The sequence below is a fragment of the Aquimarina sp. MAR_2010_214 genome (assembly GCF_002846555.1).
In the GTDB taxonomy this organism is placed as follows: domain Bacteria; phylum Bacteroidota; class Bacteroidia; order Flavobacteriales; family Flavobacteriaceae; genus Aquimarina.
Map to the genome: position 1 here is coordinate 3,056,586 of NZ_PJMS01000001.1, position 230,686 is coordinate 3,287,271.

General features: G+C 32.9%; 209 protein-coding genes, 3 tRNA genes and 1 pseudogene (2 of these 213 only partly in view). 142 read left to right on the top strand and 71 right to left on the bottom strand.

Annotation, left to right across the window (positions count from 1 at the left end):
* From ATE84_RS12990 to ATE84_RS13000, 3 genes are all read left to right on the top strand, one after another.
* Positions 1-879 carry the 3' portion of an MFS transporter gene (locus ATE84_RS12990; protein ID WP_143273624.1) on the top strand. 336 nt of this gene lie to the left of the window's left edge, so the window shows 879 of its 1,215 coding nt (coding positions 337-1,215); the start codon falls outside the window, past its left edge; it ends in the stop codon at positions 877-879.
* A gap of 52 nt (positions 880-931) precedes the next feature.
* Positions 932-1,813 (top strand): DMT family transporter, encoded by an 882-nt coding sequence (locus ATE84_RS12995; RefSeq protein ID WP_101448368.1) that lies wholly within the window; start codon positions 932-934, stop codon positions 1,811-1,813.
* A 260-nt stretch (positions 1,814-2,073) separates the two neighbouring features.
* Positions 2,074-2,973, top strand: coding sequence for a LytTR family DNA-binding domain-containing protein (locus ATE84_RS13000; protein WP_101448369.1), 900 nt, complete (start codon positions 2,074-2,076; stop codon positions 2,971-2,973).
* A gap of 44 nt (positions 2,974-3,017) precedes the next feature.
* On the opposite strand, the gene ATE84_RS13005 is transcribed toward ATE84_RS13000, so the two are convergent.
* The 5 genes from ATE84_RS13005 to ATE84_RS13025 all read right to left on the bottom strand — a co-directional run bounded on the left by ATE84_RS13005 (position 3,018) and on the right by ATE84_RS13025 (position 7,446).
* Positions 3,018-3,638 carry a hypothetical protein gene (locus ATE84_RS13005; protein WP_101448370.1) on the bottom strand — a complete coding sequence of 207 codons (621 nt, stop codon included), beginning with the start codon at positions 3,636-3,638 and terminating at the stop codon, positions 3,018-3,020.
* A 10-nt stretch (positions 3,639-3,648) separates the two neighbouring features.
* A complete protein-coding gene (locus ATE84_RS13010; RefSeq protein WP_101448371.1) occupies positions 3,649-4,458 on the bottom strand; it encodes an alpha/beta hydrolase in 810 nt (269 codons plus the stop codon).
* 278 nt (positions 4,459-4,736) lie between these two features.
* Complete coding sequence (locus tag ATE84_RS13015) at positions 4,737-5,423, bottom strand: hypothetical protein (protein ID WP_101448372.1); 687 nt, start codon at positions 5,421-5,423, stop codon at positions 4,737-4,739.
* On the bottom strand, positions 5,413-6,495 hold the full coding sequence (locus ATE84_RS13020; RefSeq protein WP_158237246.1) for a serine hydrolase: 1,083 nt from the start codon (positions 6,493-6,495) through the stop codon (positions 5,413-5,415). The genes ATE84_RS13015 and ATE84_RS13020 overlap by 11 nt, the downstream gene beginning before the upstream one ends.
* Before the next feature lie 150 nt (positions 6,496-6,645).
* Positions 6,646-7,446 carry a LytTR family DNA-binding domain-containing protein gene (locus ATE84_RS13025; protein WP_101448374.1) on the bottom strand — a complete coding sequence of 267 codons (801 nt, stop codon included), beginning with the start codon at positions 7,444-7,446 and terminating at the stop codon, positions 6,646-6,648.
* Positions 7,447-7,873: 427 nt separating this feature from the next.
* Between ATE84_RS13025 and ATE84_RS13030 the strand changes: the two genes are divergently transcribed.
* A complete protein-coding gene (locus tag ATE84_RS13030; RefSeq protein ID WP_101448375.1) occupies positions 7,874-8,209 on the top strand; it encodes a hypothetical protein in 336 nt (111 codons plus the stop codon).
* Positions 8,210-8,528: 319 nt separating this feature from the next.
* Here ATE84_RS13030 and ATE84_RS13035 read toward each other — a convergent pair.
* A tRNA-Arg gene (locus tag ATE84_RS13035) sits at positions 8,529-8,602 on the bottom strand.
* 591 nt (positions 8,603-9,193) lie between these two features.
* On the opposite strand from ATE84_RS13035, the gene ATE84_RS13040 reads away from it, so the two are divergent.
* The 6 genes from ATE84_RS13040 (at position 9,194) to ATE84_RS13065 (ending at position 14,115) form a co-directional block, all read left to right on the top strand.
* Positions 9,194-9,580: a hypothetical protein gene (locus ATE84_RS13040; RefSeq protein ID WP_101448376.1), complete on the top strand. Its 387-nt coding sequence runs from the start codon at positions 9,194-9,196 to the stop codon at positions 9,578-9,580.
* Between the two features lie 22 nt (positions 9,581-9,602).
* Positions 9,603-11,987, top strand: a complete 2,385-nt coding sequence (ppsA, locus tag ATE84_RS13045) for a phosphoenolpyruvate synthase (RefSeq protein WP_101448377.1) — start codon at positions 9,603-9,605, stop codon at positions 11,985-11,987.
* A gap of 327 nt (positions 11,988-12,314) precedes the next feature.
* Complete coding sequence (locus ATE84_RS13050; protein ID WP_101448378.1) at positions 12,315-12,848, top strand: hypothetical protein; 534 nt, start codon at positions 12,315-12,317, stop codon at positions 12,846-12,848.
* A gap of 23 nt (positions 12,849-12,871) precedes the next feature.
* Positions 12,872-13,264 (top strand): DUF302 domain-containing protein, encoded by a 393-nt coding sequence (locus tag ATE84_RS13055; RefSeq protein WP_101448379.1) that lies wholly within the window; start codon positions 12,872-12,874, stop codon positions 13,262-13,264.
* 180 nt (positions 13,265-13,444) lie between these two features.
* Positions 13,445-13,672, top strand: a complete 228-nt coding sequence (locus ATE84_RS13060; RefSeq protein ID WP_101448380.1) for a hypothetical protein — start codon at positions 13,445-13,447, stop codon at positions 13,670-13,672.
* Complete coding sequence (locus tag ATE84_RS13065) at positions 13,654-14,115, top strand: DUF4332 domain-containing protein (protein ID WP_101448381.1); 462 nt, start codon at positions 13,654-13,656, stop codon at positions 14,113-14,115. Before ATE84_RS13060 ends, ATE84_RS13065 begins: the two co-directional genes overlap by 19 nt.
* A gap of 504 nt (positions 14,116-14,619) precedes the next feature.
* On the opposite strand, the gene ATE84_RS13075 is transcribed toward ATE84_RS13065, so the two are convergent.
* Positions 14,620-15,084 carry a hypothetical protein gene (locus ATE84_RS13075; RefSeq protein WP_143273625.1) on the bottom strand — a complete coding sequence of 155 codons (465 nt, stop codon included), beginning with the start codon at positions 15,082-15,084 and terminating at the stop codon, positions 14,620-14,622.
* A gap of 103 nt (positions 15,085-15,187) precedes the next feature.
* On the opposite strand from ATE84_RS13075, the gene ATE84_RS13080 reads away from it, so the two are divergent.
* The 3 genes from ATE84_RS13080 to ATE84_RS13090 all read left to right on the top strand — a co-directional run bounded on the left by ATE84_RS13080 (position 15,188) and on the right by ATE84_RS13090 (position 19,368).
* On the top strand, positions 15,188-16,888 hold the full coding sequence (locus tag ATE84_RS13080) for an AarF/ABC1/UbiB kinase family protein (RefSeq protein ID WP_101448384.1): 1,701 nt from the start codon (positions 15,188-15,190) through the stop codon (positions 16,886-16,888).
* A gap of 108 nt (positions 16,889-16,996) precedes the next feature.
* The gene (locus ATE84_RS13085; protein WP_101448385.1) at positions 16,997-18,289 is read left to right on the top strand and encodes an MgtC/SapB family protein; all 1,293 of its coding nucleotides are present in this window, start codon (positions 16,997-16,999) and stop codon (positions 18,287-18,289) included.
* A gap of 140 nt (positions 18,290-18,429) precedes the next feature.
* Entirely contained in the window at positions 18,430-19,368 is a 939-nt protein-coding gene (locus ATE84_RS13090) for a hypothetical protein (protein WP_101448386.1), read from the top strand.
* Between the two features lie 72 nt (positions 19,369-19,440).
* Here ATE84_RS13090 and ATE84_RS13095 read toward each other — a convergent pair whose 3' ends face one another.
* Positions 19,441-20,424, bottom strand: a complete 984-nt coding sequence (locus tag ATE84_RS13095; RefSeq protein ID WP_101448387.1) for an IS110 family transposase — start codon at positions 20,422-20,424, stop codon at positions 19,441-19,443.
* A gap of 474 nt (positions 20,425-20,898) precedes the next feature.
* On the opposite strand from ATE84_RS13095, the gene ATE84_RS26185 reads away from it, so the two are divergent.
* From ATE84_RS26185 to ATE84_RS13115, 5 genes are all read left to right on the top strand, one after another.
* Positions 20,899-21,054 carry a hypothetical protein gene (locus ATE84_RS26185; RefSeq protein ID WP_158237247.1) on the top strand — a complete coding sequence of 52 codons (156 nt, stop codon included), beginning with the start codon at positions 20,899-20,901 and terminating at the stop codon, positions 21,052-21,054.
* A 117-nt stretch (positions 21,055-21,171) separates the two neighbouring features.
* Positions 21,172-21,600 carry a hypothetical protein gene (locus ATE84_RS13100; protein ID WP_101448388.1) on the top strand — a complete coding sequence of 143 codons (429 nt, stop codon included), beginning with the start codon at positions 21,172-21,174 and terminating at the stop codon, positions 21,598-21,600.
* Positions 21,601-21,627: 27 nt separating this feature from the next.
* Entirely contained in the window at positions 21,628-22,470 is an 843-nt protein-coding gene (locus ATE84_RS13105; RefSeq protein WP_101448389.1) for a prenyltransferase/squalene oxidase repeat-containing protein, read from the top strand.
* Entirely contained in the window at positions 22,463-25,108 is a 2,646-nt protein-coding gene (locus ATE84_RS13110) for an HAD-IC family P-type ATPase (protein WP_101448390.1), read from the top strand. Before ATE84_RS13105 ends, ATE84_RS13110 begins: the two co-directional genes overlap by 8 nt.
* A 19-nt stretch (positions 25,109-25,127) precedes the next feature.
* Positions 25,128-26,849: an adenosylcobalamin-dependent ribonucleoside-diphosphate reductase gene (locus ATE84_RS13115; RefSeq protein ID WP_101448391.1), complete on the top strand. Its 1,722-nt coding sequence runs from the start codon at positions 25,128-25,130 to the stop codon at positions 26,847-26,849.
* On the opposite strand, the gene ATE84_RS13120 is transcribed toward ATE84_RS13115, so the two are convergent.
* Both ATE84_RS13120 and ATE84_RS13125 read right to left on the bottom strand, forming a co-directional pair.
* Positions 26,850-27,608, bottom strand: a complete 759-nt coding sequence (locus ATE84_RS13120; RefSeq protein WP_101448392.1) for an SDR family NAD(P)-dependent oxidoreductase — start codon at positions 27,606-27,608, stop codon at positions 26,850-26,852. It lies immediately after the preceding gene.
* 15 nt (positions 27,609-27,623) lie between these two features.
* Positions 27,624-28,241 (bottom strand): WG repeat-containing protein, encoded by a 618-nt coding sequence (locus ATE84_RS13125; RefSeq protein ID WP_101448393.1) that lies wholly within the window; start codon positions 28,239-28,241, stop codon positions 27,624-27,626.
* 320 nt (positions 28,242-28,561) lie between these two features.
* On the opposite strand from ATE84_RS13125, the gene ATE84_RS13130 reads away from it, so the two are divergent.
* The 10 genes from ATE84_RS13130 to ATE84_RS13175 all read left to right on the top strand — a co-directional run bounded on the left by ATE84_RS13130 (position 28,562) and on the right by ATE84_RS13175 (position 36,232).
* Positions 28,562-29,170 carry a hypothetical protein gene (locus ATE84_RS13130; protein ID WP_101448394.1) on the top strand — a complete coding sequence of 203 codons (609 nt, stop codon included), beginning with the start codon at positions 28,562-28,564 and terminating at the stop codon, positions 29,168-29,170.
* 74 nt (positions 29,171-29,244) lie between these two features.
* Positions 29,245-29,760, top strand: coding sequence for a hypothetical protein (locus tag ATE84_RS13135; RefSeq protein ID WP_101448395.1), 516 nt, complete (start codon positions 29,245-29,247; stop codon positions 29,758-29,760).
* A 27-nt stretch (positions 29,761-29,787) separates the two neighbouring features.
* Positions 29,788-30,420: a hypothetical protein gene (locus tag ATE84_RS13140; RefSeq protein WP_101448396.1), complete on the top strand. Its 633-nt coding sequence runs from the start codon at positions 29,788-29,790 to the stop codon at positions 30,418-30,420.
* A 52-nt stretch (positions 30,421-30,472) separates the two neighbouring features.
* The gene (locus ATE84_RS13145; RefSeq protein WP_158237248.1) at positions 30,473-31,039 is read left to right on the top strand and encodes an outer membrane beta-barrel protein; all 567 of its coding nucleotides are present in this window, start codon (positions 30,473-30,475) and stop codon (positions 31,037-31,039) included.
* 430 nt (positions 31,040-31,469) lie between these two features.
* The gene (locus ATE84_RS13150; protein WP_101448398.1) at positions 31,470-32,690 is read left to right on the top strand and encodes a sulfite oxidase; all 1,221 of its coding nucleotides are present in this window, start codon (positions 31,470-31,472) and stop codon (positions 32,688-32,690) included.
* A gap of 5 nt (positions 32,691-32,695) precedes the next feature.
* The gene (locus ATE84_RS13155) at positions 32,696-33,175 is read left to right on the top strand and encodes a monoheme cytochrome C (RefSeq protein ID WP_101448399.1); all 480 of its coding nucleotides are present in this window, start codon (positions 32,696-32,698) and stop codon (positions 33,173-33,175) included.
* Positions 33,159-34,130, top strand: a complete 972-nt coding sequence (locus ATE84_RS13160; RefSeq protein WP_101448400.1) for a sulfurtransferase — start codon at positions 33,159-33,161, stop codon at positions 34,128-34,130. The genes ATE84_RS13155 and ATE84_RS13160 overlap by 17 nt, the downstream gene beginning before the upstream one ends.
* A gap of 4 nt (positions 34,131-34,134) precedes the next feature.
* Positions 34,135-35,007, top strand: coding sequence for a sterol desaturase family protein (locus ATE84_RS13165; protein WP_101448401.1), 873 nt, complete (start codon positions 34,135-34,137; stop codon positions 35,005-35,007).
* Positions 35,008-35,368: 361 nt separating this feature from the next.
* Positions 35,369-35,551: a hypothetical protein gene (locus tag ATE84_RS26575; protein WP_233195801.1), complete on the top strand. Its 183-nt coding sequence runs from the start codon at positions 35,369-35,371 to the stop codon at positions 35,549-35,551.
* Positions 35,552-35,584: 33 nt separating this feature from the next.
* A complete protein-coding gene (locus ATE84_RS13175; protein ID WP_158237249.1) occupies positions 35,585-36,232 on the top strand; it encodes a YceI family protein in 648 nt (215 codons plus the stop codon).
* A 343-nt stretch (positions 36,233-36,575) separates the two neighbouring features.
* Here the strand turns inward: ATE84_RS13175 and ATE84_RS13180 are convergent, their stop codons facing one another.
* The 7 genes from ATE84_RS13180 to ATE84_RS13205 form a co-directional block, all read right to left on the bottom strand.
* The gene (locus tag ATE84_RS13180; protein WP_101448403.1) at positions 36,576-37,028 is read right to left on the bottom strand and encodes an ester cyclase; all 453 of its coding nucleotides are present in this window, start codon (positions 37,026-37,028) and stop codon (positions 36,576-36,578) included.
* Between the two features lie 4 nt (positions 37,029-37,032).
* Positions 37,033-37,509, bottom strand: a complete 477-nt coding sequence (locus ATE84_RS13185) for a DUF1097 domain-containing protein (RefSeq protein ID WP_101448404.1) — start codon at positions 37,507-37,509, stop codon at positions 37,033-37,035.
* Positions 37,510-37,533: 24 nt separating this feature from the next.
* Positions 37,534-37,698 (bottom strand): hypothetical protein, encoded by a 165-nt coding sequence (locus tag ATE84_RS26190; protein ID WP_158237250.1) that lies wholly within the window; start codon positions 37,696-37,698, stop codon positions 37,534-37,536.
* A 12-nt stretch (positions 37,699-37,710) separates the two neighbouring features.
* Positions 37,711-38,475, bottom strand: coding sequence for an SDR family NAD(P)-dependent oxidoreductase (locus ATE84_RS13190; RefSeq protein ID WP_101448405.1), 765 nt, complete (start codon positions 38,473-38,475; stop codon positions 37,711-37,713).
* Between the two features lie 90 nt (positions 38,476-38,565).
* Positions 38,566-39,474, bottom strand: coding sequence for an AraC family transcriptional regulator (locus tag ATE84_RS13195; protein ID WP_101448406.1), 909 nt, complete (start codon positions 39,472-39,474; stop codon positions 38,566-38,568).
* Positions 39,475-39,700: 226 nt separating this feature from the next.
* Positions 39,701-39,775 (bottom strand) — tRNA-Pro (locus tag ATE84_RS13200).
* Between the two features lie 18 nt (positions 39,776-39,793).
* Positions 39,794-39,877, bottom strand: a tRNA-Ser gene (locus tag ATE84_RS13205).
* A 271-nt stretch (positions 39,878-40,148) separates the two neighbouring features.
* On the opposite strand from ATE84_RS13205, the gene ATE84_RS13210 reads away from it, so the two are divergent.
* Entirely contained in the window at positions 40,149-41,747 is a 1,599-nt protein-coding gene (locus tag ATE84_RS13210) for a hypothetical protein (protein ID WP_101448407.1), read from the top strand.
* 30 nt (positions 41,748-41,777) lie between these two features.
* Positions 41,778-42,248, top strand: a complete 471-nt coding sequence (locus tag ATE84_RS13215) for a hypothetical protein (RefSeq protein ID WP_101448408.1) — start codon at positions 41,778-41,780, stop codon at positions 42,246-42,248.
* Positions 42,249-42,270: 22 nt separating this feature from the next.
* Here the strand turns inward: ATE84_RS13215 and ATE84_RS13220 are convergent, their stop codons facing one another.
* From ATE84_RS13220 to ATE84_RS13235, 4 genes are all read right to left on the bottom strand, one after another.
* Positions 42,271-43,458: an SAM-dependent methyltransferase gene (locus ATE84_RS13220; protein ID WP_101448409.1), complete on the bottom strand. Its 1,188-nt coding sequence runs from the start codon at positions 43,456-43,458 to the stop codon at positions 42,271-42,273.
* On the bottom strand, positions 43,459-44,547 hold the full coding sequence (locus tag ATE84_RS13225) for an AI-2E family transporter (protein ID WP_101451002.1): 1,089 nt from the start codon (positions 44,545-44,547) through the stop codon (positions 43,459-43,461).
* Between the two features lie 76 nt (positions 44,548-44,623).
* Positions 44,624-45,142 carry a TrmH family RNA methyltransferase gene (locus ATE84_RS13230; protein ID WP_101448410.1) on the bottom strand — a complete coding sequence of 173 codons (519 nt, stop codon included), beginning with the start codon at positions 45,140-45,142 and terminating at the stop codon, positions 44,624-44,626.
* On the bottom strand, positions 45,142-45,786 hold the full coding sequence (locus ATE84_RS13235; protein WP_101448411.1) for a DUF4159 domain-containing protein: 645 nt from the start codon (positions 45,784-45,786) through the stop codon (positions 45,142-45,144). Before ATE84_RS13235 ends, ATE84_RS13230 begins: the two co-directional genes overlap by 1 nt.
* A gap of 44 nt (positions 45,787-45,830) precedes the next feature.
* Here ATE84_RS13235 and ATE84_RS13240 point away from each other — a divergent pair, with 44 nt between their 5' ends.
* The 9 genes from ATE84_RS13240 to ATE84_RS13280 all read left to right on the top strand — a co-directional run bounded on the left by ATE84_RS13240 (position 45,831) and on the right by ATE84_RS13280 (position 51,332).
* Positions 45,831-46,556 (top strand): thioredoxin family protein, encoded by a 726-nt coding sequence (locus ATE84_RS13240; protein WP_158237251.1) that lies wholly within the window; start codon positions 45,831-45,833, stop codon positions 46,554-46,556.
* 125 nt (positions 46,557-46,681) lie between these two features.
* Positions 46,682-47,191: a DinB family protein gene (locus tag ATE84_RS13245; protein ID WP_233195802.1), complete on the top strand. Its 510-nt coding sequence runs from the start codon at positions 46,682-46,684 to the stop codon at positions 47,189-47,191.
* 4 nt (positions 47,192-47,195) lie between these two features.
* Positions 47,196-47,777, top strand: coding sequence for a sigma-70 family RNA polymerase sigma factor (locus ATE84_RS13250; protein WP_101448413.1), 582 nt, complete (start codon positions 47,196-47,198; stop codon positions 47,775-47,777).
* Between the two features lie 49 nt (positions 47,778-47,826).
* Entirely contained in the window at positions 47,827-48,735 is a 909-nt protein-coding gene (locus ATE84_RS13255) for a sterol desaturase family protein (RefSeq protein ID WP_101448414.1), read from the top strand.
* Positions 48,736-48,852: 117 nt separating this feature from the next.
* Positions 48,853-49,311 (top strand): DinB family protein, encoded by a 459-nt coding sequence (locus ATE84_RS13260; RefSeq protein ID WP_101448415.1) that lies wholly within the window; start codon positions 48,853-48,855, stop codon positions 49,309-49,311.
* Positions 49,312-49,318: 7 nt separating this feature from the next.
* The gene (locus ATE84_RS13265; protein ID WP_101448416.1) at positions 49,319-49,798 is read left to right on the top strand and encodes a hypothetical protein; all 480 of its coding nucleotides are present in this window, start codon (positions 49,319-49,321) and stop codon (positions 49,796-49,798) included.
* A 58-nt stretch (positions 49,799-49,856) separates the two neighbouring features.
* On the top strand, positions 49,857-50,351 hold the full coding sequence (locus ATE84_RS13270) for a hypothetical protein (protein ID WP_101448417.1): 495 nt from the start codon (positions 49,857-49,859) through the stop codon (positions 50,349-50,351).
* A gap of 49 nt (positions 50,352-50,400) precedes the next feature.
* Positions 50,401-50,772, top strand: coding sequence for a DUF1801 domain-containing protein (locus tag ATE84_RS13275; RefSeq protein WP_101448418.1), 372 nt, complete (start codon positions 50,401-50,403; stop codon positions 50,770-50,772).
* A 74-nt stretch (positions 50,773-50,846) separates the two neighbouring features.
* The gene (locus ATE84_RS13280) at positions 50,847-51,332 is read left to right on the top strand and encodes a hypothetical protein (RefSeq protein ID WP_101448419.1); all 486 of its coding nucleotides are present in this window, start codon (positions 50,847-50,849) and stop codon (positions 51,330-51,332) included.
* 22 nt (positions 51,333-51,354) lie between these two features.
* Here ATE84_RS13280 and ATE84_RS13285 read toward each other — a convergent pair whose 3' ends face one another.
* On the bottom strand, positions 51,355-52,521 hold the full coding sequence (locus ATE84_RS13285; protein ID WP_158237252.1) for an esterase-like activity of phytase family protein: 1,167 nt from the start codon (positions 52,519-52,521) through the stop codon (positions 51,355-51,357).
* Positions 52,522-52,851: 330 nt separating this feature from the next.
* Between ATE84_RS13285 and ATE84_RS13290 the strand changes: the two genes are divergently transcribed.
* From ATE84_RS13290 to ATE84_RS13305, 4 genes are all read left to right on the top strand, one after another.
* The gene (locus ATE84_RS13290; protein WP_101448421.1) at positions 52,852-54,528 is read left to right on the top strand and encodes a T9SS type A sorting domain-containing protein; all 1,677 of its coding nucleotides are present in this window, start codon (positions 52,852-52,854) and stop codon (positions 54,526-54,528) included.
* A gap of 210 nt (positions 54,529-54,738) precedes the next feature.
* Positions 54,739-55,269: a hypothetical protein gene (locus ATE84_RS13295; protein ID WP_101448422.1), complete on the top strand. Its 531-nt coding sequence runs from the start codon at positions 54,739-54,741 to the stop codon at positions 55,267-55,269.
* Positions 55,270-55,376: 107 nt separating this feature from the next.
* A complete protein-coding gene (locus ATE84_RS13300; RefSeq protein WP_101448423.1) occupies positions 55,377-57,785 on the top strand; it encodes a TonB-dependent siderophore receptor in 2,409 nt (802 codons plus the stop codon).
* A gap of 58 nt (positions 57,786-57,843) precedes the next feature.
* Positions 57,844-58,410 carry a PepSY domain-containing protein gene (locus ATE84_RS13305; protein WP_101448424.1) on the top strand — a complete coding sequence of 189 codons (567 nt, stop codon included), beginning with the start codon at positions 57,844-57,846 and terminating at the stop codon, positions 58,408-58,410.
* 61 nt (positions 58,411-58,471) lie between these two features.
* Here the strand turns inward: ATE84_RS13305 and ATE84_RS13310 are convergent, their stop codons facing one another.
* Positions 58,472-59,176 (bottom strand): 16S rRNA (uracil(1498)-N(3))-methyltransferase, encoded by a 705-nt coding sequence (locus ATE84_RS13310; protein ID WP_101448425.1) that lies wholly within the window; start codon positions 59,174-59,176, stop codon positions 58,472-58,474.
* A 56-nt stretch (positions 59,177-59,232) separates the two neighbouring features.
* The gene (gene tsaD / locus ATE84_RS13315; protein ID WP_101448426.1) at positions 59,233-60,255 is read right to left on the bottom strand and encodes a tRNA (adenosine(37)-N6)-threonylcarbamoyltransferase complex transferase subunit TsaD; all 1,023 of its coding nucleotides are present in this window, start codon (positions 60,253-60,255) and stop codon (positions 59,233-59,235) included.
* An 81-nt stretch (positions 60,256-60,336) separates the two neighbouring features.
* On the opposite strand from tsaD, the gene ATE84_RS13320 reads away from it, so the two are divergent.
* The 6 genes from ATE84_RS13320 (at position 60,337) to ATE84_RS13345 (ending at position 75,321) form a co-directional block, all read left to right on the top strand.
* Complete coding sequence (locus ATE84_RS13320; RefSeq protein ID WP_233195803.1) at positions 60,337-64,767, top strand: translocation/assembly module TamB domain-containing protein; 4,431 nt, start codon at positions 60,337-60,339, stop codon at positions 64,765-64,767.
* Positions 64,768-64,804: 37 nt separating this feature from the next.
* Positions 64,805-65,791 (top strand): 6-phosphofructokinase, encoded by a 987-nt coding sequence (gene pfkA, locus ATE84_RS13325; RefSeq protein WP_101448427.1) that lies wholly within the window; start codon positions 64,805-64,807, stop codon positions 65,789-65,791.
* Between the two features lie 631 nt (positions 65,792-66,422).
* Entirely contained in the window at positions 66,423-66,695 is a 273-nt protein-coding gene (locus ATE84_RS13330) for a hypothetical protein (protein ID WP_101448428.1), read from the top strand.
* Positions 66,696-66,914: 219 nt separating this feature from the next.
* A complete protein-coding gene (locus tag ATE84_RS13335; protein ID WP_101448429.1) occupies positions 66,915-70,229 on the top strand; it encodes an RHS repeat protein in 3,315 nt (1,104 codons plus the stop codon).
* 12 nt (positions 70,230-70,241) lie between these two features.
* Positions 70,242-74,900, top strand: a complete 4,659-nt coding sequence (locus tag ATE84_RS13340) for a DUF6443 domain-containing protein (protein ID WP_101448430.1) — start codon at positions 70,242-70,244, stop codon at positions 74,898-74,900.
* Between the two features lie 46 nt (positions 74,901-74,946).
* Entirely contained in the window at positions 74,947-75,321 is a 375-nt protein-coding gene (locus ATE84_RS13345) for a hypothetical protein (protein WP_158237253.1), read from the top strand.
* A 114-nt stretch (positions 75,322-75,435) separates the two neighbouring features.
* Here ATE84_RS13345 and ATE84_RS13350 read toward each other — a convergent pair whose 3' ends face one another.
* Positions 75,436-75,771: a helix-turn-helix domain-containing protein gene (locus ATE84_RS13350; RefSeq protein WP_101448432.1), complete on the bottom strand. Its 336-nt coding sequence runs from the start codon at positions 75,769-75,771 to the stop codon at positions 75,436-75,438.
* Between the two features lie 143 nt (positions 75,772-75,914).
* Here ATE84_RS13350 and ATE84_RS13355 point away from each other — a divergent pair, with 143 nt between their 5' ends.
* The 6 genes from ATE84_RS13355 (at position 75,915) to ATE84_RS13375 (ending at position 81,921) form a co-directional block, all read left to right on the top strand.
* Positions 75,915-77,489: a hypothetical protein gene (locus ATE84_RS13355; RefSeq protein ID WP_101448433.1), complete on the top strand. Its 1,575-nt coding sequence runs from the start codon at positions 75,915-75,917 to the stop codon at positions 77,487-77,489.
* 42 nt (positions 77,490-77,531) lie between these two features.
* A complete protein-coding gene (locus ATE84_RS13360) occupies positions 77,532-78,452 on the top strand; it encodes a tyrosine-type recombinase/integrase (RefSeq protein WP_101448434.1) in 921 nt (306 codons plus the stop codon).
* Positions 78,452-79,345, top strand: a complete 894-nt coding sequence (locus tag ATE84_RS13365; RefSeq protein WP_101448435.1) for a site-specific integrase — start codon at positions 78,452-78,454, stop codon at positions 79,343-79,345. The genes ATE84_RS13360 and ATE84_RS13365 overlap by 1 nt, the downstream gene beginning before the upstream one ends.
* An 18-nt stretch (positions 79,346-79,363) precedes the next feature.
* A complete protein-coding gene (locus tag ATE84_RS26195; RefSeq protein WP_158237254.1) occupies positions 79,364-79,516 on the top strand; it encodes a hypothetical protein in 153 nt (50 codons plus the stop codon).
* Between the two features lie 1,003 nt (positions 79,517-80,519).
* Positions 80,520-81,500 carry an RHS repeat-associated core domain-containing protein gene (locus tag ATE84_RS13370; protein WP_101448436.1) on the top strand — a complete coding sequence of 327 codons (981 nt, stop codon included), beginning with the start codon at positions 80,520-80,522 and terminating at the stop codon, positions 81,498-81,500.
* A 46-nt stretch (positions 81,501-81,546) separates the two neighbouring features.
* Entirely contained in the window at positions 81,547-81,921 is a 375-nt protein-coding gene (locus tag ATE84_RS13375) for a hypothetical protein (protein WP_158237253.1), read from the top strand.
* A gap of 114 nt (positions 81,922-82,035) precedes the next feature.
* Here the strand turns inward: ATE84_RS13375 and ATE84_RS13380 are convergent, their stop codons facing one another.
* Positions 82,036-82,371: a helix-turn-helix domain-containing protein gene (locus ATE84_RS13380; RefSeq protein ID WP_101448432.1), complete on the bottom strand. Its 336-nt coding sequence runs from the start codon at positions 82,369-82,371 to the stop codon at positions 82,036-82,038.
* Positions 82,372-82,514: 143 nt separating this feature from the next.
* Between ATE84_RS13380 and ATE84_RS13385 the strand changes: the two genes are divergently transcribed.
* The 6 genes from ATE84_RS13385 to ATE84_RS13405 all read left to right on the top strand — a co-directional run bounded on the left by ATE84_RS13385 (position 82,515) and on the right by ATE84_RS13405 (position 88,428).
* Positions 82,515-84,089, top strand: coding sequence for a hypothetical protein (locus ATE84_RS13385; protein WP_101448433.1), 1,575 nt, complete (start codon positions 82,515-82,517; stop codon positions 84,087-84,089).
* Between the two features lie 42 nt (positions 84,090-84,131).
* Positions 84,132-85,052, top strand: a complete 921-nt coding sequence (locus ATE84_RS13390; protein WP_101448434.1) for a tyrosine-type recombinase/integrase — start codon at positions 84,132-84,134, stop codon at positions 85,050-85,052.
* Entirely contained in the window at positions 85,052-85,945 is an 894-nt protein-coding gene (locus ATE84_RS13395) for a site-specific integrase (RefSeq protein ID WP_101448435.1), read from the top strand. The genes ATE84_RS13390 and ATE84_RS13395 overlap by 1 nt, the downstream gene beginning before the upstream one ends.
* A gap of 18 nt (positions 85,946-85,963) precedes the next feature.
* Complete coding sequence (locus ATE84_RS26200) at positions 85,964-86,116, top strand: hypothetical protein (RefSeq protein WP_158237254.1); 153 nt, start codon at positions 85,964-85,966, stop codon at positions 86,114-86,116.
* Positions 86,117-87,119: 1,003 nt separating this feature from the next.
* Positions 87,120-88,172 (top strand): RHS repeat-associated core domain-containing protein, encoded by a 1,053-nt coding sequence (locus ATE84_RS13400; protein ID WP_101448437.1) that lies wholly within the window; start codon positions 87,120-87,122, stop codon positions 88,170-88,172.
* A gap of 7 nt (positions 88,173-88,179) precedes the next feature.
* Positions 88,180-88,428 (top strand): hypothetical protein, encoded by a 249-nt coding sequence (locus ATE84_RS13405; RefSeq protein WP_199176878.1) that lies wholly within the window; start codon positions 88,180-88,182, stop codon positions 88,426-88,428.
* A 162-nt stretch (positions 88,429-88,590) separates the two neighbouring features.
* Here ATE84_RS13405 and ATE84_RS13410 read toward each other — a convergent pair whose 3' ends face one another.
* Positions 88,591-90,198: a tetratricopeptide repeat protein gene (locus ATE84_RS13410; protein WP_101448438.1), complete on the bottom strand. Its 1,608-nt coding sequence runs from the start codon at positions 90,196-90,198 to the stop codon at positions 88,591-88,593.
* A 925-nt stretch (positions 90,199-91,123) separates the two neighbouring features.
* On the opposite strand from ATE84_RS13410, the gene ATE84_RS13415 reads away from it, so the two are divergent.
* Together ATE84_RS13415 and ATE84_RS13420 are read left to right on the top strand one after the other, a co-directional pair.
* Positions 91,124-91,999 carry a hypothetical protein gene (locus tag ATE84_RS13415; protein WP_101448439.1) on the top strand — a complete coding sequence of 292 codons (876 nt, stop codon included), beginning with the start codon at positions 91,124-91,126 and terminating at the stop codon, positions 91,997-91,999.
* A complete protein-coding gene (locus ATE84_RS13420) occupies positions 91,999-93,000 on the top strand; it encodes a S41 family peptidase (protein ID WP_101448440.1) in 1,002 nt (333 codons plus the stop codon). Before ATE84_RS13415 ends, ATE84_RS13420 begins: the two co-directional genes overlap by 1 nt.
* 188 nt (positions 93,001-93,188) lie before the next feature.
* On the opposite strand, the gene ATE84_RS13425 is transcribed toward ATE84_RS13420, so the two are convergent.
* Positions 93,189-93,530, bottom strand: a complete 342-nt coding sequence (locus ATE84_RS13425; RefSeq protein WP_101448441.1) for a cupin domain-containing protein — start codon at positions 93,528-93,530, stop codon at positions 93,189-93,191.
* Positions 93,531-93,643: 113 nt separating this feature from the next.
* Here ATE84_RS13425 and ATE84_RS13430 point away from each other — a divergent pair, with 113 nt between their 5' ends.
* Entirely contained in the window at positions 93,644-93,961 is a 318-nt protein-coding gene (locus ATE84_RS13430; protein ID WP_101448442.1) for a 2Fe-2S iron-sulfur cluster-binding protein, read from the top strand.
* A gap of 114 nt (positions 93,962-94,075) precedes the next feature.
* Here ATE84_RS13430 and ATE84_RS13435 read toward each other — a convergent pair whose 3' ends face one another.
* Both ATE84_RS13435 and ATE84_RS13440 read right to left on the bottom strand, forming a co-directional pair.
* Positions 94,076-94,456 carry a RidA family protein gene (locus ATE84_RS13435; RefSeq protein WP_101448443.1) on the bottom strand — a complete coding sequence of 127 codons (381 nt, stop codon included), beginning with the start codon at positions 94,454-94,456 and terminating at the stop codon, positions 94,076-94,078.
* A gap of 56 nt (positions 94,457-94,512) precedes the next feature.
* Entirely contained in the window at positions 94,513-97,281 is a 2,769-nt protein-coding gene (locus tag ATE84_RS13440) for a putative LPS assembly protein LptD (RefSeq protein WP_101448444.1), read from the bottom strand.
* Between the two features lie 202 nt (positions 97,282-97,483).
* Between ATE84_RS13440 and ATE84_RS13445 the strand changes: the two genes are divergently transcribed.
* The 9 genes from ATE84_RS13445 to ATE84_RS13485 all read left to right on the top strand — a co-directional run bounded on the left by ATE84_RS13445 (position 97,484) and on the right by ATE84_RS13485 (position 107,542).
* Positions 97,484-98,608 (top strand): N-acetylmuramoyl-L-alanine amidase, encoded by a 1,125-nt coding sequence (locus ATE84_RS13445; protein WP_101448445.1) that lies wholly within the window; start codon positions 97,484-97,486, stop codon positions 98,606-98,608.
* Between the two features lie 86 nt (positions 98,609-98,694).
* Positions 98,695-99,645, top strand: a complete 951-nt coding sequence (locus tag ATE84_RS13450) for an MlaD family protein (RefSeq protein ID WP_101448446.1) — start codon at positions 98,695-98,697, stop codon at positions 99,643-99,645.
* 6 nt (positions 99,646-99,651) lie between these two features.
* A complete protein-coding gene (locus ATE84_RS13455) occupies positions 99,652-100,977 on the top strand; it encodes a (Fe-S)-binding protein (RefSeq protein WP_101448447.1) in 1,326 nt (441 codons plus the stop codon).
* A gap of 74 nt (positions 100,978-101,051) precedes the next feature.
* Positions 101,052-101,498, top strand: coding sequence for a phosphoheptose isomerase (locus ATE84_RS13460; RefSeq protein ID WP_101448448.1), 447 nt, complete (start codon positions 101,052-101,054; stop codon positions 101,496-101,498).
* 58 nt (positions 101,499-101,556) lie between these two features.
* Positions 101,557-102,348 carry a (Fe-S)-binding protein gene (locus ATE84_RS13465; protein ID WP_101448449.1) on the top strand — a complete coding sequence of 264 codons (792 nt, stop codon included), beginning with the start codon at positions 101,557-101,559 and terminating at the stop codon, positions 102,346-102,348.
* Between the two features lie 113 nt (positions 102,349-102,461).
* Positions 102,462-102,947 (top strand): ABC transporter ATPase, encoded by a 486-nt coding sequence (locus tag ATE84_RS13470; protein ID WP_101448450.1) that lies wholly within the window; start codon positions 102,462-102,464, stop codon positions 102,945-102,947.
* 7 nt (positions 102,948-102,954) lie between these two features.
* Positions 102,955-105,879 (top strand): glycoside hydrolase family 3 N-terminal domain-containing protein, encoded by a 2,925-nt coding sequence (locus ATE84_RS13475; protein WP_369828521.1) that lies wholly within the window; start codon positions 102,955-102,957, stop codon positions 105,877-105,879.
* A 43-nt stretch (positions 105,880-105,922) separates the two neighbouring features.
* Entirely contained in the window at positions 105,923-106,825 is a 903-nt protein-coding gene (locus ATE84_RS13480) for an aldo/keto reductase family oxidoreductase (RefSeq protein WP_101448451.1), read from the top strand.
* Positions 106,826-107,086: 261 nt separating this feature from the next.
* Entirely contained in the window at positions 107,087-107,542 is a 456-nt protein-coding gene (locus ATE84_RS13485; RefSeq protein ID WP_101448452.1) for a hypothetical protein, read from the top strand.
* A gap of 32 nt (positions 107,543-107,574) precedes the next feature.
* Here ATE84_RS13485 and rsmD read toward each other — a convergent pair whose 3' ends face one another.
* Genes rsmD through ATE84_RS13500 form a run of 3 tightly spaced genes read right to left on the bottom strand, consistent with a single transcriptional unit; the run spans position 107,575 to position 109,563 of the window.
* Positions 107,575-108,111, bottom strand: coding sequence for a 16S rRNA (guanine(966)-N(2))-methyltransferase RsmD (rsmD, locus tag ATE84_RS13490; protein WP_101448453.1), 537 nt, complete (start codon positions 108,109-108,111; stop codon positions 107,575-107,577).
* Between the two features lie 2 nt (positions 108,112-108,113).
* Positions 108,114-108,938, bottom strand: a complete 825-nt coding sequence (locus ATE84_RS13495) for a DUF3822 family protein (RefSeq protein WP_101448454.1) — start codon at positions 108,936-108,938, stop codon at positions 108,114-108,116.
* Entirely contained in the window at positions 108,919-109,563 is a 645-nt protein-coding gene (locus tag ATE84_RS13500; protein ID WP_101448455.1) for a type II secretion system protein, read from the bottom strand. The genes ATE84_RS13495 and ATE84_RS13500 overlap by 20 nt, the downstream gene beginning before the upstream one ends.
* A gap of 136 nt (positions 109,564-109,699) precedes the next feature.
* Between ATE84_RS13500 and ATE84_RS13505 the strand changes: the two genes are divergently transcribed.
* From ATE84_RS13505 to ATE84_RS13515, 4 genes and pseudogenes are all read left to right on the top strand, one after another.
* Positions 109,700-111,127, top strand: a complete 1,428-nt coding sequence (locus ATE84_RS13505; RefSeq protein WP_101448456.1) for an ATP-dependent RecD-like DNA helicase — start codon at positions 109,700-109,702, stop codon at positions 111,125-111,127.
* A gap of 145 nt (positions 111,128-111,272) precedes the next feature.
* Positions 111,273-111,977, top strand: a pseudogene (gene kdsB / locus ATE84_RS26580) (3-deoxy-manno-octulosonate cytidylyltransferase); the annotation flags it as partial.
* A 78-nt stretch (positions 111,978-112,055) separates the two neighbouring features.
* The gene (locus ATE84_RS26585) at positions 112,056-113,117 is read left to right on the top strand and encodes an iron-containing alcohol dehydrogenase family protein (RefSeq protein WP_233195913.1); all 1,062 of its coding nucleotides are present in this window, start codon (positions 112,056-112,058) and stop codon (positions 113,115-113,117) included.
* A gap of 60 nt (positions 113,118-113,177) precedes the next feature.
* Entirely contained in the window at positions 113,178-113,696 is a 519-nt protein-coding gene (locus tag ATE84_RS13515; protein ID WP_369828522.1) for a 1-acyl-sn-glycerol-3-phosphate acyltransferase, read from the top strand.
* Here ATE84_RS13515 and ATE84_RS13520 read toward each other — a convergent pair.
* From ATE84_RS13520 to ATE84_RS13545, 6 genes are all read right to left on the bottom strand, one after another.
* Positions 113,693-114,193, bottom strand: coding sequence for a hypothetical protein (locus ATE84_RS13520; RefSeq protein ID WP_233195804.1), 501 nt, complete (start codon positions 114,191-114,193; stop codon positions 113,693-113,695). The two genes, ATE84_RS13515 and ATE84_RS13520, sit on opposite strands and share 4 nt — an antisense overlap.
* Before the next feature lie 105 nt (positions 114,194-114,298).
* Positions 114,299-115,024 (bottom strand): YebC/PmpR family DNA-binding transcriptional regulator, encoded by a 726-nt coding sequence (locus ATE84_RS13525; RefSeq protein ID WP_101448459.1) that lies wholly within the window; start codon positions 115,022-115,024, stop codon positions 114,299-114,301.
* A 170-nt stretch (positions 115,025-115,194) separates the two neighbouring features.
* Positions 115,195-115,482: a 4a-hydroxytetrahydrobiopterin dehydratase gene (locus tag ATE84_RS13530; RefSeq protein WP_101448460.1), complete on the bottom strand. Its 288-nt coding sequence runs from the start codon at positions 115,480-115,482 to the stop codon at positions 115,195-115,197.
* A 36-nt stretch (positions 115,483-115,518) separates the two neighbouring features.
* Positions 115,519-116,469, bottom strand: coding sequence for a septum formation inhibitor Maf (locus ATE84_RS13535; protein ID WP_101448461.1), 951 nt, complete (start codon positions 116,467-116,469; stop codon positions 115,519-115,521).
* A gap of 34 nt (positions 116,470-116,503) precedes the next feature.
* Positions 116,504-117,091 (bottom strand): Maf-like protein, encoded by a 588-nt coding sequence (locus ATE84_RS13540; RefSeq protein ID WP_101448462.1) that lies wholly within the window; start codon positions 117,089-117,091, stop codon positions 116,504-116,506.
* Between the two features lie 4 nt (positions 117,092-117,095).
* The gene (locus ATE84_RS13545) at positions 117,096-117,986 is read right to left on the bottom strand and encodes a geranylgeranylglycerol-phosphate geranylgeranyltransferase (RefSeq protein ID WP_233195805.1); all 891 of its coding nucleotides are present in this window, start codon (positions 117,984-117,986) and stop codon (positions 117,096-117,098) included.
* A 305-nt stretch (positions 117,987-118,291) separates the two neighbouring features.
* On the opposite strand from ATE84_RS13545, the gene ATE84_RS13550 reads away from it, so the two are divergent.
* From ATE84_RS13550 to ATE84_RS13570, 6 genes are all read left to right on the top strand, one after another.
* A complete protein-coding gene (locus tag ATE84_RS13550; protein WP_101448464.1) occupies positions 118,292-119,686 on the top strand; it encodes a sensor histidine kinase KdpD in 1,395 nt (464 codons plus the stop codon).
* Between the two features lie 3 nt (positions 119,687-119,689).
* Positions 119,690-120,370, top strand: coding sequence for a response regulator transcription factor (locus ATE84_RS13555; protein ID WP_101448465.1), 681 nt, complete (start codon positions 119,690-119,692; stop codon positions 120,368-120,370).
* 24 nt (positions 120,371-120,394) lie between these two features.
* Entirely contained in the window at positions 120,395-120,841 is a 447-nt protein-coding gene (locus ATE84_RS13560) for a hypothetical protein (protein WP_101448466.1), read from the top strand.
* Positions 120,842-120,876: 35 nt separating this feature from the next.
* Positions 120,877-121,299 (top strand): hypothetical protein, encoded by a 423-nt coding sequence (locus tag ATE84_RS13565; RefSeq protein ID WP_101448467.1) that lies wholly within the window; start codon positions 120,877-120,879, stop codon positions 121,297-121,299.
* A 191-nt stretch (positions 121,300-121,490) separates the two neighbouring features.
* On the top strand, positions 121,491-121,637 hold the full coding sequence (locus ATE84_RS26205) for a hypothetical protein (RefSeq protein ID WP_158237255.1): 147 nt from the start codon (positions 121,491-121,493) through the stop codon (positions 121,635-121,637).
* Positions 121,638-121,880: 243 nt separating this feature from the next.
* The gene (locus ATE84_RS13570) at positions 121,881-123,683 is read left to right on the top strand and encodes a M61 family metallopeptidase (protein WP_101448468.1); all 1,803 of its coding nucleotides are present in this window, start codon (positions 121,881-121,883) and stop codon (positions 123,681-123,683) included.
* Positions 123,684-123,756: 73 nt separating this feature from the next.
* Here the strand turns inward: ATE84_RS13570 and tssO are convergent, their stop codons facing one another.
* The 5 genes from tssO to ATE84_RS13595 are packed head-to-tail and all read right to left on the bottom strand — an operon-like array spanning position 123,757 to position 128,731.
* Positions 123,757-124,260 carry a type VI secretion system TssO gene (gene tssO / locus ATE84_RS13575; protein ID WP_101448469.1) on the bottom strand — a complete coding sequence of 168 codons (504 nt, stop codon included), beginning with the start codon at positions 124,258-124,260 and terminating at the stop codon, positions 123,757-123,759.
* A 25-nt stretch (positions 124,261-124,285) separates the two neighbouring features.
* Complete coding sequence (locus ATE84_RS13580) at positions 124,286-125,446, bottom strand: hypothetical protein (protein ID WP_101448470.1); 1,161 nt, start codon at positions 125,444-125,446, stop codon at positions 124,286-124,288.
* Positions 125,447-125,450: 4 nt separating this feature from the next.
* Positions 125,451-126,443 carry a PKD domain-containing protein gene (locus ATE84_RS13585; RefSeq protein ID WP_101448471.1) on the bottom strand — a complete coding sequence of 331 codons (993 nt, stop codon included), beginning with the start codon at positions 126,441-126,443 and terminating at the stop codon, positions 125,451-125,453.
* 18 nt (positions 126,444-126,461) lie between these two features.
* Positions 126,462-128,297, bottom strand: coding sequence for a type VI secretion system baseplate subunit TssF (locus ATE84_RS13590; protein ID WP_101448472.1), 1,836 nt, complete (start codon positions 128,295-128,297; stop codon positions 126,462-126,464).
* A 2-nt stretch (positions 128,298-128,299) separates the two neighbouring features.
* A complete protein-coding gene (locus ATE84_RS13595; protein WP_101448473.1) occupies positions 128,300-128,731 on the bottom strand; it encodes a GPW/gp25 family protein in 432 nt (143 codons plus the stop codon).
* 176 nt (positions 128,732-128,907) lie between these two features.
* Between ATE84_RS13595 and ATE84_RS13600 the strand changes: the two genes are divergently transcribed.
* From ATE84_RS13600 to ATE84_RS13700, 21 genes are all read left to right on the top strand, one after another.
* Positions 128,908-129,513 (top strand): C40 family peptidase, encoded by a 606-nt coding sequence (locus ATE84_RS13600; RefSeq protein ID WP_101448474.1) that lies wholly within the window; start codon positions 128,908-128,910, stop codon positions 129,511-129,513.
* Positions 129,514-129,549: 36 nt separating this feature from the next.
* A complete protein-coding gene (locus ATE84_RS13605) occupies positions 129,550-130,464 on the top strand; it encodes a hypothetical protein (protein WP_101448475.1) in 915 nt (304 codons plus the stop codon).
* Positions 130,465-131,334 (top strand): TssN family type VI secretion system protein, encoded by an 870-nt coding sequence (locus tag ATE84_RS13610; protein WP_233195806.1) that lies wholly within the window; start codon positions 130,465-130,467, stop codon positions 131,332-131,334. It abuts the gene before it with no gap.
* 249 nt (positions 131,335-131,583) lie between these two features.
* A complete protein-coding gene (gene tssD, locus ATE84_RS13615) occupies positions 131,584-131,970 on the top strand; it encodes a type VI secretion system tube protein TssD (RefSeq protein ID WP_101448476.1) in 387 nt (128 codons plus the stop codon).
* Positions 131,971-132,100: 130 nt separating this feature from the next.
* Positions 132,101-132,496: a type VI secretion system tube protein TssD gene (gene tssD / locus ATE84_RS13620; RefSeq protein WP_101448477.1), complete on the top strand. Its 396-nt coding sequence runs from the start codon at positions 132,101-132,103 to the stop codon at positions 132,494-132,496.
* A gap of 9 nt (positions 132,497-132,505) precedes the next feature.
* Entirely contained in the window at positions 132,506-133,231 is a 726-nt protein-coding gene (locus tag ATE84_RS13625) for a hypothetical protein (protein ID WP_101448478.1), read from the top strand.
* Positions 133,228-133,977 (top strand): hypothetical protein, encoded by a 750-nt coding sequence (locus ATE84_RS13630; protein WP_101448479.1) that lies wholly within the window; start codon positions 133,228-133,230, stop codon positions 133,975-133,977. Before ATE84_RS13625 ends, ATE84_RS13630 begins: the two co-directional genes overlap by 4 nt.
* A gap of 45 nt (positions 133,978-134,022) precedes the next feature.
* Complete coding sequence (locus ATE84_RS13635) at positions 134,023-135,807, top strand: type VI secretion system Vgr family protein (RefSeq protein ID WP_101448480.1); 1,785 nt, start codon at positions 134,023-134,025, stop codon at positions 135,805-135,807.
* Positions 135,808-135,812: 5 nt separating this feature from the next.
* Positions 135,813-136,775 carry a hypothetical protein gene (locus tag ATE84_RS13640; protein WP_101448481.1) on the top strand — a complete coding sequence of 321 codons (963 nt, stop codon included), beginning with the start codon at positions 135,813-135,815 and terminating at the stop codon, positions 136,773-136,775.
* A 12-nt stretch (positions 136,776-136,787) separates the two neighbouring features.
* Positions 136,788-137,279 carry a DUF4280 domain-containing protein gene (locus ATE84_RS13645; RefSeq protein ID WP_101448482.1) on the top strand — a complete coding sequence of 164 codons (492 nt, stop codon included), beginning with the start codon at positions 136,788-136,790 and terminating at the stop codon, positions 137,277-137,279.
* 10 nt (positions 137,280-137,289) lie between these two features.
* Entirely contained in the window at positions 137,290-140,073 is a 2,784-nt protein-coding gene (locus ATE84_RS13650; RefSeq protein WP_101448483.1) for an OmpA family protein, read from the top strand.
* Between the two features lie 78 nt (positions 140,074-140,151).
* Positions 140,152-140,772, top strand: a complete 621-nt coding sequence (locus tag ATE84_RS13655; RefSeq protein WP_101448484.1) for a hypothetical protein — start codon at positions 140,152-140,154, stop codon at positions 140,770-140,772.
* A gap of 61 nt (positions 140,773-140,833) precedes the next feature.
* Entirely contained in the window at positions 140,834-141,610 is a 777-nt protein-coding gene (locus ATE84_RS13660; RefSeq protein WP_101448485.1) for a hypothetical protein, read from the top strand.
* A 100-nt stretch (positions 141,611-141,710) separates the two neighbouring features.
* Positions 141,711-143,495 carry a type VI secretion system Vgr family protein gene (locus tag ATE84_RS13665; protein ID WP_158237256.1) on the top strand — a complete coding sequence of 595 codons (1,785 nt, stop codon included), beginning with the start codon at positions 141,711-141,713 and terminating at the stop codon, positions 143,493-143,495.
* Entirely contained in the window at positions 143,485-144,567 is a 1,083-nt protein-coding gene (locus ATE84_RS13670; protein ID WP_101448487.1) for a DUF2931 family protein, read from the top strand. Before ATE84_RS13665 ends, ATE84_RS13670 begins: the two co-directional genes overlap by 11 nt.
* 10 nt (positions 144,568-144,577) lie before the next feature.
* Positions 144,578-146,044 carry a DUF2235 domain-containing protein gene (locus ATE84_RS13675; protein ID WP_101448488.1) on the top strand — a complete coding sequence of 489 codons (1,467 nt, stop codon included), beginning with the start codon at positions 144,578-144,580 and terminating at the stop codon, positions 146,042-146,044.
* A gap of 15 nt (positions 146,045-146,059) precedes the next feature.
* Positions 146,060-146,950, top strand: coding sequence for a hypothetical protein (locus ATE84_RS13680; RefSeq protein ID WP_101448489.1), 891 nt, complete (start codon positions 146,060-146,062; stop codon positions 146,948-146,950).
* Positions 146,943-147,629: a DUF4280 domain-containing protein gene (locus ATE84_RS13685; protein ID WP_101448490.1), complete on the top strand. Its 687-nt coding sequence runs from the start codon at positions 146,943-146,945 to the stop codon at positions 147,627-147,629. Before ATE84_RS13680 ends, ATE84_RS13685 begins: the two co-directional genes overlap by 8 nt.
* Positions 147,630-147,632: 3 nt before the next feature.
* On the top strand, positions 147,633-150,890 hold the full coding sequence (locus ATE84_RS13690) for a toxin VasX (protein ID WP_101448491.1): 3,258 nt from the start codon (positions 147,633-147,635) through the stop codon (positions 150,888-150,890).
* Positions 150,884-151,633 (top strand): hypothetical protein, encoded by a 750-nt coding sequence (locus ATE84_RS13695; RefSeq protein ID WP_101448492.1) that lies wholly within the window; start codon positions 150,884-150,886, stop codon positions 151,631-151,633. Before ATE84_RS13690 ends, ATE84_RS13695 begins: the two co-directional genes overlap by 7 nt.
* A gap of 93 nt (positions 151,634-151,726) precedes the next feature.
* Entirely contained in the window at positions 151,727-152,293 is a 567-nt protein-coding gene (locus tag ATE84_RS13700) for a hypothetical protein (RefSeq protein ID WP_158237257.1), read from the top strand.
* A 69-nt stretch (positions 152,294-152,362) separates the two neighbouring features.
* Here ATE84_RS13700 and ATE84_RS13705 read toward each other — a convergent pair whose 3' ends face one another.
* The 5 genes from ATE84_RS13705 to rlmH form a co-directional block, all read right to left on the bottom strand.
* Positions 152,363-153,154, bottom strand: coding sequence for a hypothetical protein (locus ATE84_RS13705; RefSeq protein ID WP_101448494.1), 792 nt, complete (start codon positions 153,152-153,154; stop codon positions 152,363-152,365).
* Positions 153,155-153,562: 408 nt separating this feature from the next.
* Positions 153,563-154,918 carry a DUF5458 family protein gene (locus tag ATE84_RS13710; RefSeq protein WP_101448495.1) on the bottom strand — a complete coding sequence of 452 codons (1,356 nt, stop codon included), beginning with the start codon at positions 154,916-154,918 and terminating at the stop codon, positions 153,563-153,565.
* Between the two features lie 12 nt (positions 154,919-154,930).
* Positions 154,931-155,377: a hypothetical protein gene (locus tag ATE84_RS13715; RefSeq protein ID WP_101448496.1), complete on the bottom strand. Its 447-nt coding sequence runs from the start codon at positions 155,375-155,377 to the stop codon at positions 154,931-154,933.
* 62 nt (positions 155,378-155,439) lie between these two features.
* Entirely contained in the window at positions 155,440-157,923 is a 2,484-nt protein-coding gene (locus ATE84_RS13720) for an ATP-dependent Clp protease ATP-binding subunit (protein ID WP_101448497.1), read from the bottom strand.
* 449 nt (positions 157,924-158,372) lie between these two features.
* Positions 158,373-158,846, bottom strand: a complete 474-nt coding sequence (gene rlmH / locus ATE84_RS13725; RefSeq protein WP_101448498.1) for a 23S rRNA (pseudouridine(1915)-N(3))-methyltransferase RlmH — start codon at positions 158,844-158,846, stop codon at positions 158,373-158,375.
* Between the two features lie 141 nt (positions 158,847-158,987).
* Between rlmH and nadC the strand changes: the two genes are divergently transcribed.
* From nadC to priA, 7 genes are all read left to right on the top strand, one after another.
* Complete coding sequence (nadC, locus tag ATE84_RS13730; protein ID WP_101448499.1) at positions 158,988-159,845, top strand: carboxylating nicotinate-nucleotide diphosphorylase; 858 nt, start codon at positions 158,988-158,990, stop codon at positions 159,843-159,845.
* Positions 159,846-159,848: 3 nt separating this feature from the next.
* Complete coding sequence (locus ATE84_RS13735; protein ID WP_101448500.1) at positions 159,849-160,772, top strand: YihY/virulence factor BrkB family protein; 924 nt, start codon at positions 159,849-159,851, stop codon at positions 160,770-160,772.
* A gap of 34 nt (positions 160,773-160,806) precedes the next feature.
* Positions 160,807-161,367 (top strand): chalcone isomerase family protein, encoded by a 561-nt coding sequence (locus tag ATE84_RS13740; protein WP_101448501.1) that lies wholly within the window; start codon positions 160,807-160,809, stop codon positions 161,365-161,367.
* 143 nt (positions 161,368-161,510) lie between these two features.
* Positions 161,511-162,074: a chalcone isomerase family protein gene (locus tag ATE84_RS13745; protein WP_101448502.1), complete on the top strand. Its 564-nt coding sequence runs from the start codon at positions 161,511-161,513 to the stop codon at positions 162,072-162,074.
* A 112-nt stretch (positions 162,075-162,186) separates the two neighbouring features.
* The gene (locus ATE84_RS13750) at positions 162,187-162,609 is read left to right on the top strand and encodes a DUF2147 domain-containing protein (RefSeq protein ID WP_101451016.1); all 423 of its coding nucleotides are present in this window, start codon (positions 162,187-162,189) and stop codon (positions 162,607-162,609) included.
* A 114-nt stretch (positions 162,610-162,723) separates the two neighbouring features.
* Complete coding sequence (locus ATE84_RS13755; protein WP_101448503.1) at positions 162,724-163,290, top strand: chalcone isomerase family protein; 567 nt, start codon at positions 162,724-162,726, stop codon at positions 163,288-163,290.
* A 146-nt stretch (positions 163,291-163,436) separates the two neighbouring features.
* Positions 163,437-165,890, top strand: a complete 2,454-nt coding sequence (gene priA / locus ATE84_RS13760) for a primosomal protein N' (RefSeq protein WP_101448504.1) — start codon at positions 163,437-163,439, stop codon at positions 165,888-165,890.
* A 152-nt stretch (positions 165,891-166,042) separates the two neighbouring features.
* On the opposite strand, the gene ATE84_RS13765 is transcribed toward priA, so the two are convergent.
* A complete protein-coding gene (locus ATE84_RS13765; RefSeq protein ID WP_101448505.1) occupies positions 166,043-166,750 on the bottom strand; it encodes a LytTR family DNA-binding domain-containing protein in 708 nt (235 codons plus the stop codon).
* A gap of 172 nt (positions 166,751-166,922) precedes the next feature.
* Between ATE84_RS13765 and rpsF the strand changes: the two genes are divergently transcribed.
* The 4 genes from rpsF (at position 166,923) to ATE84_RS13785 (ending at position 171,297) form a co-directional block, all read left to right on the top strand.
* Complete coding sequence (gene rpsF, locus ATE84_RS13770) at positions 166,923-167,261, top strand: 30S ribosomal protein S6 (RefSeq protein ID WP_024769054.1); 339 nt, start codon at positions 166,923-166,925, stop codon at positions 167,259-167,261.
* Entirely contained in the window at positions 167,261-167,560 is a 300-nt protein-coding gene (gene rpsR, locus ATE84_RS13775; protein WP_174412104.1) for a 30S ribosomal protein S18, read from the top strand. Before rpsF ends, rpsR begins: the two co-directional genes overlap by 1 nt.
* Before the next feature lie 17 nt (positions 167,561-167,577).
* Entirely contained in the window at positions 167,578-168,030 is a 453-nt protein-coding gene (gene rplI / locus ATE84_RS13780) for a 50S ribosomal protein L9 (RefSeq protein WP_101448506.1), read from the top strand.
* A gap of 105 nt (positions 168,031-168,135) precedes the next feature.
* Complete coding sequence (locus ATE84_RS13785) at positions 168,136-171,297, top strand: carboxypeptidase regulatory-like domain-containing protein (RefSeq protein ID WP_101448507.1); 3,162 nt, start codon at positions 168,136-168,138, stop codon at positions 171,295-171,297.
* A 77-nt stretch (positions 171,298-171,374) separates the two neighbouring features.
* Here the strand turns inward: ATE84_RS13785 and ATE84_RS13790 are convergent, their stop codons facing one another.
* Complete coding sequence (locus ATE84_RS13790) at positions 171,375-172,679, bottom strand: M20/M25/M40 family metallo-hydrolase (RefSeq protein WP_101448508.1); 1,305 nt, start codon at positions 172,677-172,679, stop codon at positions 171,375-171,377.
* A gap of 150 nt (positions 172,680-172,829) precedes the next feature.
* Between ATE84_RS13790 and ATE84_RS13795 the strand changes: the two genes are divergently transcribed.
* Complete coding sequence (locus ATE84_RS13795; protein ID WP_101448509.1) at positions 172,830-173,309, top strand: DUF6495 family protein; 480 nt, start codon at positions 172,830-172,832, stop codon at positions 173,307-173,309.
* 86 nt (positions 173,310-173,395) lie between these two features.
* On the opposite strand, the gene ATE84_RS13800 is transcribed toward ATE84_RS13795, so the two are convergent.
* On the bottom strand, positions 173,396-174,631 hold the full coding sequence (locus tag ATE84_RS13800) for an ABC transporter permease (protein WP_101448510.1): 1,236 nt from the start codon (positions 174,629-174,631) through the stop codon (positions 173,396-173,398).
* A gap of 321 nt (positions 174,632-174,952) precedes the next feature.
* Between ATE84_RS13800 and hisS the strand changes: the two genes are divergently transcribed.
* The 11 genes from hisS to ATE84_RS13850 all read left to right on the top strand — a co-directional run bounded on the left by hisS (position 174,953) and on the right by ATE84_RS13850 (position 199,082).
* On the top strand, positions 174,953-176,323 hold the full coding sequence (gene hisS / locus ATE84_RS13805) for a histidine--tRNA ligase (protein WP_101448511.1): 1,371 nt from the start codon (positions 174,953-174,955) through the stop codon (positions 176,321-176,323).
* Between the two features lie 90 nt (positions 176,324-176,413).
* A complete protein-coding gene (locus tag ATE84_RS13810) occupies positions 176,414-176,905 on the top strand; it encodes a hypothetical protein (protein WP_101448512.1) in 492 nt (163 codons plus the stop codon).
* A 386-nt stretch (positions 176,906-177,291) separates the two neighbouring features.
* The gene (locus ATE84_RS13815) at positions 177,292-180,552 is read left to right on the top strand and encodes a hypothetical protein (RefSeq protein ID WP_233195807.1); all 3,261 of its coding nucleotides are present in this window, start codon (positions 177,292-177,294) and stop codon (positions 180,550-180,552) included.
* 77 nt (positions 180,553-180,629) lie between these two features.
* A complete protein-coding gene (locus ATE84_RS26590; RefSeq protein WP_233195808.1) occupies positions 180,630-182,054 on the top strand; it encodes a hypothetical protein in 1,425 nt (474 codons plus the stop codon).
* A complete protein-coding gene (locus ATE84_RS13820) occupies positions 182,054-184,132 on the top strand; it encodes a fibronectin type III domain-containing protein (RefSeq protein WP_101448513.1) in 2,079 nt (692 codons plus the stop codon). The genes ATE84_RS26590 and ATE84_RS13820 overlap by 1 nt, the downstream gene beginning before the upstream one ends.
* A 3-nt stretch (positions 184,133-184,135) precedes the next feature.
* Complete coding sequence (locus tag ATE84_RS13825; protein WP_101448514.1) at positions 184,136-187,579, top strand: T9SS type A sorting domain-containing protein; 3,444 nt, start codon at positions 184,136-184,138, stop codon at positions 187,577-187,579.
* A 42-nt stretch (positions 187,580-187,621) separates the two neighbouring features.
* A complete protein-coding gene (locus ATE84_RS13830; RefSeq protein ID WP_101448515.1) occupies positions 187,622-188,965 on the top strand; it encodes a PKD domain-containing protein in 1,344 nt (447 codons plus the stop codon).
* Positions 188,966-189,011: 46 nt separating this feature from the next.
* Complete coding sequence (locus tag ATE84_RS13835; RefSeq protein WP_143273627.1) at positions 189,012-194,993, top strand: hypothetical protein; 5,982 nt, start codon at positions 189,012-189,014, stop codon at positions 194,991-194,993.
* Positions 194,994-195,180: 187 nt separating this feature from the next.
* On the top strand, positions 195,181-197,556 hold the full coding sequence (locus tag ATE84_RS13840) for a hypothetical protein (protein WP_233195809.1): 2,376 nt from the start codon (positions 195,181-195,183) through the stop codon (positions 197,554-197,556).
* A 119-nt stretch (positions 197,557-197,675) separates the two neighbouring features.
* Complete coding sequence (locus ATE84_RS13845; RefSeq protein ID WP_101448517.1) at positions 197,676-198,140, top strand: DUF3291 domain-containing protein; 465 nt, start codon at positions 197,676-197,678, stop codon at positions 198,138-198,140.
* 54 nt (positions 198,141-198,194) lie between these two features.
* Positions 198,195-199,082, top strand: coding sequence for an AraC family transcriptional regulator (locus ATE84_RS13850; RefSeq protein ID WP_101448518.1), 888 nt, complete (start codon positions 198,195-198,197; stop codon positions 199,080-199,082).
* Here the strand turns inward: ATE84_RS13850 and ATE84_RS25860 are convergent.
* Together ATE84_RS25860 and ATE84_RS13855 are read right to left on the bottom strand one after the other, a co-directional pair.
* A complete protein-coding gene (locus ATE84_RS25860; RefSeq protein ID WP_143273628.1) occupies positions 199,079-199,237 on the bottom strand; it encodes an AbrB/MazE/SpoVT family DNA-binding domain-containing protein in 159 nt (52 codons plus the stop codon). The genes ATE84_RS13850 and ATE84_RS25860 overlap by 4 nt on opposite strands.
* 359 nt (positions 199,238-199,596) lie before the next feature.
* Positions 199,597-201,672, bottom strand: coding sequence for a hypothetical protein (locus tag ATE84_RS13855; protein ID WP_101448519.1), 2,076 nt, complete (start codon positions 201,670-201,672; stop codon positions 199,597-199,599).
* Between the two features lie 242 nt (positions 201,673-201,914).
* On the opposite strand from ATE84_RS13855, the gene ATE84_RS13860 reads away from it, so the two are divergent.
* The 6 genes from ATE84_RS13860 to ATE84_RS13885 all read left to right on the top strand — a co-directional run bounded on the left by ATE84_RS13860 (position 201,915) and on the right by ATE84_RS13885 (position 208,884).
* The gene (locus ATE84_RS13860) at positions 201,915-202,625 is read left to right on the top strand and encodes a hypothetical protein (RefSeq protein WP_101448520.1); all 711 of its coding nucleotides are present in this window, start codon (positions 201,915-201,917) and stop codon (positions 202,623-202,625) included.
* 26 nt (positions 202,626-202,651) lie between these two features.
* Positions 202,652-203,296: a hypothetical protein gene (locus ATE84_RS13865; RefSeq protein WP_101448521.1), complete on the top strand. Its 645-nt coding sequence runs from the start codon at positions 202,652-202,654 to the stop codon at positions 203,294-203,296.
* Positions 203,275-204,051 carry a sensor histidine kinase gene (locus ATE84_RS13870; protein ID WP_101448522.1) on the top strand — a complete coding sequence of 259 codons (777 nt, stop codon included), beginning with the start codon at positions 203,275-203,277 and terminating at the stop codon, positions 204,049-204,051. Before ATE84_RS13865 ends, ATE84_RS13870 begins: the two co-directional genes overlap by 22 nt.
* Positions 204,052-204,693, top strand: a complete 642-nt coding sequence (locus ATE84_RS13875; protein WP_101448523.1) for a response regulator transcription factor — start codon at positions 204,052-204,054, stop codon at positions 204,691-204,693.
* A gap of 318 nt (positions 204,694-205,011) precedes the next feature.
* The gene (locus ATE84_RS13880) at positions 205,012-207,762 is read left to right on the top strand and encodes a S8 family serine peptidase (protein ID WP_101448524.1); all 2,751 of its coding nucleotides are present in this window, start codon (positions 205,012-205,014) and stop codon (positions 207,760-207,762) included.
* Positions 207,763-208,143: 381 nt separating this feature from the next.
* Positions 208,144-208,884 carry a hypothetical protein gene (locus ATE84_RS13885; RefSeq protein WP_101448525.1) on the top strand — a complete coding sequence of 247 codons (741 nt, stop codon included), beginning with the start codon at positions 208,144-208,146 and terminating at the stop codon, positions 208,882-208,884.
* Positions 208,885-208,926: 42 nt separating this feature from the next.
* On the opposite strand, the gene ATE84_RS26210 is transcribed toward ATE84_RS13885, so the two are convergent.
* The 5 genes from ATE84_RS26210 to ATE84_RS13905 all read right to left on the bottom strand — a co-directional run bounded on the left by ATE84_RS26210 (position 208,927) and on the right by ATE84_RS13905 (position 212,857).
* Positions 208,927-209,085 carry a hypothetical protein gene (locus ATE84_RS26210; RefSeq protein ID WP_158237258.1) on the bottom strand — a complete coding sequence of 53 codons (159 nt, stop codon included), beginning with the start codon at positions 209,083-209,085 and terminating at the stop codon, positions 208,927-208,929.
* A gap of 11 nt (positions 209,086-209,096) precedes the next feature.
* The gene (locus ATE84_RS13890) at positions 209,097-209,603 is read right to left on the bottom strand and encodes a hypothetical protein (RefSeq protein WP_101448526.1); all 507 of its coding nucleotides are present in this window, start codon (positions 209,601-209,603) and stop codon (positions 209,097-209,099) included.
* 94 nt (positions 209,604-209,697) lie between these two features.
* A complete protein-coding gene (locus ATE84_RS13895; protein ID WP_101448527.1) occupies positions 209,698-210,819 on the bottom strand; it encodes a hypothetical protein in 1,122 nt (373 codons plus the stop codon).
* A 140-nt stretch (positions 210,820-210,959) separates the two neighbouring features.
* Entirely contained in the window at positions 210,960-211,514 is a 555-nt protein-coding gene (locus ATE84_RS13900; protein ID WP_101448528.1) for a hypothetical protein, read from the bottom strand.
* A gap of 1,013 nt (positions 211,515-212,527) precedes the next feature.
* Positions 212,528-212,857: a hypothetical protein gene (locus ATE84_RS13905; RefSeq protein ID WP_101448529.1), complete on the bottom strand. Its 330-nt coding sequence runs from the start codon at positions 212,855-212,857 to the stop codon at positions 212,528-212,530.
* A gap of 513 nt (positions 212,858-213,370) precedes the next feature.
* On the opposite strand from ATE84_RS13905, the gene ATE84_RS13910 reads away from it, so the two are divergent.
* Positions 213,371-214,744: a DUF4230 domain-containing protein gene (locus ATE84_RS13910; protein WP_101448530.1), complete on the top strand. Its 1,374-nt coding sequence runs from the start codon at positions 213,371-213,373 to the stop codon at positions 214,742-214,744.
* Here the strand turns inward: ATE84_RS13910 and ATE84_RS13915 are convergent.
* Complete coding sequence (locus tag ATE84_RS13915) at positions 214,727-214,972, bottom strand: hypothetical protein (RefSeq protein WP_101448531.1); 246 nt, start codon at positions 214,970-214,972, stop codon at positions 214,727-214,729. The two genes, ATE84_RS13910 and ATE84_RS13915, sit on opposite strands and share 18 nt — an antisense overlap.
* A gap of 485 nt (positions 214,973-215,457) precedes the next feature.
* On the opposite strand from ATE84_RS13915, the gene ATE84_RS13920 reads away from it, so the two are divergent.
* Entirely contained in the window at positions 215,458-216,669 is a 1,212-nt protein-coding gene (locus ATE84_RS13920) for a site-specific integrase (RefSeq protein ID WP_101448532.1), read from the top strand.
* 90 nt (positions 216,670-216,759) lie between these two features.
* Here ATE84_RS13920 and ATE84_RS13925 read toward each other — a convergent pair whose 3' ends face one another.
* Both ATE84_RS13925 and ATE84_RS13930 read right to left on the bottom strand, forming a co-directional pair.
* Positions 216,760-217,110 (bottom strand): hypothetical protein, encoded by a 351-nt coding sequence (locus tag ATE84_RS13925; protein ID WP_101448533.1) that lies wholly within the window; start codon positions 217,108-217,110, stop codon positions 216,760-216,762.
* 66 nt (positions 217,111-217,176) lie between these two features.
* Positions 217,177-219,132, bottom strand: coding sequence for a hypothetical protein (locus ATE84_RS13930; protein ID WP_143273629.1), 1,956 nt, complete (start codon positions 219,130-219,132; stop codon positions 217,177-217,179).
* Positions 219,133-219,462: 330 nt separating this feature from the next.
* Here ATE84_RS13930 and ATE84_RS13935 point away from each other — a divergent pair, with 330 nt between their 5' ends.
* On the top strand, positions 219,463-219,798 hold the full coding sequence (locus ATE84_RS13935) for a hypothetical protein (RefSeq protein WP_101448535.1): 336 nt from the start codon (positions 219,463-219,465) through the stop codon (positions 219,796-219,798).
* Between the two features lie 142 nt (positions 219,799-219,940).
* On the opposite strand, the gene ATE84_RS13940 is transcribed toward ATE84_RS13935, so the two are convergent.
* Positions 219,941-220,303 carry a helix-turn-helix domain-containing protein gene (locus tag ATE84_RS13940; protein WP_101448536.1) on the bottom strand — a complete coding sequence of 121 codons (363 nt, stop codon included), beginning with the start codon at positions 220,301-220,303 and terminating at the stop codon, positions 219,941-219,943.
* A gap of 1,403 nt (positions 220,304-221,706) precedes the next feature.
* Here ATE84_RS13940 and ATE84_RS13950 point away from each other — a divergent pair.
* Positions 221,707-222,648 carry a replication initiation protein gene (locus ATE84_RS13950; protein ID WP_233194586.1) on the top strand — a complete coding sequence of 314 codons (942 nt, stop codon included), beginning with the start codon at positions 221,707-221,709 and terminating at the stop codon, positions 222,646-222,648.
* A 96-nt stretch (positions 222,649-222,744) separates the two neighbouring features.
* On the opposite strand, the gene ATE84_RS13955 is transcribed toward ATE84_RS13950, so the two are convergent.
* The 7 genes from ATE84_RS13955 to ATE84_RS13985 form a co-directional block, all read right to left on the bottom strand.
* A complete protein-coding gene (locus ATE84_RS13955; protein WP_101448539.1) occupies positions 222,745-223,008 on the bottom strand; it encodes a hypothetical protein in 264 nt (87 codons plus the stop codon).
* Position 223,009: 1 nt separating this feature from the next.
* Entirely contained in the window at positions 223,010-223,651 is a 642-nt protein-coding gene (locus ATE84_RS13960; RefSeq protein ID WP_101448540.1) for a ParA family protein, read from the bottom strand.
* A 313-nt stretch (positions 223,652-223,964) separates the two neighbouring features.
* Positions 223,965-224,897, bottom strand: a complete 933-nt coding sequence (locus tag ATE84_RS13965; protein ID WP_101448541.1) for a hypothetical protein — start codon at positions 224,895-224,897, stop codon at positions 223,965-223,967.
* 55 nt (positions 224,898-224,952) lie between these two features.
* Positions 224,953-225,417, bottom strand: a complete 465-nt coding sequence (locus tag ATE84_RS13970; RefSeq protein ID WP_101448542.1) for a JAB domain-containing protein — start codon at positions 225,415-225,417, stop codon at positions 224,953-224,955.
* A gap of 182 nt (positions 225,418-225,599) precedes the next feature.
* Positions 225,600-225,842, bottom strand: a complete 243-nt coding sequence (locus ATE84_RS13975; protein WP_101448543.1) for a hypothetical protein — start codon at positions 225,840-225,842, stop codon at positions 225,600-225,602.
* A gap of 95 nt (positions 225,843-225,937) precedes the next feature.
* Positions 225,938-226,339, bottom strand: a complete 402-nt coding sequence (locus ATE84_RS13980) for a hypothetical protein (RefSeq protein WP_101448544.1) — start codon at positions 226,337-226,339, stop codon at positions 225,938-225,940.
* A gap of 246 nt (positions 226,340-226,585) precedes the next feature.
* Positions 226,586-226,882, bottom strand: a complete 297-nt coding sequence (locus ATE84_RS13985) for a helix-turn-helix domain-containing protein (RefSeq protein ID WP_101448545.1) — start codon at positions 226,880-226,882, stop codon at positions 226,586-226,588.
* A gap of 124 nt (positions 226,883-227,006) precedes the next feature.
* On the opposite strand from ATE84_RS13985, the gene ATE84_RS13990 reads away from it, so the two are divergent.
* The 5 genes from ATE84_RS13990 to ATE84_RS14010 all read left to right on the top strand — a co-directional run bounded on the left by ATE84_RS13990 (position 227,007) and on the right by ATE84_RS14010 (position 229,455).
* The gene (locus ATE84_RS13990) at positions 227,007-227,498 is read left to right on the top strand and encodes a hypothetical protein (RefSeq protein WP_143273630.1); all 492 of its coding nucleotides are present in this window, start codon (positions 227,007-227,009) and stop codon (positions 227,496-227,498) included.
* Positions 227,499-227,524: 26 nt separating this feature from the next.
* Entirely contained in the window at positions 227,525-228,490 is a 966-nt protein-coding gene (locus ATE84_RS13995) for a hypothetical protein (RefSeq protein WP_101448547.1), read from the top strand.
* 104 nt (positions 228,491-228,594) lie between these two features.
* A complete protein-coding gene (locus ATE84_RS14000; RefSeq protein WP_101448548.1) occupies positions 228,595-228,846 on the top strand; it encodes an addiction module protein in 252 nt (83 codons plus the stop codon).
* The gene (locus ATE84_RS14005; RefSeq protein WP_101448549.1) at positions 228,846-229,139 is read left to right on the top strand and encodes a type II toxin-antitoxin system RelE/ParE family toxin; all 294 of its coding nucleotides are present in this window, start codon (positions 228,846-228,848) and stop codon (positions 229,137-229,139) included. Before ATE84_RS14000 ends, ATE84_RS14005 begins: the two co-directional genes overlap by 1 nt.
* Before the next feature lie 58 nt (positions 229,140-229,197).
* Positions 229,198-229,455: a hypothetical protein gene (locus ATE84_RS14010; RefSeq protein WP_143273631.1), complete on the top strand. Its 258-nt coding sequence runs from the start codon at positions 229,198-229,200 to the stop codon at positions 229,453-229,455.
* A gap of 1 nt (position 229,456) precedes the next feature.
* Here ATE84_RS14010 and ATE84_RS14015 read toward each other — a convergent pair whose 3' ends face one another.
* Positions 229,457-230,686, bottom strand: partial view of a TraM recognition domain-containing protein gene (locus ATE84_RS14015; protein ID WP_101448551.1) — the 3' portion only. Its footprint extends 195 nt past the window's final position; 1,230 of the gene's 1,425 nt are visible here — the last part of the coding sequence; its start codon lies beyond the right edge, outside the window — the gene reads right to left on this strand; it ends in the stop codon at positions 229,457-229,459.

The following is a 230,686-nucleotide window of genomic DNA, read 5'->3' on the forward strand; positions in this document are numbered from 1 at the left end:
GGGTTTTTATTATCAGGAGTGATCGCAGTTGCTATTGTTTATATTTCTGAAGAAGTTGAGGTAAGAAATGTAGGGATCGTCATTGGGATATATTTAGCTGGAAATGTATTAGGTGGTATGTGGGGGCGTGTAGTAGCAGGTTTAATTTCTAGTTGGTATGATTGGAGAATAGCTACATTATTTATTGGAGGTATAGGAGTGATATTAAGTATCTTTTTTATGAGACTTTTACCACAATCCCTAAACTTTAACCCACAAAAAGTTCAAACATTTCAAAAGCTAATGTATATGAAGAGTTTCCTTAAAAACCCATTGTTTTCGGGAGTCTTTATTTTAATGATCCTAATGATGGGCACTTTTGTAAGTATCTATAATTATTTGAGTTTTAGACTAGAAATGCCACCTTTTTCACTTCCACATTATATTATTTCTTTATTATTTCTAATCTATATTACAGGAGCAGGAGGAACGATAATAATTGGGGTATTGACTCATCGAATTCACCCTTTTGGTATGCTTAAAATCTTATTAGTATTATTTCTAATAGGAACATTAGGTTTACTAGTAGAAGAATTGTGGTTATTAGTATTAGGTCTAAGTTTGGTCACTTTTAGCTTACTAGGGATTCAGACTGTGATAAACAAAATAATATCTCAATATGCAATTGAAGGAAAAAGCACGGCAAATTGCTTATACTTAATATGCCAGTATATGGGAGCAGGTGGAATAGGAAGTTCAACCGGGCATATAGTATCAGAATGGGGGTGGTCTAATTTTATTTTTACTTTAATGGGATTCATTCTCTTTTCATTGCTATTATTTATAATATGTGCCAGGAGGTATATCAATACATATAAATTAATAAAAGAGGTTTCTTAGAGAAGATCCTAAAAATATCATAACCTAATTTTAAAGAATAAATTTATTTAATATGCTAAAATCTAATTACTTATTGTTTATAATTCCAGCATTAATATGGGGATCTACTTGGTATATCATTAAATACCAGTTGGGAACTGTAGATCCAATCGTTTCTGTGGCCTATCGATTTGGATTAGGTGGTATTATATTATTGGGGTATTCTAAGATTAGGAAACTACCATTATCATTCACAAAGCAGCAACATTTTTTTATTGCTTTACAAGGAATTCTACTATTTGGAACAAATTATTGGTTAGTATACTTATCAGAACAATATCTAAGTAGTGGATTAGTGGCTGTAGCATTTTCTACATTAATTTTTATGAACATAGTTTTTGGCGCAATATTTTTAGGAGATAAAATAAAAAAACAAATAATAATAGGAGCTGTCTTCGGGCTTTTAGGAACAGTTTTGATATACCAGACCGAGTTTAGAAGGATAGATTTAACTAGTGATCAAATTAAAGGGTTGATATTTTGTGTTTGCTCTATCATTTTTGCTTCTTTAGGAAATATTACTTCTTCAAATAATCAACGCAAATTTAAACTCCCTGTTATTCAAACTAATGGTTTTGGGATGTTATACGGTGCTATAGCTATGTTGTTAATCACCTTGTTTAGTGGAAAATCGATAAGTTTTGATACGTCATTTTCTTATATTTCGTCACTAGCATATTTGACAATTTTTGGATCTATCATTGCGTTTACCTCTTATCTTACCTTAATAGGTAAAATTGGAGCAAGTAAAGCAGCCTACGTTATTGTAGTGATACCGGTAATTGCTTTGACTATTTCTACCATTTTTGAAGGATATAAACCCGACATATATGCTTTTATAGGAATTGTGCTTATTATTTTTGGAAATGTACTTGCATTGAGAAATAAAAAATAAGCTGATTAAATTCTTGTCGAGCTAAAGAAACTACATAAACAGATATCACAACATACTAATTTCCTGATTTGCTATATGAAACAGTCATCTGATAAATATTTTATTTGGTCTTTCTTCATTAAGAAAATTGTAAAGAAATTTAATAAGCAGGATAAAGAAAAATTTCTTGCAGAAATTAAGAAAAGGAAAGATTATATAGATTGAAAAAACGACTCAAACCTTTTAAAAAATATTACTTTTGATTAAAAATATAGACCTTAATGTCTCGACATTATATTGCCAAAATTATACATAAACCCTATCCTTATCTATTTCATCTCAAAAGAAATCTAATAATTGCTTTTGTACTTGGGATATTGATTTGTATTGTTAATGTATTAGCAGTAGATCAAAATTATGTAGACATAAATTTTGTGTTCTCAAAACCTTTTCTTTGTACTCTTGCAGGGTTAATGACTTTTTTTAGTATTCTCTTAGTATTAGAAGTTATTCCCCGGATATTTTTTAAACCTGATTTAAAGGAAAACTGGACAGTAGGAAAAGAATGTCTTTTAATTGTTTCACTTCTTTTTGTAATTGCGATATTCAATAATACGTTGTCTCTTATGATCAGTAAGGAGCCTTCAGGTAATGTGCTACTACATTTTTTAAACTCATCGTTCTATGTTGTTCTTTTAGGTATTGCTCCGGCTTTTCTTCTTGTTTGGCTTAATTATACCATTCTTTTAAAAGAAAACTTAAAAAAAGTCTCTTTATATAATGAACAACTCGAATCTAGAATTATACATAATGAGAATGAAATATCTGAAATCATTAGTATACAAACTAGTAATAAAAATGAAGTCATTGAGCTTGATATTAATGGCTTTTTATTTGCTAAATCTGAAGGTAATTATATAGATGTTTATACAAAAACGCTTGGTAAGGTAAAATGGAAACCATATCGACTTACTATTCAAAAATTTGAAGAAGTACTTGGTGATTACCCTTTTATTATTAGTACGCACCGATCATATGTCGTTAATATTAGAAACATCAATGCTACTACTGGCAACGCCAGAAATTATCGTATTAGTTTTGAAGGCGTTCCTCATGAAGTTCCTGTATCAAGGAATAAATTTCAAACTTTTAAAGATGCCTTTACTATTAAAAAAGTGTAATCTTATCAAAGATTACACTTTTAGAATTGTGATTATTATATTACTTACAAGGTATACCCGATACCTAATCCTACAAAAAATCGAGAATCGAAATCTGCAGGTCTGTTTCTCCCTTTATCTAAAAGTCCTTTTAAAGAAACCCATGCAAATGCACTAACACTAAATTTATTAATGTTATAACCAAGAGATTGAGAAAAACCATAATTAAAATATACATATTCATTTTTGTACTTTTCGTATACCGAATATTGCGGTATTTTTAAAGTTCCTTTAGATTTCAAATGTGTTGCTCCTATAAAAGGTTCTAGCGATAGGTAGAGTTTTTTCTTATTAAAAAGGTAATAAGTAATATCAAAAATAGAATACAACCCTATATCTCTTGTATATCCATCTACATAATCAGTAAATGAATTGTCTGTTTCGTTTATATAACTATTTTGATGAGCTGCACCATATGATAACGTAAAATGTTTGCTATCTAAACACATTAATTTTCCTTTAAATATATAACCATAGTTTTTTCCGTAACTGGTATTTAATATATCTTGAGTATATAAAAATTCTAATTCCCATCGTTTTTGATCTGATTCTTTGTTTTCCTTTTGTCCCTGAGCTAAGACAGGGAAGGCAAGAATAAACAAAAGGACTGCTATATAGTTTGTCATGATGTTGTATTTATAAAATTATAGATAATCCTTTTTTAAAAGAGATCATTGGACTGTTTCTGTGTGAGATGTTCTTTAATCTCTCGTGGTGTAGTATTAAACCAGTATAAGACCGCTCACTTATTTTTTCCTTAAAAGCATTAAAAAAAAGATTGATCGAAGCTCCTTCTAAATCTCCGACAGTTATATAAAGATTTTTATGCAGTGAATCATGGGTGTCAAAGTAGTGTTGTTCTAAATGGAATAAATATGCATTATACCACATAATATTTGAGCTTGCTGCAATAATATTATCAAAAGGGTTGGGTTGATCTTGTTGAAATAATGTATACAAAGCAAGATATCCACCTAAAGAATGACCGAATAATGTCCTGTCAGTGCTTTCAATCTCAAGCTCGTTTTCAATATGAACAATAAGTTCATTATTTATAAAATTGATAAATTCTTTTGCACCTCCCGAAGCTCCCGAAAAATCGTTGTCTTCGGGATAAGAATAATCTGTTCCCCTTCGGTTTTTATTGGCATATCCTACTCCGATAAGAATGATATCTTCCCTATTTGATTCTGTAACGATATCTGTAGCTTCTTTAAAATAATCATCTCCATCTAGTATATAGATGGTATGATAACTGTTTGAAGGATCATAAGTCTGAGGATACAAAACATTTATACTGTACGTTGTATTCGTGTACTTTGATGTAATAGAAAAAGGATGATTATTTTTTATTGAAGAAAGGTTTTCTTTCTCACAACCGTTTAGGCTCAATATGCCGATGATTAAACACAGAAAACCTATAGCGTTCTGAATGATTTTTTTCATAATGATTCTTGTTTTTTAAATTTCTAATTCCAGCAAAAGTATTTTTGAAACCTTTATACACCGCTTATAGAAAGGGAATTGGTACGAAGTGTCATCTTTTTGTGATGTACTGGAGTCTTAGATAAAAGGTAGATCCATTTAGAAAAAAGGGAGGGGATAGGATAGAAGTATACTGCTACTCTTACTTCTTGTAAATTGAAGTAATTACAGACTATATTTTTTAATTTCTCTTTCAACAAGTGATCATCAACTACTGTATCTAGTATGTGATATCTCTTTTATTTTCTTTTGTATGTAAATGTGATGTTTTCGGTATGCTTAGGTTTCATTGTCATCATATTGTCATGAAATGAAACTATGAATACCTGAACGTCTATAGCGCGATTATAGTCAATTAAGTGTAGTTCGGGTTTGTGCGCATTCATATACCAATACCCGTTTGATTTTGAAGTATCTGGATTTGTTTTGCGATACGTTCCTGTCCATCGAATAAAAATAACTTCTTTGTTTTTTGGATTGTAAGATTTTGTAATGTCTTTATGATTCTTAGATACAGAAATCAGTTGCCAGTTGCCGATAGCAGTATCCTTGGGAGACATAGGTAAATTAGAAATTTTGGATAAGGATACTATTACTTTCATTCCATCTTCCATACGCTCCCATTTCATTTTGTTGTCAGAAAATTCGACTTTAAAGGCTCCGTACTCATCTTTGCTATTTCTACTTTTAGGAAGAAATTCCTTTTCTTTTTTATCATATTCATAGATACCTTCATCATTTTGCAACCATCCATTACCTGCCTGATAAGAATTATCAGTATTGTATTTGAACCACTTAGCTATTGGAGTCATTTTTTTGTCGCCTACGTTTACCTGATCTACGGCCCATAACCCTGTTATAGATTGCGCATTTATGATGCCCGAAACAGACAAGATAATGCTTAGAAATATTAGTCTAGTTTTCATTTTCTGTAGTATATAGTATTACTGCAATTTTTTTAGCAAGATCAAGTTCATTTGTCTGATCACCTGTATTGGCAAGAAAAGAGATGATATACTCACCACTTTCAATATTTATGAGCATGGATTTATATCCTTCAGTCGCGCCCCCATGTATAATGTATTTTTTATTGACACCAATATCACCTATGCGATATTGCCTTTTTCCGTCAAATACCACCCAACCATAACCGTATGAGATTTCTTGATTAATCTCTGATACATGATTGGTTTGCATAAGTTCTATCTGTTTATTATTAAAAAGAACTGGAGAACTCATTTCTTTTCCCCAATGATAAAGATCTTCAGCCGAAGAAAATATTCTTCTGCCAAGGGTTAGGTCAATAAACTGGTTTCGCATCCAGTTTTTAGTTGTTTTATTATAAGTATACCCTTCTACTATATTTTCAAAAACAATACGATTGTTAGAAGTGCTGAATGTATGTTCTAGTTGAAGAGGTTTAGTAATTTTTTGTTCCAGAAGATCAGAAAAAGATAGTTGATAAAGGTCTTCGAGAATGATAACAAGTAAGTGATAAGCAAAATTACTGTAATAAAATTGTTGGTTTGGATTACTTATAGCCGGGATTCTACTAATGAAATCAATATATTCGTTATTATCAAAGTGTTTACGCTTAAATATTTGGTGTTGATTTTTTGAAAGATTTGGATGTACCTGATCATAATCAGGCAAACCAGCAGTGTGATTCAGTAAATTATGAATTGTAATATCTTGATTAAACTTCCCTTGGTATGAATATGTATTAATATAATCTGTGAGATGATCATCAAGAGACAATTTACCTTCTTCTACAGCCATAAGAATTAGTGCAGCAATAAACGATTTATTGATAGAGCAGATGTCAAAACGATGATCTATTTGCATCGGGATATTCCAGATTCTATTGGATATGCCTATTGCTTTTTTATAGACTATAGCATCCTTAGTACCTATTACAGCAGTACCATCAAACCGATTTTTATCGTGTTCAATTTCAAATAAACTATCTAACCTACTTGTTAGAGAATTAGTGTTCAAGCTCTTTTGTTTAGAGCAGGATGATGAAATAAGGGTGATGCATAAGGCAATCAAAATATATTTTGGCATATTTTATTTAATTGTGCTGTACAAAAGAATGCATCTATATAGGAGTTTTCAATTAATCCAGATGTTTTGGTATGAAATTTCTTAATATGTGGTGAACAATTGAGGAAACTTATCTTCAAGTAATCCAGCGTATTTTTTAGATACAGGAATAACTTCACCTGCGATATACACTTCAACCTTATTGTTTAGCCTATTTACATGATCAATGTTATCAGAGTTGATAATATAACTCCGATGACACCTCATCAAAGATTGGTTTGAACCAAACTCATCCTCAATATCTTTTAAATTTTTACGCATGAGGAGCATATCAACCTGTTGAGCCGAAAGATAAAATATTTCAATGTAATTGTCTGCAGACTTAATGTAAAGTAAATTTTCAATACTAATTTGAAACCGTTGCTTTTGGTTATTAGATATAATCACGATTAATGAACTAGGCGAATTGTTAAAATGACTTAAAAAGTGATTAATTAAAATACTTAAAGTAACCGGAAATGCTATAATAAGAGGATACTCATAAAGAAAAGGCCAATAACTGGTCCAGTATAATTCAGTCCACTCATAAAAATAATTAAATGTAAAAAATGAAAGGTTAAGTCCAATAAGTGTAGCAATTAATGCAGTTACAAAAGGCTTAATCTTTTTATCAATAGCCAATCGTGGACCTAGATAAAACTCAATTAAATAAAATGAAATAGAAGTTATGATTGCGTGTGATAATGACCTAAAAAACACACTATGCCCTGTTAAACTGGGTATTTTATCTATATGGTAAGCTCTATAAACAAACAGTACCAGAAAAATAAAAAAACCTGACAAGATTGTGATTATCCATTTGTAGCTATTCTTTTTGATATTTGAAGATAGTTTTATTTGCATGAATTGCTGATAATAGCCTGCTAAACGTTGTCCTTTATTTTTTTGTAAATATAAAGAATCTGTTAACTATCATCAGGTAGTTGACTTCGATTCAATAAGTTCACTATTAAAAATATGAACGATAAATATATCTAGAAGTTTAAAAACAAAAAAATATACTAATAAAAGTATGGCTTTTTGTGATCGAGACAAGATTCATATCTGTGACTGTCTCGTTTTAAAAATTAGGATGCTCTATTAATAGTACTGATTATACTTTCAATATCTTTTCTGGATATTTTTTTGATTTTTTTAAAAAAACAGGGGTTTATACTCTTTTGGGAAACAATGAAATATGGTAAATTTAAGAGTACGAAATATTTAATAAGCAGTTACAATAGTTTCGTGTATTTTCAAAAATTTATTATAAACTCTTAAAACCAATATTATGAGAAGTATAGTAGGAAAATGGCAATTATTTGTCGATTGGGGAAACAGTGGGAATCCAATAACAGCAAGTGAACTTACCTTTAAATCAGATGGCACCTGGAGTTATCAGTTTGGAGGAGGGACATGGGTACAAGCTGGTTCAATAGTTACTTTTGATTTTACTAACGCATCTGGGTTAATGTATTCGGGTACCATTAATTCAATATCAATGGGAGGAGGAATGGGCTATACCGGTCAATCAGGTAATAATAGTTTTTATTGTACACCTTCTGGTACAAAACACATATCTATAGAAAAGAGTAAAGCAGAAAAAGACGATAGAGCTATTGGTTAAATACCAATTTTTAGTTCAAACATGCTTTATGCATCTATAGATTAAATATACTAAAGCCCATTTTTGGGCTTTAGTTGTTTATGTTAATATTAATCTATCTAATATCATAAATTAAGAAGTAGAATCTTTGTAAAAACCCAGTAATTGAGAATCATTAATTGTTTAACCAAAAATACAATCTGATAGGGGTGATGTCGTTAAAATTTTAAAAGCTTTTAGCTCTATGTTCCGTCCTAAAATAAGTTGACACAAAATTGACTTATTTTAAGAGGGGATAATAAAAACAAAAAAGCCATACTAATAAAAGTATGGCTTTTTGTGAGCCCGATAGGATTCGAACCTATGACCGCCTCCTTAGAAGGGAGGTGCTCTATCCAGCTGAGCTACGAGCCCGTAACTCTGAAAAATTGGTGCAACAGGATTTAAACCTGTTACTTACCTATATATCTTTACTGTTATTTGATATTTTCAGCGCCGCAAATATACAACACATTGGGATTCCTGCAAATATAGTAAAGGATTTTTTTTAATTTTTTTTATAACGCATTTTAAGTTTTTGGGTGACTACTATTGATTGTTTTTTAAATAAATGTATTTCAGTTGATTAAGTGTTGAAGTGCTTTGTTTTGGTATAGGGAACCTAGTTTTTATGGCATTTTCAAATTCCCAGATTCCCAAATTTTATATACATTATCCAAAGATATTTCATATAAATTAGAAATGCCAAATAACCTAAAGTAGCATTTGGAAAGTGTTTATATAAACAGTCTACTAAAACTTCTGGTTTAGGCGGTTGCGAGAATACTTTATGTTTTAAATAATCATTTAAAAAGTAGACACCTTAGTTCTTTTTATATACACCTATTTCAACATAGATAGATTCTCCTTGATAATATAGTAGAGTGCTTCTAATGACATTGGTCATATTAAAAAAGAAGTGTAGCCCTTACATTTGAAATATAGACCAAAAAAATATATTTCATAATGGACACATCTATATTTTTAGCTAAATTCTGGGGCTGGTATCTGATTATATTTTTCTTCATATTGAGTTTTAATCCAAATAGAATTAAGCAGATTTTTGAAGATCTGAAGGACCAAAGATTTTTGATTATAACTTCGTTTATAGCGATTATTGTAGGATTACTCAATATCCTTTTTCATAATATCTGGGAACCAAACTGGAAATTTATTATCACTATCATAGGTTGGATTGCATTAGGTATAGGTTTGCTACTATTTATCTTTCCGAAAGGAACTGCCAAGTGGTTAGAATTCATCAATATAAAATTGATACAAGTGTTATATGTACTACTGTTTTTACTTGGCATTCTCTTGTTGAATTCAGGATATGAGATAGTACCATATTAATCTTTTAAAAAAGTTTAAAGCAATGGATGCATTCATCAAAAAATTTGAAGAAATTACGATCAAAGATATATCCTTGGTTGGTGGTAAAAACGCTTCATTAGGAGAAATGTATAACCAACTGTCACCTAGAGGAGTTAGGGTTCCTAATGGGTTTGCTACTACATCTTATGCTTTCTGGTTGTTTCTGAAAGAAAACGACCTGGATGAATCGTTAAAAAATCTTTTAAAAAAATTAGATAGAAAGGATTTTTCTAACCTCAATGAGATTGGTTTGGTTGCTCGAAAGTTAATTCTGGAAGGAATTTTTTCCGACGCTTTTTCAGGGGCAATAATGAGCTCTTATAAGGATTTATGTGAAGATAATATTGCAGTTGCAGTACGTAGTAGTGCTACTGCAGAAGACTTACCCGAAGCTAGTTTTGCTGGTCAGCATGATACTTTCTTGAATATAAAAGGAGAGAAGGCATTATTAAAAGAAATTAAACAATGTTTTGCATCTCTGTATACCGATCGAGCGATTAAGTATAGAGAAGACAAAGGCTTTTTGCATCACGAAATAGCTCTATCTGTTGGGGTGCAGAAAATGGTGCGTTCTGATATGGGGTGCTCTGGAGTAGGATTTACTATAGAACCTGAATCTGGTTTTAAGGATATCATTCATCTTTCAGGGGTTTGGGGACTTGGCGAAAATATTGTTCAGGGAACTATTAATCCCGATGAGTTTTATGTTTTTAAGCCTACACTACAGCAAGGTAAAAATGCAATTGTACAAAAGAAACTAGGCGATAAAGAAAAAACGATGGTATACTCAGAGTCGAACCGACATTCTTCGACCATGAATATAGATACCAAGGTCTCTAAACAGCAACAATTTGTATTATCCGATAACGAAATAATTACTTTGGCTCAATGGGCACTGGTTATAGAAGAACACTATAAAAAACCGATGGATATAGAATGGGCCAAAGATGGTATTACTAATGAATTGTTTATTACTCAAGCAAGACCTGAAACTGTACACCATTCAAAAAAAACTACAGTTCTAATAGAATATAAACTGGAGGAAAAAAGTGAGGTGCTTACTGTTGGTAATGCTATAGGATCTAAAATCACCACAGGGATTGCGAGAATATTAAAATCCCCAAAAGAGTCAAATAAGCTACAAGAAGGAGATATTATTATAACAGATGTAACAAGTCCAGATTGGGATCCATTATTAAAAAAAGCAGGAGCTATTGTTACCAATCGGGGAGGTAGAACAAGCCATGCAGCTATAGTAGCCAGAGAACTAGGTGTTCCTGCTGTTGTGGGAACCAATAGTGCCACACAAGGTATAAAAGAAGGACAAGCAATTACGGTTTCATGTGCCGAAGGTAAAACAGGATATGTTTACAAAGGAGCACTTTCCTATAAAGAAGAGGAAATAGATTTTAGTAAAATACAACTTCCTGATACCGAGGCAAAGTTAATTTTATCAGATCCAGAAAAGGCATTTCAATATTCGTTTTACCCTAATGATGGTATAGGCTTATTACGTATGGAATTTATTATTACCCATATGATTAAGGTACACCCTATGGCTTTAGTAAAGTTTAGCCAGATAAAAAATGTTGATGTTAAAAAAAATATTGAGAGTCTTACTAAAAATTACAGTACTAAAGAAGACTATTTTATAGATCAGCTTTCACAAGGAATTGCAACTATGGCAGCAGCATTTTATCCAAAGGAGGTTATTGTGCGTATGAGTGATTTTAAAACTAATGAGTATGCGAATCTTATAGGAGGAAAACAATTTGAACCTAAAGAGGAAAACCCAATGTTAGGTTTTAGAGGCGCATCAAGATACTATAATGATAGGTATAGAGAAGGATTTCAACTAGAATGTAAAGCTATCAGGAGGATAAGAGAAGAAATGGGATTAACTAATGTGAAAGTAATGATCCCTTTTTGTAGAACTATTGAAGAAGGGAAAAAGGTGATCCATATTATGGAAGAGTATGGTTTAAAACAAGGAGATAACGGTTTGGAAGTATATGTAATGTCTGAAATACCCAGCAATGTAATACTGGCTGAAGAATTTGCCGAAATATTTGATGGATTTTCTATTGGTTCTAATGACCTCACCCAATTAACATTGGGAGTTGATCGAGATTCAGAATTGATGGCATCGATTTTTGATGAACGAGATCCAGCAACCAAAAAAATGATTGCTATGGCTATAGAAAAAGCTAATAATTCAGGCAAGAAGATTGGTTTGTGTGGTCAGGCACCAAGTGACTTTTCAGAATATGCATCCTTTTTAGTAAAAGCAGGTATAGATAGTATATCTTTTAATCCGGATGCTTTGCTTAAAGGAATAGAAAACATTAATAAAGCAGAGTCGTATATAGCTGCTATTTCTGATTAAAAAATCATTTTGATTCAAAAAATTGGTTTCAGATCATGAAAAGAGGAAAAGGATAATGATGAATATTTTGTAATACTTGAATTAACACTGATTGTTTGGATAGTGCTTACTGTTATTGTGGGTAAAAAGGAACCTGCAAAGGTTGCTGTAATAGGTATGTCTAATGCCGATCATAAAGGAAGTAGTCCAAAAGATTAGAAATCAATTCAGAATATTCTCGATTCTCGGTATTTAAATCATAATCTGATCTTTATCATTTTTTTAGTCCTTACAGTTGCCGAAATTTAGATTGCATTTGAAACAATTCTTTTGCAAAATAATACTGTAATGAAAACTCTAATCGTTTACTTTTCCTTTTCTGGGAATAATGAATTACTGGCTAAAGATCTAACCAAAGACTTAGAAGCTGATATATTGCAGATCACTGAACCCAAAAAACGAGGGATGTTCAGAATTATGTTGGATATGTTGTTTAATCGTTTCCCCAAGATCAATGAACTGGATATCTTATGGAATGATTACCAACATATCGTTTTGATGGCTCCCATCTGGAACTATATCATAGCTCATCCGATGAAAACTTTTATCAAAAAAAATAAGGAGCACCTAAAAAACTACTCATTTATAACACTTTGTTCTGGGCGTGATACACAAAAGAAAAAGATTGCAGCTCAATTAAAAAAAATAGCAAGTTATGAACCCAAAGTAATTATAGAATTAGAAACCAGAACATTCATTGTCAAAGAACAAGAGAGTAATGGGGCTTATAAGGTAACTCAAGAAGATCTAAGGAAGTTAAAAAAAGAAGAAACGTATTATAAGTTTTTGGAAACATATGTAGCCAAAAAAGAAACCGCATAAGAACTATAAAAACACAAAAAAGAATGAGCTATTATATCACCACTATACTAAAGAATGTCTCATTTGATGAAGCTATAGAAAAAGTGATTCATGAATTGAAGAATGAAGGTTTCGGGGTATTAACAGAAATAGATATGAAAGCTACTTTAAAGAAGAAGTTGAATGTAGATTTCTATAATTATAAAATCTTAGGAGCTTGTAATGCTCCTTTTGCCTATAAAGCATTGCAGGCAGAAGACAAAATAGGAACCATGCTTCCTTGTAATGTGATCGTTCAGGAAAAACAAAAGGGAATGATAGAAGTATCTGGTGTAGATCCTGCCACTTCTATGATAGCAGTAGAGAATAAAGACCTTATAAAAACAGCTGGAGAGGTTAGAGAAAAGTTGATAAGAGTTATAGACAATCTAAAATAACAGGTGTCATGGAGACTTTGGGAAATATATAACCAGGGTCATTAATGGATCTCTTAACGAGGTACCTAATTATATAAAAGAAATGAATACCTATCTAACTGATCAAAATGAAAAGACTGGTCATAATTATATGGTATTGTTTACTGAGGTATAAATAAAGAACATTAATAATTCTATACAATGAGATATGATATTGATTTATCAAAAATTAGCATAGATGATTATAAGAAGATTTTAGAATCTACACATCTTATTCCTAGTTGGAAGATATTGAAAGAAAATATAAATCATCTTACTATTATCAAGAAAGAAGGAATTCATAACCTACATGAACTACAACAAATACTGAAGAAAAAGATCAGCTTATTGAATTTTCAAAACAAAGTGGGTTGTCAGAACAGTATCTAAATGTACTACGAAGAATGGTCAATGGGTATCTTCGAAAACCTAATAAGACTAAAGATTTTCCTGAAACCTCGGCAGATATTGTATTAAAATTAGAAAAAAAAGGGATTAAACATACTCGTCATTTATTTGATAAAATTGTAACTATAGATGCCAGAACTTTATTTTCTAAACATATAGGTATAAATGATGAAGAAATTCTGAGGTTAACCAAATTAACTGATTTATCCAGAATTCGATGGGTGAATCATACTTTTGCTTATGTTCTGTATGAAGCAGGTTATGACACAGTCGGAAAAGTGGCAAAAGCCGATCCCGATCAATTATATAAAAGGATAACAGAACTGAATGCCGAAAGAAAATTTTACCCGGCTCATATCGGTTTAAACGACATGAAAATGCTTGTAGAATGTGCAAAAATGCTACCTCTTGATATTGAATATTAAAAAGAGTGAAAAGATCCGCTACAACATATATTTTAATGTTTCTGATATTATTTCAGATGATCAGTGCTATCCCATCAGGATGGTTGATGATTATTGATCCATCTGGGAACAAGCTTGGCATACCAATTAAAATACTTAAGCATTCACCTTTCTCCAATTTTTTAATTCCAGGCCTATTCCTATTCTTAGTTTTAGGAATATTTCCGTTGATTGTTTTTTATGGGTTAGTGAGAAAAAATAAGTTGCTAATTTTAGAAAAAATTAATCTCTATAAAAATTATCATTGGCCCTTAGCCTTTTCATATTATGTAGGAGTGTTAATTATACTATGGATTAATATACAATTACTGTTTATAAAAGAATTTCATGTATATCACTTCATCTATTCAATGTTAGGTGTTGTTATCGTATTTATAGCCCAATTACCAAGTACTAAAAAGAATTATAGTAAAAATATTGATTGATAATTGTGTACTATGTGTGAGGTGATCAAAAAAATGAGAATTACCTAATACTATCCCTGCTTCGAGTAGTGTTTGTCCTATTTCTGGTTGTTGTACTTCTATTTACCCTGGTAGAACTTCTACTTCTATCATATCTACTTCGTGTACTTCTGCTATGATTATAATATCTATTAGTACTATGGTAACTATGAATATTATTTCCATGATAATCCCTTATTCTCACATAACGGGATCTATTTAAATTAATATAGTGGTACTGGGCAGGAAGAGCATCAATAGTTATCCATATATTATTTTCAAAATAAATATAATGTCTATAAGAAATATCATAGTAAATATTATGATCAGGAAAATAGACATAACGTACTGTTTCAACTCTATTTGGATAAAACCAAGGTGGTGGAGGTGTATCTGGCGAAGATGTAATTACAATAGGACCACAACTCTTCAAAGATGCAATACTTAGAATTATCATTAAGAATATAAAAAGTTTATTAGTTTTCATCTTAGTTAGATTGATATATCAAAGTAACCAATATAGATTTTGATTTTAAATGACTTATGTCATTCCTACAATAAACAGTTTCGGGTAAATTTGGAATACAATAATGACTTCTTTAGAAAAGATGATAGGTTTAAAATTTCCAAACAAAAAAGAATTAAAACGATTCAATGCACTTTTTGGCATATTGGCAAAGTATGGATTTGAGGATATTGTAGCTAATAGCCATATTCAAAAAATAATTCCAAATACTTATCTTAAAAAACATCCTGAAACCAATCAAATACTATCATTTAATCGTTTTGAGCGCATTAGAATGGTATTAGAAGAGTTAGGGCCTACTTATGTAAAGTTAGGGCAAATTTTTAGTAATAGAGAAGATTTATTGCCATCTGAATTGATTAAAGAATTAGAAAAACTGCAAGATCAAGTACCGGTAATAGAAAATTTTGATGTTACAGCCACTATAGAAGAAGAGTTAGGGATTGTGATAAGTGATTATTTTGCTAATATTGATTCAGAGCCTTTGGCTGCAGCCTCAATCGCTCAAGTACACAAAGCAAAATTACGTAATGGTAAAGTAGTAATTCTTAAAATTCAACGTCCAGATATTGAGGAAACTATTGAAGCAGATATTCGAATAATGAAACAGCTAGCTAAAAGTTTACATAAGCATAGTAAACAAGTTAAAGCCTTTCAGCCTATGCGTATTGTTGCTGCTTTTGAACAAAGTATTAGAGAAGAACTTCAATTTACAAGGGAAATAAATAACATTAAACGATTTACAAAGAACTTTGAAGGAAATACCGAAATATATATACCAAAAGTATATGAAGAATTATCAAATAACCATATCATTTGTATGGAATTTATTGATGGGATTAAAGTTTCTGAAATAGAAACATTAACCATACAAAACATCAATTCAAGAGAAGTAGCAAAAACAGGTGTAGATCTATATTTAAAACAAATATTAGAGCACGGTTTTTTTCATGCAGACCCGCATCCGGGAAACATATTAGTAATGCCAGATACTGGTAAAATCTGTTTTATAGATTTTGGTATGATGGGTACAATTATGCCTAATGACAAAGATCTTCTAGAGGAATTACTGCTCTATTTTATGAATAAGAATGTAAAAAAAATTATTATAGTTTTAGAAAAAATTAGCATAAAAACTTCGATATCAGATTATAAAAAACTTGAATATGAGTTGTATGAGCTAATTGAAGGGATTATTAATACTGCTATTGATGATATTAGAATGGATACTGTTTTGAGTAGATTTAAAAACATCTTATATAAAAATGAAATTATTTTACCACATTATTCATATATGTTAATGAGAGCCCTTGTTATTATTGAAGGCGTAGGTCTAAAATTAGATCCCAAATTTAATATTACCGATAACCTCTCACGATATATCAGTGCATTTACTTTTAATAGATATCACCCTAAGCGAATTTTAAAGAAAAATTTGGCAAGATTTCGAGATATCAGTGAACTGATAGATAACTTTCCCGAAGATATGAATACGATTCTGAGAAAGATAAAAGAAGGAAAGTTGATGATGGTTCATGAACATAAAGGAATTGATCAATTTCAAAAAAATATAAAAAAGGCAACCAATCGATTGGTGTTTGCTGTGATTATTGCTGCGTTGTCTATAGGATCTTCACTTTTGATTATTGCAGATATGCCTCCCAAACTAGGAGGCGTACCGATTTTGGGAGCTATTGGTTTTGTTTTGTCTGCAATTTTTGGATTCATTATTTTGGTTTCTATAATTAGAGATAGAGAATTATAATTCTCATAAATGACTAAATAATTTGAGACTGTAATAAAATTTAAAGAAGTATTTTTATTGAAAAACTTATCACTTTTTTAAGTTAAATATTCAATTTTAATTATCTTAATGGAAGATATAATCATACAAACAGAAAACTTTCAGTTAACCCAATCGGATTTTCTTATCAGAATGTTAATTGCTTCGGGTATTGGTTTTGTTTTGGGATTGGAAAGAGAATTCTCCCAATACTCAGAAAAAGGAGAGATTTTTGCAGGAATACGAACTTTTAGTCTTGTGGCATTATTAGGCTTTCTTTCGGCCTTGTTAAGTTTTATTTTTGGTAATTGGATTTTTGCAGCAGGCTTTATTAGTGTTGTCTTGATGGTAGCAATTTCATATTGGATTAGTGGGCATAAAGGACAAATCGGAGGTACAACAGAATTTGCAACAATCTTTACTTTTCTACTAGGAGGGTTAACATTAATGGGATATATCAATTTTAGTTTAGCACTCACTGTAGTGGTAGTGGTATTACTTTCTCTTAAGATTAAGCTTAAAAGTATTATTGGTCAGGTAACTCAGGATGAACTTTATGCTTTTGTTCGTTTTGTAATTATCGCTCTATTAATTTTGCCTTTTTTACCAAATAAAAATTATGGTCCATTTGAGGTAATTAATCCAAGAGAAATAGGTTGGGTAGTTGTATTAACTTCAGGTATCGGGTTTGTTGGATATGGATTAATAAAATTTTTAGGCGCTAAAAGAGGAATACTATTGACTGGTATTTTAGGGGGGATGGTATCTAGTACCATAGTAACCTGGACATTTTCTAAAAAAAGTAAAGAAACACCCATACTCTCTAGTAATTGTGCTGTAGCAATTTTTGCAGCTGCAACAACTATGATTATTAGAGTTTTTATTTGGGTTTTTATTTTTAACCGGGCTATGCTTATAGAGTTGGGCTTTCCTCTCTTTATCATTTTTATTTCAGCATTAGGGACAACTCTTTTCTTTTACAAAAAACAGAAAAAGAAAGAGCAGCTTAATGATAATTTACATTTGGGAGATCCTCTTGACCTAAAAAATGCAATATTTTTTGGTGTTATCTATGCAGGTATTTTAATTCTAGTAAGCTATGCTAATAGTGAATATGGAGCTAAAGGGATTTATGTGTCAAGTGCTATTAGTGCATTAACAGATATTGATGCAATCACGATTTCTGTAACCAAATTAGCAGGAGAAACTATTGATTTTTTAGCTGCTCAGAATACAATTTTGATAGCCACATTAGCTAATACTATAGTAAAAATAGGAATTGCATTATGGGCAGGAAGCAAAATCCTGAAAAAATATATACTTATTGGTTATGGTCTTATATTTTTAGCAGGGGTTGTAAGTTTCTTGCTATTAAATATCTAATTATAGATATGATTTTTACTAGTTTAAGGTATTGGTGATATGATAATTATCACCTTTTATATATTGTTTTCTTCATAAATTAGGATGATAAATACTTTGACAGGTTTATGTATGTTCACTAGATAAAAGTAAAATAGATAATGGGTAATGAACACATTATTAAATGGCTACTAGAAGGAGATGTTGCAATACAATATCAAGTGCATCGTGATCTGCTATCAACAAAGCGCGAAGATATTAGAGATAGAATTTCTATAGAAGGGTGGGGAGCGCAATTCTTATCCAATCGCAATTCAAATGGGCATTGGGGTAAAGCCTTTTATCAACCTAAATGGACATCTTCACATTATACATTGCTTGATTTGCGAAACCTATGTATTTCAACAAATAATGGACCTATACAGGAAACAATTGATAAAATATTGAAAGAATGTAAAGCCGACGATGGAGGGATATACCCGGGAGCAAAAAAAAGTGATGGTTGTATCAATGGTATGTTTCTCAATTATGCAAGTTATTTCAAGACAGAAGAATATCATTTGAAATCTGTAATTGATTGCCAGTTACAAGAACTAATGCCAGATGGAGGTTTCAATTGCAGGTTAAATCGTTCTGGAGCAAGGCATAGTTCACTACATACCACACTTTCGGTTTTAGAGGGGTTTACAGAATATGAACATAATGGATACACATATCGATTAGAGGAAGTGAAGAAAGCCATACAATCGTCAAAGGAATTCATATTGCTCCATCAATTGTATATTTCGGATAGAACGGGAAAGATTATTAATAAAATTTTTCTGAAAATAAGCTACCCCAGAAGATGGAGGTATGATATACTCAGTGCATTGGATTATTTTCAATATTCAAAAACTGAATGGGACCAAAGAATGCAACCAGCTGTTGATGTGATCATGCAAAAAAGGAAAAAAGATGGTACTTGGAACGTACAAGCCAAACATCTTGGACAGACGCATTTTGATATGGAGAAAGCAGGGAAATCAAGTCGTTGGAATACTTTACGGGCATTACGTGTGTTAAAACACTTTGAAATTGGAAATGATACAAGATACAATTGAAAAAGTAGAATTTGTTAAACATGGTTTCAAACCTATTGAGATTTTTAAATTCGAAATTCGTCAATTCGATTTCTATGACAATACCAAACGGTTTTCATAAAAAGATTTGTTTTTTATTAATGCCATTGCGATATGTATTAGTTTGTTTCTAACAGCATTGAGTACACTCATTTTGTTCCTACCTTCTTCTACTTTTCTCAAGTAAAAGTGTTTAAGATCGTTATCCATTCTTACTGCTCTCATAGCTGCCATTTGGAGCACGGATTTAAGTTGCATATCCGCCATTTTTGATACTCTTGGTTTTGTCTTTAGACTTGTTCCACTTTGTTGTTCGAATGGAACAACGCCAGCAAAACAAGCTAGTTTTCTCGGATTAGTCAATCGCACAAAACCATCAGTTTTCACAGCTAAAGTCCAAGCTGTAACTGATCCTATTCCTGGTATAGTTCTGATACGTTCTATGTCCTTTTCCAAAACAGAATCATTAGCTATCTCCTCTTTAATCAATTTTTCTATAGCCGCTATATGTTTATTAATCTGCTCAATTTCTTTTAAATTGATTTTCATTGAGGAACTTATTATTTTAGTCCTTTTAACTGTTTTAAGCTCCTTATTTTGTTGTTTAATAGCCTGTCTAGTTTTTACCTTATGTCTACGTTGGCTCATCAGTATTTTTATATTTTGTACAGCCTCACTTGTGGGCTTCCAGCAATCAAAATCTTGATAGTTCCTTTCAATAAAAGTAGCAATGCGCTTAGCATCAACTTTATCATTCTTACCACGAACTAAACCGATGCTTCGTTTAATGTGCTTAGGATCGATCACATAAACATTAAATGAATAATCCTTCAAAACTTCATATAAATTATAATTATAAAGACCAGTATTTTCCATTGCAATAAAGATCTCAGCATCTAAAGTAGTTATCTGCTTAAAGAGTTTTTTAATCGCTTTGATTTTATTTTCAATCTTAAAGAATGCTTCTGATTTCTGATCAACTAAACAAATATCTAATGTTTTTTTACTAATGTCAATTCCTAAATAAATACTTTTCATAATTTTACCTCTCTGAATGAAAAGAGCATTTTCATCATAACTCGACTCCTTGATAATGGGCTTAAAATCCCGAATTTCTATTAGAGATTGTTGATGAAAGAAAGAACTTAAGTCTAAATCGAACTATGAAGTTTACCCTTCTGAGTGTTATTAGTGTACTTAAGTTCTGCTCTTTTTTATTTCAATAAATATAATTATGCAAGTCTAAAGGAGTTCTTCGACCAAAGGAAGAAGTGTATCGAGAATAGAATTTTGAATTAAAAAGCTATTCTCGATAGTTCTGCTGAGTTTGCCAAAGTATAATTTTTCTTCATGTCATCTCGAGCCCTTCGGCTTAGCTATTAGTTTAGTATTCTATATTTGAAAAAAAAATTAAATCACTTCATAGTGAACTGATATTTGTCAGAGGTTTTGTTTTATGCTAAGCATATCTTTGGATATAGAGATAGAATCAGATCATAAAATAAGCTTGTTATGTATTTTTCTACTGAAGTAAGTTTTGGAGCTGATAATAATGGTAGTGACGGGGTTGTGACTTTAAAGAAAGCCCAAACCCGCCCTCAGCAGGTTTTTACTATGATTCCAATATTGTTTGCTTTATATCAGTTTACCGGAGGCTTATCTGGTTAAATCTTTTGAGGAGTATGTACTAACTGTTTTGGTGTAATTGCACTTATTATAATCTCCCAAGCGGTAAAGGAAGTCGACATATACTATTGATTCTATCTGGCTAAAAAAACAAATATTATGGATCACGTTGTATATCTAGATCATAAAGCAAAAGAGCTCGAAAACTTAAAACTTGGAACTAAAACCATGATCATAAGAGGAGCTACAGGAAGAAAATTACCTTATGGTCGTGTTAATGCATCTGATGTGCTCTTTTTTATAGAGAACAAAGGAGATGGATTTATAAAAGCCAAGGGTATAGTAGATACAGTATTCTTCTCAGAAAAGCTATCACCAGAAGTGTCATCACAAATGGTAACCGATCATCAAGATGAATTATTACTGGATTCGAAATTAAAAAAACGATTTGCAGGAAAGCGATATTTGACTCTAATAAAGGTTAAAAATTTTGAAATTATAACACCTTTCAAAATAGATAAATCTAATTACAGTACTATGGATGATTGGTTGGCTGTTGAAGATATTAGTAATGTGATGATTGATTAAAAAAGCTAACTCTTAATATTAAATAAGATGAGCAATCAAGCTAACATAAAAACAATTATTGATCAAAAAGATAATAATATAGGAAAATTTTGGTCACGTGAAGATGGAGATATTCATGCACCTCATGGCAGCAGTACAATGGATACACTTACAGTTTTAGGAGAATTGGGGGCTACTACAAAAGAGTATCCAATACTTTTTGAAGCTATAGATTTTGTATTGAGATACCAAACCGAAGATGGAGCTTTTAGGTACTCAAAGACTAGTTCAAAACTGCCTTGCATGACAGCTCGTATACTTGCTGCATTTGGCCGACTAGGCGCTCATACAGATAAAAGAATGGAAAAAAGTTACCAGCGGCTTTTGGATATACAATGGAGCGATGGTGGTTGGAGGTGTAATACAGTAAAACTAGGAAAATCTCCTGACACAGATGCTAGTAACCCAGGAACTACCTTATATGTTTTGGATGCCTTTCGTTTCAGGAATAATTCTAAAAAAGAATATGATCAATTAGATAAAGGTATTGAGTTTTTACTTAAACATTGGACTATACGGCGACCTATGGGTCCATGTACTTTTGGAATAGGATCACGATTTTTTCAGGTAGAGTACCCATTTCTAAGATATAACTTGTTTTATTATGTTTATGTCCTTTCTTTCTATGATAAAGCGAAACAAGATGATAGATTCAAGGAAGCTTATACAGCGCTTTTAGCTAAGACCGAAAATGGAAAAATCCTCCCTGAAAATCCACATAGGACCTGGAGGAGATTTGACTTTGCCAAAAAAGGAGAAGTTAGCCATCTGGCATCAAAACGCTGGAAAGAAATTGAAACAAATGTTGTTGCGAAAAATATAGATGATTAAGAATCCTCACAATATATTAGCGCAAGATGTTCTTCTTCAGTTAGATGCGGATCCAGAAAATGGTTTGTCTACTACCGATGTTCAAAAACGCCAAGCTATATACGGAGAAAACAAACTAAAACGGAAAAGAGCAAAAAGTGGTTGGCTTATATTAGTAGAGCAGTTCTTTGATCCTATTATCTATATTTTGAGTAGTGCTATGTTATTAGCATTTATTTTTGGGGAATGGCTAGAAGGTTTTTCTGTACTTGTAGTTATTCTTATAACATCTTTGATAGGCTTTTTTATGGAGCGACAAGCGATACGTTCTGTAGAATCCCTTCAAAAAATGACTCAGACTGTTGCAAATGTATTACGTGATGGAAGTATTAAACGTATAAAAGCTCGTTATTTAGTTCCTGGTGATAGTATATTATTAGCATCAGGAGATGTTGTTCCGGCAGATGCACGTTTGATTTGGCATCAAAGTCTTGCAGTCAAAGAATCTGCACTTACAGGAGAAAGTCATCAGGTAGAAAAAAATGTAGATGTTCTTCCGCTAGAAACACGTTTAATAGAGCAGACGAATATGGTTTTTAAGGGTACCATTATAACCAGAGGTAATGCGAAAGCAATCGTTACGGCTACCGGAGATAAAACGGCTATTGGGCAAATAAGTAGTTTAACTCAAGAAACTGGACAAGAAAAGACCCCTCTAGAAAAAAAGTTGAATAGATTAAGCCATTGGCTTATTGGATTAACATTGATTCTGGCAGTATTAATAGCAATAAGCGGGTATTTTCAAGGGAAAGATTTAATGTTAATGATCAAAACAGGGATCGCTTTGGCCGTAGCTGCGATCCCAGAAGGATTACCAATAGTGGCTACAATTGCTCTAGCTAAAGGGATGGTGAAACTATCTAAACAAAAAGTGATTATTAAAAAACTAGAATCCGTACAAACTCTAGGTGAGACCACTATTATATGTACCGATAAAACAGGTACGTTAACAGAAAATAAAATGGCTGTTCAAAGACTCATCTTTCAGAGTGAAGTATTAAATACTACAGACTTTGGTGATGAGGATGTTCTCAATCGATTAAAGGATGATTTAGTGTTTTCTAAAGTTGTACAGGTTGGGATATTATGTAATAATTCACAACATGGTCAAGAAAAAATGAATGGCGATTCTATAGAAATTGCATTATTGGATTTTGCAAAAATGGTAAATTATAATAGTGTAGAAATCAGAAGCCAGTATCCCGAATTAGAAGAAATGCCTTTTGATGCTGAACAAAAAATAATGGCAACTTTGAATACATATGAAGATCAATATCTCGTTAGTGTTAAAGGAGCTCTTGAGAGTGTACTTGACTCTTGTGATCGTATTCTTACTAAAGAAGGGATTCTACCTTTTGAAAACAAAAAAGAGTGGTATGACAGAGTTGATATTATTGCTTCTGAAGGTCTGCGAGTTTTGGCTTTTGCATATAAAGAAATCAGTACAAAATTAAGTGCTGACCAGCTCATAAATGAGCTTGTTTTTTTAGGAGTGATAGCATTTATAGACCCACCTCGGGCAGATATAAAATCAGCTATTCAAATCTATAAAGATGCTGGAGTAAAAGTGATAATGATTACTGGAGATCACCCAGATACAGCCAGAAAAATTGGAGAAGAAGTAGGATTAATAGCAATTGAAGATACAGAAGAAAGTGTGATCCATGGTAAAACTATTGTAGAAATGGAAAACCTTAGTTCTAAAGAAGAAAGTGAAATTTTGAATGCTAAGGTTTTTGCCAGGATGGTGCCAAAGCAGAAACTAGATTTGGTTAATTTTTATCAAAAACATAATGCCATTGTCGGTATGATTGGTGATGGAGTCAATGATGCTCCTGCAATAAAAAAAGCAGATATAGGAATAGCTATGGGGATTCGGGGTACAGAAGCAGCAAAAGAAGTTGCAGATGTTATTTTGATGGACGATCAATTCACATCTACCGAACTAGCCATAAGGCAAGGACGAACAATTTTTGAAAATATTCGAAATTTTGTAGTGTATCTTCTATCCTGTAATTTGGCCGAGATTATTTCGGTTGCAATTGCCTCGATAAGCAATTTACCACTCCCTTTACTTCCGTTACAGATTTTATTTCTAAATTTAGTAACAGATATATTTCCAGCCTTAGCACTGGGCATGGGAAAAGGGAATGCTGGTATTATGAAACAGCCACCACGTAACCCAAATGAGCCTATCATTACAAAAAAACTTTGGATGTCTACAATTATTTATGGGATATCCATTACGATATCGGTTATAGGAGTAACTATCTATGCAAACTTTGTATTAAAACTGTCCTCAGAAATTATTAATAATATGGCATTCTATACATTAGTGTTGGCTCAACTACTCAATGTGTTTAATATACCACATCGTAGCGCTTCTTTTTTTAAAAATGAAGTAACTACCAACCTTTGGGTTTGGGTTGCAATAGCGCTTTCAATATGTATTATGATTATTGCATACTATATTCCTGTACTTCAGCAAGTGCTTTCGCTAGTTCAATTATCGGTAGAGCAATTTGTAACGGTTAGTATCTTCGGAGTTGGAACTTTGATCTTGACTCAAATCATAAAGCGTTTGGGAGGAACGGTATAATTAATTAACATTCTAATTAATGGAAATTTTAACAGATAATACTAAGCAGATTTTGCAAGATCGCTATCTTTTGAAAGATGATCAAGGAGCTATAGTAGAAACTCCTAAGGAACTGTTCTGGCGTGTTGCTAAATTTGTAGCTTCTGCAGAAAATGAAATAGATAGAGTAACGTGGGAAGCACGTTTTTATAACCTGTTGTCTAACCTTAATTTTTTGCCTAATTCTCCTACGTTGATGAATGCAGGTCTAACTAATGGGCAGTTGAGTGCTTGTTTTGTATTGCCTATAGAAGATAGTCTGGAAGATATCTTTACAACCCTTAAAAATGCTGCTTTAATCCATCAGAGTGGAGGAGGTACAGGTTTTAATTTTTCGAAATTACGCCCTAAAAATGATTGGTTAACATCATCAAAGGGTACTTCATCGGGGCCAGTTGCTTTTATGAAAATTTATGATGCAGCTACAGAATATGTAAAACAAGGCGGCAAACGAAGAGGAGCCAATATGGGGATTCTAAATATTGATCATCCTGATATTGAAGAGTTCATTAATTCAAAATCTGATAATCAGGCAATTAGTAATTTCAATATTTCTGTTGGAATTACGGATGACTTTATGAATGCTGTAGAAAAGGATTTGAATTGGAACCTTATTAATCCGCGAACAAGGAATATTGAGAAAACCATAAAAGCTTCAACCTTATGGCAAAATATTGTGCAACAAGCCTGGAAAACAGGTGATCCAGGATTGATATATTTAGATACTATAAATAAATATAACCCTTTACCAAATTCAGGAAAAATACAAAGCACGAATCCGTGTGGTGAGGTTCCTTTGCTAGATTACGAAAGCTGTAATCTGGGGTCTATAAATCTTTCGAAAATGGTCATAGATACTTCAAATAAAACTCAAGTTGATTGGAATACATTGAAGGATACTGTTACTATTGCTGTTCGATTTTTGGATAATGTGATAAGTGTAAATCATTATTTGTTGCCAGAAATTGAAAGAATAACAAAAGCTCATAGAAAAATCGGATTAGGAGTCATGGGTTGGGCTGAGTTACTAATAAAATTAGAAATTCCTTATGCTGCTGATCAAGCAGTGCAATTGGCAGAAAAACTCATGAAGTTTATTAAAGAATGTAGTTATAGCGCTTCTTGTGAACTGGCTAAAGAAAAAGGAATATATCCAGTATTGGAATCTAGTATTCATTATAATGATATAGACCTACGTAATGCTACATGTAATAGTATTGCACCTACAGGAACAATTTCGGTAATAGCAAATACTTCTTATTCAATCGAACCATTATTTGCCCTGGCATATGATCGAGTTGGAATTCTTGGCGGTAAAAAACAGACAGAAATAAATTCTTTGTTCGTTAATAAAATGAAGACCTTAGGGTTATGGAACAAAGAAGTTAAAAAACATATATTAAAACATGGAAATATCAAAGGCTGTAATGAGGTTCCTAATTGGGTGAAGAAGCTCTTTGAAACAAGCTTAGAAATTCCTTGGAACTATCATTTGTTACATCAAAAAGCTTTTCAGAAATATACAGATAATGCAGTTTCTAAAACTATTAACCTGCCTAAAAATGCAACAATTGAAGATGTTTCAAAAATTTATCATACCGCATGGGCATATGGATTGAAAGGTATAACGATTTATCGTTACGGGAGTAAAAACCATCAGGTACTTCAGAAATGTAATCTCAATACCAGTAATGGATGTTAGTTAAGCATTCATTCCACCATCAATCACGTGTGTAGTTCCAGTGATGTATTTACTTTGATCAGAAGCCAAAAAGAGTACTAATTCACCGATTTCATTAGCTTCTGCATACCTTCCAAAAGGTATGTTAGCTTCAAAACCTTTCTGAACTTCTTTTGGGTTATCTGGCGAGATATTTTTTTCGATATCACGCATCATCCTTGTATTTACAGGCCCTGGGTGTATGGTGTTTACTCTAATACCTCGATCTGCATTTTCTAATGCTGCCGTTCGCATGATACCTATAACAGCATGTTTGCTGGCTACATAGGCTCCCAACCCTTTAAATCCCTTAAGACCAGCAACCGATGATGTAATTATTACACTCCCTCCATTAGACATTTTTGGTATAACGTGTTGACAACCTAGCCAAACACCTTTTAAGTTTATAGCAATAACTTTATCAAAAATATCTTCTGGGTAGTCTACAATATGTTTTGATGCCCCTTCAATCCCTGCATTATTGAAAAAGATATCGATTTTACCAAAAATCGATAATGTTTCTGAAATATAGTTTTGAGTGTCTTCGGATTTTGAGACATCAGCGACACAGTATTTTACATTTGAATTATCAAGTTCTTTTACCACATTTTTTAGAGTGTTTTCTGTTCTTCCTACGAGCATTATTTTTGCTCCTTGATCAAGAAATAGTTTCGCGGTTGCTTTGCCTATACCACCGCTACCTCCTGTGATTATTGCTACTTTGTTTTTTAATGAGTCCATTTTGTGGGTTTATTATTAATTCGATTTCTTCAATCTATGTATTTGTAAACCCTTATCTTTTGTCTTCATAACTGCAAGATTTGAGGATAAAATATGAGACTGTATTGCTGGAGGAGTTTTTATAGTTGTTTTTTTGAAATCTATGTGAATTGGACCTACTAGATAGGCTTTCTCATTTCCTAGAGTATCAATTACTACTTCATTATAAGTATAAGAAACTACATTTTTACCCAGAATTTTATTTTCTCCGAGCTTTTCTTTTTCTAATTTGAGTACAATGGCATGACCTTGATCAAAATTAATAGCATTGATATACTCTGGCTTTATAGTTATCTTTCCTTTGATATCTATATATCCATAATAATGTACCTCTTCAACCATTTGTTTTATAATACATTTACCTCCTTTGAAAAGAGGATATGATTGTTTACCAATGGTAGTGGTTACCAGATCATCTCTATAATCAATTACAATTTCTCCTTTTGGATTTATAAAGGCCCATTTACCATCTTTTTTTATTGCTGCCAGTTTTTCATGAAAGGGAGTAATTTCATCTATATCAGTGATGATTTGTGCTTTTGATGTAAAGGATAATAATATTACACAGGTTATAAAAAGAAATGAATTTTTCATGATATATGCTTTTATAGTTTATGATCTAAAGTTATTATCAGTAAGGCTGTTATAAAATGATATTAGTCATTTATTTCAGATTTTATTTAACAAACCTGTATAAAAGTAAAGCTGATATTACTCATATTTTAGTAAGAAGAGATGATGTAATTTTCATTAGGAATTATAAAAGCAGAAATCAAGATGAAAATGGGGTTATTATTCTGCGTATTGATTAAGAGATATTTATGATTATAAAAATGATTTTTAGCCAAATTCTGAGATTATCGAATTTTGAAGGAATACAATATTCACTCCTCTATTCTTAAAAAAACTGAACAATGAAAAAAATTATAATCCCATCATTCTTTTTATTTATAATATTTGGGTTATTTGAAGATATATATGCTCAAACTACTTTGCCACACCATACTAAAGAGAAATATGAAAAGACAAAGACTTTTAATCCAAAAAAAATTGCGATTATAGGTATGACAGACAATCTTGAAGCTCGTAAAGCTTTTGAATCAAAAATGGAAGAAAGACTAATAAGTTATCATATAGATGCATACCAAAGTATAAGTATTTCCTCTGTGGTTTTTACAAAAATAGAAAAAGCTGAAGAAGAACTTAATGAGCTAATTGAAATAATAACCAAAAGAGGATATGATAGTTTTATGATAACTGCAGTAACGGGAGTGGAGGAGAAAAGAGAAGATGCTGAAGGGTATTTTGGAACATATAAAGTATATCATTTAGAAACCGATATTTATATGATTAGAAGTAAGGATATGCCACTATTATGGGGCATGTGTCTTGATATTTATGACTATCAATTGGTAGAGCTTAAAATCGAAGATTATGTAAATTCCATCATTATGCAAATGGAATATGAAGGTCTACTGATTAAAAATAATCAAAGAGAAGTATTCCCTTTAACTACCAATTAATATTTATCCTGACTATTATCATTTTTTCTTGAAGGAGAGTTCAATACTTTTAGTTTTCAACAAATCAAAGAGAAATGAAGCTTTTAAAAAAAATATCATTAATCGTTTTGGCTATTATCATCATATTATTTCTGTGGGCAACATGGTATAAATATGAGTATGCCATGGAAGAATCAAAGACCTTTCAGGTAAATTCTCCAGATTTTGAAAAAAGACTTTTGATCGCTACACAAGGAAGTGTTTTTAAAGATTCTATTACCAATAGAATAGTAAACCAGTATAAATCAGATTCTATATTTATTAAAGTTATAGATATTTCTTCTTTAACTGATGTTGATCCGCAAAACTATACAGCTATTTTATTGATCCATACCTGGGAGAATTGGAAACCACCTTATGTTATTAGGCAATTTATAGAAAGAACAGATGATCAGCAGGATAAAATAGTGGTATTAACGACATCCGGAGGGGGTACCTATCAAATGCCAGAAATAGATGCGATAACTGGAGAGTCTAATCTTGAAGAGATATCAATTTTTGTAGATAAGATCATTGATAGACTAGAATTAAAATTAAGACTTAAGGACTGACTATTATTAATTTAAAGATTAAAAATCATGAGGAAAGTAATATACATATTGATTATAGTAATGTTATCAAGTTGTTCTTCGGTTCGAGTAGTTGATAGTTGGAAAAATGATGAAATATTGGTTTTTAAACCCAAAAAATTATTGATTTTGGGAGTAACTCAAAACCTTACGGCACGTAAGATTTTTGAAGAGGAACTGAAAAATGAATTCATGAAACATAATATTAATGCTTATGTGAGTACAGATATTTTTGATACTTCATTTACAGATTCTCAAAAAACTGAAGAAGAAATTAATACTTTGGTTAATGAGCTTTCAGGAAAAGGGTTTGATGCCGTAATCATAAGTGTTGTTAAGGGAGTTGATGAAAAAAAGAACTATAGTCAAGGGTATTATAATGTAGGGTATAGCTGGAGGAGATTTGGGAGGTATTACTACACCTATCAAGATATATATTATAATCCCGGATATTATAGTGAATATAAAGTATATCATGTAGAAGCTTCGATTTATAATATTAATGAAGGTGATGATAAATCATTAGTTTGGGTCGGTGCTTTAGATATTGTTGATCCTCAAACGATATCAACTACTGTTAAAGAATATGTGAACACTATTATATCAAGATTAGAAATAGATCGGGTAATAACTAGAATCTAAATATCGATTATTATAAACACTACACGATGATATGAAAGTCATAAGGAATATAATGGTTAGTATTTTATTTTTGATGTGCATTGGTTTATCCTTTGCACAAGACCGATGGTCGGTAGAATTTAGACCAGGTTTAAATTTCCCTACTCAAAATATAGGCAATGTAAACCTAGGGATTGGATTTGGCTTCGACGCTACAGTATCATACCGTTTTGTGCCTCATTTTACAGGTTACGTAGGTTGGGGATGGAGTCAATTTCAATCAGACGAACCTTTTGGGGAAAGTAGTATGTATTTTGAAGAAACGGGTTACACATTTGGTGTTCAGTTTACTTATCCTATTAATGATACCAGATTATCATATCTAATAAGATCTGGTTTTATTTATAATTGTATAGAGATTGAAAACAATAATGAAAACACAACTGTTAAAACTGATCATAGCTTAGGTTGGCAAATAGGAGTAGGGATAGATTATAAACTTGATGATAGATGGAGCTTACGACCAATGTTGGGATATAGCTCACTTTCAAGTGATATTGAAACAAATATATTGACTACCAATCTGGATCTTAATTACATCTCCTTTGGAGTAGGTATATTATGGGGATTTTGGAAATAATGAATTACATGAAAATAGTATTGATATATATAATAATAGTTCATGAGTTAACCCATCTTATGAGTTTTGTTAAAGCATTTTAGATAGCAGAAATCAGCCACAAACATATCAAAATATGACTAAGTTACTTAACGTGTTCTGGTTACTCATATCTGTTTTATTTATTACTTCTGTAAAAAAAAGTAGTCTACACTAGAAATAATTTGAATTATAATTTCGCAGATTCTTATAATCATATGTTGGTTACGCCAATATAAATGGTTGTTACCATACTCATTAACAGCTTCTTTTTTTACTTTTAAAATCACTAATGTAACTTTTGTTACAAACAGAATGATTATAAAATTCTAATTTCAATGATTAAAAATTGTTATAATCAAGCATATAGTTTGATTACATCTGACCACTTAAAAACAATAAATTAAAACAGATGAAACGACGAAATTTTGTTAAGAAAACTGTATTAGCTTCAATGGCGGCGGTTATAGGAGTAGATATTGTTTTTGGCAAGACCATGCCAAAAGGATACCATCCTATTGCTTTGCAAGATCAAGATCCTTATAAGATGTTCAATAAAGATAAAGCAATGGAAGTGCTTAATGATAAGCCATGGAATATTGAAGCAAAAGCACATTTATTAGATGATAAAATAACTCCTAATAAATATATGTTCGTAAGAAATAATGGTCTTATCCCTCAAAATATTGATGTTTCATCCTGGACATTGACCATAGATGGTGAATCTGTAAAACAACGGAAAATATATACTTTAGATGAGTTAAGATCAAAATTTCCTGAATATACGTATCAGCTTACCTTAGAATGTGGTGGTAATGGGCGTAGTGAGTTTGATCCTCCCGCTAAAGGAAATCAGTGGACCGTAGGAGCGGTATCTTGTGCCGAGTGGACAGGTATTAGGTTAAAAGATGTTCTAGAAGATGCCGGTATCAATGATGATGCAGTATATATAGGATATCATGCTGCAGATATTCATTTAAGCGGCGACTCTAAAAAAGAACCAATCTCTAGAGGAGCACCTATGACAAAAGCATTACAAGATGAAACTTTATTAGCATACAAGATGAATGGAGAAGATATCCCGTTGGTTCATGGGTATCCTTTAAGATTAGTAGCAGGAGGGTGGCCAGCATCGGTTTCAGGAAAATGGGTGAATAGAATCAGCATACGTAATAAAGTACACGATGGTACCAAAATGACAGGAACCGCTTATCGGGTACCATGTGAGTCGGTCGCTCCGGGAGAAAAAGTAAAGGACGAAGATATGTGTATCATAGAATCAATGCCTGTAAAATCTCTTATTACCTATCCAAAATCTGGTGCTATGATCAATTTAGGGAAAAAATTAAACATAAGAGGGCATGCCTGGGCTGGTGAGCTAGAGGTTGTCAAAACAGAATACTCAATTGATTTTGGAGCAACATGGAACGAATGCCCTGTAGAAAAACCAGTAAATAGATTAGCATGGCAACATTTTTCGGCCTCTATAGATTTTCCGAAAAAAGGATATTATGAAATTTGGGTTCGAGCAACAGACACTCAAGGAATAAACCAACCTATGATACTTCCGGGTTGGAACCCAAAAGGATATTTGAATAACGCCTGCCACCGTATAGCGGTAAAAGTGAAGTGATAAATATGGATAATCAGACACAATTCAAGCAACAGATTAAAACCATTTATCGATTTCTACTAGTCGTATTTGCAGTGGTAGGATTGATTACCGTTGCCGGAATTTACCTGATTGTTGATCCAACATTATCTGCATTTAGAAAAGTAGAGAAAGAATCTACTTATGTTACTATTTTAGAGGAAGAAGATGAAGATTTAGTAAAGAATGGTATTCATGTTAGAACAGGTTTTATCGATGCCGAAGGTTTGATGGTAGTAGTAAATAATTGTACCAATTGTCATTCTGCAAAACTGGTTATGCAAAACAGGATGAATCAAGAACGTTGGATTGCAACAATTCGATGGATGCAGGAAACACAAAATCTTTGGGACTTAGGAGGGAATGAAGAAATTATTGTTAACTACCTCGTTACTAACTATCCCCCAAAGAAAAAGGGAAGACGCGCAGTGTTAACAAATATAGAATGGTATGAATTACAGGATTAGTTTGATTGTTATTATGGGGGTATTGATGTTTTCCTGTTCTAAAAACAAGGAAAAGGTTGATAAAACGACTACTTCTGTGATTGAAATCGAAACAAAAACCTATTTTAATTCTGAACATATTATAGAAGCTGAAGAATTACTATCAATTACAACTAAAAACAATATAAAAATAGTAGATTTCAGAAAACCAGAAACCTATAATGAAGACCATATTAAAGGAGCACTAAATATCTGGCGAACGGACATAGAAGATGCATCATATCCTTATAAAGGTATGATGGCTAAAAAAGAACAAATTGAAAATTTATTTAGTAAACTGGGAATTAAAAATGATGACATTCTAATAGTATATGATGATAAAGGAGGGTGTGATGCCGCTCGATTGTGGTGGGTGTTAAAAAATTATGATTTTGAATCCGTAAAACTATTAAATGGAGGAGTAAAGGCCTGGGGAAAAGCAGGAGGAACTATGACTAGAGAACCTGTTTTTGTAACTGCATCTAAGTTTACATTGCCTGCAAATAGTTCTTTCAGCTTGTGGATTGGTAAGGATGAGGTTATGAAGGTGCTAACCTCAGATAAAAATGATATCATTCTTGATACAAGAGATATGGACGAATTTAGTGGCAAAAGGCAAAAAACAGGAGCTTATAAAGGGGGAAGAATTCCTAAAAGTATCCTTATTGATTGGGGGGAAGCTATTGATTATAGTGGCACCCAAAAATTTAAATCATTTACAGATTTAGAACAGATTTATAATAGAATGGGCGTATCAAAAAATGACCTTGTTATTACATACTGCCATAGTGGAGTTAGATCTGCTCACACTAACTTTGTGTTAACAGAGTTACTAGGTTATAAAAATGTAAAAAATTATGATGGCTCTTGGGTAGAATGGAGCTATTTTGATGAGCTACCTTTTGAACAAGATAGTATAACTATATTAAAAAAGTAAGATTATGGAAAAGTATATCACTGCATTCACAGATGCATTTATGGGCAGTGTACAATGGACATGGAAATCCATATTATTTGAAGTTCCTTGGTACACAAATTATTTCTGGGGACTAACTGTGATCTCTTTACTAGTTTGGGGACTAGAAATTGCTTTCCCTTGGAGAAAAAACCAATCTGTTTTTAGAAAGGATTTCTGGTTGGATGGATTCTATATGTATTTCAATTTTTTTCTTTTCGCTATAGCGATTAGTGGGTTTTATAAACTATTAGGATTACTTTTTGGCGATATAGGAATTTCGGTAAAAAGTATGACAATTATGGATATTTCAAGTCTTCCTATGTGGGCTCAACTCGTTGCCTTTTTTATTATTTTAGATTTTGTACAATGGTTTACCCATGTGCTGCTGCATAAGTATCCATTTTTATGGAGATTTCATAAGATACACCATTCTGTAAAAGAAATGGGGTTTGCAGCACACCTGAGATATCACTGGATGGAAAATATTTTTTATAAACCTTTAAAAACTCTGGGAGTAATGATACTTGGCGGATTTGAACCTGAACAAGCATTCATAGTTCATTTCTTTGCCATTGCTATTGGTCACCTAAATCATGCCAATATCAAAATTACCTGGGGACCATTAAAATATATCTTTAATAATCCGGTGATGCATTTATATCATCATTCCTATGTATTGCCAAAAGGTTCCTATGGAGTCAATTTCGGGATTAGTTTAAGTTTATGGGATTATATTTTTAAAACCAATTATATTCCTGAAGATAGTGGAACTATAGAAATTGGATTTCCGGGAGATGAAAAGATTCCTAATGGTTTTCTTAAGCAGATTATTTATGGTTTTAGTAAGAGAAAATGATTAAATAATAATCCTGTTATGTATTTTATTTTTTTAATTTAAAATACATAGCAGGTTAAAATGAATACATCAACATGAATATCCTTATCTCCAGATTAGGAAACCACCTTTTAAGCTATAGATCTTACAAAATCCCATTTTAACTAGTTTTCCTGTTGTAGCCCGGCTTCTTCCTCCCGAACAGCCACCGGGCAGATTTTACACCTGTATGCACATCAGAGTTTATGACTTTTTTGTATCTTTAAAAAAAAATTGAGAAGGCCAATTGTAAATTAGTTAATTTGTCAATTGATGGATTGTACAGCCATATCGCATGGTTGAGAACTATTAAAGACAAAATTCAATTAGTGCATTAATTGCAATGCAAACCTCTGACGAATTTTCGGTAGCAACACCAGCAGACCGGAACCCTGGTGATGATGTGATTATTTCACCTGATGGATCTTGTGGTATTGCTGAAGATAGAATGGAAGAACAGAATGAAGAAATGGAATGTGGTGACTGGTTTTCTGGGCTAAAAAACTTGATAAAGACACAGTGTTAGATAAGATTCTTAAAAATTAATATGATTTATTTTATGACATCACATTTTTTAAAAAAAACAGCATATTTGACGTTTAGTATATTGATTTTCTCTTGCAATACTTCTGAAAAGAAAAAAATTGACGCTATTGAGAATGTAAAAGTTAAAAAAGAACATGTATACACTATAGATGTTAAGGGTGTTTCTGTTTTGTGGACAGCTTATAAGTTTACCGATAAATTGGGAGTTAGCGGAAAGTTTGATGACTTTAAATTGTCTTTGCCAAATGAAGCTGAATCCATTGAAGGATTATTAGAAAACTCTAAAATTGAAATCTATACAGAGTCTGTAAACTCTAATTCTGAAATTAGAGACCCTAAGTTGAAAACTTCTTTTTTTAAGGTGTTTAATACAAGTACTATAAAAGGGACCATATTAGAAGCAAATCAAGGAAAAGGAATTATTGATTTAAAGATGAATCAGATGTTACATCCTTTAAATTATTCGTATTCATTTAAAAATGATACCATAATAATGGCTGCCAAAATTGATTTAAATATATGGAATGGAGAAGAAGCTATGCAGTCTTTAAACAAAGAATGTTATGATCTTCATAAAGGTTCTGATGGTATATCAAAACTTTGGCCAGATGTGGATGTACAGATTAAACTTCCAGTTAATACAAGATTACAATCTGAATAGTGTAGGTATAAGAGATTGAATAAAAAAGACAAAGAAAGGGGATGAATAATCATAGGAAATCAAAGGTCATCAGGGTAACATTTGAAGTATTAATAAACAAAGTTATTATAGTTTGATAAAATGTAATTCCTATATTTTCTACAGTATCCATAACTATTGATTTTATACCATAAATCTAATTCCAAAACTTTAAGTTTTTTATGATAAAAATTAGATGAGGAATGGTTTGTTAAGAGAGGTACTTAAATATTTGTTTATCTAGAAATTAGATTAGATTTCAGTAACATAAATTCACTAACATTTGCAAGATCAATTTTGATTATGAGTCTTTGAAATTTATTAACTATAATCTGTTTGCAGACCAAACATCGCTTTTTATTAATAGTCCAAACCAATCTTCCAGATGCCATGTATGTGTTAACTTACCATCTTTTAGATAATGAAACTCATGAAGTGCAATTGTAACTTTCTTATTTACAGGAGGTATCCCTAGTAACTCTTTATCATGGGTAAAAATTAATTCAGCTCGAACGCCTGCGCGCTCATGTGTTCCGAATATCTCATGAATGATAATCTCAATGTCGGGAAAGGTTTCTATTAATTTCTTCATAATTTCCTGTAATCCAATTGGTCCTTCTTTTTGACCAGGAGCTAAAGGAATATCTTGCCAGTTAGGGGTGCAAACCTCATCCAATAATTCTGGCTGCTTCTTTTTCCAAGCGTCATAAAATAACTTTATGGCTTCAATTTCTTCTTTTGTAATGGCTCTTACCGTTGTATTTGTTATTTTGCTCATTTGCTTATTGTTTTTTAGTAAAAAATGCGTCTATTCTTTCGCTTATTAAATCATTTGACCAAGCAAACAAAAAACCTAATAGCATTGTGAATACAGTTAACCCAAGTACTTTTGTATTCGGCTGTGTATGGGAGCCAAACCAAATAATCATCCCCAAAAAATAAGCAGGAATAACATTCAGATATTTTAATTTAGACAAATAATAAACACCTGTAATAATCACAAATACAACTATTGAAAATCCTGAAATTCCTAAGGTTTTGCTTAACAGAGTTCCTAAGTACTGTATTATAATAGCGAATAAGATTCCCAGTAATTGTTGAGTGAAAATTAGTGAAGCACTTTTGATATTTTTACCAAGTAAGTAATAGCTTACCCAAGCAATAAACAATACCCAAGTTGGAAAATGCCATGAGAAACTCACAAAAACAGCTATTGCTCCTATAAGTCCCATTGTTAATGCATGTGATAGTGATTTCATTTTTTTTGAAAGATTTTAAGTTTTTTATAAATTTTGATCATTCTGGAAAGAATCCTTTAAATAAAGGAAGGGCTTTATTTTTTCTATCATTCGAAAAATATCATCGTGGTTTTTCAATATCACTTCTAATTTTTCAACTACAGCATCCCTTTCTTCATCTAAAGAAGTAAGCGTTAATCTGTACTCCATAACCTATTTAATTTATAGATAAGAGCCTCCAGATATTTCAATACGCTGAGCGTTAATCCATCCTGCTTCATTGGTACATAAGAAAGCTACAACACCTCCAATATCATCGGGTAGACCAACACGTCCTAAGGCGGTTTGTGAAGCTAAGTATTCATTCATTTCTGCATTATCCCTAACTGCACCTCCCATAATATCAGTTTCAATTGCTCCTGGTGCTACAATATTTACTCGTATTCTTCTTTCTCCTAGTTCTTTAGCCTGGTATTTAGTTAAAGTTTCCATTGCACCTTTCATAGCCGCATAAGTTGCAAAGCCTGGTGTTGCAAAGCGAGTTAAACCCGAAGAAACATTAACAATCCCACCATGGTTATTTAATACATTCAACACTTTTTGTGTAAGGAAAAAAGGTCCTTTTAAATGTATTTCCAGCATTTCATTAAACTGTTGTTCACTTACATTTCCAAAATTTATGTAATGAATAAATCCAGCGTTATTAATTAAAAAATCGATTTTTTCAGAATTAAAATTTGATTTTATAGTAGCTATAAGTGTATCAATAAATGTATCATAGCCGGAGATCTCCAATACATTTAATTGTAGAGAAGTTGCATTCTGTCCAATTTTTTTGATGGCTTCTACAACTGTTTCAGCTTCTTCTTTATTCGTGTTATAGGTAAGTACTACGTCAAGCCCTTTTTTAGCAAGATTCAAGGCCATATCTTTTCCTAAGCCACGGCTACCGCCTGTGACTAATGCTATTTTACTTTGTGTCATTATAATTAATTTTAAATTTATAATGCAAAGTTATAGAGCTAAAGAAGGGGCTAGGTTGTAAGTATCAATCTATAATTTGTAAAAATCAATCATTTATTTTCTAAACGACAATGGGGTAAAAGAAGTTCGTTTCTTAAAAAAATTAGAAAAGTGAGCAACTTCTTCAAAGCCAAGAGAGTTTGATATCTCTGAAATATTCCAATTTGTCTGCTTTAAAAGAATTTTTGCTTCTTGAACAATTCTACTATTTATAATTTCTGTTGTGGTTTTTCCTGTATTTTCTTTTAATACTTTGTTCAGATGATTTACATGCACAGCCAACCTATCTGCATAGTCCTTAGCTGTACGTAGAACAAGTCGCTGTTGAGAAGATTCGATAGGGAACTGGCGTTCTAACAGTTCTATAAACAATGAAGAAATACGGTCAGAAGCTTTCTGAGAGGAATATAGTGTAGTTGCTGGTTGTAATTTTTGCCCAAAATGTATTAACTCTAAAACTAAATTACGAAGTAGATCATATTTGTATACATATTCTGAGGATATCTCTTTTTGCATTTTATTAAAGATATACTCCAGTTCTTTGGTTTCATCCTCTGAAAGATGAAATATAGGGTAACTGCCTGGATTAAAGATTGGTAAATCATCTAATAACAGACCTATATTACTTTTTGTTAAAAAATCTTGTGTAAAAATACAGAATTGACCTGATTGCTCAGTGCTTTGTGGTGTCCAATGATATGGTACTTTTGGAGTTGCAAACAATAAAACAGAACCATTAAGTTCAATTACTTTGTCTGCATATTCAGCTCTATTTTCACCTTTAATTAAACTTATTTTATAATATTCTCTTTTACTATAAGGCATTATATGTTTGCCTTTTGATTTGTCAAACAACTTTTCAATTTCAAATACATTAAAATGACCTATTTCTTTAGAAACTCCTTCGGGAATTTTTGTTGCTATTTCTTTATAAAAATCTTCTAAAGTAGTTTCCTTTTTCATTATTAAGTAATTGTAAATTTCAAATTTACTTACTTTTTTAAAATATCTATTTCTTTTGTAATTAAAGTGTTTTAAAAATTTTTTCGGCTCGCACTTTTTTTTGCAGGATTCGAATGAGAACCGAATTAAACCATATTAATTCAATTCTTAAAGTAGTCTAAAAACCACAAAACCTTGTAAATCATGAGATTTACAAGGTTTTAGTTTTCTGTGGTAGTTATTTTAGTCGGGGTGGCAGGATTCGAACCTGCGACCTCCGCGTCCCAAACGCGGCGCGATAACCGGGCTACGCTACACCCCGAATCATAAAAAAATATAGCGGAGAGACTGGGATTCGAACCCAGGCAACACTTGCGCGTTGACAGATTAGCAATCTGCTCCATTACCACTCTGGCACCTCTCCTATAAATTTTTTGTTATGAACGTCGCATTTAATATTTTAAATGCGGATGCAAATGTAGGTTTTATGAGTCTATGATGCAACATTTTTTTGCCATTATTTTTTATTTATTTCAACCTTCTTTTTAAAAACTTGAAAATCAGTTTTTTCTTCAAAAATAAATTGACTGGAATTTTGATCAATTAGCTATAGAAACCTTAAATACTTCTTTTATATATTTGTATACTATTGACCTATATATTATGTTATGAAGAGTTATAAAAACAATATAAAAATGAATAGTAAATACCTTTTAGTTTTTGCCTTACTGATCTCTAGCTATACATTTGCACAAAAACCTATTTTACTTGAAGATTTTTCTTTTAAAATAGGAGAGAAGTATAAAAGAATACGAAGTATAAACACCTATCATGTAGCTTCAGGAAACCGACTTGTTTCTATTAAGAAAGGTCGTAATAGTATGACTATACAGCGATATGCTCTAGATAACCTTAAAGAAGATGTAAAGAAACGACAAGTTGTAGATGATAAAGGAAATTTCGAAACTGTTATGAAACTAGGAGGGAAGGCTGTAGTGTTTTATTCTATAAATGATAAAGCGTATGCACAAAAAGTATCTCTTACAGGGATTGTGGTAGAGAAACCCATTCAACTTGTTAATGACAGAGAAAATGTTAATAGAGATTTTGGCTTTAAGAGTACTTATGGGTTTGATGCGGGAGGAAGAATTAACAAATTTGTATTTAAAAAATCTGCGGATGAAAAAAAACTACTGATTTTGTATCGTATTGAAACAAGTTCTGGAAAAGGAGATAAGATAGGATTAGCTGTGTATAGTGATGATCTAAGCCTTCTGTGGAAAAGAAAAGTGACGTTGCCATATTCTTCTGATAGCATTCAAAATGAAGATTTTGCTATTGGTAATGATGGTCATTTTTATATGACCGCTTCTATTTTTAATTCAGAATCAAAGGACAAAAATAAATTAGAAAATACATATCGCACTGAAGTTTTTAGGATTACCGAAGAGAAAGGGAGTGAAATTATAAAAAGTAAGATTGATATCTCTGGCAGATCTATAACCGATGCCGTTATTGAAGTTGACGGAGCTGGAAAAGTAAAAATATCTGGTTTTTATGCTAATTCAAATAATAAAGAAGAGGTTTTAGGGGTCTTTTCTGCTACCTTGTCTGATAGCGGTACAGTAGGTTCTGTAATAAAAAGTGATATTCCTTTAGAAACCCTAGATGATCTTGCTCTAAAGAGAGAAGAGCGAGTTAATGAAGGAACACAAAAAGAAAATGATCTAAAAGACCTTGAAAAACTTAGAATAAATGATGTTGTATTTAATAGTGATGGTAGTACAACTTTTCTGGGAGAACAACGTTTTGTAGAATCATTTACCACATCGAGTTCTTCGGGTTCTAGAACAACTTATAGATATTTTTACAGAGACATTTTTGTACTGAAGTTAGGATCTGATAATACAATGATATGGATGCATAAACTACCAAAGTATCAGATGGGAACTAATAGTAAACGTAGTATGTCTTATCTAAATTTTAAAAATGATGGTAAACTATATTTGTTTTATGTTGATGACTTCACTAATCTTAAACGATCATTTGATGAAACGCCAACGCGATATTTTGACGGTAAAAAAGAATTTATATACCTTACATCCTACGTTATTAATGAGGCTACAGGAGAGGTTACTAAAGAAGCAATTCTTACCGGAAGTGATATCAGAAATTCCCGTTTAGATGTTTTAGAACTTACTAAAGCTGCAATGTTGCAGAACAAAAATATAATTATGGAAGCTTATGATGGTAAAAAGAGTAATCTATTGCTTAAAATATCACTGGCTAAATAATAAATCGACTTTTTTTACGATAAAAAAGTAATGAAGATTTTATTGATCATAGTAACTTTTTTCTTTTCCATAGGTGAAACCGTTCGTATTGGAGATATACGAGATGCTTATAAGACGTGTAGTGAATCTAAAGAAAAGACTGAGCAGTTCTATGAACTTACACAAAAAGGGTTGCAAAATGATGGAGCAATTTATCAGGGATATCATGGTGCAGCACTTGCATTAAAAGCTTCGTTTTCCTGGAATCTTTTTAGCAAAATATCGTATTTTAACAAAGCAAAGAAGATGATAGATGCTGCTATATTGTCTGAACCAGATAATATAGAATTGAGAATGGTTAGACTAAGTATTCAAAACAATGCCCCTAAAATTGCTGGTTACCATAAAAATTTAGAAGAAGATAGGGATTATATTTTTGATAATATCGATAAGGTAAATGATAAGGAGTTAAAATTATACATAGAAAATTTTATAGCACATTCTTCTATTTTTTCTGAGTAGCTAATTAAACAAGTTCATTGTTTTAAGAAGTAATCTTTTTACAATGAATTACCTTCTTTTTGTTGTTATAATCTGTTGTGAAAAAGAGATAAATATCACCTCCGTCCTTGATTTTAAACTTTTTTCGTAGGGTAGCAACAGATTCCGGAAAGTTACGTATTGTAATGTTTGCTTTGGTAATTCCTGTTTTAGACAGTACCTTTTTTTGATATGGATACACTGCTATAATTTCAAATCTTCTTCCAGGGAAATCAATTTTATGATCAGAAGTATATAAATGCGAATTAACATGAAGTTTTTTTAACTCAAAAGCAGTGGCAATACTTTGGAAACTTCCGCTTTTTAGAATTGCAGCATTAGGTTCATAAAGGTAGGTCATAGGTAACCCCAAATTGGCAGATTGTTTAGCTTCATCTTTTAATAAAAAAGAAAATTCCTGAAGTGTTGTTTTTTGAATATTGGCAGTTATGATTTTGATATCTCCAATATAGGTTTTATCAAGAATCCATATCAATTCTTTAACTTCATTGTCTACTGCAACGACATGAATTTCTTTTATGTTTTGTAATGCGTTACTTCCAATTTGAATATCCAGTAAGGGAGAAGTTTTGATTAAAATGTTGTTACTTTTGCTAAAAAGTAAACTCAAATTAGAAGGCACATCGGGTAAACAGTCTTCTAGAAAAAATACTTTTCCTTTGCTATCATGTCTTCTGGAAGGGTCGATATAAATCCAATCCAAGGTATTGTGATCTTTTAAAATATCTAACCCATCTCCAATACTGGTTTGGATATTTTCCTGACCGAATATTTCAAAATTATGTGCAGCAATTTTGCTTAGTGATGCATTTAGTTCACAATGAATTACTGTTGTCATATGTTTTGCAAAAAAATAATCATCAATCCCAAAACCACCAGTTAGGTCGATTAAAGACGCTCCTGAAACAAGCTTACTTTTATACAAAGCCGTTATTTCAGAAGAAGTTTGCTCCAGGTTGAGCGTTGGAGGGTAATAGATTTTGTTTTTTGCATACCAGGTAGGTAGTTTTCTTTTTGCCTTACGTTTTCCCTGGATTTGTTGTGCTAACTCTTTAGCAGAAACCCCTTCAAAAGGACTTCCGCTTAAAATTAGAGTACTTATATCGAGTGTACTATAAGATTTTTCAGTAATAAACTCTTGGACTTCTTTATGTAGCAGTAAAGGATTCAATTAGAGATCTTTGGTAAGTGTTTTTACAATTTTATATTCCGAAAGAAATTCTTTGGCAATTACTTTGATTGCAGTATAAAAAGGTACCGCAACGATAAGTCCTCCGATACCAAAAAGTAATCCAAAAATAAGAATGGCCAAAAAGATCTCTAAGGGATGAGATTTTACACTGTTTCCAAAAATTAAGGGCTGGTTTAAGAAATTATCAATTAATTGAATAATCAGATACCCAATCAAAATATAGGTGAGTTTAGGTAAAATCACAGTTTGGAAATCATATCCTAAATTACTGGTGATTGCTAGTATAATCATAAATACACCACCAAATAAAGGACCAATATATGGAATGAGGTTACAAATTGCTGCGATTAGAGCCACTGCAATGGCATTATGAACCCCAAATATCAATAGGAGTATGGTGTATAAGATAAAGAGAATAACTACCTGTAATAATAAACCAACAAAGTATCGTGAGAGTAAATCTTTAATTTTGGTAAATGCCCTCATAAACCTGCTTTCATCCTCTTTTTTGGCAAGTACTAATAAGCTATTTTCAAGAAGAAGACTATCTTTCAATAAAAAGAAAGAAATAAAAAGCACAGAGAATAAACCAATTAAAACAGCTCCGAAACCACTTAAAAACGAATTAATGGCATTAGGAATAATTTTTAAATCTAAAAATTGCATCAGATCGGTTTGCTTGATCAGTTCTACAAAATTTAGTCTTTCTACCTTAAAGTAGTTACTTACTTCCTGGTTAAGTCTATTAAGATCATCCCCCAATTTATTGATGTCAATTTCACCAATTAGCTGTCCTTGTTCACTAATGATAGGAACAAACAACATGAAAATACTCATAAATAGCCCTATAACAATTAGTAATGTGGTGATTACTGCCAATGAGTTTTTAAATTTCAGTTTCTTTTTAAGAAACAACACTAATGGTCTACCCATTAAAGAAATTACAGAAGCAAAGGCAATGTATATAAGAACAGATTGTATTTTGTAGAGAAACCACAGCAATCCCAGAACACCGATAATAATAGTGACTGCTCTTAAGATTCCGTATGCAATTGTTTTTGAATTCATATTTGAAAATTTCAGGACACCAAAATCCAAAGTTACAAAGTTTTGATTTGTGTCTTTTTTTAATAAACTCAGGGACTTATTTTTTACTATTCATTTGTTTTGTGATTTCATATAAAGCAATCCCTGTTGCAGTTGCAACATTCATACTACTATTATTACCGTACATATTAATATGTAAACTGTGTTTTGCTAATGCCAAAACTTCATTAGCTACTCCAAAATTTTCTTCACCGATCACGAGTACTATTTTTTCCTGGGAAGAAGGTTTATATTCAGCAACAGGAATACTTGTATCAGTAATTTCTAATGCCAGAATGGTATACCCTTCAGATTTAAATTGCTGTAGGGTATCAATAATGTCTTCTGTTTGATGATGAGGTATCATCTCATGTGTAGCTCTTGCTGTACGTTGCATACGCTTGCTAATTACGGTAATATCCTTACCACAAAAATAGATTTGCTCTATGCCAAAACTATCTGCAATTCTAAATATACTTCCAATATTGGCAGGTGAATTCACCCGATCACATACAAGGGTTATCGGGAATTGATTTTTTAAAAACCGATTATTATGGTGGTGTAATTGCTCAGACATTAATTTTCAAAAGCGTATTTAATAATATTAGCCCCCATTTTTAGTGCTTTGGTACGAACTTCTTCAGGATCGTTATGTACTTCAGGGTTTTCCCAGCCATCACCCAAGTCACTTTCGAAAGTGAATAATAGTATCAGGCGATTTTCGTGGATAATCCCAAATGCCTGTGGTTGTTTTCCATCATGCTCATGGACTTTGGGCAATCCTTGCGGGAAATTATATTTTGAAGAAAAGAGCGGATGCGTAACAGGTAATTCTACCAGCTCTTTATCAGGAAAAACTTTAATCAGTTCTTTTCTAATATATGGCTCCATGCCGTAATTATCATCAATATGTAAAAAACCACCGCTTAATAGATAATTTCTTAAATTTTTGGCATCTACATCTGTGAAAAACACATTACCATGCCCTGTCATATGAATATATGGATACTGAAATATATCAACACTCTCTGGTTTTACCGTTTTAGGCTTAGCAGGTATTGCAGTATTAATATTTTGATTACAAAATGTAATAAGATTAGGAAGAGCCGTAGGATTACTGTACCAATCACCACCTCCTTTATATTGTAAAATAGCGATGTCCTGTCCATAAATTGATATGGTTACCAAAAAAAAGAAGATATATCCAGTAAGTTTTATCATCATACTCGTCTAAAATAAAGCCTAAAAGTACTAAAATTATGCACATGTTACAGAAGCTTATGATGCTATTAACGCTTATTGTTTTGATACCTGTAAATGCTCAGGAAGGCAATAAATCAGCTATAGTATTAGAATTGTTTACCTCACAAGGCTGTAGTAGCTGTCCACCGGCAGATGAATTACTTGAGAATATTAAGAAAAAACACAAAGATCAAAATGTAGTTGTGCTATCCTATCATGTCGATTATTGGAATAGATTGGGATGGAAAGATCCATTTAGTACATCAATGTTTAGTGATTATCAAAAAAGTTATGCAGAACAATTTAACAGCAGATCTATTTATACTCCGCAATTGGTGGTGAATGGAAGTGAGCATTTTACAGGGTCTGATCATTATAAAGCAGATATAGCTTTAAAAAAATATTCAAAAGCTAGTGCTAATTCTACTATTTTGATAAAAGATATACGACAAGAACCTTCTCATATTGTTTTTAATTATAAGGTAGATGGTGAGTCATTCAATACGATTACATTGGCTTTGGTAGTTTCAGAGCGTATTACAAATATACCGAGAGGTGAAAACCGGGATAGGACATTAAAAAACACCAATATCGTAGCGAACCGTATGGTTCAAAAAGAAGAGTCAGGTAATATATCTATGACCATTCCTGATTGGATTTCAGAAAATGATGAATTATCTATAATCGCATATACACAAGATAAAACTTTAAAAATGACAGGAGCTACAAAATTGACTCTTCTTAAATGATTTCTGGTATATAGCATATTTATAACCTTTTACAGTTTTGCGCTATAGATTCTGTGCTATTCAAAATCATTATAGTAACTTTGAATGAATGCGTTTTAATCTTTACTTTAAGTAAAAATTTAACATTGACCAATGAAGTTATGGAAATAAAGGATATAGATGGTTTTCTTGGGTATTATGCTAGGATAAAAGACCGTACAAGGAGGTTATTTGAATATATTCCAACCGAAAACATAGAATGGACAACGGGTAAAGGAAAATTTACTATTGGTGATATCATACGACACCTGGCACTTACAGAAAGGTTGATGTATGTCGAAAATGTTCAACTAAGACCTAGTTTATATACAGGTTGCGGAGAAAGTTATGCAAAAGGATATCAAAAGACAATTAATTTGTATAATGAACTCCATCTCGAATCGGTAGAAATTCTTTCACAGCTTAAGCCCGAAGATTTAATCGAAAAATGTGAAACACCAGGAGGCCACAAAATAACAATATGGAAATTATTAAGAGCTATGGTAGAGCATGAAATCCATCACAGAGGAGTATTATATACATACCTAGCACTATTAGAGATAAAGACTCCACCTATATTTGGATTAACCTCAGAAGAAGTAATACAAAAAAGATAACTGTATGCAATTCGAGAGTATCTGGAAAGAGTATGAAAAACCGTTATTAAATTTCATTAAGACAAAAGTTAATGATGATAATATTGGAGAGGATATAGTACAGGAGGTAGGTATAAAGCTGCATACTGCCATACACAAAAACGAGAGCATCAATAATTACAAATCCTGGCTTTTTCAAGTAACAAGAAATACGATTGCAGATTATTACAGAAAAAATAAAATACCAACCACAATTATAAAAGATCAACCAGAGGTTACTGAGACATCAATATCTAATGCTTGTGTGTGCGATTTGTCGGGTTTTGTTATTCAGAATTATCTTCCGAAGCAATATGCAGAAGCGCTCTATCTAAGTGATATTGAACAAAAACCTCAAAAAGAAATTGCCAAAATTTTAGACCTGAGTTTAACCGCTACTAAGTCAAGAATACAAAGAGGACGGAAAAAACTAAAAGAATTAGTGACCGATTGTATAGAAATATCATACAATACTAAAGGGCAGATAACAGGGTTTCTACTCAAAAATGATTGCGAATTACCACCAGAGTTGATAACTGAGATGGGGAAAATAAATTTAATTGTATAAACTTGCGTCTTTTTGTTCTATTTGCACGACTACAGGTTAAAATAGAATAATGAAACAAAATAAAATCTTATCCATTTTAGCCGTTCCCGCTCTACTATTAATAACCGGTGTAATTGCATCCTTAACGATTAGTAAGAGTTGGAGTTTTGAAATATCGTCTTATATCGTCTTTCTTTTTACGGCAATTTATATTTTAATATTCGAAAAAATCATTCCTTTAAAAACCGATTGGAAAACTAAACAAGATAATCTGGCAATAGATGTAAAGCACTTTATATTTTCGACAGCATTATTTGATGCGTTAGGAAAAACAGTATCACTGTCTTTTGTTCTATATTGTCAACAAAATTTCTTTAAACCATCAGAAATATGGGATGACGTTCCTTTCATACTAACATTTGTGGTCGCAAATATAATAGGAGAATTTTTGCCTTATTTCTACCATAGAATGAGTCATATAGGAAATCGTAAATCAATACTAAGTTTGTTACTTTGGAAAATACATTCGATTCATCATTTACCAACTTCATTAAACTGGTTTAAAACCAACTGGATACATCCAATTAATATCTTTCTAAATACTGTCTTCAAAATGATACCACTTTTGCTTTTAGGATTTTCTGAAGAAATTATCTTTTTGGTAGGAGTTACACATGTAGTTATAGCATATATTTCTCATGCCAATATTAAAACCAAAACAGGTTTTTTGGATTATCTGATTGTAACTCCACAGATACATCATTTTCATCATAGCAAATTATTACACGAGGCCAGAAACTTTGGAAATATTCTTCCCTATTGGGATTTGGCTTTCGGAACATATTATAATCGTGAAGGTGAAGCAGACGATGTAGGGATTATAGAAAATCATATGTCATATCCAAAACAGAAAAACTACCTGCAACAGTTATTATTTCCATTTAAGCGAGTTTTTAAGGAGTGTTGCCAAGTGAAATAATGTTATCATTTAATTAAAAAAATAATGATTACATAAACATTTATGAATGTATATAAGTACAATTGCCTTTCGTAACTTTGATACGATAGTCTGATCATATACAATACGTACTCAAAAATGGAAATACCTGATATAATACAGCAATTTAATCATCTACTGGAAAGAGGAACAGAACTTATGAAAAACAGTAGTGAAAATGAACTTAGGTTCAAACCTTTACCAGATAAATGGTCGAAAAAAGAGATTTTAGGCCATCTGATAGATTCTGGAATAAATAACCTGCAAAGATTTACAGAAATTCAATTTGAAAACAAACCCTACAAAATTCGAAAGTATAATCAAAATGAACTCGTTAATGCCAATCATTATAATGAAGCTAATTCTGATGAAATATTAGGTTTTTGGTTAGCTATTAATGAGCGAATTAAGAAAATAATCGAATTGCAGGATGAGTATACTTTGGCTTATCAAATTGAAATTAGTGAAAGAGAAAAATCTGATTTAAAGTTTTTGATTGAAGATTATGTAAATCATATGGAACATCATTTAGATCAAATTGTAAAATCACATAATTAATAAAAAAATGGAATACTTTACATTGGCAAGGGTACTACACGTTCTAGCTGTAATTTTATGGATAGGCGGAGTGGCTATGGTAACGACCGTAATTATTCCTGCTATTAAAAAGTTGAAATCAAAAGAAGACCAGATAAAAACTTTCGAACAGATTGAAGGTAAATTTGCCTTGCAAGCCAAAATCACAACATTAATCACAGGTATAACGGGATTTTATATGCTGTATGTACTTGATGCATGGGATAGATATTTTGATTACAGGTTTTGGTGGATTCATGCTATGACTTTGGTTTGGGTGTTATTCTCACTGATTCTCTATGTTTTAGAACCACTTGTATTGCACAAGTTGTTTAAAAAATATGCAGAAGATAATCCCGCAAAAACGTTCAGATTTATGCATCGTATGCATTGGATTTTACTTGTATTGAGTTTGATTACCACCGCAGGAGCAGTGGCAGGTAGTCATGGATGGTTTTTTCTGAAATAATACTTGTATTTACTCTATTTGAGTAAACAACATAAATTAATCTTTGATATACAAGAAGATGAGTTTAAAAATTAAAAAATATTTCAAAAATTGCTTTTTACTTTTGATTCCGATTTTTTTATGGAATATCATTTTTGTTGATGCTCTTCCTAAAAGTTATAGTCCCGAAATATTTTGGAAAGATATACCTAAAACATTAAACTACAGCGAAAATATTTTAAGAATCATTGTGCTGACAATACCTGCAATAATGATATTTTCATTGAAGACAAGAGTGCAAAAGATTGGATTTGTTATATATCTAATTGGTATTATATTGTACTTTCTTTCATGGATTTGTATGATCGCTTATCCTCTATCTAATTGGAGCCAAAGTATGATTGGGTTTGTCTCCCCGGCATGTACAACTATAATTTGGTTTGTAGGAATTGGATTGATAGGAAATAAAACTTTTTTTAGAATTTTGAATCTATCGGTAATTTATATCTTAATTGCTTTAATTTTTGTAGGACTTCATTCTTTACATGCTTATATAGTTTATCAAAGATTATAAGTTTTGAAAATTGAAAAAAAATAAACCAGTTCAATAAATCAAGAAAATAATGAATACTAACGACCAATTTTATTTTGATAAGAATGAGCCCAACAAAAGCTGTTTGTTGACTATGCGTGATATTATTTTTAATCAAGATAAAAATATTACCGAAACACGTAAATATGGGATGCCATGTTTTTGTTATAAAGGAAAAATGTTCTGTTACTTATGGGTCGATAAAAAAACTAATGAGCCTTATTTCCTTATGGTAGAAGGAAAACATCTTGATCATCCCCAATTAGAAACAGGAGATCGCGCAAGAATGAAAATTTTTAGAATAGACCCAAATAATGACCTACCGATATCTACAATCAATTTAATTTTAAATCAGGCATTAGATTTATATAGAAATGGAATTATTTTAATTGCTAAGAAATAATATCCAAAACCAACAAAAAGAATATAATCTAGAATTTGGATAACATACAATTTATCCAAACAAATTTTAAAACAATGAAGCAATATAGAGATCAAGGAGCAGTAGGCGCTTTGTTAGATGAATATGAAAAAGCGTTGACAGAAGTTCTTACTGTTTTGTCCGACGTTAGTAACCATAAATTGATTGCTATTGTGGATGATAAAACCAAAGATCCGGACTGTAGGTCAATACAGACTATTTTGACCCATATGATAAGAGCTGGATATTGTTATGTTATTGAAATAAGAAAATCATTAGGAGAACAAATCGATTTTGTAAAACGTAAACCATTGAGTAGTGTAAAAGAATATCAAACAGGATTACAGGAATTGTTTATTTATAATGAACAATTGTTTAAGGATTACCCTGATTTATATCTTGAAGAAAAGGATCCCGATAAGAAAATAACAGTAGCATGGGGACAGCAGTATAATGTTGAACAGTTGTTAGAACACGCTATTGTCCATATTTTAAGACACAGAAGACAAATCGAAAGGTTTTTGATAAAGCTAAGAACTTAACTGGTATTAAACAGGAATACCACTACGGCACTACTTTTAAAACAACGAATTGATTAAGTTGTGGAAAAAAGGAATTAAAATTATTATCAGAAATTACGACGATTGTTCGACTACCATCTTTTAATTTTGGTCCAAACGAAAAACCTTCAAGGTTGTCTACAGTGTTATTAGTAAGTTGATTTCGAATGCTGTCAAAAGTAAAAAGCAAAGTTTTTGTCGCTGTAGTATAGGATACAGCAGTCAATGCATCTATAGAAAGTGTATTCGTAGCGTTTGTAGCATCTACCTTGTAAATCTTTACTGTATTTCCGCCATCAATATAGCCCGTTGAGAAAGAACGCTCTAATGCTAGAAATTTGTTAGTGTCGTATTCTAGAATTTCTACCAAACCATTCACTTCAAATGTAGTACCTAGTGTGGCCTCACGTGCTACAGGGTCTAGTTCATAGGCAAATTGCCGTTCAGCAATACCCGATGTTTTGTTTATATATGTAACTCTTACGGGAGATTGTGTATCTGTAGTCGTGGGTTCTGGACCGTCTTCAATAAGAGGTAGCTCAAAAGAAATCCAATATCCTTTATTCTCAAAACCTAATGAAAGACCTTCTAAGACTCCATTATGCCTAGGTCCTGACAAGTCATTTACAGTATTAACTTTAAAGTTATCTGGTAATGTAAAACTTTTAATCTGGCTTCCTTCTGGGGCTATTTCGATCAAAGCCGGATCCACACCATTAGTAATAGAGCCTTCACTAGTATATACTATAGTTTTGGTAACAGGATCAAACCGTATAGCTTCGGGATCAACAACTCCTTGTGTTAAAGGAGTACCTGTATCATCTTTAATTTCTACCATAGCGGTAATCCCAACCGATGTAAATCCATCTTTGGTATAGATTATATCTGCCTCATAATATCGTATAGGCGGGGTCGAAGTATCACAGATAATGTACCACTTACCATTTTGATAATCAATTCCCGAAAAGCCTCCGATAGGAACACCATTAATTTCCTGATCTGCAAGTACAGATTCATCAATATACTCAAGAGCGCTGATTGTGTTTTGCTCATTTACAGGAAGTATTGGTGTAGGTTTGTCATCTGCCCCTGGTACTGCATCATTCGTATTTGAAGAACAACACCAACATATCAAAACGATCAAAAAAACTCTCTTTACTACCTGTATCATAATGAATTGCATTAAGTGATAAAGATATCAATTTGTAGCGAAAGATACTCTCTATAAATTTACAAATACTGTCTTGTAATCTACTAGTAAATACTTAAAATAAAACAGGCTTTTACCTCTGTATTTATGGGGTGTAACCACTTGATAATCATCGTGTTGTTTTGTAAATTAGTAGAAGCGAGTATAAGTAGGAGGTATCAGAATAAATCTTTGATTTCTCCTCACCAGATATGCAGAAAAATCAATAGCAAAGGAGGCTGATTGTTTGAACCTTGGCTTAAGCTGTAGTATAGAGGAATATATTTTTAACCAATTTAAATATAAATCATCATGAAAACAATTTTATGTAGTGTGGCCTTTTGCTTTATTACAAGTATGGGCTTTTCACAATTTCAACACACGTACGGAACAGAAAAATCAGAAATGGGTAGATCTCTTACTCAGTTACAACAAGTCGAAAGGGGGTATTTGATAGCAGGGTATACTTCAAAAAACTTCATTGGTAGTCTGGAAGCTACCCTGGTCAAAACAGATCTTAGCGGTAATCAAATATGGTCTAGAGTTTACGGAGGTCAAGATTATGAGTATTTTAACTCGGTGAGACAATCCACTTATTTTAATCCCAACAATAGCACAGCTTATGTGGCTGCTGGAGTTACTCGTAGTTATGGTTTTGGGAGTGGAGACGCATATCTTATGGGAGCAGACACTAATGGTGCTCTCGTTTTTTCTGCTGTATATGGAGGGCAACAATATGATGCCGCTCACTGTGTGCAAAATACTAGAGAAGTAACAGGAAAACCCGGGTATATTCTTGTTGGTGAAACCAGAAGTTATACAGCATTTCCAGGAACCAATGTATATGTTGTTAAAACAGATTTACAAGGAAACCTAACAAGAGCTACAGTAATTGGAGGTAAGGGAGATCAACGAGGTATGTGGATAGAACAAACAAGAGATGGAGGGTATATTATTGCAGGATCTACTACCAATTACTGGTGCGGGGTTAGTACTACATTAGCCAACCCACCTACAGATCTTTTTGTGATAAAACTAAAACCTGATCTTACTATAGAGTGGAACAGAATATTAGGATACCCTAATGAATTAGATCCTACAATGGGATATAGAAATGTAGCCACTTGCGTGAAACAAGATAGAAATGGTAATTACGTTCTTACGGGGTATACCAATAGTTTTGGGATTAATAATTCTTATGATGCATTTTTATTATATCTGGGCGGAGCAGGTAACTTTTTAGGAATGAAGACATACGGAACGGAGAGAACAGAACTTGGGTTTAGTTTAGAAGAAACTATTGATGGAGCAAATAACCAGTTATTTACAGTAGTTGGTCAACAAGCTATTTCATCACGTAAAGCTATGCTGTTTCAAACAGATGCTGGTGGTACTTTACAATGGGCACGTGAATATGGAGGAGATAAACAAGAAGGAGGGATGGAAATGGTAACCGATAATTATGATAAAGGATTTGCCTTTACAGGATATACCACTTCTTTTGGAGCAGGGGCTACAGAGATTTATCTTGTAGAGACTACAGATACCGGTAAGACTGGTACAATTTGTGAAAAAGAAATAGGCTTGAAAGAAATAAAGCATAAGCCTTGTATTGCCAAAAGTGCGCAACAAATTTTTGTAGATGAATATAGAAGAATAGAACACCCTGTAATTAGAGTAGAATATAAAGAAGATCTCTGTAAAAGTAAAGCAGGTTCTAAAACTGAAGAACCAAAATCTTTAGAAAAAGATGGATTACTATATCCTAATCCTGTAAATAATGAGCTTACCATAAATATCGAAAAAACATCTACAATCACAAAGGTTGAGGTTTTTAATGTGCAAGGTAAGATAGTTCCTCAAAATGCAGAAATAGGTCAAGAAGGAAAAATAATACTATCTACAGAAAGTTTACAATCAGGAGTGTACATAGTTAAACTAAGAACTAAAAACGGAGAAACTCGTGTAATGAAGTTCTTTAAAGAGTAGAACGCTTAGATATTATTTGTAATAGAACCGCTTTAAATACAGTGTTTAAAGCGGTTTCTTATTTTTAGTCAATATTCTCTTATAGAAGATGATGAAAATGTAGACATTCTTCGAGCAAATAAAGATTCTATTTACAGTAATACCATAACTTTTGCTCCTATCATAAAAGCTGTTACCTTATTTGTATCTTTATAAGATTGAAAAGTAATTTTGAAAACTAAAATAGCATCCATAGTATTTCTAGTAATCCTTATAGTTCCTGCTATAACGACTCATTGTTGGCTTAAATATCAAAAATCGATAGTAAAACATGAAGTTAAACAGATGATGATTGAAGGAATTGATAAAGATGAACTCATTTTATTAAAATTCTCAATAGCAGCATCTAAAACTCAACTAAAATGGGAACACTCAAAAGAATTTGAATACAATCGACAGATGTATGATGTGGTTGAATCTAAAATAGTTGGTAATACTATTTATTATTGGTGTTGGTTAGATAATGAAGAAACTAAACTAAATCAACAACTTACCCAATTGGTAACAAATCTATTTAATACTAATTCAGAAAAAAAAGAAACACAAGATCGATTGATTTCTTTCTATAAATCGCTTTATTTTACTGAAAAAACTCATTGGGTTTTCGCAAATACAAATGAAGAACATAAGTTGGATACTTTCTATCTTCTGTCATATAATGTCGTTTCTTTGCTTCCTAATACACCACCGCCTCAATATTAATTAAACATAGTATTTATTTCTTCTTAAACGCTCTCTTTAAGTAATAAGAGTAGGGATAGCTATACCTATTTCAAGGTATTGATTTTGTTTAATTTAAGTTTTTAACAATGAAAAATATTATTCTATTGTTATTGTTTGGAGTGGCTAATACTGTCTTCTCCCAAACTATAACTGTCAAAGATCTAGACACAAATAAACCATTAGAATTGGTTACTCTGATTAGTAAAAACCCCAAAAGTTATATAATCACAAATGTAAAAGGACAAGCAGATATTTCTGCTTTTAAAGAAACCGAAAAAATAGAAATACGCATATTAGGCTATAGAGCGGTAGTAAAAAGCTATTCAGAACTAGAATCTGATAATTTTGAAGTACTACTTGAAATGTCTAATCTAAACCTGGATGAAATAGTGATTTCTGGTACACGTTGGAATCAAACCTCTGATGATGTACCTTCAAAAGTTATTTCAATTTCATCTAAAGATGTGGCTTTACAAAATATACAGACAGCAGCAGATTTACTCAGTGTTTCTGGTAAAGTGTATGTCCAAAAAAGCCAGCAAGGTGGGGGTAGTCCTATGATTCGAGGTTTTGCTACTAATAGGCTACTGTATGTTGTAGATGGAATCCGGATGAATACAGCTATTTACAGAAGTGGAAATCTTCAGAATATAATTAGCCTTGACCCTTTTGCGACAGAAAATACTGAAGTACTTTTTGGACCAGGGTCTGTTATATATGGTAGTGATGCTATTGGTGGGGTGATGAGTTTTCAAACATTGACCCCTCAATTATCTATTTCAGATGATTTGTTGATTAGTGGGAAAGCAATAACACGATATTCTTCTGCTAATAATGAAAAAACAGCACATTTTGATGTAAACATTGGTTGGGAAAAATGGGCATCAATTACGAGTTTTAGTGCTTGGGATTTTGATCATTTAAAACAAGGAAGCAATGGCCCCGATGACTATTTAAAATCGTATTATGTGACAAGGCAAAGTGATGTAGATAACATAATTACCCAAGATGATCCATTGTTACAAATCCCTTCTGCTTATTCTCAAATGAATGTAATGCAAAAAATATTGTTTAAACCTAATGAAAAATTGAATTTCCAATATGGATTTCATTATTCAGAAACATCGCCTTATGGTAGATATGATAGACATAATCGTATAAGAGAGGGAACCGCTCGCTATGCAGAATGGAATTATGGCCCACAAAAGTGGATGATGAATAACCTAAAGATTGTGCATGATGATGATAATGTTGTCTATGATCAAGTGATTTTAAATCTGACTTTTCAATCTTTTGAAGAAAGTAGAATAGATAGATCTTTGAATAAAAATGAGCGATCCACTAATACAGAACAAGTCGAAGCATACTCTGTTAATCTTGATTTTAAGAAATCAACAGGAGTTAAAAATACATTATACTACGGTGCAGAATATGTTTTAAATGATGTGAACTCTGTGGGGCAAGTAACAGATATTTCAACAGGAGAAAATGAAATAGCCCCATCTCGATATCCAAATGCTAATTGGAGTTCTATTGCAGTTTATCTAAATGACGCTTTAAAAGCTTCTGACAAACTTACTTTGCAAGCGGGTTTGCGATACAATCAATTTAATTTGGATGCAGATTTTACTGGCAGTTTAGATTTTTACCCATTTCCATTTAAAAAAGCCAACATTAATAATGGTGCATTAACAGGAAGTATTGGCGGAGTGTATCGTCCTTCAGAAAAATGGGTGATTAGTACTAATTTCGGAACAGCTTTTCGTTCACCTAATGTAGATGATGTCGGAAAAGTTTTTGATTCTGAACCGGGAGCGGTTACTGTTCCCAATCCTGACTTAGATGCAGAATATGCTTATAATTTTGATCTAGGGATAGCCAAAGTTTTTGGGGATTTTATTAAAATTGATATGACAGGCTATTACACTATTTTGCGCAATGCATTAGTGCGAAGAAATTTCCAACTTAATGGACAAAGTAGCATTCTGTACGATGGAGAAATGAGCCAGGTACAAGCTATCCAGAATGCAGCAAAGGCCAATGTATATGGTGTGCAGGTAGGATTAGAAGTAAAACTCCCGGCTGGATTTAGCATTTCTTCAGACTTAAACTATCAGATAGGTGAAGAAGAGTTAGATGATGGTAAAACTGGTGCTTCAAGGCATTCAGCTCCATTATTTGGAATTTCTCGCCTTAATTTCAAAGCTGAAAGTTTGAGCTTACAATTTTACACTGCTTATCAAGGAGAACGAAAATTTGAAGACTTGGCCGTTTCTGAACAAGGTAAAGATGAAATCTATGCTAAAGATACTAATGGAAATAACTATTCCCCTTCTTGGCATACGCTTAACATTAAAACAATGTACGATTTAACAGAAACGTTTACGGTTAATGCGGGTATAGAAAACCTTACAGATCAACGTTATCGTCAATATAGCTCAGGCATTTCTGCTCCCGGAAGGAATTTTATTCTTTCGTTAAGAGCCAATTTCTAATTTTTCAAACAACAGCCTATGCTTAACGAAGCGATAGGCTGTTTTTATTTTATTTTTTATGAACAGAAAAAAACATGCTTCTATTTTAAGAAGTATACGTAAAATACATAAAACAATGGGACTTCTTTTATTTTTGTTGTTTGTCGTTATTTCAATGAGCGGCTTGCTTTTGGGCTGGAAAAAACACAGCAATGGGTATATTCTACCTAAATCATATCAAGGAACTTCTACAAATCTAGAAAAGTGGTTATCGTTTGATAAATTACATACTATTGCATGTAACACTTTGCATGATTCAATTGATGCTAAACTATCACTTAAATTATCAAGGATTGATGCAAGGCCCAGAAAAGGTATTGTAAAATTTGTATTTAAAGATCATTATTGGGGAATTCAGGTAGATGGAGCTACAGGCAAAATATTACATATAGGAAAAAGACGTTCTGATTTCATTGAAAATATTCATGATGGATCATTTCTTGATGATGTATTCAATACTAAAAGTGAAATATTAAAACTCACTTATACCACCACTATGGGATTATCACTACTTATTTTTACGATTACAGGGTTTTGGTTGTGGTATGGGCCAAAAATTATGCGGAAAAAAAATAAAAGAGCCTAATTTTTTTAGTAGAGGCAAACATATAGTAAAGTTTCTAGATAATAAGTAAGAATCTTATTTACTATGCATTAGTAAAAGCTACACTATGCACTGCTACAATTGCAGCAGTTTCAGTGCGCAATCTGGTTTCTCCCAATGTAACAGGAGTATATCCTGAACTTAGTGCTGCATCAATTTCTTTTGTCGAAAAATCTCCTTCGGGACCAATAAGAATGGTAATGTTTGATTGTGGTAGAACAACATCTTTTAGAGATTGTTTTTTGGTCTCTTCGCAATGAGCAATTAATAATTGGTCTTTATTTTTCTGTTGTATAAACTCTGAAAATGTAATAGCAGGGTTTAGTTTAGGTAAATAACACTGTAGAGATTGTTTCATTGCGCTTTGCAGAATGCGTTCGAATCGTTCTGCTTTAATGATTTTTCGTTCACTATGATCACAAATGACAGGAGTAATTTCATCAATGCCAATTTCTGTAGCTTTTTCCAAAAACCATTCATATCGATCATTCATCTTTGTAGGAGCAACAGCCAGGTGTACTCTATGTTTTCTATGATGTTGTTGTTTATAGCTTTCAATTTTTGCAATACATTTGGAGGGATTAGAAAATGTGATACAGGCAATGAATAAAAACCCATGCCCATTGGTAATATGTAATTGATCTCCCTCTTTTTTTCGTAGTACTTTGGCAATATGTTTGCTCTCTTCTCTCGAAAAATTGATTTCTGTACTAGATTCGGTTAAGGTTTGATTATAGAATAATTGCATTTTGGTAGTTTCAGCGTTTTACTCTTTTGTTATTTTTAAGATTAGAATATTATGGGTTACAGTTGTATTCGTGCTTTAGCAACAACACTCATATCTGTAAAATCTTTCTTCAGATATTTTAAATATCCCACAATCCCAATCATTGCGGCATTATCTGTTGTATATTCAAATTTGGGAATAAAAGTTTTCCACCCATATTTTTGTTCTCCATCTTTCAAAGCTTTTCTAATTCCAGAATTTGCAGAAACACCACCTCCAATAGCGATAGTTTTAATTCCCGTTTGTTGAGATGCTTTTTTTAGCTTATCGATTAGAATATTAATAATCGTGTACTGTAGAGAAGCACAAATATCATTAAGGTTTTCTTCTACAAAGTTGGGGTTTTCTTTTACTTTTTTCTGAACAAAATAAAGTACAGAAGTCTTAAGTCCGCTAAAACTAAAGTTGAGTTCACCAACTTTAGGTTTAGGAAAAGGAAAGGCTTTCGGGTTACCTGTTTGAGCATACTTGTCAATTAAAGGGCCACCAGGGTAGGGTAAACCAAATATCTTTGCGCTTTTGTCAAAAGCTTCTCCTACAGCATCATCGATGGTTTCCCCAATAACCTCCATATCAAAATGTGCATTAACTTTAACAATTTGTGTATGTCCACCACTTATGGTCATTGCCAGAAAAGGAAATTCTGGGGTGTCAGATTCATCATCTTCAATAAAATGAGCCAAAATATGGGCTTGCATGTGATTAATATCTATTAATGGAATATCTAAGGCCAGGGCTAATGACTTAGCAAAAGAAGTACCTACTAATAGTGATCCCATTAACCCGGGACCTCGGGTAAAGGCGATAGCATGTAAATCTTCTTTCTCTATATTTGCTTGTTTAATTGCCTGATCAATTACAGGAACAATATTTTGCTGATGTGCTCTAGAAGCTAATTCGGGTACAACACCACCATATAACTCATGTATTTTTTGTGATGCAACAACATTGGATAAAACCTGTCCATTACATAGTACAGCTGCAGAAGTATCGTCGCATGAAGACTCAATACCGAGAATGTATGTTTTTTGTGGATTCATTATGAGGAAAAAGGCATAGAAATTGTTAATATTGTCAACAAAGTTAAAACAATAAAACGTATCAGGAAATTTAGGAAAATATTGTTAAGGATATTTCTTGTCCTTCTGTCACTATTTGCATTTTTGGTAGTGCTGTTTTCTATTCCTGCAGTTCAAACATATTTTGCAGAAAAAGTCACCAATTACCTTAATGAAACTTATGGTGTTGATATTCATATTGACCGAATTGGATTAACTTATGCCGGTAATGTATATCTCGAAGAAATCTTAGTCAGAGATCATCATCAGGATACATTGATATATGCAAGTAGTATAAAAACTTCGATAGGTAGTATTACACAAGTTACCAAAGGCAGGCCTGAATTAGGGCAAGTTTCTATAGAAGATTTGATCTTTGATATGAAAATATATAAAGATGAAAGTAGTGATAACCTGATGACGTTTGTTAGGAAATTTAATACAGGAAAAAAACCACCTTCTGGAGAAAAGTTTATCCTTTCAACAAAAAATATCAATCTGCAACGAGGAAAATATAGTTTTACCAATGAGAATTTAAGAAAACCGAAAGCTGTAGAATATACCGATATCACGCTTGATGCAGAGAGCCTGGTAGTAGATGGAGATGATGTGTATGTTACTATAGATGCATTATCATTTAAAGATTTTAGAGGATTAGACGTCTCCAAACTTCAAACCTGTTTTACGATAACAGCAACAGATATGAGATTTCAGGAGTTGGTTATAGAGACCAAGGACTCTAAGATTGAAGGTGAAATCCTATTTTCTTATGATGTTGGAGGGTTAGACGACTTTGAAAATAAAGTAAATATTACTGCAGATTTTGAAAAAGCGACTGTTTCTACTAATGATTTGATTCCTTTCTACAAAGAATTTGGAAAGAACCAAATGCTAAACATGCAAAATACATCAGTACGAGGAGTACTTAATGATTTTAAAATAGTGAATGCTAATATTTCGGGATTAGATAGATCTGTAATACAAGGAAATATAAGAATTCGAAATGCAGTTAGCAATGCCTCGAAATTTGAACTTGAAGGAGATTTTAAAAATTTAACCAGTAATTATTATGATCTGGTGAATTTACTACCCAATGTATTAGGCAACTCCTTACCACGACAATTATATCAGTTTGGTAGTGTACGGGCAGTTGGTAATGCTATAGTAACAACAAAAGCTGTAGATGTGGATATGGATCTGTTTTCACAGTTGGGAAAGGTAAATGCCTTTGTTTTGCTGGAAAACCTTAATGATTTAGAACGAGCATCGTATAATGGAAATATTATTTCCAATAATTTTAATGTGGGACAGTTACTAGGTAGAAAATCAATAGGGAATTCTGTTTTTGATATTCATGTAGATGGAACAGGGTTTACTTTAAAAAGCCTAGACACCAAGATAGAAGGAGATATTAGCAAGCTTGATTTTAATGGATATACATATACCAATTTAAAAGCACAAGGAAACCTTAAAGATCGTGTCTTTGATGGTAACCTTAATTCTAAAGATCCTAATGTGAGGTTTAGTTTTAGTGGGGTTGCTGATTTGTCACAAGAAATACATAACTATAATTTTAAGGCGTATGTAGATCATATGGATCTTAATAAACTAAACTTGTTTACCAGAGATAGTATTTCTGTTCTTAATGGAGATGTGTATATGAATATGAAAGGAACAGGTATCAATGATGCTTTTGGAACTATTGCTTTTGAAAAAGCACTATATACCAACCAGAATGCGGGGTTTTATTTTGAAGATTTTGAGATCACATCAGGTTTTGATGATAAGAATATACGTACTATTACGATCAATAGTCCGGATATTGTAGAGGGTAATGTGAAAGGAGTTTTTAGGTTCGAAAATGTATATGACCTCTTTAGAAATTCTATAGGAAGCTTGTATACCAATTTTGAGGCTACCGAAATTACTGATGATGAGTTTATGGAGTTTAATTTCAATATTTATAATAAAATAGTTGATGTATTCTTTCCTGAAATTGAATTCGCTCCCAATACTGTTATAAAAGGAAAAGTAGAGAGTAATGAATCAGAGTTTAAACTTACGTTTAAATCACCATCTATTCGAGCCTTTGATAATTTTATGGAAGATGTAGATATTCAGATTGATAATAAAAACCCATTATTTAACACCTATATCGCTATCGATAGCATCGACTCTAAGCACTATGATGTTTCTGAGTTTAGTTTGATTAATGTTACGCTAAAGGATACCTTGTTTATGCACTCAGAATTTAGAGGAGGAGAAAATAATAAAGACAACTTTAATCTAGAGTTTTATCATACCATAAACGAAGATAATAATTCTGTAGTGGGGATAAAAAAATCTGATTTCACATATAAAGGTCATACCTGGTATGCCAATAGAGAAAAGAGTAGAGCAAACAATAAGATCATTTTTGATAATGATTTTAAGAATATAGATATACGATCGGTAATCTTTAGTTATCTCGATGAAGAGATCAAACTCAATGGTATTACAAGAGGTAAAGACTATAAGGATCTAAAAGCAACTTTTGAAAATGTAGACCTTAATAAAATTACTCCCAGAATTGATAGTTTAAATTTTAGAGGAAGAGTAGATGGAGAATTGTCTGTTCTTCAAGAGAATGGTAATTACCTTCCTACGTCTACTATGGTGATTCGAGATTTGGAAGTTAATAAAACACTGCTAGGAGAATTGAGATTTAATATTTCCGGAAACGAGGATCTTACAAAGTATACCGTGAATACACGACTAATTAATGATGAAAAACAAAAAACATTATCAGCAATAGGAGGAATCAATGTTTCAGAAAAGAACCCTTCAATAGATGTAGATGTGGAATTAGATAACTTCAATATTTCAGAATTTAGTGCACTTGGAGGGATCGTGCTTACCAATATACGTGGATTCGTTTCGGGAGAAGCAAAAATATCTGGAAGTTATAAAAACCCTTCTATGGATGGAGTATTAACATTAGACCAGGCAGGACTAACTGTACCTTATCTTAATATTGACCTTGATTTAGATGATAACTCAAAGGTTATTTTAAAACAACAACGATTTAACTTTGATGATGTTAGTATTAGAGATACAAAATATAAAACCAAAGGTGTTTTGAGCGGATATATTGCACATCGAAGGTTTTCTAAATGGGAACTTGGATTAGAAGTATTGGCTAATGAAAGACTCCTTGTTCTAGATACCAAAGAAGATGAAGAGTCACTTTATTATGGTACAGGTTTTATTAGTGGTGAAGCAACTATCAAAGGGCCAACCGATGAATTGGTTATTGATGTTAATGCGAAAACAGAAAGAGGAACTATGTTTAAAATTCCGTTAAACGAAACAGAATCTATAGGAGATAATGCATACATCCACTTTTTAAGCCCCGAAGAGAAACGAGCTCGATTAGAAGGTAAAGAAATTATCTTAGAGGATATAAAAGGGCTAGAACTTAATTTTGAACTTGATGTAAATGATAATGCCGAAGTAGAGGTGGTAGTGGATAAAAATACAGGAAGTTCACTAAAAGGACGCGGAGCCGGGACATTACTTATTGAGATTAATACCAATGGTAAATTTAAAATGTGGGGTGATTTTGTAGCTTATGAAGGAACATATAATTTTAGGTATGGAGCCTTTGTAGAAAAACTGTTTACTGTAAGAGAAGGAGGAACAATTAACTGGGATGGTAGCCCTACGCGAGCGGTTTTGGATCTTAGTGCAGTATATAAAACAGAAGCCAATCCAGCAATATTGTTAGAAAATTCTTCTATAAATCGTAAAATTCCGGTAGAAGTAGTCGTAGATCTTCAGGGAGAACTAATTCAACCCAATGTGAATTTTAATATAGAATTTCCAAACTTAAGCTCTGTGGTAAAAAGTGAGTTGGATTATAAATTAAGCGATCAATCTAATAAAGAATTACAAGCACTCTCTTTAGTATCTTCTGGACAGTTTTATAACGGAACTTTTGATGCTAATGCACTTACAGGTGGCTTGGTCGCCGAAAGAGCATCAAGCCTTTTTAATGGGATATTCTCTGATGAAGATGATAAATTTCAGGTAGGACTTAATTATGTACAGGGTATTCGTACTTTGGATCAAGAAGATGCAGATCAATTTGGATTAACACTTTCTACACAGATTAGTAACAGAATTTTAATTAACGGACGAGTAGGAGTTCCTATCGGTGGAGTGAATGAATCTAGTGTAGTAGGAGATGTTGAGGTAGAATATCTTTTTAATGAAGAAGGATCACTGAGAGGAAAGATTTTTAATCGGGAAAATACCATTCAATTTGTGGGTACAGGAAATCAGGGATATGAGCAAGGAATAGGACTTTCATATTCAGTTGATTTTGATAATTTTAATGAGTTATGGACTAAGATTTTTAAAAGTAAAAAAGTAAAAGATTCTATTGCAAAACCAAAGGATACTACCAAAATAGAAACTCCGAATTTTATTAACTTTACCGAGAAGAATAACTAATTCTGGTTATTTTTATCATCCTGTTAAATACTTAATTATGGCAAAAGAGATAAAAACCATTGGTATCATGACTTCGGGAGGAGATGCCCCCGGAATGAATGCTGCAATACGTGCTGTAGTAAGAGCATGTGCTTACTATAATGTGAAATGTATAGGGTTTTACCGAGGATATCAGGGGATGATAGAAGGAGATTATACTGTAATGAATGCCAGAAGTGTTCGTAATATTATTAGTAGAGGAGGAACGATACTTAAATCTGCACGATCTGTAGATTTTAAAAGCCCTGAGGGTAGAAAAAAAGCGGCAGATCACCTTAAAAAAATAGGAGTAGATGCTATGGTTCTTATTGGTGGTGATGGGACTTTTAGAGGTGGACAGGTTTTTAGTGAAGAATATGACATTCCTGTTATTGGTGTTCCTGGTACCATAGACAATGATATTGCCGGTACAAATTATACAATAGGCTATGATACAGCATTAAATACAGTGATTAATGCAATAGATAAAATACGAGATACAGCCAGTTCACATAACCGATTGTTTTTTGTTGAAGTAATGGGCCGAGATGCCGGATTTATTGCGCTTAATAGTGGAGTAGGAGCGGGAGCAGAAGAAATTTTAATCCCCGAAGAAGACCTGGGGCTTGACCGATTATTAGAGTCATTAAAACGTAGTAAACGATCAGGGAAATCTTCGAGTATAGTTGTAGTAAGTGAAGGTGACAAAACAGGAAAAAATGTATATGAATTAGCAGACTATGTAACAGAAAATCTACCAGATTATGAAGTTAGGGTTACTGTTTTAGGGCATATGCAACGTGGTGGCTCTCCATCATGTTTTGATAGAACATTGGCTAGTCGACTATGTGTTAAAGCAGTAGAATTGCTTCTTGATGGGGAGAAAAATGTAATGGTCGGAATCATCAATAATGAGATTACAGCAACGAGTTTTGACGCTGGTCTAAAAGAAGGTCATGGAATTAATAAAGAATTACTTCGCATTTCAGATATTCTTTCTACTTAAAATATCACCCTTCATTTCAAAATATAAATTTTACCTGAAGTATTATTGAAGTCTTTAAAGTAAAGCTTAGAAAAACCTTTTCTACAACATAGGTTTTTTCTCATTTCAAAGCAAAAATCTCTCGAACGTATACTTCTTCTGGAAATAGCTGTTTTTAAACATGGTATGATTTTAATTGTCTAAAAGTTAGTGTTTTGTATCTGAAAGAGTAAGTCGTATTTGATAAATACCGACTTGCTTTTCTTGTTTTTGATTACGTTGTAACCTTACATTTGAGGAAACAAAAAAGTAAAATGAACCATCACACAAATGTCAAAAAAAACAAATTTATAGCAGATATTATAAAAGGATTTATATAACGAAACACTTTTTTTACCTCCTACTAAATAACCTATGTAAACTATCCCATAATTGCATTAAACAAAGACTAATATTCTCATTACTTTGCCTTAGACAATGTATTAGAAATTTTATTCAGTGTTGAAACTATAGAAAATATAACACTTTGATATGTTTTAAAAAATAACATATCCAGACTATGCTGGTTTTTAGATACCATCGTATTTTCTTACGTTTTCAGTACTTATACTGAATCTCTAGTATATTATCGGGGTTTAATCTGTAACTCATTATGAATAGTATTATCAAACAGATCAAACTTATAGAACGAATTGATCAACTCATTCGCCTGCAGGCTACGGGATCACCAGAAGAGCTGATCTCAAAACTAAGAATTTCAAAAACCAAACTGTATCGCATTATAAATACGATGAAAATGTTAAATGCTCCTATTGAGTATGACATCACCGTACAAAGTTTTGTATATGTCGAACCGGTAGATTTTACTTTTGGATTTTATACAAAAGATCGAAAAGCAAATATTCTTAATCCTTTTATAGGGTAGTTAAAAGAATGGTTAATCCCAAACCTAGTAACCAGTAACCGGTGACCGGTGACCCGAAACCCGAAACCCGAAATCTGAACCCTCATTATCTCACTTCAAAAAAACTTTCCATTTTTTTTCTCAGTTCCGAAAAATGAAACTGGGATGATTTACTATTGCTATTGAAATACAATTAAAAAACAAGATCAGTCATTAATTACTTTTTAAAATAGATCAATTATGTTAAAACAAGCGTTTCTAATAGCGGTGCTATTAGTTGGAATTAGTTCTATTGCTCAAGAACTTCCTAAAATTATTCCGCCCTCCCCTAATGCCTCGTCATTAGGAAAGTACGGGCAAGTCCCTGTAGGGCTATTTACAGGAACACCACAAATTAATATCCCTTTGTATACTCTAAAAACCGGGAAATTATCGGTTCCTATTTCATTGGATTATAGTTCTAATGGTATTAGAGTTGATCAATTACCTTCTAATGTTGGTTTAAGCTGGAGTTTACGTGCTGGTGGTGTTATTACACGAGTTATTATGGACGATCCAGACGAAACCTCATTTATACCTCTTCCTAGTAATTTCCCCGGAGCTTACACCCGAGAGGTGTTAGATTATCTAATTAACGCTACAAAACCAGAAGATGGAGGTGACACGCTTTCGGACATTTATTCTTTTAGTATTAATGGGTTTTCAGGTAAGTTTTATTTGGATTCTAATAGAGTTCCGGTTATAATAAATCCCTCTCCAGTAAAGATTGAAAAGGGAGTTCCGGGATATGCATTTAAGGTTACTGATCCTAATGGTATTATATACTGGTTTGGAAATGACAATTCAACTGAATCCACGATGTTTCAACATGTGGGCAGTGGTCAGCATGGCTGGAGTTTAGAAAATGAAAACAGTTGGTATTTAAGTAAGATGACAAGTCTTCAAGGAGATGAAATAAATTTTACATACACTAATTTTCATCAAGAGTATTACAGTGGGGTATCACAATCCATTGAGAATAACGCACGAACAGGGAATATTACTGTTCCGGGTCAAGGAATCATACAAACAAGGTCTATGACTTCTATTGCTCAGTTAAGTAGTATTACGAGTAATACAGGTCGAGTTGATTTCACATATTCTATTAATAATTCAGCGTCTAACAAATTAGATGCTGTTGAAATAAAAGATGTTAATGGGGTGCGTATTAAGAAATTTGCTTTAGGATATGAGAATGTAATCTCTTCTCTTCAAACTTTAAAAAACAAATATATTACTCATTTTGACGAGTACAACAAGAGATTGTTTTTAACTAGCGTTACTGAATACGGAAAAGGTACTAATAGTAAACCTCCTTATGTTCTATCATATTATAGTCCTGATAAAATACCTCCACGATTTTCTTACGCTCAAGATTACTGGGGATACTATAATGGGGTAACAAATAATAATTATTTGGTTAGTGATGGGGATTACTTCTTTTACACTGAAGAAAACACTATTATTCTTAAAAATTTATTTAAATCTATAGGTGGGAATAAAAAACCAAATGGAGAATACAGTCGTAATGGAATGCTAAAGAAAATAACTTATCCTACAGGAGGGTTTAACGAGTTGATATATGAGCCTCACTCTTATACCACAACAGTGTTGACAAATCCACCCCCAATATCCAGAACCCGTCACGTTGAAAACAAGGAAGATGAATTTGGAGATTCAAAAGAGTTTACAACAGATGAAATTTTATTTACTCAAAACCAGACTAATATTGGAATGACTACAAGAAGAACATCTTGTTGGCCGGACAGAGGAGGTTCTGATCACCATATAAAAGCAAGTCTATCTGTTCAGGTGGCAAATCAGGGTTCTTCTACTTTTAATGTTCCCCCAACTGGTGAAGGTATTTATAGTTTGGATTACAACGGTAATAAAATTCCTCACACTGGAGGTTTAGTAGTTGCAGAAGGTTCCCCGGGAATATACCATATCGATTTACAGAAAGGGAAAAGATATCGATTTACTGTTTCTGTTCAATTTGAATGTGTAGGAGGAGATTTTAATATTTCATACTATGATAGCCCTCCTTATGATGTTGAAACAGAAATTGAAGTAGGAGGTCAAAGATTACAAAAAACGATTACTGATGATGGAAAAGGAAAGCAGGAAATAAAGAAGTACCACTATGGAGAACTTTCTGATTTAGATTCCTCTAGTGGTATTGCGGAAAAACCAATACCTTCCATTTCGTATAGCAGAAGATTTAGCTCGTCTACAGGAGCTTTGATACTGAATCAAACTCAAGTAGATGTGTTAACCCTTTCTTCTTCTACTTTACACAATTTATATAGTCGTGCCGGACATCAAATAGGGTATACTTCGGTTGTTGAAGAGTTAGGTGAAAATTTTGGTAACGGTGGAATTACTCATAAATTTAGAGTAATCCCAAACACAAATCCATTGCCTTTCGGATTGTCTATTTCAGGGACACCTTATGACACTAATTTTGGAACTGGAGAAGAAATAGAAACTCGGATTGTGCAAAAGGTAGGAAATCATTTTAATGCCTTACAAAAGACAACGAATACCTATTATAATAATCCTGTTCTCAATAAAGAACAACCCTCGTATAACGTGCGATTGCGTGACACTTATTCAGGATACAATTACGAGCATATAGTAACAAGTATCAGCAGCTTTGATATCGTGAAATATTTTGTAAAATCTCAATGGAGATATCTAAACAAAACGATAACAGAACACTATAACCAGAATGAAGAAAACCTTGTAACTACAACCACCAACTATTTTTATGATAATCCGGATCATTTACAGGTAACACGAACTGAAACTACCTCTAGTGAAAATAAAAAAGTAATTGCTAAAACAATATATCCACAAGATGTAGAGATAAAAACACCTGCAATTAATAAGTTAATTGGTCAGCACCGTATTGCAGAACCTATACAACAAGAAACCGTAATCAAAGAACCAGATGGTACTATCTTATCTAAAAGCACTCAATTAAGTACCTATAAAGATTGGGGGAACAATATCGTATTACCAGAATTTGTTAAAACCTTAAAAGGTAATCTTAGTCTTTCCAATCCATTAGAAAACAGGGTGCAATATCATAAATATGATGCTAAAGGAAATCCAGTAGAGGTGTCTAAAGCAAATGGAACTCATATCACATATATCTGGGGGTATCAAGACACGTTCCCTATTGCTAAGATTGAGAACGCAACTCGAGCAGATATAACAGCTTATGTAACAGATTTAAAAGCAAAATCTAACGCAGATAATGACAATTGTACAGCAGCTACTTGCAAAGAACAAATTCTTAGAGTAGCCTTACAAGCTCTTAGAGATGCTTTACCTAATGCTATGGTATCTACCTATACCTACGATCCACTTATTGGAATCACCAGTATGACCGATGCTAACGGATATACGATGACTTATCATTATGATGAGCTTAATCGATTGATATATGTAAAAGATGCCGATGGAAATCTGGTTTCCGAGAATAAATACAACTATAAAAACCAACAGTAAGCACTACAGAAAATGAAAAATATAAAGTTAAAAAATATTGTATTCCTTGCCACTTTGTTTTGTGTTATACAAGGATATGCCCAAGTACCTATTGGTGATGGGAATGGAAATAATGCATATTTTCGAGATGCTGATGGAGATGGGTATGGTGATCCTAACCAACGTGTTGTGCAAAGTACACGGCCTTCGGGTTATGTAACCAATAATATGGATCGTGATGATAGTAACGCTTTAATTACCACCGTAGCCCCCAAATATTTCTATAGAGATGGCGATGGCGATGGGTTTGGCGACCCAAACAATAAGAAGTATCAAAGTGCTCGACCTTCAGGGTATATAATCTCTTCGGGAGATTGTAATGATGGTAATGCAAGTTTACATCCCAATACGGTATGGTACAAAAACAGTGATGGAGATGGCTTTGCCAGTACTACCAGAACTCAGTGTACTAACCCTGGATCAGGTTATAGCCTAACGGTGAAACCTCTAGGTGATTGTTATGATAATGATCCTGCGATACATCCCAATACGATCTGGTATCGTGATGTCGATGGCGATGACTGGGGGAGCGATCAAGGTATAGGTAATGATGACCCTCCGACATTACAACAGTGTGAACAACCTATAGGGTATGCTATTAAGAAGGGTGATTGTAATGATTACAATAAAAAGATGCACCCGGAAACCGTTTGGTACAAGAACGGTGATGGCGATGGTTTTGCAGAGACAACTACAATTCAATGTGTAAGCCCAGGAACAGGATATACCTATGAAGTGTTACCCTTAGGAGATTGTAATGATGGTAATGCTGCGATACACCCTAATACAGTTTGGTATAAAAATAGTGATGGCGATGGTTTTGCAGAAACAACAAAAACTCAGTGTGCTAATCCGGGGTTAGGTTACAGCTTAACAGTAAAACCTTTAGGGGATTGTAATGATGGTAACGCTGCAATACATCCTAATACGGTTTGGTATAAAAATAGCGATGGCGATGGTTTTGCAGAAACAACGAGAACTCAGTGTGCCAATCCCGGAGTAGGTTACAGCCTAACAGTAAAACCCCTGGGAGATTGTAATGATAATGATGCAACGATCCACCCTAATACAGAATGGTATGCAGATACTGAAGGTGATGGTTTTGGAGATCCAAATATTATCAAAAAACAATGTGCACAACCTACGGGATATGTATTGAATAATAATGATCAATGTCCGGAAGAATCAGGAACACAACAAGGGTGTGTTTTTTCTAATGAGAATTATGTCTTTACAAGGGCGTATCAAGAACCTATGACCTCACCAGATCAGATAGGCGATAACGAAGATGTGATTGAGAGTATCACCTATTTTGATGGTTTGGGAAGATCGATCCAGCAAACAGCTATTATGGCTTCACCAAGTGAAAAGGATATCATCACCCATATCGAATATGATGCCTATGGCAGACAGTCGAAACAATACTTGCCTTTTGAATCAACCAATACAACGGGGAGCTATAAAACAGTAAGTATTACTGATGATATCAACTCTTACTATAAAGCTAGGTATCCAAAGGATTTTATAGATGTAGATGCAAGCCATCAAGGTTTTAATGCGTATTCAGAAAGCGTGTTCGAAGCTTCTCCTCTTAATCGAGTGTTAGAACAGGGAGCTCCGGGAAAATCCTGGAAAGCCGATAAAGAAATCGATACCGATCATACTATCAAATTTGAATATGGTGGTAATACAGCGGCAGAGCATATAGTTTACTTTAAGGTGAGTTTTGCAAATCCTGATAATACAGCAACACCTACTTTAACAAAAGTAAGGAGTTATGTTTCTGGAGAACTTTTTGTCACCATTACCAAAGATGAGAACTGGACTCCGACGGATGGGAATCTACATACTACCCGAGAGTATAAAGACAAACAAGGACAGGTCGTATTAAAGAGAACCTATGCTTCGACAAGCTCAGCAACAGGAGCACCGAGCGTAGTCGAGGCACATGACACGTATTATGTATATGATAAATATGGTAACCTTACTTATGTGATTCCACCCAAAGTAACTACTGCTGATGGTATCTCTGCTACTGAGCTTGCCGAATTGTGCTATCAGTACACATATGATTATCGTAACCGATTGATCGAAAAGAAGATCCCCGGTAAAGATTGGGAGTCTATTGTATATAACAAATTAGATCAACCGATCTTAACTCAGGATGCAAACCTAAAAGCAGACAATACCTGGCTCTTTACCAAATATGATGCTTTTGGAAGAGTAGCCTACACCGGTAAAATCAATATCACAGGAAAAGATCGCAAACAATTACAAACCGAAGCAAATGGCTATGCAGAGGAGCTATGGGTAACCAGAGGAGCTAGGGTTAGCATCGGAGGAGTAGATATGTACTATACCGATGGTGGTTATCCAAAAACACTTGCAGGTGAGGTTTTAAGTATTACTTACTATGATGATTATGGGTTTTTGGGAGCTACTCCACAGCAAGCTTTTAAAAATCCAGGTACAGTGTATAATGAAGCAGTTTCAGATCAAACCAAAACATTGGCAACCGGAAGTTTAGTAAAAATACTAGATACCTCATATTGGACAACTACAGTTACCTATTATGATAAAAAAGCAAGACCGATTTATATAGCCAGTAAAAATGAATATCTCAACACTACTGATATTATAGAGAGCAAGCTTGATTTTGTAGGTAAAGTAGAAGAAACCAAAACCAGCCATACCAAAGACAGCAATGCTGTAATTGTAACGATAGATACATTTACTTATGATCATATGGGTAGACTAAAAGAGCAAACCCAAAAGATCAATACCCAAACCCCAGAGGTAATTGTAGCTAATACCTATGACAACTTAGGACAATTGAAATCTAAGACTATAGGAGGAGGATTGCAAGAGGTAGATTACACCTATAATGTACGAGGTTGGCTGACTAAGGTTAATGATCCTAATGTAGCTCTTGGAAACAAATTGTTTGCTTTTGGGATTAATTACAATACTCCACAACACGGAGCTACACCCTTATTTAATGGAAATATCAGTGAGACAGAATGGGAAACCGCAAATGATAATGTAGCACGACATTACAAATACAGTTATGATGCCCTAAACCGAATTACAGGAGCAATCAGTAATGATAATAACTATAACCTAAGCAATATCACTTATGATAAAATGGGGAACATCTTATCATTATCAAGACGGGGACATATTGTTGATGCCCCTACCTTGGGATTAGATGCCAATAATGATGGACAGGATGACCATTTTGGAAACATGGATATCCTAAGTTATAATTATGGTACTACAGGTAGTAATAAACTCCTAAAAGTAACCGATACTGGAAACAAAACCTACGGTTTTAAAGATGGTACCAATACCAATGAAGATTTTGATTATGACCAAAATGGAAACATGATCAAAGATCAAAACAAGGGGATTACAGGGATTACTTACAATCATTTAAATCTGCCTAAAACAGTTACCATAAATAATGCAGATCATACCGGAAATATTACCTATATTTACGATGCCACTGGAGTGAAATTAAAAAAGATCACAACAGAGGGAGGTTCATTAACAACAGAGTATGCCGGTAATTACATCTATAAGAATGGTAATCTGGAGTTCTTTAATCACCCAGAAGGCTATGTAGAAAAAGAAGCAGATGGGTATAAGTATGTATACCAGTTTAAAGATCACTTAGGGAATATCCGACTCTCCTACAAAGACAGTAACAAAGACGGTAAAATCACCCAAAGCGAGATTGTAGAGGAGAAACATTATTATCCTTTTGGTCTACAACATAAAGGATACAACTTCGCTGTAAATGGTAGGAAACATAACTATGGATTTGGTGGGAAAGAAGAACAAGATGGACTAGGACTTGATTGGCACGACTTCGGTGCTAGAAATTATGATGCTTCGCTTGGTCGTTGGATGAATATTGATCCACTTGCAGAACAGTACCTTTCCTTAAGTCCATATAACTACACTATGAATAATCCTATATTCTTTGTTGACCCTGATGGACAAGAAGTAATAATCCATTTTAACAAGACTAAAAACAGGTTATACATATATGATGATGATAAGTGGGATGATAATTTAGAAACTAAGGCCGTAAGTGCGGAAGAGTATAAAACTTCTTTTGAAGAAGGTGAAGAAAAGTATAATCAAATACTTGTAATTCACAATGTTTTTTCTGGTGGAAACGATAGAGATGGTGATGGAGAAATAGAATATGGAGGTTCAGAAAACGAAAAAGAAATACCTAATGGAGAATACGATTTAGTAGATAATAAATCAGATGATAAGCATCCTGATTGGTATCGAATAGATTCAAAGACTGATGGAAATCGATACAATGATCGTTATGATGATCCAACTGAGAAAAATTCTAAGGGAAAACTTAGAGATGGATTTAGATTACATTTAGGAGGTATGAGTTGGGGATGCGTAACTATCTGTAGAGGACCCGAATATAACAAAAAGCAAAAAGAGTGGAATGTTCTAAATCAAATAATACAAACTACGGAAACAACAACAGTTAATGATAGAAGAGGAAGGCAGTCTGTAAATCCTCTTTCTAGATTAACAGTTTATGGGACTATTACAGTATCAGGACAGAACCCAAAACCGAAACAAAAAAAGAGTAACTAAAATGCGAAAATGTAGTTTTTTGGTAATGATTATAGTCATTTGTACAATGATTACTAGTTGTAATAATTGTAATGAAATTCAAGGAATAGTAATATCAGAACTTCTAAATAGACAAATAAATGATTCATATTGTGATATACTAAATAAAGCAATTGAGTTAGATAAAGAAGCAATAATTAAAATTTCAACTATTGAAGTTTCTGATGCAGCAGGATATGATCATGGTTATGTTTTAATTCGTTTAATAGAAAAGATTGGCGAGCAAGAATATTTAAAAGCCTTGGAAAATGTTTCAACGGAGCAAAAAAAATCTATTGAATCATATTTATGGGCAGGTCTTGAATATGGAGGAAATAAAATCTATAGTAATAAAAAGCTGAACGAAGTTTTACCTCTATTAGCAGAATCATTAAAACAGTAAATAATGAATATAATAGCGCGGAAATGTTTTCTGTGCTGGGTATGTAAGCGGTAAGAGTGGTTAAAATAAATGCTAAGAACCAGTTACATTGATGTAGCTGGTTTTTTTATGCGGTTAAGAGAAAGCTTGTTTAGTTTTATAGTTCTGTATCACATTATCAATTAAAAAGAAGAGCTTACTTTTAGTGTCTTGGTCAAGTTGCTCAATATCTTCAATACGTTTTAGAACTTCTTTGTCATAAGTAGATAATTGACCTTCACCAATAATATAATCAACAGATACATCGAATACTTTAGCTATTTTAAGGAGTATATCTACAGAAGGTGCATTTTCATTACGTTCATAATTACCAATAATAGTTCTAGAAACATCAACTTTTTTAGCTAAGTCACTTTGTGATAAGCTATGCTTCTTTCTTAAACTGATAATCTTACTTCCAATGTCCAACATAGTTATCTAAAATCAAGTGTTTGTAACGATTATAGGCAAATTTAGTCAAAATATTTTGACATAAGAAATGATTGATTGACATTAGATTGAAAAGAATATTGTACATTTGTCAAGAACCCTTGACAATTAAATATTTTTAAACAATGCTAAAAACACACAATCCACACAACTACAGCTACATCACAAAACACTTAGAAATCCACATCTTAGGTGGGATCAAACTCAATAATTTAGACCGTATGCGAGTCACTATGAGCGTACAGAAACCAAAAAGCATTAATGTATTACGTCACAGTATCGATTTATACAATGATAACATGGTAGAGAAATTTGTACGAAAGATTGCCGAACGTATCGAAATCGGTACGAGTATTGCCCGTAAAACCTTGCAAGAACTCACATCAGCACTAGAACACTATAGAATTGATGAACTGGAGGCAGCCAATAAAGCAAACGAAATACAGGTAAAAGAACTTAGTGAGAAAGAAGAACAAGCAGCTGTAAAGTTTTTGAAATCTAAAGATCTGCTTAAAAAGACAAATGAACTGATTGGTAAATCTGGAGTAATCGGAGAAGAAACCAACCGATTGTTAATGTACTTAATTTTTACGAGTAGAAAAACTAATAATCCATTGCATTGTATCAGTCTTGGTAGTTCGGGAGTTGGTAAAACACACTTGCAATCTAAAGTAGCAGAACTGATCCCCGATGAAGATAAAATAGAAATCACTGTATTATCAGCTAATGCGTTTTACTATTTTAATAGAACAGAATTACAATACAAATTGATTTTAATCGAGGATTTAGATGGTGCAGAATCAGTACTTTATCCACTACGTGAATTACAATCTAAAAAACGAATTACCAAAACGGTAGTCCATAAAGACTCGCGTGGCGAGAGCAAGACAATCCATTTAGTCGTAGAAGGTCCTGTAAGTATTGCAGGTTGTACTACACAAGAAAGTATCTACGAAGACAACAGCAACAGGAGTTTTTTACTCTATATCGACGAATCGGAAGAACAAGATAAAAAGATTATGGATTACCAGCGGTTGTTAAGTGCAGGCAAACGAAATGTAAAAGAAGAATGTACAGCAGCCAGATTTTTACGTGATGTACAAAGAACCTTAAACTCGGTATCAGTTCGTAATCCGTATGCAGAATACTTGAGTTTACCATCCTCAGTTTTTAAACCAAGAAGAACCAACAGCCATTATTTACAATTTATAGAAGCCGTTACCTTTTACTGCCAGTGGCAGAGGCAGAAAAAATATGACGAGGAAACGGGGGAAGAATATATAGAAACCACAATCCAAGATATAGAACAAGCTAACGAACTGATCAAAGAAGTATTATTACATAAAAGTGATACCATCACAGGAGCAGCCAGAAATCATTTAGAAAAGCTTAAAACTTATTTAAAAGAAAATAACCAGACAACATTTACTAATGCCGAAATCCGAAAGCAGCTACATCTTAAAGAAAGTACATTACGAGGCTATCACAAACAACTACAGGAAGAAGGGTATATAAAAAGAATGAGGCATAAAAAGACTAAAAGTTATTGTTTTGAAATCACCGATATGAAGGAGTATGATTGGCTCAAATCCAATATTGACAATGCTTTAAAGAGTTGCATACTACAGATAGAACTCGCAACCCCGCAACCAACCCGCAAGTCACCTAGTTGCGAATCCAAAAGTAAGAAAGCCAGTTAATTAACTGCTACTCGCTACAAAATCACAAAAAACACATACCCTATGAAAAAAAGTAAGCTACAAAATGCTGGCTATAGAACTCTATTGACCAATTTTAGCGAATGGTTGGACATATTGGGTTATAGTGATGCGATGCAAAAGAACTATCCTGCACAACTCTGTGAGTTCTTCTACTGGTTAGAACAAAACGATATTACTCATATTGATTATATACAAGATCATCATATCAGGAATTACTACAACCATTTAAAACAACGACCCAATAAGACAAGAGGTGGCGGACTAAGCAATATCTATCTTAATAATCACCTGCAATCCTTACACAAGTTTAGGGAATACTTAAAAAAGCACAATGCAAAACCCTTTAATCTACCCATCAAAAGGGAAAAGGAAACTATAGCAGAAAAGCTAAATATAGTATCGCAAGAAGAAATCAAAGACTTGTTTATGGCAACGAATTACAGCAATCCATTACCAAGATTTAGGGCAAGACAAAAAGCAGTATTAGTCTGTTTGTACAGTTGTGGTATGCGAAGAAATGAAGTGTTGAACATAGAAATATCAGATATCCTTTTTGATAAAGAACGAATCTACGTCAGAAAAGGTAAAAACTATAAAGAACGCTTTATACCCATCAATTTATACAACCTACAAATACTAGAAGATTATGTGTACGATACACGGATGAACTTTAAAAAGTCAAGTGAGAGCAACTATGTTTTTATTACCGAACATAGTATCAAAATGAGTGGAGCTACTTTAGAAAACGATTTAAAACAGATTATAAAAGCTACAGAAGATAGGATACTACTCGAAAGAAATATTACGCCACACGCCTTACGTCACAGTATTGCTACCCACTTTTTACAAGCAGGCATGAAGATCGAGGATATACAACAGTTTTTAGGACATAGCAGTCTGGAATCAACACAAATCTATACACATATTTTAAAAGAAAACTAATGGAATATCGAGAGTATTTACACCAAGAAAATTATAGTAAGACCACAATAGTACATTATCTAAAACGTATTACAGAATTTACGGGATGGCTTAAAAAGCGAAGGGTTACAGCAAGCGAGATCGATTATAAAACCTGTATGAAATACATCAAATACCTACAACAAAAAAAGATCAAACCCCAAACAATCAATAATCACCTGGTAACGATTAGAAATTACTTTGATTACCTGATAGAGCGAGCAGAGCGAAGCGAAAACCCATTAGAAGATGTATCTGTAAAAGGTACTGTAAAAAAGATGTTGCACAATCTTTTAGAGCCAGACGAACTAGAAGATCTATACTACAGTTATGAAACCGAGAAGTTTAACAGGAACGCTAACGGCTTTGCTAAATATGCAGCAAAACGTAATAAAATTATTGTTGGGCTAATCGTATATCAAGGTTTAAATGCTACCCATCTAAAAAGCCTAAACTTAGAAGATGTACAATTAAAAAAAGGTAAAATCTATGTTCCTGCAACCCGTAGGAGCAATGCCAGAGAAATAGAATTAAAACCTTGGCAAATCATTGATTTTATCGAATATCTAGACCAAATCCGACCACAAATAGCCAAAAACAACGATCTGCACAATCAAGAATTATTAATCCCACAAAAGTGCTTTAATGATATGCTACGAATAGGAATCTTAAAAAGATTAAAAAAGATCAATCATAAAGTCATTAATGTAAATCAATTACGAGCCTCTGTAATCTGTAATTGGTTAGGCCAATACAATATCCGTAAAGTTCAATATCTGGCAGGACATAAACACATCGGTTCTACAGAATCCTATAAACAAAACAATCTGGAAAGCTTGCACGAAGCAATCAACCAGTTCCATCCAATACATTAAATTACAAAACCCATCCTTATGAAAATAGAACTTATCATTACCGACAAAGAGGAATTAAATTATTTACAAAGTTCCTTAGCCGCAGCAATACATCAATTAGCCATATCAGAAAAAAACCATGAAGATAGTATTTATTGGTTATCACAAATCTTACTTTTATCTTACGAGTAGTATAATAATCAAGTGACTCCCTACGGTCGGCATATTATTATGGGCGCAGACAAAAAAGTCTTTGCCCATAAGCTGTTATAAGGTGTTCCTTCGTCACTCGTTCCCTGCTTCGCCAGTTGCTATCGCACCATAATCACTTCCTCGCCTTCGGTCGTCAGCAATTATTACTGGTCTTCGCGGGACTCCTTCCTCCATCACCCGTAGCTACTTTTTTGCTTAAAAACAATAAGGTACGCTATCGCTAAATACTAAATTAAGCAAAACCGCTACTTCATGGGCTACGCCGCTTAGTCGCAACCTAGCCGATTATTTATGTGGAAGTTAATATCTGATAAAGAAGAACACATAAAAATCGTCTGGCACACAAAACCACTACGTTCCTTTTTGTGTGTCGGTTGCTCCACTACGCTTTGGCTACGCCTTTGTCTTCTGCGTTCGCCACGCAGGCATCTTCAATCGCCAGATAGCTATGATCAATCTTGAAGCTGAAGCACTACACTTACAGCCTTTGCGCACTTCAGCTTCAAGATCAATCGATCTTACTCAAACGGAAAATATTTTAAGAAAAAGTGGAATGCGGTGGCTGATGTAGTAGGTCTTCCGCTTTTTATTAAAATACTAGCCTTAATGGCGATTGAATGACCCCACAATGCTTAGAATCACGTCTACGACACGATTATATGTGTATAATACTATAATATCTCTCCTAAAAATAGCTTGTTAGAAGTCAAAATCTTTAAGTGTAGTAGTCGGTGCGCGGCTATTTTATATAAACCCTGTTATAGACCCTGACTAAAGGGAAGTGCGGGTATAATAAGGATTATGTAAAGATAGCTTTGGTGACGTTCGCTGGCAATAGTAGTAACAAATACAGAATGCTGTAATGTAGGTATACTCTAAATTATTACTTTAGCATAGCAGACAGATATATGACAGGTAGGACGTTCTTTTTTTTAGCAGTTTTAACAGGTGTCTGGGAAAAATGTGACCGCAAAATTTATTTTTGGGCGTAAATGGTGACCATTTAGGGAATATCCGACTCTCCTACAAAGACAGTAACAAAGACGGTAAAATCACCCAAAGCGAGATTGTAGAGGAGAAACATTATTATCCTTTTGGTCTACAACATAAAGGATACAACTTCGCTGTAAATGGTAGGAAACATAACTATGGATTTGGTGGGAAAGAAGAACAAGATGGACTAGGACTTGATTGGCACGACTTCGGTGCTAGAAATTATGATGCTTCGCTTGGTCGTTGGATGAATATTGATCCACTTGCAGAACAGTACCTTTCCTTAAGTCCATATAACTACACTATGAATAATCCTATATTCTTTGTTGACCCTGATGGACAAGAAGTAATAATCCATTTTAACAAGACTAAAAACAGGTTATACATATATGATGATGATAAGTGGGATGATAATTTAGAAACTAAGGCCGTAAGTGCGGAAGAGTATAAAACTTCTTTTGAAGAAGGTGAAGAAAAGTATAATCAAATACTTGTAATTCACAATGTTTTTTCTGGTGGAAACGATAGAGATGGTGATGGAGAAATAGAATATGGAGGTTCAGAAAACGAAAAAGAAATACCTAATGGAGAATACGATTTAGTAGATAATAAATCAGATGATAAGCATCCTGATTGGTATCGAATAGATTCAAAGACTGATGGAAATCGATACAATGATCGTTATGATGATCCAACTGAGAAAAATTCTAAGGGAAAACTTAGAGATGGATTTAGATTACATTTAGGAGGTATGAGTTGGGGATGCGTAACTATCTGTAGAGGACCCGAATATAACAAAAAGCAAAAAGAGTGGAATGTTCTAAATCAAATAATACAAACTACGGAAACAACAACAGTTAATGATAGAAGAGGAAGGCAGTCTGTAAATCCTCTTTCTAGATTAACAGTTTATGGGACTATTACAGTATCAGGACAGAACCCAAAACCGAAACAAAAAAAGAGTAACTAAAATGCGAAAATGTAGTTTTTTGGTAATGATTATAGTCATTTGTACAATGATTACTAGTTGTAATAATTGTAATGAAATTCAAGGAATAGTAATATCAGAACTTCTAAATAGACAAATAAATGATTCATATTGTGATATACTAAATAAAGCAATTGAGTTAGATAAAGAAGCAATAATTAAAATTTCAACTATTGAAGTTTCTGATGCAGCAGGATATGATCATGGTTATGTTTTAATTCGTTTAATAGAAAAGATTGGCGAGCAAGAATATTTAAAAGCCTTGGAAAATGTTTCAACGGAGCAAAAAAAATCTATTGAATCATATTTATGGGCAGGTCTTGAATATGGAGGAAATAAAATCTATAGTAATAAAAAGCTGAACGAAGTTTTACCTCTATTAGCAGAATCATTAAAACAGTAAATAATGAATATAATAGCGCGGAAATGTTTTCTGTGCTGGGTATGTAAGCGGTAAGAGTGGTTAAAATAAATGCTAAGAACCAGTTACATTGATGTAGCTGGTTTTTTTATGCGGTTAAGAGAAAGCTTGTTTAGTTTTATAGTTCTGTATCACATTATCAATTAAAAAGAAGAGCTTACTTTTAGTGTCTTGGTCAAGTTGCTCAATATCTTCAATACGTTTTAGAACTTCTTTGTCATAAGTAGATAATTGACCTTCACCAATAATATAATCAACAGATACATCGAATACTTTAGCTATTTTAAGGAGTATATCTACAGAAGGTGCATTTTCATTACGTTCATAATTACCAATAATAGTTCTAGAAACATCAACTTTTTTAGCTAAGTCACTTTGTGATAAGCTATGCTTCTTTCTTAAACTGATAATCTTACTTCCAATGTCCAACATAGTTATCTAAAATCAAGTGTTTGTAACGATTATAGGCAAATTTAGTCAAAATATTTTGACATAAGAAATGATTGATTGACATTAGATTGAAAAGAATATTGTACATTTGTCAAGAACCCTTGACAATTAAATATTTTTAAACAATGCTAAAAACACACAATCCACACAACTACAGCTACATCACAAAACACTTAGAAATCCACATCTTAGGTGGGATCAAACTCAATAATTTAGACCGTATGCGAGTCACTATGAGCGTACAGAAACCAAAAAGCATTAATGTATTACGTCACAGTATCGATTTATACAATGATAACATGGTAGAGAAATTTGTACGAAAGATTGCCGAACGTATCGAAATCGGTACGAGTATTGCCCGTAAAACCTTGCAAGAACTCACATCAGCACTAGAACACTATAGAATTGATGAACTGGAGGCAGCCAATAAAGCAAACGAAATACAGGTAAAAGAACTTAGTGAGAAAGAAGAACAAGCAGCTGTAAAGTTTTTGAAATCTAAAGATCTGCTTAAAAAGACAAATGAACTGATTGGTAAATCTGGAGTAATCGGAGAAGAAACCAACCGATTGTTAATGTACTTAATTTTTACGAGTAGAAAAACTAATAATCCATTGCATTGTATCAGTCTTGGTAGTTCGGGAGTTGGTAAAACACACTTGCAATCTAAAGTAGCAGAACTGATCCCCGATGAAGATAAAATAGAAATCACTGTATTATCAGCTAATGCGTTTTACTATTTTAATAGAACAGAATTACAATACAAATTGATTTTAATCGAGGATTTAGATGGTGCAGAATCAGTACTTTATCCACTACGTGAATTACAATCTAAAAAACGAATTACCAAAACGGTAGTCCATAAAGACTCGCGTGGCGAGAGCAAGACAATCCATTTAGTCGTAGAAGGTCCTGTAAGTATTGCAGGTTGTACTACACAAGAAAGTATCTACGAAGACAACAGCAACAGGAGTTTTTTACTCTATATCGACGAATCGGAAGAACAAGATAAAAAGATTATGGATTACCAGCGGTTGTTAAGTGCAGGCAAACGAAATGTAAAAGAAGAATGTACAGCAGCCAGATTTTTACGTGATGTACAAAGAACCTTAAACTCGGTATCAGTTCGTAATCCGTATGCAGAATACTTGAGTTTACCATCCTCAGTTTTTAAACCAAGAAGAACCAACAGCCATTATTTACAATTTATAGAAGCCGTTACCTTTTACTGCCAGTGGCAGAGGCAGAAAAAATATGACGAGGAAACGGGGGAAGAATATATAGAAACCACAATCCAAGATATAGAACAAGCTAACGAACTGATCAAAGAAGTATTATTACATAAAAGTGATACCATCACAGGAGCAGCCAGAAATCATTTAGAAAAGCTTAAAACTTATTTAAAAGAAAATAACCAGACAACATTTACTAATGCCGAAATCCGAAAGCAGCTACATCTTAAAGAAAGTACATTACGAGGCTATCACAAACAACTACAGGAAGAAGGGTATATAAAAAGAATGAGGCATAAAAAGACTAAAAGTTATTGTTTTGAAATCACCGATATGAAGGAGTATGATTGGCTCAAATCCAATATTGACAATGCTTTAAAGAGTTGCATACTACAGATAGAACTCGCAACCCCGCAACCAACCCGCAAGTCACCTAGTTGCGAATCCAAAAGTAAGAAAGCCAGTTAATTAACTGCTACTCGCTACAAAATCACAAAAAACACATACCCTATGAAAAAAAGTAAGCTACAAAATGCTGGCTATAGAACTCTATTGACCAATTTTAGCGAATGGTTGGACATATTGGGTTATAGTGATGCGATGCAAAAGAACTATCCTGCACAACTCTGTGAGTTCTTCTACTGGTTAGAACAAAACGATATTACTCATATTGATTATATACAAGATCATCATATCAGGAATTACTACAACCATTTAAAACAACGACCCAATAAGACAAGAGGTGGCGGACTAAGCAATATCTATCTTAATAATCACCTGCAATCCTTACACAAGTTTAGGGAATACTTAAAAAAGCACAATGCAAAACCCTTTAATCTACCCATCAAAAGGGAAAAGGAAACTATAGCAGAAAAGCTAAATATAGTATCGCAAGAAGAAATCAAAGACTTGTTTATGGCAACGAATTACAGCAATCCATTACCAAGATTTAGGGCAAGACAAAAAGCAGTATTAGTCTGTTTGTACAGTTGTGGTATGCGAAGAAATGAAGTGTTGAACATAGAAATATCAGATATCCTTTTTGATAAAGAACGAATCTACGTCAGAAAAGGTAAAAACTATAAAGAACGCTTTATACCCATCAATTTATACAACCTACAAATACTAGAAGATTATGTGTACGATACACGGATGAACTTTAAAAAGTCAAGTGAGAGCAACTATGTTTTTATTACCGAACATAGTATCAAAATGAGTGGAGCTACTTTAGAAAACGATTTAAAACAGATTATAAAAGCTACAGAAGATAGGATACTACTCGAAAGAAATATTACGCCACACGCCTTACGTCACAGTATTGCTACCCACTTTTTACAAGCAGGCATGAAGATCGAGGATATACAACAGTTTTTAGGACATAGCAGTCTGGAATCAACACAAATCTATACACATATTTTAAAAGAAAACTAATGGAATATCGAGAGTATTTACACCAAGAAAATTATAGTAAGACCACAATAGTACATTATCTAAAACGTATTACAGAATTTACGGGATGGCTTAAAAAGCGAAGGGTTACAGCAAGCGAGATCGATTATAAAACCTGTATGAAATACATCAAATACCTACAACAAAAAAAGATCAAACCCCAAACAATCAATAATCACCTGGTAACGATTAGAAATTACTTTGATTACCTGATAGAGCGAGCAGAGCGAAGCGAAAACCCATTAGAAGATGTATCTGTAAAAGGTACTGTAAAAAAGATGTTGCACAATCTTTTAGAGCCAGACGAACTAGAAGATCTATACTACAGTTATGAAACCGAGAAGTTTAACAGGAACGCTAACGGCTTTGCTAAATATGCAGCAAAACGTAATAAAATTATTGTTGGGCTAATCGTATATCAAGGTTTAAATGCTACCCATCTAAAAAGCCTAAACTTAGAAGATGTACAATTAAAAAAAGGTAAAATCTATGTTCCTGCAACCCGTAGGAGCAATGCCAGAGAAATAGAATTAAAACCTTGGCAAATCATTGATTTTATCGAATATCTAGACCAAATCCGACCACAAATAGCCAAAAACAACGATCTGCACAATCAAGAATTATTAATCCCACAAAAGTGCTTTAATGATATGCTACGAATAGGAATCTTAAAAAGATTAAAAAAGATCAATCATAAAGTCATTAATGTAAATCAATTACGAGCCTCTGTAATCTGTAATTGGTTAGGCCAATACAATATCCGTAAAGTTCAATATCTGGCAGGACATAAACACATCGGTTCTACAGAATCCTATAAACAAAACAATCTGGAAAGCTTGCACGAAGCAATCAACCAGTTCCATCCAATACATTAAATTACAAAACCCATCCTTATGAAAATAGAACTTATCATTACCGACAAAGAGGAATTAAATTATTTACAAAGTTCCTTAGCCGCAGCAATACATCAATTAGCCATATCAGAAAAAAACCATGAAGATAGTATTTATTGGTTATCACAAATCTTACTTTTATCTTACGAGTAGTATAATAATCAAGTGACTCCCTACGGTCGGCATATTATTATGGGCGCAGACAAAAAAGTCTTTGCCCATAAGCTGTTATAAGGTGTTCCTTCGTCACTCGTTCCCTGCTTCGCCAGTTGCTATCGCACCATAATCACTTCCTCGCCTTCGGTCGTCAGCAATTATTACTGGTCTTCGCGGGACTCCTTCCTCCATCACCCGTAGCTACTTTTTTGCTTAAAAACAATAAGGTACGCTATCGCTAAATACTAAATTAAGCAAAACCGCTACTTCATGGGCTACGCCGCTTAGTCGCAACCTAGCCGATTATTTATGTGGAAGTTAATATCTGATAAAGAAGAACACATAAAAATCGTCTGGCACACAAAACCACTACGTTCCTTTTTGTGTGTCGGTTGCTCCACTACGCTTTGGCTACGCCTTTGTCTTCTGCGTTCGCCACGCAGGCATCTTCAATCGCCAGATAGCTATGATCAATCTTGAAGCTGAAGCACTACACTTACAGCCTTTGCGCACTTCAGCTTCAAGATCAATCGATCTTACTCAAACGGAAAATATTTTAAGAAAAAGTGGAATGCGGTGGCTGATGTAGTAGGTCTTCCGCTTTTTATTAAAATACTAGCCTTAATGGCGATTGAATGACCCCACAATGCTTAGAATCACGTCTACGACACGATTATATGTGTATAATACTATAATATCTCTCCTAAAAATAGCTTGTTAGAAGTCAAAATCTTTAAGTGTAGTAGTCGGTGCGCGGCTATTTTATATAAACCCTGTTATAGACCCTGACTAAAGGGAAGTGCGGGTATAATAAGGATTATGTAAAGATAGCTTTGGTGACGTTCGCTGGCAATAGTAGTAACAAATACAGAATGCTGTAATGTAGGTATACTCTAAATTATTACTTTAGCATAGCAGACAGATATATGACAGGTAGGACGTTCTTTTTTTTAGCAGTTTTAACAGGTGTCTGGGAAAAATGTGACCGCAAAATTTATTTTTGGGCGTAAATGGTGACCATTTAGGGAACATCAGATTGTCCTATAAGGACTTTAATAAAGATGGGACGATTACTCAAAATGAGATTGTAGAAGAGAAAAACTATTACCCATTTGGGCTCGAACATAAAGGGTACAATTTTGGTATAAATGGTAGTAAACATAATTATGGGTATCAAGATCAAGAATTAAATAAGAATCTTGGTTACAATATGCATGAGTTTGAATTACGACACTATGATGCATCAATTGGTAGATTTGTAACTACAGATCCATATGAACAATTTATGTCTCCTTATGTTGCAATGGGAAATAATCCAATTACTTCTTTTGATCCAGATGGAGGACACTGTTTAGATGCTAATGGTAATCAAATAGCATGTCCAGATGGTGCAGGAGATCTCTATGACGATGTAAAAGATAGTGAAACTAATCATATTGAAATTTTAGATGAAGTTGTTGTTGATGGAGGTGGAGATGATTCTTCAAATAGTGGAAATATAGATCTAGCCTTTTATGGAGGAGAAAAGATTGCTTCTTCTATAGGAGATATGGATGGTTTTGATAAGCTTTTTGCAGAAGCACAAGATAATATACCTTGGTTATTTGGTAGAAGAAAATCTTATGATGGCAGGTTTTTTGTTAATCCGAGTGGTAATAGTATAGGTATAGTTCCCATTGGAGCACCTGTTAATCTTCCTTTTGGACCAGGAAGTGCAAAGACAGTAGCGACAAAAAGCATACATTTTATGCAGAGTAGTATTAAAAATACTACAGGAGAATATACAGTTCTGGGTAATGCTAAATCCTTAACTAATGGCATGCTTAATCCAGAAATTTTACGTATAAGTATTTGGAAAGATGCAAATGGAAAGATTTGGACTCTTGATCATAGACGTCTTGCTGCATTTAAATTATCAGGATTAGATGAAGTTCCTGTAAGATGGGCTACTTCATCAGAAGTTCAGAAGCAAATGTGGAAAATGAGTACAAAGACAAATGGGACTACAATTAGATTAAAGTTAGGTGATGGAAAAAATATGATTATTAAATAAATATAATATGCACGAAGAAATAATAAAAATTAAAAATAAGCAAGACTTCTTAAGTTTTCTTAATATGTTTATAAAAGATTTTAAGAATAATAAAGATTCTTGGGGAAATTCAACCGTAGATACTTTTCTGGAAGGGATGGAAAGTTGGATAGATGACATGGAAGGTTATTATATAAATATGAACTTACCAGTACCTGAAAATATTGATTGGAAAGTTTTTGCAGATATATTATATGCATCTAAAATGTATGAATAATAAAAATATTAGATAAGATTACTATTGATAGTTGAACCATCAAAAGCTAACTTTTGATGGTTTCTCTTATTGGATTTAATATGATACATCGTGGTTTTGTCATGCCTGTAAAATATAAAGGATTCGAAAAAGAACTTTATGTTATCAATTTGTTCATAATTTTTAGGGTGATTGTTTTTGCAATTGCTTGATAAAATAAGAAGGATACAATCCTGTTATTTTTCGAAATGCTAAAGAAAAAGATTCTCTATTATTATAACCCATACAATCTGCTATTGCTTCTATAGTGTATAAACGAAGCTGTTTATTATTTTTTAGTTCTTTAATAACATAATATATACGAAGTTCATTAAGGTATGCGGCAAAATTTTTATTTTTATGAGAATTTACAATTTTTGATAAATAACTTGAATTTGTACCTAGTTTTTTTGCTACGCTATTAAGGGTGGTTTTTTTGTTTAAAAACCCATTGTTTTCTTCAAACTTATCAAGTCCTCTTAAAATATTTTGAACAGTTTCAATAGGAATTTTAGTTTCGTTCTTAGAATCTATTTCAATGAGTTTAATTACATTGTCATTTTGTTGATTAGCCATCAATTCTTCAAATTTCCTTTTATGGTTTTTATTTCTAATAAAAAAATATAACCCTAAAATTGCTAGTACTACAACTAATAAAAGAGCGCCATAAAAAAACAATTGTATCTTTAGACGTTTGTTTTTTTCTTCTAAGGCATGTTGTTTTTCTATCGCTAAATTATACTTTGCTTCTATAGTATTAATCTTTTTATTTAATGTATTCTTGGATACAATTTTAGAAATAGAGTATGTTTCAGTCAGATAGTTATATGCCTTGTCATAATCGCCAAGTTTTTGATAATTCTTAGCTATATTTTCTAGGTTGTTTCTTTTTATTGTAAGCGATTTATCTTTAATAAAAAGATTGGATTCTTTGGCTGTTTTTATTGCTTTTGTATAGTTTTTTTGCAGATAATAAATATTACTTAAATTGCTTAAAGAAACTGCTATTCCAAAAGAATTATGAATGCTTTTATTTATTTTTAATGCTCTATTTGCATAGGTTTGGGCAGTATCTATATCCCCTATATTCATCTCAATTCTACTGAGATGATCATAAATTCTTGAAAAGAATCTATTATTCTTTGGAGTTTCAGGAAATCGAAGAGCCTTTTTATAATAAAACAAGGCACTATCCTTATTATTTCTATAATATTTTGGTGTATCAATATACTTCACTCTATAAAAACATCCTCCAATTTTTAAGCAACTAAAAATAATATCTAGAGTGTCGTTTCTTTTCTCAGCATTTGCTAATGCTTGTTTATGGTAATTTATAGCTTTTTTAAAATTTTTAGTTGTTTTAAATACTTGTCCAATAAAGCTGTTATACTTATAATAAAGGCGAGAAGTATCTATTGCTTTTAGATTCTCTAAATTTATTAGTAGTTGGTTAATACTCTCCTCATTATGATCTGCATAGTATTGTACTTCACCTATCCTTAGATCAATAGCAAGTTTATCTTCTACACTTAAGTCATCTATATTTTCTTCTATTTCTGATATAAGTAATTTGGCATTATTATAATCTCGGATATCTATTTTCCGGTCAATTTTTTCTAATTGAGAATAAAGAAGTGAATGATTGTCTTTGGTTTGAGAAAAACAAAGGTTGGTTGCTGTTGTAATTATAATTAAAAAAATAAATAAGAAAAGGGTGTAATTTCTAAAAAGACAAAATGGATTCTTTTTCATAAAAAGAAAAGCTAATAGATTATTTTATAAAAATAGTATGTTTCAGAGAAAATTTTAGAATATTTATTAGAAAATCAATTTGTAATAGTAGTTTATTAATAAATGTGTTGCAGATAAGATTGTTTTAAATCCAGAGGATTATATTTTAGTTCTACTAGAAATTATACAGATTTAGATCATGAATTAAAGATTACTATTTTATATTTATAATAAGTTTCATAAGTACAGATTTATAATACAAATTCGCTATCAGATTCTTATTTCAACCTATAAGGAATTACCTGCAACAAAACATCAATGGATAAGAGATAGAAATAAGATAAGTGAAGAAACTATAAATGACTTTTATAATGAGAAGAAAAAGCATTCTAATATCCTTAATTATTTCAAGTGTTTATATTTTGTTAGGTACTTATGACTATTTCAGTTATAGGAATTTGTCTCGCTATTTTGACAATCTACAGGATGATTTAGATTACATAATTATCCGACCATCAAAAATTTTTGGTATCATGGTTAGATTTATGGGTAATTTTATTTACGATTCAGATCTGTTTTTTGTTTTAGGACAATTATTTGGACTAGTAATTTATGCTTGTGTAATTTGGTTGTTTATAACTTGTCTAAAGATGTTGTTTAAAAAATAAAGGAAACGGAACCTGATCACACAGATTTGTAACCTAAGAAGCATAGCGAAGCATCAAAATAGCCTTCTTGGTTTAATCATGAGAATCAGGAATAATATTTTTTGTTGTCACTAAGGGCTATACCCTCGTTACGTTCATACTTATCTATAGCTTCATAAAAAGTTTTGATCCGATTAAAAATCCATTAAAAATTTTAAAGAAGATGCAACCTCTAGTTTTTTCAGTTGTCATTAGATTAACAACTTACTCTCAATTAGTAAAATTAAAATAACACGTGAATGATAAGAAAAAATAGAATTGTGATTATACTATTGCTGTTTATGTCGGCAGTAGGTATTTCACAAACAGAAAACTCTGTGCTCTCTAAGAAAGAGAAGAGGAAAAACAGACCTGCCTATATTGGGTTTGCTGCCGGGCTAGGAACATCATCGTTTAGAGATTTTGCAACTTCGCCACTTTTTTATCGGGGTATACCTAGACATATATCACTGTCATATACTAAAATGGATTTAGAACGAGAATCCGAAGTTGGAGCATCCTATCTTTTTGGACAGTACCATAATAGTTTTAATAAACATTCTGAAAGTAGTAAGCTTCATAGTGTATCCTTATTCTATTCTAGATTATACCGATTAAATAAGCTGAGTTCTCCAAAGTTAAATGTAAAAGTTGGTGGACTGTTTAATGCCACTACTAATTTTAGAACTAATGAGGGATTTGGTAATAATGGGATTGGTGTTGAAATTATTCCGACCCTTTTTGGTTCTGTTAAAATCGAAAAAGATATAAGCCGTAAAGAAGAAAAGAGTAAAAAATTCTTATTTATTAAATATAAACTAAAGAAAAGAACAAGAAATTTAGCATTTAGACTAAATGTTGGGTTGGTCAATAGCTCGTTTCGAAATGGATATGTGTACAACGGGCAAGCAGCCTTGTTAAATGAAGCAGATATATTTGATGAATATAAGTTCGATATGTTTTCTGGGTTTAGAGTAAATAGTTCTTTAGACTATACAATTTCCCTAAAGAACAAAAATGCGTTACGATTTTCTTATGTATGGGATGCTTATAAAACTGGGGGGGATTTTGATAAATTTGAGATGTCGGCCCACCTTTTTAAACTTACTTTTCTGTTTAATACCAATAATAAATAATGAGAAAGCTATATAGTATAATAGTAATAGGGCTATCACTTGCTTCTTGTGAGAAAGCTCTTTTTGAAGATGATTTGGCCTCTACAAATCCAAAAGATAATTTTGAATATCTATGGAATGAATGTAATGAGAAATACTCCTACTTTGATTTAAAAAATATTGACTGGGATGTTGTAAAATCTAAATATTCTGCCAAAATTTATAATGGAATGACTGAAGATTCATTATTTAAAGTATTGGGAGGGATGTTGACAGAATTAAGGGATGATCATACAAATCTAATATCGAACTTTAATGTTTCTACATTTAGAGTAGATTACTTAGGACAGGATAATTTTGATTGGCGTATCATTGAAGATCGCTATTTGAATCGAGACTATTACATTACGGGACCATTTAGGCATAATTTTCTTGATAATAAAGAAATAGGATATGTGCGTTTTCCTTCATTTCCTGGTACTGTGGATGCTAATAATCTGAACTTTGTTCTAAATAGATATAAAAATACAAAAGGATTAATCTTAGATATTAGAGAAAACGGAGGAGGAGCCGTAACTGATATTTTCAAAATCTTAAGCCGTTTTGTTGAGCGCAGAACACTGGTAAACTATTCTAGAATAAAAAGTGGTCCAGGGCGAAATGATTTTTCACAAGCTGAGCCGGTATATGTCTCTCCGTATGATGGAATACGATATAAAAATAAAATTGTTGTATTAACAGATAGAGGAACATACAGTGCTGGTTCATTTTTCTCACTTGCCACCAAGGCGCTTCCGAATATTACGCTTATCGGAGATACTACAGGCGGTGGTCTTGGTTTGCCAAACGGAGGTCAATTACCAAATGGTTGGACATATAGGTTTTCTATTACGCAAGCATTAACATTAGATAAGAACCCTGATTATGAAAATGGAGTTCCACCAGATATTGAAGCACTTGTAGATTGGAATGATTTGACAAAAGATGAAGTCCTGGATCGTGCAATTTTAGAACTTCAATAAGATGTTATTCTAATAATGTTTCAGCTCAGGTTTGCAAGTTGTGAAACATAGTAAGAACAAAAGAAGCTGTCTAAAAAACATATTCCCTTGTCACATTGAGCGAAGTCGAAATGTGGCAGGGGAATATGTTTTTACACTTTAATTTTGTAGATAAAAGTATTACTTAAGATGAGTGCTTTATATAAAGTTTATTGCTCTGTTACTTTTTGTACTCTTTCTACAGAATCGTTCTTAGAGAGCGAAAGTCGAACAATACTATCTTCTAGTGCGATCAAATTATGGATAACATTAGGCTCCAGTGAAATAAGATCTCCTTTTTTAAGAATATGTTCTGTATTGTGAACACCAAAATTGATTTCACCTTCAAAAATAGATACAGTAATCGGAAACGAAGTTTTATGACTTTTCATTTCCTGTCCTTTTTTAAAAACGATTCTAATTTCTTTGGTAGCATCATTTTCTATTAATTTGGTGATTGCTGGTTTTGTATCTCCGTAGGTAAGATCCTTGAGTAATGAGGTTAATTGCATAGTAATTGTTTTTTTATACAACAAAACTAAATATATTATCCTTCTTGTTTTATGAGTTAAATCATAAGGTAAAGTAAATTCCTAATTGTAATTTGCAGGTATAATTAGATATAATGTATACGGTATATGTCATAGATACTATTGGGGATGCTCATGTTTTAGAATTTAAAAAATTTGAGTACCGCAATCTTATGGAGTTATTAGTCAATAAACTACATGATGAAATCGGGGATTGCAAAGGTAGAGGACTATGTGGTACCTGCCATATTAGGGTGCATTCATCTAATACCGAAATGCAGTTTTTTGAAGGGCTAGAGAACAACATACTAAAAAAACAATTAGCGTATTATCCAGATAGCAGATTGGCGTGCCAAATTCTATTAGACGAACATATAGATACTATGAAAATCGAAATTATAGGAGGAGATTGATCGCTATGGGTTCTCTTAATATAGACATTAGGGGTAAACAAAGCTTGCTGAAATTTGTATACGATTAATCACTAAAATCCACAACAAGCTCGGACTTACAATATTGTTATACTTTTATTTTACAGCAATTACAGAGATCTCTACGTTTACTGATTTTGGTAAGGTTAACACCGCTACAGTTTCTCTTGCCGGTGCAGTATCTTCATTAAAATAACTACCATATACAGCATTCACTTCAGCAAAATTATTCATGTCGCTTAAAAAAATAGTGGTTTTAAGCACATTTTCGAATGTCATTCCGGCTTCATCCAATACCGCTTTTAGGTTCTGCATTACCTGCTTGGCTTCAGTTGTAATATCATCCAGAACTAATTTCCCCGTTTCCGGATTAATAGCAATCTGACCTGATGTGTATAATGTATTTCCGTTTAAAATAGCCTGACTATAAGGACCAATAGGAGCAGGGGCTTTGGCCGTAGTTATGATTTTTTTCATGTGATAGTTATATTATTAATTTATAATTTTATTGCTAACCAGAAACGTTATATCAATTATAATTGTCTATCTGGCTCACGTCTTTTATCCCATTTAATATCACTAAGCATCGATGATTTGATACCGATAAAGAAATTCCATGATGTTCTATCACTAAATGGAATCCAGTTGAAATTCATAACCCAACTTTCCAAATCTCGTTGAAACCTTAAATTGGTATAGGTAAACCCAGGATTTTTTAGATCATAGCCCGAAGATACTCCAACAGACCATCGAGGGGCGAGTTCTACATCACCAGAAAACATGATAGAGTGCGATGATATTTCATTTTGCCGGGCACTATTACCATAATTGACATTATAAGAGAGTCGCAAAGACCAGGGGATTTTATAATTATAATTTTTTATGTCTTTATCATCGTTTTTACTTTTATCCTTATCAAAGGAACGATCCTTTCCAAAGTCAGTAACGCCGCCAAATAGGTTGTCAGGCCGACCTTCATTTCTAAAGTTCTGATTGTCCAGAGGATCTTCATTAACTTTTCCTTTTTCAAAATCTTTACTCGAAAACGAATATCCGAAATTAGCACTAGCTCTGGTTAAACGAAAAAGACTACCTCCGTTGTCGATATTCCATACATCGATTTTACGATTATTGTTATCTAATGCATAAGGATCTAATTGTGCATTAAAGTTAATGTCTAGCTTATTTTGAATAATAGGAATATTACCGGTAATGGATAGTGGACTTAATTTTAAAGAATCACCTGCAACATTATAAGATGTACTAAAGTTAAGGTTGTTTAGCAAGGTAACTTTTTTGGCTTCTGTAGCTGTACTATCCTTACTTTTTACCTTCATTTCTACATTGTTACTAAGAGAAAATCCGATACTGCTAGAAAACACATTACCTGGTGGCCCAAAGTATCCTCCTTCAAATCTGGAATACTCTACAACTTTTGTTTCATCAATATTGGTTGTATTAGGGTCATCGGTAATCGTATAGCTATCATAAAACTCACTAAATGCAGGAGTAATACTATAGCTAACCGAAGGTCTCATGGTATGGCGAATCGCTTCTATTTTTTTACCTTTCTTAAACTTGAAAGTACCATAGATGGTTGTTCCCAAACTTGTTGAAAAATTATACGTACGAAAAGTATCAAAACCTTTTATAGTATCTCGTACCACTTCACCAGCACCATCTTTAGCACTCGAGTCATAACTTTGTTTTATCGTCTCAAAAACCCAGTTTTCTTGAAAATTTGTTCCTGCCGTAGCACTAAGGTATTTGAATACCTTAAAGTTTGTAGTTAAAGGAATCGAATGTTGCATTCCTATTTTGGCACCTTTAAACATATTAGACGAGAATAAATCATCATCGGTAGTTTGTATTCTGTTTTCTCCTCTAAAATTATATTGTGTATTTATGTTTTGTATAATCCCTTTTTTTATTCCCACTTTTGGAGCAAATGGAAATACCCTTGATACACTTATATTCATATTTGGAAGCGATAAATTTACGGTTCCTGTATTGGTATTCGAGTTATGAGTAGCTGCAAGATTAACATTAACCTGTGGATCTCCCTGAAATGTCTTGGCATAAGATATATTAGAACTGATTTGATTATTCAGGAAATTACCGGTATTGAGTTGATTGGTAGATTGCTGAAAAAAGTCACTCCTACCAAAATTTACAGAAGCCGAAAACCTGGAGTTTGGATTGGCTTTTGCATCCTGGCTATGGGTCCATTGGATATTGTATGTCGTGGTTTTGGCAAAATCAGGAAACCCTCTTTCGCTACGCAAATTGTTTTCATACCTAAACCTAAAATTCCCTCTATATTTATAGCGTAGGGCATAAGCAGATTCTACAGCAAAAGTATAACTACCATTAGTATAATAATCCCCCATAAGGGTGAGATCTACATAATCACTAATAGCAAAGTAATACCCCCCATTTTGAAGAAAATACCCACGGTTATTCTCTTCTCCCGGGCTAGGAATAATAAAACCTGAAGTTCTGTCTTCTGTTAATGGAAAGTACCCGAATGGTAACCCTAACGGAGTAGGTACATCGGCAATAAACATATTAACAAGCCCTGTTACAATCTTCTTTTTAGGAACAAACTTAATTCTACGGGCATAAAAATAATATTCCGGATCTTCAATATTTTCCGAAGTAGTGAATTTTACATTTTTCATGTAAATCACAGAATCATTCTCACGTTTAGAAATTTCATTTTTAATTTTAAATCCATTCTGTTCTGTTCGAGAATTGTATATCAGCGCCTTTTCGGTGTCAAAATTAAAACGAATTGAATCTGGTTCTACCACATTCTGTGCTTGTTTAAAAACAGGAGTTTGCACATACTCACCCAGAGAATCTTTAATTCCATAGGCATATACTTCATTTTTGGCATTGTCTACTACAATAAACCCGGCATTAATCTGCATTTCTCCATACACGATCTCGGCATTATCATAAAGATACATCTTGTTCTCTTTACGACTTAATCTCATATAATCAGTTGCTTTATAGACCACTTTGTCTGTTAATAGTTGTGGTTCTGTAGCAAGTGTGTCTTTTTTAACCGTATCCTGAACTTTTTCATTGAGAAACCCTTCTGGATTGATTTGAATAGATTTTAGGGTGTCCTTATTAGCACGAATAGGCACCTCCTTAGTTTGGTTTATTTCCTGCGCTGTAATTTGAAAAATACAAAACAGTGAAAAACTTAGTGAATAAAGTATGTAACGTACCGTTGTTTGCAATGGTTTAAATCCTATTTTTGTATAACTATGGCTCAGTTTTTGAAGTGCCAAAATTACATATATTTTTTATGCTTAGATTGTAATTCATAAAAAAATAAAAAATTATGTCAAAAGCATACCTTCTAAGCTGTATAAACATAGAAGATATTGGTTTAGTATATAAATCACAATCTTTAGATTTTTAATTTGTTATATTAAATACTGAAACAGAACGAAAATGTTTCAAAATTAGTAGTAAAATTATTTGTAGTTGATGAGACGAAGTATAGTATGTAGTGTTTTTTTGTCGGTTTTTTTATGTATCGCACCTGTTTTTGATGCCGATGTGGTTGCTCAGGAAAAAGAAAAATTTATTGTTGTTCTGGATGCTGGCCATGGTGGTCACGATCCCGGAAACCGAGGAAATGGATATAAAGAAAAGGAAATAGCACTAAGTGTAGTCTTGGCAGTTGGTACTGCCTTAGAAAATGATGGTAGATTTAAAGTGGTATACACCCGAAAAACAGATACCTTTATAGAACTGCATGAGAGAGGGAGTATTGCCAATAAAGCCGGAGCAAATCTTTTTGTGTCCGTACATTGCAACTCGCACCGCTCTCAGGCTTTTGGTACAGAAACCTTTGTGTTAGGATTACATGCTAATAATGAAAACTTTAATGTAGCAAAAAATGAAAACTCGGTAATCCTATTAGAGGATAATTATGAAGCTAATTATGATGGGTTTGATCCCAATTCTCCTGAATCAATTATCGGACTTACTTTAATGCAGGAGGAATATCTGGACCAAAGTCTTACACTTGCTAGTTTTGTACAGAATAGATTTAAAAAAACATTAGAAAGAAAAAGTAGAGGAGTAAAACAGGCTGGTTTTGTAGTTTTACACCAAACTTATATGCCAAGTGTTCTTATCGAATTAGGTTTCCTAACCAATAATAGCGAAGGGAAATATCTAAACTCTAAAAAAGGAAAGGATGATATGGCAAAATCCATCACAACCTCGATTATAGACTATAAAGAAAGCCTTGATGCTATTTATAAAATAGACCCTCCCAAAACCCCGGAAGTAACAAAAATTACTGCCAAAATGGAAGGAGATCGCGTGTATGATGATATCACGTTTAAGGTGCAAATTGCAGCAGGATCGACTGATATAGAATTACAGTCGTTTAATTTTAATGGCTTAGATCAATTGTCCAAAAATAAAACCGGAGATCTGTATAAGTATTATTTCGGAAGTACGTCTAATTATACTTTAATACAAGAATTAAGAGAAATTGCTGTGGGTAAGGGATTTGATTCTAGTTTTATTGTTGCTTTTCGTAATAGTGAATCGATTCCTTTAACAGAAGCTCTAAAAGCTGATACATCTTCGAATTAATCTAAATAAATACTGATAATTCCTTAGGAAATTACCAGTAGAAATGTATTTTTATTCTAAATTTGTGTCCTAAAATATAATCTATTTTGAAATTTACTCGAGAAGTTAAAACAGGAATATTAGCAATCTGTGCAATAGCACTTTTAATCTTTGGCTATAGTTTCCTGAAGGGAAAAAACCTCTTAGAAAATGATAGAACCTTTTATGCTGTTTATGATAATGTAGAAGGATTGATACCTTCTTCTCCGGTAACCATAAATGGTATGGTTGTAGGGCAGGTGGTTTCTATTAGTTTTGCAGATACCAAGGGAAACCTAGTTGTAGAGTTTAATGTAGATAGCGATTTTTCGTTTTCAAAGAATAGTATGGCCAAAGTATATGGAGGTGGCTTGATTGGAGGGAAGTCCCTTGCTATAATGCCTATATATGAACAAGGCCTTGAAGCAAAAGATAAAGATACACTGCCAGGTAAAGTAGAAGCAGGTTTACTAGAGCTGGTGAATGATAAGCTTGCTCCTTTGCAAGAAAAACTCGAAGCCGCAATTACAGACGCAGACACACTTTTAACCTCGGTGAACGGGATTCTTAATGTGGATAATAAAAATAACCTGAATTCTATTTTTAAAGATTTAAGTATAACCGTTAAGAATTTTAAAGGAGCTTCAAATTCTTTAAATACTATTCTTTCGGGTAATGAAGAAAAATTAAACAATACATTTACCAATCTGGATAAAATGTCGACTAATCTTAATAAGGTTTCAGATTCTCTAGCTCAGATAAATGTGGCCAAATTAGGAAAAGACCTGGAAAAGGTATTGGCTAATTTTGAGAAAATTTCAAAAGATATTAATTCAGGAAGAGGAACAGTTGGGAAATTACTGAAAGACGATAAATTATATGATAATTTAGAAAAAACCAGTAAACAACTAGAATTACTGATACAGGATTTACGATTAAATCCAAAACGTTATGTTCATATTTCGGTTTTTGGAAAGAAAAATGCTCCTTACGAAAAACCAACAGATTCAATAAATTAAAAAATTATGCAATACATACCTAATATCCTATTTATACTTGTTTTGGTAGCGGGTATTGGATATTTTACAAAAAATGTCCGTAAAGTCATTCGTAATATCCGATTAGGAAAAGATGTAGATCGTTCTGATAATAAAGGAGAGCGATTTAAAAATATGGCTAGGATAGCATTAGGACAGTCTAAAATGGTACGACGACCTGTCGCTGGGATATTGCATATTGTAGTATATCTTGGTTTTATTATTATCAACATAGAAGTATTAGAAATTATTATTGATGGAATTTTTGGTACACATAGGATCTTTGCGTTTTTAGGAGGATTGTATGATTTCTTAATTGGTTCATTCGAGATTTTGGCATTCCTTGTATTTATAGGAGTTGTTTTATTTTGGATTCGTCGTAATGTGATTAAATTAAAACGTTTCTGGAATCCAGAGATGAAAGGATGGCCGAAAAATGATGGGAACTTCATCCTGTATTTCGAGATGGTTTTGATGACTTTGTTTTTGGTAATGAATGCTTCAGATCTTCAGTTACAGGCATTAGGAGCAGACCATTATATCAAGGCAGGGGCGTACCCAATAAGTCAGTATATATCCCCACTTTTTAATGGGATGTCAGAAACATCGCTAATCGTATTAGAAAGAGCATGTTGGTGGGTGCATATTATAGGGATATTAGTATTTTTAAATTATTTATATTTTTCAAAACATTTACATATTCTTCTGGCATTTCCAAATACATATTATGGGGATTTAAACCCTAAAGGAGAGCTTGATAATCTTGAAGCTGTTACTAAAGAAGTACAACTAATGATGGACCCAAGTGCAGATCCTTTTGCTGCCCCCGCAGATGATCAGCAAGAAGGAGAACCAGAGAAATTTGGAGCATCAGATGTTACAGATTTAAACTGGGTGCAATTGCTAAATGCATATACGTGTACCGAGTGTGGTCGTTGCACTAGTGAATGTCCTGCAAATCAAACAGGAAAGAAACTATCCCCGCGTAAAATTATGATGGATACCAGGGATCGACTAAAAGAAGTAGGAGACAATATAGATAAGAACGGTAGTTTTGTAGATGATGGAAAACAACTACTGAATGATTATATCACTCCCGAAGAGTTATGGGCGTGTACTAGTTGCAATGCCTGTGTAGAAACTTGCCCGGTAAGTATTAGTCCATTGTCTATTATTATAGATATGAGACGTTACCTGGTGATGGAGCAAAGTGCAGCACCATCAGATCTAAATAATATGATGACTAATATAGAAAATAATGGAGCTCCATGGCCATTCAACCAAATGGACAGATTAAACTGGAGCAACGAATAATTTTTATTAAATAACCAATACAGTAAATTTTAACCAAAACTTTTAACCAATTAAACCACAAACTAATAGAGATTATGAAAAAGGAAGAAGTAGAAAAATTATTGCATGATAAAATAGAAGAAGGAGAACATGTGAGTCCGGTCTTACCAGAGGGAGTTAAGAATTACCTTATTGATATTGACGGAACTATAACCGAAGATGTGCCTAATGAAGAGCCAGAGCGAATGGTTACATGTGAGCCTTTTCCTGATGCATTGGTTACCTTAAATAAATGGTATGACCAAGGACATGTTATATGTTTCTTTACTTCAAGAACCGAAGACCATAGAGAAGTAACCGAAGCATGGTTAAATAAATGTGGTTTTAAATATCATAGCCTTTTGATGGGGAAACCAAGGGGAGGAAACTACCATTGGATTGATAATCACCTGGTAAAAGCAACACGATATACGGGTAAATTTACAGAACTGGTAGAGCGAGTTGTGACCATCGAAGTTTTTGATGATGGAAAACATGATTAAAAAACAAATTTTAGGGTATTAACCTCTAGGTAGACCCCTAAACTTTAAATTGCATAATATGAGTGAGACAGTAAAGGTGCCAACAATGGCGGAATATATGGCAGAAGGCAAAAAACCAGAAGTTTTGTTTTGGGTGGGTTGTGCCGGTAGTTTTGATGATAGAGCTAAAAAAATTACAAAAGCTTTTGTGAAATTACTTCATAATGCTAATGTAGACTTTGCTGTATTAGGTACTGAAGAAAGTTGTACAGGAGATCCGGCAAAAAGAGCAGGTAATGAATTCTTGTTTCAAATGCAGGCAGTTACAAATATAGAGGTAATGAATGCTTACGAAATAAAAAAAGTAGTTACTGCGTGCCCTCACTGTTTCAATACCTTAAAAAATGAATACCCTGTATTAGGAGGGGATTATGAAGTAGTGCACCATACTCAATTTCTAAAATCCCTTTTGGATGAAGGTAGATTAAAAGTTGAAGGAGGAAAATTTAAAGGTAAACGAATTACATTTCATGATCCATGTTATCTGGGTCGAGCCAATAATGTATATGAGGCACCAAGAGATTTACTTAAGAAATTAGAAGTAGAACTTATAGAAATGAAACGCTGTAAGCGAAATGGGTTATGTTGTGGAGCTGGAGGTGCCCAGATGTTTAAAGAACCAGAACCAGGAAATAAGGATATTAATGTTGAACGAACAGAAGATGCCTTAGAAACAAAACCAGATATTATTGCCGCAGGATGTCCTTTTTGTAATACAATGATGACAGACGGGGTAAAGAGTAAAGAAAAAGAAGATAGTGTGCAAGTGATGGATGTGGCCGAACTTATTGCCAATGCTCAGGATTTGTAGATTTTTTTCTTAATTATACACAATTTTATTAGAGTTAATATGTTTTTTCATATTAACTCTTTTCTATAATCGTAAATAGCAATAGTTTTTGTTACTTTAGTAAAAAATAGCTCATGTTGGTAGATTTTAATGACCTTCCGGAAACATCTCGAGTGTGGATTTATCAGGCAAATCGGTCATTCACTTTGAATGAACTGGAAGAAATCGAAAAAAAAATAAAAGAATTTATAACTCAATGGACAGCCCACGGTGCTGATCTTAAAGCAGGTTATGAAATAAAATATAAACGATTTATAACCATTGGACTAGATCAAGGAATGAATCAAGCAACAGGGTGCTCTATAGATGCCTCTGTTCGTTTTGTTCAGGAATTAGAACAAGCATATGATGTAGACTTAATGGATAAGATGAACGTATCTTTTAAGCAAGGAGAATTTGTAGCCTATAAATCTCTTGTAGATTTTAAAAAAATGGCTAAAAATAGATCGGTATCCCCAAATACTATCGTTTTTAATAACCTGGTTACCAATATTGCCGAATATCGAATCAATTGGGAAGTCCCGGCAAAAGATAGTTGGCATAACCGTTTTTTAAATTAAAATTTTCGTGCGGCATATTATAAAAAAGTATTTTTCCTTTATAATTTTTCTAATAGCTTTTGGCGTTGATGCTCAATCAGAAAATCCATTATTGGTAGAAGATTTTGAAACCCAAAGAAGATGGGTGGATAGTATTTATAATAGAATGACTCTTAAAGAAAAAGTGGGTCAATTGTTTATGGTAAATGTATCTTCTTCTGATCCCAAAAAAGAAACAGATAAAATAAAACGACTCATTGAAGAATTTCAGATAGGAGGCGTTATTTTTTCTAAAGGTGGACCTAAACGACAGGCAAAGCTTAATAACAAATATCAGGAACTGTCCAAAATACCATTACTAATTGGTGTAGATGCAGAATGGGGTTTAGGTATGCGATTAGATTCAACACAAGCTTTTCCCTGGAATATGACTCTTGGAGCAATACAAGATAATCAATTAATAGAGGAAACCGGAAGACAAGTAGCACGGCATTGTAAACGAATGGGAGTACATATTAATTTTGCACCTGTTGTAGATATTAATACGAATCCTAAAAATCCGATCATTGGTAATCGTTCTTTTGGAGAAAATAAAAAAACGGTAACTCAAAAAGCACTGGCTTTTATGAAAGGTATGCAACGAGAGGGGATTTTGGCTAGCGCCAAACATTTTCCTGGTCATGGAGATACCGATACCGATTCTCATAATACATTACCTACTATTAATTTTGATGCCAAAAGAATTGATAGTGTCGAGTTATATCCATATAAAAAGCTTATTAATGAAGGGCTATCCAGTATTATGGTTGCTCACCTTAATATTCCTAGTTTAGAATATAGATCAGATTATCCGTCTTCTATTTCTAAAAAAATAGTTTCTGGAGTATTAAAAGATAGTTTAAAGTTTGAAGGGCTGATTTTTACAGATGCTCTTAATATGAAAGGAGCTTCTAATTTTAAAGCTCCGGGCGATATTGATTTGGCAGCTTTTTTAGCAGGAAATGATATTTTACTAATGTCGGAAGATGTGCCATTGGCATCTCAAAAAATAGTATCTGCATACTACTCTGGAGCTCTAACAGAAGAACGTTTATCTTATTCTGTAAGGAAGATTTTATTTGCTAAATATAAAGCAGGCCTTAATGCTTATCAACCTGTGGAAACAGATTTCCTTTATGAGGAATTAAATAGTGTTAAAAATAAGGTGTTACTTCATGATTTAGTAGAAAATTCTTTAACGGTTATAAAGAATGAAAGAGCTACATTACCTATTAAAAATCTTGATCTGAAAAAAATTGCCTACGTTTCCCTTGGGGATGACTCAGGAGAAACTTTTTATGAAGAGTTAAGTAAATATGCTCAAGTCGAATGGGTAAAAGCTAGTCAATTGGGAGAAATGGTAGAACAATTGAAGAACTATAATTATGTCATTGTAGGTTTTCATAAGTCTAACGATTCACCTTGGGAAAAATATAAGTTTAAGGATAAGGAATTGGTTTGGTTATATGAAATCGCTAGGTTAAATACTACAGTACTTAGTGTGTTTGCTCGACCTTATGCAATGTTAGATATGTTAACCACTACAAACTTTGAAGGTATAGTGATGTCTTATCAAAATAGTAAGGTAGCCCAGGAGAAAACAGCACAATTACTTTTTGGAGCTATAGAGGCTAAAGGGAAACTTCCTGTAAGCATAGGAGAAGAGTTTCCTGCTGGTACAGGGCAAGAAACTAGAACCTTAAATAGATTATCATATGGCTTACCCGAAAGTGTAGGGATGAATTCTTATAAACTGAAAAGAATTGATTCTGTAGTGGATTTTGCAATAAAGGAAAAAATGGCGCCAGGAATACAACTTATTGTTGCAAGGAAAGGGAAAGTAGTGTTTAATAAAAATTATGGATACCATACCTATAATAAATTTAGAAAAGTTAAAGGGTCAGACGTTTATGATCTAGCATCTTTGACCAAAATATTAGCTACTTTACCGCTTACTATAGAGTTGAAAGATAAAGGGATAATTTCTTTAAATACGAGGGTAGGAAAAATGCTACCTTCTTTTAAAGGATCTAATAAGGAGCATATAACCATAAGGTCTATGCTATCGCATTATGCAAAATTAAAGGCCTGGATTCCTTTCTACTTGCAAACAATGGATTCTGTTACTCGAAAGCCTGATAAGAAATATTATAGAAATAGTCGTTCAAAAGATTTTAATATTGAAGTCACTAATAATCTTTATTTCAGAAGTGATATGAAGGATTCTTTACTTTTAAGAATTAGAGATAGTGAATTGAGAGAGAGACTAAGATATAAGTATAGTGATTTACCATATTATCTTCTGAAAACATATATAGAAGATCATTATAGTAATACGTTACATAAACTCACTCAGCAACATTTTTATAAACCAATGGGTGCAAATAATACCTCATATCTACCTCTAAAACGATTCAGAAAAAAAAGAATAGTTCCTACAGAGCATGATAAAATTTTTAGAGATGAAGTCGTTCATGGGTATGTTCATGATCAGGGAGCTGCTATGCTTGGTGGGATTGCTGGACATGCAGGGTTATTTGCTAATGCTAATGATGTTACTAAGATTATGCAAATGTATCTTAATAAAGGATATTATGGTGGTAAGCAATATTTTAGAGAAGAAACATTAAGTGAGTTTAATACGTGTCATTATTGTCATCGTAATGTACGACGAGGGATAGGGTTTGATAAACCGCAATTAGGTGATGTAGGCCCTACTTGTGGGTGTATCTCAATGACTAGCTTTGGTCATAGTGGCTTTACCGGAACATTTACATGGGCAGATCCAGAACAAGAAATAATATATGTTTTTTTAAGTAATCGTACTTTTCCTAATGCTTCAAATCGAAAACTCATATCTCATGATATTCGTTCAGAGATACAAAGGTTAATATATGAGGCAATAGACTACTAAATAATTGTATTAAGAGGGGTGATAATTTTCATAAATTAAAAAAATGGATGTTAAGGTTTCGTGTCAAAATTCTATATGTTCGCGTATAGTAGCAGGATGTATGAATTGGGGAGAATGGGGAGCTAGTTTAACTATAGGCCAGACTCAGAAATTGATAGAAAACTGTCTTGCTATAGATGTTACTACTTTTGATCATGCAGATATTTACGGACATTATACCACAGAAACATTGTTTGGTAATGCACTTAAAAAACAACCTTCTCTTCGTGAAAAAATGCAACTTGTTACTAAATGTGGTATTAAATTAGTAACGCCTAATCGCCCTGATACTATTATTAAATCATATAATACAAGTAAAGACTATATTGTAAGCTCTGTAGAACAATCTTTACAGAATCTGAATACAGATTATATAGACCTGTTTTTGATTCATAGACCAAGTCCGCTAATGAATCCTAAAGAGATTGCAGAGGCTTTTACCAAACTCAAAAATGATGGTAAGGTATTGCATTTTGGAGTATCAAATTTTACAAAACAACAATTTGAGATGTTACATAAGTTTATTCCTTTAGTAACAAATCAGATAGAAGTCTCTCCGCTTCACTTGGATCCTTTTATAGATGGCACCTTGGATCAATGTATTGCAGATGGTATTAAACCTATGGGATATTCTACACTTGCAGGAGGGAAATTCTTTGGAAAACAGCTTGAGGATAGAGTTATAAGGATTAATAAAGTGGTTGCTATGTTGTCTGAAAAATATAATGTTATGCCTGATCAGATTCTAATATCTTGGATTATAAAACATCCTTCTGGTATTCTTCCAATTATTGGATCGACCAAAATTAGTCGTATTAAATCAGCAGTAGATGCTTTATCGATTAAAATCACCGACGAAGAATGGTTTATGATTTGGGAAGCTTCTACAGGAAAAGAAGTAGCTTAAAAGAATGTTATTTTAATTATAAGTAGTCCTTAGTTATGTGATTGACTGTCAGTTTCTTTACTCAATATACTTATAAAAGTACTTTAACTACAACTATAAATAATGTTAAAATACTTGTAAATTGCTGCAAGTTGCTGTTTTTTCCTATATATTTAGTACTGAAAATCGAACGTTTATTTACAATTTTATGTAGTATTTGTAAACCGTAACATTTAAATTCTTCACAAGTAGTTATCCCCCTAACCCCCTAACTATAAACTAATGAATAAGTATAAACTAACATGTATCGGATTAGTATTATCTATTTTTATTTATGTAACAAGCATTGTCTTAGAATTAGAATTATTTGAAAAGGTTATTGCATTATTGGCCAGTATGGAGCAATTTGAATTTGATGAATTGATAATTCCATTACTTGTGTTTTTTGTATTTCTATTTATAGATACACGACAGAATGCTAAAAAAGTAAAGATGGAAAATGCAAAACTAAATATTTATAAAGCTATGCTTTCTTCTAGCCACCATATCCTTAATAATTTTATTTATCAAATGGATATATTTAAAATTACAGCAGAAGATACTCCTGGGTTTGATGTAAAAGTTTTAGCTTTTTATGAAGAGATCATTAGTAATGCAGCTTATCAAATTAACTCTTTAAGCAACCTTACTACTATTGATGAATTTTCAATTCGAACTTCAGTAATGACTGAATCTTGATATAGAGTAGTACGAGGTTTTTTTGAATAGATTTATTTTTCAAAAAAGCTAAAGACAGATCCTCCATATTTTCTCGAATTACTAAAATATGGTGATTCCTCGAGAGAGGTATGTTTAGAATGCTCAATAATCAAGACCCCATGTTCATTTAATAATTCATTTTCAAAAACTAATGTTGCAATTTTACTAAACTGATCTGTGGTAAAATCATAAGGAGGATCAGCGAAGATGATATCTACTTTTCGTTTTACTTTTTCGAGATAGCTATAGACATCACTTTTTATGGTCTCGATAGGAGAGTCCAGTTCTTTTGCTACACTTTTGATATATCCAAGACATGCATAGTGAGAATCTACAGCAGTTACATCCTCTGTTCCTCTGGATATGAATTCATAGCTGATGTTTCCTGTTCCTGCAAAAAGATCTAAAACTGATATTTGAGAGAAGTTGTATTGATTTCTTAAGATATTAAACAACGCCTCTTTTGCCATATCAGTGGTGGGGCGTACGGGCAATTTCTTTGGTGCAGTAAGTCTTTTTCCTTTATATTTCCCTGAGATAATACGCATATTTAAAAATGACTAAGTAAAACAAAATGGTTATGAGGTTCAAAAGGTGTTACATCCTCTATGATTTGCGGCTCTTTAAGAAGGCTTCCAAAACTTATATGGCGAATATAGGTATAAGCAATATTGAAAAACTCACTATTTCTGGAAATATCTCCCAAAAAAACTAAACGGAACTCTTCTGGGTTTAATTGTAGCTGTTCTGTAGTATACAATAGATAGTATAAGAAATCTTCTTTAGTTTGATATTTATATGTATTGCTTAAAATCAGATTTCCTTTATTAATTACTATAATATCAAAAGAAGCATCGTTCATATTCGCATAAACGGTAATAGAGTCGTTGTTTTTTTCTTGAGTAAGTAAAGAATTTATTAGAATGGTACTAGAATGCTTATAGGTAAAAGAGCCAAATGTGTCAAAAAAGAAATTGTTGATGTTAGTATAAGGAATATATACTGTTACAATATTATGAGGATTTAATTCATCATATGCAATAAAATCATTTTGAAGCACCTTTGTATTAAATTTGAGATATTCATTTAATAATTTTTCACTAAATAGAGGTTTTGGAACAATGGTATATAGGTCGTTTTGATAAATTACCTCGATAGCATCAAAACCCCCTTTTAGATTTTGATTGTGATCTAGAGTATATTTGATTTTATCAAGTACTTGTACAGGAGTTAATTGTATGCCAAAAGTTTCGTGCTCTATAGATGTTATTTGATTATTAGTATTTACAGTACAAAAAGAAAGTCCATTCAAGCTTACCTGAATGGACAATGTTTTTGATGTATTATCAATTATATTATTGATCGTTTGCACCATAAGTTCTTGGCCAGTTACCAGAAGTCATTACTTCAGTCATTGATCCTACAGAAAGAAATGCTCCATTAACTTCATCCACAGATCGTACTTCTTTTTCTTGAAATAAAAGATCTTTATCTAGGTCATATAGAAGTACATCTTTAGCTACTTTAGCTTCAAAAACCGGAATTCTTAGATCATTTTTGTTGATATAACCAGCATCCATTTCAAAATTAGATTCAACACCTTTGATAGGTATTTTTATCATATTCTTATGATTGCCTGATTTGAATAAAGAATCTTTTACAGAAGCATAACCAAGTGTGTCAACAATTACTGTATCTCTCGGCTCATCAATTTTTAATATCTTATTAAATCTAATAAAACTAGAATCTCTTCTTTGGGTTAATGTAAATTTAGCAGTATCTATAAAAGCAACTAATTTAACAGGGTCTTTGGTGAATTTTCCAGTTACTGATCTGTATGCTAATTGGGCTGTACGAATATCTCTTAAATTTTCAACAGCTTTTGCATATCTAGCTTGCTTTATTTTATTGAACTTTACAGGGCCATTAACAGAATTGTATACTAAGTATCCCAAAACCCCTATAATAACCCACAGAACTAATTGAACAACAATTTTCATTTTATGATTTAGCTTTAAACATTAGTGTATACGCAAATCTACAATTTTTTTTTAATCGTAAAAGTTTATTGCCAAAAAATCATCCTTATCTTTGATTTATTAATAGAGATATGAATCATATAGACAAGTTTTTTTAATGAAGGAAAAAGAATTTTATGAATTATTAAAAGAAGACTTTCCTTTTGAACCTACTATAAAACAAGATATTGTCTTACAAAAACTATCTTATTTTGTGTTGTCAGGGGCAAAAGATTCACTTTTTTTATTAAAAGGATATGCAGGTACAGGAAAAACTACTTTGATAGGATCTTTGGTTAAAAATTTGTGGAAAGCAAAATTAAATGCTGTTTTACTTGCTCCGACAGGTCGTGCAGCTAAAGTGATTAGTAATTTTTCAGGAAAACAGGCTCAAACCATTCACAGAAATATTTATTACCCCAAAAAGACTAAAAGTGGTGGATTAGCTTTTCAGCTAAAACAAAATAAAAGTCGCAATACTGTTTTTATTGTAGATGAAGCTTCTATGATACCAGATACTCCTAGTGATAGTAAACTATTCGAAAATGGGTCTTTACTAGATGATCTAATGATGTATGTGTATTCTGGACATAATTGCAAAATTCTTTTTATTGGCGATACAGCGCAATTACCACCTGTAAAACTTGAAGTAAGCCCAGCACTTGATCCTAATAATCTTGCAATGGGATTTAATAAAGAGGTTACCCAGATAGAGCTAGACGAAGTAGTACGGCAAGCAGAAAACAGTGGTATATTAATGAACGCTACTCGACTAAGAGAAATTATTAATGATGGTTTTTATGATTCTTTTCAGTTTCAGGTATCAGGATATCCGGATATAGTTAGGTTTTTTGATGGGCATGAGATTATGGATGCATTAAATGAAGCATATTCTAGTGTAGGGCATGAAGAATCTGTGATTATACTCCGTTCTAATAAAAGGGCTAATATTTATAATCAACAGATTCGTTCGAGGATACTTTTTCAAGAAGAAGAGTTATCACCAGGTGATTATTTGATGGTGGTTAAGAATAATTATTTTTGGTTGGATAATAAAAGTGAAGCTGGTTTTATTGCTAATGGAGACATAATTAAGGTCTTAGAGATTTTTTCTATAAAAGAATTGTATGGATTTCGTTTTGCAATAGTTAATGTGAATATGGTTGATTATCCAAACCAAAAACCTTTTGAGACCGTTTTGTTGTTAGATACGTTAACATCAGAAACTCCATCTTTATCATATGAAGAATCAAATAAATTGTATCAAGAAGTATTAAAAGATTTTGAAGATGAGAAATCTAAGTACAAACGATTTATGGGAGTAAAGAATAATAAATTTTTTAATAGCTTACAGGTTAAATTCTCTTATGCTATTACATGTCATAAATCACAAGGAGGGCAATGGGATAATGTCTTTATAGAACAGCCTTATCTTCCAGATGGGATTAACAAGGACTATTTAAGATGGTTGTATACGGCAGTTACCAGAGCTAAGAAAAAATTATATTTAATTGGGTTTAAGGATGATTTTTTTATTGAAAACTAAGATCAGTAAAAAAAAATATCAGATGTTTTAAGACTTTTTGTGATATAAAATATATGGTTGGCCCGAAAATTGATTTAAAAAAGTTATTTTTGCAATTCTAGAAAAGCAACAGATTTTGAACAAAAATACTTTAAAAACTATCGCAATGATACCTGCGAGATATGCTGCCACGCGATTTCCTGGCAAGCTAATGCAGGATCTCGAAGGAAAAAGCGTTATAAGAAGAACATACGAAGCAACCCTAAACTCAGGACTTTTTGATGCTGTGTATGTAGTTACCGATAGCGATGTTATTTATAAAGAAATTACTTCTCATGGTGGTGTGGCTATTATGAGTAAGAAAGAACACAGCTGTGGTAGTGATAGAATAGCCGAAGCAGTCGAAGAGATGGATGTCGATATTGTAGTAAATGTACAAGGAGATGAACCTTTTACCGATAGAGAGAGCTTAGAGAAAGTATTAAGTGTATTTTATCAAGAAGACTCTGATCGCATAGATTTAGCTAGTTTAATGACACCGATGGATGACTGGGATGATATTATGAATCCCAATAGTGTAAAGGTTATTGTAGATGAAAATAATTATGCATTATATTTTTCTCGAGCACCTATACCATACCCAAGAGATAAAGAAATAGATCATGTTTACCATAAGCACAAAGGTGTTTATGCATTTAAGAAACAAGCTATTTTAGATTTTTACCGTTTACCAATGCGTTCTTTAGAAGCATCAGAGAAAATAGAATGCATTCGCTATCTTGAATATGGTAAAAATATTAAAATGGTGGAAACGCACCACGAAGGTGTGGAAATTGATACCCCGGAAGATTTAGAAAGAGCAAAAAGAATAATTAATAAAGAAAATCTATTGAATCCAAAATCTATAATTACTCCAGAAGAATCTACTTCTATGCATAAGAATTTCCCAATGGTGCCGAAAGTGGTATTTGGGAGAGGAGCTTTTAATCAGATTGGTGGTATTATTGCGCCTGAACGAAACGGTGTTGCTCCTTTTATCTTTTTGGTAGATGATGTTTTTAAGAACAATACCTCATTTATTGAGGATAGAATACCATTATCTTATACCGATGAGATTGTCTATGTATCAACTGTTGAAGAACCCAAGACATCTCAGGTAGATAAGATAGTTTCTAAAATAAGAAATGATTATCAGTATGTTCCAAGTGGAATTATTGGAATAGGAGGAGGCTCTATTTTGGATTTGTCTAAGGCTGTAGCAATCATGCTTACCAATCCAGGAAGTGCTGCAGATTACCAAGGATGGGATCTGGTAAAAAATAAAGCTGTATTTCATGTAGGGATTCCAACCATCTCAGGAACAGGGGCAGAAGTGTCTCGCACTACTGTACTTACAGGACCCGAACGTAAATTAGGAATCAATTCTGATTTTACGCCCTTTGATCAGGTTGTATTAGATCCAGAATTAATAAAAGATGTTCCTAAAGATCAGTGGTTCTATACAGGTATGGATTGTTATATTCACTGTATAGAGTCGTTAGATGGAACGTATTTAAATGCATTTAGCCAGAGCTATGGTGAAAAAGCTTTAGATTTATGTAAAGAGATTTTCCTGGAAAATAGCCTAAGTAAAGAAGAAGTAGATGCAAAATTAATGATGGCTTCCTGGCATGGCGGAATGAGTATTGCATATTCTCAGGTTGGTGTTGCTCACGCTATGAGTTATGGACTAGCATATGTGCTAGGAACAAAGCATGGGATAGGTAACTGTATAGTATTTGATAAATTAGAAAAATATTATCCTGAAGGTGTAGCTGTATTCAAAAAAATGAAAGAATTTCATAATATTAGTTTACCCACAGGAGTTTGTGCTAATGTAACCGAAGATCAATTAGATGTTATGACCAGAGTCGCACTAAGCTTAGAACCACTTTGGGAAAATGCTTTGGGGTACAATTGGAAATCTAAAATAAATGCTGATATACTGAAAGAACTATATCGTTCTTTGTAAACCGCTTTTCAATCTTTTATTTTCATGCGATACTTTTCTTCCTTCATATATTATAAAATTATGGGTTGGAAGTTTATCGGTGATTTCAGTGCTGATACTATAAAAAAGTGTGTTGTTGTTGTTGTGCCTCATACAAGTTGGCACGATTTCTATATAGGCCTTTTAATACGTCAATTAGCTGGAATTAAGATAAGCTTTTTAGGTAAAAAAGAACTTTTTAGATGGCCACTGGGCTGGTATCTAAGAAGAGTAGGAGGAATTTCTTTGGATAGAACTCCTGGTCAGAATAAGGTTGAAGCTATTGCAGAGATATTTAAAAAAAGGGATGAATTGCGTTTGACCATTGCTCCAGAAGGAACAAGGAAAAAAGTTAAAGAGTGGAAAACAGGATTTTACCATATCGCCAAAGCAGCAAATGTTCCTGTTATTATGGTAGCTTTTGATTTTGGAAAAAAACAATGTGTGGTTTCTGATCCTTTTTATCCCACAGAGGATATTAAAAAAGATTTTGAGTATATGTATAGTTTCTTTGTAGGAGTTAAGGGTAAAGTTCCTGAAAATAGTTTTGATGGAACTTAAAACTCACGAGTTTTTTCTTCTGGAATAACTTCTTTAGATTTTCCCTTTGCGTTTCCTGTACCAAAAATAAGCTCTGTACTAGAAAAAGTAGAACCAAAAGTCTTTGCTGCATAATATACTTGTGATATAGCACTGTTTACCTGCTCCTCGGTAAGTTCTTTTAAAGGATGAATATAAACTGACCATAAAATTTTATTGGTGATCGCATATTTTACATCAAGAGCAGAGTGAAAATTAGCAGTCATTGCATCAAGTAATACATCTTTATCAAGATTATCTGATGCTGTAATAGGAGAAATAATTCTCATTCGATTATTGGTTTCATCAGTAACACAAAGCATTGGAGTCTCTTTGTATATAAATTTCCAGTTACCGGGAATACCATTTAGAGTATCTGCATTTTGTTTGATAATTAACTCTAGTTTGTCATTATCCATATGTTGAGCTTGTAATGTGCTCACAAATAAAAATAGAAGAAGTACGGCTAATCTTTTCATAGCTTATATTTTATCTATAGTCGCGGTATTACACTAAACATAACAAAAAAAGAGCTTAGCGTAACAGCTGAGCTCTTTTTTTGTTATGATAACTGAGAAATATCTTTATTCTTCAGAAGAAGATTCTTCCATAGTATGATAGACGTTCTGAACGTCATCATCTTCTTCTATTTTTTCCAGTAACTTTTCTACGTCTGCAGCTTGCTCTGGAGTTATTTTTTTGGTTACCTGCGGTATACGTTCAAATCCAGAGGATAGAATTTCGATTTCGCGACTTTCTAATTCTTTTTGTATTGTTCCAAAACTTCCAAAAGGAGCGTAAATTAAGATTCCATCATCATCCTTAAAAACTTCTTCTGCTCCAAAATCAATAAATTCGAGTTCGAGTTCTTCCGGATCTAGCCCTTCACTATTAATTCTAAAATTACAGGTGTGGTCAAACATAAATTCTACAGAACCTGATGTTCCCAGATTACCCTCACACTTGTTAAAATAGGATCGTATATTAGCAACCGTTCTATTGTTGTTATCTGTAGCTGTTTCTACCAGAATAGCAATTCCGTGAGGAGCATATCCTTCAAAAAGAACTTCTTTATAGTCACCTTGATCTTTATCAGATGCCTTTTTAATTGCTCTTTCGATATTATCTTTTGGCATGTTCACAGATTTGGCATTCTGGATCACTGCTCTTAGACGAGAGTTAGAAGCTGGGTCAGGACCACCTTCTTTTACAGCCATTACAATATCTTTACCAATTCGAGTAAACGCTTTTGCCATTGCTGACCAGCGTTTCATCTTACGTGCTTTTCTAAATTCAAAAGCTCTTCCCATATGCTAATTTTAAAATCTAAATACAAACATAAGTAGAAACCAAGTGTTTGACAAATGTTTGTGTATGATCAATTTTGATACGCCTAAAGTACCAAAATTCAAAAAGTAAAACAAGAAGTTTTGACCTTAGAATTTGATATTTATTTTTTGATTATAAATAAGTTTAACCCTTATTCTCCTTCGATAATATTATCTATAGTTTTTGCTAGTTTAAAATCATTTTCTGTAATACCACCAGCGTCATGGGTAGAAAGACTAATGTGTAACTTATTATAAACATTTGACCAGTCGGGATGATGTTGTTGTGCTTCTGCTTCAAAAGCAATACGAGTCATTACAGAGAATGCATCTTTAAAATCGTTAAATTCAAAAGTGGTATGAAGAGCATTATCATGGTATTCCCAACCATCTATATCGTTTAGTTTTTCTTTTATGTCAGATTCTGATAATTTTACCATTAGTATTGTATTAGTTAGTTGTGAATTAATTGATGTTTATTTTTGATTCGTAAGTCCTAATTCGTCACGTAAGACTTCATCTTTATTACTGTTTTTACCCCAATATGCAGATTTAATACTTTTGATTTTAGTTGCTTTTGTAGTAAGCTTCTTTGCATTGGGTCCAAACCCACTTTTATAGGTTTCTGTCCAATGCTCAATTTCATACGGAAAAGAGGCATTAAAAGTAATACTGATACTTCTATCAAGTTCGGGATATTCTATAGTGTATGTATTCGTATTAGTTTCTTTTTGTATAGATGCCTTAGCCGAGTATGCTTTAATATCTTTATGTCTTAATCTACAATACTCAAAAGAAGGGATAATTTGTAAATCTCCTTGTGGCAATGCTTCTGGATTGATTCTGATTTTAGTCCAAAGTTCATTTTCTAAAATAGCTTTGTCTAATTTAAAATCCTGATCTGCTTCACTTTCAAAGTAAGAATGGGAGGTAATCTCGAATTGTTTTTTGTTATTTAATTGCGCGTATACGTGACCACACCATTCTTGCATCGAATTAGATATTTTAATGGCATGTTGATTATCTGCCACCGGATAAAATGTACTCTGCATAACCGAATATGGGTAAATTCCCGTATTAAATTTTTTGGTAGCATTAAGTTTTAAAACAGGTATGTTACTTGTATTTTGACGATCTGCTTTCACCTGTTTTTTAGGTAAAAAATCCTCAGTAACATAAATTAGTACTGCTGTCCCTTTTCTCATTTCGCCATATCGTGCTTGTTCTAGTTGATATGATGATATTTCTGCTTTACCAGCATACCAGTACTTTTTAAAATCTTCAGAAAGAGTTTTTGCAGGAGATGCCTTTTCTTTGGTTACTTCTTTAATTATAGGAAGGTTAGATGCTTTATCTGCTTTAATATTGCTACAGGCAATAAAGACTAATACGCTTAATAATGCGAACAGTGATATTAACTTTTTCATGATAAATTTATTTATATAGCAAATTACAATAAACCTAGGATTTAGCAAGTACTGTTAACGTTTCATAAACAAGGTGCGTGGGAAGTCCCATGACATTAAAATGACTCCCTTCTATATTTGATATTCCAATAAAACCAATCCATTCTTGTATACCATAGGCTCCTGCTTTATCCAGAGGCTTATAGGTCTGTACATAATATTCAATTTCTTCTGCAGATAGCTCTTTAAAAGTTACTTTGGTGGTTTGATGTACTACAATAGTCTGATTGATTGTTTTAAAACACACCGAAGTAATAACCTCATGAGTATCTCCAGATAGGGAATTAATCATTTTTGAGGCATCTTCCAGATTTTTTGGTTTACCCAAAGCTTTATTATTATGCCAAACAATAGTATCACTAGTGATTAAAATATCTTTTGGATGCAAATCTGTAAATGCATTTGCTTTAAGCTTAGCCAGATAATCCGAAATTTCTTCGGCTTTAAGGTGATTTGGGTATATTTCTTCAACTTCTTTTAATTGTATTGTGAAATTTAGGTCCAAATCCTTAAAAAACTTTTGCCTTCTAGGAGAGCCAGATGCAAGAATTATATTTTTACTTTTTAATGTATCTTTTAACATAATACTATACTAAAACAAATTGATAAAATAATAGCGAGATAGATGCTACAAATAAAATGATCTTTAAAAGCAATGATAATCTGGTAAGTTGCCTATCTGATTCTGCACTAAAGCTTTTAATCATAAAATAGAGTAGTGGAGCAACAATAAGCATCAATACAAAAATAACAGCATTGCTATTTGAAAAAAGATAAGTGTATATATAATAAACAATAGAAAAAATTGGGAGCAATGTTAATATCCCAATTAATTTTGTTGTTCGATTTTTACCTAAAACTATTGGGATGGTTCTGATCCCGATATTATGATCTCTATCTATATATAAACAATCTTTCACGAGTTCTCTTAATAACACAATCATAAATGCAAATATTGAGTAATCTAAGATAATAGAAAAGATAACGGTCTGTGATGCTCTGTTTTTTTCAGTGATCGCAGGAAGAAGGTCAAAAATCCCTACAACTATCAAACTTAATGCAGCAAGCATTGCAGGAATAAAATTTTTAAGAACTAAGATTTCTTTTAAATAAGACGCATAGATATAAAATACTCCAGAAATTACGATAAATAATGCAGCAAAACCAGGTCTATCAATAAGGTTGGCCAGATAAAACCCAATAAGAACTCCTATGATATTAAAAATAATGAACAATCGATTGGCCGACTTTTCGGTTATAGAACCATACAATAAACCTTTTACACCAGTATCTTCTCGATTATAGATTTCGATAATTATATTCCCCGCAGCAGCAATACAAAATGTAGCAACCATTAGGATGGCAATACCTAAACCATTTAAAGTAATAGCAATATTAAAGGGTTCGAATAGACCATATTTAATACATAATTGAGCAAAAGCAATTATAAGTAAGTTATCAAATTTTATAAGCTTCAAATAGGATAGCATAGAAGTGATTGGTTAATTAGTCAGCAAATGTAATAATTAATACTAATTTTTGACCTATTAACATAGATACTTAAATGCCTTGTTTTTACAGTGGTGATTAGGTGTGTTAACGTTAATAGACGGTTAATGGAAGCTGATTTTATTGAATCAAAAGATGTTTACGATACTTTTGATATCATCATCAATCAAAAAACGAATAGGTTTTAAAATAAAGAATATTACATTTTTTGTTAGCGTAGCAGTTTTTTAATGCATTAGGTATTAAAAAAAATGAAAAGTTATATATCATCATAATGAAGAAAAAGATAAACATACTCATTATTACATCTATATTGACCTTATTGGCATTATCTGGGATTCAGGGGTATTTGATTTATAACACATATCAACTTAAAAAAGATGTATTTATAAAAGAAACCAAGAAGGCCGTCTCTAGAATAGATAATACTAGAGAAATGGATTCAATAGCAGAGCTTTGGTATAATCAATTAACCAAAAACCTAGTAGAATATAGAAAGAATAATCTTCTTAAAAATGAAACGATAGAACGTTTCAAACCTTTTACTGATTCGTTAAATAATATATTTAATGAATATTATAAAAAAGAAATTAGTAAGGCCAATTTGGGCTATGAGTTAAAATATAAGAAAACAATAAAGAATGTTATTATCCATGATAATAACATTTTAGATACTGTTTTTAATGCAAAAGAAGAAAGTGATTACTTTTTGTTCGGAGAAAATTTTCCTGATAAAGAAGGTAATGTAATAAGTAAAGGGAGGTGGTTTACAGAACAAGATATAGAGGATGATAGTCGTGGTGAAATTATAAAAACCCAGCTTAATCTCGAAATTCGAACAGTAGATGCTGTCAGTATTATTGGATGGAAGAGAATAGTTTTTGGTCAAATGGCAAGCCTGTTTTTATTCTCTGTTATATTATTACTATTTGTAGTTGCCTTACTTTTTTACTCGATTAAAACAGTGATTCGACAAAAGAAAATAGCCGATGTACGTGATGATTTTATAAATAATATTACACATGAGCTTAAAACTCCACTAGCAACGTTAAGTATTGCATCTAAAAGTTTAAGAAATAAAGAAACTCAAAATTCACCAGAAATATTCTCTAGTGCATTAGATATATTAGATCGACAAAATAACCGGCTACAAAAACTAATTGATCAGGTGATGAATAACACTTTAGGATCAGAAGAAATTGTTTTGAAGAAAGAAAAAATTCTGGATAATAAATATTTTAAAGAAGTAATAGAAGATTTTAAGTTATCGGTTAAAAATAAAGAAGTCGAAGTGAGTGCTAAGATAGAATTTAGAGATGTACATCTTAATATTGATAAATTTCTATTTACTACAGCACTATTTAATGTAATGGAAAATGCTGTAAAATACGGTAAAGAAAAAGTCAATATTAAAATACGAACAGAACTTAGGAAAGAAGCATACACAATTTCGATACGAGATAATGGGATCGGGATTTCTGAAAAAGAATACCATAAGATTTTTGAAAAATTCTATAGAATAACAACAGGAAATGTACATGATGTAAAAGGATTAGGTTTAGGATTGTTTTATACTAATCAAATCATTAGAGCACATCAAGGTGAAATAGATATTGAAAGTAAACCTAATGAAGGAACAATTTTTAAAATAACGATACCAACAATTTAATATATGAAACATATACTACTCGCAGAAGATGATTTTGATTTTGGAAGTATATTAAAACAATACCTCGAAATACATAGTTATAGGGTAACCTGGGCCAAGGATGGAAAAGAAGCACTATCAATATTTTCTGATGGAAAATTTGATATATGTGTTTTTGATGTAATGATGCCAAAAATGGATGGGTTTACATTAGCAGAAAAGGTAGTAGATATTGATCCCGAAATTCCATTCATATTTCTCACTGCTAAGAAAATGAAAGAAGATAAAATCAGAGGATTGAAACTAGGCGCAGATGACTACATCGTGAAACCATTTGAAGCAGATATCCTAGTACTTAAACTTCAAAATATTTTAAAACGAACACGAAAAGTTGAATCTACAGAAAATGATATTGTAAAAATCGGAAATTATGAGTTCGATATAGTTAATCATCAATTAAAATTGAATGAAGAATCACAACGATTAACCGAAAAAGAAACATTGCTAATCCAATATTTATGGGAACACAGAAATAGAATGATCAAAAGAGAAGATGTGCTTAAGGATGTTTGGGGTAATGATGATTTTTTCTCTGGTAGAAGTATGGATGTATTCATAAGTCGATTAAGAAAATATTTTAAAAAAGATAATAATATAAATATAGAAAGTGTACGTGGGGTTGGTCTCACATTTAGTATAGCTTAAATCATCAATCAAAAAACGAATAGTATGAAAACATTAATCACCATTTTGGTAAACCTTATTATAGGATTACTAACCATGAATGCCCAAACAAGCTCCACAAGTTCTTCTAAGTCATCATCAACGGTAACGATAAGTATTAGTGATGATTCAGAAGAGAAGAATTATTCTAGATCCTTTGCTATTATTGATATGGGAGAGAGTTTTAGGATCAAAATAAGATTTATGAAGTATAAGGAAAACGATGTAAAATCTTATCTGATTGATCAATTTGGAAAAGAAAATATGACCATCGAAGATGAAGCTTATTTATGGAAAAAAGAAATTGAAAATGAAGAATTGTATGAAGTAAGACTTAGGGGAAATAAATTAAGAATCAATTTAGATAAAGAACTAGCCTCGAATAAACTGATTAAGAAATTTGAAAGAATAGGCAAAGAATTAAAATCAATTACATCAAAAAACGAAAATTAAATCAATCATCATTCATTAATCAAAAAACAAAAATTATGAAAACAATTATTTGCACATTAAGCCTTGTGTTTGCTCTTTCTATGAGTAATGCCCAAACAACTTCAACTTCAAACTCTAAAGTGTCTATTAGTTATTCTAGTGATGAACCGGGAGAAGGTAATTATAAAGTTAATATTTCTATCTCTAATACAGAAGATATGTATACCTTAAAAGCTAGCTTTCCGTCATCCAAAACAGGAAAATTAAAACAATTTTTAAGAGATCATTTAACTCCTGAAATGACCAAAAATGGAACAACAGCTACCTGGAAATATAATAACAAGGGAGAAACAGGGTATGTTGTAAAATTGAAAAAAGGAAAACTAAACGTTTTTATGGATAAAAAATTTGTATCTGCCGACTTAGTCGAAGATTTTATAGATATGTTTAGTGACCTTAAAGATATCGTAAAAGAATAGCTAGATCTTTTGTAATGTTTTAATTATGAGGAATTTTATATAATATTTACAATTGCATTATGAGGACTGTTTAGTTATAAAAATAATGATTCTGATTTGACCTGAGAAAGAATTAATTACCTGATAGATCCAAAAGTAGTGTGGCAAAAAAAATATTAGAAAGATTTTGATAAGTAGTTAGTTTTTGGCCTATGTTATACTATATAAAAGATGATCTTTTTACAATAAATGCTAATGAAGCATTGAAAGAAAAAGTAAGTGAAGTCACTTATAATTGTAATGATTCAGATGTATTAGTTGAGTTTATTCTCATAATTGATACTGTGAATTTTATATAAATACGTCTTATAAAGCTTAAATATTTTGGCAATAGAATAAAAAATACCAAGAGGATATCGAGTGATATTGGATTGATGGAATAAAATATAGCTGATGTTACTATAGATATGGTTGACAACGGTTATTCATGAAATCTATGTTTGTATAGTTACCAGATAATTGTATTTTTGAACGTTTCATAACTTTTTATTATGACCAAAAAAAATATTACAACTTAATTTACCAAATATAAATATATACAAATGAGATATTTTTCACTAATCATCCTCTTGTTTTTAACAATACAATCCGGGTTTACACAAATAAGAAACAAATACTCGATTTCATTCGATAATGCAGAACATCATGAAGCAAATGTAACTGCAACCTTTACAAGTTTACAGAGTGGTACTGTTTCTTTGAAGATGAGCAGAACATCACCAGGGAGATACGCGTTACATGAATTTGCTAAAAATGTTTACAATGTAAAAATTACTGATAGCAAAGGTAAAAATGTAACGGTTACCAGGCCTAATTTACATCAATGGGATGTTACGGGACATGATGGGACTATACATGTGTATTATACTTTGTTTGCAGATAGAGGTGATGGTACATATTCTCAAATTGATGAAACTCATGCTTTAATTAATAATCCAGCTACTTTCATGTATGTTTCTAGTTTAAAAGAGAGACCTATTGAGGTTTTATATGTAACTAGAGAAGATCTCGGCTGGAAAATAGCCACTCAATTAACTCCTCAGGGAAGTAATAGTTTTCTTGCACCTAACTTACATTTTTTTATGGACAGTCCAGCTTTGTTAAGCAATCATGTTGTTAAAGAATATAAAGTTGGTTCTGGGGATAAAGAGTATCTTATTAAAATGGCTTTACAGCATAATGGTACCGATCAAGAGGCTAATGTTTTTTTTGATCAAGTAAAAAAGATTGTAGAAGAAGAAAAGAAAGTATTTGGTGATTATCCTAGTTTTGAAAATAACGAATATACATTTTTAGCTTGTTTTATGCCGCAGGTGTCCAGAGATGGGATGGAACATCGAAATTCTACTGTTATAACAAATCCTAAAAGTATTGCAAATGGAGGCATGAAGGATAATATTAGCACATTTGCTCATGAGTTTTTTCATGCATGGAATGTAGAGCGTATACGTCCTTTGGCTTTAGAGCCTTTTGATTTTGATAAAGCCAATCTTTGTGATGAATTGTGGTTTGCAGAAGGAGTCACAAGTTATTATACAAATTTATCCTTATGTCGATCAGGTATTATTAGTCAGGAAGAATATATAACACGTTTAACCAAAACTTATAATGAAGTTTGGAATTCACCAGCGCTGAAATACTATAACCCTAGAGAAATGAGTCGTAAGGCTCCTTTTGTAGATGCTGCTACTACTGTAGATCCTGTTCATAGAGGAAACACCTATGTTTCTTACTATTCTTATGGTAATATGTTAGGACTGGCAATGGATTTAGCCTTAAGAGATGAGAAAAATGATCTTAACCTGGATGATTTTATGAAGCTATTTTGGACAAAGTACGGTAAAACTGAAATTCCTTATACAACAGATAATCTATTTATTACTCTAAGAGAGTATGCAGGAACATCATTTGCAGATAAATTTTTCTCTAAATATATTAATGGTAGTGAAGTACCAGACTTTAAAAAATTATTGGGCTCTGTTGCAATTTATCTTAAATCTGAAAAAGATCCTTATATAGGAGCAGAAATCGAATTCACAAAAAATGGTTTGGCTAGAATATCAGAATATACCAAACAAGGTACACCAGCGTATGAAGCAGGTTTGGAGAAAGAAGATATTATCATTTCTATAGGTAATAAATCTTTTTCTGATTTAGAACAATATCATGAAGTGGTTAACAAAAATAAATCCAGTAAAAAAGTAATTCTAAAATTTAAAAGAAACGGAAAAGATCGATCTACTTATGTGAAAATAGGAGAAGACCCTAAAGTAATACTTACAGAATATTCTAAACCTAACGAAAAAGCATTACAAAGACGTAAAGATTGGCTTGGTGGTGAGTAGTAGCTAGTATTTTTTTATAAGATATAAAAAAAGCTTCAGAATAGTAATCGTGCTATTCTGAAGCTTTTTTTAGTTATCGTCTTAACGCATCCAGATATCGGTTTGCTTTCTCAAGTTCTTGATTTACCCGTTCTAATTCTTCCTCGTATTCGTCTAATTGAGCATCCACATCTTCAAACTCTTTTAGTTTTGTTTTTAGTCCTTGTAAGTCTACAAAAGACTTCACAATACTATTATACATATTGTATCTGTATGTTGAATCCTCTTCAGGAATAGATTTTTGCAAATCCACAATTTTAGAGTTTATAAGTGCATTAATGTACTGTATATTTTGTCCTGGAGTGTCTAAAGAATCCAATAGTGATCGTATTGCAAACATCTCACTAGAAAATTTCTCTTGAAACTGTATTTCTGTTTTTATAGACTTGGATTGTTCTCTTAGTACAGAATTTTCTTTTAAGGGAACTCTATCAAAATCAAAAAAGAAAGCAAGTACAATTAGAGTTACGGTAAAAATAAATAACAACGAAAATTTTAATATACTATTTCTTCTTTCTTTACTGTTTTTTGGTTTCATTTTATGTTTTTATAAGTTGTTATTTTTAATCAAGTAGAAAACTTCTTCTGTTTTTAACATCTTGTTTGGCAAGAACTTCTTCTTTTACAAAGATGTTTGAATCTGTTTTTTTACCTATGTAATCTAATTCGTTTAATTTTTTGAAAAGAGATAACATTAATTTTGTATAGTTTGAAACATGATTTAATGATGTATTGATATCTGTATGTATATATTGTAACTCAATCATTTCTATCAAAGTATTTTCAAAAGCTCCTTGGTTGAGGTCGCACCAATCTGATAAATAATTCAATAGCTCTTCTTTTCCTGTGCCTGCATAGATATCCAGATTATTTTTAATGACTCTTGCCATAGAAATAAGCTTACAGATCATCGATATTGGAGGTGCTTGTTTGTCATTAATACGGTACTCTGGTAATACACCTCCTAAATATTGAAGAGTGTTTTGACAAAGCGTTAATACCATTTTTGCAAGATCATTGGATTGTTTTTTCTGATAGATTTTTTGTATTATATTCATTGAGTACTTTTCTATTGCATTAAAAAAAGTACCAATCTCAGAATAGGTGTATAAAAGATCTTGATGGCTAAGAATAGATGTGCAAGGCGGTATAAAATCTTCTGCAAGATAAGGAGTGGATCCTTCTTCAAACATTATTTTACCTATAGTGATATGATAATCGCCAAATTCCTCAGCATTAACTTCGCTTTTTTCTACAATACTAAGTTTGTATTCTGGTAATACATAAGGGTGGCGAGGAGGTTCTTCTTCAGGATCAGAGTCGCCTATTGGTATCCTTACATATGGATTAACACTTAAAACTACATAACATTCCTCTTCAACACCACCAATAGGGAAATTTGTAGTAATAAGGCTCCCCTCGTTTTCAAGAAATGATGATATTTCTGGAGTAATATATATAAGATGTCCACCAGATGTAATTGCTCTGCACTTAACAAGTTGTATTTTGATAGTTTCCTGACCGTCCATAGAAAAAATCATCTTTACAGCTTCTTCTGATCCTAAATCTGGTAACAAACCATAATTATTAGTGTTTAATCCTCGTGCACTAATTACCTTAGAAAATTGGAAAAGGGCATTTTCCATATCAATAAAACGATTTTTATTGATTTTCATTCCATCAACCCAGTTAACCCTATAGTAATTATTATCTTCTTTTTTCATTTTTTTAAAATAAACCAGTTTTAGAATATTGTATTGTAATATATTCTATGCAATTATTTTTCTTATTTCTAAATATTTCAAGCTCTTTTATTTTGATTCGTTTACCTTTTATTTTTTCACAAAATTCAATAAACGTTGTTCTTTTTCCTCTTGCTGTCATTTGTAATTGCAAATTATCACATAAGTACTTGCTGAAATCTTTTGCACTTGCTTTTTTATTAGAAACAGCCATTATTTTTGATGCAAAATTACTATCCTTAATATCAGGAGCTCTAAATTCTGTCTTTGGTTCATTTTTTATAGCATCCTTTGGTGCATATTTAATTGTTGAGGAAGATTCTTTAGGCCTTCTAATTCGCTTTTTAGGAGCATTAACTTTTTTATTGCTAGGTAAAACTTTTATTTTTTTTCTTGTAGCATACCTATTATCATCATTTACAATTAGTGTAATAGTTTTTAAACCAGGAGACTCATAAATATATTGTGGGTTTTTTTTGATAGAATTTACTCTTGCTGTTTCTCCAAACCTCCATTCCCATTTATGGGCATCCTTGGTGTTATCTTTAAGTCGTAATACTTCACCAACTTTTATTGAAGCTGGGGCTTTAAAATTTGCCAGTTTAGTTGAATCTAGAATAAAAACTTTCTCTTTTATGATAATTGTTTTTATTCCTTCACATTGACCATTAATTTTTAACTTAATATTGTATTGTCCAGGATTTTCAAAAGTATGAAAAGGAGATAAACCAGAGCGTGTTTTAGAGCTATCTCCAAAATCCCATTCTCTTTTGAATGCACCTTTGGTTTTATCTTTAAACCTAATAATCTCCCCAACCCTATAGTTTTTGGCATTGATATCAAAATCTATAATTTCACAGGGAATATAGTTAACATATTTAAATGCAAAAACAGCGGCGGTAACAAAAAATGTAATGACGAAAAACAAAACAATACTTCGATCCATATAAGTATTTCTTTGTGTATTTGATGGTTTCATTTTTGTGTAAAATTTTGATTAATTCATTAATGTAATATAATAAGGAAAAACATTTAGTGATTGTTTTTCTAATATAGATAAAATATCAATTTTTATAGAGTTCCATTCAAAATCAGAAACTTGCACGGTAGGATTAGGATAAAGCATTATTTCAATAGATGGAACCAATCCTTTGTTAGTTTCAATACTGGTTTTGAATATTTTTCTTATAACCACTTTTTCAATTTTATTACTACATATTTCATAGCATAGTGCTTTAATGTCTTCTTTGGTAACAATCCTGTTTCTAGAGAGTAACGCTTTACGGTATGCATAAAGTCGTTCTTCCATTGTAAGGTTATCTTTTCCTTGAAAACTAGGAGTAAGAAACCTTCCTTTTTTTTGCTTTAGCTCACTTCCTTTATAAGTATTCAGAGAGCTTCCAGATTTTATTTGATTGGCTTCTTGTCCATTTGTTGTCCAATATTCTATCAAAAGTGTATCTTTCTTCTTAAAAGGTTTAACAGAAACGTAATTTGTTTCTGCTACTGTTTTTGTCATATCTAAAACTTTTTTTTCTAATGTAGCTATATTTTGATTTAGCATATTGGCATTAGATTGTAAAAAATCGTTTCCATAAATAGAAAAAGCAGCACTTTCATCTTTTAGTAAATCTATAAGATGTAAAAGATATTCTTTGGCTTTCCGAGAATCAAGTTTACTTACATTGTCTCTTCGTATTACAAAGGTTCCTTTTAGATCTTTATCAGCATCATTTTCTCTTAGGTTGTATATCTGTCCCGAAGTATTACTTACGGTTTTAACATCCAGAAATAAATCCATTGTACTTAAAGGAGCAATATCTATATAATCTTTTAGTTGATAAGAAACACTCTCTAATTTACGATTTAATACAGGAAAAGCATTAAATGAGCAAAACAGGTTTGTTAAAATGGTATTGCTGATTACCTTGGGGAAAACTATTTTAATCCAATTTACATTCTGAAAATCTTCAGTATCGTCATAATGTATAAAGTTAGTAATTTCTTCGGGAATTTTTATAGTTCTCTGTAGTGAAATATCAGAGTTAATTGTTATAAAATGCTTTTCATAGGTTTTTTTTACGTCATTTTCAATATTTCTCGTTTTATTAGGAATATGAGAAAATACAGATTCTAAATCCAAGCGTTCAGAATTATCACTATTCATATATCCCGAGGTTACATCAACCAACGTACCGTTGTAATAAAATTTTGCTTGTTGTAGATAATGATAAAATAACTCCCTGTCTTGTATATCTAATATTTCAAAAAACAGAGAAGCGTTTTTTAAATGAATATTTTCGTGATCAGATTTGATGCCCAAATAAAGAGTAGAAGAAGGTAAAGAGGCTTTGTCTTTATATGTAAGTGTTATGTTGGATCTTGATTTTTCTTCAATTTCATAAGCATCTTTTCCGCAAAGGATATGAGTGATGTTAGCATCTATTAATTTGTTTTCCTGAACCGGAGAAAAGAAGATGTTTTTTATGGTACGATCTGCACCTGCATTTTTTATTCTTTTATTATAATAGAATAAATTTTCTGGAGTAATGAAGCTTTCTGGCGATATAGGTTCGGCATAAGCAATAGCATGAGCAGGACGAGCACCATATAAGGTTTCTGGAGTCATTAATTGTATAAGTTGCTCAGTTGCTCTTGTTTGTGAATTGTTGATTTCTCCAGAGATTTTTGCAATCTCAGAAGCGCAGGCATCAATAAGAAGCGTTACAATAGGATCAAAAGAGGTTTCTATCTCATTAGGAGGGACCCCCCAAAGCGAAGCAGCCTTTTTTATCATCCTATTTTTAATCTGTGTTGTATTTTCTTGAGCCATAATTAATATGAAAGAGGAGCGATATAAAATTTTTCTAAACAAGAAAAAGGCTCATTGGTTAAACAAATAGTTCCATTTACTTTTATATCTACACGTTTTTTTACTCTGTTTAGGTTTGAAATATTTCTAAACTCATCTTGTTGTATAGTAACCTTTAAGCTTACGTTTTTCAATCTTTTTTCTTTACTGGTGATACTTTCTGAAAGAGACTCTGTTATGATATCTCTAAGTTTGTTGGTTGTTGTCAAGTTGTCAAAATCTACATTCCATATTGAGCACCCAAAAGACTCATCAAAAACACATTCTCCAAAATGAGTAGTTGTTATCAGATGTATGAAATTAACAATTGATTGTGTAATGTTACATTGTTTAGCCTCTTTGTTACTAACAATTTTTTTAGTTTGTATGGGTAAGCTATAATACGATTTTATCATAGAGTAAAGGCTAAGAAGTTTTGTAAATCATCGCAATTTAATAAAGTTTTTACATACTAGAGGTAAGTTAAATGATAAACACGAATCTATTTTTTATTAATATTTTTTAATAACCTAACTTAATAATCTATAAAAAAGAATAGAAGTTTTTATATTTGTATAAATAATCATGGGGTATGAAACTATTTTGTAAAATATTAATGGTCATATTAATGGCTTTTGTTGGGGTCACAGGATGTAAAGGTACAGATCCAATTGCTTATATGAAACAAAAAGAAGGGCAGGAAAAAGAAGTTTCTCCTATTCAAAAAAAGTACGCTGCTGTCATAGGAGTGTCTCCAAAAGAAATAAAAAATATACCTCTTTATACCTTTATAGATAGCTGGATAGAAACGCCCTACAGGATGGGGGGAGAAACCAAAAAAGGTATTGATTGTTCTTTTTTCACTCAATTTCTTTATCATGATGTGTATAATAATTTGATAGAAAGAACGGCAGAAAAACAATATATGGCTCCCAGTACAGATAAATTTATTGGGCAGGAATTTTTAAAACAAGGAGATCTTTTGTTTTTTAATGAAAGAGGCTCTCAGCATCATCCTATAACTCATGTAGGTATCTATTTGGATAATAATCATTTTGTGCACTCTACATCAAAATTAAGTGGCTCAGGAATCAATGGAGTTCAAATAAGTAATTTTACAGATAGTTATTGGCAGCGAATGTTTGTAGCAGCAGGAAGAAAGCCAAAAAATGCAAATGGGGAATTAAGTCAGAAGTAAAAAAATAAGCTTTTCAGATATTCTGTTGGTTTAAATATGCAAGATACCGAAATACAAAAAATATATAAAGAGTTGATGTCAGCTTACAAAAATTTGAAAGCAGAAGTTTTTGTGGCAGAAATTCTCGAATCTTCAGGTATTAAATTCAGTGATATCGACATTTTAAATAAAAGTACATTTTCTAGGTCCTATCGTAGAGATGTTATCGATTTTACTTTAGATACGTATTCAGGAACAAAAGATAAACTTCAGTTTAATTTGGCTCGTAATGGGATTTATGATCTACTCCCAGAAGGAATTTTTCATGAACAAGTAAAAACGAGTCAATCTTCATACAAACAGATACGACAGAAACATAAACAAGAAGAAAAAGATGCTAGGTTTTTTTTCGCACCTATAGAGAATGAGCTTTTTGTTCAGAAAGTACGAGTAGAACAAAATGAAAGAAATTTATTAGATGAGTTTGTAAATCTTAAAAATAGTTTTCTTCTTGATTTTTGGGGATTGGATGATGAAATTCCCGAAGAATATTGCATGAAATTATTAAAATTATTGCCTTTTGCATATAAGATATCAGGTGATCCTGAGCTTACGGCTTTAAGTTTAGAAAAAATTCTTGAAGAGAAAGTCAGTATAAAAAAGACATTTGAACCTTATCATAGTAATGAGGCAAATAGTAATAATAAATTAGGGTTAGATTTCGTATTGGCATTAAATGATTCTCATGTCTCATACCCTGTTTTTGAAATAAAAATTGATCAGGTATCAAGAAAAAATATGAGTAAATTTTTGCAAAATGGGGAGGCAATAAAAATTATTAGTACCTTTTGTGACTATTTTATCCCAATAGAAATAGAAACTAAGCTAATGATTACGTATTCAGAAAAGGAAAGTGTGTTTGTTTTAGATGAGTCAGATAGTCCAAGATTAGGTTTAACAACAATGATATAAATGAATATGGTTTTGATTGCAGGTTTTAGTGCAGATATGTTTAAGGTAGGTATATTAATGCTGGTGATTACCGTTGTTTTGATGGGGTTTGTAACTGGGTTAAAAAAGCTATTCTTTAAAAACAAGAAGAAATTCTTTTTGTACATATTGGTTACATTGTTGCTTTTTGCAGCTACAGCGTTGTTAAGTAATGAAAATGTACTTAATAATATACCTCTTAATAATTTTATAAGTTTTCAGGTTGTGTTTTTGCTACTTGGTGTTTTACATATTTTGGCATTACGTAAATTTTTTCCTGATTTGTCAGAAACCCCAACAATGTTTTGGTCAGAATTTCTATATACTGTTGTAGTAACATGTGTAGGATTAATTTCATTTATGTTTGTGGTTGGAATTTATAGACCAGAGTATATATATATCTTTCTGGTCTCTGCTATCACGTTTTTGATTCCTTTTATGGTAGTAAAATTATACGAATATGCAATATCTGTGCCTGTTCCGATTTATAAAAAATGGTATTACCCAGTAGATAAAAAGGTAAAGGATCCAAAAGACGAAGAATTACTAAACCCTCTTGTAATATCATTTGAATTTAATAAAGGGAATGCACTTGAGGAGATTAGTAATTTTAGGCTGAAGGCTCCTGAGCGAATGGAATTTGGCAAATTATTTTACTTTTTTATTAATGATTATAATGAGCGACATCCTGGAGGAGAGATAATTTATGTAGATGAAACTAATAATCCAGCAGGATGGATTTTCTATACAAGGCCAAATTGGTTTGGTGTTCAAAGGTTTGTCAACTATGCTAAAACCGTAGAAGCCAATAATATAAAAGAAAATGATGTTATTATTTGCAAGAGAGTTTAACAAAAAGTTAAATTTTTCAAAAAAAAAGGATTTTAATTTTTAGGTTAAAATCCTTTTTTTATGGGGTTAAATTAAAAACAGTACGGGTTTTAATTACCAGTATGTAATACTTTTCTTTCTTTAGGTTGATTTTGAACCATTTCATGTTTTTTAGTTTACACGATAGTTCTAATTTTTTGAGTACATTTATAATGTGCAAGTCACGTTAATTATTTATTTATTATTTATTAATTTAAAATTTTATTTATTATGTCTTTTAAAGCTAAATTAAAAGTAGGAGGAAAAGAGTACAATGTATTAACTTGTGATTACAATCTACATCAAGAAACTGATCTTACAGGTCGTCCGTCTTCAGTAAGCAGAGGGGGTAAGATTAATTTACAATTAGAATCTACTGCTGATACTTTTTTTTCTGATTGGATGTTTAACAATTTTGAAATGAAAAGTGGTTCTATTGTTTTCTTAAAAAGAGACACAGAGGCTACAGCTAAGGAATTAAAATTTACGGACGCATACGCGGTAAAGTATAAAGAGGTTTTTGATTCTGCGGGTAAAACTCCAATGATAGAATCGATAGCTTTATCTGCTAAAGCAATCAGTATGGGTAATGGAGAGCATGTAAATGATTGGGTATAATCTTAATATATCAATATTTTTAGTATAAATTTCTAAAGGGAGTGTTTTTTCACTCCCTTTGTTATCTAGTTTTTTATGAGATTTATACTGTGCTTTTATTAATAAATTCATCAAATTAAACTTATTTATTATGTCTTTCTTAGCAAAATTGAATATAGACGGAGAAGAATTTAATGTACTAGAGTGTGACTTTGGGATCAAACAAAATATGGATGAAACTGGTAGACCCAGTGCTAAACCTAAAGGAGGACAAATACACCTTTTGATTGAGTCAAACTTGAAAATCGATTTTTTTGATTGGGCAACTTCAGGATCCGCAATAAAATCTGGAGAAATCGTTTTTTATAGAAGAGATAATGTATCATCTCTTAAAAAAGCAGAATTTAGAGATGCCTACTGTGTGGAGTACAGAGAGCGTTTTAATGCTTCAGATTCTGAGCCTTTGAGAGTGTTTTTAGTGCTTTCTGCAAAAGAATTGGTGATGAGAGGGACAACTTTTACTAATAACTGGCCCCTTAAAGCTTAAAAACAAGCTATGGGAAAGCAAGAAAAAAAGAAATCTAAACTTCAAAGAAAAAAGGAGCTAGGCAAGCAATATGGTGTTTATATGAACGCATATGGCGGTTATGCAGATGAAGAAAAAGAACGCCCATTAGTTGATATCATAGAAAAAGTAGCACTTCATGTAGGTATGATACCATCTTACTTGCATACTATAATTATGGGAGAAGGATTGGGGTATTTATATATAGATTTAGATACTAATTATAAAAAAGGAAAGCTTGTAACGGATAACACGATTAGTGGATTTCAACATTTAGGGCTTGATTTTTTTAGCTCTCCAAGAGAATTGCCTAGGTTTAAGAAATACCTTCCGACTGGTTATAATGAAGGAGATGAGTATACTGCTGTGATGGAGAATCGTAATGAGAGGTATGGAGTAGAACAAGTTCCTAGTGCTAATTTTAAAGATTTAGAAAGTGCAATATATGGCTTTGCTGCTGTGATCAAACATCGTCAGGAGTTATTTGTAAAACATTACAAACAATATGGGTATACTAACCCAGATGAAGATCAGATCGCATATTGGACTTATTATTACTATCAGGCAGAAGGAGATGCTCGACGTGCCTTGCAATCCAGAGGAGAATTTGATATCTTTAAGGATAAAGCTACTTCCAGATTAGCTATACATGTAAAAGCTTTAGAAAGAGTGGCAGCCTGGAGATATGTACAACATTATGATATATTTTCACAATGAGAAAATTCATTTTTTATAGTTTACTATCAATACTTAGTTTGTCCTGTAATGCTCAAACCAAAGAGAACTCTAAATCAGACTATGATGCAGAATTGGTTGATTTATATGAGAAATTAAGGGATAGCTTATATAATGATGATTTTACGATTAGTAGAAAAGTTATCAAAGAATTCAAACATAAATTATACCAAACCTTAGAAGAAACAGAAAATTCAAATTTTAAGTTTGATGATTTAGAACAAAAAATAAAAATAGTCTCTTCAGAGGATAAGCGACTTATGATTTTTAGTTGGAACGAATCTAATGGGATGAATCGAAGAGATTACAACTCTGCTTTTAGATATAATGATGGCAATAAAGTATATGTTAATGATCTGGTCAATACTCATAAAAACCCAGAAGTAACAGATATTAATGTCAGTTATTTCGAAATTTATAATTTAGAAAAGGACAATTATCTTGTTTTGGGATATGGAACTTATGGAAGTGGACAAGAGTTTTATACTGCACGATCTTTATCATTTAAAAAAGACATCTTTAGTGATTGCAATGCCTGTTTTAATAAGAAAAACATACTGGTATTGAGAAAAACGAGAGGAAATAAAGATAGTATTATATATGATCCAGAACGTATGTCTCTTACATATCCCGAATATATAGAAGATGAGAAAAGTGGTTTTATGAAACCTACAGGTAGAATAATTACTTTATCTTATAAAAATGGTATGTTTTCTATTGATCAATAGAAAACACCTGTTTTTAGAAATAATCTGAACACAAAATAAAAAATTATGGCATTACAATCCAATATTCAGATATTTATAGGAGGAACTCTCATTCCTACTTATAAGAGATTAATGCTCCGACAAGATCTAGATTCACACCATATACTAGAGTTGGTATGTCGTATGGATGTACTAGAAAAACTTGGTGGGGAGATGGCCTCAGAGAGTAAAAATTTTCTGGGAGAAATTATTACTTTACAAGTCTCCTCTTCTCAAGGTTTTTCAGGTTATGGAGAATTAGAGTTTAAAGGAGTAGTGATCAAAGTAAATAATACCAAAGGTTTTGATAACGGAGAAGAGGATACTGTAGAAATAAAAGCACAAAGTGCTAGTATTATTGCAGATGATGGTCCTCATTTTGCTTCTCATAATGATGTAGGATTGGCAGAAATATTAAACAAAACATTTCAAGGATATGATCAATCTAAATTAGAAACTAGTTTTAATCCGACAGTTACTTCTAATATACACTACAGTGTTCAACATAATGATAGTGCTTATCAATATGCAAGTAGATTAGCTGCACAATATAGTGAGTGGTTCTATTATGATGGAAAGGCTCTAATCTTTGGAAAACCAAAAGATAGCGAAGAAGTAATTTTGACATATGGTCATGATCTTAAAAAATTCACTTTAGAACTTAACCCAACTCCAAATAACTTCAAGTACTTTACCAATGATTATCTTACAGATGGACTACATGAGAAGACCACTACAGGAGTAAATTCTGGTGTAAATGGATATAATAGTTTTACAAGTAATAAAAGTGAAGAGATTTATGCCAAGGAGACTAGTGTTTATCTTAATTCATATAATGATCCAGAGTTAAAACAACGTTTTGATAAACATGTAGAACAGCAAAAGAAAACACAAGAACTAAAACAAGTTCTTATCAAGGGAGTTAGTGATAACCCGGGAGTTTATCTTGGACAAGTAATAAAGATAAAGGAAGCGTCTGGTTCCCAGGGGAGTTATCGAATTACTAAGGTAATGCATACTGCGACAGAAAATGGTAATTATATAAATCGTTTTGAAGGGGTTACAGCTGATATCGATGTGTATCCAAATACGAATACAATGGCATTTCCTAAAAGTGGATCTCAAGTAGCTATTGTAACAGAAAATTCGGATCCTGATGGGTTGAGTCGAATAAAAGTACAATTTCCGTGGCAAAGACCAGATGGAGAAACAACACCATGGCTTCGTATGATCACTCCACATTCTGGAGGGGAGAAAGGTTTCCATTTTATACCAGAGATAGGAGAAGAGGTACTGGTTGGTTTTGAAGGAGGTAATGCAGAACGTCCTTATGTGATGGGAGCCTTGTATAACGGAGGTAAAAATGCTCAGAACTGGCAATCCCAAAATAACGATGTTAAAGCAATTCGTACTCGTAGCGGACATACTATCGAACTTAATGATAGCAAAGGAGCTGAGTTTATTACCATAACAGATAAGAATAGAAATATCATTCGTATTGATACCGTAAAAAATAATATTGAGATTTCAGCAGGGGAGACGATGACTTTGATGGCTAAAAATATAAAAATCAAAGCCGAAGAAAATATCGATATGGTAGCAGGAAAAGACTTTACAAAAAGTGTAGCCGAGAATTATAATGTAATGACAAAAAATAGTACTCAGATTGTTGAAGAAACACTAATGACAGATTCTAAGAAACAACAAAATGTTTCAGATGAAATTTCTATTAGTAGTAACAGTAAAAATCTTACGTTAGTTTCTGGTAAAACAGTTGATGTACAAAGTGAAGAAAAAGTAAAACTGTTTTAAGTTAAATGTCATCTGTTCCTACTGCTATAACATCTATTGAAAAATGTGCGCTTAAAGAATCACATTTATACCTTAAACCCGATGGATTTTCTGGGAAGTATGGCTGTATGGTTGTTTTTGAAGATAATAACCAAAAAAATGAACTGCGATATAAATTAGATATTACTTTTATTGAAAGATCTAATGAAATTAATACGGTCTATTCAATAGATAGGGATGATGAAGTGTTTATAAATGATAGAGCTCCAGAAAATTTTATAGATCAATTAGCATTTGAAGCGAGTACTTTTATGTATCCCTTATTAGTAACAACAAATTATGAAGGAAAGATTTTTGATATCGCAAACTTTGAAGCTGTAAAAAATCGATGGAGAAAACATCAAAAAGAACTAAAAGAAAAGTATAAAGGTAAATTAGTTGATCTTTATTTAAAACGTATGGACGAGGCATTACAGTCCAAAAATATATTCGAACAGAAAATATTAAAAGATTGGTTTTTATACTTATACTTTGCTCCTTTATATACATCATACTCAGATGACTATTTTGTGTATAAAAAGATAACATATCCAATAGTGAACAAAATAACTCCTGTTAGTTATGATGTAGAGCAAAAGATAGAAAAGCATAAAAAAGGATTTCGAGTTAAAATAAATGGAGAGATTCAAGATGATCGATGTGCTAAGGATATAGAACAGTTCCTAAACACACCTTACCATAATATAATTAATCCGGGAGAGAAAGACTTGAAAGGAGAATGTGAGATTCAATATCTTATAAACGATGTGTCTGGAATTGTAGAAGGATATGATGCCAAATTTAGAACAAGTTTCAGAGTTGAAAAAAAAATAAATGTGAGAATGTTTTTGTTAGAACATTTACAAAATAAAAACCAATCACTTGATGCCGAAGAAGAGAATAAAACAAAATCTAAAAAAGGCTTTTTTTCAAGACTTTTTAGTAGCTAAAACGAGATCATTATGAGTCAGAAATATGTAGTAGTACAGGGAGCAAAATGTAAATGTCAATTTGGTGATGGGTCGGATACATTAAAAATAACGTCACATAGCAAATATTACGCCAATGATAAAGATACTGCAGACAAACTTATAGCGACTACAATGGAATTAGGGGGAGCTACTTTTGAAGCTAATACATTTGGACAATGTAAGTTACAACCAACAGGTAGTAGTTTTAAGCCTTGTCAAATTGTAGTGACCAAGTGGGATGGGTTTTATGAGGATGTTACCTTTGGTAATAATGGTCAGATATTAGTAGAAGATAGTAAAGCTATTTGTCCAATTGCAGGTAGCCCTTGTATAAGTATTATTAGTCACGGTCAATCCTCGGCAGGAAGTGTTAGTAGTGCTAAAGAAGCAGATAGTAATGTACATCAGCAAATCAATCCAATGGTTGATACTGATGGTATTGATAAAGAAGAATCAAATATTGAACAAGTGAACTTTTCATAATTTTTTTAATATGCCTCAAGGAGTAGAGAAAATTACGTTTACTGATCCAGATGTATTTAACATCAATAACTTTGTGGCCGCAAACCGCGCAGTAGACCCACCAAATAATTGGATCATAAAAGCTAATAGGGCTGTTGAATTAAAAGCAGTATATTATCCAGATACACCGCAAACATTATATAATACTGCAAAATGGATTATACAACCTAAAACTGGGAAAATCTATTCGATAGATGATCGAAGAGATAAAACAGGTGATATAGGTTTTTTATCAATGGAACCTAAATTTTGTGGACCGCAGGAATTTATTATAGAAGCTTTTACTGATCAACCAACAAATCAATATCCTCAACAATTAACTTTTAGAGGATATGCTCCACGAAAAATTGTAAAAGCAACTTGGAGTAAAACAAATGGAGGTGAAGGTATTGAAGGTTCCATAAAATATGGAGATGTTGTATATCTAAATGTACAAACAGAAGGGTTAAATGGATCTCGGCTTGCAGTCGAAGTATATGATAAAACATACGCATGGGGGGATAATATGGTAACCTCAGAAACTGTAAAATGTGAAGAAGGAGAAATTAACATTGGTTTCAGAAATACTTTTACTTGGAAAAGTAGATGGCAAGTAGGAGAGGATGATTTTTATATAAAGGTTAAATATGGTGCAGAATATGTAAAAGATAATCATGATGATGATATTCATGCAAGATTTTTAACAATTGAAAATGATATTTCTTCACGAGAAGTAGCATCTTCAACCACAGAAAGACCTGCCACGGTTGGACAAACTCAAGTTAATTTTGAACGCTACGAATTATGCAGGTTTGAGAAAATCACAATCACAGATGACAGTCAGGATGTAGTGCTTTTCGATCAAAAATCTTTAGGAATAGATGTAGAGGAAGGCAAAAAAGAATTTCAGGTTTCCGAAACGATACACTTTGATGTAGATAAATCAAATATAAGAGATGATGCTAAACCTATATTAGAAGGAATAGCTCGACTTTTAATAGATAATCCTAGAATACCAATTACATTAGGAGCACATTGTGATAGTCGTGCGGATAATGACTATAATGCTAGATTGTCGTTGGATAGGGCTAATTCTTCTAAAAGCCACTTGGTTGGTTTGGGAGTAAATGGTGATTTGATAACCACGTTTGGATATGGAGAAGAAAGACCACTGATACCAGATCCTACTGATGGAACAGAGCTTACAGAAGAAGAGCATCAATTGAATCGAAGGGTGACTATAGAATTTATGATATTTGGTGCAGATGCAGAGAGTATCATTTTTGAAGTTATTTCTGGAGATACTGAGTTTCCAAAACCAATTACTTTTCAAATTGATGAATTCAATACAGATCAATGTATTCGAAGAGGTATGCGGAATGAAGATCACAGAATGGAAGTTCCTATCAAAATTCTAACTGTTGATAATAATGCAACTAATGCAGATACAAAGCAAGGTAGCAATTTTACCTCCGAGGTTTTCTCTGATATGTCGAGAATTGGCATTACTCCTATTAAATATATATGGCCGATAAGTAGTCCTCAGAATCAGTTTCAATATCATATACATAGTTGTAGATATTATGCATATCCTGATAAACCAACATTATTAGGTAATATTTATCCGGATATCAAATGGAAACTCGAATTCTTTTTAAATCTTTCTAATGAGCTTAGTGTCAGATGGCAAAACCAAAGCCCTGCGCAACATAGGGAGTTACAACAAAAAGCAGGTAGAATTGGAGCAGAAAATAGATGGCAACAAAAGGATACATCTTTTGGTTTTGAAATTGAAGCAAAATGGAATAAATCAGGAGAAGACTCTTATGCTCGTACCCAATCTTTGAAAGTAGAATTTGAGCGTAAAATCAAAAAACTCTATGATATGTTTTCTTCAATAGGAAACATTGCTTCAGGAATAACAAATAAAACGAAAGGAAATATTAGAAATATGGGATTCCGAGGTGTTCCTGCAGTTTTTTCTGTTACTCCTCCTAATCTAAGTTTAACAGGCAACTGGTTTCTTAAAAGAGCGCAAGAAAGTGATAAGGCTATTAAAGAAATTGGGACTCAAATAGAGATAGAGTTTAAAGCAAGTCCTCTGATAGGTTTAGAGATTACTATTGATCTTATTGGAGCGGCCATAGGAGTGGCGGCAGGTGCTATAAGTGGAGGAAGTGCTTCAACGAAAGCGGTTGAATTATGGCAAACATTTGATGATGCTCTTAATGAAGGTAAAGGAATTGGAGGAGAAGAAGCTGGGGCAGATGTTAAGGCGGATGTATATGTAGATTTGGTATTATCAGGAGAAATAAGCTCCGAAATTGGTTTTTCTTTTAATACTGTTGGAGATCCAAACCCAGGAGTAAAACTCGAATTAGCAAGCAAAATTGGAATTGAGTTAAAAGCAGGGATTTTAATTGAAGGTGAAATAAGGGCTTGGGTAGTAAAAGCAAATGCTTATTTTAAAGCTACCGCCAGTGGAAAAGCATCGATAACTTTCGGACATGGAGTAGAATATGATGACAAAGGACTTTTCTATATTCCTCAACTTGGTTTTGATGGTTTAGACGTAGAGTACGAAGTTTCTGCAGCAGCAGGACTTTCTATAGAAAAAGATATCGTTGAAGGAGCGCCTGAGGTTGATTGGGATAATAGTTGGACTATACTTAAAGATGAATATAAAGAATTAGTGCCCAAATTTGATGTTGTTAAAAGTTTAGCGGAGTTAACAGGGTTTGATCCTAAGATTCCAATAATGAGAAATGATTCGTAATAATGAAATATCATATAATATATATAATAAGTTATCTAATCCTGATTATTAGTTGTCAATCGCAAAAAAAAAAGTGAAGTGGCAGAGAATGAAAATAGCAATGATAAAGAAAAATCAATAATTGAGGATATACTTAAAGTAAATCTGGAAGATTTAAAGTTAGAAAATTTTAAAGATGAAAAAGATTTTAAAGAAGATATAAGTGAGTTCTCAGAATATCTTACTGCATATAGAACAGAAAATGAGACTTCTTATAAGATAGGGACTATTCCTTTAGATACGGTTTATAGCTATAAAGGAAAAAACCTTCCTAATGGAAATACTATTGCATTTGTAAAAAGTAGTAAAACAAATGATTTGGTTGCCATTGAGCTAGTGTTGAATTATTTAGGTAAAGAAGATGTTGTACATGAATTCCTAGTTAAAGAATTTGGAAAACCCGAATTACTTAATGATGATACTTCAATTAATAGTATGAAGAAAAGGAAAAATTGGTTTTGGAAGAATTACAGCAATAATCATTCATTAATTACATCACAATTTTCAGAAACGACTATTGGAGGGCTAACATCGGCAGAAGATTCTGAAAAGGTACATACCATTTTGTTTTATTTTTTCAAAACAGATGAGAAGATTGATTATCCAAATGGTCAAATTGAAGCCATTGAAAAAAGATTAGTGAAGCGTTTTTCAAGATAAGAATAGAAGGTTTTTGAAAAAAGAAGTATATAAATGCAAAAAGAATTAAAAAGAGCATACGATGATTCAGCCATATTACATGTTAGAATTCACTGCAGTAGCGTGCTTATTTGAGATAAGGGTTAATGATATTCCTGTGGTGCATATGAATATGCCAAATCAGATATCTACAAGAATTCCTGTTAATTATGGAATTACAGAATCAGGGAAGCAACAGGTTTCTGTAAAGATGTTACCTGTTCTCGGGAATATTACACTACAGGAAGGTGCCGAATTAAAATATAAATTAGAACTTTTTGATACTATTAATGGATTTGAATTTCAAGATGAAATTACATCATATAAATCCAAACCTATAGAAAAGGACAGCGAGTTGCCAATTATAGTGAATGAAAATATTTTTTTAGCTGTTATTCCTTATCAAGTTAAGGACTTCTGGAAAGAAGGTGAGGATCTTAAAGATGTTGATGACTTAAGAAGCAAATTAGAACATTCTTATTATAACTTGTCAAAAGATATTTCTGCTAGCTATTATGATAGCTTTCGACAGAAAATCAAAATTAGAGAAGAAAATATGGTAACCTCGATGTATATCAAACCGGCTAAAGCCGCATCAAGGATTTCTAATTTAGAAACTAAATTTAGTACTGGATATGTTGCTCTACCAATTCTTAAGGACGCTGTTTTAGTGTATTCCGCATATGGGAAAAAGGTAAGCCTGAAAAAATTAAATGGAGATCCGGCGCTATCTTTTATTAATAAAGAAAAAAGAAAACAACTTTTTTTAGATATAGACTTCTACTTGCCCAAAGGTTCTAATGCATTAGAGATTATATAAGATATTCTCTTGTATATTTTAATAGTATTGTGATTTTTCATTTCATGAAATGAAAATTAAATCTGTTAAAAAGAGAAACATTCATAAAAAAACAAAAATTATGGCATTACAATCCAATATTCAGATATTTATAGGAGGAACTCTCATTCCTACTTATAAGAGATTAATGCTCCGACAAGATCTAGATTCACATCATATACTAGAGTTGGTATGTCGTATGGATGTACTAGAAAAACTTGGTGGGGAGATGGCCTCGGAGAGTAAAAATTTTCTGGGAGAAATTATTACTTTACAAGTCTCCTCTTCTCAAGGTTTTTCAGGTTATGGAGAATTAGAGTTTAAAGGAGTAGTGATCAAAGTAAATAATACCAAAGGTTTTGATAACGGAGAAGAGGATACTGTAGAAATAAAAGCACAAAGTGCTAGTATTATTGCAGATGATGGTCCTCATTTTACTTCTCATAATGATGTAGGATTGGCAGAAATATTAAACAAAACATTTCAAGGATATGATCAATCCAAATTAGAAACTAGTTTTAATCCGACAGTTACTTCTAATATACACTACAGTGTTCAACATAATGATAGTGCTTATCAATATGCAAGTAGATTAGCTGCGCAATATAGTGAGTGGTTCTATTATGATGGAAAGGCTCTAATCTTTGGAAAACCAAAAGATAGCGAAGAAGTGATTTTGACATATGGTCATGATCTTAAAAAATTCACTTTAGAACTTAACCCAACTCCAAATAACTTCAAGTACTTTACCAATGATTATCTTACTGATGGATTGCATGAGAAGACTACTACGGGAGTAAATTCTGGTGTAAATGGATATAATAGTTTTACAAGTAATAAAAGTGAAGAGATTTATGCCAAGGAGACTAGTGTTTATCTTAATTCATATAATGATCCAGAGTTAAAACAACGTTTTGATACCCATGTAGAACAACAAAAGAAAACACAAGAACTAAAACAAGTTCTTATTAAGGGAGTTAGTGATAACCCGGGAGTTTATCTTGGACAAGTAATAAAGATAAAGGAAGCGTCTGGCTCCCAGGGGAGTTATCGAATTACTAAGGTAATGCATACTGCGACAGAAAATGGTAATTATATAAATCGTTTTGAAGGAGTTACAGCTGATATCGATGTGTATCCAAATACGAATACAATGGCATTTCCTAAAAGTGGATCTCAAGTAGCTATTGTAACAGAAAATTCGGATCCTGATGGGTTGAGTCGAATAAAAGTACAATTTCCGTGGCAAAGACCAGATGGAGAAACAACACCATGGCTTCGTATGATCACTCCACATTCTGGAGGGGAGAAAGGTTTCCATTTTATACCAGAGATAGGAGAAGAGGTACTGGTTGGTTTTGAAGGAGGTAATGCAGAGCGTCCTTATGTGATGGGAGCTTTGTATAATGGAGGTAAAAATGCTCAGAACTGGCAATCTCAAAATAATGATGTTAAAGCAATTCGTACTCGTAGCGGACATACTATCGAACTTAATGATAGCAAAGGAGCTGAGTTTATTACCATAACAGATAAGAATAGAAATGTAGTGCACATTGATACCGCTAATAATGATATAACAATCTCAGCAGGAGAAAATATGACTCTTAATGCTAAAAATATGCAGATCAATGTAGAAGAAAATCTGGATATTTCTGTTGGTAAAAATAAATCAGAAAGTATTACAGGAGATTCTTTTATCAGCGCAACCAATGAGGATAAGCAAATTGGTGAAACAATAAAAGTGATAAGTAGTGATTATAAACAAGAAGCTCAAGAGATTTCTACAGACGCAAGTGGAGAAATCAAAACCAATGCAGGAGGTAAAATTACTATAGCAAGTGCAGAAACAGTAGAATATGGTGAATGATTCACGAATATTTAATATGATTTTTCTTGTTGTAACAATTACCCTTGGCAGTATTAGTGTTATATCATGTCAAAACAATGACCCTGAAAAGAAAAGAAAAATGAGTTCTATAGGAATGAAAAAACACGAATGGAGACCATCGGCCAGTGCACCAAAATACAGCCCTATGCAGATCCATAAAGGTCGTTTTATTTATGAAAATGGTGAAAGTATTAATATTCCCGCAGGGCATACTTTACATCAAGGCTGGGGTAAATCAGGACCAACTCATGTAGTAGGTGATGATTTTAAACCAATTCCCATACAGTTAGAAATAGTATGGGTTTCGTATCTGGAAAAAAAATTCTTTAGAGGAACGTTTGATTTACCCGCAGAAAAGTTATCTAAACTTTTTAAGGAAGGATATATTGATCGGTTGGGTAAAAAAGAAACCTATAGTGAAATTAATGTAGGATTAGCTCCAGGAGGAGTAATAGTAATATGGCTCATAGGAAATGGATGGACAACTGAAATAGCAAGGTTTCAAGGGGGAGAAACAGAGGTAGGCATAACAGAATTTGCACCTTCTGCTGTTATGACTTTAGAAGAGTATATGAATTCGGTATTAGAAGATGATTTTGATGAGGAGATTAAAGCTAAAATGAATCTAGATAGTATTCCTTTTGGAAAATGGGATGTTTATAGAAAAAAACACCAATGGAAACCATCAATAAAGTTTAAAAAAGAAGGAGAATTAAAAGAATTTCGAATAACTTTTTATAATGGTGAAAGTGTATATACTATTGGATCAAATAAAATGTTAGATCAATTTAAAGACTATCCAGTTCCGGATCATATTAGAATAGAATGGATGGATAAAAATAGTAATGAGTTCGGTGCTAAAATCTATTTTGACGAAAATGAAACCCATGCGGTTTTTCAAAAAATATTTGAAAAATCAAAATATAAGCCAACAGAACTAATTGTAGAAATTGACAAATACAACAGTAATATTATAATTGCTTTACAAAATGAATCAGAAACCATTGATTTTAAAAAGGTAAGAGTAAAAGTATACGAAACTTCTAATTAAAATATAACAAATGGGAAGTATTGGATTAAGATCAGCCTCATCAGGAGCACAAGAAGCAAGTAAAGATGTACTTAGTGGAGTAAATGTTCAGACCTCACCTGTTAATGTGGGTAATGCCGAATATGAAGAATTAACTCCAGATGAAAGTGTTAATATAACTGCTGCTGTATTTTTTGACGGTACCGCTAATAATAGAGAAAATACCAATATTAGGTTAGAATATGAAAAAATGAAAAGAGGAGAACCTTATAATAGAGAATTGGTAGCCAAGTATCACGATTTTTGGTGGGGAACTCCCTGGAGTCCTAATAAAACGGGAAGCTATGATAATGATCATTCTAATATATCTAGAATAGAACCAACTCATGAGGCTGTGGATGAGGAAAGAGAAAAGAAATTTTCTATATACATGGAAGGGCAAGGAACAGAAAATGGAGAGTCGGATTCTACACTTGGGTTAGGTTTGGGAACAGGAGCTACAGGTATTCGAGGAAAAGTAATAAAAGGATGTGAGCAAGTAGTAGACAAAATAAAAAGGCTTGGAGAGAAAAACATTAACACCTTAACCATTCAAACATATGGTTTTAGTAGAGGTGCGGCAGCAGCTAGAAATTTTATTCATGAAATTACACAACGCCAAGGAAGTATTAAAGAGGTTATAACAACTGGGTCGGGTGAATATGGCCCTGTTACGACAACAATAATAAGATATTCTGTAGATTATGGAGCGTTAGGAGAAAATCTAGAAGAAAATGGTATTACAATAAGGAGGTTAGTTATTCAATTTGCAGGATTATTTGATACAGTAGCCTCTCTAGGAATTTCGCATGATAATAATACAGCCGAGTTGAGGTTAGATGCAGTAAAGAAATCATTACATACCTTACAATTGGCCGCAGATGATGAACATCGTGCTAATTTTAGATTAACCAATATTAATAGTACAGGAAATCGCGGTGTCGAGAAATTTTTACCAGGAGTACATTCTGATGTTGGTGGCGGATATATAGATGGTGCAGATGAAGAAGTACGTCTTGATTATACACTAACTAATCTTAATGATTTGAGGCAAGAAAGAGAGTTTTTAATAGAACAAGGATGGTTTAAACCTAATGAGATAGTGGTTAGCGATTTTTGGGGAACACTTACAGGTTCAAGAAAAGATTTATGTAATCGATATAGCTATATACCATTACAAATAATGGTAAAATTCTCAATTGATAAAAATGTAAATTTAGTGATGAGTAAGGTTACTAGAGATTTTCCTATACCACCTGAGTTAACTTCTGCCAAACAAATTTTAGACGATTATGTATTTAATGATGGTGTAAAAATGACATATAATAATCCCGAACATAGATTATTATTAAAAACGTTAAGAAATCGCTATTTCCATTTTTCAGCACATTACAGTAGCATAGGAATGGGGCCTAATCGAGTAAGTGGCAATCGACAACGGGTAACACAAGCTGGATAAATTTAACCAAAAATAATGCAACGCACTCTATCTCATACCACACAAATTATTAAACTCAACGGAGAAAGAGTAACCCGTACTTATTCGGCAGAGGTCGTTACAGAAATAAATCAAGGGAAACAAAACACATATAATGCTACTGGGTTAGAGTTTGACTTAACATATTATGGTAAGGATGCAGAAGGTTTTTTGCGATATAGAATAAAAGTGAGTAATCGGTTTTTGTTAACCAAAAAGTTTAGCATAATCAAAAAACTCAATAAAGCGCAGCAAATCGCACTTAGAGTAGCCGTTATAAATGATGTGTTAGAAATGCAGGTAAACAAAAATTTTAAGCTGATTAAAGTAACCAATGCCTCAGAAATAAGAGCAAAATGGCAAGTTATAAGAAATGATTTGTTAGATGATTTTCCTGATCTTCATAAAATGGTAGATGATTTTAATTGGCAATTGCGCGAAGAAAATATACAGCAATTATTTATCGAAGATAATTTTTATACCTTCTTTTTCTCAGACCTTTTTTATCACGAGTATAAGGGCAAAGAACCTATACTTGCTCAAAAAACAATAACCAATGCTTTAAAAACGATTAATATCCCAATTATAGAACAAAAAAAAATCAGTAAGCATAATATTTCGTTTACAGAGGTTACGATTACAACAAATGCAGAAATAGATACAGAGCACCCTAAGTTATCGTTAGCCAAATTAAATGTTTTTTTAGGGCAACTACCTACCAAAATAGGAGATCAGCATGAACTCCATTTTGATTACAAAGGAACATATAAAACCAAACCAGATCTTGGATTAGTTACCCAGGGAAAACTTAACTATATTTTTGAGGTAAAAGACCTTTATAAAAAGGAAACTACACTAACTTTTAACTTAGAAGAAGAAAATGAGTAGTAAAATATATGTATTAGACGGCGCGTTACTAGAGTGTAATCAAGGATTTATACCTGCTAAGCTTTTGGTAACAGAAAACCAAAAAGTAAAAATACAAGGTAAGTTTAAAGCCACCGATATGGATGTACAAGTGCCTCAGACTTTTGGACAGTGTAAGCTAAAACCAACCAGTGGAGGATACCTGCCTTGTATACCAGGATTACAGCGTTGGACAAAAACTACAAAAACATCAACTCTAGGCGGTAGTAAAAAATTCTTGTATGAGGATTCAGAATGTATGTGCGCTACAGGAGGTAAAGTAACTATTATGCAACCCATGCAAATCAATACGGCTGGTAGTGTACAAGAGCAATTTAAAAATATCGCGATGGTTATACCCGGTGCTATGCTGGGCAATGATAAAGCCCCAAAAGTAATAGAAAGCTATTGGATGGATGAAGCTGGAAAAAAGAAAGTAGACGAAATTAAGTACGGAGAGAAGGCTTCTATTTTTGTGATGACAGAAAATATGGATCCTGGTAAAACCGTAAAAATAACTGCATCAGAAAAAAATGAAAAAGAGATAGATGGTAAGAAGAAGAAAATGATCTATTCTGGTACAGTACAGCCAGATGGTACAGCTAAGTTAGAGCTACTAGAAACAGATAAGGACTGGAATAAAACTGCAAAAAAAACCTAAATTATGGGAAGGACACGAGAACTAACATTACAGGTTGAAGCAGAAGGAAGAACTTTTGATTTTAGCGACCAGCAATTAAAAGTAACAGGAATTGAAGAACCTAATATAAAATTACATTTCCTTAGATATGGGGTTTTAGAGAACGAACCCCAAAAAAGCCATATAAAAGCAAAAGTAAAAACAGAAAGCGGTCAGGATCGAAAAGATGAAAACGATAATCTGATCCTAGAAGAAGTTATTATTACAGATCCTAAACTCGAAAATTTCAATACCGTAAGAACAGGAATCAATCAAGGATATGTCTACATTATTGATGAAAACAAATTAGACGAACCTATAGAATTTGAAGTTGATGAATATGGTAATTTTAAATCTATCTCGTGGGAAAAAGGAGGGGAAGGCTTTCCTGATGTTCGGATAACTGATGGGGGAAATAATACCAGCGGGTATTATGAAACTGAGCATGAATCTGTAGTTTGGGCTGCTTATTCTACTATACAATGGAGCAAGGAGTATTATGATAGCATGATAAGTGATGAGCAAAAGCGTAAAGAAAGAATGACCAAAATAAACGCAAACGGTTTTCCTCTAGATACGGTGCAAAGCACAACAGATTTTTACCCTTATAATGACATCACCGTTTATTTTCCTTCAGAAAAAGAAAATCAGCGTAAAGCGATACAGCAAAAGATAAATAACATACAACAACAAGAAGAAAAACGAGAAAAAGAAAGAAATGAGAATCCTGATCAAGAGCATATAGAGGTGATAACAGATATGTTCATCACTTTAGGTGATCCTATTGGCTGTGCTCTGGATATGAATGAAGGAATTTCTGATAGAATACTCGATTTTAAGGCATTAGTAGATGCCATACAAACAGGCGAAACCAAAGAACAAGCCTATAATAGACTGTTACAAGGTAATCTAGAAGGACCAAAACCAGAGAAAGAATACCAATCATTACTATCTCTAGCGTTAACTTGTTACTTAATGATTTATAATGACAAGGATTCTATATTAGAACATGATGGAGGATCACCAGGGTGGAATTTATTTGACCGACATGGATTAGATCCACGTCCTAAAACCAAAACGTTTTATGGTAAACATACATCTCACACATTGCCTAACACAAGCACAATTGGATATGGGCTGGACTACCAAAAATTAGAAGGAATACTTGGTATTAAAGAACGAACAGCGCTAAGAGAAGATATAAAAAGTTTTAAAGAAGATTATGGGGCTTATTTACAAACCAAAGGCTTTAAAAAGGTTTTGGATGATTATACCGATAATTTAACCGAGCGAACTATAGACGGTCGTGGATTGATGTTAGAACTCTTAGATCCTATTACCATTAATACATATGATTTTGACAGACATATGTTATTAAAAAAAGAATATAAGAAAACAGACGAATGGATCGATTGGGTATATCAACTAATTAATGAAGATTGTGAAGAAGAATTTTCTAATACCGAGGTAACAAGTAAAACTCCCGGGTACGAAAACCTTGATCCCTTATACGCTTTGCTTACACCGACCCTTAATCTAGAAAAAGTTGTTGATAAAAGTAGGAGTATTAGCCATAAAATTGCCAAAGTATACAAGAAAAAACTAGGGCACCATGCCAAACAAGCTTTTGTGGTTAAAAAAGTGGGTCGAACCATGTTTCGAGAACTAGCAGATAAACAAGAATTTGTGGTATCGAAGTTAAATAATAACCTAACAGTATTTAACGAAACCATGTTTCATATCGAAGATGGTGAGATGCGAATGCGATTACACGAACTGGGTGTAGAAATAGATGATGAGTATATAAAACAATCTAATCATGTACGGGTTAAAGGAAAACACAACTATGCTGGTAAAAAAGGAAACCTACTAAAACGTAAACCAGGTTTTAAAAACACCAAAATGCAAACCGAAGTATTAAGGGCAATACATGGTAGTGAAGGTATTGAGATCATAGAAAGTGTAGATGATGGGGGGGGTAAAAACAGAATTGGTATACGAGTTCGAAAAAAAGTAAATGCCAATCAAATAAAAGCAAATGCAAAAAATGTTAAAATAGCACAGCTAATTAATGGGCGTGCTTTTAATGGGGTGTTTGCATTTCTGGAATTTATTAATCTGTCCGCCGCTTTTAATAACGTTTACAATGAGGGAACATGGAAGAGTAGAATTAATTTTGCGGGTGCCAGTGTAAAAATTACTGAAGCGGGGCTAAATTTACGGAAAGCACACCTGAATTTTAAAAATCCTAAAGACCCAAGAATTTTAAAAATTGGAAAGAATGCAACTCGCTTAAGTGTTATTGGAGGTGCTTTTACTGCCGGGATGTGTTTTTGGGAAAGTGTTGAAGCTATGGACAAAGGAGATATAGATAGTGGGATTGCGCTTGCGGGTGCAGGTGCTGCATTTGCCTTGTCTACTGCAGCACCTTATATTTTTGCCTCAGCCTCGGTGGCAGGTCCTGTAGGATGGATTGCCGCAGGTATCGGAGTAGGATTAATTATTATTGCAACGTTGTTAACTGATAGTGAGTTGGAAACCTTCTTTAAAAACTTTGTATTAAGCGACACGAAAGCCTTTCCAAAAAACGAAGGGGATACCCCTATGGTATATAGTCGCAAAGTTTTGGCTAATAAAGAAGATTTAGTAGACGATGATTATACAGAAACATTAATGCATCCGGTGGATGCTGAGGCTAGTTTGTTTGATGCTATTGTCTGTAAACAAATTGCTTTTGCTCCTATAGATGCCGAAACACAAACCTTTACTAGTCAGCGTGATTCCTTTGGGATAAGTACAAGTAGTTCTATATCTACCGCATCTCGTTTTACAGCAAGTATGGTGTTTAGTCAGTTTTTTAATCATCCAGATCAGTTAGAAGTATATGCATATTTTTATCCTAAAGGAGTAAAAAATGGAGAAGCAATTGATATGATTGTAAAAAAACCTGTTACAATAAATGATCCCAAAGGTCGCGAAGCGTTACAAGTAGAGTTTTCGATACCCGATATACATAAAAATAAAATTCGTTTACAATCAGAAGTGGTATTTGCAGGACGTTTACACGTAGATAAAAGTCAACATCTTCATTTCCCCTATCCGTTAGGTGGCGAAGAACGTTTTTTAGGAGCTAAAATACGTGTAAGAAGTCTAAGTGCCGGTTTATATATTAGTAGTTTAAAACAAAATGAAGCAGTAAACATCGCCCCTTTAAGCCACCTTAAAAACCCGGCGACATGGTAGATTTTGAACGAGAAATTACCCATATGGGATATAAGTTCGAAAAACAGTTAAAAAAATACTACCACCGTGTAGAAAAAAAGATTTATAAACAACCTCACGGATTTGGTAAACTCAGTAAAAAAGAAGAAGAGAAATACAGATATACTACCGATCAATTTATTTTGTTCCACACCAAAGGTGACATAACTCCTTTATGGGGAGGAGGTATATCTTTGTTCTTGGTAGTTAGCAGCCTTTTTTCGGATGATACTTTTGAAGGATTTGGCTTATATTTATTTATTTTCTTTAGTTTCCTTACTGTTTTTTTTGCCATATATTATTTTACTAAACCTAAAAAAGAACAGATACTAAATCGAAGGGATGGGTTAATTACTATGACAGGGTTTTATTGGCAAAAAAACATTACCATGCCTTTTAAAGATTGTTTATTTGCTTATACTACAGGAGGAGAAGATGGTACAGGAGCTTTTATGTTACAAGCCATTCGTCCTACCAAAAGTAAATTAAATTCTTACGATGATTTTATGGTCTCTGGTGATTGCTATGACTCTATGTCCTTAATCTGTTGGTATATGGATAAAAACCGTCCATTACCACCTGGTGATGCCTTTGATGAGTTTCGCCAACAAGATTATGAACGTCGTAAGGCAGAGGGGTTCCCACGCCCTTTATATCAAGGTATTGCTACACCAGAAGCAACAAAAGAACAGCAAAAAGAACGAATGGCTATTGGTGGCTGGTAATAAGTAGATATGGAAGTATTTAAAATATCTCGTAGAAAAACAAGTTTATTGTTAAAAATAAGCTCTGCTAGCCATCAAAAGATTACAAAAAAAATGCTTTCCGCAGATTTTCAATTAGGTGTGTTTTTTCTTGGTATGGGTTTGCTAATGGAGCTTGTAGTAGGAATGATAGAAGATGAGATGATTTATTTTGGTTTTTTTTGTGCATTTATTTCATTAATATTTGTTGTAGTAGGTATCATTAAAATGAATAAGAAAGGAAGAACAATGTTTATTTTGGATAGAATCGACGGTGAAATTATTTTTCCAATAAATATATATAACTCATTTATGAAAAGTTATGATATATCAAACGTACGAATAGACCGAATTAAAAATGAAGTTTATTATTTAAAAGAAGATGGCCAACATTATCTTATGTATGATTTTCTTGATAGAATTATTTCAAAAGAGAGTTTTATAAACGACTGGAATTTTATTTTTTGGTATATGGATAAAAACAGACCTTTACCACCTGATCGAATTTTTGATGAATATCGCCAACAGGATTACGAACGTCGTAAAGCAGAAGGGTTTCCTAGACCTTTACAACCAGGAGTGGGCACTCGAGAGATAACCAAAGAACAACAAAAAGAACGAATGGCTATTGGCGGTTGGTAGATGTTAAATGACTTTTTCTATTGAAATAGATTTTTTCAATGGGTTAAAAAACTAAGTGCAAATCTAATATCACTGATTCAATAATGTTATGGGAATTGTATATGCACTTAATATAGGTTGACTATTCTCATCCAGTGCAGGAGCAATTATCTTAATATTATTAATAATTAATTTTAGATCATAAGACAATGTTATATCTTGAGATTTTACATCAATATTTTTGATAATTCCATCAATGTCAATGACAAAATTCAAAAAAACCTTAATTCTTTGATGGTCAACTAATGATTTATACTTTTTTAACTCAAGTTTATCTACAATACTTTTTTGAATACTATTATTCATACAGCTTCTTAAGTAACTACTATCTTTTCTTTCCTGACAATCTTCTAAAACGGGATATTCTGAAATGATGATATTTTTAAGATATCCATCATCAACTTTAACTTGTTTAAAAATAGAATCAACCTTTTGTTTAACAACAACATTTTGTTGTGTATTCTCTGCTATAAGTGAAAAATCGACTTTTTCATTTTGAGTCTTCAGTACTTGAAACTTTATCCCTTGGATAAGTTCAAATGTTATCTTTTCCTCAAAATCAACAGGCATAATGGTTAATAACTGTTTCTTTTCTAAAGAAATTAAATTTTCTTCTTTTATTATACGCCAAATAGAATTCTCGAAATCTTTGATATTTCTTTTAATTTCTTGATTTTCGCCATCATAAATAAACGAAAAATGGCCATCTCCTTTAAAATGTAAGATAGTTTTAGCTAACTCCTCAAATATTTTTTTTTCTCTTTTATCAGTGAATGTATTGTCAGAAACTATAACCTCTTCAACTTTCCATTTCCCTGCCATGAAATTATTATCGATTTTTTGACAAAAAATGATGTGAGAATTAATGAAAACTATTAATAAACAACCAATAAACTTAGAAAACATTCTATAGATAATTTAATTAGGTTTAATGCATAAATCTTAATTTTGAAAAGATAAGAAATTACAACATAAAATACAGAAATTATGAAAAAAATAGAATTCCCTAATCAATTTAACAGTCAAGCAAAAACAACTCGTGAATTGCATTGAATTTTTATGATGAAATGAAAACTTGTTACACTTACGGCTCCAGAGAGATAAACTATAGAAATTAAAAAAGTTTGGTTAGTTAAGGAAATAACTATAAAAACTCAATAAAAATAAAAAGCGAAGAGGTTGCCATATGGCAACCTCTTCGCTTTTTATTGAAAATATTTTGATGCAATTTTATTGTTGTTCATATTCAGAATTCCATTCTGACCCATCATCACCTTTTTGTCCATCCATTTTTATCATAAAATTCTTGGCAGGAAAATATGGTTTCATGTGTATGTCCAGATGTATTTGATCCTTTTGTAAAGGATCCTGCTCAAAACGTTTGATAGAAAAGTCTTCTATAAGCTTATCCGGTCCGGTAATCCCATCAAGAAATTTTACAATTTGACTCATAAGTTCTTTACGTGTTCGGGCATTAAAGTTCTCAAAAGCTCTTCTGTTTAGGAAATCCATTAATACTTTGGTAACATAATCAAATACACGAACAACAGAATAGGTTTGTAACCCAAGATTATCTCCATTAAATAAAGTTTTGGCAGAAAAAGCCATTACTTTACCGTATTCATTTACCATAGGTACCAGACCTAATTTTTCTAGTTGAGCAATTTCACCTTTTTTAAGATCAAAACGCACACCATCTACCTCATTCATTCCACCAAACTTTTTACCGGCGGTAACCTGAGACATTAGTGTTTTGTATATTTTACCTCCTAGAGCACTAGATGGTGGTACAAATAAATCTTCATCTTCACCTACTTCATCGTGTTTGCCTCTACCAACAAGCCAATTACATGCCATGATAATATTAGAACGATATTTGTCTCCTCCTGTAAGGTTAGCAGCTTCAAACAATTCCATAACATCATCAGGTTCATCAAGATGTTCAAAATCAGTAACCATCATTACTTTGTTTTCATGGGCAATTTTTGCCCATTTCTCTATAACTTTATTAGAACCTAAGTACCCAGGAACAATTAAAAGTCCATAATTATCCCTTAGATCTAAACGATCATAGCCTTGAACCAATTCTTCTTGTACAGCATCAATAAATCTTGTGTTATCAAGATCTTTAAGTTGTTCTAGTTCCGCATTCAGGATATTTATATTTTTTACTTTTTGAGATTCTGTATTTTTAAAGAATAAAGCTACAGATCTATAGGATTGTTCAAGCTCTCTGGTTTGTTCTAAAGCAGTGCCTAGGTTTTTTTTAAGGGACTCTGCTGCTGCCTCAGATTTTTTTTCTGATTCTCCAACCATTTCTGATAAATCATCAGAAGATGAGAGTATTTCATTCCATATTTCGAGTGTCTTCTCTAATTTTTGCCTTTCTAGTTTTTTTGAAGATTCTGTAAGAAATATTTTCTTTCTTGCTTTACGATCAGGATTCATGTTTTGCACATCATCAATACATGCTTCCAACAGGTCAAACCCACCGTATTTTACAAGCTTTTCTTCGTTTATTTTAAGCTCCTGAGCTGGATTCTCTATTTTAACATTTTTATCTGCTTTCTTTCCTAATAATGCCATGTATACTTTTTTTTAGCCTTGTTGTAGTTCTGCGATTAATGATTGAATAGATTTTAAAAGAGCTTCTTTAGCTTCAGGATCAGCCAATGCACTTTTTAAGATTTTATTGGATTTCAATTGCTTGATTATTTTAAGATATTGATCTTTTTCTGTATCTAAATCATTTAAATATTTACTTTGATCAATAATTCCTTTTTTACCAAAATTTCCTAAATGGCTAAATTTCAGTGTTTCTTTTGTCTCTATTCCTTCAGCATCTTCGAATTCGACTGCTATTTCAGGTTTGTAATTTTCAAAAACATCATCAATCGATTTTAGCCCAGTTACTATCTGAGGTTTTAAAGATTGATCTTGTGTTAATTTTTGAATGAGCAATGTTTTATTCTGCCCAATTTCGAGAATCGCTTCATTTGCGTCAGTTTTTACTTCTGTTCCTCCTAATCCGTATGTATTGTCCATGTAAATACGTATTTATGTTTGATAAATTATAAATATACTAAATTTTGTCACAGGTTATAGAATTAACTATAATTCCATATCAATTTTTCTTCTTTTACGTCTAATTGTACTAGACTTCCTTTACTAATTTTGCCTGTAATTATTTTTTTTGATAATGATGATCTTAGTTCTGTTCGTATAATTCCTCTTAAAGGTCTTGCTCCATATTTTGGAGTAAACCCTTTATGAGCAAGGAATTCTTTTGCTTTTTCGGTAAGCTCTAAAGTTATCTCTTGTTTATTAAGGGCTTTGTACAGATCTTTCATCTGAATTTCAAATATCTTAACTACGTTATTTTTTGTTATTGGAGAAAAAGGAATAATTTCTGTAAGCCTTCCAAGAAATTCTGGCCTAAAATGCCTTGACATTATTTCGAGAAGATCCGTGGATTTAGGAATTTCCCCTGCTGTAAAGGATTTTATTACATGTTCACTTCCAATATTTGAAGTGAATAAAATTACAGCATTTGAAAAATCACCGGTTTTACCTAAACGATCATTTAATTTCCCTTCATCGAGAATTTGTAGAAAAATATCAAATACAGATGGATGTGCTTTTTCGATTTCATCGAAGAGCACTATAGAATAAGGTTTTTGTCTAATTTTATTAACTAATAATCCACCTTCTTCATACCCAACGTAACCTGGAGGTGCTCCATATAGTAATGCAGCAGAATGTTCTTCTTTAAACTCAGACATATCAAACCTAATAATAGCTTCTTCTGTCTGAAATAAAAACTCTGCCAAGGATTTTGCTAATTCTGTTTTTCCTGTTCCTGTAGGTCCTGTAAAAAAGAATGAACCAATTGGTAAGCCAGGCTTACTTAATCCGGATCGAGATTCGAGAATAGCTTCTGTTATAGTTTGAATAGCATGATCTTGGCCGATAACTCGCTTTTTTAAATGATCTTCCATAGTAAGTAAACGCTCTTTCTCGTCTGCCTGAAGTTTCCCTACTGGAATACCAGTTTTATTTGCAATGGTAGAAGAAATATCATTTTTGTCAATGGTTTCTTTCTTTATGCTGGCCTTGTTTAAAAATATTTCAAGAACATTTTCTATTTTTTTAATACCATTTTCTGTTTTTTCAATACCGACAAAATTGTCATCATCACCAAGATCCGCAAATAATAAATAACTAAAAATTTGTTTTAGATTTTCCCATTGCCATTTGAGATCCGATATTTTTTCGTCTTCTTCTTTTTCAATGCTTTTAATAGCTTCAATGTCTTTTTTTACATTTTCAACTTTAGCAACTGTAGTTTCTAACATATAACGAGTAGCAGACATTGTTCTGTCTATAAGGTCGATAGCTGAATCTGGCAAACTTCTTTCTTTGTTAAACCTCTTAGAGAGCCGAATTGCTTCTTCTATAGTATCATTGTCGATATCTAGATTATGGTGTTTCTTATACTTATCGATAGTGTCAGAAATCATAGTTAAAGCATCTTCTTCTGAGGGTTCCTCTAAAGTTATAATCTCAAATCTTCTAGACAACCCTTCATCAATCTCAATATGTTTTCTAAAAGCATCATTGGTTACGGTACCAATAAAAGTAATCTCTCCCTTAACCAGTTCTGATTTTAAAATATTTACCAAACCTTGATTTCCATTATCTTTATCAGTGAGGTTATTTATTTCATCTATTAATAAAACTGGTTTTTCAAATTCTTTTAGAGCGGTAATGATTTTTTTAAATCTGTCTTCTACCTCACTTTTATAACTAGCACCCGAAACTAAATGGATAAAATCCAACTCATAAATCTGGGCATTTTTTAAAGCATCTGGTACAGTACCATTTATCATTGTTTCAGAAAAACCATCTAGTAATACTGATTTACCAACACCGGGATCTCCTGTAATGAGTACATTGGGTTTAGAATGTCTTCCCAATATCTCCATGATCATTTTTATTGCCGCATCTCTTCCCGAAATATCTTTTAAAGCCTTATTTTTTGCTTCAAAAGTTTTATCTATACAATATTCTTGTAAAATTCCGGAATCAACTTTATTAGCAGTATTAGAAATATTTTTTTTAGAAATACTGTTTTTATTTTTTAAGGATGATGTACCTCCTGTATTAGCTGCTATTAAAATATCATCAGCTTTGAGAGGTAAAGTCTTTAGTTGTTCATATGAAAACCCTACACCAGGGGTACAAATAGAAACTAATAAAGAGAGTGGCGTAATTTCATCTTCTCCTAATTTTAGTTTAATGCTATCTGCTTCGTTAAAAATTGCTTCAATAGTTTTATCGCCTTCAATTTTATCAGGTATGTTAGTTGCTCTAGGCAAGACCTCTATTCTTACCTCAGACCACTCTTCAAAATAGTAAATATCTCCATCTATCTGATTAAAAAAATCTTTTAATCCAACGTCTTTATGTAATAGAGCCTTTAATAAATGTGCAGCATTATATTGATTATTATGATATTCTTTAGCAATTGATTGTGCTATATGAATAGTATTTTTAACCTCTTTGGAAAGTAGATACTCTAATGTTTGCATGAATTTATTTTAATAAGTCAGATGATTGTAAACTTTAAAATGTCACCATTTCTATTTTGAAACTCTAAACAGGGCTAAGTAAATAATAACTAATGTATAGGATTTCGGTTTTAAGTTTTAATGATGGGGGGATTCAAAAAACTTCTCCAAATATAGTAAAAACGATCATTTTTTTATTAAAACTGATCCTGACTTTTTTGATTCAATCAATAAATCAAGCTTTTGTTTCAAATTAATAACATTTTACACTGTATGATAGTGTTACGAAATTATCAAAGATGAAGTATGAAGAGAAAACGATAATTTTGTAGAGAAAACATAGACAGGGTATGGTTTAAAATCTATGATTGACTTTTGTAGTATGCTTAAAAAACGGTAATTCTGATTATCTATTCTTCGATATGTTTAGCAACCTTAATAGTATTGTAGAAGCATATATATGTTGAGTTTTATCGGTGATGGTAAGGTTCGTTTCTTAATATGGTAAATCCACGATATAATTGTTCTACAAAAAATAAACGAATCATCTGATGTGAGAATGTCATTTTGGACAATGATAGTTTGTTGTTAGCTCGATTATATACTTCGGGACTAAATCCATAAGGCCCTCCTATAGCAAAAATCAAATGCTTGATCCCGCTATTCATATGTTTTTGCAATACTTCAGAAAATAGTACAGAATCATATTGCTTTCCATTTTCGTCTAGTAATACCAGCACATCAGAATTTTCTACATGATTGAGAATTAATTTACCTTCTTTTTCTTTCTGTTGAGATTCACTTAAGTTTTTAACATTTTTAATATCTGGAATGATTTCAAAACTGAATTTAATATAAAACTGTAACCTTTTGATATAGTTGTTGATAAGATCATTGAGTTGTTTATCATCTGTTTTTCCTACGGCAAGTAATTTAATATTCATGTGCGTTCAATATAGTAATAGTTTCTACTTAAAAACCAGGTGAAACTTAGGTTTATGTTGTAAAGTAAATAAAAATACGATGTGCTTCTCACTTCGTACTTCCGACTTCTTTTTTTACATTAGCAAAAATAACCATTCAATATGATTAGCGAAACCCAATTCAATAAAGAAATTGATTTGATAATTACCAATGCCATACGTGAAGATGTAGGAGATGGTGATCATAGTTCATTAGCATGCATTCCAGAATCTACTACCGGAAAAGCAAAACTTTTAGTTAAGGATGAAGGCGTTCTGGCTGGAGTAGATTTTGCTAAAAGAGTATTTAATTATGTAGATCCAAATATAGAAATCGAAACCTTACTAGAAGATGGTTCTCCCGTTAAATATGGAGATGTTGCTTTTTATGTTTCAGGAAGTTCACAATCTATTCTCAAAGCAGAACGATTAGTGCTTAATGCCATGCAGAGAATGAGTGCAATTGCGACCAAAACAAATCATTTTGTAACTCTTTTAGAAGGTACAGGTACAAAAATTCTAGATACTCGAAAAACAACTCCAGGAATACGGGCATTAGAAAAATGGGCAGTAAAGATTGGAGGAGGAGAGAACCATAGATTTGCACTATATGATATGGTAATGCTAAAAGATAACCATATAGATTTTGCAGGAGGAATTACCAAAGCTTTAGAAAAAACAAAGCAGTATCTTTCTGATAGAAATCTTGACCTCAAAATTATTGTTGAAGCCCGAAATCTTGATGAGATTAAAGAAATACTTCAAACACCAGGAGTATATCGAATATTAATTGATAATTTTAATTATGAAGATACTCGAGAAGCTGTGAAATTAATTGGTGATTCGTGTCTTACCGAATCCAGTGGAGGAATTAATGAAGAAACTGTTCGTAAATATGCAGAATGTGGGGTAGATTATATTAGCAGCGGTGCGCTAACACATTCTGTATATAATCTAGATTTAAGCTTGAAAGCGGTATAATATATGTCAAAACCTGTAGAAGATAGGCTTAATAAAATTCCTGTGATCAATATATTGGTCAAAATAGGGAAGAAACTTATTCTCCCTGGTTTTGAAGGATTATCGATATATGACCTAATAGAGATCTATGTTATCGGGATTATAAAAGGAACTTTTTCAGCTAGGGCGAGTGCAATATCATGGAGTTTTTTTCTTTCTCTATTTCCATTCTTATTGTTTCTGCTTAATTTGATTCCTTATGTGCCAATAGATGGGTTTGAGGAGAATTTTTTCGAATTTATTAAAGGAGCATTACCAAAACAATCTTCAGATTTTTTCTCTGGAATATTTGAAGATATAGCATCTAACCCTCGGGGAGGATTACTATCGACTGTTTTTGTGCTATCGATACTTTTTATGACCAATGGAGTCAATGCAGTTTTTTCTGGTTTTGAATATTCTTACCATGTAACTCTTAATAGAAATTTTGTACGGCAATATGTAGTAGCATTAGGAGTATCTATTATCGTGGCATCGTTATTGTTAATTACAGTTATAGGAACTTTATATTTTTCGTATTTGGTAGATGATCTAAATAAAATGGGAGTCGTTGATGATACTGTTTTTTGGTTAACAATAGGTAAATATGCATTATTTGTATTTATGATATTTGTTATTATTGCCACTTTATTTTATTTCGGTACCTCAGAAGGAAAACAAAATAAATTCTTTTCACCAGGTGCATTTATGACTACTTTTTTGATTATAATCACAACATATCTGTTTGGGATATATATTGATAATTTCTCAAATTATAATCAATTGTATGGTTCGATTGGGGCAATGTTGATATTAATGCTATACATATGGCTTAATGCAAATTTAGTACTACTAGGTTTTGAACTAAATGCTTCATTAAATCAACTAAGAAAGAATTTTAATTCATAATTTTACTAATAATAGATTTCTAAAAATTATTAAAATGAAAAAACTAAGTATATTGTTTATTGCCTTTTTTACTATTGTATCTGTGCAAGCTCAAACCAAAATCGGTGATGCTACACTACCTAATACAGTAAAATTTAATGAAGAAAATTTGACAATCAATGGCGGAGGTCTTCGAGAAAAATTCTTTTTCGATATCTATGCAGGAGCACTATATCTTAAGAAAAAGAATAGTAATGCCAATGCAATAGCTAATGCAGATGAAACTATGGCAATTAAGTTACATATCCTGTCGGGTATGATGTCTAGAAGTAAAATGGCTAATGCATTACGCGAAGGGTTTAAAAAATCAACCAATGGAAATATGGGGCCTTATAATGAAAGAATAGAAAGATTTTTAGGATATATTAATAATGAAATTGAAGTAGGTCAGGTCTATGATATGGTATATGAAAAAGGAAAAGGAAGTGTAATCTATAAAGATGGTAAAGAAAAAGGACATGTTAAGGGGTTAGACTTTAAAAAAGCGCTTTTTAATATCTGGCTAGGAAATAAACCAGCAGATAAAGGACTCAAAAAAGAAATGCTTGGTAGTTAAATAAATAGGATATAATCGTATTTTTGTTAAAAATTTAAGTAAATGTATTTCAGGATGTTGTGCGTGCATAATATTTTTTATATTTGTGCGCTTTAAAATTAAGTACAAACAAATATTAATACCCCAAATACCCTTAAATTATAATGAAAAAAATTACTTTAGTATTGGTAGCGTTAATTTCCCTTACTACTGCTACTGCGCAAATTAGGATTGGTAAAGCTATTTTGCCTTATGAAGAAAATTTTGGAGACGCCGATTTAAAATTAAATGGTGCCGGAATGAGAAAAGTGCTCTGGATTGATATGTACGCAGGAGGACTTTATCTGGGAAAAAAGAACAAAGACCCTAAAGCAATTCTTGATGCTAACGAGACTATGGCAATAAAACTTAATATTGTTTCTGGCTTTGTTACACAAAAGAAAATGATTAAAGCTGTAAAAGATGGTTTTGTAAAAGCTACCTTTGGTAATACAAAAGCATTAAACGGGAGAATTAATAAGTTTATTAATTTTTTCTCTGAACCTATCGTGAAAAACGACATCTTTGATCTTGTTTATATTAAGGATAAAGGAGTAACAGCATTTAAAAATGGAAAGAAACTTGGTGAAATCGAAGGACGAGATTTTAAATATGCATTATTTAAAATTTGGCTAGGAGATGAACCAGCAAGTGAAGAAATTAAAATGGGAATGCTAGGACTACAATAGATCGGGGCACGAATTAAGATATTTAATAAAAGCTATTGGTATAACCAATAGCTTTTTGTTTTTGCTATATTTTTTTATCTTAGGATTTATAAATACAAATGGTCATAATATTATGAGTTTTTATAGAATACTTTTTGTTGTATTATTGTTGGTTTCGATAAAGGTAAATGCTCAAATAGTAGGGCAATGGAAAACTATTGATGATAATACGGGAGAGCCACGATCTATTGTTGAAATTTATAAGAAAGGAAACAAACTGTTTGGTAAGATTCTACAAGTATTAGATGAGGCTGAAAGAAAGAAGTTATGCATTGAGTGTAAAGGCAGTGACTATAATAAGCCTATAGAGGGAATGGTGATTATCAAAGAGCTTGAAAAAGATGGGAATGAATATGAAGCAGGAACTATTATGGACCCAGAGAATGGCAAAGTTTACCGATGTAAAATCTGGATTGATGAGGATAACCCAAATGTACTTAATGTGCGAGGATATATAGCTTTTTTATATAGAACACAAAAATGGATTCGCGTATGAAGAATATGCCCTATTTCTTTCTTGAAATTTAATTAATTATAAAATTTAACGTTTTCTTTAGTTAGGTTTTTAAAGATTTTGGACTAAACTTCTGAAATTTTAAAAATCTAAACCATGAAAAAAATAATTACTTTAATAATCATAGCACTCATATCTACAGTGTCTGCAGCTCAGGTAAGAGTAGGGGATATCGTATTACCATATAAGGTTAATTTTGACGGAGAAGAACTGTCTCTAAATGGAGCAGGAATGAGAAGTATTCTTGGATTTGATACCTATTCGGGAGGTCTTTATACCAAGAAGAAATATAATGATCCTGGAGTAGTCTTAGATTCTGATGAAAGTATGTCTATCCGTTTAAATATCGTTTCTAAGAAAGTAACAAATAAGCGAATGATTAAAGTTTTTAGAAAAGGCTTTGATGATGCAATGTTTGGTAATACTCAAACCTTAGATGTAAGAATCGAAAAGTTTTTGAAATTATTTTCTTCACCTATGCAGATTAATGATTATTTTGATTTAGTATACATCAAAGGAAAAGGAATTAAAACCTATAAAAATGGAGAAGAGCTTGGTTTTATAAAAGGCAGAGATTTTAAATATGCCCTATTTAAGATTTGGTTAGGAAATGAGCCTGCTTGTAAACTTATAAAAGGAGGAATGTTAGGCTTGAGTAAATAAAGAATACAAACATATATAATAGTAAGTCCGGTTTAATTAATAAATCGGACTTTTTTTATTCTTAAAAATTAAACTTCATTCTATGAGTTAAACTTGTATTTTTGTTGTTTTACACTAAACTATTCCGAATTTTGTTATAATTGGTAATGTCATACTTTATAAATGTAATTCTCCCTATACCTCTTGATAAAGAGTTTACCTATAGTATTAATAAAGCTGAAGCTACTTTTTTACAACCAGGAATGCGTGTGGCTGTTCAATTTGGGAAAAGCAAGGTGTATGCAGCTTTGGTAACAAAGATACATCAAAATCCACCTTTGGTATATGAAGCTAAAGAAATAGAACATATTCTTGATGAATCACCAATAGTTACACAACATCAGTTAGAGCTATGGTCTTGGATTTCTAGTTATTATATGTGCACAAAAGGAGAAGTAATGAGAGCTGCTCTTCCTGGAGCCTTCTTACTTGAAAGTGAAACTATAATTCTGAAAAATGAAAAATCTCTTTTTGATGAATCCTTGTTAAAAGATGATGAATTTCTGATTTATGAAGCATTGCAATATCAGAGCTTACTTCGTATACAAGAAGTGATGAGTATTGTTAGTAAGAAAAATGTATTACCTGTCATAAAACGATTAATAGAAAAAGAAGTTATTACCGTTCAGGAAGAAATTTATGAGCAATATAAGCCCAAAATAGTGCGATATATTCGATTAAATACAGGATATAATAAAGAAGAATCGTTACGGATTTTATTAGATACAATGACCAGAGCGCCTAAACAAAGGGAGGTATTGATGCATTTATTTACATTACAGGCACAAACTACCAAATCAATTAAGGTTAGTGATCTGGTGAAAGCTTCTAATAGCTCTGCAGCTGTAATACGAGCATTGGTCGATAAAAATATATTAGACGAATATCATTTGCAAACCGATCGGGTTCAATATACAGGAGAAACGACAGAAAATACTAAACAACTTAATGAATATCAACATAGGGCTTACGAGGAAATAAAGAGTTCTTTTGAAGATAAAGACGTATGTCTTTTTCATGGAGTTACTTCATCTGGAAAAACAGAAGTGTATGTAAAACTTATAGAACAAGTTATTCAGAAAGGGGAGCAGGTACTGTATTTACTTCCCGAAATAGCTTTAACAACACAACTCATTACCCGATTACAGGAATATTTTGGAGAAAAACTTACAGTATATCACTCTAAGTACTCTGTTAATGAAAGAGTAGAGGCATGGAACAATGTGAAAGCTAAAAAATCAAAAGCACAAGTGGTTATTGGTGCTAGATCAGCAATATTTTTACCATTTGTCAATTTGGGATTAATTATAGTAGATGAAGAGCACGAAAATACATTTAAACAATATGATCCTGCGCCGAGATATCATGCAAGGGATACAGCAATCGTTTTAGCTAAAATGTTTTGTGCCAAAGTAGTATTAGGGTCTGCGACTCCAGCTATTGAGACATATTATAATGCAAGGCAAAAAAAATATGGACTTGTACAATTGACCAGAAGGTATGGTAATGTACTAATGCCAGAAATTAATTTGGTAGATATAAAAACAAAATATAAGAAAAAAGAAATGACAGGGCATTTTAGTGATACCTTATTAACGGGTATTCATGACGCTTTAAAAGAAGGAGAGCAAGTTATTCTTTTTCAAAATAGAAGAGGGTATTCTCCTGTAATAGAATGTAATACTTGTGGACACTCTCCTCAATGTCCAAATTGTGATGTTAGCCTTACATTTCATAGTTTTAGAAATCAGCTACGATGTCATTACTGTGGGCATCATATAGCAATGCCTCAAAAGTGCATGGCTTGTGATAGCGTTGATTTAACTACAAAAGGTTTTGGAACAGAGCAAATAGAAAATGAACTGCAAGAGCTTTTTCCTGATCATAAAATTGGGAGAATGGATCAGGATACAACCAGAGGAAAACATGGGTATGAAAAGATCATAAATAGTTTTGAAGAAGGAGATATTGATATTATGGTGGGTACACAAATGCTGTCTAAAGGATTGGATTTTAGAAATGTAAGCCTTGTAGGTATAATGAATGCGGATAATCTACTTAATTTCCCTGATTTTAGAGCACATGAACGTAGTTTTCAGTTAATGCAGCAGGTAGCAGGTCGAGCAGGTAGAACTAAGAAAAGAGGTAAAGTTTTGATTCAAACGTATAATCCTTTTCACCAAATTTTGCAACAGGTGTCTGTTAATGACTATTCTGGGATGTATACAGATCAAATCGAAGAAAGGCATCAGTATAAATACCCTCCTTTTTATAAAATAATAAAAATAACAGGTAAGCATAAAGACTATAATAGAGTAAATGAAGCTACAAATTGGTTGGCTAGATCACTTAGAAACGTATTTAATGAAAATGTTTTGGGGCCAGAATTCCCTCCTGTCTCAAGAATACGAAATCAATATCATAAAAATATAGTTATAAAAATACCTCAAGGTCAATCCTTAAACAAAACAAAAGAAGTGATAAAAAAAATCAACACTTCTTTTAAAAGTGTAAAAGAATTTTCGGGAGTAAGAGTTATAATTAATGTAGATAACTACTAGTGTAAAGTGTATTGTGTTGGATAAGTTGTAGCTATTTTTGTTTCAGACGATGCAAAAAATAGTTGCATAGCTTAGCTACGCAATTATTTTTTAAAGAAGCATGAAGCAAAAAGAGCAAGACTTGGTTTGACTAAAGTATGCTTGATTTGACACTAATTATTCAAAGCTTCTATTAAAGAATGTTTTTTGTGTCTGCTAAGCGGTATTTTCTCATCCGCAATTTCTATGTTACGACTGTTATAACGTTCTACCTTGTCTAGATTCACAATATAAGATTTATGAATTCTTAAAAAACGATCACTTGGTAGTTGTGCTTCAAAAGATTTCATTGTAGCTAATACAACAATAGGATCTCCTTCTTCCATTATCAGCTTAACATAATCTCCTAAAGCTTCTACATATTTTAGTTGATTAAGGAAAATCTTTCTTTTTTTCAGATTACTCTTTACAAAAATATAGTCGTCATCTTCTACACTAGCATTTTCTCCTCCTATTCGAGACATGCTAAGAGCTTTATCAACAGCAGCATTAAAACGATCTTTTTTTAATGGTTTTCTTAAATAATCTATAGCATCATAATCGAAAGCTTTAAAAGCATATTTCGTTTTTCCTGTGACAAAAATGATATGAGGTTTGTTTTCTAAATCATCCAAAAGATCAAAACCAGTAAGGATTGGCATTTCAATATCTAAGAATAATAAGTCCACTTGAGTATCGAGTAAACCGTTTTTGGTCTCAATAGCATTATTCCACTCAGCCACTAATTCTAGTGAAGAATGTTCGTCTATTAGCTTTACAATAGCTAGTCTTTGAAGGCGGGAATCGTCTACTACCGCACATTTTAATTGAGATTGCTCCACTTGTATAGTGTTATATATTCCATTACAATATTAATGAATATATCTTATTTCCACAAACAATTTCGGCTTTTTGTCGATAAAAATAGTGTTTCATCGGAATGAAATTAGGGTTTGAAAATCCAAAAAATAGTCTTACTTTTGCAGCCAATTTTAATTTAAATATAGATTTATTATGAATCAATACGAAACTGTTTTCATCTTGAATCCCGTTTTATCTGAAGATCAGATAAAGGAAACAGTTAAGAAATACGAAGACATTCTTGTTTCTAATGGCGCCAAGATGATATCAAAAGAGGATTGGGGGCTTAAAAAGCTTGCATATGCAATCCAACACAAAAAAAGTGGTTTTTATCACTTATTTGAATACCAGGTACCTGGTGAAGCTATTAATGCTTTAGAAGTTGAGTACAGAAGAGATGAACGAGTAATGCGTTACCTTACTGTACGCCTTGATAAGCATGCAATTGCTTGGGCAGAGAAAAGAAGAAATAGAAACAAACAAAAAGCTTAATTATGTCATCTATAGAACAACAAGCTAAAGGAAAAAAAGACGGAGAGATCAGATATCTTACTCCTCTTAATATAGATACATCAAAAACGAAGAAATATTGTCGTTTTAAAAAATCAGGTATCAAATATATTGATTATAAAGATCCAGATTTCTTAATGGCATTTGTAAATGAGCAAGGTAAATTATTACCTCGTCGTCTTACAGGAACTTCATTAAAATATCAACGTAAAGTAAGTGTTGCTGTAAAAAGAGCAAGACATCTAGCTTTAATGCCATACGTTGGTGATTTATTAAAATAAAATTCGTCATAACAATTATGGAACTTATATTAAAGAAAGACGTTGAGAATCTAGGATTCGCAGACGATGTAGTAGAAGTTAAGAATGGTTATGGTCGTAACTATTTAATTCCTAATGGACTTGCATTATTAGCAACTCCTTCTGCAAAAAAAGTACTTGCTGAAACGTTAAAACAACGTGCTTTTAAAGAAAAGAAAGAGATCGAAGATGCAGAAAAAATTGGAAAGAAACTTAGTGGATTAGAGATCAAAATTTTAGCAAAATCAGGAACTGGAGGTAAATTATTTGGTTCTGTATCTAATGCTGATGTTGCAGAAGCATTTGCTAAAGAAGGTGTTGAATTGGAAAAGAAATTTATTACTGTACCAGGCGGAACAATTAAGCGTTTAGGTCAGTATGACGCTTCTGTTCGCCTTCATAGAGAAGTAATCATTCCGGTTGCTTTTGAAGTAGTTACTAAAGCTAAATAGGTGTATAACAGTTGATAACTGTTTTATAATATTATGAAAAATCGCTCTTTGAGCGATTTTTTATTTTTATTTTTATTTATTCTTAAATTAATTAAAAATTATTCTATGAAAAAAATTATTCTATTAATTTTGGTATTAATGGGGGGGGCGATTAATGCTCAGGTTACTACTTCAAATATTTCAGGAATCGTACGCGATAGTCAGAATCAACTACTACCCGGTGCTAATATTACAGCATTACACGGTCCTACAGGTACTTCTTATGGTGGAGTGACTGATTTTGATGGTCGTTTTAATCTAAACAATTTGCGTGTAGGAGGTCCATATAGAATAACAATAAGTTATGTTGGTTTTAAAAAACAACTTATTGATGAAGTGTACCTGCAATTAGGACAAACCTTTAACCTTAACATAGTGTTGGTTGAAGATGATAATCAATTAGAAGAAGTTGTAATTACTACAAATAAAAACGCTACGTTCAGTAGTGACCGAACTGGTGCAGAAACCAGTGTTGGTAGGAGAGAATTACGAACATTACCTACAATATCGCGTTCTGCTGCGGATTTCACTCGATTAGAACCTACTGCAAGTGGAAACTCTTTTGGAGGAAGAAACGATCAATTTAATAATTTTAGTTTAGATGGGGCTGTGTTTAATAACCCTTTTGGGTTAGATGCAGCAACTCCTGGAGGCCAGACCGATGCGCAACCAATCTCATTGGATGCTATCGAGCAGATTCAAGTATCTACAGCTCCTTATGATGTAACATTGTCTGGATTTACAGGAGCTTCTGTTAATGCTGTTACAAAAAGTGGAACGAATACATTTAAAGGAACTGTCTATGGGTTCTTTAGAAATGAAGATCTTACCGGAGGAAAAGTAAAAGGAAATGATGTATTTAAGTCTGATCTAGAACAAACTCAATACGGATTTAGTATCGGTGGACCTATTATCAAAAACAAATTATTCTTTTTTGCTAACGCAGAAAGAGATCAACGTACTGATCTAGGTTCATCCTGGTTACCTAATACTGGTAGTGGTGGAATTAATGAATCTCGTGTATTAGAGTCGGATATGATCGCGGTTAGTAATGCACTGGCAAATTTAGGGTATACTACTGGTGCATATAAAGGATTTACATATGATTCAGAATCAACCAAAGGAATCCTTAAGTTAGATTGGAATATTAATGATAAGCATCGAGCAGCTATTATTTATAATTTTTTAAGAGCTTCTAAAGAGAAACCTGCGCATCCTACAGCATTAGGAATCAGAGGACCTAGTGCTTCTACATTACAGTTTGAGAATTCAGGTTATGAAATTAATAATAATATAAACTCTTTTCAATTAGAGGTTAATTCTACGTTCTCAAGTAAGTTTGCTAATAAATTTCAAGCTGGTTATACACATTTTGATGATTTCAGAAATCCGTTATCGTCACCTGCACCTGTAATAACAATTCAGGATGGAGCCGGATCAAATTATATTATTGCTGGTCATGAACCATTTTCTATCAATAATAAGTTAGATCAAAAAGTAATTCAGGCAACTAATAACCTTAATATTTTCCTTGGAGATCATACTGTTACAGTAGGAGCTTCTTTCGAGATGTTTAGATTTAAAAATTCGTTTAATTTAACAGCATATGAAGATTTTGCTAATTTTGGATCAACATATCGTGGATTGTTTTCGCCTTATAGTTCAGTAAGTTCCTTTTTGGATGATGCAAATAATGGTGTAGTTGCTGCTAATCTACAATTTGCTCAGGATCGATTTACTGCACTAAATGCTGCAGGAGATGGTAATAATGGAGGTTGGAAATTAGCAGAATTGAATGTAGGGCAATTGGCCTTTTATGTCCAGGAAGAATGGAATGTTATAGAACGACTTAAGCTTAGTTTCGGACTTAGGTTTGATAAACCATTATATTTTGATACCGATGAGCGTATTCAGGATTATATAGATACAGATAATGGAGCTAGTAGAGATGAGAGTATTGTATATTTTAATCCTAACAAAGGGCCGGTATCTTTGAATTCAACTACTTTGCCTACCGATAAAATTTTGATATCACCAAGACTAGGGGTTAACTATGACGTTAGAGGAGATAAAACTTTTCAAATACGTGGTGGTACAGGTATATTTACAGGTAGATTACCATTTGTATGGATAGGAAACCAAGTGAGTGGGGCAGACGATGGTTTTTTCCAGATTGTAGATCCTGATTTTCAGTTTCCTCAGGTATGGAGATCTAGCTTAGGAGTGGATTATAGATTGAATAATGGTGTGATTCTTACCGGTGATTTTGCCTATACGAAAGATATAAATGGAATCCATGTTCAGAATTGGGGATTACGTGAACCAACTCAAACATTATCGGGAGTTGATAATAGACAAATATATGGTACTTCAGACAAAGGGGCTAATAATGCTTTTGTACTTACTAATTCTGATAAAGGGAGAATTGTAAATGCTTCTTTTAAAGCGGCCAAGAATTTTGATAATAACTTATACGCGAGTATAGCCTATAGCTATTTGGATTCTAAGGATGTGAATTCTATTGAAGCAGAAATTACAGGAGATGCATTTGCTGGTAATCCTGCTTTAGGAAATGTAAATAATGATGCACTATCGTACTCTAAATATGGAGATAAACATAGAATTATTGCTGTTGCTTCCAAAAAATGGATATATGGTAATGAGAGATTTGCAACTACTATTTCTGCTTTTGCTGAGTTTGCGCAAGGTGGCCGATTTAATTACACATACGCAGGAGATATTAATGGAGACGGATCTTCTCTGAATGATTTAATCTATATCCCTACACAGGCTGAATTGGCAACATATTCGTTTAGTGGTGCTTCAATTACTGAAAGAGAAGCGCAAAGAATTGCTTTTGAATCATATATAAGACAAGATGATTATTTAAGTGAAAATAGAGGAAGCTACGCAGAACGATATGGAGCAATAGCGCCATGGAGAAATAAGGTGGATTTCAAATTACTTCAGGATTTTAATATTAATGTTGGCGAACGAACTAATACAATACAGTTTAGCTTAGATGTTTTAAATGTAGGTAATTTAATCAATTCGGATTGGGGATTAGTGCAACAACCAAATAATGTACAAGTTTTAGGGGTTAATGTGGATACAACTACAAACACTCCTACCTATTCTTTTGATTCAAACTTGGTTGATACTTTTGGGTATGATTCAAGCCTTCAATCAAGATGGCAGGCTCAGGTTGGATTGCGATATATATTCTAAATTCTAAAAAAGAAATTTAGTTCTCTTTTAAAGAACAACAAAAGCCTTCATTTTGAAGGCTTTTGTTGTTTAAAAAATTATTGATTGATTAATCGATAGATGAGTATTGCAGTACGCTTAGTCAAAGCTTCAAAAGTAGTTAAATCTAATGTTTCCTTTGGAGTGTGTGCTCCACTACCCATGGTTCCTAATCCATCTAGACAATCTACATAATCTGCCACAAAAGAAGTATCTGCTGCCCCTCGTTTACCAGGATCATATGCTTCAACCACTCCTTGATCAAGAGCTTTACTTACTTCATTTAGTAATACTAATAGTTTGTGATTGCCTTCAGTTGGTTGCATGGCTGGGTAGCTATCATTAAAAGTAATGGTTGCACTGGTTTGCGGTAAGTTTTCTGTAATGATTTTTTTCATTTTGGAGCGCGCTCTTTCTTTTTGCTCTTCAGAAATAAAACGCAATCCTCCTTTTACTATAACAGTTTGGGATACAACGTTGCTTTTTCCGAAAGCTTCTCCTTTACTTATTGAGCTATCAAATTTAACCTCTGTTCCTCCCAAAATTACTCCGGGGTTAAAGGTTAAGAATTCTTCTCCTTTAACATCGGTATAGAAGCTATTTAAAATTCTGGACGCTTCAAAAATAGCACCTGCGCCTACACGATCATTAAAAACACCAGATGAGTGTGCCCTTTTTCCTTTAACCTCTAGTTTCCATCCAGAAGATCCCCGGCGGGCAACTGTAGCATAATTAAATCCTGTTGATGTCTCAAATCCTAGTGCTATTTCACTTTTTTTTGCAGCATCGATTAAATCTTTCCTACTAATATCTAATGGTTTACCTGTGCTTTCTTCATCTCCAGTAAAGGCGACTATGATTTGTGAGTCACTAAGTAATTCGTTTTCATGTAATGCTTTTAAAGCATATAGCACAACTACATCTCCACCTTTCATATCATTGGTCCCGGGGCCATATGCAATATCACCATCTTTCTTAAACTTTTGAAAAGGACTATCTTTTTCAAATACGGTGTCCAAATGACCAATGAGTAGTATTTTTTTTCCTTTGTTTCCAGTAGTTTCTGCAAACAAATGTCCGGCTCGATTTACTTCTGATGGCATATCAATCCAGCGTGTATTAAAATTAATTGCATCAAATTGCTCTTTAAATATCATTCCAACTTCTTTTACACCAGCGTGATGCATTGTTCCGCTATTGATATTCACTACTTTCTCTAAAAACTGAATAGCCGATTCGTGATTTGCCTCTATCGATTTAATGATTTTTTTTTCTGTTTTAGAAAGTTTTTGAGCATTTATAGTTAATGCTATGAAGAGAAATAAAAAGAAGGGAGAGACATGTGTGGTATAAAAAGTATTCATTTTGTGTGTAGTTATTTGTTGAAGGATAAATATAAGAACTTTAGAAGTTATCGATTTTTTTATGAAAAAGGTATAATAGAGGTTAGAAGACAGTGTTTATTGTTTTGAAATCATCTTTTTATAATTACTTTTGCAGTCAATTTTTTTTAAATGAAATATCAAAGACTAAGCAAGGAGCAATTAGAAGAGTTACATGTAGAATTCATTAACTTTTTGGCAACACAATCAATTACAGCAGAAGAATGGAGCGATATTAAAGAAAATAAACCTCAGGTTGCTGAAGAAGAGATTGATATTTTTAGTGATTTAGTATGGGAAAAAGTACTTGCTAACGCACAATATCTGGAGCATTTTTCGAAAGATCAGATACATTTGTTCGAATTACAAGATAATGAGATGTGTCTTATTGCGGTAAAGGTTAATAATGATACTATTGACATTACTACACAAGAAGGGTATCAATGGTTGCAGAATAATTTACTAAATGACGAAGTAGTATTTTATAATGCATCAAAAGAATATAGTGATGATAGAAATGTGGATAAATTTACTTTAATCCAAAAAGGAGCAAATATTACCAAAGGAGAGTTATATAGGTATTTTGCTACTATGATCGAAAACAGAGAATAATAACAGCGGTTTTAAAATAATATTAGTGATCGAGTTATTTTGGAATACCTCAATAAGCTGTAATGGTATTGTTTAGTTAATATTTGCTATTCGTATCTCAAAGATTCTATAGGATCTTGTTTTGCTGCTTTTAAGGCAGGGTATAGTCCAGAAACAACTGCTATTACAAAAGAAATAGTTGTTGCGGCGAATATAGCTAACCAAGGAGTACTAAAGGAGAAATTTGCCAAAGACGAAATACCTCCGCCAATTAGGATTCCTAGAATAATACCTACAAGCCCTCCAATTTGACCAATAATAATGGTTTCCATAAAAAACTGACCTGCAATAGTGTATTTTTTGGCTCCCAAAGCTTTCCTTACCCCAATTTCTCGGGTTCGTTCCGTGACAGAAACCAACATGATATTCATTAAGGCGATTGATGAACCGAATATGGTAATAATACTAATGATCCAAGCAGCATAGTACAGATAAACAGTAATACTGGCTATTCGATTTAATAAGTCATCACTACGCTCAAGACCAAAATTGTTTTCTTCAATTGGGTTTAATTTTCTAATATTTCTAAAAGTTAGAATAGCTTCGTCCTGAGCACCTTCTAGGAATTGTTTGTCATCTACTTTTACACTAATACCATAATTAATATTAGGCAGTGTAAAAATAGATCTCGCTATCTGCAAAGGAATAAGGACTCTTAAATCCTGATTGTTTCTAAATGTAGCTCCTTTACTCTCTAGAAGCCCGATTACCTTAAATTTTACCCCTCTAATACTTATCGTTTTACCCAAAGGATTAGTATCCTTAAATAAATTCTTTTTAAAATCAGATCCGATGAGGCATACATGGTTGTTGTTTTCTACATCAAAAAAAGTGAAATTTCGACCATTATCTATTTCGGTTCCGGTATTTTCAAGGTAATTTTCGTTAATCCCTACTACAGATACTTCTGGGTCGGTTTTGTTACTTTCATATTTTACTTCAGCATTACGAGTACCGGTAAAATGAATAGAGGTTTTTGAAAAAGGATAGGTGAATTTATCCTTAAACTCTTTTACATTGCGATAGCTAATAATAGGATTGATTTTATCTCGATCTCTACTGTTTCTTGTGCTAAATTCATAACGTTGGATATTAAAAGTGTTAGCACCCATTGATGCAAAATCTCCAGAAATTGTGTTTTCTAAAGCACCAACCAAGGTAAGTATTCCTACTAATGATGTAATACCAATGGCAATGATTAATATGGTAAGAACAGTACGTAGGACTTGCCCTTTTATAGAGTCCATTGCGATCCTGATATTTTCTCTAAAAAGTGAAAACATAATAGTATTTGATAGTGTGTTCTTAGTATATGACTATAAAACGTGTTTAAAGTTACTTAAAAAACCAGATTTTTTATGTGTATTGATAAACGTCTTTATACTTTTTTTAGATATTTGTAGCTTGAAATAGCTAGTGAGTATTAGCGGTTCTTTGAAAGTTGTTGTTTATTGCATTGACTATCAGTTAGCTAATCCCTAGATGTAAAAATTAAAACAATTTGCAAAGTACTTATAGAATGTTGTATATGTGTGTTTATTAAGGATTTGATAAACATTATAGTACTTTTTCCTTCTATCAAGTCATTTGCTAAAAATTAGATAATGGCACAAAAACCATCAATACCAAAAGGAACACGTGACTTTTCGCCTATAGAAGTGGCTAAGAGAAGTTATATTATGAATGTTATCAAATCACAGTTTCAGTTATTTGGTTTTCATCCTATCGAAACCCCTAGTTTTGAAAATAGTGAAACCTTGATGGGTAAATATGGAGAAGAAGGGGATCGATTGATTTTTAAGATATTAAATAGTGGAGACTATCTAAGTAAGGTAGATGAAGCTCTATACACATCTAAGGATAGTGCGAAAATAACAACAAGAATTAGCGAAAAAGCACTTCGTTATGATCTTACGGTACCATTTGCGCGTTATGTTGTGCAACACCAGAATGAAATTGATTTTCCTTTCAAAAGATTTCAGATGCAACCCGTTTGGAGGGCAGATAGGCCACAAAAAGGGCGTTTTAGAGAGTTTTATCAATGTGATGCAGATGTGGTGGGAAGTGCTTCTTTATGGCAAGAGGTTGATTTTATTAAGCTATATGATACTGTTTTTTCAAAACTGAAACTTCAGGGAGTAACCATTAAAATTAATAATCGTAAAATTCTTTCTGGAATTGCAGAAGTAATAGGTGCAAGTGATAAATTAATCGATTTTACGGTTGCTCTGGATAAATTGGATAAAATTGGTGAAGAAGGGGTGAAGAAAGAGATGCTGAATAAAGGGATTTCTGAAACTGCTATAGAAAGCGTAAAACCACTTTTTAACTTTACAGGAACGACATCAGAAAAGTTAGATAAATTACGAAACATGTTAGCTTCTTCTGAAGAAGGAATGCAAGGAGTAGAAGAATTACAATTTATAGTTAATGCTATTAAAGAGATTCCATTAGAAACCGCAATTTTGGATCTTGATGTTACATTAGCGCGAGGATTAAACTATTATACAGGAGCTATTTTTGAAGTATCAGCACCAGATACTGTTAAGATGGGGTCTATAGGTGGGGGAGGTAGATATGATGATCTGACAGGAATTTTTGGGTTAAAAGATATTAGCGGCGTAGGAATTTCTTTTGGTTTGGATAGAATTTATCTTGTTCTTGAAGAATTAGGGTTGTTTCCTGAAACGGTTGCACCTTCAACCAAGGCACTATTCATAAATTTTGGAGAAGAAGAAGCACTTTATTGCCTGAAAGCAGTTAATGCGCTTAGAAATGATGAGATAATAGCAGAGCTATATCCTGATAATGCAAAAATGAAGAAACAAATGGGGTATGCGAATAAGCGATCAATACCATTTGTAGTATTGGCAGGGTCTTCTGAAATGAATAATAATACATTTACAGTCAAGGATATGCAATCTGGGACTCAGAAAGAAATGAATTTAGAGGGATTAAAAGAGCTTTTTAGATAATTTTTTTGTTACTTTTAATAAAATAAAACCTTGAATTAACGTTAATGCGTATACATTAATTTAACTATGTATTGTCTTAAAACTAAAATTATGAAAACCCCTATTTTGACCATTTCCTTGTGTCTTGCATTGTTATGTATTGTTTCTTGTAAAAAAGAAACTAAAACTGAAAATTTTGAGGCAGTAGAAGTCGCTAGAGGAGATACATCTGATTTTATTGAAGAGGTTGAAGAGGAGTCCGAGGTAAAAAAGAAGAAAAAGCCAACTAAAAAGAAAAAACCTGCCAAGAAGGAAAATGCTACAGATGATAAAGCATTGCATATACCAGGAACTTTTGACACTACAAATAACTCTTATTCTAAAAAGTATATAAAAGACTATGAGCGATATGTAGTGAATTATAAGAAAGCAGTAGAAGCAAATGATATGGATTCTTTTCTTAAATTAAGTGATGCAAGTAATGATCTTAGTAAGCAATATAATCGCCTTATGAGTATACTTCCAGGAGAGGAAATAGAAAAACTAAGTGAGTATATGCAAGTTAAATCTGAACAGCTTGCAGAACTATCTTCTAAAATGTGATTTTTTAAATTCGATAATTTAAAAAAGAGAATAAATAAGTACTTAGTTTTCTTTTGGTTACTACTGTTATAAGCCTGAAATACTTGTTTAGGTATTGCTGGTTACTATTTCTATATGCCTGCTTTTATAATCGATTTCGAGATTCAGTTTTACACCATCACTTATGTTACGAGCGTTTGATTATGACTCCTAAAAATCAGTAATTACACTAAATAATCCACTTTTTTCACTGAATTCAGGGGTATATATGTGTTGCTCATATGTATATATTTGCACCCGATGTTAACTCTTTAAACTTTTTAATACCTATATAGATAGTAATACTATAATGGTTTTATAGATTTTAAGTATATAATTGTTTGTATCACCACTTTTAATTATTTTTTATGAAAATAAAAGTACTTCTAATCTTACTTTGGATAGTCCCTACATTATTATATCCTTTTAGTAATGGTAAAGATTCACTTACGGTTAAAACAGATAAAGGAGAAAAATTAGTAACAGAAAGTACAGCGATTCCTAAGTTTGCTACATTTCCAGAACTCGATAAAAAATTCCCATTAAGAAATGTTAAGGACGTCTACTATGCTCCAGAATTTACATTTAGTAATATTCAGAAAGAGTATAGTGCTCCTGGAGAATCAGTAGAAAAAGGAAGAAAGGAAGCTAAGGCTGGATTTGAAGAAATAGAGAAAGAAGAAAAATGGGTCACATCATTTAGTAACGAAGATATACAAACGTTACCAGTAGGGGTTAAATATATAGTAAACGAAGTGGAGTATCAACTTGGTTTTACTAAAGCTAAGTTTAATAAAGAATATACAGAACTCACTGTTTTTGTAAGAGTAATTCTTCCTCAAACAGATGAAAAAGGAGATCCGAAGGAAATTTTTTTTGGAGCTAATGATGTAAGACTTTCGCATCAAGGTGGGTTAATGGGAGATGCTAAATTAGTATTGCTTGGTGATGTACATATACCTTTTAATGGAGGGAATTGGTTACTATCGCTAAAAGGAGGGTTTAATTTTAAAACCGGAGGTATACAAAACAAAACCTATGTAACTATTAATTGTGATGGTGTAAAAGAAATGAATCTAGAAGGAGAGGTTCAAATTTCTCGTAATACATTACTTCCTGTTGATGAAAAAGGAACAATTTTAGAAGCAACCAGAGATTATAAAAGAGCAGATAAAAAAACTATACAAATTCCTAATCGGGTACGAGGAAGTTTTAAAGCAGTAGCATCTGATTGGAATGACCTTATCGTAGAGATTAACCTTTCCCCATTTGTATTAACAGATTACAAAGACAAATTTATATATTCTGTTAATCAAGCAGTTTTTGATTTTAGTGATATAAGAACAGAAGATGTCGTTTTTCCTAAGCATTATTATGAAAAAGGGCTTTTACTACCCAGTGAAGAATCATGGCGAGGAGTATTTGTTAAATCATTAGAAATAAAACTCCCAAAAGAATTTAAGACAAAAGAAAATATTCCCACAAAGGAAAGAGTAAGTTATGAAGCGGCTAATATGATAATTGATAGTTATGGCGTTTCTGGGGAATTTGCTGCCAAAGATGTAATTCCACTAGAATCTGGAAGAACATCTGATACTAAATCTTGGGCATATTCGGTTGATAAAATAAGTATTTTTCTAGCTTCTAATAAATTAGTAGGAGCAGGTTTCGAAGGCCGTATTTTACTCCCAATTTCAGAAGAAGAAGGAACAAAAAAAGATGTACCTAAAGAAGGAGGCACAGAAGAAGATAAAAGGATGGGACTGGGGTATAAAGGTATCATTTCTGAAGATGAGTATGGTTTGGCTGTTTCTACAATAGATACTATAAGTTTTGATGTGTTTCAGGCAAAAGCCGAACTATTACCCAATTCATCTGTAGAGCTAATGGTGGTTGATGGAAATTTTCGCCCCAAGGCAATTTTAAATGGGCGTATGGCCATCTCTGCAAGTCAAAAAGAATCATTGGCTAATGAAGGAAAAAAAACAGGCGAGGATGCAACTGTTCAGTTTAAAGGAATTGAATTTCAAAATTTGGTGCTTCAGACAACTTCACCCATCATCAAAGTAGATTATTTTGGATATAAGGATGAAGTAAAATTTAGCAATTTCCCTGTATCTATTGCAGATATTGCTTTTTCTTCAAATGAATATGAAGCAGGAATAGAATTTGACCTTAAAGTAAATCTTATGGGAAAAGGGTTTGCTGCAGATGCTCGTTTAGGAATTTTCGGAAAATTTGAAGAAAAAGAATATAAACAACGTTGGAAGTATGATAGGCTAGATATATCAGCAATTGCTATAAAAGCAGATATGGGAGCCATACAAATAGAAGGTTCTTTAGTATTAATGGATAATGATCCAGTGTATGGGGATGGTTTTTCTGCAGAGTTAACAGGTACTTTTGGAAGTTTTGGACCACTAAGTTGTAAAGCAATTTTTGGAAAAAACGAATTTAGATATTGGTATGTTGATGCTGCTGTTAAAGGATTGAAAATACAGGCTGGCCCGTTTCAGATAAATGGATTTGCAGGAGGAGCTTTCTATAGAATGAGTAGAAAACCTGATGCCGGACCTGATTTCTCACCTTCGGGACTTTCGTATATTCCTGATGAAACCACAAGATTAGGAATGAAAGCAGCTGTGTTTGCTGCAATCGGAGATGAAAGTGCAATTGCAGTAAGTGCTGGTTTTGAAATAGAATTTAATAAGAGTGCAGGCGTAAATAGAATTGGGTTCTATGGAGAAGCTCAATTTATGCAAGCCTTTAGCTTTCCAAATCCAGTAGCACAATTGACTAGCAAACTCGGCGGAATGGTAGATAATGAATTGGTTAATGGAGTGATGGATACCGAAATTGGAAGTACACTTATGGACAAGGCGACAGAAGAATACCCAACAGAAATTGTTGGAGAAGTTGCTCTAAGTGCAAAATTTGCAATGGAACTTGACTTTAAAAACAAATCACTTCATGCTACACTTGATGTGTATGCTAATGCAGGTAGTATCATACAGGGTAGAGCTTCTGGAGGACGTGCAGGATGGGGAGTGGTACATATTTCACCAGGTGAGTGGTATGTGCATATGGGAACACCAACAGATAGACTAGGTCTGAAAATGGGTATAGGTCCTCTTTCTATGGAAACAGGAGGATATTTTATGATGGGAGATAAAATACCTGGTAGCCCGCCGCCGCCGCCCGAAGTAGCTAGGATACTGGGAGTAGAAGCAGATGTTTTAGACTATATGCGAGACGAAAATGCATTAGGAGATGGTAGAGGTTTTGCTTTTGGAAGTGACTTTAAATTGGATACAGGAGATTTAAGATTCCTTATTTTTTATGCACGTTTTCAAGCAGGTTTAGGATTTGACATTATGCTCAAGGATTACGGGGAGGCACGTTGTGTAAATACAGGTGATGAAGTTGGGATTAATGGGTGGTATGCAAACGGACAAGCGTATGCATATATGCAAGGAGAACTCGGGATTCGAATCAAATTGTTTTTTATAAAGAAAAAAATCCCAATTATCAAAGGAGGAACAGCATTGTTAATGCAAGCCAAAGGGCCAAATCCATTTTGGATGAGAGGGTATGCAGGAGGATATTTTGATTTGTTAGGGGACTGGTAAAAGGAAGTTTCAGATTCAAAATTGAATTTGGAGAACACTGTGAGTTCGAAGATGCATCACCATTAGATGGCATAAAAATGATTACAGATGTTACTCCAAAAGATGGAGATGATGATATAGATGTATTTGCAGCTCCACAAGCGACATTTGCAATGAAAGTAAATCAACCTATTGTAATCCCAGAAGATGATGGTGATAAAACATATAAAGTAATTCTCGAAAAATTTACAGTTGTTGACGAAACCGAAAAGGAAATTAAAGGGGTATTAGAATGGGGGTATCTAAACGATAGAGTAACTTTTGTTTCTGATGATATTTTACCTCCGACGACTAAATTAAAAGCAACTGTAGAAGTAAGTTTTCAGGAAAAAGTTGATGGCGTATTCAAAACGATTTTAGATGAAGGACAAAAGGCAATAGAAATCGAAGAAAGGAATTTTACCACAGGAACAGCGCCGGATCATATACCATTACATAATATACAATATTCTTATCCCGTAGTTGATCAGCAACTATTTTATGCTGGTGAACATGGTACAGGATATATACAATTAAAACGTGGGCAAGATTATCTCTTTGATAATACACAATGGAAAAGTACAGTGAAGTATAGTGATGAAAATGGAAAAATCAACGAATCTGTTTTTAGGTATAACACTTCTGATAATAAAGTAAAGTATACATTACCCAAAGTAAGTAAGGACACAAAATACCTAATGGCTATTGTAAGTACTACAAAAGCTTCTGAAAAATCTTCGACCGAAACTACAACAGAAACCAAAGATTATGGGCAAGATAATACAGTAGAAATTCGTAAGAATAATGCTCAGAATATCATAAAAGAAGGAGAAATAGAAAGACTTACTTATGAGTTTAAATCTAGCCAGTATAAAACCTTTGCTGCAAAAGTTAAAAATATAAGTGTAGAAAATAATGAATGGGGTAAAATTACTTCTGATGTGATTTTTCTGACTTCTAAAATAAAAAACCACGAAGGGTTTGATATTGCAGAGCTGGTAGGGAGTAAATATACAGAGAATAAACCCCTGGTAGCTATAGAATCTACAATGAAAGATAAGTATCTGAATAAAGATATAACTCCTGTGATATACCAATCTTATGGGATACATAAAAAATATACGATTAGTAGAGATCCTTCTATTTTAGGATTTATACCCAAAAAAGCTTTGCCAGTAAATTCAAGATATCTTACTAGTCTGGAACGTGAAGTGAATTTAGATTGGAGAGCCGTTAATTTTCCGTATCGATACAATCTGCCTGAAGCTTACAAAATTGATTATATCGATATAAGAAATAAAGTTTCGAATGACTATGTAAATGGGGCGATTCCTGCTAATGATCCAGTATTACAAATATTGAGCAATGAATATCTATTTATTAGACATGGAAATTATAATGTGAAACTTACTTATATGCTACCAGGAGGGATTACAGGAAGTAATACTATATATAAATATAAGAACCCAATAAAAATACGCTAATGAAAAGATTTTTATACATAGTGCTATTGTTGGGAATAACCGTTTTTGGGTATGGTCAAGCTGGTGAAAATACTTCTGCAAATGAAGTTCAGATCATTGCTAGATATCAAAAAGGCAAAGTTTTATTACGTTGGGCTCCAATTACTTCAAGTATATGGTTGAAAGGGAATACCTATGGATATCTTTTAGAGAGATTTACAATCAAAAAACAAGGCAAACTCTTAACACCACCTTATGAAAGAGTTATTTTACAAGATTCTATTCGCCCCAAACCTATAGAAGAATGGGAAGATATCGTTCAAAAAAACGATTATGCGGCAATTATTGCTCAAGGCTTGTATGGTGAAAGCTTTCAGGTTGAAGAGATACAAGATGGAATAGCTCAAATCATTAATAAGTCAGCAGAAATAGAACAGCGGTATTCATTTTCATTATACGCAGCAGACATGAATTTTGAAGGAGCTCAAATGGGGGCTTTAGGATATGTTGATGAAACAACAACCCCAGGAGAAGAATATTTATATCGTATAAAAAGCAGAGTTCCTCAAACAAAAAATATAAAAGAAATATCAAGTTCGGTTATTGTTAGTACAGTACACTCAGAACCTTTACCTTCTCCTATTGATCTTATCGCTGTTCCTGACGATAAAAGTATTTTATTAACCTGGGAGTATGAGATGTTTAAAAGAGTATTTACATCTTATTTTGTTGAGCGATCAGAGAATGGTTCGGATTTTAAAAGATTAGGAGATACCCCTCTGGTAAATCTTAATGATAAGCCAGAACATCCTGCAAAACGAATGTATTATGTAGATACGATATCGCAAAACAATAAAACGTATCACTATAGGGTAATTGGGGTTTCTCCATTCGGAGAAGAAAGTCCAGCCTCTGAGGTCGCTTCTGCTCAAGGAGTCAAAAAACTGGTCGAAGTTCCGCATATCTCAAGGCATGAATTTGATTCCTTTGGAAACGTGGTTATCAAGTGGGATTTTTTGAAAGAAGCAGAACAAGAGATTACCAGTTTCGAATTGAATTGGGCAGCTCAAGAAGCAGGACCTTATAAAACAGTAGAGTCCAATATAAATCCTGATACCCGTAAAACAGTATATAAAAATCCAGAACCTTCAAACTATTTCAGGATTATAGCACATGGTAAAAACAACCAGAAAACAACATCACTAAGTGCATTTGTACAGACTATAGATAGTATTCCGCCATCAGCACCTGTTGGATTAGTTGGCGTGGTTGATAGCCTGGGAGTGGTGCAATTAAAATGGCAAGCGAATATAGAAAAAGACATGTTAGGGTACCGAATATTTAGAGGGAACCTAAAAAACGAAGAAGTTACACAACTTACGATTTCACCTATAGAAAGCACCTCATTTCAGGATACGGTTCAAGTAAAATCACTAAACAAAAAAGTATACTATCAGGTAGTTGCAGTGGATCAGCGTTTTAATATGTCTGAGTACTCAGAAAAATTAGCATTAAAAAAGCCAGATGTTATTCCTCCATCATCTCCAATATTTTCAGAATACAAAGTAGCCGATAGAGGAGTATTCCTAAAATGGATTAATAGTTCTAGTGAGGATGTTATCCAGCATCAATTATATCGCCAAAATACTAAAGAGGCCGATAAAGGTTGGCAATTACTGTTTGAGACAGATACGATACATTCCTACATAGACAAAGATCTAGAATCAAATCAAAAATATCGCTATGCTATTTTTGCAAAAGATGATAGTGGTCTATTATCAGAACCTTCTGTTCCTGTTACGGTTTCAGTTCAAAACGTAAATCTGGATAAAGTAATTAAAGGATTTTCGGGAACGGTAGATAGAGTAAGCAAGAAAATTAACTTATCGTGGCGTGTAACAGCTAAAGAGGTACAAGAAGTATTGATTTATAAATCAAAAGAGAATGAGACACCGGTATTATGGAAACAAATACCCTCGTCAAAAACGAGTTTGGTAGATACCAAAGTTTCTCCCAATAATATTTATGTATACCATATAAAGCCTTACCTCAAAATAGGAGGATATGCTAACATGGAAACGATTAAAATAAAATATTAAAAGATGAAAAAGCTACTTTATTTACTTTTTACAACTTTTTTCTTACTACAGGGAATCTCTGGAGTTGCTCAAGAGTATGAGTTAATAATCTCGGGGTATGTTGGAGATGCAGGAAGAAATTGTGGAAGCGGAGCAGGGTTATTATATATTGAAGCCACTTTTGAAAATGGAACTAAAGAGAAAATTTTTGATCCACCAGGTAAATTTGAATTTAGCAAAATTGAAGATCATATGAATCCATATTATTTTAATGAATCTAGAAAGATCGTTAATTTAAAGTTTGAAACAAGATGGAAGTATAGAAATGGATGGGGAAAATGTAAATCTAGAGATAGAGATGGAGATATAAATGTTACAGGCTGTTATTCTAGAAACTATAATTTTAACGAATTTTCACCAAAGCCATCTGCAGTGGCTGGAAATGCTATAATAAATATAAGGCCCATTATTACTTTAGATACCCCTACGGTTTCTGATATAATTGGTTATGAAAATGAATTTACGGTAACTGCAACGGCTGGATTTGATAAAGGGATATACAAATGGCAGTATCAGGTAACAGATGGCACACCTAATGCTGGTTCATGGCAAAATGTTGATCCAAGTTTAATTCCGAGCCCGAATAATGCTCCTCATGAATTAAAATTAACTCCAGAAGATTTTTTACCAACATCGGTAATTGGAAAGACAATTTATTTTAGAATTTTACCCTGTTTAAATAAACCATCAGAGAATGTGGTGAGTTATAGAATACATAGATCTGCACCTCGTATTATCGCTCCGGGAGTCACAACACCAGTAAGCTGTTATGATAGTACAGATGGTACGTTGGAGCTAACATTTGACAGATCATTAGAAAAACCTACACCTCCTGGGAATACTGGGGATAATCTATCAATATCGATAGCAGATCTTTCTAAACCAGACGTAAAACCAGATGGAACAATTGTGTATGATGTTGTAAAAACATATAATAATATTGATATCGATAAATTTAATACTGCAGGAAATAAGATTCTTTTAGATGGATTACCACCCAGTAATGTAGAAGGGTTTCGAGTAGATTTAGTAGGAGGATATATAGTAGGAGGAGTTGGGACCGTTTACTATACTGGAGATGCAAGCCATACCACTGTATTTCAAATTGGTAGACCTGATCTGGTTGCATTTGTTGGAGAACCAAAGGACAACAAAGTAGATGTATGGTGTCATGATGGTAGTGATGGAGAAATAAATTTACAAGTTAGTGGAGGTGTTAAAGGATACCAGTATTTGATTAGAAAACAAAGTGAAGCTTGGGGAATCAATTGGATTTCATTTTCTAATGAGTTTACACATACTATTACTGGTCTAAAAGCAGATACGTATGAAATCAAAATACGTGATGCCAATGAGTGTATTGCCAAAATGAAAATAGATCTTGGGGGTGGAAAGTTTGGATTAGGAGCTGAGATTGTAAAAGAAGTAGTAATTGATGAGCCCGATAAGGCTGTTGATTTTAGTTTTTATGATATCAACGAACCAAGAGCCAACGGTTTTGAAGACGGAAGAATAGGTGCTATAATTACAGGAGGAACTCCTTTACCTAGAGGGACATATAAGTATCAATGGGAAGACGAAGCAGGTAATATAATAACCACTACAACAGAAATGGTATTACCTTCTGATCAGGGGTATCAAGTAATATTACATTCTGTAGGTAAAGGAAAATATACATTAAGTGTTTGGGATGCAAATTATGATAACGCGACTAATAAAGAAAGCTGTACCTATACAGAAGGAGATTATAATCTGGGAGAGCCGGATAAACTAGAGGTAACCATAGAAATTTATAATTCTATTTCGTGTAATATCGAAAATGAATATAGTGATGAAATTGATTTTAACGCTCCTCTGGGAATTCCAGATCAATTTCAGGATGGAGCACTAGTAGTGCATGCAAAAGGAGGTATCCCTTTTGATAACACAATAGCAAGTGCAGGAGAATGCAGAGCCAATTTTATGCCGTATTGTTATCGTTGGAAAAAAATGGTAAGTGGTGCTTGGATTGATATTGCTGTAAATGATAGTATTATAGAGAATCAAAGTGTGGGGACTTATGCACTAAATATAGAAGATAAAAACGGTATTGTTTTGGGAACATATGTTCCGATAAGTACTCCAACAGGAAGAGAATATGTTTTGGATACAGCAATCGACAGCACAAAATATTTACCACAACCTGATAAACTTGGGATTTCTTTTACCAATACGGTTGTTACTTGTGCTAATGGAGACGACGCAGAAGCAACGACTTTTGTTGTTGGAGGAACACCACCTTATACATATGAATGGAGTACTGGAGAAACTACTCCAACAATCAAGAATCTTATTGCAGGAACATATTTGATTTTTGTTACAGACGCTAAAGGTTGTCAAATAGAAGGAAGTGTAAAAATCGAACAACCCGGTGGACTTGAAATAACCCCTGTGTCAGTAACATCTCCAACATGTTTTGAAGGGAATGATGGACAAATTGAAGTTGAGATTAAAGGAGGAAACCCTCCATATAACTATACCTGGAGTACAGGTAGTACTTCTACACTTATTGATGGATTATCTGCAGGAACGTATAGAATAGAGGTAACCGATAATAAAGGATGTAAGGCATTTTATGAAGAAAAACTAATAGACCCTGATCCTATTATAGTGAATTTGGAAGAGAGAAGAGCTCTTTGTAGTGATCAATCATTACTGCTTGATATTGCTATTAATGATCCGGGAGCTACTTATTCCTGGTCAAGTGAAAATGGATTTACAAGCTCAGAAAGTAATGTAGAGATTACTCAAAAAGGAAGATATGTCGCTACAATTACCAGTAGTTTGGGGTGTGTAGGTGTTGGTGATATAGAAGTTGAGGTTTTTGATACTCCAATAGATTCTGACTTTTTGATTACTACGCAGGCTTATACCGGTGAAGAAGTAATATTGGTTAACGTAAGTGAACCTATGGGAGAAACAGTAGAATGGACGATGCCTGAGGGAGTAGAAGTTGTTTCACAAACTGAAGAGAAATTGATACTTAAGTTTGAGAATGAGGGACCGTATGATATTAATTTGAGATCATATCAAGGAGATTGTTACGAAGATTATAATAAGACTATTTTGGTTCAGCCAGCAATAGAGAGCCCAGAAGTATTTGCTTCCCAAGGAGAATTCATAGAAGAGTTTATTGTGTATCCTAATCCAAATAATGGTTCTTTTACAACAAAAATTACTTTGGCAGAAGAGTCCAATATCACCATAAAAATAGTAAACCTAATGTCTGGTGCTACAATGCATGAACGTAAAGAAAAAAACAATCTGGATTTTGCATTAAACTATAATCTTACATTACCCACAGGAGTATATTTAATGTTACTAGAAACTCCAAAAGGTTCAGAAACCCGAAAACTAGTGTTTGAGTAAATCTTTTTTGTGACGAAGAGTTCTTAGAAGTGCTTTTATGATATGAATAAAATAATATACATACTATCTATATTTTGTCTTTTTGGTTGTGCCAAAGAAGAGGCAATACCTGTTATTACTGATTTTGAATTTGAGGTTTTTAATGATGATTTTTCAATACCAGTACAGGTTGTTTTTTTTAATAGAACAAAAGGAGGAGAAGATTATGAATGGACTTTTGAAGGAGGAGTGCCTTCTAGATCTGTAAATCGTAACCCGGGAGTTATACAGTATGATGCAAAGGGAGTGTATTCTATTGAACTTACAGCAACTAATCAGGATGGATCCCAAGACACAAAAGTTTTAGAAATTAAAATTGATGACCCTGTAATTGTAGATTTTGAAATGACAAATCAGGTAGATACTTTTTCTCCGGCCAAGTACACCTTTCAAAATAAATCATCAGGAGCTGATAGTTTTTCCTGGACTTTTGAAGGAGGAATTCCTGCAAATTCTACCAAACGTGATCCAGGAGAGGTAGTATTTACAGAGCCCGGAAACCATGTAATTAGATTAGAGATAGGTAATGGACGAGAAACATATGATTTACAAAAAAGTATTACTGTTGCTCCATTTTTGATATCAGACTTCGAGTATCAAATAACTTTTGCAGATGATGACTTTCAAATTCCGGCTCGTGTACAATTTCAAAATAATTCAATTAGTGCTACCTCATATCAATGGACTTTTGGTGGAGCTGCAACTTCTTCTTCCATAGAAGAAAATCCAGAGATAATATTTACTCAAGAAGGAATTCAAACAATTAGACTAACAGCTTCTAACGGAAAAGAGACAAAGACCATAACCAAGCAAATTGAATTTTTTAAAAACACAAATCTTAGAGAATTAAATGATATAAAGTTTGGGATTAATACAGCTCATGCGGGAAATACAAGAGGTAGTTTTTATAATATAGCAGAACGCAAGCTATATACAGCTAATGAAATTACACCAGATATTGGACCACTTGTAGATCTTGTGTTTTTTGGTTTGAGTAGTACATTTAACCGCAATCGGTTTGTGAGTCCTGATCAATTATCAGGAACTACTTTTGATGAACTACAAAACCCTAAAAACACAATTTTTATTAATTCTCAGGAATTATGCAATTGTTCTGCTTCATTAACACCAGCACAGTTTGATACTATGCAGGATGATTCGTTGCTAAAGAATTTGGTGATCACAGAAACTCCTGGAGGGTTGCAGGATTTTAATAATACAATGGTGCCAAGAATTGTTCTTTTTCAGACTAAAGAAGGAAAAAAAGGAGCTATTAAGATTAAGAGTTTTGTTGACGATGGACAAAATTCTTATATCCTGGTGGATATAAAAGTTCAAAAAGAGTAATTGATTTATAGGTTTACGTATGACAAATAAGATAAAGAGTTCGACTATGCTTAAAAAAAGTGCATTTTATATTTTATTGGTAGGATTCCTGTTTTCTTATACATTACAGGCACAGGTTTTTCCGGTAACTGTTACTCCTCAAATAATACCTCCGTATAGCTTAAAATTATCAGAGTATAATACTGCTTCATCAGATAAGTTGATCCTTAATTTACTATTAACCGATATTACAGAATCTAATAGACAAGTACGCTTAAAATTTTATGTAGAAAATAATGCAGGTTTGTCTATTCAAAGTAATGATGTAGTGATAGGAGCTAACCCGATTTTTCTGGACGGGGGAGTACCATTGCGATTAACTAATATAGATTTACAACCTTATTTTGCACTTCAGAATTTAAGAGGAATCAATCCTCAGCAATATAGCGTGCCTTTACCAGAAGGGCTGTATCGTTTTTGTTTTGAAGTATATGATGCACAATCGGGACAACAAATTTCTCGAAAAAGCTGTGCTACAGTGTATCTAGTTCTTAATGACCCTCCATTTTTAAATTTACCAAATCGAGGGGAGCAAGTATTGATGAGAGATCCGCAAAATGTTATTTTTCAGTGGACTCCTCGTCATCTTAATGCCACTAATGTAGAATATGAGTTTACATTGGCAGAGATTTGGGATAATCAAATGGATCCGCAAGCCGCATTTTTGGCGAGTCGACCATTATATCAAACTAATACTTTTGCTACTACTTTACTATACGGCCCTGCAGAAACTTCTTTACTGCCCGATAAAACTTATGGGTGGAGAGTACGAGCCATGATAAGTGATGGGATCAGTGAAACTTCAGTGTTTAAAAATGATGGGTATAGTGAAATCTATTACTTTACCTATACCGGTAAATGTGCCGAACCAGAATATATATTAGCAGAAGCAAAAAATACAACCAGCGAGAAGATTTTATGGCAAGGAGTAGATCACTTGAGGTACAACGTACAATATCGTAAGAAAGATACCGAAAATGCAATTTGGTTTGAAGGAGGTACTATTAATGAGTATACAACTATTTATAATCTAGAACCCGGAACGACGTATGAGTTTAGAGTTGGAGGACAATGCCTGGATAATGGTCCGTTTACCTATTCCCAAATTTATGAGTTTACGACTACATTAACCCCAAATGAAAAGGCTACCTATAATTGTGGAATTAAACCAGAGATTGTAATTACCAATCAGGACCCGCTAGAAGTATTAGTAGTTAACGAGGTATTTACTGCAGGAGATTTTCCGGTAACGGTAAAAGAAGTTAAAGGAGATAATGGCTCTTTTTCGGGATGGGGATATATTGTGGTTCCGTATTTACAGGATACTAAGTTAAAAGTGAGTTTTGACAATATTAGTATCAATACAGATTATCAACTTTTGGATGGGATTGTAGTGACAGACTACGATGAAAACTGGGAAGGAATTGAATCTGTTAATGATGTGACAGAGGTCTTTGAAGGAGATAATGATCTAGAAGCTGTACGACTTGATTATGATATAACGATTAATGATATTCGAGTAAATGATGATGGTACTATAACCGTTACAGATCCGGTAACAGGAGCAATTTCTAAGTATCCTGGTGGAGATGATGTGGTTATTGTTGACAGTAATGGTGATGTGTACCATGTTGACGAAGATGGTAATATTACACAGGGAGAACCATTGGCAGATGGTGGAGGTGTTGATTCAGAAAACACTCCTGGAGTTGATGAAAACGGAGATGTCTCTCAACTTTCTGCAGAGGGTATCAAAGTAGAATTTATAGATGATAACAGTTATGCTTATGGGTTTGATGCAATACCAGATGGGCAGGAAAAACAATTAGGAAAGTATTACGGTCAAATAAAAGATGTAGAAGGTAAACCATATGCTATTATTAATAAAGCGATAGGAAATGGGGCTTCAGATAAGATAAAAGCAAAAGTTACCATTACCGATAGTAACTTATCGATTAAAGATCTTGTTATTAAAACAGCTAATGGCGAAAATGTTAAGTATGAGGTATCCGGAAGTAATGAGATTACGTTAGAACTAAATGGGTATTATGCATTTGAGCATGAAAATATATATGCTACTATACAGTCAAAAGATAATACGAAACAACAAACTATAGCAGGTGTATTTTCTCTTTGGCATTTATCCAAAAAAGATGTTAATGTAACGATCATACCAGTTGATGGAGTGTCATTACCCAGTAAATCAGAACTTTTATCAAAAGTAAATGCAATCTTTGGTAAAGCATCGGTTAATATTGACTTTACAATTGCTAGTGATTTTAAGGTAGATAAATCTCTATATGGGGGTGATACAGTACAGATGGGAGATAGTGGTTTCTTTAGTAATTATACAGAGGATCAAAATGCTATTATTAAGGCATATAAATCAAGCATAACTACTTCTCGTGAATCCTATTATCTTTTTGTCTTTGGCAGTAATATACAACCTAGCAGAAGTGACGTTGCTGGTTTTATGCCGATTAAACGACAATTTGGATTTATATTCAATGGTAACCTTTCAAAAGAAGAGGAAGGCAAGGGTAATTTAGCAGGAACAGTTGCTCATGAACTTGGCCATGGTGTTTTTGGATTAGAACATCCATTTACAGAGTTGAAAACAGCAAAAGGAGCTACGAATTGGCTTATGGATTATGGTAATGGAGTAGAATTATCACATTTGGATTGGGCACAAATTCATAATCCTGATTTTAAATTATATCCATTTCAGGATGATGAAGAGGGGGAGTTATTTTCGGGATTTGATGGAGATGATGAATCTTTACATAAAATATTTCAAATTATAAGATATGCGTATGAGAATTCGAAAGAGGTTAATACACTAGACCCTTTTAGTACCTCTGTTTTTGGAAAAAAAGATAAAGTAGTTTATGGAAGATGGAAAGGAGATGGTATCTACGTATACATAGGAAATGGGGTTATGGAAGGAACAACACTTCAGGATCCAATAAAACGTACAGGAAAACTAATAACCGATAAAGTCAAAGAAGAACGATTTGCACTTCTTTTTAATAATGTAGAAATATATATTCCTAGAAGAACTTCTGGAGCTGATGGTAATGGTTTGAAAAGGTTAAAGGAATATCTTTTTCCAAAAGCTAAAACCGATATAAGCGATGATCTATCTGTAGTTTTAGAAATAGAAGAGCATCTTACCGGAGGAGTATATTATGAATTAAACTTTAAAACCAAAGACGAAGACCATATTTTTAAATTTGAACATCATGATGAGGTAGAAAAGTTTTCTAATGCATTAAAAATTGAAAGAGATAAAGAGTATGTCGTTTCTAACAAGTCAGAGTATTCTAAACAAATAATTAAGTACCTCAATGATAATTTTAACTCAGAGGCCTATGGAGATCCTGATTGCGATAATATAGATACATATTTTTCTGAAATACCTTCAGATTATTTAACAGTAGCTAATAATACGACAAATTTTAATTATGAGCATTTATGGAGGGTTTTAGATTGGTTATTAAATTGCTCTGTAAACGATATAGGAGTCTCTGAAGAAGATGCAGTAATAGCGGTGGTAGAAGCCTTGGCAAGAACTGATGGAGATAAGTTTCTTAAAGAAATACGATCGAGAAAAATTAATGACAATAGTGCTTTTAGAGAACTTTATGATGATATAGATGATTGGGGAGGTAAGGACAATTTTACTAAGATTATTAATATCATCTATAAAGTTTGGAAAAACTCTAAATACAATTCAGGTATGGTATACGACATACCGTATGAAAGTAGTAAATCTGGAGTTTTTTATTTAAGTGATTATGAGGTTAAGTTCAAAGATGATAAGACCGACATCGAATTTATAGAATATGTTCCGACCTACCGATATGATGATTATGGGAATAGTCATGAAGCAGCACCAGAGCCTGTAGTGAGAGGGACATATGATATTTATGATCCTATACGCTTAGTAAATTATAATAAGATTGCTAGTTCGGGTATTGAAGTTAAATCTACAAAAGTACCAATGTTCATTCTTAAGGCTATTGATGAAAAATATAGAACAAGTAATACAGAACAAGGAATCAATCTCGTTTTTGAAGTTGCACTTACCGCTACAGGAATTGGTAACCTTACTAAATTAAGACATTTAAAAAACTTAAGTAAACTGGATGAGTTTTTTATAGGATTACAACATGTAGATGCACTGGTTGGTGTGACAAATATAGTCCTTAAATATTCAGATTATTGTGCTACACCTGATGGAATGCTTAAGACAAAGAAGGGAATGGATTTTTGTCAAAAATTTGCAGTTTTAGGTGATATTTTGGGATCAATAAATGGAGCTGCTGATTTTACGAAAAGAATTAAGGAACTTGACAAATTATCACAAGGACTTATTGATGACGTAGATAAAAACCCTGATCTTCTTAAAAGGGGTATGACAAAAACCGAGTTTAATAAAGTGATGAGGGTATTGCGTCGCAAAATAGAAGATAAAGAGCTAGCGCAACTCTGGAAATTACATGAAAATGGAGCTTTAAAAACGGCATTCAAGGATTTTCAAAATTTTCAGTTTTTATTGTCAAGTACAGAAACCTTATTAAAATATTCAAAAACGTGTGATGTAGATGAAACGTGTAAAGAAATAAGAGCTTATTTAGGATATCTTCAAACAACAATAAAGGCTAAAGGGTTAGGAGTTAGCATTGTGTATAAAGCAAGGACCTTATCGAAGGCAATAAAAGAAGACTCAAAGACTCTCAATAAATTACTTAAAGATAATCAAGATGTAATATCTAATATAGATGAAGTAGGTAGTGGTGTAACCCCATCATTAAAAACCTTTCTAAACAATAGTAAAGATGTAAATAGTAAGGTAAAACAAATGTATGATGAAGCTTCTGAGATAAGAAAGTCAGAGCTTGAAGAATCATGGAGAATTCTCGAATTTTTTGAAAATACTCGTTTTGCAAACGATGGTAAAAACTTAGAGATTCTCGCCAAGACGTATAGTCGCTTTGTTTATAATAATAAAGAATCATTTGAAGGGTTAAAGGCTCTTATGGTAGAAGGATCTGCTGCTAATAAACAAAAATTAATTGATGGGTTCGAAGAAGCAAATAAGATATTTGATTCTAAATTAGAGTTACCAATTAAGTTTTCTGGAATCAAAAAAGGAGATGTAATAATTACCACTATAATAAACGGAAAAAATCAAGAAATAGCTCGTATTGATAAAAATGGAATCCTTGTTAAGAAAAAATTTCTAGATGAAGCTGATGGAGCAGAAGTTGTTGGTAAATATAAAGAAGATGTAATCTTAAGAAAAGGAAAAGAGATTGGGTTTAAGAGATCTAGTAATGTACCAAATAATGCAAAATACAATGCATCAGTTATTAATTCTTTAAAAAATGGATTTTCTGATGATATAGCTTCAATTTTAAATAAACATGGGATAAGTGTAGAAAATTTTCAAAAAATCTATCAGAAAATGAAATTTCATCAATTAAAACCTAAGGATCAGGATTTAATAATGAAGATTAGGAATTCTATACCCATGCCAGATGAAAATACAATACTACAAAAAGTTATCCCTAAAGATGATTTGAATAAATATTTAAAGGCAGGAGGTTATACCAAAGTAGGAGGTTTTATTACGAGAGCAAAAGATGCTAAACATCTAAAAACTTATGAAGATATTTTCCATGGGATGAGACTTGACTATAAAGGTTCGAAATTTAATCTCTCGGATGGTTATTGCATAATTATAAGATACAAAGCAAAAAAACCAAACTTAGCAATACCTATAGGTGCTGGACAACCATACCCTTATACAGGAAATGGACTCACATCTGGAAACAATGGTAGATTAGGAGTTCCTGAATTAAAATCCTCTTTGGAGACGCCGGATGATGGTGCTGGAATGTTTAAACAAGACTCAGAAGGAGTAGAAACATTAATAGCTGTTTTTAGCGCAAGTGAAAATAGATTTATTAAAGTAGAAGAATGATAATATAAAGTGGGAGTGTATTGAAATTATGAAGGATATAAATAAGAACAGAAAAGATGAAAAAAGTACAAGCAATAGTTAAGTGTACTTAATAAAGAGAGAAAAATAATCTTATTTATGTTATAAGAGAATTGTGGGGAAATTTAATATAAAATCATTTTTGAGTATACCAACAAAAATAAAGTTTTTGAATAAGCTGTTATTCGTGTTTTTGGTATTTCATTTTTCATCTATTGCTCAAACACTCGATTACGAATCGATTACTCAAAGTAAACCTCTAAAAGTTAGTGGTCAGGTTTCTGCCAGTGGAGTGTATTATAGTTCTAATCAAAATAATAACAGAGAACCCTTTACTTATTTTTTGCAAGGAGTACTTAACGTTAATATTTATAGCTTTTCATTGCCTATATCCTATAGTTTTTCGAATCAGGGAGAGAATTTGGGATACCAGCTTCCTTTTGATTTTAACCGTATTAGTTTACATCCCAAATATAAATGGGTTACCGGTCATATTGGTAATGTAAGCATGACTTTTTCTCCTTATACTTTAAGCGGTCATCAGTTTACGGGTGGAGGTATAGATCTTACCCCTCCGGGGGCTTTCAAAATAAGTGCTATGGGTGGTCGTTTGCTTAAAGCAGTAGAGGATAATGAAGATGCAAGAACTATTCCTTCATATAATCGTATGGGATATGGACTAAAAACGAGTTTTGAAAAAGAACGTTATACAATAGGAATCATTGGTTTTTATGCCAAAGATGATCAAAATTCGATTGATGTTATTCCTGAAGCGAAAGGAGTATTACCACAGGAGAATTTGGTACTAAGTTTAGAAGGAGAGGTGAAATTAGGTAAAAGCTTCAGCCTTCAGGCAGAATATGCATCTACAGCAATTACCAAAGATATTAGAGCAGAGGAGGCTGATAATACTGATATCTCGCCAATAGCTACTTTTTTTAATAACCGAGCTTCTACAGAATATTATAATGCAATTAAAACACGTTTGGGTTATGCAATTGGTAGAGTAAACCTTGGTTTGGGATATGAACGCATTGATCCTGGTTATGAAACCCTTGGAGCGTATTATTTTAATAATGATTTCGAAAACATAACCTTAGATGCCTCCAACACCTTTTTTAAAGAGAAATTAACCTTAGCGCTTAATGTTGGGTATCAAAGAGATGATTTGGATAATTTGAAAGCTAATAATACTAACCGTACTGTAGGTTCATTAAATGCAACATTAGCATTATCAGAACGACTAAATATTGCAGGATCATATTCTAATTTTAGCACGTTTACCAATATTAAACCTAATCAGTTTGATGAAATTAATGACGCTGACCTTTTGGATGAACAGATAGAAGAGTTGGATTATAAACAATTATCGCAAACCGCTACGTTAACGATCAATTATGTGCTTTCTACAAAAAAGACCTCACGACAGAATCTAACGATGAATTACGCCCTCAATGATGTTTCAAATGAACAAGGAGGAGTGGTTAGATTAGGAGATGCTTCTACCTTTCATAATATGAACTTGGGGCATGCCATAGATTTTTCAGAAAGAAACCTAAATGTAAGTACATCGATTAATGGAACTTATAATACAATTGGAAGGGAAGAAGCAATGACCTGGGGTCCTACAGTAAGTGTGGGTAAACGATATTTTAAAAAAACATTAAATACCAGACTTTCTGCAGGATATAATAGTTCTAGTAGTGCTACATCTAATACAAATGTTACGAATTTAAGAGGGGCGGTGACCTATACCCTAAAAGAGAGACATAATTTTAATCTTAATGCTGTACAGTTATTCAGAAATGGAGGTAATAATGGTAGCTTAAGTGAATTTACGGCTACTTTTAGTTATAATTATGCATTTGGACTTAAGAAACCCAGAATCAATTTCAATAAAAAACCTAAAAAGCCAAAAGAAGCGAATGATTCTATCAAAATTCAATATAGAAAATATCGTTATGAAGGACTCCCTACAGATATCACTCCAGAGTTATTAGCACTACCAGAGAAAGAAGGTTTTGCTCATCTTATCAAAGACAAAAAAGGCAAGTTAAGCGATCTTGGAGAACAACTTGTAGAAACCGAACAGAAGGATAAAAGAGTATACAAGGAGGTTGCTTTAAGTTACCTTAAAGCAATGAATCTTTATTTTGACTTTGCAGCGTTTTACAATCAAAAAATACACGAATCTTACCTGAAACTAGTTCAAGAAGCTCAGGATATTGATCGACAAATAAGAGATGAGTTTACGGTGCTAAGTGCAAAAATTAATAGTGCCGAAGAAAAAGATCCTGAAGATTTAGAAAGACAAAAAGTATTAGAGAAACGATATGAATCTCATACCGAACTATTACAATCGTTATTAAAATGGAATTTAAAACCAGAAGATATTGAATATCCAGAAGGAGATATTAAAACCCTAAAAAGGCGAAATGCTTCAAAAGTATTTTCGATGTATCAGAATGAGAAGTCAGATGAACATATTATAAAATTCATAGAAATACGGCTAGCAGATGTATTCCATAAACTTCTTAAAGAGTAAAATAATTATAAATTCTGTAAAAAGTACAGAAACAACCGTGATCCTTATATAAATATATAAACTGTCTATCTCTAATTTTAAATATTGATACTGTAACGGTACAGTGAAAAATTAAAATTATGAGTAAAAAGTATATTGCAGAAATTAATATTGCCAGGATGAAAGCCCCGTTGGATTCTCCTCTATTAAAAGAATTTGTGGATTTTCTAGAACCGATTAATACGTTGGCCGATGAAAGCCCAGGGTTTGTATGGAGATTAAAAGATGATGATGGTAGTTCTGCCGCAAATATAGAATCCCCTTTAGAAGATGATATGATGCTTATTAATATGTCTGTTTGGGAAGACCTTAAATCCCTTAAAGATTTTTCCTATGGCACTGTGCATAGCTATTTTGTGAGGGATGGTAGAAAATGGTTTGAAAGAATGAAAAGTCCACATATGGTACTATGGTGGGTAGATCGTGATCATATACCAACAACAGAAGAAGCGTTATCTAAATTGAAACATATAGAAGAATATGGACCGACTTCTGACGCTTTTAATTTTAAAAAGATTTTTAATAGTACAGGTAAAGAGATTTAGGTTTATGATTTTATGTTTATATTGATAAGAGAATAAAGTAAAGAATCAGAATATATGATGTCTGTAAAAACAGAAGATAAGATACCAAATTATCATTTGTATGGTAATACGATAGAAGGTGAGGTTGCCTCATTTTTTAATATGAGACGCCTGGAAGAATTATCTGACGGCCTTAATACTATAGTGCATCATCCTCATCGACATTTTAATCTCTTTCAAATCATATGGGTGACTCATGGGAGTGGAAATATTATGATAGATGAAAAAATGTATAAAATGGAGAAAGGAACACTATTTTATATTCATCCTGGGGTAGTTCATGCCTGTGAAAACTCTAGTGATTTTAAAGGGTTTGTACTACATTTTTCTCCAGATGTTTTATTATCACAAATCGGAATGAATACCAGTTTTGAAATTATAAATAAGACAATACATAATAGATCTTTAGTAGTGCGAACTAGTAAAGAAGAGAAAACGATTAGTAATAGTATTAAAGCCCTATGGAAAGAATTTACGAATGATTATGTTGAGAAAGATCAGATCATTAAAAATCATCTTAATATTTTGATGGTTCATATTCAACGACAGATGCATAATGATCAGAGTTTTGGAGATGGTACATCGGGTAATATGATTGTGAAGTCTTTTAGGAAGTTAATCGAACAAGAGTATAAAAAAGAAAGAAGTGTTAGCTATTATGCTTCTTTATTACATATAACACCGACCTATCTAAATGATACGGTAAAGAAATTAACAGGAAAAACAGCAGGAGAATTGATTAGAGAACGTGTTGTTTTAGAGGCTAAGCGGCTTCTGATTTTTAGTAAACAAAGTATATCCGAGATTGCTTTTGAGTTACACTTTGAAGATTCTGCCTATTTTTGGAAGTTTTTTAAGAAATATGTGTCAATTTCTCCAAAGTCTTTTAGAGAAAAACATTAATTATTAATGGGATGTATTTTCTGAAATGAGTAAAAAGGAAAAGCCTTCACATCTCTTCCCAAATGTTCAAATTCTACATCAGTATGTGGAAATAATTCTAGCACTTCACGATATTTTTTAGGAATAGTGATTTGCCCTTTAGATGTTATCATCATAGTTGAAACCTCACAAAAAAGTAATACTGTTATAAGTATTGCACAAATCGTTCTTACTGTGTTACATATGACACGACTCGTTAGCGTTTAGTAGGTACAAAATATCTCCGTCTTTATTTTTTAATGTTTGAATTACAGTTCTCTTTGCCATATACATAACTTTTATAATTAAACTAGTATTGAATTATTAAAAGCATTTGGGGTGCAAAAGAGGTAAAACACTCTATTTATGAATAAGTTACATGATATAGGTTATGGGAATAACAGAATTATACCTGTGTTTGATGTAGGTATGTAAAGTAAACCCATAGAGGCTTATTTTACATACCTTTTAGATTTTTTAAACTAGTTATGCATACTTAAGAAAGACAAACAGTTTTTCTTAATTTACTACTCTTACCAGTCCATGCACTATTCCAAATAGTTTTCTCAGTCGCCTGGAGAGTGATAGAACCGCAGTTTTTGTCATCAGATGCTGAAATCTTGAACTCACCATAGCCTGAAACAGTTCCACTTTGTCCTAAATCACCACCTGTTTTTTTGTAATCACCTAAATCTGTAGTTATAGCATAGGCATGAAGATGAGTCTCATTTATGGTAAACTTCCCAGTAACAGTGCCGCCCTTTGGGTAATGAGAACAATTTCCATTATCATCTATGTCTAGCATTAATTGAGGCACCGTATTATCCATCTGGATATTATGACTATCCTTACTCTCATCAGAATGTTCGATCGTTATCGTTAGTAAATCGTTGGTGCCAGGAGTAAACCTTGCGAGTATGTTACTTGTATTATCTTCAAGTTTTCTATATGTGTATTCGTTATTGATTGGAATCTCTTTATTATGGGTTACTTTTCCTGTATCCTTATCATAACCTAATAGAGCCAGCTCACTATTCAGGTAATAGCTTTCCTTTGTCGTATCGTTTGTAATTTTCACTTTATATTTTTTACCTTCTAAAGGTGCTGATATTCCCTGAATCACAATAATCCCTCCAAATGGACTTTTATCAAAAGTAGATTTCTGATTAAACTCAATTTTTGCTCCAGGTACTGTTAATCCTGTAATTGAGTTTATTTTATCCGTAGCGACACCACCAATAGTAATAAGTTTAGGATTCTTTTTGTCCCAATCGATACTTGGTTTCAACTGAATATAAGATTCTACTACATTTCCCCATCCACTACAATCCATTTCTTCTGGTGGCTGATTCCAGGAAAGAACGGCTCGTACTTTTAATACTTGCGGATCATTACATGGTTCTTTCAAATTAGAAAAATCATAAGGAAGGATTACAGAATACGACAGTCCGTGATCTGGAATCTCCTTTATATCCTGAACATTTACAAAAGTAGTTCCAGCGTGTATCCAAGTACAGCTTTCTTCTTTTTGAATCCAAAAAGAAACATACTCCTTACTTCCATCAGTACAAGAATCTCCATTGTAGCCTAAAGGGCGCTTAATCTTAAAGGTCCCTACAAGGGCTTCTCTGTTGTAATCTGCACCTACACAATGAAGCTCTTCATAGTCTGTATTACATGTAAGTTCCTGAAGCATGGAAAAACTATCTGCAAAAGGAATTTTATTCAGTTCAAAGAGTGAATTGATATTCTTGATGACACTCAGGTTGTTACTGATTTCTGCCTCCTTTAGTAGTTTGTATCCGAATCGATGCGACTCGACTTTTTCATGTTGGTAAGCCCCTGCTAACTCGGTAAAGTCTATTTTGGAGTTCTTGAGCTGTTCTTTTGCTTTTTTAAGAATCTCAGTACTTTGCGGATAGTTAATAGCGATGTTGTTAAAAGAAACATCAGGGTTTAGCACGGCAATTTCTAGTAAATTGACCAGGTTTGGTATCTCCGGCAATTGCAATTTGATAGGTTTGATTTGGATGTTTTCCTCTTTTACATCACTCCATAGATACGTACCTAAAGTTAAGTCGGGATCGTTTTCTGCCGGAATAGAATTCCACGACAATACCGCTTTAACCTTAGGTAAAATAGGCTTTGTGCAAAGAGGGATCTTAGGATTGATTGCTAATCTAACTACGTAGTCAATGGGTTTTTGATTTTTTTCATCGCAATCTTTTTTATTCGGGATATCGTGAACGTTTACTGCTACATACCCCACGTCATTCCATCCATTTCCATCTTGATAGTCTACATAAAACCGAACATATTCTGTAGATCCTTTCGTACATAGGTTTCCAAAATAACCTGTTGATTTTTTTATTCTGACTGTGGCTGTTAATTCTTTAAATTCCGGATTGTACCCCACACAGGCTAAAGATTCGAAATTGGTATTAATTTTTGTTTTAAAAAAACTAGGAGGTGTTTTTAAATTTAGTTTCCCAAGATTTTTCCCATCTACCGCTAAAAACTTATTAAATTCAGTTCTTGCAATTATAAGTTGTTTTTCATTTAGTGTTTCCATGATTTGTTGATCATTTAATATACCTACTCTATTTACAGTTTTCGGTTTCCCTGTATTTATATACTGTAAAATTGGTAAACAACTGATTATCAGTGGTTGATAAAATCACGTAAAAAAAAGGAATACTTGACGGTTTTTAATCGGGTGAAATCACCCTATTAAACTGGGTGTCAGATTTTTGAATAGATAAGATTTAGATGTTTTCTTTGCAGTAAAGGAAATTAACTTTAAATTGTATTATTATGAAAAACAAGTATTTAGTATTTATTGCTTTAACGATGATAGCGTGTGAATCTATGAATATTGATGTCCCGGATAACCCTCCAGAAACTACTTCTACCGATAGCACAAAAATTTGTTTTAATGACTATGATATTAAACCATCTACATTGGAGATTGAATTAATTAACGAAATGACCAAAGGTTATATGAATCATCAGTTAAAGAGAATTAATAATTCAGGTAGAAATGACAATGATTGCTCATACCCATCAATGAATGATTCTCAGACAATTTGGTTTGATTTCAAATCCCTAAAAGCTTTTTTATACTATATCGAGCAAAAAGCAAAAGAATCAAATTCTTTAATTGAAACAGACAATTTAGGGATACGCATCTATTATGCCAGTTATCCTGATAAAGGTTCATGGTCAGATTTTAAAGATCTGAGTGATTCGAGGATTGGAATGGAATCGGTCAATTATGAAAAGAAGCATACATTGATTTTTGTTCCTACCATAAAAGATAACGGTATTGACTATGATTTTAATCCCCTAGATTCTTCAAATAGCAAATTAGAAGATCTTGATAATGCAGGGATATCAGTTATGGGATTCACAGCTGGCGGGAGAACAAGTTCTCGAAATCATGGTAGTCTTTGGCCACCAGATAATTACATAGTTTCGGATAATATATCAAGGAAAAGTAATGGAATAAGATTCCCTTCAGAATGAGAATAGTTTGATAAAATAAAAACTTCATGAACGAACATCCTATATTAGACGGACTTAGATTGGGGCTGGAAGTTATTTCAGCCTTAGTTGGTCTTATCTACTTATTTAAGCTAAGAAAAAGTTACTGGAAATGGTTTTCTATTTATTTGATATTCATCGTTCTTCAGGAAATAATTTGGTTAGGAAAAAGATCTTTTCTGGGGCTTATAGATCGAGACTATTTTGCCTATGTTGGAATTCCCATACAATTCCTGTTTTTTTATTGGTTATATGCCTATAAATCTCTTAAACTAAAAAAAATATTCTGGATATTCAGCTTTGTTTATTTGGTAAATCTTCCTTTAAAACTTTTTATTGAGGAAAATGATCAGGTCTATTCCATTAATGTAGGTGTTGGAACTATTTTATTATCTATTCTTGTCATTCTCGAATTTTTTAAACAAATCAAAAATGAAAATATACTTCAATTCTGGCAAAACAAAATGTTTTATATCAATGTGGGAGTTATCCTATATTATATTGGGACCCTACCATTTCAAGTGTTTTTTGATTATTTAAAAGATAATAACAAAACAATTCTTGATTATTATTATGTGTATTTTTTGATAGCTAATTGCTTTATGTACTTATTATTTTCAATATCCTTTTTATGCGGGAATCAGAAATCATAATCATAACCATATTATTTTACATTATTCTCGGTGTATTTATCTTAGGTATTGTAGTGTTTATCCGGCAATACCTGAAAAGAAAAAAGACGTATTTATCCCAAATCAAACAAATGGATGAAGAACATAAACGGGAGTTATTAGAAACCCAGGTAGAAATCCAGTCACAGACCATGAAACATATTGGAAGAGAAATTCACGATAGCGTAGGGCAGAAGCTTACATTGGCAAGTTTATATGCCCAACAATTGATATTCGAAGAACGAGTGCCTAAGGCTTTTACAGAAGTGAATGAAATTGGTGAGATCATTAATGAATCGCTTTCAGAATTAAGGCAGTTATCAAAATCCCTAACCAGTGACACTTTAGAAAACCATTCGCTTGTTGAACTTATAGAAAGAGAATGTGAACTGATCAATCAATTAAAAGAATGTGAAGTTCATTTTGAGCATACGTTAAAAACAAAAGTAACCTCCTATCATATCAAGAGTATTTTGTTTCGGGTTACACAAGAGTTTTTGCAAAATAGCATCAAGCATTCCCGTTGTAAAAATATTTCAATAGCACTTTCTAAAGATGAAAAAAAAATACAATTACGGTTAGAAGACGATGGAAAAGGTTTTGATATTGATAAGTTGAAAGCCAAGGGAATTGGGCTTAAAAATATGGAAAAGAGAACCCAAATGTTAGGAGGAGAATTCTTTTTAGAAAGTCAAATTAATAAAGGCACCAAACTAACTGTAAAAATTCCATTATAGATGAAACATACCATAGCCATAGTAGATGATCACATTTTGATAGCAAATGCGTTAAGTGGCATCATTTCTAATTTTGATGATTTTAAGGTGTTATTTGTTTGTGAAGGCGGTAAAGATCTTCAGGAAAAGTTAAAGGTGAAGTCAACACCAGAAATAGTGTTATTGGATGTTAATATGCCAGTTATGGATGGCTTTGAAACTGCAAAATGGTTGAAGGAGACATATCCAGATATTCTAATTTTAGCACTAAGTATGAAAGCAGATGATTGCAGCCTTATAAGAATGATCAGAAATGGCGCAAAGGGATATATCTTGAAAAATATTTACCCAAAAGAACTATTAAATGCGTTAACGAAGATTTTAAAAAATGGTTATTATTTTCCGGATTGGGCTGCCAGAAAAGTGTATGCAAGTATAGGGGAAGATACAATAGATGCTAATCTTAAATCAGGATTATCTGAACGTGAGGCGGAATTCTTAAAATATACAGCCACAGAAATGACCTATAAAGAAATATCTGAAAAAATGTGTTGTAGCCCAAGAACAATAGATAATTACAGAGATAGTCTATTTGATAAACTTAATATCAAAACTAGGGTTGGACTTGCAGTGTATGCTATTAAAAAAGGATATTCTGAATAAGATTAGGTATTAATCGTTATAATCAGTCTTTTGCTAAACGATCAAAGTATTATTTTTGAGTACATAGGAAAGTACTATGACTTTTAAATCTAAAAATTCAATTAGTTTTAGCATTAAAACTTTCCTCAATGTAATACATAAACGATGAAGTCAAAGTAATTGTTTAATTGGACTCTATTACATTTTAACAAAGGGGGTGATTGAACCCAATTTGAAAGGGGGATTTCACTTAGTATATTGATTGTCAATTGTTTAAATTAGATACTGAAAACAACCACTTAATTATCGGAACATTTTTAAACTCTAAATTTTAAACAAATGGAAAAGTATTTTTACCGTCGAGGGAAAAAAATCCCTATCACAGAACTTGATAACTTATTCGCTATTCAGATTGAAGAAGGTTTATCAAAAGATATATCAGTTGAACTACCTAGTAATTTATTTTCTTTATCATCTTCTCGAATGAAAGATGATATTAGAGAAATTTCTGAAGATGAATTTAATGCTTTTAACGCAGCTGGATGGAGTTTTGTTCAAACTACTCAAGAAGATTCTACTAGAGCAGGAATTGCTTCTAAACCACAAATTAATTCTTATCAAAAAGTTGAGAGAGTATATCAGCAAGAAGATAACCATTTGTTGGTTAGTAGTAGAAATTTGATTGTACAATTAAAGTCTGAACTTTCAACCAAAAAAATCCAAAGAGAATTAGGCAAACGTAATATTGAAATTGTTCGAAAATTGGAATTTGCTCCAAACCAATACCAGGTTGAGGTAACACCGGATGCCGATCCAATAACAATTGCAAATGAACTTCAGGAAAGTGGATTAGCTGTAGCTGCTGAGCCAGAGTTTTATGAATACCTTGGGCAGCGCTTAAGACCAAGAGACCCTATTTATAATCAACAATGGCATTTGAATAACACTGGAGGAAGTGGTGGAGTCGCTGGAGCTGACATTAGTGCGGAAGAAGCTTGGGATTTTACTTTAGGTAGCGGAATCCGTATTGCTGTTATTGATAATGGATTTGATGTAACTCATAGAGATTTGGCTCCTGCAATCGTAAATCAGTCTGGTTTTTTTGATAATCGGAGCGTTTTTCGTCAAACGTTGAGAAATTTTCCCGATAGTGATCACGGTACATTCTGTGCAGGCATGGCAGGTGCTAGGCACAATAATCGTAGGGATGGATGCGGATCTGCTCCACAATGCGAATTAATGTTGTTAGCATCTCTAGGTGATCAGGTAGGAACTCAGGCTACACTAGCTAGAGCCATTGCTTATGCGGCAGACCCTAGAATGGAAATAAATACGGAAGATGTTAGTACAGCAGCAGATGTTATTGTTTCAAGTCTAGGTCCTAATGGAGCCAATTGGTCTTTAACAACTGTACTGGATAATGCTATCATATTTGCCAATCAAAGAGGGCGGCGCGGTTTGGGAACTCCAATTTTTTGGGCTAGCAGTAATGGAAGAAATGTTGATATAGCCAGTGATGAGGTAGTATCTCATCCAAATGTAATTGCAGTAGGTCGTTCTAGACGAAATGATAGAGAAGATAATTCTGCGAGGGGAGAAGAACTTGATTTTTTAGCTCCAGGAGTAAGTGTGATTAGTACTGCCTCTGGTGGTGGAATTCGCACCGCAACTGGTACAAGCTATGCGGCTCCTCTTGCCGCTGGCGTTGGTGCATTAGTATTGAGTATTAATTCCAAACTTACAGCATTAGAAGTGCGTCAAATTATGCGAGGAACTTGTGATAAAGTAGGTGGAGTTACTTATAATGGAGCTGGTCACAATAATGATTATGGTTATGGTCGAGTAAATGCCTTTTCTGCTGTGATTCGTGCTTTGCAAACTATAAATACAGATGGTCTTTTAGATAGTGATACTGATGGAGATAATCGAGCTGAAATACCGGTGGTTAGTCCTTGGGGGATTGGAATTCTGGATTATCGATCGAATTTATTGACCTCACAGGCTATGGCTCGTAATGGTAGTCGTTTTAATGGTTGGTTGCTCAATACCCGAGATAACGAATTTCCTGCCATTGGAGATTTCGATGGTGATGGTAGAGCTGAATTCTTGATAACTAGCCCTTGGGGTATAGGAGTATTGGAACGTAATCGAACTATCTTCAGAGGTGTTATGTTAGCATCTAACGGAACACGCTTTGGCGGTTGGCTATTAAACACTAGGGACAATGTATTTGGACCTGTAGGAGATTTCGATGGTGATGGGAGGCATGAAATTTTAATACGTAGTCCTTGGGGAATTGGTTTGCTTGAATTGACAAATTCAACAACTTCTCCAACCTTTAGACCAATTATGATGAAACCTAATGGCACTCGTTTTGGTGGCTGGCTTCTTAACACAGCAGACAACGTATTTGGTCCAATAGGTGATTTTGATGGGGACGGTCGTGACGAAATATTGATCACTAGTCCCTGGGGAATAGGAATCCTTAAGCTTAATGGAGATACATTGGATACTGTAATGTTAGCACCCAATGGTACACGCTTTGGTGGTTGGCTACTCGATACATCTAGAAATTGGTTTGGACCTGTTGGAGATTTTGATGGAGATGGTAGGGATGAGGTTGTTATTAGTAGCCCTTGGGGACTTGGCATTCTAAAGCTATCAGGAAATAATTTAGTTACATTAATGCTTTCTCGAAACAATACTCGTTTCGGAGAATGGAGGTTAAACAGTTTTAATAATCGAGTTTGGGGTGCAGCAGATTTTGATGGAGATGGTAGAGATGAAATTTTAATAACCAGTCCTTGGGGGATAGGAGTTTTAAAGTGGGATGGAAGTAGACTTACGAGCACTATGTTGGCACCAAATGGCACTCGTTTTGGTGGATGGTTATTGAATACTGCTGATAATCAATTTAAAGTCAGGCATAATATAACAGGAAGAAGAAGAGGAGAGGTTTTAGTGGAAAGTCCTTGGGGTATTGGGCTTATGAGATTGCAAGGTAACACCTTTCAAGTTCCATTTATGCGACCTAATGGCACACGACTTGGCGGTTGGTTATTAAATACTAGGGATAATCAATTTCAATAAATATTGAGCAGAAGGTGGTAGTTATAAATCTTAAATTACCACCTATAACACTTCAGTTTATATTAACTTGAAGTAGAATTCCTTTTTCGTAATTTACAACTACATAATGTAGATTAAGGAAAGTATAGAGTCTTGATTTATAATTAGTTGTAAGAAAAACCTTGTTGAATTAACAAAGGAAAACCCCTTGTGGTAATTTGTAAAAATCTTAATTGTAATGTGTTACAAATTAGATTCCTGATTAAAAGTCATGGATTACCCCTTTTATCCATTAACTACTGATACTGACTTAGAAATATATTTTTGGAACCTATGTCAACCTTTTGTGTTAACGAGACATTAATAGTCATGAAACTCTAACAAGTAAAAAACCTAAAAATAATGAAAAATATTAAAGTGCAGATTACCCTATTTCTACTTTTTTTAACAAGCTGTAACAGTACCAAATTACTTGATACTAATTTTGGTCGGAATAGTTTTTTTGATTTCCCTGATTTGAATCTTCCTGGAGACCCCGTTGGGGACAGAATATCTTGGAATGGTCTAATTCATGAACCTCGCTTATTAGGTCACCTATCAGAACACCAAGGACAGCTTATTTTATTGCAAACCCAATCTGATAGAAATCGTCTTGGATTTGTGCCAGTTAGCACAATATTTAACGAAGGATTCTATGAATATACTTGGAGAGGGAAAAGAAATACAGAAGATTACTCAACAAGACCCCTAATTATACAAATTAAAACTGGAGAGGTTTATGATGATGGTAAAGCCTTGATTACGATGAATATAGGGCCGGATACTGACGATTCTGAACACGATAGGGTCCGCTTGACTGTTCCTGTCGACGGTGGTGGTTTTGATTCTTTTGAAATAGGACATATTAGGCCTGATGCCATGATGACTTTCGCGATTGTCATTGATATTATAAATAAGAAATACTGGATAAGCTTTCAAGGTAATACTCATAATGGTTTTCACTCACTGCCTGAGAGTATTACTTTTTCCAGCGCACCCTCACTTTGGTATCATTTAGGTAGCGGGGCGACAGGTATGGTTTTCTTGGATGATATATCAATTTTTCACTTAGTAAAAAGAGAAGAAGACGGATCTAGGGAATAGGCAGGCCTATAATTACATAATGTTACTTATGGAAATAATAAATCAGTTGTTTCCTTTATCCTTTTTAGAGTTAGTTTTTTTCTTTGGAGGTGGATCTGGAGTATGTTCGAAATCTGGAACTTTACTTTCGGCTTTACTTATATTTAACGAAATATCCTCCTTAGTATTGGTTTTCTTTATATTGACTTTCTTATCTGACATTTTACTATAGTTTAAGAATTAATATCTATTTCTATATTGTAGTTGTTTTTTAAAAATACTTTCATTCTGTTATTTGCCTTATCTACAATTTCTGTTTTCACATTAAAAATTGTGTCATCATTGAAATTAAATGTTTCAGCAATTTGTTTCTTCATTTCAAAATAATCCTCGGCAGCCTCATCTTCACCGATTTTACCGTTTTGAAGCTTATACCAAAGTTGTTCAACTTCTATGTTAAGGTTTTCTATTCTAAAGCGCTTAGCGCTAAGTTCTTTTACATATTTAAAATAGGGAAAAAAAGGCTTAATTACAGTTAAAACTTGGGAGATTACAATAATACCTGCCCATATCATAGGATATTTCTGCCATACTGCCCAAGCTCCTATACTACCTGATGAAGTTATTGCCAAAAAAATGTTAACATTTCGATCCCATTTTTGAAATTTTTCAACAACAAGCTCAAGGCAATATCCTTTAAATTTTAAATCATTAAGTGTTGCCCATATTTGTTCTCTCATTTAAAAAGTATTAAAGTTAATGTTTGTTAAAAAGGAATTTAACCTTGACAAGAATGAAGAGCTACAATTCATTAATAGTCATTACTAATAAATTCTATAGTGAAACTTTAAATAGATCTTTTGATTGTATGTTTTTATTGTAAGCATCAAACAAAATTTTTCCACTTTTGTATGCCTCTGAATTTTCATCTATACCTTGTAATCTTTTCTTGAGATTTTCAGCTTTTGTTAGATAGCTATAATCATTATATAACTCTAAAGCATCTTGAATGACTTCTATTGTTTGTCCTTGGGAATCTTCAACTCCATAAAATTGTTCAAGTATAGCGGCAGAGGCAATAGTAGATGTAAAACTTTTTAATTCTGGTCTATCTTTCCCATCTATACTAATTAGCAAGTATGGTGCGTCCCCTGAGTAAGGCTGATTGTTTGATTTATTTACTAAACGAACTTCGGAATTATCTCCTCCTAGATTGACTATTTCCGGAGAGTAGCCTTTAAATTCATCTATGTATCTTTGATCCGTTATAGCTATATGTCTAGCTTTTGTGATTATTTGCCCAGGTGAGTCGAGTCTGATGTCAAAATCACCTCTAAAAAATGGTTTCGATTCAAAAATAGCTTTACCTAATTTTCCAACCATATTACTTACGATACCCCCTGCTAACAAAATGGTTGAAGCTGGTGCAAATATTGGAATACTTCCAACATTAGTCAAAAAACTTCCAATTTTCTTAAAAGTGTCCTCATTGAAGGTGTCAGCTACCAATTGAAATGAACACAAGATTGTGCTCATGTCTAGTGCAGGGGTATAATATACTATAGGTGATCCTTCATTGAAGGCATTAGGTTCATAATGAGTATTATCCTCAATTTTTCTAACAATTTGATTTATAGCTTTAGGAGCTGCACTATGGGTTGCAATGGATTTTACACCGGTGGTTAATAAAAGATCCTTTTTACCTAGAAATTTTTTTGGAGCTTTTCCTGTATAATATGTTAGAATTTCAACACTTAAAGGTTTACCCACTCCTATTGGTGTAAATTCTCCAATATCAAACTCCTCAGCCTTTATTTGACCATTTTCAAAATCTAGGTTAAAAGAATTACCTGATTCAACCGCTCGATCTAATTTTTCTAATTCACCAGAATAGAGTTTTTCTTTTGCCTCTTCTTCAGAAATAGGTGTTCCACCTACATAATACAATAATGCCATAGTGTTTTTTTAATAAAATTTGACAATAAAAAAACCGCTTCCAAACCTTGTGTTTGAAAACGGGGTAATTATATTTTGAACGATATGTGGGTTACGTTAAGAGTCTTAAATATATGTAAAAAATATTGATTAACAATGGTTTAGCTATGGAAATACCCTTTAATGGGTAGTTTTTTAATGCAATCCCTAATCTCAGAATATTTGTTAATGAACTCCTTATTAAAGAACATAGTGGCAAACTTCTCGAAGTTTTCAATGCTTTCATTTCTGAGATCGAATAGTTCATTATTTTTTAAAAGGAATTTATCTGTTTTATTAAAATCAATGCTTCTTCTTTCGCGAAGCTCTGAGAAAGGTAAACAATTAATGCTTGTAGGTGAAACCAAGAAAATTAGACATTCAGGAAAGCTCTCATCATAGTGCTTAAACTTAGATTTACCTATGCTGAATTTTCCATTAGTTCTATATTTTACCTCTGCATAATGCATCTCATTATTGCAGGGATTGAGCAATACTAGATCTGGAGACTTTCGAAGAGAATTAGAAGCTTCATCCTTATTGTCACGTATTTTTTTGTAGAAGCCAGGGTAAAGGTTTTCTAAACCAAATTTAGTTACTTCGTAGCCTTCAACGGCAAAGAGTTCTTGAACTAAACTTTCGGCAATTCTGCCTTTAGTTTTTTCAATAGAAAACATGTATTCATCTGGAGTAATATCAGGCCGATCTTTTCCCGTTGTTATTTAAGCAGTTGCTACTTCGTTAACTTGATTAGGTTCCATTATTAAGTTGGTTATTGTATGAATCTTAAAGTTAATACTTTTTTGGGAAAATCTCAGTTACCTAAATACTGATTAAGATCTACTCTTAAATGAAATACCTTCTCATCTTGCCACTGAAAACAGTTTGATCCAGAATATCCTCAACACAATCAAATTTTTATTTAATTTTATTGACGAAAATTTCACGTCCATTGAACCTCGTTCATCACTTAATTACAACTTTTTTCTGTGGTAATTTACGCCATTATTTCAATTGCTTAATGATATGATTTGATACTGATTTTCAAAATTTTACCTCATTTCACCTGTACAACTGGAACGCGATAATGCTTTAAATACCCCTCAAGCAACGCTTAGGGGAGATGTCTAATCCATCGTAGATTCCCTTTTAGCGGTGCAACCGCTTTTGGACAGGCAGGGGTAATATGCTACGAATCACACCGAGTAAAAACGCGGGGGCGGCAATTAAGTATTTCAGGGAAAGTATGACCAAAGGGATCATTTCTTCGGAGATAATCCCGCTGGTGTTTGGGGTGGAAAGCTGCTGAGATGATAGGATTATCAGGAGAAGTGATCTTCGATCAATCCAAATCTCTAGCCTATAAGAAGAACTCTGTAACTGGCGATAAACTCAACCCTCGCTTTTAAGAAAATCGTCCTGTTGCTTATGAAATTACTTTCAATGCCACGAAATTATTTTCTGTAACAAGGCAATTAAGTACCAATCCCACTGTTAAACGGGATTTTATCGAGATATGAAATAATGCCAAAGATTTAGTGATTGATATAAAATATAAGAATAAGACGATTCAGGAAGAGATTGAGGAAATTCGTCAGCAAGCCTACGGCGAACACCTTAAATAACAATAAGCGGTGAAGAAGAATACTCATTCACCGCTTATTTCGTTAATACAACCAGTTATTTTAGATTATGGAGTAGCTTCTCCTTCACCCACTGGCTCTTTACCAGTGCTTAGAGAACCCCATTTGAGAGTAGTATGAAACTTCACATATACAGGATCTTCATTTCTCAGTGTATCAAGAAGCGATAGCATTTCCGCTTCATGGAAATAAATGTTGAGTATTTTATTGGCGTGTTGTACATTATGTGGAAGCACTTGCCCGTCCTTAATGATCCCAAAATACCCTAAGTATTTGTTACTTTCATCATATAGATATATAAAACCTATTTGGTTTCCCCCTGAATAATTACTAATAATTAGATTGCTGTAATCTTTAATTTTGTGTGAAACTACCATTTTTATTTGTTTTAAGAGTTTATTTTAATTCCAAAGATAAGCTACGTAATATGATAAATACAGGGTTAAGTAACTGATTATTAAAGGGTTTTTTTGCTTTTTTGGAGGGGTGTATATACCCCCTAAATACATCTTATGAAACGTTCCGTTTCATACTATACCACAAGAGATCGTCACCCGAATGGGACGAAACGCATCTATGATGTGATTCACTTGCTTGACAATCGGCAAGATGGAGTAAGCAACCTGCTGCGTCTGTGTTGAGGTAAGAGAGTCAAAACATTTGCCCTCTCACCTTAAATTATTTAATCAGTTTCAAAAGACAGCCGCTTTGTGACATTCATTTTAGTTGCATTAGTAGAGATGTTTTTTTTAAATAAATAATTGATAATCAGTTGTTTGTTTTGATAAAAAGGTGTAATTTTATATAACACGTAACAAACACCACCCCCATATTCAAATTCGTCATTTGAGTATGGGTTTTTTTGTTTATTAATACAAATTATAGAGATTATGGGGCATCTAAAATTTGAGAAAACATATTTCTTTATTGGGATTTTTGCAATGTTCGTACTTATCATTGCAATTTTCGCATTAATTGTGGAAAAAGTATCTTCAAATTCATTTGAAACTGGGTATCAGAGTGGAAATAATGACGGTTTTTTAAAAGGGAATAGTAGTGGATTTAACCGTGGAGAGATGTATGGGGACAGTCTTGGTTTTCACAGGGGAGATAGTATAGGGTTTGCCAGAGGATTTGATTCTAAGCATGCTGATATACTGAAAATTGAAGAAGTATTCAAAAAACTGAAATACGAGTTTAAGCCTAAAATATACTATGCACGTATTATTGATAATGTGGCTTCTGTGGGTTCATCTGATTCAGATGGAAATTATCAGGAATTTTCTACAGTAATGAACTCAATCAATACCGAACTCCTCACATTCCTGTCTGATAATTTCGAATTGGAGAAGAAAGACAGGAATCATATTTTAGCCATGTATAGAAAAGAAAGCCATAAGATGAACCGTAGCGCATATAGGCGCTTAGCCTATCTTAATAAACAGACGCATCTGGAAAAAGAAAAAACTATTTTTTCTAAAAGAAACATCCAAGGGCTTAACAATTTTGATTCGGTTCTAGGGAATCAAATATGTGATGTGGTCAGTATTTTTATGAAAGGAAATATAGTCGATCAATATTCGAATTTCTTTTTAAAAGCAGGAGCTAAGGAAATTTGCCCATATGTTGCATCATATGCTATTAGACCCTATCTGGTTAAATTAAAGAAAGAAGGTATAATAAAAGATTATGAGCGGTCAGAAATCAAAATCAAACAACAGGTAAATAATCAAATTGCTGAATTTGCCACAGCGGAAGTAACAACTTCAGCAGAAGAAAGATTTAGTTATGTGCGGGATATGTGGTTAGGTACATCTCGTGCAACAGTGCAAACTGATTCAAGAGCAACAACAAAGGTTGGTTTTGACTTACTGAAGCGGTTTGAATTGAAGATTGACCATTTAAGTCAGGAAATTATTGTTCAATTCCCAACTCCACATATTACCTCTCATGAAGTCAATACACAGTTTAGAGATATTGATGATGGTTGGTTCGTTAAAGTAGGGCCAGACCGTTTAAATGCGATAAATTATAGTTTGAGAAAGCAATTATTAAATGAAGCCTGGGATAATACAAACGTATATTATGATGCAATTGCAAATGCCGAAGAATTGTTAAAAGTGATCTTTGGTCCAATATCTTCTTCTATGCCTTATCCGTATTCCGTTAAAGTGAAGTTTGGTAACGGAAGAGAACGAATATTAATTGATCATTCAAACCTTTCTATGCAAAAAGTTTTAAACGCATCAACGTTCAAAGGATGATGGATTTCTTAATTGCAGAGGAGGTTTATGGCTATCCTCTTCAGTTTTAGCTCCTATCTCAATTGATTTAATTAAATCAGAAGTAGCATCTAAAAGGTCAGATTTTATTGTTGGATTTTCTTGTATCAATTCTTCAATGACTTCCGGAATATATGCATTAGGGTTATGTTGTACTATTGCATCATGATCTTTTGAAATAAATTTTTTCTGACTCCGAAAGAGGTTCATCAATAACAATGTCAATTGAACGTGCCTGATCAATTGTAGATGAAAAATGAAGTAGAGAAGTAGTTTTGAAAAATAAAAGATGCAAGTACTATAGAAAACCTTTCATTCTTCCGATGAAAAATGCGCGAAAAGGAAGATGAATTACTGAAATTTATGTGATTTACTATGAAGCATTCTATGAATATTAATCAGAAAAGAGGAAAGAAATGGTATTTGTTTTAGGGTAAATAAAAAAGCCGACTCGTTAAAGTCAGCTTTCCTTTGTTATTCTTGTAGCGAGAGGGGGGCACGATCCCCGACCTCCGGGTTATGAATTCAGAGGCATTTGAATTGATTTGTAGTTAAGTAGTTGATAGGTAGGTGTTTTTAGTTTTATTGTTGATTTTAAAGTACATTTTAAACCATAAAAAACCACAAAATGTTTTAGGTATGTTTTAGGTAAAAAACTAATTAAATCGTATCTTTAATATCTAAACAAATTGTCGATGGCATCAATAAAGATACTACTTTGGAAGCATGATAAAAAAAAGGATGGAACCTATGCTATAGCTATAAGGATTACGCAAAATAGAAAAACAAGATATATTTTCACAGGACAGTATCTTTTGGAAAAAGATTGGGATGCTGTCAAAAGTCAGGTGAAAAAATCTCATCCTAATTCTAAAAGACTGAATAACCTCCTCTTAAAAAAACTCAGCGAAGCACATAGTGTTGCTTTGGAAATAGAGGCAAATAACAAACAAACGACTGTAAAAAAGATTAAAAAGAAAATCGTTAATAATAAAGACTCGGATTTCTTTTCTGCGGCTAAAATTTATCTAGCGAATCTTGAAAAGCGAAAGAAATTCAATCAGAAAAAAAGTGATGAAGGACGTTTGAAGATTTTTAAGGCGTTTTTAAAAAGAGAAGAGCTAGCTTTCGGAGATTTAAGCGTTACTTTATTGAATAAGTTTCAAGGTCATTTGTTACACAAAAAGAACCGTTCAGAAAGAACCGTTGTTAATTACATGATACTGATAAGAACAATTTATAACCTTGCGATTTCGGAAGAAATAATTGGTAGAGAGTTGTATCCTTTTGGTAAAGACAAAATCTCAATTAAGATACCTGAAAGTGAAAAAATCGGCTTAAATGCGAAAGAAATTCAGCTTCTGGAGAATGCAGAAGATATTACAGATGTACAGCAACAAGCTGTCAATATATGGCTTTTTAGTTTTTATTTTGCAGGTGTAAGAGTGGGGGATGTGCTAAAGCTTAAATGGTCTGATTTTAAGGATGGCCGTTTATACTATCGAATGGGTAAAAACAAAAAGCTTGTTTCTCTCAAAGTACCGGAGAAGGCCCAAGCGATTCTAGAAAAGTATCGCAAGGAGAAAACCAATAGAAAGGATTTAGTATTTCCTAATCTAAAAGGAACAGATCTCAAAGATGAAAAGCGTGTTGCAACGCGTGTTAAAACGATTACACGTAACCTCAATCGCCGTCTTGAAATTGTAGCAGAAACATTAAAGATTGATAAAAAGTTATCTATGCATATTGCACGTCATAGTTTTGGTAACATATCAGGTGATAAGATACCCATACAAATGCTACAAAAACTTTATCGTCATTCTTCGATTACCACAACTGTTAATTATCAGGCAAACTTTATGCATAAAGAAACGGATGAAGCTTTAGACAAGGTGATAAACTTCTAAGAAAGAATTCATGATATTTTGATGAATACCCTTTTATAGTATCTATTCATCATTAAGCTTTTGTCTTAATAATGGGTCAAATTTAAGAGATTAACGCTCTCTTCCTTGTTTTATCTGATTATTCCAGCCTTCCAGCTTCTCACCTCTTGACTTCGCATTTTTTAATGCTGTGGCAACTTCTTCAAAAATATTGTATGCATCTTCCCAAGTTGATTTATCAGTAAATTTGTCTTTAAATGATTCTAATTGTGTTTTGGTTGCTCCGCTATCAATAAGAAAATCATTCTTGATTGCTAGTTCTATCATTTCTAAAGGTGTTGGTTCTGATTCTCCAAAATTTTCATTTTCGGGGTCATAAAAATCATCACTTTCATATGTGTCCATCATGCTTGCAGAGAATTCGTAATGTACTCTTCGGGTGTCCACCATTGATTTTTCCATAACTATAAATAGGAGATGATAGCAAAAGTGTATCTTTTGTCAATATTTAATATGAAAATAAAGATGCTAGGAGAAATACTTTTTGAGGCTTTTAAAGCTCTTAAACCTGTATTTAAACTTGTCTAAAAGAATTTGCATTATTTTAGAGTCTTTAAGAAATTTTGTAGTATTAGAAACTACTATGTCTTCGAAATAACGCTTGTCTAACATCAGGAATGCGTGATGATATATCTTAGGATCTAGCTCATATGAATTAAGTCCAACTCCTGAAAATATATGAAATGTTTTCTTTCCTTTTATGGGCTTGTCGAACATCATATTGGTTATTTTGTGTTCAGTATGACTTTCTAAATGTGCAGTTAAGTGTCCCAGGTACTCTTCTATATAGCCTTCATAAGTAACTTTCTTATTTACCGTCAATATCATATTGGCAAGTGAATCAATGGTACAATGTAATGCTAATATGTAGTGTTGTTCCTTAAATGAGACACCAATAAACAGATAATAGTTTCCTTCGTAGTGACTGGCCTCTTTTAATCGTTTGTGGTGATATAGATAATTATCTGTATCCGGATAAGACAATGTAGCTAATTCTCTTCGGGAGAGATATATTTTATCTATATTATTAATATCTAGCATTGCAAAATCTTTAAAGGTTAAGTACCCATTGTATAAACTGCTAAAATTATCTGTTGTTAATATTGTTTTACTTAAGTAATAGAATATTTCTCGTACTGCTATATTTTCAGATTCATTCACCTTGTTCTCAGGGTAAATTGTTGAACTGATACTTAATATTTTATTTTTTCCATGGTCGTCTATGATTGCAACGACATTTTTGTGCTTAGTTGGGTCTATAGCACTCGTCATTTTAATATGTAAATGACTGGATTGAAAAAGAACTTCTCCTTTGTAATGACTAGTGTCTTCACAGTTTATTCTGTATCTATTGACTGTTAGCTTGTCTTTATCATTATCGAAAATAAATTGCCAATGAAATACTCGAATATGGTCAGGCTCATGATCAATACGAGAAAAGGAGTACCAATCATAATCTTTGTTAATGGGGTATTTGAATAACTTTTTTAGCAAGCCATACCCTTTTCTACCTTTTCTGATGCGATGATGATCGTTTCTATGCTTCAAATTACCTAACGCAGATTTATCAAATAGCCTTATGTGTTCTGCCTTATGTCTACTTAAATAATAAACGATCTTTTTTTCAATGGGAGTTATATAATCTCTTGTTTTAATGTAATCACAAGGTTTTGATAGGAATTCTACTTTACTTTTATTATTCCTTTTTCGGAATACCATATGCGCTAGGGTAGTTGAGATAAATCCTGTAGAGATCGCCCCTGCGTTTAAAACAATATCTTCCTCATCTTTTTCGAGTTTTAGTTCGTCAAGACTATTTAGTTCAATGATACACTGAATAAACATATCATTATTATTAAGTTTTAAGAGTAACTTTTCTTTAAGAAAATAACCGATCCCTTTTGTCTCAATAGATCGGTTATTGTAACTGAGATTGAAGTGTACGAAAAAATCATTTTCATTATCCCTTGGTGCATCAAGCCATAAATGATTTATTTTAACACCAGTTTTATCTTTATAATAAACTTCCCATCCACCCAATAGTAATTGAACTAAGTCTATTCTTTTTTTTTCGTTTTCCTTCAAATTATGTCCCGTATCAGGATCAATTTCATAGATATGTTTGTATGCCCATAAAGGCGGATATCCTAGAAAAGCAGCCATTACCATATTGGGACTAAAGGTTCTATCTATTTCATCGGAATTATAATCTTCATTGAAGTATTTATTAAATATGTCGTAGCTTAAATAATGCTCAGGATGATCCTCATTTTTGTTGTTATTTACTTTTATGACCTCTTTGTATTGAGGGTATAGTTCAATGGTTTCATTAATCCAACAAACAAAATATTCACGTTGTATCTCTGCAGAATAAGTAATATTTCCGACTTCCCCTTGGGCTATTCTTAAGAGGTGTTGATGCATAAATGGGGGGATTTTTTTCTTTCCTTTTGGTTCAAACATTATGAATCTCTAATGGTTTTAAGGTGATACTTTGCTTCAAGGGGATAAAAAATAAATCAAAAAAGGGGTAAAAAAAATCAGAACAAAGAAAATATGGATTTGGAGCGGGGAATTTCCTGAGTAAGAACCACACTTATCTTTTGTTAAACCTCAAATTTACTGTAACTCAGAGAGTTTAACAAAGTTTTAGTCGAATAATTTAGATAGGTTTTATTATAAATCGCTGAAATACAGTATCTAATGTAATATTGTAAAGCGCGCACATTTTGTTTAATTCTAAAATCATTAAAAATGAAGAAAGCTGAAATAATAGAGAGTGTGATACATATATTAACACTGATAATAGTTGTGATCTATTTTAGTCACAAAAGAAGTCAGGACAATGATTTCGAAAATTTAAAAAAAATCAAAACCCAAAAAGTATTAAATATAAAAGACAGTTTAAATGAGGGCGTGATAATTTATTGCCCTTCCGATGGACAAGTTTCAAAAGGCTTTGGCAGTATAATTATTTTTTTTCAAGATAATTGTGCTTGGATGTTGGCACTATTGACTATCATAAATATGATATGCAAATTTTTATCAAAGGTTTTTAAGAAAAAGAGGGATCGAGCTGGGTTTTATTAGAACCTGCTAGGTTCGAGCCCTAGTAGGCCAACGGAAAAAGCCCTGAGTATATAAGTACTCAGGGCTTTCGTTTTTTATTGGTACAACAGTGGTACAACATTAGTCAGTTTTTCTTGTGGTCTATATCACAATCAATATAAGGTTATTTTTGCGACGAAAGATTTTTGATAAATTTTCCTATAGCATTTTGGTTTTCCACGGACAACTGACAAAAATCGTCTTTGATTTTATGATATTCCTTTTCATTAATTGCTGCTTTGGATGGACGTAATACAACTGAATCGTCTTCATAGTGTTCAAAAAAGTAATTAGCATCACAATCAAGCAGCTTGGCAAATTGATATAACCTGCTGGAAGAAATTCTATTCCTGCCTTTTTCATATTTCTGAATCTGCTGAAAAGTAACCCCTACACTTTTAGCTAATTCTTCCTGAGATATTTTACATTGATTTCGTTTTTTTCTGAGTTGTTGACCGACATATAGATCGACTGGATGCTCTGGCATATAGATGTTCCTCTTCGTTTTTATAAAGGGGAGACACATCCATAAAATGCCGGATGTCGCCAGAACCTACCACTCACGTTGCAGGTGCAGTGCTTTTAGCTTTCGCTTGGACATAACACCACCATCCGGCTACTTGAAACCGGAATTTTGTGTATAGGGTATCCATTGCGTGCTATCAAGAGCCGCGTGAGTGTACAAAAAGGACTGGCGATCCCCACAACCTACTATATGCAAGCTGCGCTGGTACTATTGAACAAAACGGACTGCAACTCAAGCGAAATTTGTCATTTTTATGCGTGATGAATCGATTTTTGGCGGCGAGTTTCCAAAAGCTGCAAGGAATTTGGGTCATTTTATGAATGCACTTCCCTCACCTAGCACTGAGGATTATAAATACGGTCTTGGTTCCCTACTCACATTCGTAAAAAGTATCTTAGCAAAAAAGTCGTTTTTAGCCTCATACAGCGATGAAAACAATTTAGCTATGATGTTCCTGTCAATATCCTATTACCTCGCTCAGTGATAAGATTTGATGTCTCTGGCGACACTCTGAGTCCCACTCACACTCCGCTCTAATTTTTGCCAAGCCCTTGAGATGTTTCCACAGATTCGATACTGGTTATTGATATTGGATATTACCATAAATTCCAGTTATATGTTACTTATGAGCGCATAGCGAATGCATTATGGTATTGCGTAGCAATGGGAGAGTGAAGCGAGGGTCGGAGTTACGTGTGCGAAGTCACACTAGTTAATATCTTATGGCGGTAGCCATTCATTTACAGACTAAAGGTTGTCTAGGATTAGAACTATCACTTTGGGTGATGTAGATTCAGAGATTTATGGGAGGTCTAGATTCTTACTTATCCACAGGAACATTCTTGTTCTTTATTCTAAAGTTTGTTCTTGTTCTTGTTCGGAAAGAAAATAACATGTAATATCAATAGGATATTTGGTTATAAACTAGTTCTCGTCACGTTGAGGCTAGTTCTTGTCACATTACAGCTAGTTCTTGTCACAGTTAAAACCAGTTCCTGTCACAGTTAAACTAGTTTTTGTCACAACTAATTTTCACATTATTCACAGATACAGAATTTAAAAACTAGTTCTTGTCACGCGCACAACGTACTTTTCTTACATTATAATATTCTCTTTAAAAACAGTGGCTTATATGATGCTAGTTAACTAAAAACTATTGTTAAAAACTAGTTCTTGTCACAAGACCAAAAACAGTAACTATTATTAATAAATTTCTGAGCTTTATTATATGCTTTTACAGAATCTTAAAACTAGTTTTTGTCACAATCTATAAAAAGACTTGCTAGTTGATAAAACAATGTGCTAGTTTTTAACCTATGGGAAATGATATTCGCACTATCGAAGTAAAGCCAAGTAAGGACACCATGATTAAAGCTGGTGAACTAGTTGATGTAGTAGAAGTGACTCCCCTCACCCTAACTGACCGGAAAATTTATAATCTATTAATAGACAATGCGGATAAAGATATAGCAAAACCTGTGGAGCATTCAATCGATAAAGAAAAACTACAACTATCTAGGCGCGGCAATGAGCGAATAGATGATACAATTGAGCGTCTTATGGGAGGAATAGCAAAAATTAAAACAATTCGTAATGGTGAGTCAGCAACTCTACGTGTTCAACTACTCGGAAGAAACATTGAGCATACCCGTAAAGATGGCAAATTTTATTATACTTTCGATCCTATATTACGGGAAGTATTCTCTGATAGCACTGTATTTGCTCGCTTGAAAACAGATGTAATGCTTTCATTCAATGGAAAATATGCACTGGCATTATATGAGATGACTGCAAAGCGTATTAACATGCGAAAAACAGAAGAAATTTTTTCTATTACAGAGTTTAGAAATCTTCTTAATGTTCCAAAAGGCAAGCTTAAAACTTGGAATAATTTTAAAAGCTTTGCTATCGACCCTGCTGTAGCAGAAGTAAACCAACTAGCAACTGATTTTAGGGTAGAAATTAACGGAATCAAACAAGGCCGTAGCTTTGTCGAAATAGAAATGAAATGGTGGAGAACTGCACCTGATGGAGAGGAATCTGCAATTAATGAACTTACATATTCTAAGACAGGACGTAAGGCAAGGCGCGAAGGAACAACTGAAGAAATAATACTCCCCTCTACTGAACTAAAACATTTACTTACTGATCAAGCACAAGAAAATGCACGCAAAATTCTAATGAAAGGCCATAACCGTATGGGCTTACAAAATGCTATTCAGCAATGGGAAGAAGCATTTAGTAACAAAGAAAGACCTGATAATCCAAATGGAGCTTTTATAGCCTTTTGCAAGAAAATAGCATAACATCAAATAACATATAGCTTTTGTTAATAAACATTATATCATCTATTTGATACTCAAAATAGCCAACAGTGGAATATGTAAGGATAGGAATCAGACTTATTCAGGAACTTTTACCCCATATTTAACAAATAAAAGTGCTAAAGCCTCCTCGGTTAAGTCTGGTACGTTTTTCCCAGATTTTCCCTTCTCATTAAGGGCTAATTTTTCCAACTCTCTTTGATAGTCGGGTCTAAAACGAATTGTTTTTGGTGATCTTATAGGTTTAGATTTCTTAGCACTTTCATTAGCGCCCTTCCCTTTGGATGGAAGTATCTTTTTGTTTTTATTTTTGAAACTTGATACGTCATTCTTGGATGGCATACTACACCTCATCTATATATTGATAAATTTCATCGAATTGAGCCTTTACATCTCGATAGTGATAGTTGAGCAAAGGATCACTTGCACATAACTGGGCTATTGATTTTTCTTTTTCAAAAATAGCTTCAAAGGCATTTGATAATTTTAACGGCTTCATTGGAAGTTTGATATTTGATTCCTTTAAGGCTTTCTTAATATTTTGGAAATCATTGCTTTTATCCCATTCCTTCCTTCCAAAATGCTCTTTCCTGCCTTTTGCTAGCTTTGTGGCTACCACTAAGCACTGTCCGGTAAAGTCTTCAAGATCATATATTTCGTCTATAGTTCCTATCCCACTAGCCAGTGATTTCACATTATTTTCAATAGGGATAATAACCAAATCAGATTGACATATTGCCGAAGTAATGCTGTGCGATTCTTTAGATATTGCCCCAGCTAAATCAAACACAACATCAATATCATCAGGAAATAATGGAAATGATTCAGTAAGATCGAGTGCAATTAGTCTTTCATCTGGAATAAAACTGTCATAAACATGAAAAGCTTCATTTGTTCCAATTGCATATTCATGGTCTAAGGCAATATTAGTTGCAATAGGTGTTTTGCCAACTCCTCCCTTACCTTGGTATACCGTAATTTTCATAGTAATAATTCTCCTATAGCTATAAGTAAAACAATATAACTGTATAACAATATCTCAACATTACGTTATCTCACAATATTGATAAGTCGTTATTTAGATATGTCTATATGTTATTTATAACACATATTAACCTTTTGCTATATCGATATATGCATATAACGTTATATCGACTTTCCGCTATTATTACATATTGTACTGTATATATTACAATATACCGACATATCGTTATTACAATATATAGGTATATCAATAGTATTGTATATTGACTTAACCAGATCATTATATCTCGGAATATTGATATATTGGTATGTTGTTATATCGACTTAAAGGAATCCTTCACCAACCAATCATTCAGATCATCATAATTCGCATAGAGTAGATGCTTATGATGCACATAAGAGGTGAGGGGGGTGAATAGCTTTCTGGCGTCCTCCGCCTTTGTATCAAGCCAAGTAATGATGGTTTGGTAGTCATTCGCTTCGATAAACTCAATCGCTCTAGGAACAAACGACAATGAGTTTAGCACCAATACGTCATTGGGTAATGCATCTTTGTATTTACCGATAACTATAGCAGACATAAAATCAAAGAAACCCTCGAAGATTTCAATAGTGGTGTGATTTTGCCCTTTGAAGGTGGTGAAGTATTTTGGTGAGCAAGAAAGCTTATTATATTTATTACGTAGCTCGAAACCGACTTTGTCATTCTGGAAGCCAAGGGTAAAATATATCTTATCATTACTGTTCACGGAATAATTCACTTCAGATACGATGGCTCGTGTTTGGGCTGAGTTCTTTTCGCCAAGTGATATCAATTCCATTGTTGCGACACGTTTGGGAATCTTGCGTGATGACAGATAGTTAATCAGGGCAGGGTGCTGTAATGGTTTGATGGATTCAATGGTAATACCTGATTCTACATCCTTGCTATATACTTCATGTGTTACATTAACATTCGTATTGAGTGTAGCATATGGACGTAGAAATGCCATTACTGCGCCAAAGGATTCATCATTAATGTACTCTTTCACAAAGCTGAAAATATTGCCGCCTTTACCAAGTCCAAAGTCATACCAGACATAGCCACCACTTTTGAGTTCCACTTTAAAGCTTGGGTTATCATCCCCAACTCGCAAAGGGGATTTATACCAGAGTTTATGAGCTGAACCTTTGCCCTGTAGAGGTTGATGCCCCAATTGCTGGAGCAAATGAGGCAATGATATTTTTTTAGCATCTTCGTAATCCATAGTTCTCCTGCTTTATTCATTAAACACAATCTTTATTCCAAAGAGGTGAGGGGGCTTATAATTCTCCTTCATCAGCAATGGATCGATAGCCTTCTCTGGAAATGATTAAATGATCTAGTATGGTTATACCAAGAATCTCACCAGCATGCTTCATGCGTTCTGTAAGTTTCTTATCTGCATTACTAGGCGTTAATGAACCACTAGGATGATTGTGGCATAATATAATACCAGAAGCTAAACACTTAATGGCACCACAAAATACTTTCGCGGGATCTGCCAATGCATATGAGATTCCTCCTGTCGAAATAGTCACAATAGCAAGTACCTGATTCGTTCTGTTGAGATACATGGCTTTAAATGTTTCAAAGGCATCAATCGTATCATAATCCCAAGATTCCTTAAATAATAGTGCTGCATCTTTTGACCATTTTATCTTAATGCGATCACAGGCTTTCACTTTATTAGCATAGATGATTTTTGCTTCAGATACTTTGCTCAGAAGGGTGTTTGTTGTCTTCATTTTAGTATGTTTTAGGTTAGACATTATATGCCTCCTAAAAAGGACCTGTCTTGGTTTGCAGCTCCCAGAGATATTTCAATGTATAAAGCTGCTCTCCAAGCCATATCCTATCTTTGCAACCAATGTCTGACCTAAGTAAAAAAGGGAATCTCAATGAAGTGATTCCCTATAAGATAGATATGCTAATGTGTTTTTACATAGGTATCTACTTTGATAAAATGTGTACTGCCACTTTCAACGGAATTTTTCCGTTTGGTGATATGTAGATTAGTCCGCATTTTTCCATTGAATTTGTACTGACAATCCTCCGGTAAATTTTGGAGTATTTCAATCAGCTCTTTAATATCAATACTCCAGACCAATGTACGGTCGAATCTCCAATGTGGTTTTGCATTCCCTAGATAAATATCTTCTCCTTGTGCCATTTTAAAAAGTGTTAATGGTTAAAAAATATGATGTAAAAAAGGGAATCTCAATAAATTGATTGTGATTCCCTATAGTTAAAAAGTACGATGACGTATTAAGCTTTAGTAGCTTGTTTTTTAGACCCCCGTTTTCCTGTCTTACCTGTGGTAGACTTTTCTTCAGTTTTTGTCTTCTCAGTCGTATCTTTAGCCTCATTGTCATTAGCTGCTTTTGAGCTATCATTAGCAACTTTCCGCTTTTTTGAATCTGGTACGAAATCATCAACAGCTACAAAGTGCGATCTCCCGTAATTATCAGGGTTCTTGCGCTCTATTACTTTGATATTGATGAAGCTCGATCCTTCATATTCGTATATTAGATTTTTCACTTCTTCTGATTCCAGAAGCTCTTTCAAATCTTCTACACAAATAGATCCTTTCAAAATTGAGAAACCGAATCTTTCTTCGTTCGCAGGTTTCAAATTAGCGATGTACAAATTGGTTTTAGCATTTGCCATGTTTGATAGTTTTAAATATTAAACAATATGTAAAATGTAAGACTTGCCACGCATCAATAGATGTGTGCTATCGTCTATTCAGAAGTGCTAAAAAGCATCTTTAAAACAGGTTAGTTTAGTTATGGAGTAATGCCTAGCATTACTATAGCATTCAAATTATGAATTGAAGCAAGTTTACGCGGCGCAATCTATCGGGGAATAAAGTGGAGTTCAATAAGTTTTTTTGGCTAATTGATAAGTGATTGTTTATTCGTTATTTTCGGCATCTGAGTTCAGAAACTCAACTGCTTTTTCCAGAATTTTGGAAGGATGGATTTCAATACCCTTTGCAATCTTGAGTAAATTGTAAATACCTGGGGCCACTTTGCCTGTATCGTAACGCTGAAAAACCACAGGATCAATATTTCCTTTTTTACACACTTTTCCTTGGGATAGTTTTTTGTTATTTCTCAATAAGCGTATTGCTTGCCCCATTGCTTTAGCAATGCATTCTTTTTCCTTCTTTTGTTCTTCTATCTCCTTATTGTAGTGTTCTGTACTCATAACCCTCAAATGTAATGACAATGGATTTTAATTTTAACAACTTTTAAATTAATAACTAATAAGTAGGTAACTAAAAAGTTAGTATATTTGAGTAATCAATAATCACCCTTTAAATAATGTACTTATGAGGACAATCAGTCAGAACATCGTATTATTTTATTGCTTTACCATGATATTACTTGCTTCTTGTAGGAAGGATAGCCATGAAAACAAAGACATAGAGATTGATTCATTAGAGTCTTTAAAGGCTGCTTTTGATCATGGAATGATCACCCACGTCGATTTTAAAACCATCAAACAGGACAATATCCTGAATGATAAAATTACAGCAGTGGAACTCATATATGATGAGGTCGGGCAATTTCCCTATCTGAAATTGTTATCTGTATCAGAAAAAGGGAAACCGCATTCCGCAAGTCTTACCCTCGATCACTCGGTGAAAGGTTCTATCGCGGAAGATATGGTGTTTGCTCCGTGGGTGGAAACACATACCTATCTCAATGGTAAGAAGATCATCACATTTACTCCGTACACAGTCATCTTTGAATCGGGTATCACCAGTTCAGGGCTAAATATTATGTCGGACACACTTCAGATAGATTTTCGTAAAAAATAATTTTCCCAAGCCCTAAACCTTACAATATGCATATATTCTCAATCCGAAAAACGACTTTCACGGTTTTTAGCACCATCCTTTTGATTCTATACAGCTTTACACCAACCTTATCTGCACAGGAAGAAATCACTCAAGTTCAATTCCAAAAACTATTTAAGGCCGAAGCAAACAAAACCAAGATAATCCATATCAATGGAGGTTGGTGCATTCCTTGTTTTGTTATGCTGCCTTATGTAGATTACCTGAATAAACACAAAACTGAGAATATCGAATTAACAGTAATTCTGACGACAAGAGCGAGATCAAAAAGAGATCCCAATAAGACGTTTATAGCGTGGTGCGCGAAGAGAAATATTACGCTCAATTTTTACACAGTATCTGGAAAAATGGGTGAAAACGGTTTGCCTGATACTATACCCATGACCTATTTCATGTTCAGTGACTCTAATTTACACAGGATAGTTGGATGGACGGATTACCATAAGGAGTTCCTGTTGAAATATGTAAAGAAAGATGCCACAAAAACGGTTGAGGAAGTAAAGCATTTGTATGGTGAGGATAAGCGATCCAAAAAATTACTTTTTGGTGGAAATACATATGATCTTAGCACCTCGAAGTTATGGAAGTTGGAAGGAAGTAATGGAGCTATCCGTACAGGCGTTTATGTGAATAAAGGTGAGCTGGTTAATATTACAGCAAGAGGTAAGATTCTATGTGGCAATACCTCAGAATATATAACACCAAAAGGAATTTCACCTGATGTTTTTAAGAAATATAATCATATCGAATCGGCGAATCATGGAACTCTAATAGCTGGAATATTGGATGAATCGAAGGAGTCGCTTCTACAAAAGGAGATTGTAGGTAAGAAAGCCACTTTTATTGCGCAGAAATCCGGTAAACTCTATCTGGCAGTAAATGACAAAGTTTACCAAGATAATGCTGGTTTCTTTGAGGGAACCATAAAACGATATGTACCAGCTAAGGAGTAGATATAAATAGTTCCTATCGATGCATTCATTACTGAATGCGTCCTTTAAGCCCTCTGTACCCCATGCAGGGGGCTTTGCTTTATTCCTTTACCGTGCTATAATGAATGAGCAACGAAGGAATCCTTATGGGACTAGAATATATCACAGATGAAAATGGTTTAACCAAGGAAGTGCGCATTCCTATTGAAGATTGGAATGCCCTGACTGAAAAATATCAGGGGATTGAAGAAGAAGTGTATGAGATTCCTGAGTGGCAAAAAGAAGAAGTACGAAAACGGCTCAAAAATATTGAAGAAGGTAAAGAACAATTACTGGATGGACCAACCGTGTTAGATGAGTTGGAAGCCAGATTCTAATGTATCAATTTACTATTTCCGAGGGAGCGAAAGCCCATATTGGGATAGCTCAGAGCTGGTATCACTCTATTGCCCCCAATTTATCCAAACGTTTTCTGATTCGTTTCCGTCAAACCATACAGCTATTAACAGAATATCCTGAAATAAAACCCGTTGCTTACGACAATGTGCATTGTGCCGGAGTGAATGATTTTCCTTATACTATCCATTACGTCATCGATAGAAAACAAAAACATATCAATGTAATCGGTGTTTTCCATACTGCTGCTCATCCTGATAACTGGAAACCCTAATCCGTCTTTCATCATTTCTGGCGTGAAGTTTGTGTGTATAGAATAAACACATAAATCATTGGTTATGAAAGACAAACAACAAGATCAGCAACAAAAAAAGAATATCACTCAAAGATTGGCAGAACGGGGAGCTAAGAACAAACAGGAACGTGTGGAACAAATCAAACGAGTAACAGAACGGTATAAGGAGCATATCAGCAGAGAAGCCCGTAATATGCGTCATAATATCTCAGAGAAAACACAAGATTTACTGCGTCAAAAACAAATGCAGGCACCAACTCCGGCACCTGCACAAGAAAAAGGCATGGAACGATAGATTAACGCTCCAGCATCTTTTGATCAAATACTACTCTAAGGTAGGTTTCCCCTTCAGCAAAAATGCGTCCGGCTGATACAAAAATCGCTTCTACATAATAGTCGTTTCTGGGACCACCTGTTGCCAGTAAACGAAATATACGCTCCGGTAATATATAGCGATAATCTTCTGAAGCATTGGCACTATGATTGCCAGAATCCAACCCTGCATTAAAACCCATACGCATTTCATAATCTTTACCGACCAGATCGGAGAATAACTTTAACGTGTCTGGATTGGTAGAACTCAGCATATAGATATTCCCACAATTATTGATAAACTGATCAAGCAAATGATCGGAGTGATGCCCTAGCCGTACTTTGATCGCTGCTAATGACTGGGAAGCATAGATACATATGGCTTGCTGGCTACGACATACACTAGAAAATGCCACCGTCTGTTTGTTAATGGTGAGTTGCGCTTCATCCACAAAACTAAATACCATTCGGTTGTTCAAAGAAAGGTCACGTTTCATCACATCTTTCTGCCATAAATACATGAGCATCGATGTGACTAGATTACCCTGTTCGTGATAGACAGAGCTTGGTAGGTCTATAATGATGATCTTCCCGTCAAAACTCATATCCATTGAGAAATTGGATTCTACATCATCCAATAATGTAGCCATTAAGCCAATAGAAGCAGGAAACAAATTTGAATGGATACTGGCTACGATATTACTCAAAGTACGCTGATCTAGCTGTACCATTTCATCGAGGAAGTAGGACACACATTGATCAAACTCATCATTGTCTTTCGTGTCTGGATTATCCAGTGCCAGATTGAGGTAATACATAAATTCAGAACGAGCGATAAAATTCTCATCTTTGGTGTCCTCACTATTTTTTGGCATGGAATGAAGTATTTTAATCATCTTCTTGATCGATAATGATACCTTGGCGTAGATCAATAATATGACCGATGATAATATAAATTTGTCTACCATATTATCCCAAAACGGATCTTTGGATACGGCTCCCGATTTACTGACCATTTCACGAAATACCCGCATCATCTCCAACACGGTAATCGCTTCATTAGAGCCTTCAGGGGTTTGCTGTCTGGCATATTCGAGCCAGTTAAGGCGATATGTGCCAAGTGCATTAATGATGATGCAATCATCGCGCCTTCCTGTATAGGTAATGGGTTTCAGGATGCTTGGTAAATCATCCTGTTTTGCGGTATTAAATAA

Coding starts and splice junctions, on each gene's coding strand:
- ppsA (WP_101448377.1), top strand. CDS start 9,603: ATGGATGCATTCATCAAAAAATTTGAAGAAATTACGATCAAAGATATA.
- ATE84_RS13645 (WP_101448482.1), top strand. CDS start 136,788: ATGAGTCAGAAATATGTAGTAGTACAGGGAGCAAAATGTAAATGTCAA.
- ATE84_RS13890 (WP_101448526.1), bottom strand. CDS start 209,603: ATGAGAGAACAAATATGGGCAACACTTAATGATTTAAAATTTAAAGGA.
- ATE84_RS13060 (WP_101448380.1), top strand. CDS start 13,445: ATGAGATATGATATTGATTTATCAAAAATTAGCATAGATGATTATAAG.
- ATE84_RS13195 (WP_101448406.1), bottom strand. CDS start 39,474: ATGAAAAAGGAAACTACTTTAGAAGATTTTTATAAAGAAATAGCAACA.
- ATE84_RS13390 (WP_101448434.1), top strand. CDS start 84,132: ATGAAAAAAAGTAAGCTACAAAATGCTGGCTATAGAACTCTATTGACC.
- ATE84_RS13310 (WP_101448425.1), bottom strand. CDS start 59,176: ATGCAATTATTCTATAATCAAACCTTAACCGAATCTAGTACAGAAATC.
- ATE84_RS13625 (WP_101448478.1), top strand. CDS start 132,506: ATGGGAAAGCAAGAAAAAAAGAAATCTAAACTTCAAAGAAAAAAGGAG.
- ATE84_RS13435 (WP_101448443.1), bottom strand. CDS start 94,456: ATGAAAAAAATCATAACTACGGCCAAAGCCCCTGCTCCTATTGGTCCT.
- ATE84_RS13080 (WP_101448384.1), top strand. CDS start 15,188: ATGACTTCTTTAGAAAAGATGATAGGTTTAAAATTTCCAAACAAAAAA.
- ATE84_RS13425 (WP_101448441.1), bottom strand. CDS start 93,530: ATGCAATTAACCTCATTACTCAAGGATCTTACCTACGGAGATACAAAA.
- ATE84_RS13975 (WP_101448543.1), bottom strand. CDS start 225,842: ATGGCACAAGGAGAAGATATTTATCTAGGGAATGCAAAACCACATTGG.
- ATE84_RS13755 (WP_101448503.1), top strand. CDS start 162,724: ATGAAAAAAATAATTACTTTAATAATCATAGCACTCATATCTACAGTG.
- ATE84_RS13445 (WP_101448445.1), top strand. CDS start 97,484: ATGAGACGAAGTATAGTATGTAGTGTTTTTTTGTCGGTTTTTTTATGT.
- ATE84_RS13965 (WP_101448541.1), bottom strand. CDS start 224,897: ATGGATTACGAAGATGCTAAAAAAATATCATTGCCTCATTTGCTCCAG.
- ATE84_RS12995 (WP_101448368.1), top strand. CDS start 932: ATGCTAAAATCTAATTACTTATTGTTTATAATTCCAGCATTAATATGG.
- ATE84_RS13920 (WP_101448532.1), top strand. CDS start 215,458: ATGGCATCAATAAAGATACTACTTTGGAAGCATGATAAAAAAAAGGAT.
- ATE84_RS13740 (WP_101448501.1), top strand. CDS start 160,807: ATGAAAAAACTAAGTATATTGTTTATTGCCTTTTTTACTATTGTATCT.
- ATE84_RS26590 (WP_233195808.1), top strand. CDS start 180,630: ATGATTACAGATGTTACTCCAAAAGATGGAGATGATGATATAGATGTA.
- ATE84_RS13395 (WP_101448435.1), top strand. CDS start 85,052: ATGGAATATCGAGAGTATTTACACCAAGAAAATTATAGTAAGACCACA.
- ATE84_RS13970 (WP_101448542.1), bottom strand. CDS start 225,417: ATGAAGACAACAAACACCCTTCTGAGCAAAGTATCTGAAGCAAAAATC.
- ATE84_RS13745 (WP_101448502.1), top strand. CDS start 161,511: ATGAAAAAAATTACTTTAGTATTGGTAGCGTTAATTTCCCTTACTACT.
- ATE84_RS14005 (WP_101448549.1), top strand. CDS start 228,846: ATGTATCAATTTACTATTTCCGAGGGAGCGAAAGCCCATATTGGGATA.
- ATE84_RS13150 (WP_101448398.1), top strand. CDS start 31,470: ATGAAACGACGAAATTTTGTTAAGAAAACTGTATTAGCTTCAATGGCG.
- ATE84_RS13040 (WP_101448376.1), top strand. CDS start 9,194: ATGGACACATCTATATTTTTAGCTAAATTCTGGGGCTGGTATCTGATT.
- ATE84_RS13100 (WP_101448388.1), top strand. CDS start 21,172: ATGGATCACGTTGTATATCTAGATCATAAAGCAAAAGAGCTCGAAAAC.
- ATE84_RS13865 (WP_101448521.1), top strand. CDS start 202,652: ATGAACGAACATCCTATATTAGACGGACTTAGATTGGGGCTGGAAGTT.
- ATE84_RS13360 (WP_101448434.1), top strand. CDS start 77,532: ATGAAAAAAAGTAAGCTACAAAATGCTGGCTATAGAACTCTATTGACC.
- ATE84_RS13960 (WP_101448540.1), bottom strand. CDS start 223,651: ATGAAAATTACGGTATACCAAGGTAAGGGAGGAGTTGGCAAAACACCT.
- rsmD (WP_101448453.1), bottom strand. CDS start 108,111: ATGCGTATTATCTCAGGGAAATATAAAGGAAAAAGACTTACTGCACCA.
- ATE84_RS13610 (WP_233195806.1), top strand. CDS start 130,465: ATGAATATGGTTTTGATTGCAGGTTTTAGTGCAGATATGTTTAAGGTA.
- ATE84_RS13015 (WP_101448372.1), bottom strand. CDS start 5,423: ATGAAAACTAGACTAATATTTCTAAGCATTATCTTGTCTGTTTCGGGC.
- ATE84_RS13300 (WP_101448423.1), top strand. CDS start 55,377: ATGAAAAATATTATTCTATTGTTATTGTTTGGAGTGGCTAATACTGTC.
- ATE84_RS13120 (WP_101448392.1), bottom strand. CDS start 27,608: ATGGACTCATTAAAAAACAAAGTAGCAATAATCACAGGAGGTAGCGGT.
- ATE84_RS13165 (WP_101448401.1), top strand. CDS start 34,135: ATGGAAAAGTATATCACTGCATTCACAGATGCATTTATGGGCAGTGTA.
- ATE84_RS13830 (WP_101448515.1), top strand. CDS start 187,622: ATGAATAAAATAATATACATACTATCTATATTTTGTCTTTTTGGTTGT.
- ATE84_RS13670 (WP_101448487.1), top strand. CDS start 143,485: ATGGTGAATGATTCACGAATATTTAATATGATTTTTCTTGTTGTAACA.
- ATE84_RS13140 (WP_101448396.1), top strand. CDS start 29,788: ATGAGGAAAGTAATATACATATTGATTATAGTAATGTTATCAAGTTGT.
- ATE84_RS13520 (WP_233195804.1), bottom strand. CDS start 114,193: ATGAAAAGATTAGCCGTACTTCTTCTATTTTTATTTGTGAGCACATTA.
- ATE84_RS13470 (WP_101448450.1), top strand. CDS start 102,462: ATGTTGGTAGATTTTAATGACCTTCCGGAAACATCTCGAGTGTGGATT.
- ATE84_RS13600 (WP_101448474.1), top strand. CDS start 128,908: ATGAAACTATTTTGTAAAATATTAATGGTCATATTAATGGCTTTTGTT.
- ATE84_RS13405 (WP_199176878.1), top strand. CDS start 88,180: ATGCACGAAGAAATAATAAAAATTAAAAATAAGCAAGACTTCTTAAGT.
- ATE84_RS13985 (WP_101448545.1), bottom strand. CDS start 226,882: ATGAGTACAGAACACTACAATAAGGAGATAGAAGAACAAAAGAAGGAA.
- ATE84_RS13230 (WP_101448410.1), bottom strand. CDS start 45,142: ATGTCTGAGCAATTACACCACCATAATAATCGGTTTTTAAAAAATCAA.
- ATE84_RS13935 (WP_101448535.1), top strand. CDS start 219,463: ATGAAGAAAGCTGAAATAATAGAGAGTGTGATACATATATTAACACTG.
- ATE84_RS13175 (WP_158237249.1), top strand. CDS start 35,585: ATGACATCACATTTTTTAAAAAAAACAGCATATTTGACGTTTAGTATA.
- ATE84_RS13260 (WP_101448415.1), top strand. CDS start 48,853: ATGGAAATACCTGATATAATACAGCAATTTAATCATCTACTGGAAAGA.
- ATE84_RS13410 (WP_101448438.1), bottom strand. CDS start 90,198: ATGAAAAAGAATCCATTTTGTCTTTTTAGAAATTACACCCTTTTCTTA.
- ATE84_RS13905 (WP_101448529.1), bottom strand. CDS start 212,857: ATGGTAGTTTCACACAAAATTAAAGATTACAGCAATCTAATTATTAGT.
- ATE84_RS13210 (WP_101448407.1), top strand. CDS start 40,149: ATGAATAGTAAATACCTTTTAGTTTTTGCCTTACTGATCTCTAGCTAT.
- ATE84_RS13505 (WP_101448456.1), top strand. CDS start 109,700: ATGAAGGAAAAAGAATTTTATGAATTATTAAAAGAAGACTTTCCTTTT.
- ATE84_RS13125 (WP_101448393.1), bottom strand. CDS start 28,241: ATGAAAAATTCATTTCTTTTTATAACCTGTGTAATATTATTATCCTTT.
- ATE84_RS26185 (WP_158237247.1), top strand. CDS start 20,899: ATGTATTTTTCTACTGAAGTAAGTTTTGGAGCTGATAATAATGGTAGT.
- ATE84_RS13590 (WP_101448472.1), bottom strand. CDS start 128,297: ATGGCTCAAGAAAATACAACACAGATTAAAAATAGGATGATAAAAAAG.
- nadC (WP_101448499.1), top strand. CDS start 158,988: ATGATTAGCGAAACCCAATTCAATAAAGAAATTGATTTGATAATTACC.
- ATE84_RS13855 (WP_101448519.1), bottom strand. CDS start 201,672: ATGGAAACACTAAATGAAAAACAACTTATAATTGCAAGAACTGAATTT.
- ATE84_RS13010 (WP_101448371.1), bottom strand. CDS start 4,458: ATGAAAAAAATCATTCAGAACGCTATAGGTTTTCTGTGTTTAATCATC.
- rplI (WP_101448506.1), top strand. CDS start 167,578: ATGGAACTTATATTAAAGAAAGACGTTGAGAATCTAGGATTCGCAGAC.
- ATE84_RS13690 (WP_101448491.1), top strand. CDS start 147,633: ATGGGAAGGACACGAGAACTAACATTACAGGTTGAAGCAGAAGGAAGA.
- ATE84_RS13825 (WP_101448514.1), top strand. CDS start 184,136: ATGAAAAAGCTACTTTATTTACTTTTTACAACTTTTTTCTTACTACAG.
- ATE84_RS13240 (WP_158237251.1), top strand. CDS start 45,831: ATGTTACAGAAGCTTATGATGCTATTAACGCTTATTGTTTTGATACCT.
- ATE84_RS13995 (WP_101448547.1), top strand. CDS start 227,525: ATGCATATATTCTCAATCCGAAAAACGACTTTCACGGTTTTTAGCACC.
- ATE84_RS26205 (WP_158237255.1), top strand. CDS start 121,491: ATGTTATACTATATAAAAGATGATCTTTTTACAATAAATGCTAATGAA.
- ATE84_RS13250 (WP_101448413.1), top strand. CDS start 47,196: ATGCAATTCGAGAGTATCTGGAAAGAGTATGAAAAACCGTTATTAAAT.
- ATE84_RS13850 (WP_101448518.1), top strand. CDS start 198,195: ATGATGTCTGTAAAAACAGAAGATAAGATACCAAATTATCATTTGTAT.
- ATE84_RS26200 (WP_158237254.1), top strand. CDS start 85,964: ATGAAAATAGAACTTATCATTACCGACAAAGAGGAATTAAATTATTTA.
- ATE84_RS13715 (WP_101448496.1), bottom strand. CDS start 155,377: ATGGACAATACATACGGATTAGGAGGAACAGAAGTAAAAACTGACGCA.
- ATE84_RS13385 (WP_101448433.1), top strand. CDS start 82,515: ATGCTAAAAACACACAATCCACACAACTACAGCTACATCACAAAACAC.
- ATE84_RS13565 (WP_101448467.1), top strand. CDS start 120,877: ATGAAAACAATTATTTGCACATTAAGCCTTGTGTTTGCTCTTTCTATG.
- ATE84_RS13540 (WP_101448462.1), bottom strand. CDS start 117,091: ATGTTAAAAGATACATTAAAAAGTAAAAATATAATTCTTGCATCTGGC.
- ATE84_RS13560 (WP_101448466.1), top strand. CDS start 120,395: ATGAAAACATTAATCACCATTTTGGTAAACCTTATTATAGGATTACTA.
- ATE84_RS13640 (WP_101448481.1), top strand. CDS start 135,813: ATGTCATCTGTTCCTACTGCTATAACATCTATTGAAAAATGTGCGCTT.
- ATE84_RS13340 (WP_101448430.1), top strand. CDS start 70,242: ATGAAAAATATAAAGTTAAAAAATATTGTATTCCTTGCCACTTTGTTT.
- ATE84_RS13025 (WP_101448374.1), bottom strand. CDS start 7,446: ATGCAAATAAAACTATCTTCAAATATCAAAAAGAATAGCTACAAATGG.
- tssD (WP_101448477.1), top strand. CDS start 132,101: ATGTCTTTCTTAGCAAAATTGAATATAGACGGAGAAGAATTTAATGTA.
- ATE84_RS13815 (WP_233195807.1), top strand. CDS start 177,292: ATGAAAATAAAAGTACTTCTAATCTTACTTTGGATAGTCCCTACATTA.
- ATE84_RS13085 (WP_101448385.1), top strand. CDS start 16,997: ATGGAAGATATAATCATACAAACAGAAAACTTTCAGTTAACCCAATCG.
- ATE84_RS13255 (WP_101448414.1), top strand. CDS start 47,827: ATGAAACAAAATAAAATCTTATCCATTTTAGCCGTTCCCGCTCTACTA.
- ATE84_RS13720 (WP_101448497.1), bottom strand. CDS start 157,923: ATGCAAACATTAGAGTATCTACTTTCCAAAGAGGTTAAAAATACTATT.
- ATE84_RS13675 (WP_101448488.1), top strand. CDS start 144,578: ATGGGAAGTATTGGATTAAGATCAGCCTCATCAGGAGCACAAGAAGCA.
- tsaD (WP_101448426.1), bottom strand. CDS start 60,255: ATGAATCCACAAAAAACATACATTCTCGGTATTGAGTCTTCATGCGAC.
- ATE84_RS13330 (WP_101448428.1), top strand. CDS start 66,423: ATGAATAGTATTATCAAACAGATCAAACTTATAGAACGAATTGATCAA.
- ATE84_RS13665 (WP_158237256.1), top strand. CDS start 141,711: ATGGCATTACAATCCAATATTCAGATATTTATAGGAGGAACTCTCATT.
- ATE84_RS13515 (WP_369828522.1), top strand. CDS start 113,178: ATGGGTTGGAAGTTTATCGGTGATTTCAGTGCTGATACTATAAAAAAG.
- rpsF (WP_024769054.1), top strand. CDS start 166,923: ATGAATCAATACGAAACTGTTTTCATCTTGAATCCCGTTTTATCTGAA.
- ATE84_RS13130 (WP_101448394.1), top strand. CDS start 28,562: ATGAAAAAAATTATAATCCCATCATTCTTTTTATTTATAATATTTGGG.
- ATE84_RS13335 (WP_101448429.1), top strand. CDS start 66,915: ATGTTAAAACAAGCGTTTCTAATAGCGGTGCTATTAGTTGGAATTAGT.
- ATE84_RS13460 (WP_101448448.1), top strand. CDS start 101,052: ATGAAAAAGGAAGAAGTAGAAAAATTATTGCATGATAAAATAGAAGAA.
- ATE84_RS13980 (WP_101448544.1), bottom strand. CDS start 226,339: ATGGCAAATGCTAAAACCAATTTGTACATCGCTAATTTGAAACCTGCG.
- ATE84_RS13415 (WP_101448439.1), top strand. CDS start 91,124: ATGATAAGAAAAAATAGAATTGTGATTATACTATTGCTGTTTATGTCG.
- ATE84_RS13950 (WP_233194586.1), top strand. CDS start 221,707: ATGATTAAAGCTGGTGAACTAGTTGATGTAGTAGAAGTGACTCCCCTC.
- ATE84_RS13845 (WP_101448517.1), top strand. CDS start 197,676: ATGAGTAAAAAGTATATTGCAGAAATTAATATTGCCAGGATGAAAGCC.
- ATE84_RS13990 (WP_143273630.1), top strand. CDS start 227,007: ATGAGGACAATCAGTCAGAACATCGTATTATTTTATTGCTTTACCATG.
- ATE84_RS13095 (WP_101448387.1), bottom strand. CDS start 20,424: ATGAAAAGTATTTATTTAGGAATTGACATTAGTAAAAAAACATTAGAT.
- ATE84_RS13160 (WP_101448400.1), top strand. CDS start 33,159: ATGAATTACAGGATTAGTTTGATTGTTATTATGGGGGTATTGATGTTT.
- tssD (WP_101448476.1), top strand. CDS start 131,584: ATGTCTTTTAAAGCTAAATTAAAAGTAGGAGGAAAAGAGTACAATGTA.
- ATE84_RS13350 (WP_101448432.1), bottom strand. CDS start 75,771: ATGTTGGACATTGGAAGTAAGATTATCAGTTTAAGAAAGAAGCATAGC.
- ATE84_RS26575 (WP_233195801.1), top strand. CDS start 35,369: ATGCAAACCTCTGACGAATTTTCGGTAGCAACACCAGCAGACCGGAAC.
- ATE84_RS14000 (WP_101448548.1), top strand. CDS start 228,595: ATGAGCAACGAAGGAATCCTTATGGGACTAGAATATATCACAGATGAA.
- ATE84_RS13750 (WP_101451016.1), top strand. CDS start 162,187: ATGAGTTTTTATAGAATACTTTTTGTTGTATTATTGTTGGTTTCGATA.
- ATE84_RS13685 (WP_101448490.1), top strand. CDS start 146,943: ATGAGTAGTAAAATATATGTATTAGACGGCGCGTTACTAGAGTGTAAT.
- ATE84_RS13345 (WP_158237253.1), top strand. CDS start 74,947: ATGATTACTAGTTGTAATAATTGTAATGAAATTCAAGGAATAGTAATA.
- ATE84_RS13550 (WP_101448464.1), top strand. CDS start 118,292: ATGAAGAAAAAGATAAACATACTCATTATTACATCTATATTGACCTTA.
- ATE84_RS13030 (WP_101448375.1), top strand. CDS start 7,874: ATGAGAAGTATAGTAGGAAAATGGCAATTATTTGTCGATTGGGGAAAC.
- ATE84_RS13650 (WP_101448483.1), top strand. CDS start 137,290: ATGCCTCAAGGAGTAGAGAAAATTACGTTTACTGATCCAGATGTATTT.
- ATE84_RS25860 (WP_143273628.1), bottom strand. CDS start 199,237: ATGATGATAACATCTAAAGGGCAAATCACTATTCCTAAAAAATATCGT.
- ATE84_RS13280 (WP_101448419.1), top strand. CDS start 50,847: ATGAAGCAATATAGAGATCAAGGAGCAGTAGGCGCTTTGTTAGATGAA.
- ATE84_RS13105 (WP_101448389.1), top strand. CDS start 21,628: ATGAGCAATCAAGCTAACATAAAAACAATTATTGATCAAAAAGATAAT.
- ATE84_RS13860 (WP_101448520.1), top strand. CDS start 201,915: ATGAAAAACAAGTATTTAGTATTTATTGCTTTAACGATGATAGCGTGT.
- ATE84_RS13695 (WP_101448492.1), top strand. CDS start 150,884: ATGGTAGATTTTGAACGAGAAATTACCCATATGGGATATAAGTTCGAA.
- ATE84_RS13595 (WP_101448473.1), bottom strand. CDS start 128,731: ATGATAAAATCGTATTATAGCTTACCCATACAAACTAAAAAAATTGTT.
- ATE84_RS26195 (WP_158237254.1), top strand. CDS start 79,364: ATGAAAATAGAACTTATCATTACCGACAAAGAGGAATTAAATTATTTA.
- ATE84_RS13555 (WP_101448465.1), top strand. CDS start 119,690: ATGAAACATATACTACTCGCAGAAGATGATTTTGATTTTGGAAGTATA.
- ATE84_RS13915 (WP_101448531.1), bottom strand. CDS start 214,972: ATGAACCTCTTTCGGAGTCAGAAAAAATTTATTTCAAAAGATCATGAT.
- ATE84_RS13835 (WP_143273627.1), top strand. CDS start 189,012: ATGCTTAAAAAAAGTGCATTTTATATTTTATTGGTAGGATTCCTGTTT.
- ATE84_RS13790 (WP_101448508.1), bottom strand. CDS start 172,679: ATGAATACTTTTTATACCACACATGTCTCTCCCTTCTTTTTATTTCTC.
- priA (WP_101448504.1), top strand. CDS start 163,437: ATGTCATACTTTATAAATGTAATTCTCCCTATACCTCTTGATAAAGAG.
- ATE84_RS13710 (WP_101448495.1), bottom strand. CDS start 154,918: ATGGCATTATTAGGAAAGAAAGCAGATAAAAATGTTAAAATAGAGAAT.
- ATE84_RS13135 (WP_101448395.1), top strand. CDS start 29,245: ATGAAGCTTTTAAAAAAAATATCATTAATCGTTTTGGCTATTATCATC.
- ATE84_RS13885 (WP_101448525.1), top strand. CDS start 208,144: ATGAAAAATATTAAAGTGCAGATTACCCTATTTCTACTTTTTTTAACA.
- pfkA (WP_101448427.1), top strand. CDS start 64,805: ATGGCAAAAGAGATAAAAACCATTGGTATCATGACTTCGGGAGGAGAT.
- ATE84_RS13535 (WP_101448461.1), bottom strand. CDS start 116,469: ATGAAAAAGTTAATATCACTGTTCGCATTATTAAGCGTATTAGTCTTT.
- ATE84_RS13570 (WP_101448468.1), top strand. CDS start 121,881: ATGAGATATTTTTCACTAATCATCCTCTTGTTTTTAACAATACAATCC.
- ATE84_RS13465 (WP_101448449.1), top strand. CDS start 101,557: ATGAGTGAGACAGTAAAGGTGCCAACAATGGCGGAATATATGGCAGAA.
- ATE84_RS13215 (WP_101448408.1), top strand. CDS start 41,778: ATGAAGATTTTATTGATCATAGTAACTTTTTTCTTTTCCATAGGTGAA.
- ATE84_RS13635 (WP_101448480.1), top strand. CDS start 134,023: ATGGCATTACAATCCAATATTCAGATATTTATAGGAGGAACTCTCATT.
- ATE84_RS13225 (WP_101451002.1), bottom strand. CDS start 44,547: ATGAATTCAAAAACAATTGCATACGGAATCTTAAGAGCAGTCACTATT.
- ATE84_RS13455 (WP_101448447.1), top strand. CDS start 99,652: ATGCAATACATACCTAATATCCTATTTATACTTGTTTTGGTAGCGGGT.
- ATE84_RS13495 (WP_101448454.1), bottom strand. CDS start 108,938: ATGGTGCAAACGATCAATAATATAATTGATAATACATCAAAAACATTG.
- ATE84_RS13420 (WP_101448440.1), top strand. CDS start 91,999: ATGAGAAAGCTATATAGTATAATAGTAATAGGGCTATCACTTGCTTCT.
- ATE84_RS13155 (WP_101448399.1), top strand. CDS start 32,696: ATGGATAATCAGACACAATTCAAGCAACAGATTAAAACCATTTATCGA.
- ATE84_RS13380 (WP_101448432.1), bottom strand. CDS start 82,371: ATGTTGGACATTGGAAGTAAGATTATCAGTTTAAGAAAGAAGCATAGC.
- ATE84_RS13270 (WP_101448417.1), top strand. CDS start 49,857: ATGAGTTTAAAAATTAAAAAATATTTCAAAAATTGCTTTTTACTTTTG.
- ATE84_RS26585 (WP_233195913.1), top strand. CDS start 112,056: ATGGTGCCGAAAGTGGTATTTGGGAGAGGAGCTTTTAATCAGATTGGT.
- ATE84_RS13810 (WP_101448512.1), top strand. CDS start 176,414: ATGAAAACCCCTATTTTGACCATTTCCTTGTGTCTTGCATTGTTATGT.
- ATE84_RS13145 (WP_158237248.1), top strand. CDS start 30,473: ATGGTTAGTATTTTATTTTTGATGTGCATTGGTTTATCCTTTGCACAA.
- ATE84_RS13110 (WP_101448390.1), top strand. CDS start 22,463: ATGATTAAGAATCCTCACAATATATTAGCGCAAGATGTTCTTCTTCAG.
- ATE84_RS13235 (WP_101448411.1), bottom strand. CDS start 45,786: ATGATAAAACTTACTGGATATATCTTCTTTTTTTTGGTAACCATATCA.
- ATE84_RS13735 (WP_101448500.1), top strand. CDS start 159,849: ATGTCAAAACCTGTAGAAGATAGGCTTAATAAAATTCCTGTGATCAAT.
- ATE84_RS13785 (WP_101448507.1), top strand. CDS start 168,136: ATGAAAAAAATTATTCTATTAATTTTGGTATTAATGGGGGGGGCGATT.
- ATE84_RS13055 (WP_101448379.1), top strand. CDS start 12,872: ATGAGCTATTATATCACCACTATACTAAAGAATGTCTCATTTGATGAA.
- ATE84_RS13880 (WP_101448524.1), top strand. CDS start 205,012: ATGGAAAAGTATTTTTACCGTCGAGGGAAAAAAATCCCTATCACAGAA.
- ATE84_RS13480 (WP_101448451.1), top strand. CDS start 105,923: ATGGATGTTAAGGTTTCGTGTCAAAATTCTATATGTTCGCGTATAGTA.
- ATE84_RS13700 (WP_158237257.1), top strand. CDS start 151,727: ATGCTTTCCGCAGATTTTCAATTAGGTGTGTTTTTTCTTGGTATGGGT.
- ATE84_RS13075 (WP_143273625.1), bottom strand. CDS start 15,084: ATGAAAACTAATAAACTTTTTATATTCTTAATGATAATTCTAAGTATT.
- ATE84_RS13955 (WP_101448539.1), bottom strand. CDS start 223,008: ATGCCATCCAAGAATGACGTATCAAGTTTCAAAAATAAAAACAAAAAG.
- ATE84_RS13875 (WP_101448523.1), top strand. CDS start 204,052: ATGAAACATACCATAGCCATAGTAGATGATCACATTTTGATAGCAAAT.
- ATE84_RS13705 (WP_101448494.1), bottom strand. CDS start 153,154: ATGGCAGGGAAATGGAAAGTTGAAGAGGTTATAGTTTCTGACAATACA.
- ATE84_RS13185 (WP_101448404.1), bottom strand. CDS start 37,509: ATGAAATCACTATCACATGCATTAACAATGGGACTTATAGGAGCAATA.
- ATE84_RS13910 (WP_101448530.1), top strand. CDS start 213,371: ATGGGGCATCTAAAATTTGAGAAAACATATTTCTTTATTGGGATTTTT.
- ATE84_RS13305 (WP_101448424.1), top strand. CDS start 57,844: ATGAACAGAAAAAAACATGCTTCTATTTTAAGAAGTATACGTAAAATA.
- ATE84_RS13430 (WP_101448442.1), top strand. CDS start 93,644: ATGTATACGGTATATGTCATAGATACTATTGGGGATGCTCATGTTTTA.
- ATE84_RS13275 (WP_101448418.1), top strand. CDS start 50,401: ATGAATACTAACGACCAATTTTATTTTGATAAGAATGAGCCCAACAAA.
- hisS (WP_101448511.1), top strand. CDS start 174,953: ATGGCACAAAAACCATCAATACCAAAAGGAACACGTGACTTTTCGCCT.
- ATE84_RS13090 (WP_101448386.1), top strand. CDS start 18,430: ATGGGTAATGAACACATTATTAAATGGCTACTAGAAGGAGATGTTGCA.
- ATE84_RS13900 (WP_101448528.1), bottom strand. CDS start 211,514: ATGTTTTCTATTGAAAAAACTAAAGGCAGAATTGCCGAAAGTTTAGTT.
- ATE84_RS26190 (WP_158237250.1), bottom strand. CDS start 37,698: ATGGAGTACAGATTAACGCTTACTTCTTTAGATGAAGAAAGGGATGCT.
- tssO (WP_101448469.1), bottom strand. CDS start 124,260: ATGAAACCAAAAAACAGTAAAGAAAGAAGAAATAGTATATTAAAATTT.
- ATE84_RS13050 (WP_101448378.1), top strand. CDS start 12,315: ATGAAAACTCTAATCGTTTACTTTTCCTTTTCTGGGAATAATGAATTA.
- ATE84_RS13680 (WP_101448489.1), top strand. CDS start 146,060: ATGCAACGCACTCTATCTCATACCACACAAATTATTAAACTCAACGGA.
- ATE84_RS13820 (WP_101448513.1), top strand. CDS start 182,054: ATGAAAAGATTTTTATACATAGTGCTATTGTTGGGAATAACCGTTTTT.
- ATE84_RS13365 (WP_101448435.1), top strand. CDS start 78,452: ATGGAATATCGAGAGTATTTACACCAAGAAAATTATAGTAAGACCACA.
- ATE84_RS13000 (WP_101448369.1), top strand. CDS start 2,074: ATGTCTCGACATTATATTGCCAAAATTATACATAAACCCTATCCTTAT.
- ATE84_RS13375 (WP_158237253.1), top strand. CDS start 81,547: ATGATTACTAGTTGTAATAATTGTAATGAAATTCAAGGAATAGTAATA.
- ATE84_RS13795 (WP_101448509.1), top strand. CDS start 172,830: ATGAAATATCAAAGACTAAGCAAGGAGCAATTAGAAGAGTTACATGTA.
- ATE84_RS13265 (WP_101448416.1), top strand. CDS start 49,319: ATGGAATACTTTACATTGGCAAGGGTACTACACGTTCTAGCTGTAATT.
- ATE84_RS13500 (WP_101448455.1), bottom strand. CDS start 109,563: ATGAAAATTGTTGTTCAATTAGTTCTGTGGGTTATTATAGGGGTTTTG.
- ATE84_RS13580 (WP_101448470.1), bottom strand. CDS start 125,446: ATGAAAAAAGAAGATAATAATTACTATAGGGTTAACTGGGTTGATGGA.
- ATE84_RS13525 (WP_101448459.1), bottom strand. CDS start 115,024: ATGGGAAGAGCTTTTGAATTTAGAAAAGCACGTAAGATGAAACGCTGG.
- ATE84_RS13290 (WP_101448421.1), top strand. CDS start 52,852: ATGAAAACAATTTTATGTAGTGTGGCCTTTTGCTTTATTACAAGTATG.
- ATE84_RS13585 (WP_101448471.1), bottom strand. CDS start 126,443: ATGAAACCATCAAATACACAAAGAAATACTTATATGGATCGAAGTATT.
- ATE84_RS13895 (WP_101448527.1), bottom strand. CDS start 210,819: ATGGCATTATTGTATTATGTAGGTGGAACACCTATTTCTGAAGAAGAG.
- ATE84_RS13930 (WP_143273629.1), bottom strand. CDS start 219,132: ATGCATCAACACCTCTTAAGAATAGCCCAAGGGGAAGTCGGAAATATT.
- ATE84_RS13485 (WP_101448452.1), top strand. CDS start 107,087: ATGAATAAGTATAAACTAACATGTATCGGATTAGTATTATCTATTTTT.
- ATE84_RS13180 (WP_101448403.1), bottom strand. CDS start 37,028: ATGAGCAAAATAACAAATACAACGGTAAGAGCCATTACAAAAGAAGAA.
- ATE84_RS13940 (WP_101448536.1), bottom strand. CDS start 220,303: ATGCCAGAGCATCCAGTCGATCTATATGTCGGTCAACAACTCAGAAAA.
- ATE84_RS13355 (WP_101448433.1), top strand. CDS start 75,915: ATGCTAAAAACACACAATCCACACAACTACAGCTACATCACAAAACAC.
- ATE84_RS13660 (WP_101448485.1), top strand. CDS start 140,834: ATGATTCAGCCATATTACATGTTAGAATTCACTGCAGTAGCGTGCTTA.
- ATE84_RS13800 (WP_101448510.1), bottom strand. CDS start 174,631: ATGTTTTCACTTTTTAGAGAAAATATCAGGATCGCAATGGACTCTATA.
- ATE84_RS13605 (WP_101448475.1), top strand. CDS start 129,550: ATGCAAGATACCGAAATACAAAAAATATATAAAGAGTTGATGTCAGCT.
- rlmH (WP_101448498.1), bottom strand. CDS start 158,846: ATGAATATTAAATTACTTGCCGTAGGAAAAACAGATGATAAACAACTC.
- ATE84_RS13115 (WP_101448391.1), top strand. CDS start 25,128: ATGGAAATTTTAACAGATAATACTAAGCAGATTTTGCAAGATCGCTAT.
- ATE84_RS26210 (WP_158237258.1), bottom strand. CDS start 209,085: ATGTCAGATAAGAAAGTCAATATAAAGAAAACCAATACTAAGGAGGAT.
- ATE84_RS13285 (WP_158237252.1), bottom strand. CDS start 52,521: ATGATACAGGTAGTAAAGAGAGTTTTTTTGATCGTTTTGATATGTTGG.
- ATE84_RS13005 (WP_101448370.1), bottom strand. CDS start 3,638: ATGACAAACTATATAGCAGTCCTTTTGTTTATTCTTGCCTTCCCTGTC.
- ATE84_RS13870 (WP_101448522.1), top strand. CDS start 203,275: ATGCGGGAATCAGAAATCATAATCATAACCATATTATTTTACATTATT.
- ATE84_RS13630 (WP_101448479.1), top strand. CDS start 133,228: ATGAGAAAATTCATTTTTTATAGTTTACTATCAATACTTAGTTTGTCC.
- ATE84_RS13530 (WP_101448460.1), bottom strand. CDS start 115,482: ATGGTAAAATTATCAGAATCTGACATAAAAGAAAAACTAAACGATATA.
- ATE84_RS13925 (WP_101448533.1), bottom strand. CDS start 217,110: ATGGAAAAATCAATGGTGGACACCCGAAGAGTACATTACGAATTCTCT.